Origin of the sequence: Candidatus Solirubrobacter pratensis (genome assembly GCF_000425945.1) — a bacterium.
GTDB lineage: Bacteria > Actinomycetota > Thermoleophilia > Solirubrobacterales > Solirubrobacteraceae > Solirubrobacter > Solirubrobacter pratensis.
This window is the reverse complement of record NZ_KE384480.1, coordinates 404599-633114: the sequence shown is the minus strand read 5'-3', so window position 1 is coordinate 633114 and position 228516 is coordinate 404599. Positions and strand designations below refer to the sequence as shown.

Here is a 228516-nt window from a genome sequence, read left to right as displayed (position 1 = left end):
AAATCTAGCCGCTTGTCCAACCGATGAACACTGATTGGCCAATGTGTCTAAACCCGGCACCGAGACGTCCTGAATGATCGGCGTGGCGGCCTGCCACGCCGCGCCTAAGGCGAGTTCTACGCGGCGGCTGTCGAGCGGACCGGCGCTGCGGCGTAGGTCGGGTTCGGCGGCATCAGGCAAGCTTGAAACCTCTCAGCATTCGGTGTTTTTCGCTACTAAGCGCGCGGCTCTGACTCCTCTGGCGTGCCGGCGCGGGCGTCGGCGTACGTGGTGAAGCGCGCGCGCTGCTGGTCGTGGGTGTGCGTCGTCGCGCCGGCCTGCTCGTACGCGGTCATCGGCTCTCCCGTGTCATCGTCGGCCCCACCGGTCGGGTGCTCGCGTTCCAGGAACCACGCCTCGGCTCGCCAGTCCTCGCGCGCGGCGAGCGTCACGGTCGCGACCGGGTTCGCCTCGGCCTCGGCGCGCGCCAGCACGATCGCCTCGCGGTAGTCATCGTGGCGCTGCATCCACTCGTAGTGCGACGACGGGGCGACGCCGCAGGCGCGGACGGCGCCCTCCACCGTCGAGCCCGTGCGCACGAGCGCGGTGATGCGCTCGCGCCGCTCAGGTGTCAGCTTCGTGCGGCGTGCCAGCGGTTTCCGGAGTCGAGTGGCAGATCAACGGCCGTTTTTTCCGCGACGCAGCCCGCGGCTCTGTCCCTACTTCTCGTTCCAGAGCTTGACCCCCCTCCCTGACCCCTCGACGGCCGAGGCGTGACGTACCGTCCCCGGAATGAAATGGCTGCCCATTCCAGAAAGCCACGGTGCTCGGTTCGCCGAGCTGGCGGCCGTCTTCTCCGCATGCCGAGACGCGTTGCGCGACGTCGCGCATGAGACGGACTGGCGGGCTGCATCGGGGTCGCTGGCCGATCAAGATCATCACGACCTGTCGAATCATGAGCCGCCCTATCCAACGCACGCGGTGCGCGCGATTCCCGAGGTTCTCTACTCGTACCTGTTCGGCGCCGGCGAGCAGCTCGGCGGCCTGGCCGCTCTCTACAAGTGCCGGGAGGTACTTCTTACGCCCGGCGTTTTCGTCAGGACTGGCCTGGAATTCTGCGCGCACGTTGTGTGGGTCCTTGGCACGCCGGTGCAGCCCGTGGATGACCGGCTCGCGCGGGCCTACTTGGAGCGCTACGTCAGCTTCGAACAGGCAAAAATGAACTTGGGTCGCCTACTCGGTAAGACCGACCCGCAATACAGCCTGGAGCGCTGCAGGTTCGAGGAGTGCAGGAACGAGGCGCAGAGCATCTTCCCTGCACCGACCGCCGATGGTGATGGCCGCGCGATGTTCCGAGGCCAACAGATGCCGGGCCTCGAGAAGTGCGTCACCGTGATGTTCGAGTCCGCCGAGCCGCCGCTCTCCTCGGCTCGCAGCGAGGGCATCTACGGCCTGATGTCGAACTTCTCGCATCCGACGTTGTACGCGATTACGCGGCTGTGGGCCTTGGTAGAGCGCGACGGCGAGGTCGTACCGAAGTTGCAACTCGGCCTCGAAGATCATGAGCAGCGAGCCCGGATCGCGGTCGTGGCGTTCTATACGGCTTTCACCCGAACGATGATCTACAACGGCTGGACAAGCCCGAGTCACGGCAGGATGACGGCCGAAATTGACCGCCTGCTGCCCGGCACCCTCGTGCCGTGATCTCGGCGCCGCCGCCGGCTGAGTCATCCGGGCGCGTAGAGCTTGAGAGCACCGGGGTACCCGCGCGGGTCTCCACGGCGTCTAGGCCGTCGCGCAGGAACTCGGGGTTGAAGCCGATCTCCAGCGGGCCGCCCCAGACCGCCCGAGGCGGCCGGCGTCGCTGAGCGGGCTGCGCGACACCCGACGGCCGGCCGGCATGTGAATGCCTCACGGTTTGACGTCAGGCAAAGTAGCGGTATGGACAACCTCGCAGGATCTGTTCGAGCGGAGCTGAGCAAGCTACACGCGCGGGAACTTGGAGCGTGCGATGCACTGGCCCAGTTCGCGGTGGACATCAGAAGTCCGTGGGGCGGCCGGTCACTCGATACCGACCATGAGGACGAGGCGGTCTTGGCGGTCATCTTCGCGCGGACCTTCAACACGTACTTGGCCGCGATCGAGCTGGCGCGCATGGGCTTCGGCCAGCAGGCGGCGATGCTAAACCGCTCCCTGTTCGAGGACATGATCGACGCCCATTGGGTGACCGTGAACCCGGAACTGGCTGCTCAGCGGCTCAAGGAACACCATCTCCACGGTCGGATGCTGCTCGCCGATGCGGTGCGAGCCGAAAAGCTGATGCCGGAGGATGAGATCCCCACGTTCGACGCGGCCCGACGCGCCGAACTCGACAAGATCTTCGGCGACTACGGCGAGAAGTCTTGGACCGGCCTCAGCCTCCATGCTCGCGCGGAAGCCGTGACGCATCTCTGGGGCGATGAACCCGGCGGACAGGATGCCCTCCGTCACTACCGCCGCATCGTCCACCGCGAGAACAACCAGATCCTCCACCTGAGCGCATTCTCGATCGGCAGCCAGGTTCGGGCGAGGACCGAAGACGCGCTCACCCTTCGGCTTGGGCCCAGCGACGATCACGTCGGCAAGGCGCTGCTCGCCGCCTTTTGGACGTTCGGCCAGACCATCAGCCTCATTCTCGACACCTTTGGGTTCAAGCTCGCCGAGCGCTGGAAGGCGGTCTATGAGGACCAGGCAGCCGCATTCGAGTCCGAAGATGGGACAAGCTAGACCCGGCCGTCAGGGTCGGGGCGCGTGGTGTAGATCGACAGCCCGCCGCATGGCTGCGGCGGCCACGACCACGCCGGTATACATCTGGGCGCGTGCGCTCGCCGATCTGGCCGAGTTGCGGCAGGAGCAGCGCGACCCGCTCCTGGCAGCGCTCGTCGACTCGCACTACATGCGCTTCACCGCGGAGCCGTTGGGTGGCGAGTTGCGGTGGCACGCCGAGTGGTGCCTCCCGCCGCTCGCGGAGATGGACGCGGCCGTGGTGGCGGTGCTCGAGCAACGTGGCCTCGGCGGTTCGTCGCCCAGTTCGGATGCTCGCGTGAGCGCCGCATCCACTTCCTCAGGGTCATAGACGAACGCACGCTCGAGGATCGTGAACATGTCCACCGTGGCAGGGACCCGACGTAGCAGGCCCGGACCGGCGTCAACCCAACGCACCAAGGCGTAGTAGGTCACGAGCGAAGATCGCAGGCAACGCGGCGGGATCGAACTCCTCCGGTCTGCTGTCGGGGCGAGAGCGCTTGGGCGATACAGCACAACGTGCGGGATTTGCCGACATCGTTGGCGCCGAGCAGCACGGTGACGGTGTCCATGGGAAAGAACGCGGCACCACCCCCGGTGACGCACGGCGGAATCTCGACGCCCACAAGTTGCATCGCGCGGACTGTATTCGTGATCACAGCACCGCGCTCGAGGTGGACCGGGACGCTGGGCATCGAGTACATCGAGTCGGTGGAGGTGGAGGCGCGGCGTTGGACCCGGCCGGGGGTCGTCGCGCACTTCGTTGCTCGATGCCCGGCGCGCCTTTGAGCGTCGTGACGCGGAGACGCTCGCCTTTGAGCGTCGTGACGCGGAGACGCTAGTAGAAGGCGTGGCGGAACTTCGTGCCGTTGCAGAAGCGCCGCAGCTTGGTCCCCATCACCGATCCGTGACTGCGGTTCTCACTCGACGGCACGTAGTCGACGTCGGCCTTCCAGCCGCGCGGATCGCTGCCCCCTACGAGCCCCGCCCCGCGTCCGCGCCCGAGCGCCGGCGGGTTACTCGTCGCGGTCGTAGCCGTCCCTCGTCGGCGAGCTCTCCAGCAGCCGCGCGCGCCGCGCGTCGGCGCCGGCGCGGTTGAGCACCAGCACCTTCGGCCAGCCCTTGCGGATCGCCGCCAACGCGTGGGGCGGATCGTCGGGTACTTCGTCCCGGAGAAGCCGATCGGCTGCACGCCCGACGGCTTGCTGCAGCTCGGCGTGGACGGCGCCGGGGTCGGCGTGGGCGCCGGAGCCGAGCCGCCGTCGTTGCCCGGCTTCAGGCACGGGCACGGCAGCGACTCGCAGTAGATCCCGTCGCCGTCACCGTCGCGCGTGTCGGCCGCCCGCTGCGCCTCCGCCTGGTTGGCGTAGTCCGCGCACGTCGCCGCCGCGTGGGCAACCGGCGCGTCGAGCGCTCGCGCGTGCGCCGCCGGCGCGAGCAGACCGAAGACGACCAGCGCCGCGATGACGGTGCGCACGATGAGACACCTCGATAGAAACGCTGAACCTCCCCTGAGTAGACACTCTAGTTGTCGTCGGCTGCGGCCGTCGCCAACCCGAGTGGAGCGGGAGGGATGAGGACTGGCGCCCGCCTCAGGTGCTACACCAGAGGTCGAAGGAGCCGTGCGCGATCTCGGCGACGTAGACGTCGGCGGCGAGGAGGTTGAGGTGGCGCGTCTGCGCGGCCGCCTTGCTGAATCCGGGCTGGACGATCGTGACCCGCAGCTCCGGCCGCCGCTGGCGGGCGAGGTCCTGAAATGCGAGCAGCGTGGCGCCGTCGCCGACCATCAGGCCGGTGATCTCCTTCTTCTGCCGGTTGCGCTCGCGGCGGATGAGGTTCGACACCATCGCCGCGACGTTCTGCCGGTGGTGCGCGCTGCGCTGCGCCTGGCCGCAGACTTCGTAGAGGTCGCCCAGGCGGGCGCCCGTCTCGGGCGACGACGAGTACTTGCAGTGGACCAGGTGGACGAGGAGGCGATTGCCATCGTCCTTGAGCGCGACGAGGTCGGCGACCTCGCCGGTCCCGTCGTCGTCGACGACGACGTCCCAGTCGCCGAGGCCGAGCAGGTGCGTGGCCGCACCGGCCTGGACCGTGCGCGGGTCGCGGTCGGCTCCCTGCGACTCGCGCGTGACGTCGATGTCGCCCCAGCCCAGGGCGACGAGCCGGTGCAGGTCGATCGGCGGCAGGTCGCGCTGTAGGTCGTAGCGCACGCCCGGCCCCTCGACGAGCACCTCGTCCTCGAACCAGATGGTGGTGCCCTCGCGGTCGAGGTAGGCGCTCAGCGGCTCGGGGTCGAGCCGCTCGCGGATCACAAATGCCTCGGCGGCCAGCGGGCAGTGGACGAGGCGGCCGTCGTCGACGACCGCCTCGTATGGGAGCTCGTCGCCGTCGGCGCGGACGTCGAAGCGGATGGGGCCATCGGTCCGCTGGTCGACCAGCGCGAGCTCGACATCGACGATGAGCGACTCGGCCGCGCCGACCTGGAGCTTCACGCTCTCGCCCATCCCCGAGATCGGCATCCACGGCCAGTCGATCGCGAGCGGCATGAGCGCCGGGCGCTCCTCGAGCGGCCGCGGGCGCACGAAGTCGCGGAACAGCGCGTCGAGGTTGAGCGAGTCGTCCTGGAGCTTCGGCCCAAGGGCGCGGCACCACCGGACCCAGTCCAGGACCGACTCCGCGGCCTGGTGGCTCCAGATGCGCCCTCCCTTGCGCGCGGCGCCCATCGTGACGCGCTCGCCCTTATCGAACGCGACGACAAAGATGTTCGTGTTGGACTTCGACTGCTGTTCGGCGACGGGGAAGCCCTCGTAGACGTCCGAGCCGACGTGCATCGAGAACCGCCGCTGCCGTTGCGCAGGTCGATGACCCCGACGTTCGTCGGCGTCGGGCGCTGGAGCTCCCCGAGGACGCGGAAGACACGGTCCTCCGTGATTCGGCTCGCGCTTTCGCCACACACCGCCTCCGCCAGGTTCTGGTGCAAGCTCTCGAGGTCCGAGCTGTTGATGTACAGCAGCGCCCGCGCCTTGTGCCAGTGCAGGACGTGCAGGTGGTGCGCAACGTTCTCCACGGACTGCAGGTGCGCCCACCTCACCGCGGAGCGGCTCTCGACGACCATCCACGCGACGCGCTCGCCGACGTTGACGGTCGGCGGCGAGACGATCTGCTCGAGCGTGAAGAGGTCGCGCAGCCGGTCGGGTCGCCACTCGGCGCATTCGGTGTCGTAGACGACCGTGCTCATCTTCGGGCGCAGTGCTTGGATGGAGATGGCGTCGCGGTCCGCGTCGCCGAACGCCGCGTCGAAGACGTCGAGCTCGCGGACCTCGTCGATCGCCTGCGTTGCCAGGGCCTCGATGACGGCGTCCCACTGATTGCCTTCCGCGTACAGCATGCGCAGGCGCTCGTCGTAACCCGGCTCCGGCCGGGCGACGACGGCCGTCGCGGTGCCAAGGTCGGGGCGGCTGCGCGCAAAGCGGCCGATGAACTGCAGGGCGACGCCGAGGCTGCGGTGCGGGTCGTGCAGCGCGGCGACCTTCAGCTCCGGGAAGTTGAAGCCCTCGCCGAGCATGTCGACGCAGACCACCACGCGGCTGCGGCGTTCCGTGATGGCCTCCAAGGCGGCCCGGCGCTCGCCGGCGGCGAGGTTGCTGTGCAGGATCTGCGGATCGAACTCCGGCGCGAGCTCTCGGTAGATCGGCAGGACGTCATCGCGCGCGCGGCGGATCTGGTTGACCCGGGCCATGATCAGGTGGTCGAAGCCCTTCTTGCGGTCCTCCCTGAGGCGGGCGATCGCCTGTTCGGCGACGGCCCGGTCGGGGTCGGCGAGCGCGACGACGGAGATGTACGAAATCGGCTGGAAGTACCCGAGTTCCTGCGCGCGGCCGAGCGGGAACGAGTAGATCACACGGCCGCCCAGCCGCTCCCCGTCCTTGCGGTACGGCGTGGCGGTGAACTGCAGCACTGGCTTGCCGGCGAACATGTCGCGTATCCGCGCCCAGCTCTTCGCGGCGACGTGGTGCGCCTCGTCGACGAAGAGGTGCGTGCAGCGGTCGGTCAGCGCCGCGACGAGCTCCTCGCTGGACGCGTTCAGCGCGTCCGGGGTCGTCACGATTACGTTGCAGCGGTCGGTAAACGCGCGGACGTCGGCGGCCTTCGCGAAATGGTGCTCAATGCGGCCGACGACGGGGCCGGGCATCACTGCGTCAAGCACGCCGGCCTTCGGGAGGACCCCGTAGGTCTCGAACGCCTCGGCGATCTGGGTACGAAGATTGTCCGAGGGGACGAGGACAAGGACCCGGCGCAGCTGCTCGCCCGCGAACAAGGCGACCATCGTTTCCGTTTTGCCGGTGCCCGTCGGGAGCACCACGGTGGCTGGTTCGTTCGAGCCGGTCGACCAGTGGGCGAGGATCGCGTGCAGCGCGCCGGCCTGCGGGATGCGGAGCCCGGGCTCGCCAGCGGCGGCGTCCTCGGTCCGGAGAACGAACCGCCCTGCCAGCGATGTACGGACGTCCTCGGGGTCCGAGACGCGCTCGCTCGTGACCCAGCGGAGCTCCTTCGGGTCAAACGGCGCCGGGAGCGCGTCGAGCAGCGTCCGCGGAAGCTCCAGCCCTAGCATCCCCGGCGGCGTGTGGCCGCGCTCGCGGACGGGATGGCGTGACCCGTCCGCCGCGACAGCGGACCACACCCCGTCGTCGCCCTGCTCGAGCCGCGCCGGCTGCGGCAGCGCGAGCTGCTGGCGCGCGCCGTTGCCGTCGACGACGTGGCGTTGCGACCACCGTTCGGGAAGCGCGATCTCGGCATCCATCAGGTGGATGGTCGCGCTTTGCCCGGATGGCTCCGCGTTCAAGAAGGCTTGTATATGCGAAGTGCTCGTCTCGGCGGACGCGAAGCCGAGCGGCTTTCTTCCCCGTGCCCTGGTTTGTTCGAGCGTGCGGCCAAACTACGCCCGCTCGTGCGCCCGTCTTACGAGCACGGCGCGATCCTATCCGCAGCCCCTTCAACGTGAAACCATGCGCGTTCGCGCGAAGCGGGATGCCGTCGTCGCTCATCTCAGCGGTCTGGAAATCCGCGGCGCTGTCGGCTACCCGCGGAAGATCACAGTCTCGGTGAGATCGAGCCGGTCGGTCAGCGACGAATCGCGGTAAAGCTCGAGGATTGCGCGATAGCGCTTGTGGCGATCGGGGGTCGGTAGGAACAGATCCTGGCCGCCGCTCTCGGAGCAGGTCGTCGGAGTGACGATCGTGGCAATCGCGCGGTCTTGGCCGGGGACGACCGCGCCGAGCGTCCCGTCCCGCTCGATCTCGACGAGCGACCAGGTGATGTTCAGCTTCCAGTTCCTGAGCCCGCTGGTCCGATAGCTGAACCGGATCTCGGCACCAAGCGGGTTGGGCTCGCTCGCGAGGTCCTCGCGACGCCCGCCACTGCGGACCAGGTGATCGTGGAAGCGGACGCCCGGGAACACGGGGGCGCCGGTGAAGTCGGCGCTGGACTCCCCGAAGCACGGCTTGAGATCCGGAGCGACGGTGAACAGCGCGCCGAGTGCGGCCGCGAGCGTCGTGATCAGCACTCCGACGGCCGCCAGGAGGCGCGCCACGCGTCCGTGGCCGGCGCGCGCACCCGTCGGCTTGGTCAGCTCAGACCGGCGCCAGTACCGCCGTGGCGGGACTCGAGCGCGAGTGCTCGGTCCCGCGCCGACACGGCGTGGAGCGCGCACGTTAGCGCCGGAACCTTGCCAATATCGTCTTCGGGGCGGTGACGCGGATCGAGCAGGTCGGACTGCGGCCGCTGCAGAAGCCGCCGCTCCAGCCAGCGAAGCGCCGGGCGGGAACCGCCCGTAGCACGAGTGTGGTTCCGATGTAGAACAAGTGCTCGCAGTCGAGCAGCCGTCCGGTAGCCGTGCCGCAGCGGATCGGCCCGCCCGAAATGAGTCCGGGCCCCGACACTGACACGTTGACGCCGTAAGCGGACCTCGCAGAGGGCAGCGGGACTCCGACGCTGACGTCGGTCGGCCCGTCGACGATCAGCCGGCACGTCGTGCTCGCTCCTTGGCAACTACCGCCCCATGAGGCGAAGGGTGCGGCCAGCGTAACCTCGGTGCCGACCGCGAAGGAAGCGTTGCAGGCCGGCGGGCAGTTGATGCCGGGGGGCGTGCTCGTCACGCGCGTTCCCGACGTCAACGTCGTGACGCTGAGTGTCGACGCATCGGGAGCCGGCTCCAGGCGACGAAACGCCGCCGTTGCGTCGTCGCGGCTTCCGACGACTAGGGGGCACGGGCCCGCAGGGCGGCCATGGCAGTCATCTCCCCATGAGTCGAAGGCGCCGCCCGACGCCGCTTCAGAGCTCAGCTGCACCACGGTGTCCTCACCGAAACGCGCCCCGCACACGTTGCCGGACGCTCCGCACCGGATTCCCGGCGGTTGACTGACTATGGTCCCGGGGCCGCTGACGGTCACGTCGACGTAGCGGAGAACGCGAGTGAAGACCGCGCGAACATGGGCGCCGCGATCCATCATCACGGCGCAGCGGGTCGCCGACCCGACGCAATCGCCGGTCCATCGCGCGAACTCGGAGTGCGCCGCCGGCTGGGCCTCTACGACCGCGACGCTTCCGCGGACGTAGAGTTCGGAGCACCGGCCACACACGACGCGTCCATCTCCGGTCGTCACCTGCCCATCGCCCTCCGTGGTGATGCTCAGCATGCGTCGCTGCCGCGCCCGTTCGCCGGCGGCGATCGTTGCCCGCGGCCCACCTGAGGGAAGCTCGAACGTCGGCCGGCCAAGCGCCGGCACCGGCCACGGCTGCACCGGAACGGTTCCCACCGCCGGCGTCGCCGGTACGACGCACGCGACGAGCAGCAGCAAGCAGCCCGCGACCCACCCGATGCGCCGACGGGGCGCCGACCTGATGCCCTGACGACGCACCGGCAGACGGGCCCATCGCTGAATGATCACGGGATCACTGCAACAGATCGCTCTGAACCGCGCAAATGCCTCCCGCTCATTCAATGCACGCTGGCCTTGGTGCGCTCCGCTACGCAGGTCACGAACGTGCGAGGTGGCAAGTCAGCGCCGCGACATCCGAGTAACCAGAACCCGGGACCCAGCGCCGCCGGATGCGCGCTGAGCTCCGCGTCCTTTCGCACGTTGGAGCGGCGCGACGGAGTCGCCGCCGCACCGCTGCTTTCGCGTGAGGCTGTCGCACAAAGCCCCGGGACGCCCCGGGGTTGGTGGATTCTCCAACGCACGCTCAAACCCGTGGCGAAGCGGGGCGCACATTCGTTGACCGAGGAGCTCAGCACCACCTCCGTCTGAGCGAAGCTCAGCCGCAGCGCGCGCCGCGAGGATCTCAAGCAGGCGGTCCACGGAGGTCTCGCAGCGCCCGGCGGCAGGTCGATCGACGGCCGGGTGGCTCAGTGGTTCGCGGGCAGCGACAGTCATGGCCCCGGCGACGCTGCGGCCGAGCATTCTTGCTTCCTATGCTGGGCGTCACGCGAGTCCGAGCTGCTTCCGCTGGCGGGTGGAGAGCTTTGCGGTTCGGCGGTCGAGCTCGCTCTGAAGCTCGGCTGCGCGGTTGTCCGCGGCCTGGACGTCGCCGACGCGCTGCTTGATCTGATCGAGTCTCTCATCGACAGTCCGCGCAAGATCGCCAACGGCGGCCTTGAGCTCCCGAAGCTCTGTGCCGTCGAGGAAGTGGGCGCCGGCCTCGAGCACCTCGCGGGCCTGACGCTGCGCCTGTTCGAGCTCGCCGATCAGCGCCGTCGCGCTTCGAGCGAACTCGCCAACGGCGTTGGACGCTTCGCGCAGCGAGGCCGCCGAGGCGGATACGGATTCCTGTGCTCCCGCGAGCCGCTCCAGTCGCTCACGCGCGTCCCCGAGCGCCCGCTCGGAGTCGGCGAAGCGCTGGCTCACGTCATCGAGGCTGAGTGCGGCGCTGCCATGCTCGTTCACTGGTTGACTCCCTCGTAGGATCGGGCGATCTGATCGAGAACGCGTCCCGCGTCCTCAAGCATCGTGGCGAGCGCGAGAACACGCACGCCGATGTCTGCGGCGGGGGTGACGAGCGCCTTCAGCTGCCAGTCGCGAGTCTCGGTGGGGGCCAAGCCGAGCCGCTCGACCACGGCCATTGCGGCCGCGAGCGCTCCGTCGCGTGCGTTCGCGCAGTGCGTGAGCAGCCACGCCGCGACTTGATCCTGCGCCCCCGGAGAGACGTTGTAACGCTCGGCGGCGGATCGCAGCGAGGCCTCGAGGTTGGAGCTGAACTCGCGCAGATCGCCTCGATCGTCGAGGACCTCGCTGAGGCCGCGGGCGAGAAGCAGGCCGGGATGGTCGGGGTAGGAGGTGAGCAGCCGGGCGCTGTCGCCGCGCATCTCACGTGCGTCGTCGGCGGCGTCGATCTGGATCAGCTCCTCGATCCAGTCGTTGTAGGTGAAGGTCGGCCGGTCCACGAGTCGCTCGAGGGTCGGCGCGATCGCGCCCTGGGAGAGGTAGTCGAGGATTCGCTGGCGGAACGCGCCGTTGCCATCGCCGTTCGCCTCGCGCGCGGCGAGCCACATCTCACGCAGCGAGCGGCGGCGGGAGCGCTCGACGGTGTCGTAGACGAACTCGATCAGGATCTGCGCGCAGGCGAGCACCGCCTCGCGCAGGGGCTCTGACGCGACGTCGGCGGCGCGCGCATAGATCGCTTCGACACGGCCTGGTTGGTTGCGCCGAACGTAGGCGATGAGGCGATCGACGACGCCCGCGGAGTCGATCTCGGCCAGCTCAACCGGGAAGATCCGTGCCCCCCACTCCACGAGGTAGTCGCGCACGACGCCGAGGACGACCAACCGGTGCAACGCTCGCTCGCGCTCCCGCCGCGTCTCTTCGTCGCCGCCCATCGGCAGCTCAAACGACGAGCGTGATCCCAGGGCCGGCAGGAGCGCAATCGTGTCGGAAAGCGCTTGCAGCTCACGATCGATGCCGCGGAAGGAGCGCAAGTGAAAGAACAGCTGCCGCGTGATGTCATCGCTGTCATTGCGATTCACGGCCTCATGGGCCTCGCGGGCCCGCTCGAGGTCAACGTCCTCGCTCAGCAGTCGCCGCGCCCGCGTCTCGTCGTACTCAACGAGCACGAGCCCGCACTCCGCGCGCCGACCGTCGCGTCCCGCCCGGCCGACCTCCTGGTAGTAGCCCTCGATCGAGCCCGGAATGCCGTAGTGCACGACGTAGCGGATGTTGCCCTTGTCGATGCCCATCCCGAACGCGTTCGTAGACACCAGAAGCGGCGAGCTGTTGCCCTTGAACGCGCTCGCATGACCGCGCTTCACGCGCTCCCAATCGTTCTCCAAGCCCCGTGGCGCCGACCCCGAATACATCGCCGGTTGCGACCCGACAACCCCGGCCAGACCGCGGCGGATGTCAACAATCCCGTAGCGACCGTTCACGTGGGGACAGAACACGATGCCGGAGAAGGTCCGCTGCTCACGCGAGCGGAAAAAGTCGCCCGCCGGAACACTGAACCTCGCCGGCAACGAGCGCACGAACCCCGAAAGGGCCGCCTGCGCCTCGCTCGGCTCGGTCCGGATGATGTTGAACCGCAGCTCAGCCCGGTCGAAGCTGCGCGGCCGCACGACCGATCGCTCGGATTCCCGCTCGATCCCGAGTTCGATCAGTACGTCACGCAGCACAGCGCGAGAAGCCGTGCCGGTCAACGCGAGGATCGGCGGTGCCTCGCCGCCAGCGGCGCGGCAGACATCGCGCAACGTCCCGCCGAGCAGGAGGTACGACGTGCGGAAGTCGTGTCCCCACTCGGATACGCAATGCGCCTCGTCGACGACGGCGAGATTGATCAAGCTGGTATGCGACAGCTCGCGCAGCGCCGTCCTGAACGCCCGTTGCTGTAGCCGCTCCGGGGCGACGAACACAAACAGCGCGTCGCCGGAGGCAACCTGCTCGAGCAAGGCGTCGCGCTGCCCCTGCTGCGTCGAGTAAGACGAGATCGCGGCGACGCGATCGATCCCATGCGCCCGCAGCCCCTCGACCTGGTCTTCCATCAGCGCCACGAGCGGGTCGACGATGAGCGTGCGGCCGGGGAGCACGAGCCCAGCGAGCTGGTAGATGAGGCTCTTGCCGGCGCCGGTCGGCAGCAGCACGGCGCAGTCGCGGCCCTCGATCACCTCCAACAGCGCGTCGAGCTGGCCCTCGCGGAAATCCTCCTTCGCGAACATCGCCTGCAACATCACCCGCAGCGACCACTCGACCCGCTCGCCCTCCGCCTGCACCGTGATCCGTCCCGATCCCTCGTAGACCGGGTCGGCGACCGCAACCGGCAGGTAGGCATCGCGCACAACCACCTCCGGACACCCCAACTCGCGACGCAGCGCGTCGAGCGGCGACCGCCCCAGCTCGAGGCGAATCAACGCGTCGGCCTCGCCCGGCTCCGCAGCCGCAGCGACCGGCTCGTAGCCGCGCTCGCCACGCCGGAACCAGCGCCACTGATCGTGCTCGCCCACCACGATCTCGCGTGGCACCTTTCCGCCGGCCCAGAGCGCGTCGGCGGCTGCCAACAGGTCCAGGTACGGCGGCAGGAGATCAAGAGCGATCCCGAGCGGGTCCCGCACCTCGATGACCCAGCGCTCGCCGTCAAGGAACCCCGCGGCGAGAGTCTCAAGCAGCCCGAGCACGAGCCGATGCACCTGCGCCGGCGCGGCCGCGAGTCGCCGATGCGCGGACGCTCCCTGCGGCGGCGACGCCTCCCACCGTGCCACGACTTCGTCGAGTCCGAAGCCGACGCCCGTCCGCACCTCCTCGGCCGCGACCCGGATCACGTCGTAGCCCGCCGCAGACAGCAGCCCGTCGCGGTCCTCGTCGACAAGCTCGCTGTCCTCGTGCTGACCACCGTCGATCTCGACCACAAACGCCTCCTGCCACGGCGCGGCGACGAGGAAGTCGACCCTGCGCTGCCCCGCTGCCGGCAGGCCGGCAGCGGCGACGAGCGCGTCGAGCGGGGCCTGCGGAACGAACCACCGGGCGGCGCCGCGCCCGAGCGCTTTTGGCACCCAGTGTTCGAGGAAGTGGCGTTCCTCATCGGAGCCGAACGCCAGACTGCCCTCCAACTCCACATCCTCCGCCGACCAAGCCGCACGACGCAGCTCCTCCACGTCCATCGGTCGTCGCAGGCGGACGCTCAGATCACCAGGCATTGACGACGGCTCGACGTCCGCGCCCAGACCAACCGATTCGAGCAGATGCCGTTCGGCCACAGGATGGATCGGTGGCGCCGAGCCGCGTTGCAGGAGCTTCCGGAGCAGCCCGACGAGTCGCTCGACATCGGCGGAGACGTCGACGATCGCCTCCGTGCGGGCGATCCAGCACTGCGAAAGCGCCGTCGCGCCCGATCCGCCAACGGCGCGGAGCGACCCTCCTGCCGTTGTGTACCGACACACCCAGCCCGGCCGATCGGTCGTCGCATCCGCCCAAAGGACCCGCCGGGCGATCGGCGCGGGCGAACGGCCGTTTGGCGCCGATGCGTTCGCCGAGGTTCGAACCGCCGCTGCCGTGTCTCCCATGTTTCGGCTCCCCGAGCAGTCCGGATAGCGCGGACACGACCAAAACGACCGGCCCCGACGTGTCGTCTTCACCACCATCGTCTCGCCGCACTCAGGCTCCGGGCAGACGGGAGCGGGGCCAGCATCGAGCGCGCCCTCATCGGGAGCCGGCGCACCTCCGCCATTTCCGTTCGCGCCTTCGTAGTCCCGCGTGGCCTTGCACCTCGGATAGTCGCCGCAGCCCCAGAACAGCCCGCCCGCGTTCCTGCCGCTGCGAGCGGTCCGCAGTCGCATGGCATCGCCGCACTCGGGGCATAGCGGAGCCTCCCCCCCAGGCGCCCACGCGGAGTCGTTGCTAAAGCCCTGACCGCTCACCAGTGGCTCAGCCTATTCCGATCCGCGCTTGTCGACCACGCGGCGCCGGAGGGACCGGCGCAGTCCGCGCGAGATCAGTGTGGTTCGGAGACGACCGGCGTCGGCTCGCCTGTCCGGTCGGCTCAAGTATCGGGCGCGAGGCGGTAGCCGGTCGTGCCGCCCGGAAGTTCCTCCCGGGAGATCTCGCCACGCTGCTCGAGCGTCCTGAGCAGGTTGTAGAGAACAGGCTTGGTCACGCCGGACGCCGAGGAGAGCTCCGTGACGCTGACGCCGGGGCGATCACCGAGCACACGGAGCACAGCCGCTCGGTTGGCGCCCCGCGGCGCGCGGCCACTCGAGTGCCGGCTGGACGTGCGACGTCGCGTGGACGGCGCCGGCGGTTCGCGCGGCGTCGGCTCGATCTGTTCAAGGACCTGGATACCGTCGAGCGCCGTGAGAGCGGCCTCGAGGAGTTCGTGCTCGCGCACCGCCGCCTCACTCTCGCGCAGGCGAACGCGGATCTCGGCTTGGATACGGTCCAGCAATGACTCAGCCATCAGACTCCCCCGGGGTCGACAGCCCTCGAGGCTAATGGTGTCGCGAATTCGTCGTAGATATCCGTCGCGTCGATCGCACATAGCCGTCCCTGGCCGATGAAGGACGGTCTGTGTGAGGGCGAGGACGACGGTAAGGCCGGGCATGCACAGCAGGCGCCGGCTTTGGGCCGGCGCCTGCTTCTGAGTCCGAGCCGGGATTCGGGCCGCGGTTCGCCCCGATTGAGGGTTATGACTTGGGCAGGGGCCCGAAGTCCGCTGGCGGAATGCGGCGGTCCGTGGCGTCCTGATAGGCCGCTGCGATCTTCAGGATCGTCGCCTCGTTGAACGGCAGTCCGAGGAAGTCGATTCCAACGGGAAGTTTGGCGGCGATTGGTCCCACCAAGCGCCCCTGTGGCTGGGTCGGGTCGGCCACCCGATCGAACACCTGACTGGTGAACCCCGCCGGGACCGTGATCGCCGGGAAGCCCTGCTGGTTCAGCAACGTCCAAGCCTGATGCGACCTGTCGTTCTTGTCTGGCTCGACGGGTGCCTTCGTTATCGCCGGCGGAATGTTGCCCGTCGGGTACGTCACAGCGTCCAGGTCCATGGTGGCCATGCACTGAGACACGATCTCTTGGATCGTGGAGCGATCGAAGATACGCCCGCTCATGTCATAGGTCGTTGCGGCGTTCGCGGACGTCAGGGTGGCCTTCACGTCCCTGAACCGGGTGTTCGTCACGAAGTCGTCGGTGTAGAACTTCGACTTGTTAATCAGATCGGTGAGCGTCTTGATGTTGCTGTCGCCCCGCTCGATCAGGTAGCGGTTGATCTTGTACTTGGTTTCTCCGATCGCACCCCCAGCCGGCCCAAAGTTCCGGATCGTGGGCGCACCTGGCACGTTCGACGGGTTGAACAGCCTGTTTAGCAGGGCCAGAATCTGGTCGGTGCCTGCCGGGAACAGGTCCGGGAACTGCCGTACATAGAGGGAGTTCCGCGACACCGGCGCGTACTTGTCGATGCAGGACTGGAAGAGCGCTCCCTCCGGGCCTGGGTCGACGATCGTTGCTCCCAGACCGCGAAGGTCGTTGATGGCTGCGTTGACGATGTCGATACTTTGAACGTCTACCTCGGTGAACAAGCTCTTGTTCATGTACTCGCGCACCACACCAATGCGCATGCCCGACAGCGGCCTCTTGTTGTCCCCCAGATCGGGAACATACGACGTGGGCTTCCGTCCGATGCTGAGGGTGGTCAACTCGTCGTTGGGGTCATACCCGGCGGTGACGTCCAGGACCTTGGCCACATCCGTCGCCGTCTTGCAGATGCCTCCTTGCCGGTCACTCAGACCTTCTCCGTTGAGAGATCCGTAGCGACTGTTCAAGCCTTGGGACTGAGAAAGCCCGACGACGCTGTTGAACCGCGACGGCATTCGGATAGAAGGACCACCCTCTTCTCCCAGCGCGCAAGTGACCATGTTTGTCGCCACCGACGCGGCCGAGCCTCCGCTCGAGCCGCCTACGTCCCGATCAGTCGCGTAGGGATTGCACATGGTCCCGCCGAAGGCGCTGCGACTTCCCGAGGCGTATTCACCCATGTTCGCCTTCGCGAGGATGATGCCACCGGCGTCGCGGATTCGCTGCACCACCGTCGCATCATGAGGCGGACGGTCGTTCGCATACGCCGCGTCGGCACCCGACGTGGTGCGCATGTCCTTGGTGTCGAGCATGTCCTTGACGCTGAACACCACGCCGTGCATCGGCCCGATCAGCTTGCCCGTCCGCTTGAAGTTAGGCATCCTCTGTCGCTGCGACCTCTAGGGCGTCAGGCATGCCCGGTGCATTGTCTCCGGAGTCAGTCAGGCTCCGCGCCTTGCGCGCGTCGAACCCGAACGCCGCGCGAGACGCCGGTCGGAGGTTCAACGTCATCAGCGCATTGATCTGGCCTGCGTGAGGGATCGGGGTAATCGGCCCCAGGATTCCCTGCGGTTCGTCGACGCAGGTGCCGTTGTACGCCTTGATGCGCGCGAGATACCCCGTAACCACATCGGTCACGGTCACCTGGTGGCGCAAGATCGCGGTTTGAATGTCAGCGATGCTCGCCTCTTCTAGATGAAACGAGCCCCGGTCCTTCGGCCCGGACCGCGCGCCCGCCTCGGCAGGCACCGCCGCGATGCCCAAGCCCAACAGCAACGCGAGCAGGCCCGCCAGGACCCCTTGCCGCCATCTCAATTCACCAGCAACCGCCATACGACGTTCCCCCGCTAGTCGTCGAAAACCTCGGACGGGGAGCAGACACGCTTGGCAATCGCAAAAATATGGACGACTGTCCAACCCATCTCGACAGTCGGGCCAAGGGCGTGACCCTTGATTCGCCAGCAAGCTGATCTGACGAGCTGGTGAACGCCGGTCGTCGGGATTGTAGTGAGTGGGGTTGGGTGATGGGCGGTCTGCGGAGCCGCCTGGCGGGCTTGGCGAGCGGTCGCTGGCCGTCGCCGATTGCTTGTGCGAGCAGAGCGAAGCGCCGGCCGCGCGCCGGACGTTGCGCGATGGTCGGTGGGCTTGCCGTGCGCTCGCGCAGGTGGCGCGGCGTGACGCTTGAACCGCCGGTGAAGCTCAGCTGCGCGCCCGGGTGCGGGGTGCTCGCGCCGGACGATCAACCGGGAGCCCCGTGGCCAGGCGTCGAGCGCGTTCCCACCGATGCGCCCTCGCGCTGCTCCCGTCGCCGTTAATCGCGGGCCGCACGCCCGTCACGGCGGATCGAGCGCCACTGCGAGCAGGAAATCGCGTTCCGGGTGATCGCTGCCAACCGACCAACCGCGCTCCCGGGCGGCCCGCCCGATCTCCCCGCGTCCGGAGCGGCTCGAGGACGCTCGGCCGTGGGTCGCCTGCCACGTCGAGCTCGTGCTCGCCGTCGGCCGTTCGCATCCGGGGGCGGCGGACCCCCACGCGCCGGCCGCCCAGCGTCATCGACCCGTCCTCGTGGCCGTGACGCACCGCCCTGCGATCCGGCTTGTGCTTGCCCTTCGGGCCCACGACCTCCTCGACTTCGAGCTCCATCAGCTCGTGCACGACGCCGAGCCCGACGCCGACGCTGGGCGCCAGCAGCCCCTCCCGCGCGGCCCCGACCAGCTCGCCGAGCGCCTCCTGGATCTTCGCTGGGAGCGGACTCTCGATCGGCTCCGCTACGGTCACGACCTTCGCGGCGGATACCTCGCCCATTCGCGTCATGCTGTCCACCCCTCGGATTATTGTGGCGCCATGACGCTTGTCGCCGTCGAACCCGCTGAAGGGCCGCTCGTCGAGTGGGTCACGCCGGCGCTCACGATCAAGCGCGGCCGCGACCCGCTCGGGTTCCAGACGATCACGCTGGACCGCATCATGCCGGCGCTGCTTCCGGGCGTCTTGGCGCTGAGCGAGCGCGCCCGTTACCTGACGATCTATCCCTTCCTGCTGTCGGAGTACCAGCAGCGTCGCCTAGCGGCTGACAATGCATCGCTCGGCGAGTTCATCCGGTTGCGCGAGTACGAGCTGTGCTTGGCGATGCAGTTGTGCCCGCGTCACTGCGGAGCGTCGAAGGCGATCGGCAGCGACCGCGCGCGCCCCGACGCCCGAGCGGAGCCGGACGAGTTCGCGCGCCGGCTCGCCGTTGAGAGCTCGATGGGCGGGTACGGGCTGTACTACCGCTCCCCGCTCGTCGACCTCGACATCGTCATCCCTGCCGGCGCCGCACTGGGTGAGACGACGACGCGCATTGACGTGCTGCACCCCGCGTCCGAGCACGCCGAGGCGCTCGCTCAGGCGTTCCGCGAAGCGATCACCGAGACGACATACGCCAAGCACTACATGAACGGCGTCGATCCCATCCCGCTCGACGTGATCCGGGAACTCGCCGAACACGCGTGCCTATGCCGGCTGCGTGAGCGCCCCGCTGAACAGCGGGCCATTCGCGCCGCCTACTTCGACCAAGTGCGCGAGGATCGTGCCGAGCAGGTACAGCAGCGTCGCCGTGCGTTCGCGCTCTTCCTCGACCAAGTTGACCGCCATCCCGACGTCGCGCGCCACGACGGCGCGTTCCGTCGCGGCACCATCGACGCCTTCCATGAGCAGCGAACGCAAGCCGCATCGCGTTCGGAGGCCTATGCCTCCTGGGGCGCGCTGGCGATGAAGGAGTGCGTCCAAGACGCGGTCTCCTCGCTGTGGACGGAGTTCTGCCGTCGTGGCCTCGATGTGCAGGAGCACGACGGGATGTCACGCGACGAGTTGCACGAGTTCGTCACCGGCCGTCTGGCCGGCGCCGGCGCCTTCGAGCTCGGCGGGAAAACCGTCGCCTGGCGGCCCGACCAGCCGCTGAGCGAGTACCGACAGACGGTCCTCACGGCCGCTGAGGGACTCCACTGGGAGGACGTGCGCGCCTGGACCCAGCAGCAGAACACTGCGATGTCCGGGATGGCGGCGCTGCTGTGGTTCGAGGCGCATACGCCGCCGGCCGGCAGCGTTCTCGGCCCGTGGGAATGGGTCGCGCTTCAGGACTCCGATCACCAGTCCGGCCTTCTGCGGACGGTGACCGCAGTTCGCGGTGAGCTTGCCACGAATTCGGCGGTCGGGGAGGCCCTGATGTGGGCGCTTCGGACGTTCGTCCTCGGCCCGCACGAGGTGATCGCCTACTCCAAGCTCCCCGAGTCGACCTTCCGCTTTTGCTGGGAGGAGGGGCGGCTGCGTTTCTATCCCACCGGCCACGACCGCTTCGCGCCCTCCGGGGCGCGCCGGAATGCGCTCTCGTCGCTCAGCGAGGACATGGGCCTGTGGGAGCGCGTCGGCGAAGACGACGTGCCGCGGCTCACGGGCGAGGGCCGCGGCCTCATCACGCGGGTGTTCGGGTGAAGGTCGCCGCCCACTTCCGGCCGGGCACGCGGGCCTTCTGGGGCACGACGTATGCGCTCGAGCTGACGCTGTTCGACCAGTACCTGCTGCGCCAGCTCGGCGGCCCGCCCCTGAATGTGGTCGTGCTCGCCGACCACTGGAAGCTCAGCCAGATGTGGGACCGGCTGGAACCGGACGAGCACTACCTGGCTCGGCAGGCCAACCGCGTCTATCTCCTGCGCGGCGTCCAGCTACCGGGTGGCGGCGCCTTCCACCCCAAGACCTTCCTCTTCGCCCGCCGTGACGAGGCCACCCTTGTGATCGGCTCCGGCAACCTCACCCGCAGCGGCCTCGACGCTGGCAAGGAGGTGTTCACCTCCTTCGACACGAGCACCGACGAAGGGCTGGCCACGCTGCGAGCGTGGGCGCGGTGGATCGGCTGGCTAGTCGACAACGCCGACGACGAGCAACTGAGCCGGCGCTTCACGGCCCTGCGAGAGCAGTCCCCGTGGATGCCTGGGCCCGTCGGTCCCACGCCGTTTGCCGTCAACGACGAGCAGCCACTGCTCGAGCAGTTCGTCGAGCAGCTTCCCGGAACCGTCGACGAACTGCACGTCAGCGCCCCGTACTACGATCGCGACGCGCTCGCCTTGGCCGGCGTGCTCGGCCGGACGTCCCCCAAGCGCCTGCACCTGTATCTCGGGCTAGCGACCAGCGTGCACGGCCCGTCGCTGGCCGGTGTTCTTCAGGCCGCCGGGTGCGACGTTCACCTGCACCGCTTCGAGCCGGCGACGTTCGTGCACGCCAAGCTCGTCGGCGCCGTCTGCGGCGACCAGGGCCTGCTGCTCTGCGGCTCACCGAACCTCTCACGCGCCGCGCTCACGCTCACGCACGCCGACGCAAGCCGCGGCAACTGCGAGGTGGCGCTCATCCGCCGCGGCTCGGCCGATCAGGTCCGCCACCCCTTCCTCAGCTCGGGACTAGAGCTCATCGACGTGCCGACCGACCACCTGCACGACCTGAAGTTCGATTCCGATGACCCGGCCGAGGGTCGCCCGATCGTGGCGCTCAGACGCGCCACCTGGCGCAAGGACGGGCGGATCGCCATCACGGCCGAACCTGAGCCTGAACCGGGCCAGCAGCTGGCCTGGGCGCACGGGACGACACCGCTCGACGGGAACCTCAGCAACGAGGCGCTCGCCGACCACGACGAGCCGCCTCGTCTCGCGTGGCTCGCAGATCGCGATGGCGAGATCGTGTCCAACGCCGTGGCGATCGACGACCCCAACGCGCTCGACCGCAGCCTGGCCAGCCGCGACCCGTCCCGTGATCGCCCCGGCGAAATGCACGAGCAGGACGCCGAGACGCCGCTCGGGCGGCTGATGGGCTGGCTGCACCAGCAGTGCATTTTCGACATTGATGAAACGCCTGCCGCCCGGCGCGCGCAAGGCGCCCAGGACGAGGCGCCCGAGGAAGAGAGCACCGACTTCTGGGACCGGCTGATCTCCGAGGAGCTCAACTACGACCCACGCACGCAGAACTACCGCCGCATCGGACCTACAGTCATGCCTATCGGCCACGACCTGTTCCGCGAGCTGGAGATCATGCTCGCCAAGGCGCCGCTGGACCACCCAGTGCTACGGCTCATCACCGGCGCGCCGACCGGCGAGCCGCCGCCCGAGGGCGACGACGGGCCCACCGGCGTCTCGTGGTCGCTGGAGGCACGCCAGCGCGTGCGGGTCACCAACGTCCTCAGTCGCTGGTGCCGAGCCGTCAGCGACCCGCGCCACGCGCTGCTGCGCCCCGACGCGCCCGCCGCGAACTACCAGGCGCTGGTCAGCGTCCTCGTCACCGCCTGGGCCGAGGGGGCCCTTGACGAAGACCGGCTCGTCCGCCTCGCGGGCGAGCTGTTCGGCGCCTTCCTCGGCGACGGCAAGTCGCCCGGCTTCCTTGGCCGCGCGGACGAGCAGCTGCGCGCCACCGTCCTGTACCAGCTCGACGACGCCGTCAGTGAATGGGCAGCGGCCCTCGCCTACCTGGCGCTGCGTCCTCACCGTCCGTGGAAAAGCATCGTCTACGAGTGGCAGCCCTACCTGCGGCGCGGGCTGATCGACTCGAATGTGATGAGCGTCGGCGAGCGGACCGGCGAGCTCGTCGGCCGCGTGCTCGGCGAGGAGCACGACCAGCGGGAGATCGAGGACGTCCTCCTGGCCCGAGCTGAGTACTTGGACGAGGAGAAGTGGTGTGAGGGCCTCGCCGAGACACTGGGCCTGCGACGCGTCGCGCTGCGCAACATCGGCAACGAGCATGTTCCCCTGAGGATCATCATCGACGGCATCAAGGACCCCCTCGCGGACCCGCGGGTCGTAGAAGCCGCGCTGAACGCCATGCGTTTCCGCAAGACGGAAGCTATCGGCATCGAGGCTGGCGACTGCGTGGCGGTCCTGCGGCCCGGTCACCCGGCGGTCGCCCGCATGGGCAGCATGGCCGGCGGCACGAGGCTCAAGTCGACCGTCGTCATCACGGCAGACCGACTCGCCGCCATCGAACGCCAGGGCGGGGCCCTGAGCGAGCTGCTTGGCCTTCAGACGGCGGCCGCGGCCTGACAACTTGCTCAAGCTCCACCGGACGCCATGCCCAGGCGTCCTGCCCCCGGGACCGACGGGCGCCACCGGATTCCGCCGCGCTTCCGCGGAACCGCCGCCCCAGGCAATCTTGTGCGCGAGCTACTGGGCCATGCGCTAGCGCCCAACTCGCAGATTGCCCCTCGACGGCAATCGCGCGCGCCCATGCATTCGCGCTTGGTGATGGACTGATGGACCTCCTTTGTCGTGTCGTTCTTTCGCGCGCCACTGACGGTCGTTCCGTCACCGATGCGGCTCGACGAGCCGAACAGGACATGTGGATCTTGCCGACCACGCGTTTGACGAAAATGACCGCGGCGATTAGGGACAACTCAAAGGACGGCCGACTTCCGAGCGCAGGCGGCGCACCGTGCCGCCTCGAGTTCGTCTTCGAAGCATCCTAAGTGGCGCCCGCGGAAGCTCGCCACCCATTTTCCGAGACGCGCACTCCACGATACGCCGCGGTAAGACGATGTCGCACCCCGGTTAGAACCCACATTCATCATGTTCTCGGCATGTGTGACGAGGCGCAAGTTGCGTCGTCGATTATCGAGCCTCTTGCGATTGCGATGGTCGACGCAAACTCCAGCCGGCGCGTCAAGTATGAAGCGGTGCATCAGCACCGTCCGCCGGATTGCGTCGTGACGGATATGAGAGATGGCGTATCCGTGTGAGTCGAGGTGCCACCGATGCTCGAGCACGCGCGGAGCGTCATCTCGGTCGATCACCGTCCACGCGCGTACGCGGCCATCTCGAGCGCGAAGAGGCACGTGTACCACGCGGATGCCGCACTCTCGAGGGTCAACATCCTCCCACTCATTGCAGTTCTCACACTTTCGTAATATACGATCACGCTCACTGAATCCCCAGCAGCAGCAGCAGCAGCAGCAGCAGCAGCAGCAGCAGCAGCAGCAGCAGCAGGGATGGTTGCATGTCAGCACCGTGCGCAAGCAGCTGTACGCGATCAAGCCGTTCTACAAGTGGGCGTGGCGCCAGCAGATCGTGGACGCCGACACGTGGATGCGGATCAAGGACGTCGCGCCGCCGCGCGGGTCGACGAGCCGGGAGCTTCCGCGGCCGTACCGCGTCCGCGACGTCCAGCGCTTCTGGGATGAGCTCGACGCCGCGTTCCCGACCGTCAACGAGCGTTTCGTCTCGCGCTTCGACCGTGGCGTGTCGCGCTACCGGCGGATCTGGACGCATGCGATGCACCTGCAGGTCCAAGCGGTCGCGTCCCTGGCGCTGTTCGGCGGCCTGCGCGCCCAGGAGATCCGTTACGCCGAGATCGACGACATCCACCCCGACAACGCCTACATCGTCGTGCGCAACGGCAAGGGCGGGCGCGGCGGCCGGCAGGGCTACCGCGAGGTCCCGGGCACCGACGAGGGAACGGCCCACGCGCGTGTGGTGCGTCCCACAGAGACGTATGCGAAGGACGTGCATCAGTCGCGCTTTCCGATGCTGGTGTTCGAACTAGCGCATAAGAACCGTTCCGAGCTACGTGCCGGCCGTCAATCGCACACCACGTTGACAAGGAGCGTCACGTGAACGAGCAGAACGAGGAGCTCGTCGGCGAGCCGCTGTCCATAGGCGCGACGCGGGCTCTCGCGTTGGTGCAACGGCCGTCTCCCCTGCCCGTCGTTCGTCACGATGGCGAGTTGCTTGCGCGGGCGTTCCTCGCCGGGTACACGTCGGAGCAGACACGCGCTGCGTACGGTCGCGATCTCGCTGACTTCTTTGCGTGGTGCGCCACATACGGCGTCGCGCCGTTGCGCGCGCAGCGAATGCACATCGAGTTCTACGCGCGCTCGCTCGAACACCTCGGGCGCGCGCCGGCAACGGTGGCGCGACGCCTCTCCGCGCTCGCCGGGCTCTACCGATACGCCGTGGAAGAACGGGTCCTGGACCGCTCCCCCGTCGCGCATGTACGGCGGCCGCACGTCCCAGAAGACTCCCCCACCCTCGGTCTCGATCGCCGAGAGCTCCGTCAACTCCTCGGCGCCGCCGAAGACGCAGGCCCCAGAGATCACGCGCTCGTGTGCCTTCTGGCGCTGAACGGTGTCAGGGTCTCGGCCGCCTGCGGCGCTGACGTCACCGATCTGGGCGAACAGCGCGGGCACCGAACACTCACGCTGATCGGGAAGGGGAACCGCCGCGCCATCCTTCCCCTCGCCCCCCGCACTCGCACCGCCGTCCACGTGCACGTGCACGGGCGTGCTCAGGGCGCCTTGCTGCTGGCGAACGACGGTGGTCGCCTGGACCGGCACGACGCGGCTCGCGCGATCCGCCGGCTCGCTCGCGCGGCGGGGATCGCGAAGACCCTCTCGCCTCACTCGCTGCGCCACACGTTCGTGACCCTGTCGCTCGAGGCCGGCGTGCCGCTTCATCGCGTCCAGGACGCCGCCGGGCACGCTGATCCTCGCACGACCCGGCGGTACGACCGGGCGCGTCACGCGCTCGACGGCCACGCCAGCTACACCATCGCCGCGTTCGTCGAGGACACGTAGTGCCGGTGGAACGTCTACAAGCTGCGTTCGCCTACCCATTGGTCCGAAGCCCACCCGTCCCACGGTCTCGCAGTTCGTGGCGGACCGGGGCGGCCGCGTCCCCTGCGGTGGGGTCTGGCACATCTTCTTCGCGGCGACGCCACGGGCGCGCGTCCCACCTGAGCACGGGGCGGCGACTGGGCTGCTCAAGTCTCGAGGGCTATCCGTCGGTCGATCAGCAAGACCGCCTCCTCGAGCGTTCGGTCAGATTTGAGCAATTCGGCGCTGAAGTCACTCAGCGTCAGGTCGCGCGGTTCGTGGCGCGCTTGCCTCGCGACGGCCTCCGATTCCGTCGGCATCCACCCACTCGGGTTCGCGCCAGCGGCGGTGGCGTCCGTGTCAGGGTTGTCAGGGGCAACGTGACGGTCTCCGGAAGGTGTCGCCGGCAGGTAGCGCGACCAGGCGTCCTCGAACTGATGTCGGTGGTACCCCTGCGCGCGACGGTCGGGTAGGCGGATCTGCCGGCTGGAGATGTCGTACGCGCGCAGCAACGCGGCCAACCGGGCGGCCGTCAGCGGTCGGCCGTCGGCAATCTCGGACCATGGCGCTTCGGCAAGGCCGTGAAGACGCCTCACGAGCTCGGTCGTGGAGAGGCGATCGTCGTGGGCAAAGACCTCCTGGATGTCGGCCAGCAAGCGGATCCCGAGCGAACCGTCGTCGAGCTGGCCCCCGGACAGCAGGATCGCGGCACGGCGCGCGCTTTCGGGCCAGTCTCCGCCGGCGGCATCGGCGATGGCGAACAGCGGCTCCCAGGCATCCGCGGCGCGGTCGTGAAGCGCCTCGGGAAACGCGGGACGGGCATCGACGAGAGCTGGGGTCGCGTCCACCGCCCACTCGGCGATCCGGTCACGCAGCGGGGTGAGCCGGGCCTCGACCTCGCGCCGGTAGGAACGAGCAACCGTCTCGTGAACCGCGCGACGGCGCAGGCGAATCTGAATCGAGCGGTCTGCGACGGTGTCCGGAAGCTCGCCGATTGCGGCGAGCGCCTTCGCGCAGAACGTCGGGAAGTCGTGGACCTCGTAATTCTTGCCGACGCAGCGTGGCACGGTCGCGCCGCGGCGATGGCCCGCGTTCAGGAGCGCGCGGACGCCTTCGTGCTGGGCGGCGTTGCGTCCAAAGAACGTATCGACCTCGTCCAGAAGCAGGGTCGGGCGATCTCGCGCGATCTTGCGGTAGAGCACCGCCTCTGTCGGCGCGATCGCGTACCAGGCGTGCGGCACGAGCTGCTGGAGCGTGAGCAGCAGCAATGACTTGCCCGAGCGCTTCTCCGCGCTCGTGATCGCCAGGTACGGCGTCACCTCCGCGCCCTCGACCGCGTGTGCATGCAGAACCCAAAGGGCCACCGCCGTCGTCTGCTCCGGCCGCAAGGCGATGTAGCTGCCGACCTCGCTGGACACCTCGTCCAACAGCACCGCCGGCCCTGTTCCCCCCTCACGGGCCTCAAAGCTCTGACGGGTCTGACATGCGACGGGCTCGACCGCAGAAGCGCGCTCGATGTCGGTCACCGGAGACCTCGAGCCCGGCCCGACCGCGGGGAGGCCGAGAAGCCGGTGGCGGTGTGCCGACGGCCGCTGCGCCGACGCCGAGAGCTGCAAACGGCGGTCAGCACATTTGCACTCTCTGCAGCGCTCTCGCCACACGCCCGGCCACAGCGGTCACAGACGTGTCTGTCAACAGCACTGGCATGCAGGGTCACGCGCCACGTTGCGAAGGTCAATCCTGACGGGGGCTGAATCGTGAACTCACTCACGGTCACTCCTACTTGGTCTCTGGGCCGAGGCATCGGTGGATGTCCAACCCCGACGTCTTGTTCTCGCCGTAATCTACGAGCGACCCGTCACCTGTCTAGGTAGTTACGCCGGGACTCCGGTGTTCACGCCGCAAATAGCAGCCCGAATGCGAGATGAAGGGGGCAACCTCACCCGTGCCGGCCACCCAGCCGCGTGACGCAGCTGTCAACTGGCGACCGCCAAAACCCGGCCAACACCCGCTGCCGAACCTTTGGAGGATGAGGTCGCCTGAGCCGTACGTCGTCATCGCGATCGCCTCGGCGAGCTCCGACACGATGCCAACGATCATCACGCCCGGCGCCTGCAGCCCAGGGCCAAGCACGTTGCGCTGAACGTCGCCGGGGAACTGCGCGCCCGGCAACGCCATGAGGCCGAGGCCCCCGGGGCGGCCGTCCGAGAGCCACTCGAGAGCGATGTCGACCAGCTCAAGGCGGTGACGTGCTGCGCGCGTCGTGCTGGTACGGCTAACCTTACGGAAGGTAAGCGCGCGGCACCGGACAACGGACAACGAGAACACCGCCTGAAGCTGTGCACCAAAGCCCGACGCCAGTACTCCACGCGACGGTCGGGCTTCGGCTCGGCTCTGTTCCCGGTCCACGGCGTTCTCACGACGGCAGCGGCATGGCCGGGTCGCGCTTTCACTGCGGCATGTCCGCGATACCACACAAGACGTCGCGATTCACCGTTTGTGACCTCGTAACGAATCACTCCCCTATTTCCGAGCTGCTGGCTTCTCCTCCGTCCCGCTTGAACTAAAGTCGACGCCGTTCCGGTCAGCCGAGTCAGCGACGCAGAGATGAGACACGACGAGGCCCCACGATCCGCCGGACACCGGTACAAAGCAAGCGCACCCGCGCCGGAGGCAGATATGAGCACCCCCGCAGAGCCCCCCGAGCCGATCTCGTACGAGATCGAGATCATGGCTGACTACCCCGGACGGATAGTCCTCGTCGAGGCCCACGGGGACCCCGAGCACCCGGACTACGAGCGCGGCGTCTACATCAGGCTCAAGATCGGGGGCTCTGACTCGGTATCCGCCTGGGAGATAGATTCGGCGTGGACCTGGCTCAGCGAGGAGAACGCGCGCGAGATCGCTCAGGCGCTGCTCATCTTGGCTGGCTCGGGTGAGGGCGACGCCCAGCAACGTGGAGGCGCCCGACGCGCATCGTGTGTTCCGCGCCGGCGACGGCGAGGCTACTCAAGCTGATTGCTTACTCGCAGTAACCAAACATCCTGGGCGAATCCATGCGCCACGGCCACGCGCGCTCCGACGCCATCGAGCTGTGCGCCACCGACATGGAGATCGGCCTGCGCGTGCGCGGCGCGCCTACAGCGCCGCGCTGCCCCAGCGCAACGCATCGGGCCGCCGCGCCACACGCCGAACCCGATCATGGAGAAGGGTCCCCGCCAGCCGTAACCGACAGCTCAAGGCATCGCGTGACCCCCGGGGTCTAGAGGGGACCGCGGACCGATTCGTAGATGGGCGAGCGGTCATCTACCGCAGCGGCTCCGGCCTCATCCGTAGCAACCCGTGACGGCCCGTCTGGACGGCGGAGCGTCGCTCCGAGGACGCCGCACAGGCGCCGCGGCCCGCGGCCCAGGGTCATGGGATGGGGATCGACCTGGAGCGACGCCACGGGCGACGACACGTTCGCCGAGCCAGAGGCAACACGCCATGCCGTCAAGCCGGCCCCGATCGAAGGAAAACGGCCGTTGACCCGCACCAGGCGTTGGCGAACTCGTGGCCCGCACGGCCGCGAGACCCGCAGCAGCTGCCCACGCTCCGGACCTGGAGCCCGGCGCGCAGCCGCCGAGGCGTGTCTGCGACGAGCGCCACGACGGCGGACCGCGGACGACCATTGGCGCGCCCCGCTACCCGCTTGCCACATTCTGCCTCGCCGTTCGGGACCACGGCAAGGCGCGCTCGACCTGCTCGAGCTTCCGTTGCACGTCCCCGCCTGCGGCCTCGACGTACGGCAGCGTGTCCTTCATCGACCGGTGCCCGAGCATCCGCTGCAGGTGCCAGACCTGCAGGCCGGCGCGCAGCCATTCCACCGCACCGGTGTCGCGCAACCGCCGGAACGTCCAGCCGCGCCCGAGGTAGGAGCCGAGCAGCTTCTCGAAGGAGTGCTCGGTCATCGGCTGCGTGATCGTGTTCTCGCTCCACAGGTTCAGCCACGCGCGGTCGTGCGGCGGATCGACCCGCGCGCGAAAATCGAGCCACTCGCCGGCAGCTCGGCGCGCCATGCCGGTATGCGGCAACTCACGGATGGTGCCGTCGCTGCGCCGAACCGAGATGTACGCGTTGTCCGGATGGATGTCATCGACGGAGCAGCGGTAGATCTCACCCCGGCGCACGCCGCAGGAAAGTGCGAGCACGACGACCGCCTCGAGCTGCAGGTGGATCGCGTGAGAGCGCACGCGCGAATACGGCGAGCGGCCTTCCTGCCAACGACGCAGCCATCGCTCCGCGTCCTCGGGCGCCAGCCGCGCCCAACGCTCGTCCAGCACGCGCCAGAGCTCCTGAATCTCCCAGCGCTTGTACGGGCGCGGCTGCGCGACCCCGCTGGAGCCTTCCGGCACGGGGATCGACCGGATTGCGATCAGCGCATCGGCGGTCACGAGCCCCTCGCGCCACGCCCAGGTGAAAAACGACGTCATCACCGAGCGCTCCTTCCTGACCGTGCCGGCGCTCGCGCCACCATCGCGACGGCCGTTGAGAAACGCGCGTACCGCTTCGCCGTCGGCGGAGAGCAGCGGAGCTGGAGCGACGAATCGCTCGAGTCCGTGCAAGACCTTCAGCTGAGCGCTTCTCCTGCCGTCGCTGACGGGCGGAGACTCGCGCGTGAATCGCTCAAGAACATCCACTTACCACAAGTAAGCATGCAGGTCGGACAGAAACCCCGGAAGTGACCGCACGCCTTCGTACAGGGTCAGCCCACCGACGGCCGCACTTTCCGACGGGGTACCGACGGCCTACTTCCCATGGAACTCGACGAAAATTTCCAACTCGCGCGGCGCGATTTGGGTGTAGCTGTGCCGGACCGAACCTGGACTGGTTTCGAATAACGAACTTCGCTCCGAGGTGAGCCGTTGCGGCGAGTGCGCAGCAGGTCGCGTGTCGCAGGGTCGATGAGCATCAGCGTCTCGGCGTCGGTGCGGATTGCGACGCCCGGCGGGTGACATCTCGGCGGCGAGAGCCTCTGCGGCTCGGACCAAGTGGCCGGCGAGTCGGGTCGCCGGCGAGCGAGACAATCGGGTAGTTTGCTCGCATGGCGCCGCGGCCCTATACCCACCGCCGTTGCCTCTTCCTCGTCGCGTTGCCTTTGCTCGAGCCATGCCATCGCCCTCCGACGGACGGAACCGCACGAGCCTTCGGCCCCAGCGAATCGACGGCATGCCCGCCCGCCGCATCGCATCGACCGTGTCTTCACTCACGGCGAGCAACTCGCCGAGCTGCGCCCTCGTGATCAATGGCTCGGTTGGTCCCCCTACGCCCCCGGGGCGGCTAGTTCCCCTCTGCCACGCAGCTCCTCCTCAAGAAGCCGCCTCGCAGCGCGGTCCAGGACCCGCTGCACCGCCACGTACACGCTACGCGGCAGGACTCGTGGACCGATGACCGTCCCGCCGCCCGGCATCCGCTCGGTAACGATCTCGCGCTCATACAGCGTTCGGTCGTCTGGGCCTGCGACGACTCGGCCGTCGACCTTCCAACGCTCCGGCGTGTACATACGGGTGAACGTACTCCTGGGCGCCCCGTAGGGCGCCCGGGAGATCGCGCGCTAGTCCTCGGCGACGCAGGAGCAGTCGCCGCGGCCGAGGCAGGGCTCCGAGAGCCCCGCCGCTTCGTGGGCCGCACAGCTCGCGTGAGATCGCGCGCTGCGGGCGATCAGCGCGGGCGCCCGACCGGAGGATCTCGACAGCTTCGGCCGGCTCGTGGCGCGCCTGACGGAGATCGGCGAGCATCGCCCTGACTAGCGCATGGGCTACCCGCGCGCCTAGGGATGCTTGACGAGCGCTCCGGCTGTTGGAGATGATCGCGCTACTTTGCGATCACTGAGCGCACTCTCGATTGCGACAACAGTGGTGATCTTGGGCTGCGGCAGCGATCCGCCCGCCCGCACATCGATCACGCCCGAGCCGACGCAATCGCTCGCCGCGGCCGAGGGTGTCGCACCGTCACCACGGGACGACGCTCCAGACCAGACCGAGATCGATCTCGATAGGGCCGTCGTCGGCGCGCGCGAAGACTCACTCTCAAGCCCGGCGGACGCGCTGCTGTACAACACGCGGCGCTCGACGCTTGTGCTCCGCGGTGAGGTTCGGCCGCCAGACGCCGTGGTGAGGTTCGTCTGGGCGAAGAGGCCGAGCCGGGGATGGGGCCCCCCGAGGGCGGTTACCGTCTCGCGCAAGGGCCGCTTCAGCATCCGCCTCAACCTCGCGAGAGGCGAGACGGACGTGAAGATCAGCGCCAAGTCGTCAGCGGGCAGCGCGACGCAGCTCGTGGGCATCACGCGGCGTGGAACAGTCCAGCGATCCCTGCCCGCGCCGCTGACGTGTCGCGAGCCGTCCGGCCAGGAGAAGGCGTCGCTGCGTTTCGCCGTCCGCGCGCACGATCGCGAACTCAAGGACGCGCCGTGGGCGATCGTCCAGCGCGGCGGGTCGAGTTTCATGGCGGCCGAGATCGACGCGCCCGGACCGCGGCTGATGGTGCTCGTGCGGTTCCCCGAGGACGGCGCCTACCTGTCCGGCATGAAGGCCGTCAACGGGACCGCACGGACGTTCACCGATCTCCCCGACGCCGGCGACCGGATACCAGCCGCGGGCCAACGCGCGCTCGACTGCGTGCGCGATGCGTAGGGTCGCGTTGATCACCACGCTCGCGGCGACGCTTGCAGTGCCGAGCGCGGCGTTCGCGGCGGACGCGCTGAGCCCGATCGACGGAGACGTCGTCAGCTCCCGTCCCACGTTCGTGTTCGACGTCCTCAAGGGAGCTGCAGATATCGAGCTGTCGCGCTCGCCCGAGACGCTGACGGCAGGGCCGAGCGCTGGCGAGTTTGTGGACGAGGCGGCGAGCGAATTCGCGATCCTCTACATGCGGAACCCGCGCGACGGGGTCGCCCCTTGGGAATCGCCCATCCCGCTGAACTCCGGCCAGTACTACTGGCACGTCCGACTTCGCGACGACAGCGTGGACAGCGATGGCGATGGGTTCATGGAGGGAACGCAGTACCCGTGGGGCCCGGTGCGGACGCTCACCGTGAGCGACGAGCCGCCCGTGTTCGAAGGCTGGATCATCCGCGTTCAGCTCCTGCGCCCCGTCGGGCGCTGCAAGACCCGGCTAAGGGTCTATGGGACGATCTCCTGGTCCGACAATGAAGAGGAGCCGTCCGCTACGTACAGCGTCTCGCTGAAGGCGGGCGCTCGCGTCCTCGGGCGAGTGCGCGGAACGTTCGACACGACGTTCAGGCCACGGTTCGACGGCGCCATCTGCTCGACTCGACGGGTGACCGCACGCTCCTTGACGGCCACGGCGGCTCTGCGCGACACGAGCGAGCAACTCGTCATCGGCGACCCGCGGAAGGTTCGGAACCCGGCCCGATGAGCGACGAGGAGGATCGCGAGCGCGTCGCGTGGGCCGTGGAGCGCGCCATCCGTCGCGAGTTCGATCTCGGAGCCCCGGTCTTTGACGAAGACTGGTGGGAGACCGCGCTCCGGATCACGGATGTCGCGCTCGAGGCGCTCACATTGAGCGGCACCGAGCGCGGATTGTCTTCCGGCTGATTACAGTGCGGACCCCGATCGCAGCGTTACTCCCCTATCGATCAGGGACGCTTGACGCGTTGGGGCCGCGGCGGAATGCTCGCGCGATGGTAAGGATCGTCTGTATCGGCGCCGTCGTGGCGGTGACGGCGCTCTCGGGGTGTGGAACGTCCAGCGACGAAAGCGCGCTTCAGTCCGGGAGTACGCCTGCGGCAAAGGAAGATCTTCCGACGTTCACGTCCGAGAACTTCGGCGAACTCGAGCACCGCGCGAATGACTTCAAAGGGGCGAGGGTCAAGGGCCTCGTGGGAAAGGTCTTCAACGTCGACCGTAGCGGCGAGGTCGGGCTCGCCCTCCAGATGTGGCTCGACGACGACCAGAACCACCAGGCGATCGTCCTCATCGAAGACCAGGGATTCGAGGTCAGCGAGGACGACTACCTCGCAATGAAGGCCGGCACCGTCTACGACCAGTTCGAAGGTGAGAACGCACTTGGGGGCGAGCTCTCTGTTCCGCGCATTCTCGCGACGGACTACGAGATCACCGACGCGGGGGCGATGCACCCGGCGATCTCAACCGCCTCGTCGAAGACGGAGACGCTCGGGGACGTGCGGATCACGATCTCCAAGATTGAGTTCGCGAAGGACCAGACCCGCATCTACGTCAAGGCGACGAACACGGGGCCCGAGGATGGGTCGATGGATACCGACCCATCTGTCGTCTCGCGCGGAAAGCAGATGGAGTCTTCGATCGACTTCGATCAGGAGCAACTGAGTTACGACCTGTCGGCCGGCGCGTCGACCGAGGGAGTGCTCGTGTACCCGGCTATGCCCGACACGGGCCTGGTCATCAAGTTCAAGGGTCTTGACGCCAACTACAACGACGTCTCTGCGGAGTTCCGCTACTAGCGGGGTTCACGCGACGAGTGGCTCCTCGGGAAAGGACGTCCGTTTGATCGCCACGGCATGGACCATCATCGCGATAGTCCTCGGGGTCGCCGGGGCGCTCTTCTTCCTCGGGTACGCCCTCCTCATGATCGGTAGCTTTGTCGGCTGGATTCTCGAGCGGTTTGGATGGATCGGCCCCACAAGGGCCCGCCGCGCAAGGGAGGAAGGGCGCGCACCTGAACGAGTTGGCTATCCCCGTGATCTTCTGGATCTGGGCGAGATGTGGTGGTTTGTGGTGCTCGTGGGACTCGCGGTAGTTACCGTCGTGCTGCAGCAAACGAGCTAGCGAGCAGTCCCCCGGGCGGGAACCCGCGACGCCGTCCCGACGTTCGTCCGACACGTACGCGAACATATGTTCGTAAATGCCGCCTCCGTACCCGGTTGTCCGCGCCCGTCTCGACCGGGCTCTCGCTACTGATGATCTCGCCCGGCGTTCGTGCTGCAGCACGAGAGCTCCGCGGTGGCTCGGCCTGGTGGACGCGCTCGCTGTGCTCCTGTTGATGGAGCGGCTCGACGATCCGCAGTTCGAGCGCGCCGCTGTCCGGTGGATCAGCCGATTCGCTGTTGAATGCGGCGGCGTGCTGCTCTGCGAGCTTCACGCCGCGCTCAAGGCGGTAGACGCGCTGCCAGCGCCGGACGCGATCGCCATGCTCGGCGCCTTGCTCAAGCGCCGTGGCGCCGCGCGCTCCACGTAATTCAGCGACGAGACGAGCGCGGCTGCAATTGTACGGCCGCCAGCTCGTGTGCAGCCGCTGAGAACCGTTCGTACGCCGCATCGAAGTCGGCACCCGACTGCTTCAGCTTCTCCCATGACTTCGCGACGTCGGCGTGTTGCCCAAGGTCGGCGGCGATATTGACCGCGTCCGAGGAGAAGACGAGGGCGCGCCAAGCGTCGGCGTGCGCGACCACGACGGGGTGCTCGCTGCCGAAGCGGAGCGCCAAGCGAGCGTGATCGAGATCGACGACTCGAGATGCCTCGTGGAATGCCTCGATGTGGGACGGCTGGTTCGCGCGGATCGATGCCGCATGCGTCATGAACAGCGAGTCGAGCGCGCCACGAAGCCTGCCCGCGCGCCCAAGGTGCTGGGTCGCGTCGTCAAGCACCTCGCGGGCTTCCTTCCGATCGACGAGAACGCGGGAGTACTCGTGTTCGCGGGCGGCCCGACGCGAGGCGATCCAGCCGCCCACCGAGGGCCCCACCACACCCGAGACGACGATGCCGACGACGGCGGTGATGGCAGTGGGATCGGCCACGCCACGAGCTTGACCGACGCCGCGGACGCGACGCGCTGTGTGCCGTGAGGGCGCGACTTCAAGTACCTGCCGAATGAACGCGACGAGTATGGGCGCACGCTGATGTTTGCACCCGCTGCAACCACAAGGAACCGAAACCGGGGCAGACCAAGGTCGACGACCGCTAGACCGGCCTGCCTCGGCCATTGTGCTCAGACTCGCGGACGACGCACACGCCGTGCCGTCATAGACGTCGCTCGGCTCAACCGAGACGCGCCTTGAGGGCGGCGATCCGCTGGTTGCTGTCCCGCAGGCGGCTAAGGCTGATCCGGCCGCTGCGGGCCGCGTGGAGCACCTGGCGGTACATTGCCTTTCCCTCGGCCTCCGTGCCGGCGCTGAGCAGAATGTCGGCTCCGGCGGCGGCAGCCATAGCCGCCGGGGCGCTGAAGTCGCCGAGCGCGCGGGCCGTCAGGCTGTCGGTGATGATCACGCCGCCGAAGCTCTCGCGCAGCGAGCTGAGGCCCTCCGGCGACAGGACGAACGGCCGGCGCGCGTCGATGTCGTCGTAGATGGCGCTCGAGACCATCACCATCGGCGGGCTGTCGCTGAGCAGCCGCCCGAATGCGCTGCGCTCGGCGGCCGTGGTGCGCAGGTGCGCGGGGGCGGCATCGGTGTTTTGGCTTGCCGTCCCCAGACCGGGGTAGTGCTTGATTGCCGGGATGACGCCGCCGCGCTCCAGGCCATCAGCGAACGCGGCGGCCGCCTCCGCGACCGTGGCCGCGCTTGCGCCGAATGCGCGGCCTTCGCGCTTGATGAACGCCTCTGGACCGGCGGGGACATCGGCGACCGGCGCCAGGTCGACGCTGACGCCATGCCTACGTAGCTCGGTACCCGTCGCCTGGCCTTGGCGTCGGGCGGCCGTAGCGCCGGCGGCGCCCATCTGCGGCGGGGTCTGCGACGGCGGCAGGAGCGCGAACCGCTTGACCTGGCCGCCCTCCTGATCGGTCGCGATCAGCAGAGGCAGCCTCCCGCCGGCGTGCGCGGCGGCCTGCAGTTGGTCGATCGCAGCGGGCAGCCGGTCGCTGACGTTGTGGCCCATGATGATGATGCCGCCGACCTCGCCGCGGCGCACCCGGTTGAGCAGCGCCCGACTCGGGATCGTGTCGTCCATACCGCTCATGAGCATCTGGCCGACGAGCTCGGGCAGCGATCCGGACCCGGAGCTGCCGCGGTTGCCCTGATCCTCCATCGCCTTGTTCGTCGTAGCGGGCTCGCCTCCACGGGTCCGGACGGGCGCGGCTCCGCGCTTGTGAGGCTCGGAGGTGTTACGGCGCTTTGCGCCCGCCGCGGCGGCGGCGTGGGCATCGCGCGGCGGCCCGCCGGGTACAGTCCCGACCGCCGTTGGCTGCGGGTCATCCGCCAGCGCAGCCGAACCAACGGTCAGCATGCCAGCGGTGAGGATCGCCGACGTAGCGACGGTCAGCACCGCGACCGGGACCGGGATGCGACGCAAGTCGTTCAGCACGAGCTCGGCGCCAGCTTGGCTTTGGCGATCTTCCAGCGGCCGCCGGTCTTGACCATCTCGTAGTAGCCCGACCAGTCCTTGCAGCCGGTCACCTCGGCGTCGGTGCGCAGCGTGTCGACGTCGACGATTGCGGTCGAGCCGCTGACATCGCGGGCAGTAACGGATACGTCGACCGACAGTAGGTTGTCCTTCTCGTGCTGAGCCACCCAGCTGGCTTGGCCGCCGGAGGACGCCTGAAGCGACGGGGCGAGCAGGTCGAACGCGGCGTCGTAGTCGCCGGACTCGATGTAGCGCCAATGACGGCGCACAGCCCGCTCAACCTTCGTCTCGGGCGACGCGCTGCTGGCTCTCGACGCCGATGTGGAGGTGTCCGAGTTCGAGGCCGACGAGGAATCGTCATATGAGCTGCTCGAGTCGTTGCTGCCGGAGCTGTCGTCCGTGCCGCCGGTGCTGGACGTGTCGGACCCGTAGTCGGAGCCGGTGGTGCCGGACGTGTCGGACCCGGAGTCGGACGCCGAGCCGGTGTCGCCGGAGGTGCCCGAGCCGTCGCTCGTTCCCGCCTCGCTTGACGTGTCAGACGCCGGGTCGGAGCCCGACACGTCGGCGGTGGATTGCTCGGAGGGGTTGGCATGCTTGGTGGTCAGAACAAGCGCGGTCGCCGACCCGCCGAGCGCGAGCACCAGCGCCGCGACCATCGCCACCGCGCCGAGCGAAACGCGCCGGCCCGACGCCCTGGCGACGGGCGGAGGCGGCGGTGGCGGAACGGCGAGAGCCGCGGCGACGGGCGGTCGCGGCGGTGCAAGCGCTGCGGCGGCGAGCGGCGGGGTCGCAAACGTCGCCGTCACCGGCGCGCCCAGAACCGCGGTCGGCTGGGCGCCCGGACCGGCGGCGCAAGAGGCGATCGCGCAGCCACCGTTCTCCTGCCAGCACTCGCTGTGGTGCACGGCATGGCACGCCGGGCACTCGTGGACCGTGCCGGCAGCCTTCAACGGAAACCGGCAGTACGGGCAGTTGCGCCCGGCGAGCTCCTCACCGGCGCGGCGCCCGGCACTCGGCGCTGCGCCCGCCACCTCGGCGGCGGTGACGGCGATCGGCGACTCAGCGGCGCCGGTGACGCTGACCGGCCCCCCGGCGAGGGGGGCGGGCGCGCCGCACGCGGCGCAGTAACGGTCGCGCTCGTCGGCGAACGGCTGGCCGCACTGCGTGCAGTGTCGCGTGTTCACGGATTCTCCTCCGGGGTCTCTACAGGCATGCGCTGGCAGACTTGGAGGTCGCCGGGGTGCTGTTCGCAGCGCATGACGGTCTTCGGGCGGTCGGGCTGCTGCCCGGTCGGTTGCGCGGGCTGCGTGGTCCGCCCGCGGCCCGTCTGCTGGCGGGCCGGCTGGCCGGGAGCCGACCCGCGGACGCCCTGCGCGGGCGCGGCGGGCGGCGGCGGGTCATCGGCCGGGGCCCCAAGGACCAGCCACCCGCCGGCGCCCAGGGCAATGCCGACGGCGACGAGCAGCGCCATCGCCACCGGCGGATATCCCTGGCGTGCCGGAGTCGTGTCGCCGGCGGCGGGCCGCTGGCCGGGGCGCGGCGTGGCCGCCTTCCCGACGTTGACGACCTCGCCGTGCTGCCAAGCGAAGATCCCTTCCTCGCCGGCGTGCGGGTCGACGACGTACGCGATCTGGTGAGCAGCCGCGAAAAAGTTGCGGTGGATGAACAGATCGTGCTCGGAGAGGAAGATGCCGAACCCGGGGTGGCTGTGGTACCAGCCGACGATCTCCTCCCCCGCGAACCGCTGCTCGAGTTCGCGGTGCACGTCCTCCCAGGCGTCGTGGGTGAACGTCAGGCTGGCAGTCTGGCCGTCGGCGCGTAGCGCTGGGACAATGCCGCGCACGGCGACGCGGCCGTCGTTGCGGGCCCGGCCGATGAGGAAGCCGCCGACCTCGTTCGCGAGGTCTGAGAAGACGTGGTCGTAGACCTCATCGCGGACGCCGGGCATCCAGAGCGCGCCGACGATGTCGCCATCGCTCAGCATCGGGCACCCTCGGCGCGCGCGGCGGCGCTTCGCAAGAGCCGACCCTTGATCTGCTCGAACCGAGCCGGGCTGCCAACTCCGAGGATCGCGTAGTCGACGCCGCAGTGGACGAAGACGGCTGGGGTGGTGGCCGCGGCCGTCGTGAGCGCCGGGCGTTCGCCGGCCGCCTGGGCCCTTGCTGCGGCGCCGCGGTCGCCACAGAAGCGGCCGGTCAGCAGCGGCCCGCGAGCGCGGAACGATCTCATCGCAGCTGGAGGCCCTCGATCGTGCCGTCGAGGATCAGGTGCGTCCGCTCAAGGCCGGCGCGGAGCGTGATCACATCACCGGCCGGAAGACCGACCCGGTCCGGGGTCGCCTCGAGCAGCGCGGCGGGACTGTCGGCGTCGACGCGGTGCGTCGGCGTGAGGCGCCGCCGCGCTCCGCACGCAGGACAGGCCGCGTCGGACTCGCGCAGGGCGATCGCGGGGCGCAGCACAGTGTCGCGCCGGCCACACCCGCACTGGAAGTCGACGACGAGCTCGTGCTCAAGCTCGACAACCGCGTCGCGTCCGAGGTCGTGGAGCGCGCGGTGCAGGATGTCTGCGAACGGCACGTCACGCCCCACGGCGGCGGCGTGCTCCAGGTCATAGCTGTCGTGGCTCAGGCAGTCCTCGCGGTGCGGGTAGACGACGGTGTAGTGGTCGTGCGTCTGGCCGTTGTAGATCACGCCCCGGCCCGCGAACTCGTAGCCGGACGGCTCGGCAGCGTGAAGCAACTTGACCGCTTCGGCGACCTGCATCGCGGCGACCACGCTCGAGGACGTGGCGACAGTCGGGACCTTGCCGGCGAGCATCTCGTCGCGCGTGAGCAGCGAGCAGGCGCGCCGCGCGGCGAGCAGCTCGAAGTCGCGCTCAGACAGCGTGCACTCGTAACACGCCGAGCCCGGCGGGCTGAACACGCGCATTACTCCCATAAGCCCTTCGATGGCGCCGTCGATCCACGGCACGCCGGCCTTCCAGCACGCCTGGTTGACGTGCAGGCGCGCCTCGCGATTGTCCAGGCCGCCAAGGATGAGGTCGAACTGGCGGTACAGGCCGACGCCGACGGTCAGTCGAATGTCGCCGGTAACGCCGATGACCTGGCAGTCGCCGTTGAGCTGCCCGGCGGCCTGCGCGACGACCTGCGCCTTGGGGCGCCCGTCGTCGCCGGGCCGGAAGAACACGCACCGCGCGAGGTTGGAGTTCTCGACGGAGTCGAGGTCGCAGACAACGACGGTGCCGACGCCGAGCAGACACAGGTTCTTGACGAGCTCGTTGCCCAGCGCGCCAGCGCCGACGACCAGGACCCGCGCTTGGCGCAGCAGATCCTGGTGCCACCAGGAGATCAATTCCTGGCGGTGGTAGCGGCCGTCGGTGCCGTCGCCCAACCGCACGTCCAGGCGCCGGTCGGCAGGGCGTTCTCCGGTGGCGGCCATCGCTAGCCGGCCGTGATCTCTGCGACCAGGCGAAGGACGTCGCCGTCGGCGACGCCGGCCTGCTCGAGCGTCTGGCCGTCGCCGATCTGGCGCCCGGACTGCTTGTGGTGGAAGCGGTAGGACAGCGGCTGCCCGTCGGGGCCAGTCGTGGGCAGCTCCATGAGCTCGACCAGCTTGGCGAGGATTCGCCCGGAGGCGGCGTCTCCGGGGACGGAGGCCTCCTCGCGCTTGTTACCGGTGGCGTCGACGACAGTGATGTCCATGACGGGCGGGGGCTCCTAGTCGGTCGGGGTGTGGGTGGTGTCGCGGGGCCTCAGGCGGACCGTCGGCTCGGGGTCGAACACGGACACCGGCGCGGCGAGGTTCGTGGTGGCCGCCTTCGATGCGCGCTGGCGCAGCCGGACGGTGCGGGCGCGCACACGCCGGCGGCGGAGGAGCGCCAGCACGGTCGCGGCGGCCAGCAACAGGACGGCGAGGCCGACGGCCGCGTAGGTGATCCAGCCGGTGTTGTCGCCGCTGTCTGCGGCGACGACGTGACCGGGGCGCAGCGTGGCGGCACGCGCGATTGGAACGGCAAACGCGATGCCGCGGGCCTCTGTGAGCATGCTGGTGGTGACGCCGAGGACGCGGCCGCGACGGTCCAGAAGCGGCCCGCCGGAGTTACCTGGATTGACGGCGGCGTCGGTCTGCAGCCGCCCGCCGTCGCCAACGCGAACCGCCGAGACGATCCCGCGCGACACCGACCCCTCCAGGCCCAACGGCGACCCGACGGCGTACACCGACTCCCCCACGTGGGCGCGTTCGGCGCGCACCGCGATCGGCCGCAGCTTCATCGTCCGGGAGTCGATAAGCGCGAGGTCGTCGCGACGGTCGACGGCGACGACGGTGCCGTCGGCGCGCCGGCCGCCGTCGGTCAACAGCTGCACCGTGCGTGCCGTGCCGACGACGTGCGCGTTGGTGAGCAGCCGCCCCGGCTTGCCGTAGGCGAACGCGGCGCCCTGCGCCTCGCCGGCCAGGACGGTGACCACGCGCACCGCGGATGTCTCGATCGGCGTCGACTGCCCCGCGACCGCGCGAACGGGCGCCGCGGCCGACACCGCGGCCAGTCCCGCGAGCGCGCCCGCAAGCGCGGCGCTACGCATGCGCGCCCACCAGCTTCTGCACATCGCCGTCGGGCACGACCGCGTGCTCGCGCGCCCACGCGGCGGCGGCGATGTTCAGCGCATCCGCAAGACCGAAAGCCCGCCAGCCGGCGAGCTCGACGAGCCGGACGACGAGGTCGCGCAGGCTCTCCGACGGCGACCAGGAACCGATGCACACCCCGCCGTGGCGGTCGGGCCCGAGCAGGTTGGGATGGAACACCGGAGTGCACCAGGTGATGACCGGCGGGCGGCGCGGATAATCCAGGTGCAGGTACACCGCGAACTCGTGCTCGTCGCGCGCCACCGGTATGCCGTCCTCCCCGGGGGCCAGGCCGGGCGCCGTGAAGCGGACGCTGTAGCACTCCGGCGGCGACCCGGACGCCGTCACCGCGACCACGCCGGAGGCCTCCAGCTCGCGCAGCTCGTGATGGTCGACGACAAGGCGCCGCTCGCGCGGCGTCATACGCCAGCGACAGTCCGCTCGGAGTAGGCGAACGCGGTGCCCCCAACCTGGACCATGTCGCCGTCGCGCAGCCAGTGCGACGTCACCGGAGTGCCGTTGATCGAGACCGGGCAGCCGTCGAAGGCAGTCAACGCGCGGCGCGGGCCTTGCTCGTCGATACGGAAGTGCATCGGCGCGACCGCCGGGTCCTTGATGAGCGTGATCTGCGCCTTCGGGCTGGAACCGACGATCGTGTTGGCGTGATAGAGAATGAACTCCTTGCCGGCCATCCCGCCGGAGACCAGCTTGATCCACGCCTGCCGGCGCGCCGTCTCCACCAGGCCGATCGCCGCGCCCATCGCCAACCCGACAACCGCCAGGCCGATCAGACGCGACGCGGTCGCTGAGTCGGTCGCCTCGCCGATGTAGTTGAACAAAAACCCGCCGATCGCCGCACCGACGGTGCCGCCGACCAGCGCGTTGACGGTCTTGCGGCCCGAGCGCTTGGCGGCGCCAGCGGCCAGCCCGATGCCGGCGCCGAAGATCGCCCACGCGAGCGCACGCGCAGCGCACAGCTTGAAGTCGGTCGCGCTGATGTCGTCGCCCGTCGTCAACGCCTGCACGACGATGTCGCGGATGATCGACGCGTAGAGCTCCTGAGCGATCGCGCCAGAGATCGCGCCGCACACCGCGCCGATCGCCGCGCCGATCCCCGCCGCGGGCAGCGCAGCCTCCCACACGCGGCTCGTGAGGTCCTCCCAGGCTGCATAGATCGCGCCGAAGACCGCGCCGGCGGCGCCGAACTGCAGCGCGGTGGTGCGCACGAGATGCTCACCGGCGGCGTTGTCATCGGTGATCAGCTCGAGCAACAGCCACGCCGCCAAGGCGGCGACGAGCGCGCCGATCGTGCTCATGACCAGCGTCGACCGGAGGTTCAACCCGCCGGCCGCGGAGCGGCCGGTCATGCCACCGAGCTGCAGGGGCGCCGGCTTGACGCCAGCGACCGGCGGCAGCGCACCGGCGGCCGGAGCGCCCGGCGCGCCGATCGGTGGCATCGGCGCCGCGGTGCTCGCGGGCATGCGGCTGAGGTCCTCGTCGGTGATGATCAGCTTCTTGCCGTCGCTCATGCTCCGGGCTCCTTGTCGCGTCGCGGGGTGATCATCGCCACGTCGGGATCAGTCACCGCGTCCCGTGAGGCAGCGGTGACGTGCTTGGCCGCCGAGGCCGACGGCGTGAGTGAGATCTCAAGCTCGGGCTGGCCGAGTTCGACGTTGCCGACCGGGAAAACCTCCGGGTGCTGGTCGGCCCAGTACGCCGCGACCGCGTTCAGCGGGCTGCGCGTGTTGAAGATCCGGTACTGGATCATGTCGCCAACCTTGGTGACAACGTCGACCAGGCCTTCCCCCGCCGACCAGTAGTCCGCGATGCAGTAGTGCTCGCCGACATTGGGGTGAAAGACAGGGGTGAGCGGCACCACATACGGCTGCTCACGCGGGTACCCGAGCGGCAGCCTGATCTCGATGACGTGCTCGCCGGCGGTGACCGGCTGCTGGCCGTCCAACCGCAGCCCCGGCAGGCGGTAACTGACGCGGTAGCCCTCCGGCGGCGGCGGACCGAGCGGTTCGATGCGGACGCGCGGATGCCCGGAGAACTCCGAGCGCAGCGCTTGAAAATCGGCCGCGAGACGGCGAAGACGTGGATTCATGAGCCGAGAGTCGAAGGACAGAAATCGGGATGGAGATCGGCAGGCACGCCTTGACGCTTGAACGAATCGTCTCCGTCCGCCCGCGTGACGAGTTCATGCCAGTGGACCTGCCGCTCGTTCCGGACCAAGCCCCCAACCCGACCGACGCGGACCATCGAGCCGAGCAGGCGCATGCCCTGCCGGCAGCCATGATCGGGACGCGTCGCAATCACCCCCTGAGCCTGTTTCGTGGCAGTCCGCGCGTCGTAACCAGGCGAGCACGATCGGCTGGCCGCACCGGACGGCGCGGGTAGCGACCGCGCTGGCGCATGCGCGGCGCGACACGGCTCGGTCGCGGCGTCCGGGCACGCCGAATCACGTCGTCCCTCAGTGTCGACATTCGTGGCACCGTAATGCCGACATCGACCCTTCGCACCTGCCAACACGTCTAGTTCGGTGAGATCCACCCCGATTCACCGCCAGCCCGCCCTACGCGCCGAACCGCGGAGTCCTTGAGGCGCACAGAGCCAGGTGTCTTGGCGCTGACGCTCTCGCAGCGGTGGCCGAAGCGAGCGATATGCCCCGGGCATCGAGCGACTCAGCGAAGGCGCATTCCTGTACCGAACGTACCGACGCTCTGCGCCCGGTCGCGCTCGCCCCGGCGAGAGGTAGCCGGACGCTCGTGGTTGGCCGGCGTGAGCGAAGTTCGTCCCTCCTTGGGAAGGCAAGGCTCTCGCGGCCGGTGCTAAACCGCCTCAGGGTCGAAAGCGCAAGGTCCCCTGGGGCGTTGAGCCCGCGCGTGGTCTTCAGCTCGCGGGCGAGTTCGAACGCGGTGATCGTGCGGTGACGCGCGAAGCAGCACGCGTGGCCGCAGGCGCCAGTCGCAGCTGACTGAACCGGTTCGACAACGCGGCCGGGGCGCGCAGGCACGGACCCTCGGCCGGCTGAACGGCCGTTGGATTCTCCTTTCCCATTAAACCCTGCTGGGGCTCCGTCGCCGGTGTGTGCGACGCTTGCGGCATGGCGCATGATCGCTGGTCGCGGCTGGGTCGGGCCGAGCTGGTGGCTCTGGGCAAGACATGGTCACGGAGCGACTGGAGCGCGCCCGCTGCACAGTAACTCGGGCAAGCAACCCGATGGACGGGAGACTGGAAGTTCGAACCGCGGACGGCCGGTCTTTGGAAGTGTTCGTCTCGACGCAGCGCGTTGGCGGATACGCATTTTGGACCAAGCGCCGACTGCAGCCGGCCGGTCACCGCTTCGTCGCACTCGTCCTCCTCGCCGAAGAACCGGAGCCCCGGCTCTACCTCGTGCCGAGCGATGAATGGCTGGACGCCTCGCCGCCGCTCACGGACCGTGACTATGAAGGCAAAGCAAGCGAGCCCGAATACGGCATCGAGATCGGGCGCTCCTCCCTCACCTCCCTTCGCCGCTACGCCTGGACCGAAGCGGCTGCGAACGGCTACTTCGGCTAGCCTCGGCACCCGTCGACCCAGGAGACTCATGGCTGAGCCGCTGCTGGACCGTATCCGCACTGAGATCCGCGCCCGACTTCGCCAGTGCGAGGCGGCCGCGCTCGAATACGCGCGCCTGGAGGCCGCACTCGTCGCGCTCGGCGACGTCCAAGGCCCGACGTCGACCACGCCCAGGATCTCGGATGCGCCGGCGTCGCCGAGCGCACGGCGCGCCTCGAAGCCGCGTACCACTGCGGGGCGCGCGCCGCGGGGCGCGAACCGTGCTGCGGTGTTGAGCGTGCTGGGGGATCGGCCCGGCGTCAGCGCCGCCGAGCTCTCCTCGGCGTCCGGCGTGGCGAGGCCGGTGCTCTACTCGCTGCTGAAGACGCTCGAAACGCGCGGGGAGATCGCTCGCGAGCAGTTGCCCGGCGGCACCACCGGCTACCGGCTCGCACCGGGGGCAGCCGCCGAACCGGTCGCCGCCAGCTGAGCCGGCGTCTACCGAAGACAGCGGCGCGACGGCACAGGGCGTTACCTGTCGTTCACCGCCCGGTAGGAGATCGCTCTTCTTCGCGCGCGTGCTCGCGGCGTGCGGGAGATCGCGCGGGTGCTCGGGCGTTCGTCGTCCACGACACCCTGCGCTCGGGATCGAGCCCCTCGCCCCGCCGCCGTCGTCATAAACGAGTGTTCGCGCGTCCGGGTTGTCCTTGGTCGCGGCCAGATACGAGGCCACGAATTGGCGAAGACCCACAACAGGCGCTCAATCGTTGGCGCCGCTCAGATGCCCAAGCACGTCGTACTCGACCTCGCTGGACGCCCCGTCGCGCGCGATCAGTCCAAGCGTGACGTTTCAGCAGCGCCGTCAATTTCGTCGTTGGGATCTCGACGCCCATCGCCCAAGGTTGCGGGCAGCGCGCGCTGCGCTTGCTCCATTTGGGCTGTCGGACCCGCCTTTGGACTGACCACGGCGCCGCGCGCTTGATGAACCGAGCGTCGGCGAGGCCAGCTCAGGGCTCGGCGCGTCGCCGACGGTGATCGTGTGATTGGGTGTGTGCCGTGCGCTTGCATCGTGCTGCCATGGCGGAGTTCGTCGACGAGATCGTCACGGGACGGCTTGCGCCGGGAGACGTGCTCGCCCGCGAGGTCGAGGTGGCCGACCGATTCGGCATCAGTCGTGGCGTCGCGCGCGAGTGCGTGCGCGGGCTGGAGGAACGGGGATTGGTGACCGTGCGCCACGGAAGCGACACGACCGTCAACCCGCGCGAGAAGTGGGATCTCTTTGACGAGTATGTGCTGAGCGCCGCTCTGGGCGGCGCGGCCGCGGTCGAGTCGCTGGGCGCTTACCTTGAGTGCCGGCGGATCATCGAGGTCGAGGCCGCGGGCCTGGCGGCCGAGCGGTGCGCCCCGGAGCACGTTGCGGCGTTGGAGGCGCGGTTTGCGGCGATGGTCGACGCGACGAGGGAACGCGACCGGCGCCGCCGCGAGCAGCGCTTCCACGAAGCCGACGTCGCGTTTCATGTCGCGTTGATCGAGGGCACGGGCAATCCGCCGCTGGTGTTGCTCGTGCGCCGGATCTATACCGCGTTGATGGCGGCTCGCTTTCCGCTCGCGCGTCCCGCCTACCGCAGGACGCGGGCTTTGCCGGAGCATGCCGCGATCCTCGCGGCGGTTCGCGCCGGCGATCCGCAGGCGGCGCGGGACGCCATGCGTACCCATCTCATGACCGTGGAGCCCTATCTCCACGAGCACGCACGCCGAGTCGCACGCGGGGCGTAACGAGCCGAGGCGCGTGGTTGACGGCCGCGGCCGGCGTCGTCGACCCGAAGCGCGCTGAGAACGCCGTTGGTAGTTACCGCTCTGGTGCGGCGTAGCGTGTCGGTTGTCGATGTGGTGAGGTGATGGCGCATGACCGGGAAGCGCCGCAACGATCGTTTGCGGATCGACGGGTACATCCGGATCTCGCTGGTGGGCAAGCGTCGCGGCGAGCAGTTCATCTCGCCGGTCGTGCAGCGCGAGGAGATCGAGGGATGGGCGCGCCGGCACGACGCGGAGATCGTCCGCGTCTACGAAGAGCTCGACGAGTCGGGGCGTCGGCCCGATCGTCCGATGCTGGAGGCGATCGCGCATCGGATCGAGCTCGGCGTCACGCGCGGCGTGGTCGTCGCGACGGTCGATCGGTTCGGGCGCTCAGAGCTCGATGCGCTGTTGACGATCCGGCGCATCCAGAACGCGGGCGGGCATTTCTTCTCCGCGCGGGAAGACTTCGACCTGGGCTCAGAGGTCGGTCGCTATCTGTGCCGCGAACTGCTGTCGATCGCCGAGTTTCAGTCAGATCGCCTGAGCGTCGGCTGGCGACAGGCCAAGGACAAGCTGATCGCCCGCGGGGCGTGGCCCGCGTCGCGGGTGCCATTCGGCTATCGCCGCGCGCGCTCAGGAAAGCTGACGCCTGACCCACGCACTGGCTCCTATGTCACCGAGCTCTTTCGCCGCCGTGCTGCCGGCGCGACAGTCCGCGAGCTGTGCCGGTACCTCGAGACCGAGCAAGTCCGGACGCCGAACGGGCACAGCGGCTGGGCGCCCGGCACGCTCGAGAACATCTTCCGCCACCGCGCCTACCTCGGCGAGATCCAGTGGGGCGCGACGAATCGCCCCCACGCCCACCCACCGTTGGTCGACGGCGCGACCTGGGAGCGCGCGCAGCGTCCGCCGATTCGGAGCCGCCGTCGCACGGGCAATACGTCTCCGCTGCTGCGCGGACTCGTCCGCTGCGCGGGCTGCTCGATGTCGATGAGCAGCATCACCGTCCGCACACCCCAGGGGCGCGTCTACCGCTGCTACTGGTGCGCGGGCCGCAGCGCCGGCGGACCCTGTCCCGCGCGCGCGTACATCCAGGTCGCGCCACTGGACGCCTACGTCGTCGAGACGGCACTCGAGGTGCTCGCCCATCGCCGCAGCCGCCGGCCCGTCGCGGTCACCGCGGCGACTGCCACGCTCGAGCAGGCCGAACGTGCGCTGCGTCGCTACCGCGACAACGACCGGCTCATCGAGCGCCTCGACCCTCACGCCTACGCCGATGGACTCCTCGTCAAGGACCGGCGCGTCCGCGAAGCGCGACTCGCCGTCGCGCTCGCGCGCGAGGCCGACGAGCTCGATCAGCTTCCGCTCGCCGGCGAGATCAAGCAGCGCTGGCCCGCGATGACCACCGACGAACGCCGCGGCATCCTCGCCCGCATCATTGACTGCGTCTTCGTTGGCTCCGGGCGCCTCCCCGCCCCGGATCGCGTGACGATCTGCCCGCGCGGGACCGCCCCACCCAACCTCCCGCGTATCGGCGATAAGAAGACCCGAGCACGACCCTTCCGTCCCCGCCGTGGTGTCAGGCGACGCCCGGGGACCGGCACGCGACCCGCGCACCGCTGGAGCAACGACCGGCTCGAACGCGAGCTGCGCGACTTCCTCAGCGGCCGACCGCACTGGCCCGCCCCTGACGTCTTCATCTGCGCCGGCCGCGGCGAGCTGCTCCAACAAGCGCGGCTGCGAGCGCGTGACGAATGGTGGGCCTTCCACTTCCGGCTCCCCATGCAAGAACCCCCCAGGCCCCCACGCCCCTGGACCGACGAGCGCATCCTCAACGAGCTCACCGCCTACCTCGACGGCAAACCGCAGTGGCCCACCATCCCCGAGTTCCGCGCCGCCGGCAAACACGCGCTGCGCTGGCGCGTCGGCCAGACCGGCGGACTCAAACGCTGGGCACCGCTGTTCCCCGAGGTCGCCTGCCCGCAACTGCACCGCTGGAACGACGACGAGATCCGCCGGCAACTCGTCGAGTTCTGCAACGACCGCGCACGGTTCCCCACCCAAGCCGAATTCAGCGCGGCTGGCCGAAGCGGCCTGTTGCACGTGCTCGGGCGTCGCGGCGCGTCGTGGTGGGCCAACCAACTGTCCCTCCCGCGCGCCCGAGACTGCTCAGCCGCGCCGCCCGAAGGCAGCGGCGCGACCGCACGGAGCGCGTGTGATGACCGACGCGAGTGAGGTTCGACGGACGATCGGCGTGGTAACGGACGCTCGCGGCAACCTGAGCCGTCGAGCCGGCGACCGGCGAGATCACGCGGGCGGAAGGGCGGCGGCGAGCGCGCGGGCCAGCGCGTCGACGGCGGCCGCGTCCAGCAGCCCTTTGGCGTTCAGTCGTTTGGCGAGCGCTTTGCGATACAGCAGCAGATGACCGCGCATTTTCAACGTCGCCAACAGCGGCAACTCTGCCGTGGTGAAGCAGAGCACGCCGTGCACCGGCGCGTCGGGGTGGCCGCTCGCCGCCAGCCCGTCACGGACCGCGGCCACCTGGCGGTCAAGCCCGTCGATCAGCTTGGTGCGATCGCGACCGTCGATGAGCAGTTTCGGCGTGCCGAGAATCGGCCTGGTGACGCGTACCTTGCCGCTGATGTTCTTGGCGTCGATCACGAAGACGCCGGCGGGAGCGATCGCCAGGTGGTCGATGTTGCCGCGACCGCTGGGCATTCGGCGATCGTGGAGAAGGATCGTCGGCGCATCGCCGGTACGCTGCTCCAGCGACGCCGCGACCGCCTTCTCGCCCAGTTCCCCGCGGTGAAAGGCGCTCTCGTGCTGCGGCGCGCCGCGGAGCGCGAGCAGCAGCCCTCCGATCCGCGGATGGGCCTGCCGCGTGCGCTCCTCGCGTGCGCGTCTGCGTCGCTGATACTCCCAAGCCACGCTGGCTCCGGCTTCCCCGCGGTCAAGCTCAGGCTGCCCCGACGCGGCGGCCGCGGAGTCGCCGATCTGCGGGCAAGCCCTGCAGGTCACCGTCCGCGCCCCGGCGTCCCACAAAGCCTCGGTGCCAGCCGGCAGCTCAGCCCCGCACTCGACGCAGACATCGGCCCGACGAAGCCTGAGCGCTCGCGAGGCCATGCCCTGCGAATCGGCGCGGCACGCTCGCGCCTTGAGCACAGCCGGCCGTCGCGCACCACCCAACCTCGTGCTGTCGGCCGCCGACATTTGCAGAGCAGACTTCCAGCCACATCGCACCTCCGGCCAGGTCCGCGGCGGTGATCGATCCACGAGCCATCGGTGACTCGCCCGGACGATCCGTGTACGCGACTAGGCCCGCGCAGGCCCTTGTCGATGATCAGCTGGCTGAACTCCGACCCATCGAACAGCAGCAGCTCCTTGGCCGTCGCTCGGCCCTGCCGAGCGCATAGCTTCGCGCCTCGTCCTCGAACTCGGTCGTCGTGACGACCAGCCCGATCTCGACGCCATCCATCGAGGCGATCAGCTGGTCGATCGGCTCCACGCCGGCCCGGCCATGCTGCGGGTGCCAGTACTTCACCTGGACGTGAACCGGGACGAGCGTCAGACCGCCGACGGGGAACTGCGCGATGATGTCAGCGCCGACATCGTGCTGGCGGGGCACGATACGCGCGTCCGCCGCGCCCAAGGCCGTGAGGACGTCGCGGACCAGCTCCTCGAACCGTCGCTCGTCGAAGTAGCCGCTCAGCAGCCCGCGGCGTGTCTCCTCGACGAGGCGCTCGCGCAGCGTCGACGCGCCCGACGGATGTGCGGCGCCGTCGGCCGCGACCAGCGCCAGCCGGATGTCCTCGATCAGGTCGGACGCATCCGTGACCGTCCCCTGCTCTTCATGCGGGACACCAGCGCGGCGCGGGCACGGCGGCGCGAGATCCCTGCGGCGCGGTTCAGCCAGGTCAGGGGCGGCGATGAACCGTGTCGTCATCGTCTCCGGCGTCGTCCTCGAAGGCGTCGCCGGCGACCTCGCCCACCGAGAACGCATTCGGTCGCGGAACGACGATCAGCTCCCCTCCTGCATCTCGCGCATGAACCTCCACAGCCCGCCAGCCGCCCGGCCCGAGCGGCGGTAGTCGACATCTCGGCGTAGTGGGCAGCGTGGACGCGCTCACGGAACTCGTCGTAGTCGAGGTCCGGCGCGTCGAGCCCACGCGCCCCGCTCCACCCGACCCAGCAGCATGCCGAGCTCGCGTCCGAGCTCGGCCAGCGCCTGCGGGAAGGCCCTGGCCGGTTCGGGATCGGGGAGCAGCCGTGCCCTGCTCACGTCGGCGAGGCTACCCAGCGCCGAGGTCGATGTGGCGTCGTCCGGCGTCTGACGTCAAGGCGGGCCAACGTTCCGACGATGAACTGCTTGCAAGCCAACACGATCAGTCGAACGCTCCCCAATGCCCAAGAAGATCATCATCGTCGCCCTCTTCGGACTCGCACTTGCGCTCTCCGCGTGCGCCAGCGACTCGCCCAAGCCAAGCAGCTCCACTAAGGCGGGTGGCGATCCCTTCCGCACCGCGCTCGAGGCAGCCCACCCGACGCAGTTCGGCGCGGTCGCCGACAAGCTCTCGGTCCGGGGGATCGCGCGCCATCGGGCGATCATCAACGTGGCGGTCAACACGCCAGACGGCGGCTTTCAGGGCGCATCCCGGCAGGATCTGGCGGGGTCCGCTGGGGCCGCATTCAAGGCGCTCCACGGCGCCGGCTGGCACAAGGCGATCACCGTGACCTTCAAGGGCGGACTGGTCGACACGACCACCGGAAAGAACCTGCCCAACGCCGAGACGGGCGTCTTCCGACTCGACCGGAAGGACGCACGGCGGATCGACTGGCAGCACGCCGACCAGGTCGACTGGACCGTGTACGCGGTGTTCCTTCACCCGGCGCTGAAGCGCTGACCAGGACGGCCCGCCGCCTGGCAGGCTCTCCACATGGACTTCGACGCGACGATGAGTTACCTGCGTGTCCTGGCCGACACGGAGGTCATGGTCAGCATCGGCCAGACACTCGAGCGTCCGGTGGCCCACATGTCCGGGATGCTCAGCGAGCCTGAGGACTTCAGCTACCAGGTTGACCAGGAAGGCGTCTACGCCTTCCGGGTCGGCGAGCATGCGGGCTTCTTCCTCAGGCGGTTGGGCTTTCAGAGCGCGTGGGCTGAGGACGACCTTGCCGGCCGCGAGGCCCTGCGCATCGAGCATGAAGATACGCAGGTCCGGGTGGGACCATCGTTGCCGACGGCGTGAGGCTCAATCGCCCACGGACCGGACATGCTGTGTTCGAGGGCCATCGAACGGCGCTGCCTGATGTGCGAGTCGACCCGGCTCCTGGTCATCGTCGACGGTCGCGCCACCTACACCTCCGACGAATGGGCGCACGTGCGACCGCGATTTCGCCGTCAAGGCAAAACCGCGTGACCCGCGGAGCACGATGTGTACAGCTTCTCGTGGCGCATTCCGTCCGTCTCGACGTGCGGTTCGATGACGAGATCCGGCGCTGACGGCGGCTGTCGTGGCTCTGACCGAACTCGGGTCGCGGCCTACAGACCAGGCGCGCCGACGCCGATATCTGGGCTGCCATGACGCCGTCTTCGCAGCTGCAGCTACGCGCCACCGACGCCGACCGCGAACACGTCGCTCAGATGTTGCGTGCCTCGGCGGGCGAGGGGGCGTTGATGGTCGACGAGCTTGAGGAGCGCCTGTCCGCCGCCTACGTGGCCGTGACGCGCGCGGATCTGGCCCGACTGGTCGCCGATCTACCGCCGCGGCACACCGCTCGGCCAGCGATGGCACCGGCACCCGAGCAGCCAGTACTCGGCGTTGATCGCAGCCCCGGCCTCGTCGCGCTGCTCACGGTCGTGACGCTCGGGCTGTACCTGATCTACTGGTGGTACACCGTCAACCGCGAGATGCGCGACTTCGCGCGCACCGTGCAGCCGACGCACCCGCTGGCAGGCGCCAGCCCCGTCGCCTCGACGCTGGCGATGACTCTCGGCACGCTCATCATCGTGCCGGTGTTCGTCACCGCGCACTCGACGGCCCGCCGCGTCGGTGAGGCGATGAGCCTGTCCGGCCTGCCGCCGCATGACCGGCCCAGCCCGCTGCTCTACACCCTCGCCTACACGATTGGGGGGCTGCTGATCGTGCCGCAGCTCCTGTACGCGCCGCTGCTGCAGGGACACCTCAACCGTGCCTGGCAGCAGGTGCGCGCCGCCCAGGAGCCGGGCGCCGGCGACTGGCTCGCCAGCGCCGCTGCCGCGTAGCTGGAGGTCAGCGAGCCCGCATCGTCGGCCCCGCCGCGGCGCGCTCTGCCGGCCCGCCGCGCCAACCGTGTCGTCGCTACGGAGCCACCACCAGTCACCACAGCCGAACTCCAGCGCCCGCAGCCAATGCGCAGGAACGCCGAACATCAGCAGCCCCTACCGGCGATCCCCCGCGCCAGACGTTCAGGATTCGCGGCGCCGATCGCGCGGGTCCACAGCAAGCACGATCTCGCCGCGCGTGTTGATCTCGAGCTCGGGCTCGACAACGAGGTCCAATCATCGCGAGGACATCCCGGACGGCCGCGATGCCCCGAAGTCTCCGTCGTTCAGCCAGACCAGCCTGTGATGCCCTCGGCGTCAGCGAGCCGAAGGAGGTCGGGACGCGTCTGCTCGGTGGCGAGTATCGCTCGCTTGGGCGCGGGCGCGAGCATGCGCGCGGAGTCGGCAGCTAGCCGATCGCCATGCGGAACGACGGCCGCGCCACGCTTCCCCTTCGCCTCGATGATCGTGCTCGTCGTCCTGTCGTAGACGTCGCAGAACATGATCGCCGGCGCGCCGCTTCAGGTCGTCCATGGCAGGAGTGCGCCACCCGGCCTATTTCAGCCGCCCGACAGTCAACACCGGCCGTATACGACCCGGCCGGCCGTTTTCAGGGCTATTTTCCACAGCGCGCTGTCTGTTGTGCGCTGGTCGAGTCGGGGTCAGCCTCGTCGCCCACCCCGGCACGTGCCGTCAGGCGTACTCCTCGATCTCGGGGCCGGTGTCGGCCCAGTAGTTCTCGTCGCTGGAGACGTTCCACGCGATCTCGATCACCTCGGCGAGCTTGCGCCTGCGAGCCGGGTAGCTCTTGTGCTCGCGGTCGTGCACGTGCGTCGGGACAGGATGGTCCGGCGAGTGGTCGTAGCCGACGAACTCGACGCCGTCGAGGATCACGTAGTAGCAGTACCTGACGCGCTCAGGCGACCCGTCATCACCGATCTCGACCACCTCGCTGATGTCGAGGAAGGTGCGGTCACTGAAGACAACGCGGCCGGCGACGCGCCCGCGCTGCTTCGTCGGGTCGTCCAGGCGCAGCATGATCGCGCCGGGCTCGAACATGAGCCCGTTCGCCGACAAGAGCTTGTCGATGTTGTCGAAGTACTGATCAAGCGTCAACGCGCCCGCGAGACTAACGAGCGGATCGGCTGGTTCCGGCGGGATTACCGCAGATTGCGCACGCCGCTACGCCGCGCAGGTGATCTCACGACGGGTGTGGCGAGCGAGCGCGTCTTCCTGCGGTGCGGTGTCATTCGGCGCGCCGGTGAGTTCTCGCCACTCGGCGTAGAAGCTCGCCCATTCGTGCCGCGCGCGACCCGGAATGTGGTCAATCTCATCGCTGCCGACGCGGTACGCGCGGAAGAACTCCGCGGAGTCGAGGCGGTAGTGGCGTTGCAGCACGAGCAACGCGTCCTCAAGCGAGGCGGCGTTGTAGGTCCCGGTCTGAACGTTGGTGCCCATGTACTCGCTCACCCCTTTCGGGCTTCGTGGGTCGGCTCCTACCCGGAGTTTCCTGACAATATCGGCGGAACCTAGGCCGGAGCTTAGTGCGGCCTGTCGAGGGCCGCCCTGGACCTAAGACGGGATTCAGCCTCCGCGACGCTCCGGCCTTCGCGTCCGAACCAACCCGATAGGACCCGGAGCTACCGCCCTGCGCGAAGCGCCGATGGCGTCGTGTTCCCAGGTGTCGGCGACTGGGGTTCGGAACTGCGTTCCGCCCACAGCCGGGGAGACCACCTCATGAGCACCACGCCGAACAAGACCACCCAGCGCCTGCTCGACCGCCACGCCAAGCTGCGCGACCAGTACAGCGCTGCCTACGCGGACGTGGAGACCATGGGCCAAACGCCGGGCGTCGCCGCCGCCGATCTTGCTCTTGAAGTGGTTGCCGAGCACGCGCAGCTCGGCTCCGCCCGGCGTACGGACCGCGCACTCGAGGCAGTCGCGACTGAAGATCGTCTGTTCCGCTCCCGATCACGCTGGCGATCCTCGAGCTGATCGAGACGCACGAGGAGCAGCGCTTCGAGCCCGCCGCCGTGCACTGGGCCGGCTGGCTCGCGCTCGAAGCGCCCGGCCTCACGCTCGGTCACCTGCACCTGGCGATCGAGGCCCTGGACGGCCTACCCGACGACGAGGCGCGCGCGACGCTGCGTGAGCTCGGCGCGCGCGAGGGCGGCCGACCGCGGTCGCGCGGGCGCCGCGTCAGGCGCCCACGCGACGGCGATCGTAGCCCGGCGTTGACTCGCCCCGGCGAGTGGGGAGCTAGGCGGCCGCCGGCTCCGCGCTCGGCAGCGCCGCCTGATCCGGTGCCGCGCAGTCCTGCGACGTCGGCTGGCCGCCGCACCACCCTGGTGCCGCCGCTTCCGGCGCCGGCGCGTAGCCCGCGACGCCGCCGGGCAGCTCGCGCTTGACGATCTCGCCGCTCTCGGTCAGCGCCTTGAGCTGGCCGTAGGCCACCCCGCGGCTCATGTCGGCGGCCGCCGCCAGCTCGCCCGCGCTCGCGCCCGGGCGCTCGCGGACGGCCGCGAGGATGGCCTCGCGGTTGGCATCGCGCGGCGCGCGCACGCGCCGGCTCGCCCGCGCCGCGCCTTGCCGCGCGGGCCGCTTCTTGCCCGCCGCGGCCCCGCGTCGGGACTAGCGGGCGCAGAAGCCGCGCGGGTGCTCGCCATGAGCCGCGACTATCCGACGGGGCGCGACCGCCGCGGTCCGGCCGCCGCACCGCAACGGCCGGCACGCTCCCTTCGCCGCCGTGCCGCTCGTTCGAGGTGAGGAGCGGCGAACCGCGACCCGGCGGGCCGAGCCGCCGTCCACCTGCCGCCGGTCCACCGCCAGCGCTTGACCGCTAGCCGGTCGCGTGGCCGAGACGAACGCAACGGTATTTCCGGCCTGATCTAGCGCAATGACACGGCGCACCAGTCGTGGATCGATAGAGTCGCCGCGGGTCGAGAAACCCTGCTTTTGCAGGTAAAACGCAACCTCCTTTACGCCAACCCGTGACCACGATCGTGTCGGTTTTTACGCTCGCCGTGTCGACTGCGACAGTTCCGTCGTCAACCGCGACGCGAGCCCGACGATGGATCGCTCGTCGCCGATGCAAAGGGTGGGTCTGGTCGAGACGACGGCCCGGTTGGCTCGCTGGTCGCACCGCCGCGCGCCTGCCGAGCGTGCGGCGGTCGGGGCGAAGAACCACGACGACCATCGCCGTCCGCGCCGTGCGAACCCGTCACCGTCATGTTCCTCCCGCCGCGGCTGGACAGACGACCTGAGGGCATGCGGACCGCGCGAGAGGTGCCTGCGGTGAGACGCGAGCTGCAGCCGCCTGCCTACATGCTCCACAAGTGCGCCGAGCCGGGGTGCCCGAAGCTCGCGCTCGCCGCCCGCTGCGACGCGCATCAGACCGACGACGACCGCGCGCGCCTAGCTGCGATGCACGATGCGACGCTCCGTGCGGCGCACGCCGAGGAGGCGTGGCTCGGGGCGCTCCGCGAGGCGCTCAACGCCGAGCGCGCCGCCGGCGTGCGCCGGATCGAGCGATCCGCGTGAGCGCACGCGATACTTGCGGGGCAAGAGGGGCGGCGCCACGCCAACGGCCGGAGGCGTGGCCCACGACGTAGGAGCGCCATGAGCAGCACCGAATCTACCCCGTGCGTGCCCGCCGTCCACTACGGGGCGAAGAGCACGCAGGACCGTCACCGCTCGATCCCGACGCAGCTCGAGGACTGTCGCGAGAAGTCCGCCGACGAGGGGTGGACGTTGCTCTCCCCAGACGACGAGTTCTTCGATGAGGGCTTCTCGGCGTACTCGGGCAACCGCGGCGACGACCTCGTACGCGCCAAGGCGCGCGCCATCGAACTCGCGCGCGAGCACGGGCGCTGCATGCTCGTCGCGCAGGCGGCCGACCGCTTCGCGCGCGGATCGGGTGACCGCCCCGGCGCCGCCGACGCGCTCGTCGAGGTCTGGCACCAACTGCGCCGCCAGGGTGTCGAGCTTCGCAGCGTCGAGGACGACTTCGACCTGCGCGACTCGGCGAGCGTCGCGAACCTCGGCCAGCGCGCGCACATGGACTCGCGCCGCAAGAGCAGCTCGGTCAAGAAGGGCATGAAGCGCCGCCGCGCGGAGGGCAAGCACAACGGCGGGCCGCGCAAGTTCGGCTACGACTACGTGCGCGACGCCAGCGGGCGCACACATCCCGATGAGCCGCTGCGGGTCGTGCCTGCCGAGGCGGCCGTCGTCGAGCGCATCTACCGAGATTACGTCGCCGGGCAATCTCAGCAGGCGATCCAGCGCGCCCTGAACCGCGAGGGCGTCCGTACGGCACGCGGCAAGACCTGGCATCAGGGCACGATCGCGAAGGTGCTCGCCGACCCGTTCTACGCCGGGCTCATGCGCGACGGCGACGCGCTGGTGGCCGGCCGCCAGCCGGCGATCATTGAGCGCGAGCTGTGGGACCGGGCCGCGCGCATCCGTGAGGACGGCCGGAAGTCGCTTCACCGCGGCGGCCGTCCGCCCGTGCGCCCGTACGTGTTCATGAACGGGCACCTGCGCTGCGGGCGCTGCGGCGGCGCGATGGTGCCTCGCACGAGCGCGCAGCGACGGGGACCGGACGGCACGCCATGGGGCGGCCGGTACCAGGTCTACCAGTGCCACACGCGCGTACGCGACGTGACGGCGTGCGAGCAGGGCCCGCTACCGCGCGAGGCAATCGACGAGGCCGCGCTGCTCGCGCTCGAAGCGCGCGGCGTCTCCGTCGACCAGACGCGTGCCGAGGTCGCCGACGCGCTTGCGCTCGAGCTGCGGACCGTGGACGCGCGCCTTGCCGACGCCGAGCGAGAGGAGCGCCGCGCCGCCGACCGCCTCGCCCGCATCGACCGCGACTACGCGGACGGCGCGCTATCGCCCGCGAACTACGAGCGGCTGCACGCCATGCTCAGCGGGGAACTCGACGGGGCTACGGCGGCGCGCGACCAGGTCGCCGCCCGCGCCGAGGAATTGCGCGCCACGGCCACGACCGCCGATGACGCGCTCATGACCGACCTCGTCGCGCTCCGCGACGCGATCGCCGCGCACCTGCGCGACGGCGCCAACGTCGCCGAGGTGCGGTTCATGCTGCGCCGGCTGTTCACCCGCTTCACGGTCTGCGAGGTCGACGGCGGCGTCGCCATCATCCCGGAGCTGAGCCCCGCCGCCGTCGACGAACTGGGGGCAGGGAACCGCGCTCCGCTGCGGCTGATAAGCAATGCCAACGGCTTGGCCACGTAGTCGTCCGCCCCCAGCTCGAAGCCACGCACGCGGTCGAGCTCGGCGGCGCAGCCCGAGAGGATCACGAGCGGCAGCGTGGGATCGAGCCGCGAGGCGATCCCGTCGGCGTCGCGCACCCGCCGGATCAGCTCGAGCCCGGAGCCGTCCGGCAGCCGGAGGTCGATCACGGCGAGGTCGGGGCGCCGGTACTCGAGCATGCGCAGGGCGTCGCGCAGCGTCTCGGCCACGAGCAGGTCGTAGCCGTCGGCGGTCAGGTTGTCGGCGAGGAAGGTCCGGACGACCGGGTCGTCCTCGACCAGGAGCAGGGTCGCTCGATCGTCGGGCATGGTCGCCCTAGTCCGGGCGCGAGATTCCTCGCCCCACCCTCGCGCGGTGACGCGCGGGGCCGGGGCGCGCGGACACGCGCGGGGGCCGAGCGCGCGGAGACGCGCGGGGGCCGGGGCGCGCGGTGATGCGCGGGGCCGGGGCGCGCACGCTCCGCAACACGGTGCATCGGTGCGCCGGGCACCGCGCCCCGCTCATTCCCGCCGGGTAAACTCGCGACGATGGGCCGGACCGTTCGTCGTGCCGAGGCCACCGAGTGCCGCCAGTGCCTGACGTACTGCGACCGCGTGATCGCTCCCGCGACATGCGCGCAGCAGCAGTGCCCCTCGCTGTACACGTACGACGACCCGCTGAGCGGGACCCGCTACATGGGCTGCACGCACAAGGTGTTCGCCACCGAGATCGACGTCGCGCTCTTCGAGCAGGCCGAGCAGGCGAAGGGCTTCGGGTCGCTCAAGCTCGCCCGCGAGCCGCTGGCACACTGCAGGTTCTCTGTCGAGCGCGCGCACGAGCGGCCGCGCGGCGAGGAGTTCCACTGCGTGAATCGAAGGTTCGCGGACTTCCCGGACACCGGTCCCGGCGGGCTCAAGGCGTTCGACCTTCGCGACGGCCTGCGCAGCGAGTGAAAGATCGCCTTCACGGGGCGACCCGGAGCAGGATCCGCGCATAAGATGCAGACGCCCCGGCGAACCCCGGGCACCAGACCTATGGACCACATTCGCCGCGGTAATTACGACTCAGGACATGACTATGTCCTGGAATACGGGGAGCTTCGCTTCACCTTCAACGAGCGCGACTTCTCCGAGCGCGTCGAGCAGGCCGCGCGCAAGCTCGGCTTCGTCGGCAGCCGGCTCGAGGAGTTCGAGCTCGAGGACCTCGTGAACCTCACGGTCAACGGCGAGGTCGCGGACCCCGCGTCCGCGCTCGGCGAGCACGTCAACGACTGCTGGCCGGAGCTCGTCGGGCCCGCGGACCGCTCGCTCGTGCACTGGCTGCGCCGGCTCGTGTTCCGCTCCGCCTGGCTCGACCAGCGCGTCAAGGAGGGCGAGCTCGACGTCGTGTTCGACGACTTGACCAGCTCCTTCGGCTACGTGCAGCCCGAGCGCGACCGCGAGCCGATCGAGCTCTCTCCCGAGCCGAACTGGCGCCGCGTCGCCTACGGCGGCCGGCACTAGCGCAGCAGCGCCGCCGGTCGCGGTGACCATCCCGGGATGGCCACCGCTCGCGCGGAGGACCTAGGCGGCGCGGGACTTCTTCGCCGCCGCCTTCTTCACGGCCGGCTTCTTCGCGGCGGCCTTCTTGGCGGCGGGAGCCTTCGCCTTGGCCCCCGGCTTCTTCGCGGCGGCCTTCTTCGCGCCGGGCGCCGGCTTCGCCGCGACCGCCGGCTTCTTGGCCGTGGCCGCCGGCTTCTTGGCCGTGGCCGCCGGCTTCTTCGCCGCCGCGGCCGGCTTCTTCGCCCGGGCGGCGGGCTTCTTCGCGGCCGGCGCGGGAGCGGGCTCCGCGACCGGCTCGGGCGCGGCCTCCGGCTCCGGCGGCGCCTCCACCGGCCCGCCGGCGCGGGCGGCGCGGATCGCCTGCGCGCCCGCGTCCCCGACCAGGAGCTCGGGCCGCAGCGTGCCGGATTCCTTCAGCGACAGCGCGGGGAACTGGCCGAGCGCGGTCGCCTCGGCGTCGAGCGCCACGACGGTCGTCTCGCCGCCGACCGGCGCGAGCGCGGTCGCGATCACGGTCAGCGAGCCGCCCGAGGCGAGGTTGCGGCCCGCCGCCAGCGAGCGCCGCGCGGCGGACTCAGGCAGGTAGGCGAGCCCGTCGACCAGCACGACGGCGTCGCCGCCGCGGGCCGCGACGCGTCGGCCCTGCTCGATCGCCTGCTCGACGGCCTGGGCCTGCGCGTCCGGCGACGCCGCCACCGACAGCACCGCGCCGGGCGTGAGCGGCCAGTCGGCGACCTCCTCGGGCCGCGCCCCGGCCAGCACCGCGTGGATCTCGAGCCCGTCGCGGGCCACGAGCGCCTCCGCGAGCCGGCGGATCGCCTCCGTCTTCCCCGAACGCGACGGCCCCGCGATCACCACGCGCGAGCCCTTGCCGAACGGCGTCAGCCACTCGATCGCCTTCACCGTCGGATCGCCGGAGCCGAGCTGGAGGCGCTCGGACGGCCACGCCACCGGCAGATCCTCGAAGCGCGTGCCCTCGGCGACCTCGTCGGCCGGACGGCCGTTGATCGTGTCGACGCGGACGAGCGACGGGAAGCGCTCCGACCGCCGCGGCGCGCGCAGCGGGCCCGCGACCTTGTCGCCGGCGACGAGCTCGCAGCGCTTGACCTGCGCGGCGGAGATGTAGACGTCGTCGTCGCTCTCCTCCGGCGGCGACAGCCGCAGGAAGCCGGAGCCGTTGGCCAGCAGCTCGACCACGCCCTCGACGATGCGATCGTCGCCGCCGGGCTTCTCCTCAGGCGCCTCGGCGACGACTTCGGCGTCCTCGTCGCGCCCGCGTGCGCGTCCACGCCCGCCACGCCGGCCACGCCGGCCGCGCCGGGGCTCCTCGTCGGTCTCCTCGTCGGGCGCGGCGGGCGCCTCGACCGGGTCGGCGGCGGGCGCCTCGACCACGTCGGCGGCGGGCGCCTCGACCACGTCGGCGGCGGGCGCCTCGACCACGTCGGCGGCCTCGGGCTCTTCCTCCTCCGCGGGGCCGTCGCTCGACTGGCGCGCGACGATCGCGTCGACGAGGTCGGGCTTGCGGAGGCGGCGGAAGCCGTCGACGCCGAGCTCGTTGGCGAGCAGGTGCAGATCGGCGAGCGGGCTCTGCTCCAGGGCGGAGCGGTCCAGGACGGAGGGCATGAAGGGTGGATCTCCCGAGATCGGTGGGCACCCGGCCGCGTTGGGTTCAGCGGCCGGCGATTCGCCCTCACCCTAGCGAGATGTGCGGCGGGACGCCGTCGGGATAGCGCTCCGGCGTCAGCCCTTCCACCGCGCCCAGGACGCGCTCGCCGCGCAGGACGGCGCGCACCGCGAGGAAGTCCGCCGCGCCCGCGACGTCGTGCACGCGCACGATCTCCGCGCCGGCGTCGGCGGCGAACCCGACCGCGGCCAGCGTCGCCGCGTCGCGCTCGCCCGGCCGGCGGCCGACGATCGCGCCGAGGAAGTCCTTGCGCGAGACGGCCAGCAGCAGCGGGCGCCCGAGCGCGCGCAGCCCGTCGAGCCGGCGCAGGACTGCGACCGTCTGCGCCGGCGTCTTGGCGAAGTCCGGGCCGGGGTCGAGGATCAGCTGCTCGGGCGCCACGCCGGCCTCGAGCGCCGCGCGGATGCGCGCGCGCAGGAACTCCACGACGTCGCCCACCACGTCGTCGTACGCGCCGGGGTCCAGCAGCGTCCCCTTCGGCGCCACCCGCGTGTGCATGAGCACCAGCGCGGCGCCGGTGCGCGCGCAGACCGCGGCAAGCTCCGGGTCGCGCAGCCCCGAGACGTCATTGACGATCGCCGCCCCGGCCGCGATCGCCGCCTCCGCGACCTCGGGCTTGTAGGTGTCGACCGAGATCAGCGCGCCCTCCCCCGCCAGCGCGCCCACGAGCCCTGCGACCCGCGCGATCTCCTCCGCCGCCGGCACCGCCGGCCGGTCGCCGCGCGCCGACTCGCCGCCGATGTCGAGGATGTCGGCGCCCGCGGCCAGCAGCGCGCGGCCCCGCGCCGCGCGCTCGGCGAGCGTCGCCTCGACCCCGTCGGAGAACGAGTCCGGCGAGGCGTTGAGGATGCCCATCAGCAGCGGCCGGCCGCCCAGCTCCAGCCGCCGCTCGCGGGCCTGCAGGATCACGACTTGATCCGCAGCTTGACCTCCTTGCGCGCGACGTTGCCGGCCTTGTCCACCGCCGCGACCTTGAGCTTGAAGCTGCCGGCCCGGTAGCGGTGGCTCACCGAGCGCGAGCGCGTGGTGGCCGACTTGTCGCCGAAGTCGATCGTCGTGTGGTCCAGGCCCGACCCGCCGCGGTCGCGCACGGTGACCTTGATCTTGAGCGTCTGGCCGCGCCCGCGCTTGCCTGACACCCGCACCTTCAGTGCCGGCGCCGTCGCGTCGATCTTCATCGTCCGCGCGCGGCTGCGCGACGTCTGCCCGTGCAGGTCGACCGCCTCGACCTGCCACGTGTGGCGACCGGTCTTCAGCGGCGCCGCGGGCGTGAGCTTGGAGTCCTTGGTCTGCCCGACCAGGACGCCGTCGACATAGACGCGGAAGGTCTGCGCCCCCCACAGATCGACGCCCGGCCGCCACTTGAGCTCAGGGCGCGACTGGCGCTTGAACGCCTCCGCCTTGCCGATGAACGGCGCGCCGGGCGGGTCGTCGTAGCTCGCGAGCGAGAGCGTGCGGACGCCGCCGGCGTCCTGCACGAACGCGGCGGAGAAGTCGCCGACGCGGTCGCCGCCGATGAACACGCCGGGGTCGGCCACCGGGCCCAGCGCGGGGTTGGAGAGCGGCGTGTCGGCGAGGAACGCCTTGCGATAGGGCTTGATCCGGCCGCGCGCGTCGGGGCCGGCGCGCCAGGCCACGGCGAGGTCGCCGCGATCGGTGGCCGCGACCTCCGGCTTGGGCGCGACGGGGCTCCACCCGAGCGAATACGACGTGTCGAACACGTCGCGATCGAGCAGCGCGCCGAAGACGGAGCCGTCGGCGCCCTGCGCGACCGCCTCGCCCTGGCCCTTGCCGCTCATGTCGATGCGCGGCTCGGCCGACGGCCCGGGGTCGATGCCCGACCGGGGGTCGAACGTCGAGCCCACGAGCCGGCGCGCGAACGAGCGCGACCCGCCGGACGTGTCCTGCCGGTAGACGACCCACGCGAACGAGCCGTCGTCCTCGATGTCGATGTCCGGCGAGTCGGCGTTGCCGCCGTCGGCGTCCTGGGAGACCTGCTGCGGGTACGCGGACAGCGTCAGCCCGGTGAGCCGGCGCGCGTAGACGCGCGTGCGATCGGCGACCTCGCCCCAGGTGACGACCGCGTAGCCCTCGGCGGAGACGGCGACGCGCGGGCGCAGGGCCCCGGTGCCGGCCTCGGCGGCCGGATTGATGTCGACCGGCGCGGCGAGCCCCGACCACGTCGTGTCCTGCAGGCGCGCCGCGCGCACGTCGCCGGACTGCTGCCAGACGGCGTAGGCCGCGTCGTTGACCCCGAGGTCCACGTCGACCGAGCGTGCCCCGGGTCCGCCGATCGCGACCGGCGGGCTGAACGGCGCCGGCGTCGCGTTGACCGGCGTGCTCGCCGCGAACACGCTTCCACCCGCGACCCAGGCGACGGCGATCCGGTTGCCGTCGCCGACCGCGACCTTGACCTCGGTCGCCGGCGGCAGGCCCGGGTCGATCCGCACCGGCGGCTGCCAGGCGCCGCCGGACAGGCGCGAGACGAACACGTGCGGGCCGTCGCCGTCGACGCGCAGATACGCGACGGCGCCGGTGCCCTCGCGCGCGAGGTCGATGCCACCGACCTCGGTGACGTTCCCGTCGATCGGCTGGGCGGGGATCCAGGCGGCCCGCGCGCCGGCGGCGGGCACGAGCACGAGCGCGGCGGTGATCAGGACGAGTAGGCGAACAGGCATGCGGCTCCGGGAATCGGGGGCTTCGCCGGGCTCCAACCGGCGGCAACCATGAAAGTTACGGCGCGGGCAGGATGCCTTCCGCTTCGGCCTCGGCGCGGAAGGCAGCGGCGAGCGCCCCCGGCCGGCCGCCGACCTCCGCCGCGAGCACCGCCGCGACGCGCTCCGGCGCATCCGAGGCCAGCAGCGCCCGCCCCGCCGTCAGGGCCAGACGGGTGCGCCGCAGCAGTACGTCGCCGACCGTGCGCGCCTGGTCCCCGCGCGCCGCGTGCGCCACCTCGGCCATCAGGTCCGGCATCCCCTCGAGGATCGGGCCGGGGAACGCGCCCGCGAGCGCGAGCACGTCGTGCGCGACGTGGCCGTAGCGGCCGGCGAGCTGGGCGTACGCCGCCTCCGACAGCCCGTCCACCCGCGCCAGGTCGGCCGGCTCGACGGCCATGCCGAGCGGGACCTCGTGCGTGCGGCAGGGGAGCTCCTGCCCGTCGCGCTCGACGATCCGGTCGACCGCGAGCTTGGCCATGCGCCGCCAGGTGGTCAGCTTGCCGCCGGTGATCGTGACCATCCCGCTCGAGGTCTCGTACAGCTCGGCCTTGCGCGAGATGTCGACCGACTTGCGCGGGTCGCCGGTCGAGATCAGCGGCCGCACGCCGGCGTAGGCCCCCACGACGTCCTCCGGCTGCAGCGAGACGCGGAAGAAGTCGTTCACGGCGTCGAGCAGGTAGTCGACGTCCTCCTCGGCGGGCCGGATGTGCGCGAGCTCGCCCTCGTAGTCGTTGTCGGTCGTGCCGATCAGCGTCTGCCCGAGCCACGGCAGGACGAAGATCGCGCGCCCGCCGCCGGCCGGCGCGATCGCGCCGGCGTTCATCGGCAGCCTGGCGGCGTCGACGATCAGGTGCGTGCCGCGGCTGGGCCGGATCACCGGGACCTCGGCCTCGTCGTGCAGCTCGCGGGGGCGCAGGCGGTCCGCCCATACGCCGGTGGCGTTGACGACGTTCGCGGCACGCACGTCGAATTCCGTGCCGTCCTCTGCGTCCCGCATCCGCGCGCCGACCGCCTTCCCGCGCTCCTCGAGCAGCCCCAGCGCCTCGATCCGGTTGGCCGCCACCGCGCCGAAGCGCTCCGCCTCCGCCAGGACCGTCAGCACGAGGCGGACGTCGTCGGTCTGGCAGTCGTAGAACAGATAGCCGCCGGTGGGCGCGCGCGGCGCCAGCGCCGGCACCAGCGCGGCGACCTCCTCGGCCCCGATCACGCGGTGGCGCGCCGGGCTCCAGTCGGCGTCCTCGCGCGCGAGCCGGCGCCGCAGCGGCGAGCGCCGCAGCCGCTCGACCGCCATCACGTCGTACATGTTGAGGCCGATGCCGACCAGCCGGTCGGGCCGCGCGCCGTCGAACGCCGGGACCACGAGTGGCAGCGGCTTGACCAGGTGCGGCGCCAGGCGGACGTTGATCTGGCGCTCGAGCAGGGCCTCCCGGACGAGCCCGAGGTCGAAGTTCTGCAGGTAGCGCAGCCCGCCGTGGACGAGCTTGCTCGAGCGCGAAGAGGTTCCGCTCGCGTAGTCGGCCCGCTCCACCAGCGCCACGCGGTAGCCGCGCGTGGCGGCGTCGAGCGCGACGCCCGCGCCGGTGATGCCGCCGCCGATCACGAGCACGTCGAAGGGCTCGGCTCCGAGGGCCCTGACGGCGTCCGCGCGAGGCAGCATCGGGCGCGGAGCCTAGTACGCGCGCGCTCCGCGGCCGGGCGTATTAACGTCCCGCCACCGCATGGCGACCGGGACCGTCATCGACCTCTGGCGCTGGCCGGTGCTGGGCATGTACGGCGAGCAGCTGATCTCCACCCGGATCGACGCCCTCGGCGTCGCGGGCGATCGCGTGCACCGCGCGGAAGGCGCGGGCGAGCGGCTCGCGCGCTGGCGCGCCGGCTACCCGTTCACGCCCGGCGGCGCCATCGAGGCAGAGAACCCGCCGTACCCGACGGTCACCTCGCCGCGCGAGCGCAACGTGTACCGCTGGGGCGATCCACGCCTGATCGTGGCACTCGAGCGCGACCTCCGATGCCGGATCCGGCCGGTGCGCGACCTCGAGACCCCGCGCGGCGTGATCGTGGCGACCGAGCCGCCGGCCGGAGACGCGGGCCACGCGGGCGTCAACGTGCAGCTCGACCTCGATCCGCCGCCCGGCGGCTGGAGCGGCACGGAGCTCGAGTTCGAGCACGGCGTGCGCCTGCGGCTGTTCAACTCGCGCGCCGACGGACCGGGAATCGAGGCACGGGTTCTGACCGCGGGCCGCGTACAGCTCGGCGAAGGCGTAGCGCTGGGGTGATCGCCCCATTAGGCTTGACCGTGGTTATTCGATCTAGAGAGTGCACCCGTCAAGGAGGATGTACCGCCGTGCTGCGCATCGATGAGACTTCGGGGACCCTGGTCGCGCCGAGCGCGTCGGGCCTGGTGCAGGAGTCGCCGCCGGATCGCGAGGAGCTGCTGTCGCTGGTCACCTCCTCATGGGACGCGTTCGCCGGCGAGCTCGGCGTCCCGGGCGTCCGCCTGCTCGCGCGCGAGCCCGTGCCGTACGTGGACCTGCTCGGCTTCGACGAGGAGTCGCGCCGGCTTGTCGTGATCCTCGTGACCGGCGACACGGTCGAGTGGCAGCTGGGCCGCGCGCTCGGCGCGGCCGCCGAGGTCGCCGGCTGGGATCGCGCGAAGCTCGACGAGGCGCACGAGTCGCTCTCGGACGTCACCCCGGGCGAATCGCCCGCGCTCGTGCTCGTGGCGGGCGGCTACGACGAGCGCGCGCTGGCGACGATCGAGTGGCTCGCCAACAAGCACGGCGTGCCCATCTCCGCGTACACGGTGGCGATGGTGCGCTTCGGCGGCGAGCGGCTGCTGAGCGTCCGCCGCGAGCCGGCCGCCGACGGCGCCGACACCGCCTCCGACGTCCAGTGGCTGCTCTCGGGCGGGACGCCGTCGTCCGCAGGCGAGCCGGCGCCGGCGATGCACTCCGCCGCGACGTCGACCCCCCCGCCGGCGTAGCCGTCAGCCGAAGAACAGGCTGAAGACCCCCCAGAGGAGCTCCGGGCGCCAGGCGACCGGGGCTCCGCGGCGCATGCGGACCACGCCGTGGCGCTCCTCGCAGCCGTGCGCGATCAGCGCCTCGACGGCGGGCACGTTGGCCTGCGGCGCGGCGAGCCGGATGCCCGGCTCGATCGTCGCGGCGAGCAGCGCCCGGCCGGCGTCCGGGTCGCTCGCCAGGATCGGGCGCGCCGGGAACGGCGGGCGCAGCCCGGCGCCGCCGTCGGTCACCAGCGCGCCGTCGAGCGCGGCCCCGACGGCCGCCGAGCGGTCCTCGCCGGTGGCGAGCGCGTCGAGCGCGAGGATCCCCTCGCGATCGGCCTCGGTGGCGGGGCGCACGCCGTCGCCGATCGCCGCCTGGGCGTGAGCGGGCCCGGAGAACACGCGGTAGGCGCCGTCGGGCTCGAAGCCCATGCGCTCGTAGATCGGGCGTCCTGACGGGCTGGCCAGCAGCAGCAGCGTCTCGCGCTCCCCCAGCGCCTCGATCACCGCTTCGGTCATCCGCTGCCCGAGGCGCTCGCCTCGCGCCTCGGGGCGCACGGCGATCGCGCCGATCCAGGCGGTCGGGCCGAACCCGATCCCCGACCCGGTCGCGACGACGCGGCCGTCGCGCTCGGCGACGAGCAGGTGCCCGCCGGGTTGGGCGGCCACCCACGTGTGGACGTTGGGGCGGCGGTTTGAGACGCCGAAGCTGATGCTCATCACGTCGAGGAACGCGTCGAGGTCGGCGGCGGTGGCTGGGCGTATCTGCACGCCTTGAGTTCTATCCGGCGCGCGCTAGCATATGAAATTACTTGTCGTAAGTAACTAAATCGGATGCCGCCTTCAGAAGACCTCGTCATCGCCCTCTACCGCCTCGGCCTCGTACGTCGCGCGATCGAGCGCCACGCGCTGACCGAGCTGGGCTCGCAGGGCTTCACCGCCCTCGCCGTCATCCAGCGCCACGCGCCCGTGCGCGTCAGCGACGTCGCCGAGCAGCTCAGCGTCACGCTCCCCGTCGCCAGCCGGCAGGTCGCCGCGCTGGTGCTCGCGGGCTACGTGGAGCGCGAGACCGACCCCGACGACGGCCGCGCGCAGCGGCTGCGCGCGTCGGAGAGTGGGACGCGCGCGCTGCACGACTCGCACCGGCGCATGGTCGAGACCGCGACGGAGGCGCTGGCCGGCTGGTCGGACACGGAGATCGCCGCGCTCGCGGCGCAGCTGGAGCGCCTGCGCGAGGACTTCGCCGCGCTGACGGCACCTGCGACCCGTCAGGACGACGCCGCGTGAGCGCCACCCAAGCACCTGCCCTCGCCTCCCGGCCACGCCACGGACGACGGCGGGATGACGCATCGCGAGAGTCCCGCTGGGCGGCAAGCGCGGCATCGACATCGCCCGTGAACGGGCGCATCCCACAGACCGAGGAGCGACACCATGACCATCGCCGAGAAGATGCAGGCCGCCGAGCCGCTCGGCGAGCTCCAGCTGCACCGCCTGCTGGTGGCCGTCGACGGCTCCGAGAACTCGGAGCTGGCGCTGAAGGCCGCCATCACCGCCGCCCACCACGACCACGCCTCGATGACGGTGATCACCGTCGGGCCCGACCTGTCGGCGGGGCCGGCCGCCTGGAGCGCCACGCTCGGGGGCGGGCTCGACCAGGACGCCCTGGACCGCGACCTCTGCGGCCAGCTGTCGGACATCGTCGGGCGCATCCCCGAGGACATCCCGGTCAAGAAGATCTACCGGCGCGGCAAGCCGGGCCCCGAGATCGTCAAGGCCGCGAAGCAGGGCGACTACGACGCGATCGTCCTCGGCGCGCGCGGCGTCGGCCGCGTGGGCGCATTGATGGGCAGCGTGAGCCACTACGTGCTCCACCACGCCGGCATCAGCGTCTTCGTGGCGCACGCGCCGCGCGTGTGCTGAGTGCTCAGCCTGGATCCAGGCTTAGAGGGCCTGGACCTCGCCGACGATGTCGCTGACCGACGCCTTGGCGTCGCCGAACAGCATCGCCGTCTTGGGGTCGTAGAACAGCGGGTTGTCGATCCCCGCGAACCCGCTGTTCATCGAGCGCTTGAGCACGATCACCGACGACGACTTGTCGACGTCGAGGATCGGCATGCCGTAGATCGGCGAGTCCGGCACGGTGCGCGCGGCGGGGTTCGTCACGTCGTTGGCGCCGATGATCAGCGCCACGTCGGTGCGCGCGAACTCGCCGTTGATGTCGTCCATCTCCTTGAGCTTCTCGTACGGCACGTCGGCCTCGGCGAGCAGCACGTTCATGTGGCCGGGCATGCGGCCGGCGACCGGGTGGATCGCGAACAGGACCTCCACGCCGCGCTTCTCGAGCTCCGTCGCGAGGTCGGCGACGGCGCGCTGGGCCTGCGCGACGGCCATGCCGTACCCGGGCACGACGACGACCAGCCGCGCGTAGGAGAGCTGGATCGCGACGTCGGCGGCGCTGGTGGAGCGCGCCGTGCCGCCGCCGGCGGGCGCGGCGAGCGCCGCCGCTCCGCCGGCGCCGACGCCGGCGAAGAAGACGTTGCCGATCGAGCGGTTCATCGCCTCGGCCATCTGCTTGGTGAGAATCGAGCCGGAGGCGCCGACGAGCATGCCGGCGACGATCAGCGCCGTGTTCTGGAGCGCGATGCCGGCCGCGGCGGCGGACAGGCCGGTGAACGCGTTCAGGGTGCTGATCACGACCGGCATGTCGGCGCCGCCGATCGGCACGACGGCGAGCACGCCGAGCGCCCCGGCGCTGACCAGGATCAGCCAGAACAGCAGCTCGGAATCGCTGCCCGCGGCGATGATGACCGCGAGCGCGACGGCGATCAGCAGCAGGCCGGCGTTGATCGCCTTGGGCGTCCTGATGCCGCGCCTCATGACCTCCTGCAGCTTCAGGAAGGCGATGTTCGAGCCCCAGAAGGAGATCGAGCCGATGATCGCCGCGAACAGGATCGGGATCAGGCTGCGGAGCGCCAGGTCGCCGCCGGACGCGCGGAACTCGACGATGCTGATGAGCGCGACCGCGCCGCCGCCGACGCCGTTGAACAGCGCCACCATCTGCGGCATCGCCGTCATCTTCACGCTGCGCGCCGCCGGGACCCCGACGGCCGTGCCGATCGCGACGCCGACGACGATCAGGATCCAGTCGCCGACCTGGCGCTGCAGGAGCGTCGCGACGACGGCGATCGCCATCCCGACCGCGGCGATCTGGTTGCCGCGGACCGCCGTGCGCGGGCCGCGCAGCATGTGCAGGCCCGTGATGAACAGCGAGAACGCGACGATGTAGAGGAGCTCGACGACGTCCTCACGACTCACCGGACGGCTCCTTAGGATCGGGCTTCCTGCCCTTGAACATCTCGAGCATGCGGTCGGTGACGAGGAAGCCGCCGACGACGTTGATCGTGCCGAACGCGATCGCGATGACGAGCAGCAGGTCGTTGAGGAAGCCGTGTGCCGGGCCGATCAGCAGGATGCCGCCGAGCACGACGATGCCGTGGATCGCGTTCGTGCCCGACATCAGCGGCGTGTGCAGCGTGTTCGGCACCTTCGAGATCACCTCGAAGCCGACGAACGCCGCGAGCACGAGGATCGCGATCTCGGTCAGGAGATCCATGTCACCCCTCCACCACCTTGCCGTCGCGCACCACGCAGGCGCCCTTGATGACCTCGTCGTCGAAGTCGAAGCCGAGCTCGATCAGGCTCAGCACGTTGCGCGAGTACAGCGCCGACGCGTGCTCGGCCATCGAGGACGGGACGTTCAGCGGCGCCGCGACGATCACGCCGTTGTCGGTCGTGTACGTCTCCCCCGGGCGCGCGACCTCCGCGTTGCCGCCGGCCTCGGCCGCAAGATCCACGATCACGCTGCCGCGCTTCATGTTGGCCACCGCGTCGGCCGGAATCAGCTTCGGCGCCGGGCGGCCGGGGACGAGCGCGGTCGTGATGATCACGTCCGACCGCGCCATCTGGACCGACAGCGCCTCGCGCTGGATCTGCTGCTCCTCGGGCGTCAGCTCGCGGGCGTAGCCGCCGGCGGCCTCGGCGTCGCCGATCCCGTCGACCTCGAAGAACCTGGCCCCCAGCGACTGGATCTGCTCCTTGACGGCCGAGCGGATGTCGAACGCCGTCACGACGGCGCCGAGCCGGCGCGCGGTGGCGATCGCCTGCAGGCCGGCGACGCCGGCGCCGAGCACGAGCACCTGCGCGGGCGGGACGGTGCCGGCCGCGGTCATGAACATCGGGAAGAAGCGGTCCATCTGATCGGCGGCGATCAGGACCGCCTTGTAGCCCGAGACGGTCGCCTGGCTCGACAGCGCGTCCATCGACTGCGCGCGCGAGATGCGCGGGATCATCTCCATCGCCAGCGCGGTCCCCTTCAGGCGCGCGAGGCCCTCGGGGTTGCCGAGCGGGTTCAGGAACGAGATCAGGATCGTGCCCGGGCCGAGCTTGGCGGCCTCCTCGTCCGACGGCGGCGCGACCTTGACGATCACCTCGGCCGCGAACGGGTCGCCGATCGTCGCCCCGGCGGCGGTGTACGCATCGTCCGCCGCGCCGGCCTGGAGCCCGGCGCCGGACTCCACCGTCACCTCATGCTCGGCCTGGACGAGCTTGCGCACGACCTCGGGCACGAGCGCGACGCGGCGCTCGCCCGCTGCCGTCTCCTTTGGCACGCCGATCCTCACAGGCCGCGGAACAATATGTGAGAACGCGGCGGGAAGCGCAAGCGACCTTTGGCGAATCGCACGTTCAGGGGGTGACGCGGCCGATCGGGAGCGGTTTGCGGGCCAGCGCCAGCAGCGCCTGGCCGGTCACCCAGACCGGCGTCTGACGGCTCGTGCGCGAGTAGCGGACCTCGCCGTTGGGGGCGGTCAGCGAGCGCAGGTAGGCGACGCCGTCGCGGCCGTTGCCGCGGCGGACCGCAGCCGGATTTCGCCCGACGGCGAGCAGGCCCTGGATCGCCCATGCGGTCGACTGCGCGTTGGAGCCGGCGCCGCGCTGGAGCGGGAAGCCGCCGTCCGCGTTCTGGCTGCGGGCGAGGTAGTCCGCGGCGCGCCGGGCGGTTCGTGTGGTCCGCAGTCCCGCGGCCGCCAGCGCCTGCACCGCGGCGCCCGTGTCGTCGATCCCGGACGGGCTGCCGCGCGTCGCGAAGTTGAAGCCGCCGTCCGTGTTGGCCTGCTTGAGGATCCAGCTCGCGGCGCGGCGCACGCTGCCGTCGCGACGCGAGCGCCCGGCGGCGCGCAGGGCGAGGATCGCGAACGCGGTCGTGTTGACGCGGCCCGCGAACGAGCCGTTGCCCGCGCGGCGCGAGATCAGCTGCGACGTGAGGCGCGACGGTACGCGGCCCGCGGTGGCGAGCACGAGGATGGTGCGCTCGAGGCTTCCGGTGTCAGAGCCGGGATGCGCCTTGACGTACGCGAGCGCGCTGGCGCGCTTGCGGACCGTGGTCGGGCTGTGGCCGGCGGCGGCGAGGCCGAGCGCGGCCCACCCGGACACCAGCGGGCTCGACGCCTGTCCGGGCGTCGCGCCCCAGCCGCCGTCGGCGTTCTGGGCGCGCTGGAGGTAGCCCGCGGACGTGCTCTGCGCCTGCGCGGATGCGGGCTGGTGCAGGCCGGCCGCGAGGACGAGTGCGGCGCTCGCGGCGGCGACCGGCGCCCAGGTGATCTCGAACCGCGTGCGGTAGCGGGCGAGGGCCTGGATCAGCGCCGGACCGAACGCGAGGCAGAAGACGACGTTGCCGATCGCGTGCGCGGCGTCGAAGGAGAACGCCGTCGCGAACTGGGTGACGAGCTTGGGAAGCGTGTGGTCGCCGGAGTACATGATCCATTCCGCGGTGTTCATCACCGCGCCGAAGCCGAACCCCGCCGCGCCGCAGGCGACGGCGAGCGGGACGCGGCCGAGGCGCCGGCGCGTGAGCTTGGCGAGAACCGCGCCGAAGAGGCCGACCGCGCCCCAGGCCGCCATCTGCCACGGGGTCCACGGCCCCTGGCCGAAGAAGAGGTTGGAGGCGAGCGCGGCGACGGCGCCGACCACGAAGCCCGGCGCGCCGCCGAGCACGTAGCCCGCGATCAGCACGATGTCGGTCGTCGGCTTCACGTTCGGCAGGGCCGCGAAGGCGATCCGGCCGAGCGCGGCGAGCGCGGCGAGCGTGGCGACGAGCGCGAGCACGCGCGTGGACGGATGGCGCCGCTCGTACCAGGCGAAGCCGGCGGCGAGCGCGGCGCCGAGCACGAGGAACGATCCCGCGATCCAGCTCACGCCGCGTCTCCTACCCGCGCCGCCGCGCGCAACACCGCCGCGCCTTCCTCGGCCGTCAGCGCGCCACCCGCGCCGCCCAGCACGCGCGCGACCTGCGTGGCGAAGTACCAGCCGCCGGCGAGGACGTCCGCGGGCGCGGCGTCGGCGACCGCGCGCCCGTCGCCGAGCAGGACCACGCGCGTGGCGAACGCGGCCGCGAACTCCGCGTCGTGGGTCGCGACCACGACGACGCCCTCGCGCTCGCGCAGCCGGGCGGCGAGCGCCTCGCGGCGCGCGGGGTCCATCCCCCGCGTCGGCTCGTCGAGCAGCAGGATCGCGGCCGGCGCGCGCAGGATCAGCTCGAGCGCGGAGCGCTGGCGCTCGCCGCCGGACACGTCGCGCGGGTGGCGCGCGGCGAGCTCGGAGTCGGGCAGGTGCGCGCCGATCGTTTCGCGCAGCAGGTGGTCGCCGGGGTGCTGCGTGAGCAGCGCGACGCCGTCGGCGCGGATGCGGCCGCGGGTCGGCTCCAGCACGCCCGCGATCGCCTTCAGCAGCGTCGACTTGCCTGCGCCGTTGCGGCCCATCAGCGCGATCCGCTCGCCCTCGCGCGCGACCAGCTCGGCGCCGCGGAGCACCGCAGGACCCTCGCGCAGCTCGAGCCACACGTCCTCCACCGCGAGCGCGGCGGCGCGGCGCTCGCGGCGGCGGGCGAGGAAGCCGGCCTGCGGCGCCTGGACCGGCTGCCGGGCGTCCGCGGCCGCCGCGGCCTCGGCGATCTCCGGCTCGCGGCGAGCCTCCTTCACGCTCAGCGGGACGGGCTCCAGGCGCGCGAGCTCGAACAGCCGGGCGGCCGGCGTCGCGCGCGTGCGGGCGAGCCATCCGCGCGGCGCCTCGTCGGCGATCAGGCGGCCCGCGCCCAGCTCGATCACGCGGTCGGCCGCCGGCAGGCAGCGCTCGATGCGATGCTCGGCGAGCAGGATCGCGGTCCCCCACTCCTCGTTGAGCCGCCGCAGGACGCCCAGCAGCTCGTCGCCGGCGACGGGATCGAGCTGCGAGGTCGGCTCGTCGAGCAGCAGCAGCCGCGGGCGCCCCGCGAGCGCCGCCGCGAGCGCGACGCGCTGCAGCTCGCCGCCTGAGAGCTCGTGCGTCGCGCGGTCGAGCAGGCCGGCGAGCCCGAGCGCGAGCGCCGCCTCCTCCACGCCGCGCGCGACGGCCGGCGCGGCCCAGCCGCGATTCTCGAGCGGGAACGCGAGCTCGGCGCGTACGGTCCCCATCACCACCTGCGTCTCGGGGTCCTGGAACAGGGTCCCGGCGACCGCCGCGAGCTCCGCGGGCCCGTGCTCGCGCGTGTCGAGCCCGCCGGTCAGCACGCGCCCGGCGAAGGTCCCGCCGTGGAAGTGCGGCACGAGCCCGGCCGCGGCGCGCAGCAGCGTGGACTTGCCGGAGCCCGAGCCGCCGGCGAGCAGCACGAGCTCGCCCGGCTCGACGGCCAGCGAGACGTCGCGCAGCGCCGGCGCCGCCTCGTCGGGATAGGCGTACGTGACGCCGTGCAGGGCGAGGACCGTCACCCGATCCCCCGGCGGTCGGCGAACGGGGCGAGCGCGCAGAGCGCGAGCGCGGCGATGGCGGCCCACGTGGGGCCGTCGAGCGGCGCGGACATGCGCGGGTACGGCTCGAACGAGGCCCAGGCGCCCGCCAGGACGCCCGCCGCCAGCGCGAGCAGCGCGGTCGCCGACGCCGCGAACGCGATGTCGTGGCGCGACCACGGGCGCGGCATCCGCGGCGGCCGCAGCCCGAGGCCGAAGCCGCGCACCTCGAGCGTCGCGGCGACGTCGGTCGCGCGGTCGAGCGCTCCTGCCGTGACCGCGCGCAGGACGGCCGTGCGGGAGGCGCCGCCCTCGGGCAGGCAGCGCTGGGCGTCGGCGAGCCGGTGGCCGTCGCGGGCGAGCACGGGCCACAGCCGCATCGCCAGCGCGGCGGTCAGGCCCGAGCGCAGGGAGGCGCGCCGGAACCCGCGCAGCAGCTCGTCGGCGTCGACGGCCGCCGCCAGGAAGGTCGAGCTGAGGAAGATCGCGAGCATCCGCAGGCCGAGCACGCCGCCGTAGGCGAGCGCCTCCCACGTGATGTCGAGCTGCCCGCGCCACGGGAGGTCGGGCCCGCGGAAGATCACCGTCAGGCCCTCGCGGGCGACGAGGGCGTTGATCAGCATCACGACGATCGCGAACGGGACCGCCCAGCGCGCGGTGCGCAGCAGCTCACGCGACAGGCCGGCCGCGCGCGCCGCCGCCACCTCGACCGCGAGCACCGCCGCGAGCACGGCGGGGTGCTCGCTCACGAGCGGGACCGCCCCGAGCGCCAGGCACCACGCCCCCGCCGCGCCGGCGCGGGCGGCGTGCAGGGGACTCCGTCGCGAACGTGGAAGGCTCATCTCGCTATCGCGCCCGGGAGAATCGCCCCCTGGGCGATCGCTCCCGGCGAAACGAACGCGAAGCGCGAGGCTTCGCCGGTCATGGCGCCTCGATCGGCAACGGCACGCCCTTCCCGGCCTCGATGGCGAGGGCGAAGCGGTCGCGCAGCTGGTCCTCCGTGACGGCCGCCGCCGCGGCCGCCACGCCCACCTGGTCGGTGCCGGTCACGAGCCAGGTGGGATCCTGGTCGGCGAAGCTCGTCGCGGCGACCAGCCCGCCGGCCGGGCCCAGCGTCTTCTCCACCTGGCCGCGCGAGTCGAGCAGCGCGATCTTCGAGCCGGAGGGGTCGGGCTTCGCGAACACGCCCGACGCCTGCGGCCCGACCTCGAGCTGGCGCGCCGCGATGTCCTTGCGGACGTCTCGCCACGAGCCGACGAGGACGCGCAGCACCTTCCCGACCGACTGCTCCAGGCTCGAGCGCGCCAGCGTCTTGATGCCCGCCTCCTGGAGCCGCTGCTCCACCTCGTCGCACGAGCGGCCCGCCTCGCCCATGCAGACCAGCCGCACCGGGAACTTCTTGCCGTCCATCCCGGAGGTGAACGGCTCCGGGAACGCGCCGACGACCGCGGGGATCCGCTGGGCGGCTCCCCAGTCGTGGTGGTCCCACCACACGCGGTCGCCGGGCGAGACCTTGTGGTCGGCCGCGCCCTGGGACGCCTCGATGCCGTTGACGTAATAGAACCAGTCGACCTTGCGGCCCTTCGCCTCGCCGCCGGACACGCCGTCGATCTCCTGCACGAACCCGCCGCCGAACCGGGTCTTGACCGTGAAGTTGCGCTGCAGCAGCCGCATCACGGTCTCGCCGTCGCGCGCCGCCTCGCTGCGGGTCGGGGCCATCTGCGAGCGCCCGAAGTCGCGCGACACGGTGACGGTGACCTTCCCGCCGGAAGCATCACCCGCGCCGAAGCCGCAGCCCGAGGCGGCGACGACGGCGAGCAGGAGGACGACAAGGCGCTTCATCTGACGGTGAACACCACCCGGGTCGTGCCGCGAGCGAGCGGCGTGCGGTTGCCGGCGCCGTCGATCGCGACGGCGTCGAGCACGTACCGGCCCTTCCCGAGCCGGGACGGCAGCAGGTAGGACCAGTCGGCGCGATCGCCGATCGAGAAGTAGGGCCCCTTGCCGCAGTGCGTGCCGCGGAAGGTCTCCGACCTGCCGGAGAAGTACCAGCACTTGGAGCCCAGCCGCTTGGTCAGGCGCAGCTTGACGGCCTTGATGCCGGACGGGTCGGCGCCGAAGCTGCCGCGCAGCTCGCGCGGGCCGGTCTTGAGCACCGCGTGGTCGTTCAGGCCCGCGAGCCGGGCGGTCGGCGGCGTGCGGTCGGCGGGGAGCAGCGGCGGGTACGACGCGCCGGGCGCGCCGACGGCGACGGTCTCGGTCTCCGAGCGTGCGAACCCGGGCTTCTCGGCCTTCAGCCGCACGGGGCCGGCCGCGGGGAACGCGATCGTCGCGTGGCCGTCGGCGTCAGTCGTCGCGCCGCCGACGCTCGCCCCCGCGACCGGCGCCGCGGCGCCGCTCGCGTCGTAGCGCACGACGGTCACCTGGGCGTTGGCGCCCTGCGTGACCGAGGCGGGCGCGGTAAGGCCGAGCGGAAGCACAGGAGCATTGGAGCAGCCGACGCCGTCGAAGTGGCAGGTGTCGACGAAGAAGAGGACGCTGTCGCCTTCCTGCAGCTCGGCCGCGCAGGCGCCGACGGACGACAGCTTGTGGTTGATCCACAGCGACCAGTAGTCGTCGCCGGAGGGCGTCTCGCCCATGATCCCCTGCACGAAGTGGCCGTAGTTGGGGTCCCAGCCCGCCGTCCAGCTGCCGGCGGTCGCCTTCTCCAGCGCGCCACCGACGCTCGTGCCGGAGCAGTCATGGCCCGCCTTGCTGACCGGCTGCGCCGTCGTGGCGACCGCCGCCGAGTCGACGAGCGTGCTCGCGGCGCCCTCGACGCGCACCGTCACGTTGGCCGGCGCGGCAAGCGCAGGTGCCGCGGAGATCGCGATGAGACCGGCAGCGAGGCCGGCGGACAGTTTGAGCTTCATGCTCGAGGCCACCCCTTTCCACGAGGGCGTTCGGCGTTGCGGTCGCTGGGAGGTCTCCTGGCTTCCGGGCCTTCTCCCGCGCCTTCCCGGACGAACCAGTGGCCTGCTGCGGCGAGCGTCCCCGGTGACAGTGGCGGGTCCGCGCCGGATTCTCACCGGCTTCCCTGTCCACCGACCTGTGACGGATGGCATGGTATACGACGATGACCGTCAATCTCACGCGTATCTACACCCGTCTCGGCGACGGCGGAGAGACGCACTTGGGCGACATGAGCCGGGTCCCGAAGACGCATCCGCGGATCGAGGCGTACGGCACGGTCGACGAGCTGAACGCGCAGATCGGCCTCGCGCTCGCGCAGGGCGACCTCCCGGAGCGCTATGTGGAGTGGCTGCGCCGGATCCAGAACGACCTGTTCGACGTCGGCGCCGACATCTCCGTGCCCGAGGGCGGCGAGCGGCAGCGCCTGCGCGTGATCCCGGAGCAGACCGCCTCGCTCGAGCAGGCGTGCGACGAGGCGAACGAGCCGCTGGCGCCGCTGAAGTCCTTCGTCCTCCCGGGCGGCACGCCCGCCGCCGCCCAGCTGCACGTCTGCCGCACCGTCTGCCGCCGCGCCGAGCGCCGCGCGATCGCCTGCGGCGAGGAGATCAACGCGGAGTGCGTGCGCTACCTCAACCGGCTCTCGGATCTGCTGTTCATCCTGTCGCGGGGTGCGAACGCGGGCGCCGCCGAGCCGCTGTGGGAGCCCGGCCGCTACCGCTGACCGCGAGCGCGACCGCGCTCCAGCCGCTGGCCACCAGGACGCCGCCGAGCACGTCGCTCGGGTAGTGGAAGCCGAGCAGGACGATCGAGCCGAGCGCGAGCGCCGCGATCCCGCCGCCGAGCACCGCGACCGGAGGCCGCAGCCGCGGCGGGAGCACGATCACGAAGGCGAGCAGGAGGCTGACGATCGCCGTCGTGTGGCCGCTCGGCCAGGACGCCGCCGGCATGTAGTGGTCGGCCGGATACGGCCGCTGGACGGCGAGCGCCGGCTTGAGCAGCTGCGTCGTGACGGCGGCGGCGAGCATCGCCCCGCCGGCCGCGAACCCGGCGCGTACGCGGCCGGCGAGCAGCGCGCCGGCGACGAGCGAGGCGGTGATCACCGCGAACGGCGCCGGATCGAACAGGCCCACGAGGTCAGACGCGACCGTCGTGCGCTGCTCGGTCCGGTGGCGCATCGCGTCCTCGAGCACGTGCAGGTCGAGGCGCTGTACCAGCGCGACGTGCACCACGACGACGTAGACCGCCGTGGCGAGCCCGGCGCAGGCGGCGGCGAAGGCCAGTGGGCGGCGATCCATCGGCCCACCACGCTACCCGGCGTGCCTTAAGCGCAGGCGTACGTCGCGCAGCGGCGGCGGCGCGACCATCAGCTGCCAGCCGCGCGGGGAGAGCATGAACTCGCCGTCGAGGACGATCCGCGGGCGCGCGTCGTCGGTCGTCGCGAGCCGCGCGTCGCTGAGCGGCCAGCGCCCGGGCAGGTGCGCGATCGCTCGCCGCACCTGGGCGTGGGAGACGCCGCGCTCGAGCAGGGTGTGCACGATCGCCGCCTCCGCCGCGTCCTCGACGGAGTAGACGTGCGGGTCGCCGGTGGACTGGGACGCGCGGATGTAGCCCCAGCGCGCCCACTGTCCGATCGTGTTGCCGGTCACGCCCGCCAGGGCACCGACCTCGCCGGCGAGCAGATGGCCGGTAGAGCCCGTTTCGCCCTCCGGTCCTCGCAAGCTCGGACCTCCGGTCGACGCTACCCGTCCATCATCTTCACCGCGGCGTCCCGGTCGGCGACCCTCAGCTTGCGCAGGATCGCGGCCACGTGCGAGCGCACGGTCGCGGGCGACACGACGAGCGTGCGCGCGATCTGCGCCGTCGTCATCTTGCGCCGCATCAGCTCGAGGACTTCCCACTCCCGCGAAGTCAAGCGCGGCTCGTCCTCGCGTGACGACATCAACGTGCGCCGGCGCGGCGCCCGGTCGCGGAACTCCTCCACGAGGCGGGTGACGAGCGTGACCGGCAGCGCCGCCTCGCCCGCCATCACGTCGCGCAGGGCGTCCGGCAGCCGCTCCGTCTCAGTGTCCTTGAGCAGGTAGCCGGCGGCGCCCGCGCGCAGCGCCGCGAACAGGTGCCCGTCGTCGCGCGAGATCGTGAGCATGACCACGCGCGTGCCCGGCAGCCGCGCGGTGATCTCCCACGCGGCGGCGAGCCCGCTGCCGGGCATGTTCACGTCCAAGAGGGCAAGGTGAGGCTGCTCGCGCAGTGCGGCATCGACCGCTCCGGGCGCATCCTCCGCCGTCGCGATCACATCGAAGCCGCCGTCCTGGCGAAGCGCTGTCGCGATGTCCTCGCGCGTCGGCGCGTGGTCATCCGCGACGAGAACGCGGACCGTCTCTATGGGAGCACCACCTGGACGAGCGTGCCTGCGCCGGGGACCGACTCGAGCGAGAGCCGTCCCCCCACCATCTCCGCGCGCTCTCGCATCGCGATCAAGCCATAGCCGGCGACGCCGAGGCCGCTGCTGGCGCCGCTGACGAAGCCCGACCCGTCGTCGATCACGCGCACGCTGAGCGGCGGGCCGACGAGGTCCACGCGCACGTGGCGCGCGCCGCCGTGGTGGGCGGCGTTGCGGACCGCCTCGGCGACGATCCGCAGCACCTCGGCGTGGACCTCCGGCGAGACGTCGGTGGCGCACCTCGTGCTCACGCGGACCTCCAGGTCGCACTCGACCGCCAGGCGCGCGCCGTGGCGCTCCAGCGCGACGTGCAGCGGCTCGTCGGCGGACGGCCGCAGCGCCTCGATCGCGCGGCGTGAGTCCTCCAGCGCGCGCTCGGCGGCGGAGAGGATCTCGATGCCGTCGGGCAGCTCGGAGAGGCGGCCGGCGCGGCGGCGGATGAAGGCGAGCTCCTGCGCGACGCCGTCGTGCAGCTCGCGCGCGAGCCGCCGGCGCTCGCCGAGCACCGCGGCGTCGGCGCGGCGGCGGACCCCGGCGCGGACCTCCTCGATCACGCCCGCCAGCAGCGCCAGCCAGCCGAGCACGCGCAGGAGGTCGCCGAGATGCACGGCCTTGCCGTCGAGCGGCGGGAAGAGCGCGTAGTTGAGCTTCGCGAAGCCGCCGAGCACGACGGCGACGGCAGCCCAGCGCATGAGCGCGTCGCCGCGCTCGCCGGCGCGGCGCGCGAGCCCGATCGCGGCGGCGATCAGCGCGCCGGCGGTGACGAGCTGCACGATCAGCCGCCCGAGGTCGGGCTTGAAGCCGGGGCGGGGCGACTCGATCAGGCCGAGGTCGGCCGGCCCGGGACCTGCGAGGTAGGCGGCGCCGCCGAAGAGCACGAGCCCGAGGCCGCCGGCGGCGAGCCACAGGGTGCGCCTCGATACGCGCAGCCCGGCGGGCGCGAAGGCGGCGGCCGCGAGCATGACCGTGCCCGCGAGGTTGCCGCCCATCGCGTAACGCGCCAGCTCGGGCGTCCAGGCGCCGGAGACGATCAAGCCCGCGACCGACAGCGACGTGAGCGCGAGCACGAGCAGGCCCGCGGACAGGCACACCCGGTCGGCGCGCCACTGCGGGCCGCACTGCTTGAGCAGCAGCCCGACCGTCGCGACGGCCAGCAGTGATCCGCCTGTTTCCAGCGCGACGCGCAACGACGGCGCATCGAATGACGATCGCAGCCACGGTACGGCGACGACCGCCAGCGTCACGGCAGCGGCACCAGCCGCCGCAAGCGACACCATGGGAAGCGCCGGCCTCCGAGCCGGTCCTTGCTCCATTTCCACCCTCCGAACCTCCGAACCCGCCCGGTGTTGTACCTGAATCGGCGACCCGAGGGCAAGGCCCTACGTCGGCAGACTGCACCTAGGCCCAGGTGAAAGCGCCGCTGGAAGCGATCTTCCGGGTTGCAGAGCTTCGTCTTCCGCCGCCGCTTTCTGGCATTTCGAAGCCGTTTTCACAGGTTCATAGGCGGTTCATCCGCCGTCGGCCGCCTGGCGCGGGGACGTGGGCGTGCTGACCATCCGAAGCCCCCGCAGAGGCGCTCCTTTTACCGGGGCTTTGCCGCCGCCTCACCGGCGATCTCCAGCATCCGGTCCAGATGCACGGCGACGAACGACAGCGAGCAGCGCAGCGCCCACGGCGCAGCGCCTCGCGCAGGCCGGCGCCCGGCAAGCACGGCGAGCTCGTCTCGCCGCGGACGCGCCGCCGTCATCGGGCATGCGAGCGAAGGGTCTCCTGCGCCTGAGGGCCGGGACGGATCGACAGCGAGAGCTAGAGGGGGCTGAAATGGGCTTCAAGGTCTGAAGGTCGATGGGTCAACGGGTTCGGGGTCGACGGAGGGGAGTCGTGATGGGCTGGCGCAACTGAGCCGCGAGGCGGCGCGAAAGACTCGAGGAGGGGTCGAATGCACGGCTGGAGGGTTTAGACGCCGGTTCCGCGGGCGCCGGAGAGCCGGCGTTCGCCGTTTCGGCGTACCGTCTGCGGCTTGTCCCCGCACGAGTACATCGGCGCCAACGCCGACCGCGCGCCGGACCCCACCCCTCGCCCCCACCGCATCGAGATCCTGATCGAGCGGATCGACGAGACCGCCGCGCTCGAGCTCCTGTACGAGATCGCCGACGCGCTGGCCGCGCGCGGGCATGCCCTCTCCGACGGCGAGGACAAGCACGTCCGCTCCGTCATCACGCTCGGCCGCGCCGAGTGGCCCGAGGAGCTGGTCACCGACGCGCTCCACGCGCTCCTGCCGCGGGCGACCCCGCGGCCGCCCGACCTCGAGTACTACTCGCCGAACTAGACCTCGCGGCCGTTCGCGGTCAGGTGCACGTCGATGTTCCCGCGCGTCGCGTTGGAGTACGGGCACACCTGGTGGGCGGCCTCGACGACCCGCACGGCCTGCTCGGGGTCCGTGACCTGCGGGAGCGTCACGTCGAGCCGGACGCCTAAGCCGAAACCGCGCTCCTCGGTCGGGCTCAGCGTGACCTGGCTCACGATCGAGACGTCCCCGACCTCGACCTTCTCGCGCCGCCCCGCGACCCCGATCGCGCCCTCGAAGCACGCGGCGTAGCCGACCGCGAACAGCTGCTCCGGGTTCGTCCCGCCGCCGTCGCCGCCCATCTCGGCCGGCGTCCGCAGCTGCACGTCGAGCGCGCCGTCGGTCGTGACGCCATGCCCTTCCGCACGGCCGCCCGTGACCGTCGCCTCCGCCGTGTACAGCACCTTCGCCATGTGTCGGCTCCCTCCGGAACGACGCGGCGTCGCCGCGCCTCGGATCGAATCTAGCGATGTCGCCGCTTAACGACGAAACCCGCCTGGCAGGCGGGAATCGTGAGGTACCGCTACGGGGATTCGAACCCCGGTTTCCGCCGTGAGAGGGCGGCGTCCTAGTCCCCTAGACGATAGCGGCAGGGACCATCCGGGGCCCCACACTAGCAACGGGGCCCGGAAGTGCGGCTGAGAGGACTCGAACCTCCACGGGCGTTCGCCCACCGCCACCTGAAGACGGCGTGTATACCAATTTCACCACAGCCGCGTGGGAAGGCCGACAGAGTACCAAGTCGGCACTGGGGCGCCGTTGGACTGTCTCGCCGGCGACGGATTCGAGTCCCTCGAGGCGGCTCCCCGGGTGCGTTGCGGCCCGGGGTCCGGGCGGGCGCCGCCGCGCGGCGGGATCGGCGCGGCTCGACCGCCCGCGCACTCATGGCCTACCCCACCGCCGCGCGGAGGCTCGTCGGCGCGCGGAGACGGCGGCGGCGCGGCGCGTCGGGCGGGCACGCGCGCGCTCTGGAGGCGCGCGGGAGAATCGGCGCGCGGGAGAATCGGCGAACTGCGCTGGTAAGGAGTGCGGGTCCATCTGGCTCGCCGGCCTGACGGACACGTTCGATCACCGGCACGGGCGCTTCGCGCACGAACGATCATCGCCACCCATCCGGCTCAGGGGTCCCGGCGGCACGGCGGAGATCGCGGCGCCGCGCGGAGCCGGCGTACTAAGCAGTTCGCCGGCCCCCTGCAAGGCACCGGTACGCGGAGTCGGTGCGCGAGCGGAGACTCGCCGTGCCCGCCGGACACACTCGATCACCGGCACGGCCGCTTCGCGCAGCAGCTCAGGAGCCGCCTCGCGAACCCCGAGAACCCGCCGCACGGCGAGTCCAGACCGGCGGCCCCGGATTTACCCTTCTGGGCCGGTTCCTACGGGATTTTTAGCCCATGCTTGAGATCCATGGGGACGATACTCCGCGGCAGGCCCTGACCACGCCCGTAACGGAGGTGCCCCGTGGCCATCGCCGACCCTCACCCCCTACCCACAGAAGCACCCACACAAGAAACAGGAACGATCCCGCGCGTCATGGAGCGGGACCGCCGGCACGCCCTAGCAACGCTGCCGCAACTCGCGCCCGGCCGCTACCTCGGCATCGAGGACGCGGGCGAGATCGTGCTCCTGCCGCTCACCGCCGACGTCATGCACATCGGCCGCAGTCCGGCGGCCGACGTCGTCCTGGACGACTCATCCGTGTCCCGCCGTCACGCGCTGCTCGCGCGCCGCGGCGCGGAGACGGTCATCCTGGACGATCGCAGCCTCAATGGTCTCCGCGTCAACGGCGAGCGCGTCAACGAAGCCATCCTGCGCAACGGGGACCTGATCGTCCTCGGGCAGGTCTCCCTGCGCTTCTTCGACGTATAGACGACCAGCAATGCCGCCGGGGCGGCGGGTGCCGAACCCGCCCCCCGTGCGCATCGCCGGCTTCAGCGCGGCGCGCGCGGGCGGCCCTCGGCGACGATGTCGCGCCCCGTCGGGCGCATCTGCTCGTCCAGCTCGATCTGCCAGAAGAAGCGCGTGAACGTCCGCCCGGCGAGGAAGTCGCCCACGTGCGGCTCGATCGTCTCCCCCAGCGCCATGCGCACGATCAGCTCCGGATAGGTCCTGCCGGGACGCGCCGCGTACATCGGGCACGCGAACGCCCCGCCGAAGCGCGCGTTGATGTCGGTCACGCGCAGCCCGAGTGACCGGTCGCGGAACATCTGGATCGTCGCCGGCCCGCGCAGCGGCAGCGTCTCGGCGACCGCGCGCCCCAGCTCGATCAGCTCCGGATCGGCGATCGCGGCGCCCTTGATCGACTCGCCGCCGCGAGACTCGAGCATCGTCCGCGGGATCGCGTTCAGGCAGCGCCCTTCGAGGTCGCACAGCACGTCGACCGAGAACTCGGGGCCGTCCATGAACCGCTGCACCATCACCGGCTCCTTGACGTAGCCGGCGAAGAAGTCCGCCTCGCGCGCGTCGGCCGCCGGGTGGATCGAGCGCGAGCCGGAGCCGCGGCGCGGCTTGACCACCGCCGGGAACCCCTGTGGCTCCTCCCCCGGCAGCCACGTAGGCGGCGACGGCAGCCCGTGCTCGAGCAGCAGCTGATGGGCGAGGTACTTGTCGAACGTGCGCCGGCAGACCTCGGCATCGGGCACGAACGCGGGCAGGTCGGAGTCCCCGAGCACGTCGAGGTCGAGATCCGTCAAGGGCACCACTGCGACCACGCCGTGCTGCGAGCACAGCTCGCGCAGGAATGGGACGTAGGACGGATCGTCGGCCCGCGGCGGCGCCACGCGCACGTCGGCCGCGTACTGCGCCGGCGCCAGCGGAGACGGGTCCGCGGCGACCACGAGCGCGTGCTGGGCGAACGCGCTGACGATGTCGTAGCGCTTGCCGACGCCTGTCAGCAGGACCGCGGGGCGGCTCACCTGTGGAAGCGCGTCAGCGTGTCCGAGCGCAGCCCGAGCCGCAGGCTCTCGACCGCGATCAGGTCCCACGGCAGGACGTTGCCGAGGTTGACGTTCGCGCCGAAGTGGCGGACCAGCCACGCCTGCTGCGAGCGCCGCGGCGCCTCGAAGATCAGCCGGTCCCCTCCGCAGGCCTCCACCAGCGCGCCGACCAGCTCGTCGCGGATCGACCCGTCGGGCCAGTACAGCCCCGCGTCGCCCGACACGCGGCCTTCGCACACGACCGCGGAGGCCCCGGCCTCGAGGGCGTCGACCGCCTGCCGCACCCACGCCTCCGCCGACGGCGCCAGCCGGCCGTCCTTGCTGCCGACCTCCACGAAGACCGTGAAGTCGGCCTCCAGCCGCCGGATCAGCCGCCGCTTCTCGCCGGGCGCCATGTCCAGCGTGCCCTCGGACACCTCGACGTGGCGGATGCCGAGCGCGGTCAGCGCCTCGCGCAGGGCGTCCACGCGCCCGTGGCAGAACGCGAGCTCGGTCAGCGTGCCGCCGAGCATCGGCGCGACGCCGTGCTCGCGGTAGACCGCGAGCTTGGCCTCCACCGCCCCAGTCACCAGCGCCGAGCCCCAGCCCAGCCGGATCACGTCCACGTGCGGCGCGGCGATCTCCATCAATCCCTCGGCCTCGACGCGCGTGAGGCCTGGATCGACGACATGGGTGACGCCCGTCGTGCGTGGCTTGGCGGAGCGCTCAGGCAGCGGTATCAGGCCGTCGAGCGCCGCAGCTGCGAAGGTGCGAATGCTCTCCACGGCCGACCATGATGGCGACTCGACCGGCGAGAGCGTCGGCTCGCGGCGAAGATTTCGCGAAGACGCTCGGTTATGGAATCGTCCCTGGGTGTGGACGCGACGGTCCACATCGACGTAGACTGCGCTCACCGTGGTGGACCCGAAGCCTCACGATCACACGCGGGCCGTCTTCATCGCCCTCGTGCTGGCCGGGATGGCCTACGCGCTCTCCCAGACGGTCGTCTCCCCGGCTCTGCCCGAGCTCGAGCGCTCGTTCGGCGCCGACGCCTCGTCGATCGCCTGGGTGCTGACCGGCTACCTGCTGGCGGCGAGCGTGGCGACGCCGATCATCGGCAAGCTGGGCGACCTCTACGGCCGCGCGCGCGTGCTCACCATCGTGCTGCTCGTGTTCGCGGCCGGAAGCGTGATCTGCGCGCTCGCCGGATCGCTCGCGCTCCTCGTCGCCGGCCGCGTCGTCCAGGGCGTCGGCGGCGGCATCTTCCCGCTCGCGTTCGGGATCATCCGCGACACCTTCCCGCAAGATCGCGTCGCGACCGCGATCGGCGGCATCAGCGCCACGTTCGGCATCGGCGGCGGCGTCGGGCTCGTGATCGCGGGCCTGATCGTGGACGCGCTCGGGCCGTCGTGGCTGTTCTGGCTCGGCCTGCTGGCGCTGCCCGCCGCGTACACGATCTGGCGCGACGTGCCGCGCGCGCACACGCCCGCCGACACGCGGGTCGACTGGCTGGGCGCGGCGCTGCTCTCGCTGGCGCTCGTCTCCCTGCTCTACGGGCTCAGCCAGGCGACCGACTGGGGCTGGGGATCGGCCGGCGTGATCGGGCTGTCGGCGGCCGGGATCGTGCTCGCCGTGATCTGGGTCCTCGTCGAGCTGCGGGTCGAGCACCCGCTGGTGGACATGCGCGTCCTGCGCCGCCGGCCGGTGCTGATGACGAACATCAACGCGGTGCTCGTCGGCTTCGCGATGTTCGCGTCCTTCCTGCTCGTGCCGCAGCTCGCGCAGACGCCCGAGCGCTACGGATACGGCTTCGGCGCGACGGTCACCGGCGCCGGCGCGCTGATGCTGCCGAGCACCGCCGTGATGCTGTTCGCCGGCCCCTGGGCCGGACGGCTCGCGCGCTCGTCCTCGCGTCTGCCGCTCGTGCTCGGGTCCGCGCTGCTCTCACTCGCGTTCGTCGTCTTCGCCATGGCGCACGCGAGCATCTGGGAGATCATGGCCGGGGGCGCGCTGATGGGGCTCGGCGTCGGGTTCGCGTTCGCGTCGATGGCGAACATCGTGGTGGAGTCGGTCCCCTCCAACGAGGTCGGGGTGGCGACGGGGATCAACACGATCATGCGCACGCTCGGCGGCGCGCTCGGCGCGCAGCTGGTGGCGACGCTGCTCACGAGCAAGACGATCGGGTCCTCCGCGATCCCCGCCGAGGCGGCGTACACGGACGCGTTCATCGCCGCCGCCGTCGCCGCCGCACTGGCCACCGCGGCCGCGCTCTCGATCCCGCGGCCGCGCCGGCCGCGGCCCGAGCCGGTTCCGCAGGCCACGGTCGCCGCCTAGGCACTGCCCATGTAGAGTGCGACGGCATGCGCCGTCTCGCCTCCGTCTGCCTCGCGCTCGTCCTGGCCGCCTGCGGCTCCTCCGGGGGCGGCAGCACGCCCACGCTGACCGTGTCCGCCGCGACTTCCCTGAAGTCGGCGATGACCGCCTACGGCGACGATTTCGGCGACGCCAAGGTGCGCGCGTCGTTCGCGGGCTCCGACGAGCTCGCGGCCCAGATCCGCCAGGGCGTCAAGCCCGACGTGTTCGCGTCGGCCAACACGACGCTGCCCGAGCAGCTCTACAAGGAGGGGCTGGTCGAGAAGCCCACGGTCTTCGCCGCCAACCGGCTCGTGCTCGCCGTCCCGGCCTCCGGCGCGAAGGTCGGCGCCATCGGCGATCTCGAGCAGCCCGGCGTGACGATCGCGATGGGCTCGCCGAGCGTGCCGGTCGGCAGCTACACGCGCAAGGTGCTGGCCAAGCTGCCGACACGCCGATCCGACGCGATCCTCGCCAACGTGCGCTCGAACGAGCCCGACGTCGGCGGCGTGGTCGGCAAGATCTCCCAGGGCGCGGTCGACGCCGGCTTCGTCTACGTGACCGACGTCAAGGCCGCAAGCGGCAAGCTGCGCGCGATCGCGCTCCCCGACGACCTCCAGCCCCAGGTGTCGTACGGTGTCGCGGTGGTCAAGGGCGCGAAGCATCCCGAGCAGGCGAAGGCGTTCGTCGACGGGCTGATGAGCGGGGACGGGCGCAGGCGGCTGGAAGCCGCGGGCTTCCTCCCGCCGCCTCGGTGAGCTGGTTCGCCGCGCTGCTGGTCGCCGCGCTCGCGGTCGTCCTCGCGTTCCTGATCCTGCCGGTCGTGGCGATCTTCCTCGACGTCGGGCCGGCCCAGCTGGTCTCGAGCCTGGACGACCCGAGCGCGACAGACGCGCTGCGGCTGTCGCTGCAGACCTCGTTGACGGCGATCGTCCTGATCGTGGCGGTCGGGACGCCGGCGGCCTGGCTGCTCGCGACGCGCTCGTTCCGCGGCCGCGAACTGCTCGTCACGCTGGTCGAGCTGCCGCTGGTCCTCCCCCCGGCCGTGGCGGGGATCGGGCTGCTCGCCGCGCTGGGGCCGCGTGGGCTGCTGGCGCCGCTCGGCGTCAGCGTCGCGCTCTCGACCGCGGCGGTCGTGATCGCGCTGACGTTCGTGTCGGCCCCGTTCTACGTGCGCCAGGCGCAGGCGGCGTTCGGCGCCGTCGACCGCAGCTGGCTCGACGCGTCGCGCACGCTCGGGGCAGGCGAGGCGCGGACGCTGGCGCGGGTGGCGATCCCCGCCGCGCTCCCGGGACTGGCGGCGGGGCTCGCGCTCGCCTGGGGCCGGGCGCTGGGCGAGTTCGGCGCGACGCTGATGTTCGCGGGCTCCTTCCGCGGCGTCACGCAGACCGTGCCGCTCGCGATCTACGAGCGCTTCGCGACCGACTTCACGGGCGCGCTCGGCCTCTCGGCCGTGCTCGTCTGCGTGTCGGCCGCGCTGCTGCTGGGCGTCAAGCTCGCGTTCCGTGCTGCGCGTTGAGGCGGTGGCTCGGCTCGGGGCGTTCGACCTCGACGTCGCGCTGGAGGTCCCGGCGGGGGGCTGCCTCGCGCTGGCGGGGCCCTCGGGCGCCGGGAAGACGACGGTCCTGCGGATCGTCGCCGGGCTGCTCAAGCCCGAGCGCGGGCTCGTGTCGTGCGGCGGCGACGTGTGGCTGGACGAGCGCGTCGACCTCCCGCCCGAGCGCCGTCGCTGCGGCTACGTGTTCCAGGACTACGCGCTGTTCGGGCACATGCCGGCGTGGAGGAACGTCGCCTACGCGGGCGTCGGCCGCGAGCGCGCGCTCGAGCTGCTCGACCGCTTCGGGCTCGCGGCGCGCGCCGACGCCCGGCCCGGGCAGCTGTCGGGCGGCGAGCGCCAGCGCGTCGCCGTCGCCCGGGCGCTCGCCCGCGAGCCGGACGTGCTGCTGCTCGACGAGCCGCTGTCGGCGCTCGACGCCCGCACGCGCGCGGCCGCCGCGCGCGAGCTTGCCGGCGTCCTGCGCGAGACCGGCGTGCCGGCGCTGCTGGTCACGCACGACTTCCACGAGGCGGCGCAGCTCGGCGACCGCGTCGGCGTGCTCGACCGCGGCCGGATCGTCCAGATCGGCACCGCCGGCGAGCTGTCCGCGCGGCCGGGATCCGCGTTCGTCGCCGACTTCACCGGCGCCGTCGTGCTCGTCGGGACGGCGCGCCCGGGGCCGGACGGCGCGACGATCGTCGCGCTCGAAGGCGGCGGGACCGTGATGAGCACCGACGCCGCCGAGGGACCGGTGGCGGCGAGCGTCTACCCGTGGGAGATCGTGCTCGAGCGCAGCGCGGCGCCGGGCTCGGCGCAGAACCACGTGCGCGCCGAGGTGCTGTCGGTCACGGCGGTCGGCGGCCGCGCGCGCGTCGGCCTGGCCGCGGCGCAGCCGCTCGTCGCCGAGGTGACGGCCGCGGCGGTGCGCGACCTCGAGCTGGCGCCGGGCGCGAAGGTGACCGCGACGTGGAAGGCGGCCGCGACGCGGCTCACGCCACGCTGAGCTCGACCGCCTTCTCGGCGTCCAGCAGGCGGATCCGCTTCATCGGCCGAGCGCCGGGAAGGGCGGCTGGACGGCCGGCGGCGCGACCCGCACGCGGGCGTCGACGGCGAGCGCGCCGCGCGGGGAGGCGATCACCGGGTTGCAGTCGAGCTCGGCGATCGCAGGGTGGGCGTCAGCGAGCGCCGCCACGCGGACGATCATGTCGGCCAGCGCGTCGATGTCCGCGCCCGCGCGCTGCAGCAGCGCCGCGGTCCGCAGCCCGCCGATCATCTCGATCGCCTGCTCAGGCGCGATCGGCGCGAGCCGGACCTGGACGTCGGCGATCTCCTGCACCGCCTCACCGCCCGCGGCGCACGCGACGACCGGTCCGAAGCGCTCGTCGGCGAGCACGCCGACGAGCATCTCGACGCCCGGCTCGGCCATCCGCTGGACGACGTAGCCGTCGAGGTCCCCGAAGCGCTCGTGCAGTTCGTTCGCCGCCCGGCGGATCGCGCCCTGCCCGTGCAGGTGCAGCCGCACGGCGCCGGCGCGCGCCTTGTGGATCAGGTCCGGGACGACCGCCTTCAGCGCCACCGTGCCGCCCAGGCCCGCGGCCGCCCGCGCCGCCGCGGCGGGCGAGTCGGCGCGCCGCTGGTCGATGAACCACACGCCATACGCGCGCAGGAGCGCCTCGACGTCCTCCGGCCCAAGCCAGCCGCCGCCGTGGGCGAGCGCGCGGGCGAGCACGGCGGCGGCGGTGTCGGGATCGACGTCCTCCAGCGGCGCGGGCTCGGGCGGCGCCGACTCGCGCCAGCGCACGTAGGCGACGGCGCGGCCGAGCGCGCGGGCGGCGGCCTCCGGCGCGGCGAACGCGGGGATCTTGGCGGCGCCGCGCAGCACCTCCGGCAGCGGCCCCGGCGTCATGAACACCGCCAGCAGCGGCGCGTCGAGCCGCGTCGCCGCGAGCGCCTCGGCGGCCTCCTCGGCGTCCGCTCTGATGTGCTCGACGAAGATCGCGATCACCGCGTCGGCGTCGACCGCCTCGACGGCCGCACGGAAGCGCTCCAGCGTCTCGGTCGTGCCGAGCTGGACGCTGCACACGACCTCCAGGCCCGCGTCCGCGCAGGCGTCTCCGCACACCACCGCCGGCCCGCGGGCGTTGGCGACGATCCCGACCCGCCCGCCGCGCGGCAGCGGCTGTTCGGCGAGCAGGGCGGCCGCGTCGAGCAGGTCGTCCAGCCCGTCGCAGCGGATCACGCCCGCGCTCGCGAACAGCGCGTCGACCGCGGTGTCGGTGGCGGCCAGCAGCGCGCCCGTGTGCGAGCTCGCGCGGCGCGCCCCCGGCGACGTCCGCCCGGCCTTGATCGCGAGCACCGGCTTGGCCCGTGCGACCCGGCGCGCGACGCGGCCGAACTTGCGCGGGTTGCCGAACGACTCCAGGTACAGCGCCACCACGCTGGTGGCCCGATCCTGCTCCCAGTACTGGAGCCAGTCGTTGCTGGAGAGGTCGGCCTTGTCGCCGAAGGAGACGAACGTCGAGAGCCCGATCCCGCGGCGCGTGACGCCGTCGATCGCTGCGGCCCCGAACGCGCCGCTCTGGGACGCGAAGCCGACGGTGCCGGCCGGCACGTCCGCGCGCGCGAAGGTCGCGCTCAGCCGCACCTCCGGATCGGTGTTGACGACGCCCATGCAGTTCGGCCCGACGAGCCGCATCCCGCCGGCGCGGCACGCGTCCAGCAGCGCCGCGAGCCGCGCCTCCCCCTCCGCGCCCGCCTCGGCGAAGCCCGCCGTGATCACGACGAGCCCGGCGACGCCGGCCTGCGCGCAGTCGTGCGCGACGGACGGGACGGTCTCCGCCGGCACGGCGACGATCGCCAGGTCGACGTGGCCGGGCGTCTCCAGCACCGACGGGCTCGCCTGCCGGCTGCCGATGAAGTCGACGTTCGGATTGACCGGGTACAGCTCGCCGCGGAAGCCGGCCGCGAGCGCGTGCGCGAACGTGAGCCCGCCGAAGGAGTCCGGGCGCCGCGACGCGCCGACGACCGCGACCGAGCGCGGGCGCACGATCCGCTCGACCGCCGCGACGGCGGCGACGCGGTCGCGGTCCTCGAAGCGCACGAGCGCGTCGTCGCCCAGCTCGGTCGGGAACTCGACCTCGATCCCGTCGGGCGACGCGTGCACGCGCACCCGGAAGCCCGACTCGCGGAAGACGCTGATCATGCGCCGGTTCTCCGGCAGCACCGTCGCCGTGAACTCCTCGATCCCGCGTGCGGACGCGATCTGCGCGAGGTGGGCGAGCAGGACGGTCGCCAGCCCGCGCCCCTGCATCTCGTCGGCGACCGCGAACGCGATCTCCGCGCGCTCCGGCCGCTCGACCTCGAAGACGGCGTGGGCGACGACGCGATCGTCGGCGCCGGTCGTGACGATCAGGCCATAGCCCTCCGGCCGGTCGCCCGCCGCGGCACGCTGCGCCGCGGCGTCGAGGTCGACGCCGAGCGTGAAGTAGCGCAGCCAGCGCGAGTTCTCCGACAGGCCGGCGAGGAAGTCGCGCAGCGCCGGGGCGTCGCCGGGCACGACCGGGCGGACGCGGGCGGTCGAGCCGTCCCGCAGGGCGATGTGGACGTCCGTCGCCGCCATTCCCGCCAAGCGTACGGATTCACAGCACGGCGTCGAGCAGCTCGTCGCCGCCGAAGCGCACCGGATCGCCGGCGGGCAGGCCCGTCTCCGACGCCGCCGCCTCGATCGCCGCCCGCGCCTCCGCGTCGCTCAGCCCGCGCGTGTTCAGCGCGATCGCCGCGACCTTTGCGGGGCGCAGCCAGCCCGCGGCGGTCTCGCAGCGCGCGATCAGCTCCGTCAGCGGCGGGATCGGCAGCTCCGGGTAGTCGTCGTTGTGCGTCGCCCCGGCGCGGTGGCAGAGGATCAGCGCGTCGGGCCGGCAGCCGTGCAGGAGCCCGAGCGTGACGGCGGAGTACGCGGGATGCCCGAGCGCGCCCTGGCCCTCGACGAACAGCAGGTCCGCCCGCTTGGCGCCCTCCTCCACGAGCCGCGCGGCGGCGCCGTTGACGAAGTCCGAGATCACGTGGTCGACGGCGATCCCCCAGCCGGTGATCGCGATCCCGGTCTGGCCGGTCGCGACGAACGCCGAGCGCAGCCCGCGTGCGCGGGCGATGGCGTCGAGCTCGAGCGTGACCGACATCTTCCCGATCGCGCAGTCAGACCCGAGCGTGTGGACGACGCGCACGTCCGGCCGCGTGCCGCTCGGCACCGACAGGTCCGGCGGCGCGGCGCGCAGGTCGCGCAGCTGGACGCCGGCGGCGGCCGCCGCCGCCGCGATCTCGGGATCCTCGGAGAGGACCGTGTGCAGGCCGGCCTCGAGGTCGAGCCCGGCGGCGATCGCCTCCAGCAGCACGGCGCGCCAGCCGGCCGTCAGCGCGCCGCCCATCGGCGCGACGCCGATCACCAGCGTGTCGGCGCCGAGCCGCACGGCATCCGCCACGCCGGCCACGATCGGCACCGGCCGGCGCGCGTAGGGAACGACCTCGTTCGCGAGCCGCCCCGCGGACTTCACGTCGACGACGGCGACGACCTCGCGCTCGCCGTAGCGCAGGATGCCGTGCGCGGTCTTCGCGCTGGACTCGTCGAAGAGCCCGTCGGTGAACAGCGCGAGCTTCATTGGACGCCCAGCCCGGGACCGTCGGAGAGCACCAGCCGGCCGTCCTGCAGCCCGAGGCCCGAGAACGGCCGCGACGAGATCAGCAGGTGGCCGTCGAGGTCGATGTAGTCGGCCAGCGAGCCGAGCTGCGCGGCCTGGGCGATACCCAGCTCGGACTCGATCATGCACCCGAGCATGACCTTCAGGTCCAGCGCGCGGGCGGCGTGGATCATCCGCAGCGCCTCGCGGATCCCGCCGCACTTGGAGAGCTTGATGACGATCCCGTCGGCGTAGCCGGCGATCCCGTCGGCGTAGCCGGCGATCCCGGCGACCGAGCCGAGGTCCTTGCAGCCCTCGTCGATCAGGACCGGCAGGCGCGGCTCCAGCGCGCGGTACGCGCGGAAGGAGTCGAGGTCCGCAGCCGGGAAGGGCTGCTCGACGAACTCGACGCCGAGCTCGATCAGGTCCGGCGTCAGGTCGCGCGCCGTGTCGATGTCCCAGCCTTCGTTGCCGTCGATGCGGATCCGCGCGCCGGTCTCGGCGCGCACCGCGCGCAGCCGCTCGAGGTCGCCCGGCCCGCCGACCTTGACCTTGAGCACCTCGTAGCCGGTCGCCCGGCGCGTGCGGTCGGCCGTCCCCTCGACGCTGTCGATCCCGATCGTGTAGGAGGTCGGCGGCGTCACGCGAGCGGTGCCGAGCAGGTGGCGCAGCGGCTGGCCGACGCGGCGGCCGAGCCAGTCGTGCAGCGCGCCGTCGAGCGCCATCTTCGCCCCCTGCGGCCCGTCCCAGGCCTTCAGCCGCGCGCTGATGTCCTCCAGCGCGAACAGGTCGTCGCCGAGCAGTGCCTCGCCCTCGGCCTCGAGCGCCTCGCGCATCGTGCCTGTCGTCTCGCCCCAGTAGTCCACCGGCGCGCCCTCGCCGCGGGCGAGGACGCCGTCGTGCTCGAGCTCGACCGCGACGACCGGCTCTTCGTCCGCGGCACCGCGGGCGATCTGGAAGGTCTCGCGGAGCGCGAGAACGTGCGTTTCAGTGCGCAACATCAGCCGCGACGGTATCGCCCGCCGCCCGCGTCTGCGCTGAGGACGATGAGAACGACAGGCACGGCACGGCGCCAACGCTCGCACGCTGCCGCGACTCCGGCGGGGGACGCCGGTTGAGGGGTGCGTGAGGTCGCTCCTCGCTGCGCTCATCGCGGTCGCACTGCTCGCCCCGCCGGCGTCGGCGGCCATGACGCCGTCCGAGGTCGGCGAGCCCGCCAACGGGCCCGGCGTCTTCCGGTTCCCGCAGGCGCTCGCGTATGCCCCCGGCGGCCAGACCGTGCTCGTCGGCGACGAGTACGGCGGCCGCGTCGGCGTCTATGGAGCGGGAGGCGACTTCCGCTTCTCGTTCGGCTACCGGGCGCTGGCGCGCGAGCCGGGCCGGCTCGGCGTCGTCGGCGGCGTCGCGACCGACCGCGCGGGACGGGTGTTCGTGCTCGACTCCGAGAACGACCGCGTGCAGGTCTTCTCGCCCTCCGGCGCGTACCTCGCGAGCTGGGGCGACCGCTCGGTGATCGACGCGCTGGGCGGGGATCCGGCCACCGGCAACGGGATCAGCGCGGGCGGAGTGGCGGTGGGCGCGGGCGCCGTCTACGTCGTGGACCCGGGGTTCGACCGCGTCGTCCGCGTCCCGTTCGACGGCGCCGCGTTCGGCACGCCGGCGTTCAGCAGCGGGCTCGGGCTCAACAACCCCCAGGGCGTCGCGCTCGACCCCGCCGGCACGCGGCTCTACGTGGCCGACGACGACAACCAGCGGATCGTCGTGCTCGACCCGCGCACGCTCGCGTTCGTCGCCCAGACCGGCAGCTACGGCACCGGCGCCGGCCAGTTCCGTAACCCCTATGACGTCGCGGTCGACGCCTCCACGCCGAACCGGCTCTATGTCGCCGACAACCTCAACGACCGCGTCGACGTGTTCGACGCCGGAAGCCTCGGCGTCCTGGGGGCCTTCGGACGCGGCGGGCGCGGCGTTCCGGGCCAGTTCGCGATCGTCCGCTCCGTCGGGGCGCTGGCGGACGATCCGCGCGGCGGCGTGGTCGTGGCCGACACGGCCAACAACCGCGTGCAGGAGCTCGACCCGGCCGGCAACCTCGTCGCCGCGTGGGGCATCCAGGGCCGCGGGCCGGGCTACGTCACGCGCCCGCGCGGCGTCGCCTTCGCGCCCGACGGCGGCGTGACGGTCGCGGACACGTTCGACCACCGGATCGAGCGCTTCGGGCCTGACGGCGCCTACGCGGGTCAGTACGGGCTCGTCAGCCAGTCGACGGGCTTCGCGACCGGCGGCGCCGCCGGCGGCCAGTTCCTGCTCCCGCAGGGCGTCGCGTACGACCAGGCGGGGAACGTGTGGGTGGCCGACACCGGCAACGACCGGGTGGTCGAGATCACCCCGGACGGAGCGGTGCTCCAGACGATCGGCGGGCTCGCCGGCCCGCGCGCGATCGCCGCCGGGGGTTGCGGCGTGGTGATCGCCGACACGGGCCACGGCGTGGTGCAGCAGCTCGGCGGAGCGACGTACTCCGGGCTCTCGAACCCGAGCGCGGTCGCGTGCGACGGCTCCACGGTCTACTTCGCGGACGACACGGGCGTGTTCAGGGACGGAGCTGCGGTTCCCGGCGCCTGGGACCATCCCACCGGCCTCGCCGCGGGAGGCGGCGCCCTCTACGTGGCCGAGGCGCGGCGCGTGGTGAAGGTCTCCGGCGGCGCGACGACGACGATCGCCGCCGAAGGGCCGGGGGCCGGCCAGGTCGCCGGCGCGGCGGGGCTCGCGCTCAGTGCCGACGGCCGCACGCTGCTGGTCGCCGACTCGGGCAACAACCGCGTGCTGCGCTTCGACGAGGCGGGCGTCGCGGTGCCGCGTCCGCCGCAGCTCACGGTGGCGGTCGACGCGATCACGCGCGGGCGCGTCACCAGCAACCCGCCGGGGATCCAGTGCGCCACGGACTGCTCGCAGCACTTCGGCCCCGGCGGCGCGGTCACCCTGACCGCTGCCGCGGAGCCGGGCAGCATGTTCACGGGCTGGAGCGGCGCGTGCACCGGGCTCGCGCTCACGTGCACGGTCACGATGAGCGGCGACCAGACCTCGAGCGCCTCCTTCGTCGCGGCCCCGCCGCCTGCGCCGCCGCCTCCGCCGCCGCCGGCCGCTGCCGTCCGCCTGAGCGGTCTTCGGATCGTGCCGCGCTCGCTGCGCCGCCGCGCCCGCGTCACGCTGCGGCTCACGCGGCCCGCGAGCCTGACGGTCACCGTGCAGGCCGCGCGCAAGGGCCGCCGCAGCGGCTCGCGCTGCGTCCTCCCCCGCCGCTCGCTGCATCGCCGCTGCACGCGCTTCGCGACGCTGCCCGGGAAGCGCTCGCTGCGGGCCGGCGCCGGCTCGTACGCCTTCACGCTCACCCGCCGCTTCGCCGGCCGCACCCTGCGCCGCGGCGCCTATCGGCTCGCGGTCACGGCGCTGGACAGCGACGGCAACCGCGTCGGCCCGCTCACCGTCCGCTTCACGGTCGCGCGCTGAGTGCGGCCGAGGTAATAGACGGTCGTCGCGCGGGTGAGGGAGGACGGCGCGATCGCCGGCCGCGTCCTGATCGCCATGAGCAGGCGGGCGGCGACGGCGCGCTGGTGCGGCAGCGGCCTCGCGCCGATGGCGCAGCGCGCGTCCGGCGGGCGATCGGCTCGTGAGGCACCCCCGGATTCCGTGCGCGGCGATGGGCGTTCGTGCGCGATCGCGCCGCCGGCGATGATCGCTCGTGACCGGCGAGCCCGGCGGGCGAGACAGACCCGCGGTCCCCTCACCGCGCAGTTCTCGGCCGTGGAGCGGCCGCGGCGTCTCCGCAGGCCCGCCCTCGGGCCGGCGAACTGCGTGGCAGCCGCAAATCTCCGCGGGCTCGCGCTCTCGGGCCGGCGAGCTGCGCTGGTAAGGGAGCGGGTCAGTTCGCCTGCGCGGCCCGCGAGGACGGGATGATCGCTTTCGGCGATGCCGCAAGCGGGTGCCCTACGAACCTTCGAATAGTTCGAAGGTTCGTGAGGCACCCCCCGGATTCCCTGCGCGCCGATGGGCGTTCGTGCGCGATCGCGCCCCCGGCGATGATCGCTCGTGACCGGCGAGCCCGCCGGGGCGCGACAGAACGCGACTCGCGCTTGACCATCGCGACCCGCTGTGGCTCCGGCAGCCGCGCGAGCGACGCCTCGACGTCGACGCGCCCGCGCGCCTCGATCCGCTCCAGCGCCTCGTCGTCGAGTGAGATCGGCGCGATCCCGAGCTTCAGCCGCGCCGCGTCCGCGACGCGCCCGCGGCGGGCCGCGTCGAGCAGGAGGTTGCGCGCGATCGCGAGCAGCCAGGCGATCGCCGAGCCGCGCACCGACTCGCAGCGGCCGCGCCGAAGTCGGCGCCCAGCAGCTCCGCGTCGGTGCGCATCCACCAGGTCCTACGTATGAGTCCGGGGCGTGTGACAGATTGGCCCGCGAGACATGTCAGACAGCCTCCCTTTCGACCCGATCGCCGAGGCCCGCCGCCAGTGGACCGAGCGCTGGGGCGAGGCGCCCGGCCCATCCATGAGCGCCGTGACCTCGATCATGCGCGTCCAGCAGATCCTGCTGGCGCGGCTGAACGGCGTGCTGAAGCCGTTCGGGCTCACGTTCCCCCGCTACGAGGCGCTGATGCTCCTGTACTTCAGCCGCCGCGGCTCGCTCCCGCTCGGGAAGATGGGCGTGCGCCTGCAGGTCCACCGCACGAGCGTGACCAACATCATCGACCAGCTGGAGCGCTCCGGGCTGGTCACGCGCGAGCCGCACCCGACCGACCGCCGCACCACGCTCGCCGAGATCACGGAGGCCGGCCGGGAGACGGCCCGCAAGGCGACGGAGGCGCTGAACGAGTTCGCCTTCGGCATGCGCCCGCTGCCCGATGAGGACCTCGAGCGGCTGTCGTCGATCCTCGAGCGCGTGCGCGCATCGGAGGGTGACTTCACGGATATGCGATCATCCGACTATCGCAATTCCTCCTGATACCGCGATCCCGCCTGGGGATCTGAACGAGTGGCAGCGCAAGTACGCGGCGACGCCTGAGCGCGACGTCCCGTTCACGACGCTCTCGGGCGAGCCGATCCGGCCGCTCTACACCGAGGCCGACCTCCCGGCTGCCGATCAGATCGGCGTTCCGGGCGAGTATCCGTTCACGCGCGGCGTGTATCCGTCGATGTACCGCGGGCGCCTGTGGACGATGCGGCAGTTCGCCGGCTTCGGCACCGCGGAGGAGACCAACGAGCGCTTCCGCTACCTGCTCGACCACGGGCAGACCGGGCTCTCGACCGCGTTCGACATGCCGTCGCTGATGGGGCACGACTCCGACCACCAGCGCTCGCTCGGCGAGGTCGGGCGCGAGGGCGTCGCGATCGACACGGTCGACGACATGCAGACGCTGTTCGCCGGCATCGACCTCGGCAAGGTCACCGTCTCGATGACGATCAACGCGCCGGCGGCGATCATGATGGCGTTCTACGTCGCGGCCGCCGAGCGCGCCGGCGTCCCGGCGGACCGCCTGGGCGGCACGATCCAGGCCGACATCCTCAAGGAGTACATCGCCCAGAAGGAATGGTGCTTCCCGGTCGACCCGGCGATGCGCCTGCTGGGCGACCTGGTCGAGTGGTCGACGTACAACACGCCGCGCTGGCACCCGGTCTCGATCTCCGGCTACCACATCCGCGAGGCCGGCTCGACGGCGGCCCAGGAGCTCGCGTTCACGCTCAAGGACGGACTGACCTACGTCGAGCAGGCGATCGAGCGCGGGCTCGACGTCGACGACTTCGCGCCGCGGCTGAGCTTCTTCTTCAACGCGCACATCGACTTCTTCGAGGAGATCGCCAAGTACCGCGCCGCGCGCCGCATCTGGGCGCGCGAGCTGCGCGAGACCTACGGCGCCAAGAACCCGCGCTCGTGGCTGATGCGCTTCCACACGCAGACGGCCGGCGTGTCGCTGACCGCGCAGCAGCCGCTGAACAACATCGCCCGCACGGCGATCGAGGCACTGGCCGGCGTGCTTGGGGGAACCCAGTCGCTGCACACGAACTCGTTCGACGAGGCGCTCGCGCTCCCGACCGAGCACGCGGTGCGCGTGGCGTTGCGCACGCAGCAGATCATCGCCCACGAGACGGGCGTGACCAACACGATCGACCCGCTCGGCGGCTCCTACTTCGTCGAGGGGCTGACGGATCGCATGGAGCAGATGGCCTACGACTACTTCGCCAAGATCGACGAGCTCGGCGGCATGGTCGAGGCGGTCAAGCGGTCATTCCCCCAGCGCGAGATCGCCGATGCGGCGTACGAGCTCCAGCTCGACTACGACACCCGCAAGCGCATCCTCGTCGGCGTCAACGGCTACACCGAGGGCGACGACGCCGAGACCCCGATCCTGCACATCGATCCCGCGCTCGAGCGCAAGCAGGTGGGGCGCGTGCAGGCGGTCCGGGCCGCGCGCGACGGCGCCGCGGTCGAGAACGCGCTGGCCGCGCTCAAGCAGGCCGCGGCGCAGGAGCGGACGAACCTGATGCCGTTCCTGCTCGACGCCGCCCGGCTGCACACGACCGAAGGCGAGATCGTCGAGGCGCTGCAGACGGTGTGGGGCTCGTACACCGAAGTGCCGGTGTTCTAGACAGGCACGGCCCGCGCGTCGCGCAGCGGCGCCAGGCCGGCCGAGCTCAGGCGCTCGGTGTCGCCGATCACGAGCGTGAGCGCCCCGAGCACCTCGGCGCGCTCGCCCAGCCGGCCCGCCAGCACGCGCACGGCCTCGGCGGCGCCCGGCTGCGCGTAGCGGTCGACCGACTCGCGGATGCCGTGCACCAGCGCGGCGCCGGCTGCGCTCAGCTCGCCGCCGACGATCACCGCTTCGGGATTGAGCGAGTTGCAGAGGTCCGCGACGGCGCGGCCGATCGCCCGGCCGGCGTCCTCGATCACGCGCTGGGCGCCGAGGTTGCCGCCGACCGCGAGGTCGAGCATCCCACGCACCGTCAAGTCGCTCCCATAGGCCGGGCGCAGCGATTCCAACAGGGCCGGCGCCGAGGCCACGGTCTCCAGGCAGCCGCGGTTGCCGCAGCGGCACACCGCGCCGTCCTCGCGCACCCGGACGTGGCCGATCTCCCCGGCGATCCCCGTCGCGCCGTGGTGCAGCCGCCCGCCGGCCACCAGTCCCGCGCCGATCCCCGACGAGACCTTCACGTAGATGACGTCCCGCATGCCGCGCCCGGCGCCGAGCGACGTCTCGGCCAGCGCGCCGAGGTTCGCGTCGTTGTCGACGGAGACCGGCACGCCGAGGCGCCGCTCGAGCTCGCGCGCCGCATGCAGCCCCGCCCAGCCGCGCAGGATCATGGCGGAGCCGACCCGCGCGGTGCGCGCGTCGAGCGGGCCCGGTAGACCCATGCCCGCACCGACGACGCGCGCGGGATCGATGCCCGCGCGTGCGAGCAGCTCGAGCGAGAGCGCGGCCGCGACGTCCAGGGCCGCGGCCGCCGAGCCGTCGACGTCGAGCTCGACGCGGCGCTCCTCGAGCACCGTCGACGAGAGGTCGGCGACCGCGACGCGCACGTGGCGGTGGCCGAAGTCGACGCCCAGGGCGGCGCCCGCGAGCGCGTCCAGGCGCAGGTGCAGCGGCGGTCGCCCGCGCGCATGGCGCTCGCCCGGGATCTCGATCACCAGCCCGCGCTGCTGCAGGTCGGCGACCAGCGTCGTGACGGTCGTGCGCGAGAGACCCGTCGCCGCGGCGATCTCCCCGCGGCTGGCGCTTCCGCGCAGCCGCAGCTCGTCCACGACGCGCAGCCGGTTCAGCTCCCGCAGATCCTCCAGCGACCCCACCCGAGGACCCTTTCGCACGACCGCCTTTGAGTCAAGGCACCGAATGAGTACGGGGTGGCCGGCGCCGATAAATGACGAGTTATGACACCAATGCGGCGAGTCCGACCGAGCGCAGCCGCTCCGTGTCGGCGATCACCAGCGTCAGCGCGCCGAGCACCTCGGCGCGCTCGCCGAGCACGCCGCGCGTGACGGTCACGGCCTGCGCGGCACCCGGCTGCGCGTAGCGGTCGACGGTCTCGCGGATGCCGTCGAGCAGCGGGGCGCCAGCCGCGCTGACGTCGCCGCCGACGACGATCATCGACGGGTTCAGCGAGTTGCAGAGATCGCCCAGCGCCTGGCCGATGGCGCGGCCCGCGTCGTTGATCACGCGCTGCGTGCCGAGGTCCCCGGCCGCTGCCAGCTCGAGCATCCCGGCCAGCGTCAGGCTCTCGTCGTGGACGGGGCGCAGCACGTTCAACAGCGCCGGGCCGGACGCCACGGTCTCCAGGCAGCCGCGGTTGCCGCAGCGGCATACGGCGCCGTCGGCGCGCACCTGCACGTGCCCGATCTCCCCTGCGATGCCGGTCGCGCCGTGGTGCAGCCGCCCGCCGAGCACGAGGCCGGCGCCGATCCCCGAGGAGACCTTGACGTAGACCATGTCCTGCATTCCGCGCCCGGCACCGAGCGAGAACTCGGCCAGGGCGCCGAGGTTGGCGTCGTTGTCGACCTCCACGTGGAAGTCGATCCGGCGCGCGAGCTCTTCGGCGGCGTGCACCCCCGCCCAGCCCGGCAGGATCACCGAGGAGCCGACGGTGCCCGTGCGGCGGTCGATCGGCCCCGGCAGGCCCATCCCGGCACCGACGACCTGCGCGCGGTCCACGCCGGCCTCGCGCAGGACCTCCTCCACCAGCCCGGCGGCGGCATCGAGCGCGGTCGCCGCGGCGACGTCGACATCGACGTCGATGCGCCGCTCCGCCAGCACCGTCGAGGACAGGTCGGCGACCGCGACGCGCACGTGGCGGTGGCCGAAGTCGAGCCCGAGCGCGGCGCCGGCCGACGGCGCCAGGCGCAGCAGGACGGGCGGGCGGCCGCGACCGGGGCGCTCCGGCCGCTCGACGGCATGCTCCTCCTGCTCGACCACCAGGCCGCGCTCCTGCAGGTCGCCGACCAGCGTCGTGATCGTCGTGCGCGAGAGGCCCGTGATGCGGACCAGGTCGGTCCTGCTGGCGCTCCCCTCGTGCCGGAGCGCGTCGATGACGCGCAGCCGGTTCGCCTCCCGGAGCGCCTCCAGGGATCCGCTGCCTGATTCCATCCTCGAACTTTGTCCCGGCTCCGGCATTTTTGTCAACCCGGCGCGCTCACCGGGGCCGGACCGCGCGCAGCGCGAGCCGTCCAGCGCCTGCGAGCACCAGCTCTCCGGCCACCAGGATGACGACGTGCAGCGCCCAGCCACCTGCGCCGGTGGCGTCGTAGATGGCCCCGGCGAGCAGGACGAGGGCGAGCACGACCCAGACGACGATCACGACCGACTCGGCGTCGCTGCGCACTACCGCGTCACCGAGAAGCGGAAGCTCGTGCTCGAGCGGTACGTCTCCCCCGGCCGCAGCACGGTCGACGGGAACGCGGGGCGATTGGGCGAGTCCGGGAAGTGCTGGGTCTCGAGCGCGACGCCGGCGCCGCGCGGGTACGGGCGCCCGCTCGCGCCGCGCAGCGTCCCGTCGAGGAAGTTGCCGGAGTAGACCTGAAGGCCCGGCTGGTCGGTCAGCACGGTCAGCACGCGGCCGCTGCCGGGATCGCTCAGCACGGCGGCCGGGCCGCCGTCGAGCACCCAGTTGTGGTCATAGCCGTCGCCGAGCGGGCGCGGGCGCGTGAAGTCCATCGGCGTCCCGGCGACCGGCAGCAGCTCGCCGGTCGGGATCTGCGTGTCGTCGACCGGCGTGTAGAGCGACGCGCCGAGCCGCAGCAGGTGCTCGTGGATCGTCCCGTTGCCCTCGCCCGCCAGGTTCCAGTACGGGTGGCAGGTGAGGTTCACCACAGTCGGCGCGTCGGTCTTCGCCTCGTAGTCCACCCGCAGATCGGCGGCGAGCGTGTAGGTCACGGTCGTCCGCAGCGTGCCCGGGTAGCCGCCCGCTCCCGCGGGCGAGACGAGCCGCAGCCGCAGGCCGGCCGCCGTGGCGGTGGTGAACGGCTCCGCCTCCCACAGTTGCACGTCGAATCCGAAGGGCCCCCCGCCGTGGAGGTGGTTCGGCGGGTCGTTGCACGGCAGCTCGTACGTCGTGCCGTCGAGCGTGAAGCGCCCGCGCGCGATCCGGTTGGCGTAGCGGCCGATCAGCGCACCGAAGAACGGAGTCGCGGCCACGTAGGACGGCGCCGTGTAGCCGCCCAGGTCGGCGAAGCCGAGCGTCACGTTCGCCGGTCTGCCCTCGCGGTCGGGCACCTCGACCGACTGCAGGATGCCGCCGTAGGTGAGTACGGAGACCGCAATCGCGCCCGGCGTCGTCAGCGTGTAACGGTCGACCTCGCGGCCGTCGGGGAGCGCGCCGGACGGCGTCCGCGTGACACCCGGTCGCGCGCACCGGATGTGAGCGCTCACCGTGGCGCTCCGGTGCTCGCTCGCACCACCAATTCAGGCTCGACGACACGGTTGGGAGGCGGCCACTGCGCAGATTCCATCGTGTCGAGCAGCAGGAGCAGGCCCCGGCGGCCCATCTCGTCGAAGTCCTGCCGCACGGTCGTCAGCGGGGGCATGAAGAACGGCGCCTCGGGAATATCGTCGAAGCCGACGACGCTGACGTCGCCCGGGATCGCCCGGCCCGCCTCGTGCAGCGCGCGCAGCACGCCGAGCGCCATCTGGTCGTTGGCGACGAAGATCGCCGTGACGTCCGCGCGCTCCGCGAGCCGGTGCCCGAGCTGGTAGCCCGAGGTCGCGCTCCAGTCGCCGACCAGCGGCTCGGGGGGCGTGACGCCCGCCTCCTGCAGCGTTGCCCGCCAGCCGGCGATCCGCTGCTGGGCCTCCAGCCAGTCCGCCGGGCCTGCGACGTGCCAGACCGTGGCATGTCCCAGCTCCAGCAGGTGCCGCGTCGCCGCGGCGGCGCCGGCGAACTGGTCGACCGAGGCCAGCGGCACGGCGTCCGCCGGGCCGGCCTCGACCGCCACCAGCGGGAGCCCGGCCGGGACCTGCATGAGCGCCCGGGCCGCGCTCTCCTGCGGCGCGATCACGAGGATGCCGTCGACGCCCTGCAGCCGCAGCCGCTCGACGGCGTCCAGCACCGACGCGCGATCGAGCGCGCGCAGGCTGGCGATGGTGATGAAGTAGCCGGCCTCGTGCGCGGCCCGCTCGATGCCGAACAGCGTGGAGGCGGGGCCGTGCAGGACCGTGTCGAAGCTCACGACGCCGAGCGTGCGCGAGCGCCCCGTGACCAGCGCGCGCGCGACCGAGTTCGGCCGGTAGTCCAGCTGGCGCATCGCGAGCAGCACGCGTTCGCGCGTCTCGTCGCGGACGTGCTGTGAGCCGTTGATCACGCGCGAGACCGTCTGGTGCGAGACGCCGGCCAGACGGGCCACGTCGGACATGACCGCCTGACGCCGGCGCGTGATGCTCGTGCTGTTGTCCCGGATCGCCAATTTGCGTCGCGATGTTATCGCTGCACACGGCGCTCAACGCCTCGCGGACGGCATTGACAACGCCCTATTGTGAGCGTTAACATCGCTCGCTGATGTACGTGGTCGGGGTGGACTTCGGCACGTTGTCGGGGAGGGCCGTGGTGGTGCGCGCGTCCGACGGCGCGGAGCTCGGCTCGGCGGTCCACGCCTACGGCAACGGCGTGATCGAGCGCACGCTGCCGGCGTCCGGCGAGCGCCTCCCCGCCCAATGGGCGCTGCAGGTTCCCGAGGACTACCTGGACGTCCTGCGCGAAGCCGTCCCCGCCGCCGTCGCGGCCGCCGGGGTCGACCCCCGCGAGGTCGCCGGCATCGCGACCGACTTCACCGCCTCCACGCCGATGCCGGTGCTCGCCGACGGCACGCCGCTGTGCCGCGTCGACGGCTTCCACGAGCGCCCGCACGCGTATCCGAAGCTGTGGAAGCACCACGCCGCCCAGGCGCAGGCCGACCGCATCACCGCGCTGGCGGCCGAGCGCGGGGAGTCGTGGCTGCCGCGCTACGGCGGTCGCATCTCGTCCGAGTGGGAGTTCGCCAAGGCCCTGCAGGTGCTCGAGGAGGACCCGGGGGCCTACGCGCGCATGGACCGCTGGGTCGAGGCGGCCGACTGGATCGTGTGGCAGCTGTGCGACGCCGAGACGCGCAACGCCTGCTCGGCCGGCTACAAGGCGATCCGCCAGGACGGCCGCTATCCGTCCCGCGAGTACCTCGCGGCCCTCAATCCTGACTTCGCGGGCTTCGTCGCCGACAAGGTCGACGGCCCCGTGCACGAGCTGGGCGCCCGCGCGGGCGGCCTGACGGCGCAGGCGGCCGAGTGGACAGGGCTCCTCCAGGGCATCGCGGTGGCCGTCGGCAACGTGGACGCGCATGTCACGGCGCCGGCGGCCCGCGCTGTCGAGCCCGGCCAGATGCTCATGGTCATGGGCACCTCGACCTGCCATGTGATGAACCACGACGCGCTCGCCGAGATCCCCGGCATGTGCGGCGTGGTCGACGGCGGCATCGTCCCGGGGCTGTGGGGCTACGAGGCCGGCCAGAGCGGCGTCGGCGACATCTTCGGCTGGTTCGCCGAAAGCTCGGTGCCGCCGGCGTACCACGACGCCGCCCGCGCCCGCGGGCTGTCGGTGCACGAGCATCTGTCCGAGCTGGCCGGCGCCCAGCGCGTGGGCGAGCACGGCCTCGTCGCGCTCGACTGGCACAACGGCAACCGGTCGGTGCTCGTCGACCACGAGCTCAGCGGCGTGATCGTCGGCCAGACGCTCGGGACGAAGCCCGAGGACGTCTACCGCGCGCTGATCGAGGCGACCGCGTTCGGCACGCGCGTGATCCTCGAGGCGTTCGCCGAGGCCGGCGTGGCCGTGGACGAGCTGTTCGTCGCCGGCGGCCTGCTGAAGAACCCGGTCGTGATGCAGATCTACGCCGACGTGACGCGCTTCCCGCTGCACCTGATCGAGTCCGACCAGGGCCCCGCGCTCGGGGCCGCGATGCACGCCGCCGTCGCGGCGGGGCTGCACCCCGACATCCACGCCGCCTCGGAGGCGATGGGGAAGGCCCGGCGCGACGCCTACGTGCCCGACCCCGAGCGCGCGGACGCCTACGACGCGCTGTACGCCGACTATCGCGCTCTCCACGACCACTTCGCCGACGGGGCGATGATGCACCGCCTGCGGCGCCCGCGGGAGCTCGTTCGTGGATGAGCTGCGCCAGGCGCTGGCGGGGCTGCACCTCGAGCTGCCGCGCTACGGCCTCGTCGCCTGGACGAGCGGGAACATCTCTGCGCGCGTGCCGGGTGAGGAGCTGATGGCGATCAAGGCCAGCGGCGTGCCGTACGACGAGCTCAGCGCCGATGCCATCGTCGTCTGCGACCTCCACGGCCACGCCGTCGAGGGCACGCTCGCGCCCTCCTCCGACGCCGCCACCCACGGCTACGTCTACCGCGCCATGCCCGAGGTGGGCGGCGTCGCCCACACGCACAGCCCGTACGCGACCGCGTGGGCGATCCACGGCGAGCCGATCCCGTGCGTGATGACCGCGATGGCGGACGAGTTCGGCGGCGAGATCCCGATCGGCCCGTTCGCGCTGATCGGCGACGAGGAGATCGGCCGCGGCATCGCCGAGACGCTCGAGCAACATCGCTCGCCGGCCGTCCTGATGCGCGCGCACGGCGTCTTCACGATCGGCGCGACCGCGCGCGACGCGATCAAGGCGGCAGTGATGTGCGAGGACGTCGCGCGCACCGTCCACCTCGCCCGTGCGCTCGGCGACGTCGTCCCACTCGACCCGGAAAGCATCGAGGCACTGCATGACCGCTACCAGAACGTCTACGGCCAGCGCTGAGACCGCCGCGCCGCCGGCCAAGCCGAGGATCGGCCTGCTGGGGATCATGCAGAGCCTCTACGACGAGATGCTGCCGGGCGTGACCGAGCGCCAGGCGGCCTACGCGGCGCAGGTGGCGGGCGCGCTCGCGGACGTCGCCGACGTCGTGCCGGCGCCGCCGGTGAAGGAGCGCGCGGACGCCGAGGCGGCGATGCGCGACCTCCAGAGCCGCGGGCTCGACGGCCTGCTGGTGGTCAACCTCACGTACGGCCCCGCGATGCGCGTCGCGCGGCTGCTGGCCGAGACCCGACTGCCGATCTGCCTGGCCAACATCCAGCCGGAGCCCGCGGTCACCGCCGAGTGGGACATGGCGGACCTGACCTACAACCAGGGCATCCACGGCGCGCAGGACACCGCCAATGCGATGGTCCGCGCCGGGCGGGCGTTCCACGTCGTCACCGACGACTGGCGCTCGCCGTCCTTCGCCGAGGCGATCGGCGCGTGGGCGCGCGCGGCGGCGGCCGTGACGCGCTGGCGCGCGCTGCGCGTGGCGGTCCTCGGCTACGCGATGAACGGCATGGGCGACATCAACGTCGACGCCCACGCGCTGATCCGCTCGCTCGGGCCGCAGGTCGACGCGGTCGCGCCCGGTGACCTCGTGCGCGCCGCCGCGGCGATCTCCGACGAGGCGGTCGCCGAGCTCCGGGCCGCCGAGGACGCGCGCTTCGAGGTCGACCCGGCGCTGAGCGCGCAGGAGCGTGGCGATCACGCGCGCATGCAGCTCGGGTTGGAGACGCTCCTGCGCGAGGGCGGCTACGGCGCGTTCTCGGCGCACTTCGACGCGATCGGCGAGGACGGCCGCTTCGCGCGCCTGCCGCTCGCCGCCGCCTCCTCGCTGATGGCCCGCGGCTACGGCTACGGCGCCGAGGGCGATGCGCTGACCGCGTCGCTGATGGCCGCCGCGCGCGAGCTGCTCGGCGACACCCAGTTCACCGAGATGTACGCGATGGACTTCCCGAGCGACTCGATCCTGATGAGCCATATGGGCGAGGGCAACTGGGTGCTCGCGCGCGAGGACCGGCCGGTCCGGCTGATCAAGCGCCCGCTCGGCATCGGCGGCCTCGGCGACCCGCCGACCTTCCTGTTCCAGTACGCCCCCGGGCCGGCGACGCTCGCGACGCTGATCGCGCTCGGCGGCGAGCGCTTCCGCCTGCTCGCGGTGGAGGGCGAGATCCTCGACACCGACGAGCTTCCCGCGCTGGAGATGCCGTACGGCTTCTTCCACCCGCACGCCGGCGTGCGCGAATGCATGAACAGGTGGCTGCGGCTCGGCGGCCCCCATCACCAGGTGCTCAACCTCGGCGGGCGCGCCGCGGAGTGGGAGATCTTCTGCGAGCTGGCGGGGATCGAGTTCAGCTCGCTGTAATCCCTCTGACACATCTCCTCAAGCGTCGTGCCCGGCGCGCCGAGCCGACCGTGCGTCATGCCGATCCGGGTCTTCCACTGCGATGACTCCCAGCCATTCACGCGTCTTGCATGGCACTGGTTGAGCGGCTGCGCGGACATCGAGCACGTCGGCGCCGCCAACAGCGCCGGCGAAACGCTGGAGGCGGTCGCCGCCGCCGACCCCGACGTGGTCCTGCTCGACACGATGGGCTCGCCGACCGACACCGCGCTGATGGACGCGATCCGGGAGCGCGTGCCGCGGGCGCGCGTGGTCGTGCTCTCGGGGTACGTGCGCCTGCTGGAGCTCGGCGCCGGGGCCGACGCCTACGTCGCCAAGGGCGACGACGAGCGCGAGCTGCTGGCAGTGATCCGGCGCGTGGTCGCGTCTTGATCTCGCCTTCATTCTCCGCTGAGCCGATACTCAGCGGCGGGTCTCAACATGAGGAGCGATCATGAAACGAGTCGTTCTGATACCCACCCCGACCGCGGACGGAAGGCGCGTCGTATTACGCGCCAAGGTCGAGACGCCATGGGAGCGCCTGCGCCGGCTGTTCTCACGGCGTTCCTGAGCGCGCTCGCGCTCGCGCTCGCCGCTCCCGCCGGCGCGGACGCCGGCCCGCACTACGACGTCCCGCCCGGCTACACGCGCTGTCCTGGAGCCGAGGCCTGGCACGGCTTCTTCAAGTGGGCGTCGGCCGAGCACGCGAGCTGCCGCGCGGCCGCGCGCTTCATGCGCGCCTACGCGGCCCACGCCGGCGACCGGATGCCGACGCGCGTCGACGGGTTCCGCTGCCGCATCCACTACTGGCGCAACGAGGACGGCGACATCTACGCGAGCCGCCACACATGCGCGCGCGGCCGCGAGATCGTGCGCTTCTACGGCATGGTGTGAGGGTCCCTGCGATCCTCGCTGCGTGGACGCGATCGAGGTCTGGCACGTCGACCTGGACAGGGCGGCGCCGTCGACGGCGCTGACGGTCGAGGAGCACGCCCGCGCGGCGCGCTTCGCGCGGGCCGACCAGGCGCAGCGCTGGGTCGCGTCGCGCGCCGCACTGCGGATGCTGCTCGGCGTCCGGCTGGGCGTCGCGCCGCGCGACGTCGCGTTCCGGCACGGGCCGGACGGCAAGCCGGAGGTCGACGGGGGACCGCGCTTCAACCTCTCGCACGCCGGGGCCGTCGCGCTCGTCGCGCTCGCCGACGGGCGTGAGGTCGGCATCGACGTCGAGCGCACCGACCGGCGCTCCCACGCCATCCTGCGCGCGCTGACCGGCAACGAGCGCGAGGCGCTGGGCGAGGAGCCGGACCACCTCGCGTTGCTGCGCGTCTGGTGCCGCAAGGAGGCGCTGGCGAAGGCGACCGGCGGCGGCCTGCGCTGGGCGCCGGAGCGCTTCGACACGCTCGCGCCGGGCGGCTACGCGCTCGCCGACCTCGACGCGGGCCGCGGCTACGTCGCCGCGCTCGCGGTCGCCGGCGACGCGCCCTACTCGATCAGCCCGCGGCGCATGCCCTCGGCGACCGCGGCGGCGCGGTCGGAGACGCCGAGGCGGTCGTAGAGCCGCTGCAGGTGCGTCTTCACCGTCGACGGGCTGAGGTGCAGCTCGGCGGCGATCTGCGGGCCCGACAAGCCGCGCGCGAGGCCGGACAGCATGTCGTGCTCGCGCGGTGAGAGCGTCACCCGCGGCGCGCGCCGGGCCTGCACGCCGCTCACGAGCGCGGCCTGGACGGACGGCGCGAGCACCGTCTCGCCTCCGGCGATGCGCGTCAGCGCCTCGCCGATCGCCTCCGGCCGCGCGTCCTTCTCCAGCACGCCGGCGGCGCCGGCCTCGACCAGCGCGTAGGCGCCGGAGGGGTCGAGGGTCGCGGTGAGGAACAGCACGCGCGTCGGCAGCTCCTCGCGCACGATCGCCTGCAGCACGCCGAGCCCGTCCAGCGCGGGCATCTGCACGTCGAGCACGGCCAGCTCCGGGCGCTCGCGGCGGATCGCGTCGAGGGCCTCGGCGCCGGTGGCCGCGCGCCCGACGAGCTCCAGGTCTCCACGCGCCTCGACGGCGTGCGCGACCGCGTACAGGAACAGCGGGTGGTCATCGGCCACGACGACGCGCAAGCGTGCCATACGGAGGTTCTATCGGGTTTCGTTCACCCGATCGGGGGAATGCCGATTCAACCGCCATTCGGGCCGTCCGGCCGATCCAGCGCCCGCGCGCCGCGGACGATCAACTGAGTGCCTCCCCCGCCTCCAAAGCCCCCCACAAAGGCGCGCGCTTCCCCCGTCACTAGAAGCGCTCGCCGGCCGACGGCCGCGAACGCGAGTTCGCGGCCGTCGGCCTTTTCGCCCCCATGACCCGCGGCCGCCCTGGCCGTCCCTGACGGGCTTCAGTCGCCCGATTCGTACTTGAACGAGATCCCGAGACGGACGCGGAAGCTCACGACGCCGCCGTCGTCGATCGTGAGGTCCTGACGAACCACCTCGGCGATCCGCAGGTCGCGCACGGTCTTCGCGGCGGTCTGGACCGCCGCCTTCGCCGCTGCCTCCCACGACTCGCTGCTCACGCCGATGACCTCGGTCACGCGGTACACGCTGTCAGCCATTGGGTCTCTCCCCCGGCTCGTGTGGCTTGAACGTCTCCGAGTGTTTCATGCACGCGCGTCCGGTGACGAAGTGGCCGGCCGCGATCTCTGCGCCGCCGCGCCGGCGAGCGAGCGCTCGCGCGCCAAGACGATCACGCGCTAAATGAGGCGGCGATAGAGCGCGCTGGTCTGCTCGGCGATCGCCGGCCAGGCGAACTCGCGCACCGCGCGCTCGCGTCCGGCGCGGCCCATCTCCCGCGCGCGGCCGGGGTCGGCGAGCAGCGCATTGACGCGCTCGGCGAAGGCGGCGGCGAACCGCTGGGGGTCGCGCGGCGCTCCGGTGCCGTCGTCGCCGGGCTCGATCGGGACCAGCAGGCCGGTCTCCCCGTCGACGACGACCTCGACGATGCCGCCCGTCGCCGTCGCCACGACCGCGGCCTCGCAGGCCATCGCCTCGAGGTTGACGATGCCGAGCGGCTCGTAGATCGACGAGCAGGCGAAGACCGTCGCGTGGCTGAGGAGCTGGATCACCTCGGGCTTGGGAAGCATGTGCTCGAGCCAGATCACGCCGTCGCGGCTCGCCTGCAGGCCGGCCACGCGGCGCGCGACGTCCTCGCCGAGCTCCTTCGTGTCGGCCGAGCCCGCGCACAGCACGAGCTGCGCCGCGGGTTCGAAGGCGCGCGCCGCCTCGAGCAGGTGCTCGACGCCCTTCTGGCGCGTGATCCGCCCCACGAACACGACCGACGGGCGGCCGGGGTCGACGCCGTAGCGCTCGAGCACGTCGGTGTCCGGGTCCGGCTTGTATTCCTCGGTGTCGATCCCGTTGTAGATCACCGTCACGCGCTCGGGATCGATGTCCGGGTAGGCGCCCAGCATGTCCGCGCGCGAGCCCTCGGAGACGGCGATGATCGCGTCGGCGGCCTCGAGCGCGGTCTCCTCCGCCCAGCTCGAGACCGCGTAGCCGCCTCCGAGCTGCTCGGCCTTCCACGGCCGCAGCGGCTCCAGCGAGTGCACGGTCGCAACGTGCGGGATGCCGTAGAGGAGCTTGGCCAGATGCCCGCCGAGGTTGGCGTACCAGGTGTGCGAATGGACGAGCTCGGCGCCCTCGGAGCGCGCCGCCATCGTCAGGTCGATCGAGAGCGTGCGCAGCGCGGCGAGGTGGGGCGCGTCGCCGTCGAGCGCCTCCCAGGAGCGGTGCGGGACGTCGCCCGTCCCCCACGCATGCACGGTGAGCTCCTCGAGCCTGCGCAGCTCGCGGGCGAGGTACTCGACGTGCACGCCCGCGCCGCCGTAGACGTCGGGCGGGTACTCGCGCGTGAGCAGCGCGACCCTCACTCGACGACCTGGCCCTTGGGGATCACGACGATGCCGCCCTCGGAGACGTGGAAGCGCTCGCGGTCGGCCGCGGGGTCGACGCCGATCTCCACGCCCTCGGTCACCTGGACGTTCTTGTCGAGGATCGCGCGCCGCACGACGGCGTTGCGGTGCACGTGCGCGCCGTGCAGCAGGATGGAGTCCTCGACGCTGCTGAAGGAGTGCAGGTGCGCGCCCGGCGAGAGCACCGAGCGGCGCGCCGTCGCGCCCGACAGGACCGCGCCGGCGCACACCATCGAGTCCAGCGCCTGCCCGCGCCGCCCGTCCTCGTCGAAGACGAACTTGGCCGGCGGGAGCGGGTCGATCCAGGAGTGGATCGGCCAGTCGGCGTTGTACATGTTGAAGATCGGGTGGACGGCGATCAGGTCCATGTGGGCCGCGTAATAGGCGTCGATCGTGCCGACGTCGCGCCAGTACCCGCGGTCGCGGTCGGTCGCGCCGGGGACGTGGTTGGCGGCGAAGTCGTAGACCTCCGCCTCCCCGTGCCCGACCAGCATCGGGATGATGTTGCCGCCGAGGTCGTGCCGCGAGCTCTCGTCGTGCGCGTCGGTGGAGATCGCCTCGATCAGCGCCTCGGTGGTGAAGACGTAGTTGCCCATCGAGGCGTAGATCTCGTCCGGTGAGTCCGGCAGCCCGGGCGTCTCGGCCGGCTTCTCGCGGAAGGCGGCGATCCTGCGGCCGTCCGGCGCGGTCTCGATCACGCCGAACTGGAACGCCTGGTCGCGCGGGACGCGGATGCCGGCGACCGTGACCCCGGCGCCCGAGGCGATGTGCTGCTCGACCATCTGGCGCGGGTCCATGCGGTAGATGTGGTCGGCGCCGAAGACGATGATGTGGTCGGGGCGCTCGTCGGCGATCAGGTTGTAGTTCTGGTAGATGGCGTCGGCCGAGCCGACGAACCAGCGCGGGCCGCGGCGCATCTGCGCCGGCACCGGCGTGACGTAGCTGCCGAGCATCGGCGACATCCGCCAGGTGAGCGAGATGTGGCGGTCGAGGCTGTGGCTCTTGTACTGCGTGAGCACCACGATGCGGCGGTAGTTGGCGTTCACGAGGTTCGAGAGCGCGAAGTCGACCAGCCGGTAGTTGCCGCCGAACGGCACGGCGGGCTTGGCGCGATCGGCGGTCAGCGGCGCGAGCCGCTTGCCCTCGCCGCCGGCCAGGACCATCGCGAAGACGTTCACCCGAGCGCCTCCTGCGCGTCGGCGATGATCCGCTCGAGGTGCTCCTCGCCCTTCAGGCTCTCGGCGTAGAGCTTGTAGATGTCCTCGGTGCCCGACGGGCGCGCGGCGAACCAGCCGTGCTCGGCGACGACCTTCACGCCGCCGATCGCGGCGTCGTTGCCGGGCGCCTTGGTGAGCACGTCGCGCACCGGCTCGCCCGCCAGCTCCTGCAGGTCGATGTCCTCGGGCGAGAGCGACAGCAGCGCCTCCTTGCGCTCGGGCGTCACGGGCGAGTCCACCCGCTTGTAGGCGGGCCGGCCGAAGCGCGAGGTCAGCTCCTCGTAGTGCTCCCCCGGGTCCTTGCCCGTCTTCGCCGTGATCTCCGCGGCGAGCAGGGCGAGCAGGATGCCGTCCTTGTCGGTCGACCACGGCGAGCCGTCGCGGCGCAGGAACGACGCGCCGGCGCTCTCCTCGCCGCCGAAGCCCAGCGAGCCGTCGAGCAGGCCGTCGACGAACCACTTGAAGCCGACCGGAACCTCGACGAGGCGGCGGCCGAGGTCGTTCGCGACGAGGTCGATCATCGTGCTCGACACGAGCGTCTTGCCGATTCCGGTGCCGGGTCCCCAGTCACGCGCGCCGCCGAAGAGGTAGTTGATCGCGACCGCCAGGTAGTGGTTCGGGTTCAGCAGCCCGGCGCCGGGCGTGACGATGCCGTGACGGTCGGCGTCGGGATCGCACGCGACCGCGACATCGAAGCGGTCGCGCAGCTCGAGCAGCCCGGCCATCACGTACGGCGAGGAGCAGTCCATGCGGATCTTGCCGTCGTGGTCGACCGGCACGAACCTGAACGTCGGATCGACCTGCTCGTCGACCACGGTCAGGTCCAGCCCGTGGCGCTCGGCGATCGCCTGGAAGTAGGCGATGCTCGCGCCGCCGAGCGGGTCGGCGCCGATCCGCACGCCCGCCGCGCGGATCGCGTCGACGTCGATGACGTCCGGGAGGTCGCCGACGTACGCGGAGACGTAGTCGTGCGCCGTGGTCCGCGCGCCCGCCGTCGCGATCTCCGTCCCGAGCAGCTCGTTCGCCGTGTCCTCGATGCGCTTGGTGACGTCCGTCGGCGCAGGCCCGCCGCTCGGCGGGTTGTACTTGTAGCCGCCGTCCTCGGGCGGGTTGTGCGACGGCGTCAGCACGATGCCGTCGGAGTCCGGGTGGGTGAGGATCGCGTGCGAGAGCGCGGGCGTCGGCGTGTAGCCGTCCTGCGCGTCGACGCGCACGTCGATCCCGTGCGCCGAGAACACGGCGACCGCGGTGTGGAAGGCCGGCTCTGAGAGCGCGTGCGTGTCGCGCGCGACGAAGAGCGGGCCGGACGCCGTCCGGTGGCGCGCGATCGCTTCGCTGATGGCGAGCACGTGCGCCTCGGTGAACGTCCCCTTCAGGGAGGACCCGCGGTGGCCGGACGTCCCGAACGCGACCGGCGCCTGAGGGTCGCTCTGGTACGCGCGCAGCAGCTCGTCGAGGTCGACGAGCAGCGACGCGTCAGGCCGCGAACCGGCGAGTGGGCTGACTGGCATCTCGCGCACACGATGCCACTCAGGCCCGCGGCACGCGCTCCCGCGTCGAGCCGCGCACGACGAGGCGTACGAGGAGCAGGACGTGCTCCGGGCGCTCGCCGTCAGCGCGCGCGCCGACGATCCCCCTGGCCGCCGAGTCGGCGCGCAGAAGCTCGCCGGCCGCGCGTTCTCCGGCCGCGATCGTCAACAGCACCTCCTTTGGCATCGATTGCGCACCGGTACGCATCACCCTCGTCCCGGTCAAGCCGTAGGGTCTGCCCATGCGGCAGCTCACCAGCCTCGACGCCCAGTTCCTGGCGCTCGAGAACACGCGTCAGGCAGGCCACGTCGGCAGCCTCGCGATCCTCGACCCATCGACGGCACCGGGCGGGCGGCTGGGCTGCCGGGAGGTCAAGGCGCTGCTCCGCGAGCGCCTGCCGCTGCTCCCGCCGCTGCGCTGGCGGCTGGCCGAGGTGCCGCTCGGGCTCGACTACCCCTACTGGGTCGACGACGGCGAGTTCGACCTGGACTACCACGTACGCGAGCTGGCGCTGGCGAGTCCCGGCAACGACGCCCAGCTCGCCGAGCAGACCGCGCGCATCATGTCGCGGCCGCTGGACCGCGCGCGGCCGCTGTGGGAGCTGTACGTGATCGAGGGGCTGGAGTCGGGCCAGGTCGCGGTCCTCACGAAGATCCACCACGCCGTCGTCGACGGGCTGTCGGGCGCGGAGATCATGGGGCTGCTGCTGGACCTCGTGCCCGAGGGCCGCGAGCTGCCCGAGCCCGCGGCGTCGAGCGCCGGCCACACGCCCGGCGGCTTGGAGCTGCTCGCGCGCGGGCTGCTCGGCGTGCCGCGCTATCCCGTGAGGATGCTGCGCTCGCTGCCGGCCGCGATCCCGAACCTGGATCAGACGCCGTTCGGCGTCCTCCCCGGCGCGGGGACGGTGTCTCGCCTGGCGGCGCGGCTGCGGCCGGACGGCGGTCCCGGCCCGACGAACCTCGTCGCGCCGAAGACCTCGTTCAACGCGCCGGTCTCACCGCACCGCCGGTTCGTGTTCGGCAAGCTCCCGCTCGCCGGCGTGAAGGCCGTCAAGAACGCCTACGGCGTGACGGTCAACGACGTCGTCGTCTCGATCTGCGCCGGCGCGGTGCGCGACTGGCTGCTCGAGCACGACGAGCTCCCGGACGAGCCGCTGGTCGCGCAGATCCCGGTATCGGTCCGCACCGACGAGCAGTGGGGTACCTACGGCAACCGCATCCTGCTGATGGCGGCGCCCCTGCACACCGAGATCGCGGACCCGGTGGAGCGGCTGCAGGCGACCCACGAGTCGCTGCTGGTGATGAAGGAGCGCCACCGCGCGCTGCCGGCCGCGCTGCTGCAGGACGCCAACCACTTCGTCCCGCCGGCGGTGTTCGCGCGCGCCGCGCGCCTGACGTTCGCGTACTCCACCTCGCGCCCGGGCCGCCCGTCCTGGAACCTCGTGATCTCCAACGTCCCGGGGCCTCAGTTCCCGTTGTATCTGGCGGGCGCGAAGCTCGAGGCGAACTATCCCGTGTCCGTGATCACGGACGGGATGGGCCTGAACATCACGGTCATGAGCTACATGGGCAGCCTCGATTTCGGGCTGGTCGCGGATCGCGACCAGATGCCCGATCTCGAGTTGGTGATGGAGAAGCTCGGCGCGGAGCTCGCCCTGCTCGCGCCCGCGAGCTGAGCGCTCAGACCCGCGCGCGGGCGGCGGCGCGCGACAGCTCGGCCTCCGACGGGTCGACGGAGATGTGCGGCAGGGCCTTGTCGAGGGCCGGGGGCAGCCACCAGTTCGCCCGCCCGAACCTGTGCATCAGCGCCGGCACGAGCACCGTGCGCAGGATGAACGCGTCGAGCAGGACGGCGCCGCCGAGGCCGATGCCGAACTCCGAGATCACGCGCTGGCCCTGGAGCAGGAACGAGCCGAAGACGAGGACCATGATCAGCGCTGCGGACGTGATCACGCGCCCCGTGTCGGCCTGGCCGACGCGGACCGCCCGGTCGTTGTCGTGCGTGTGCGACCACTCCTCGTGCATGCGGCTCACGAGGAACACCTGGTAGTCCATCGAGAGGCCGAACAGGATCGCGAGCATCATCACCGGCAGGAACGCCTCGATCGGTCCGTCGCGGCCGATCGGGATGATGCTGAGGTCCCAGCCCCACTGGAAGACCGCGGTCACGAGCCCGAACGCCGCGGCCGCGGCGAGCAGGTTCATGGCCGCCGCGGTCAGCGGGACCACGACGCTGCGGAACGCGATCATCAGCAGCAGGCAGCCGAGCAGGATGATCACGCCGATGAAGAGCGGCAGCTTGGACGTGAGCACGTGGGCGAAGTCGTCGAAGATCGCCGTCAACCCGCCCACGTAGACGTGCACGCCTGAGCCGCCCAGCGCGCTCGGGATCGTGTGGTCGCGCAGGCGCGTGATCAGCTCGCTGGTCTGCGCGTCCTGCGGCGCGTGCTTGGGCGTGACCTGGATGATCGCGACGTCGCCCGCCTTGTTCTTGACGACGGGCGCGACCGCGGCGACCTCCGGATCCTGCTTGACGGCCGTGCCGAGCTTGGCCAGCGCGGCGTCGTCACGCCCCTGCGCCACCAGCTGCAGCGGGCCGTTGAAGCCGGGCCCGAAGCCGTCGGCGAGCAGGTCGTAGGCCTGACGGGTGGTCTTCGACGTCGGGTCGTTGCCGGCGTCGGAGGAGCCCAGTCGCAGCGAGAAGAACGGGATCGCGATCACGATCATCAGCGCCGCGGCGCCGATCGCGAGCCGGGTGGGGTGGCGCTGGACGAACGTCGACCAGCGCGCCCAGAAGCCGACCGCGTGCGTCTCGCGCGGGCCCTCCTCGGCAAGCCGGCGGCGCTCCTTGCGGCCGAGCACGCGCAGACCCATCATCCCGAGGAAGGCGGGCAGCAGCGTCACCGCGGCGAGCATCGTGAACAGCACCGTCAGCGCCGTCGCGAACGCGACGCCGTTGAGGAAGCTCACGCCGAGCAGCAGCAGCCCGAGGATCGCGATGCAGACCGTGGTGCCGGCGAACAGCACGGCGCGCCCGGATGTGTTCAGCGCGAGCGCGATGGCGTCCTCGGGATCCTTGCCGGCGATGATCGCGTTGCGGTGGCGCGTGACGATGAACAGCGCGTAGTCGATGCCGACGCCGAGGCCGATCAGCGCCGCGAGCGTCGGTGCGAACGTCGCGATGTTGATCACGCCGGCCAGCAGCCCGGACGCCTGCAACCCGGCGCCGAGCGCGAACAGCGCCGTGAGGATCGGCAGCAGCATGGCGAGGATCGATCCCAACGCGAAGAACAACACGACCGCGGCGAAGACGATCGCGATGCCCTCGCTCGCTCCCCCGCCCTGCTGTTGCTGGGACTGCTGGATGCCGTTGCCGCCGAGCTCGACTGCGAGCGCGCCGCTGTCGATGCCCTGGGCCGTGTCGATCAGCTTCGTGTAGACGTCCTTGGGGACGTCCTGCGGCAGCTTGTCGAAGTTGACGGTGGCGAAGGCGATCGTCCCGTCCTTGCTCACCTGGCCCTTGCCGGCCGTGTCGTAGGGGCTCTTGACCTCCACGACGTGGGGGAGCTTGGCGACCTTGCCGAGCATCGCCGTGACGTCGGCCTTGACGGCCGCGTCGTCGACGGTGCCCTGCTTGGCGTGCCAGACGATCTGCGCGGTGTCGCCCGACTGCTGCGGGAACGACTTCTCGAGCAGGTTCAGCGCGCGCGTGGACTCCGTGCCCGGCAGCGTGAACGAATCGTTGTACTGATTTCCAGCCGCGGCACCCAGCCCGCCGAGTACGATCAGGCAGGCCAACCACAGGCCGAGCACGATGAAACGGCGGCGGTAGCACCACCGGGCAACTGAGGACATGGGGGGCGACCTCGGGTGGGGGAGCTAAACGAACGGTCGGTAAGCTAGCAGAGTGTCGCGCACAATCGGATCATCCGCGGTCGACACGCGCGCCCGCATCCTCGATGCGGCGCGGACGCTGTTCGCCGAGCGCGGCTATGCGGGCACCTCGATGCGCGACCTTGCCGACGCGCTCGGCATGACCAAGGCCGCGCTCTACTACCACTTCCCGGGCAAGGCGGACATCCTGCTCGCGCTGATCGAGCCGCTGCTGGACTCGCTCGACGCGATCGGCGACCACGCCGGCCAGGGTCGCGAGGCCTCGATCCGCGCGTACGTCAAGCTGCTCGCCGAGCGCGCGCCCGGGATGATCCAGCTGATGGCCGACCCGTCCGCCAAGAGCGACCTCGGCGGCCGGCTGGACTCGGAGGGACGCTTCCACCGGCTCGAGCGCGCGCTCGCCGGCCGCGACGGCGACGTCCTGCCGGTGCGCTGCGCGATCGGCGCCGCGCACATCGGGATCCTCTCCACGATCGCCGCCCGCGCCCGCGCGGGCGAGCCGCCGGAGCTGGCCGGCGACGAGATCGAGCGCGTGATCCGCGCCAGCCTCGCCGCGTGGGAAGCCGCGCGATGACTCGCCCTTCGGGCTCGCATCGCGGGGGAGAGTCCGCCCAGAGGGCGGATCTCCCGCGGAGGTGGCGCCGTGGGCGATGACAACCGCCGCGTCGTCGAGCAGGGCGTGACGCGCGACCTGCGCGGCCGGCGCACGTACGCCTCCTACCTGGAGCTGGACAAGCTGCTCGCGGCCCAGCACCCGCTGAGCGAGCCCGAGCACCACGACGAGCTGCTGTTCATCATCCAGCATCAGACCTCCGAGCTGTGGATGCGGCTGATCATCCATGAGCTCGACGCGGTGCTGCGCCACCTCGCGCTCGACGACCTCGGCCCCTCCCAGAAGGGCCTCGCGCGCGTCAAGCAGATCCAGCGCCAGCTGTTCGAGCAGTGGGGCGTGCTGGCGACGCTGACGCCGAGCGAGTACGTCAAGTTCCGCGGCGTGCTGGGCGACGCGTCCGGCTTCCAGTCGCTGCAGTACCGCATCATCGAGTTCCAGCTCGGCAACAAGAACCGCGAGATGCTCGACGTCTTCGCGCACTCGCCGGAGGAGCAGGAGCGGCTGCGCGGCGTGCTCGAGGCGCCGAGCCTGTACGACGAGTTCCTGCGCCTGCTCGCGCGCCGAGGGCACGCGATCCCCGCCGGCTGCGTCGAGCGCGACTGGTCGGAGCCCCACCGCCGCCGCGCCGACCTCCTCCCCGTCTTGAAGGCGATCTACGAGCGCCCCGAGGGTCAATGGGAGGAGTACGAGCTGTGCGAGGAGCTCGTCGACGTCGAGGAGAGCTTCCAGCTCTGGCGCTTCCGCCACATGAAGACCGTCGAGCGCATCATCGGCTACAAGCGCGGCACGGGAGGCTCCTCCGGGGTCGGCTTCCTGCGCGCCGCGCTCAACCTGACGTTCTTCCCGGAGCTGCTCGACGTCAGGACCGAGATCGGATCCGAACCGCCGGGCTGACGGCAAGCGGGGTCGCCCCGTCGGGCAGCGTCAGCACGACGCGCGCGACCGCCGCGCGGCGGCGGGCGAGGGTGAAGCGGACGTGCGACGTGGCGTCGAGCTTCGCCCGCGCCACCGGCCACCAGCCGAAGCGGTCCTTGAGCTTGAGTTGCAGCACCGCCGTGCCCCCGGGCGAAGCGGGCGCCACCCGCGCGGAGACCGCGATGCGGCGGCCGTGACGGGCGGCGTTGACGCTCATGCGGCGATCGAGCACGTCGAGGCGCACGGCGTTGCCGTACGGCGCGCGGTAGGTCGCGGTCGCGGTCGGCGTGACGGTGGCGCTGAAGGTCCCGTCCGCGCCCACGGTGGCACTGGCGACGGTCGTCCCGTCCTGGGCGGCGATCGGCACCGTCGACCCCGGCGGCAGCGAGGCGCGGCCGCGCAACGTGTACGGCCGCCCCGCGCTCGCGGCGACGCCGGGCGGATCGAGCAGCACGCGGTAGACGGCGACCTCGCCGCGCATGAACGGGTGCAGCCGGCAGTAGTACGCGAAGGTCCCGGGCGTGTCGAACTCGTGCGAGAACGTGTCGCCGAGGAACAGCTCCGGCGAGTCGAACGGCTCGCTGAGCCCGTCCACGGTGTGCTTGCGCACGGCCTTGTTGGTCCACGTGACCGTGTCCCCGGCGAGCACCGTCGTCTGCGGCGGGCCGAACAGCGAGAACGCGATGGCGACGGTCGCGATCATCGTCGCGCCACTCTGTAGATCCCGATCATCCCCTGCATCATGTGCTGCTCGACATGGCAGTGGTAGAGCCAGGTGCCGGGGTCCTTCTCACGCCAGCGGAGCGCGAACGACTCCGCCGGGCCGACGGTCTGCGTGTCCACGTCGCGCCCGTCGCGCGCGACCCAGCGGTGGCCGTGGACGTGGAACGTGTGCTCCTCGGAGCCCATCGCGAGCACGTCCCATTGCACGATGGCGCCGACCCAGGAGCGGAACACCGGCGTGTTGCCGACGAACGCCCGCCCGTCGATCGTCTGGAACTGCCCCATCGGCGCGAAGATCACGACGAACTCGCGGTCGGGCCTGGACTGGTGGCGGCCGAGGATCGAGAGCGCGCCGTACATCCCGCCGGCGATCGATTCGTCCATCGAGGGCGAGTGGTCGTGGTAGGGCCACACGCCAGCCGACTGGCTGCCCGCGGTCAGCCGGTAGGTCCAGGTCTGGCCCGGCCGCACCTCGGCGTCGCGGCCGGAGAACCCCGGCAGGTACGCGCCGTCGGAGCTGGGCTTGTACTCGACGCCGTGGAAGTGCATCGAGTGCGGCCGGTCGAACGCGGTGTCGAGGTTCTTGAAGTGCACGCGCAGCTTGTCCCCGACACGCGCGCGCAGCAGCGGGCCCGGGATCAGATCCTGGTCGGGCGAGTTGCGCAGCGGCCGCTTCCAACCCTTTGTGTAGCGGCGGTACACGACGGTCGGGAAGACCGTCTGGGAGGCGTCGTAGCGCATCCCGGCGATCGCGTCGCGCTCGTTGGGGACCATGTTCCAGTCCACGTCGACCGCCGCGACCCAGAAGTCCCGGGTCGCGGCGGTCGATGGAGTGCTCGCCCACGCGAACGCGAGGAACGTTCCCAGCGCGAGCGCGAGCGCCTGTCTCACTGAACGACGACGGTCCCCACCATGAACGGGTGGACCAGGCAGTAGAGCTTGTACGTCCCCGCCGCCGCGAAGGTCACCGAGCTCGACGACGGCGGCTGCGTCGAGGACAGCACGTCGAGCACGCCCGAGTTCCAGAAGCCATTGCCGTGCAACGTCGGAGTGAGCTTGGCCGGTCCGGCGGTCGGCGGGTCGCTCGCGTAGACGGCCGCCGGGTTGATCACCGGCGCCTCGAACGACTTGGCAAGCGTGCCGAGGTACGAATTGGGCTCGGACTCCGGGTTCCCCGGGCCGGCCGTCGCGGTGTGGATCTCGTAGGTCTTCGGGCTCATCATGAACTTGACCGTCGCGCCCACGGGCACCGTCAGCGACTGCGGCAGGAACTTGAAGACCTCGACGCCGTGCGGGCCGGCGTTGCCCACCGTGACGGTGTTGGCCGGCAGGGTCGGCGTCTGCAGGCTCTTGGCGAGCCTGACCGCGCGGGCGACCTGGGCGGCCACCGTCTTCTTGTCCGCCTTGGCGGACGGGATCCGCTTGGACTTCGCGAGGACCCGCACCCTTCCCGTCATGCCGGTGTGCACGTCGCAGTAGTACGTGTAGGTTCCGGCCTTCGCGAACTTGACGGTCATCGGCTTGGGCCTGTTCGACAGCGGAAGACCGCTCTGAACGCCCTTCGCGCCCGTGTAGGTGACCTTCTTGCCGAGCGAGCCGGTGACGAGCGCGGGGTTGAAGCCGAGGTTGGGCGCGCCGTTGAACCAGAACGGTGCGCCGGCCGAGTCGACCGCTCCCGAGACCGGGTTCGATGTCGCCAGCAGCGGCGTGAGCTTGCCGCCCTTGGCCGGCAGGTCCACGTTGTGGAAGCCGGTCGGGACGAACCTGACGGAGTCGCCGGCGTGGATCGTCACGCCGTGCGGGAAGAAGTCGTTGACGTCAGCGCCGTAGGCGCCGCTCAGCTGCTTCTGGGACTTCAACGGCGTGCCCATGTCGACGGTCTTGGTGGCCGCCTGGGCGGCCGCGGGCAGCGCGAGCGCGACGGCGGCTCCAGCCGCCAGCATCGCCGGTCGTCGGATCATTGCACGATCACCGTTCCTCGCATCACTGGGTGGACAAGGCAGACGAACCTGTAGGTCCCGGGCGCATCGAAGGTGACCCGGGCCGAGGACTGCGGCAGCGTCTTGGACTGGGTGTCCATCGCGCCCGAGTTCCAGAAGCCGTTGCCGTGGTAGGCGGACGTGAGCCGGCCGGTCGTGCCGAGCGGCTCGCTCGGGTAGACGCCGCGGGGGTCGAACTGCGGCAGGTTGAACGAATCGGCGATCACGCCGATGTACGACGCGGGGTCGGTCAGGTAGTCCCCCGGCCCCGTCGTGGCCGTGTGCGTCTCGAGCGAGCCCGGGCTCATCGCGAACGTCACCGTCGTGCCGCTCTTGACGGTCAGCGAGTTGGGCAGGAAGTTGAAGTACTCGACCTTGCCCTTGGCTCCCGCGTAACCGACGTACATGGTGTCCGGCGGCACCTTGGCCGACGGGGTCAGGCGCTTGGCGACCTTCAGCTCGGAGCGCACCTGCCGCGCGAGCGCCTTCTTGTCCTGCGCGGCGCTCGGCGGCGTGGCGCCCTTGCGCAGCACGGACACGGAGCCCTTCATCCCGGGGTGCAGGTCGCAGTAGTACGTGTACAGCCCCGCCTTAGGGAACTTCACGACCATCGGCTCAAGGACGCCGAACGGGTTCGCGGTATTCAGCGGGATGTGGCTGATGATGCGTTTGGCGCCGGTGTACGTGAGCCTCTTGCCGAGCCCGTTGGCCTGGTTCTGCAGGTCGGCGGCGAACGCGAAGCTCGGCAGGCCGTTGAACCAGAACGGGGCGCCGGCGGCATCGACGGAGCTGGTGATCGGAGCGCCCTGCGCGAGCTGGGCGAGCATCTCGCCGCCCTTGGGCGGGATGTCGACGTTGTGGAACGCGACCGGGTCGAACTTGACGGAGTCACCGGCCGCGATCACGACCTTGCCGGGGAAGAAGTCGACGACGTCGGTCCCGTACGGCTGGTTGAACGCCTTCTGGTCCTTCGGCGGCGCACCCATGTAGACCGTCTTGGTCGCGGCATGTGCCGCCGACGGCGGTCCGAGGACGACGGCTGCTGCGGCGGCCGTCATGGCATAGCGCTGGCAACGGGACACTACGACTCCTTTCGGGTGCGCAGCGAACTTATCCGGGTCCGGTGACCCGGCGCAAGCGAGGGCGCAATGCGGCGCACGCGCCGCCTACCGAGATCTGACCGCCGTGGCCTCGATCTCGACCTTCGCCGGCGGCTCGAGCAGGCCGGCGACCACGACGACCGCCATCGCCGGGAAATGGCGGCCCATGACCGCCCGATAGGCGGCGCCGATCTCCTTCGGGTGCGCGAGGTACTCCTCGCGATCGGTGATGTACCACGTGAGGCGGGTCACGTGCTCGGGGCCGCAGCCGGCCTCGGCGAGCACGGCGAGCACGTTGCGCAGCGCCTGGCCGACCTGGCCCGCGAGGTCCGCGTGAGGGAACGCGCCCGTCTGGTCCCAGCCGATCTGCCCGCCCGTGAAGACGATGCCCCCGGCCTCGACCCCGTTGGCGTAGCCCTTCGGCTCCGGCCAGCCGGCCGGCTGTAGGCGCCTCACGCCCACTCGCGCAGGACGGTACGCTGGACCTTGCCCGTCGGCGTCCGCGGGAGCGCGTCCAGGAACTCGACCTGACGCGGGTACTTGTACGGCGCGATGCGGGCCTTCACGTGGTCCTGCAGCTCCTTGGCGGTGGTCTGGGCGGCGGTGACCACGAACGCCTTGACGACGTGGCCGCGCTCCGGGTCCGGCGCCGCGACGACGGCGCACTCGGCGACGGCCGGATGCTCGAGCAGGGCGGCCTCCACCTCGAAGCCGGAGATGTTGTAGCCGGCCGAGATGATCATGTCGTCGGTGCGGGCCTGGAACCAGAAGTAGCCGTCGGCGTCCATCGAGAAGGCGTCGCCGGTCAGATTCCAGCCATCGACGACGTACGTCGACTGACGCGGGTCGTCGAGGTAGCGGCAGCCGGTGGCGCCTTGGACGGCGAGGCGCCCGATCTCGTTCGCCGGAAGCGTCCGCATGTCCGGACCGACGATGCGCGCCTGATACCCGGGAACGGGGCGCCCGACGCTGCCCGGCTTGACCTCGTGGGCGGGCGAGGCGATGAAGATGTGCAGCATCTCGGTCGAGCCGATGCCGTCGACGATGCGGACGCCGGTCTTCTTGAACCAGGCGTCGGAGACGCCCGCGGGCAGCGGCTCGCCGGCGGACACGCAGGTGTGCAGGGAGCTGAAGTCGCCCTCCGTCCTGAGCAGCGCCCGGTAGGCGGTCGGCGCGGTGAAGAGCGTGGTGATCCCGTGGCGCGCGATCGCCTCGGCCGTCGCCTCGGGGCCGGGCTTGGCGAAGGGCGCCGTTGAGGCGCCGAACCGCAGCGGGAAGAGGACGTGGCCGCCGAGGCCGAACGTGAACGCGAGCGGCGGCGTGCCGGAGAAGACGTCGCCGGGCTGGGGGTCGAGGATGTGGCGCGCGAACGTGTCGCAGGTCGCCAGCAGGTCGCGGTGGCAGTGGACGCAGCCCTTCGGCGGGCCGGTGGTGCCCGACGTGAAGGCGATGATCGCGACGTCGTCCGCGGCCGTGTCGACGGGCTCGAAGTCCCCGCGGACCGGCAGCTCGTCGAAGGTGTGCAGCGCGACCTCGCCGGCGCGGACGACCTCCTCGGCCAGCCGCGCCTCGGTGATGGCGTGGCTCACCTCGGCCTTGTCGATGACCTTCGCGATCTCGCCCGCGCGCAGGAGCGGCATCGTGGCGACGACGATCCCGCCGGCCTTGAGGATGCCCAGCCAGGCGGCGATCGCCTCGGGGGTGTTGGCGCTGTGCAGCAGGACGCGGGTCCCGGGCTCGATGCGCAGCGCGCCGGCGATGGCGCTCGAGCGGGCGTCGAGCTCGTCGTAGCTCCAGGTGGTCTCGCCGCGGACGGCCGGGCCGTCGTGCCGCAGCAGCTCGACCGCCGCGTTGAGGCGCTCCGGGTAGGGCGGCGGCTCCAGGCGCGGCCAGAGGTGGCGCGGTGGAAGCCGGTCTTGCGCGAACGTGTCCATCAGGCCGCGAGGGTCGCGCGGGCGATGATCAGCTGCTGCACCTCGGACGCTCCTTCGTAGATGCGCAGGGCGCGGATCTCACGGTACAGGCGCTCGACGGGGTGGTCCTTCGTCACCCCGAGGCCGCCGAAGAGCTGCACGGCGTCGTCGATCACGCGTTGCGCGGTCTCCGTCGCATGCAGCTTGGCCATGGCCGCCTCTCGGGTGACGCGTCGCTGGGCGACGTCCTTGACCCAGGCGGCACGGTAGACGAGCAGGGCGCTCGCATCGACGCCGAGCGCCATGCCGGCGAGCTTTGACTGGACGAGCTGGAGGTCGCTCATCGGCGCGCCGAAGAGCGTGCGCCGCTTGACGTGGGCGGTCGCCTCGTCGAGCGCGCGCCGCGCCATGCCGAGCGCCGCCGCGCCGACGGTGGAGCGGAAGACGTCGAGCGTCCCGAGCGCGACCTTCATGCCCTGGCCCGGGTGGCCCAGCAGCTCGCCGGGCGCGTCGTCGAAGCGCAGGCGCGCGAGCGGGTGCGGCGCGATCACGTCGATGCGCTCCTCGATCTCGACGTCGTCCGCGTCGACGAGGTAGGCGGTGATGCCCTCGGGCGCGCGGGCGAAGACGGTGTAGAAGCCGGCGATCCCGCCGTTGGAGATCCACGTCTTCGTGCCGGTGATGCGACCGTCGCGCGCGGTCGTCGTCATCGCGGCGACGTCGGAGCCGGCCTCGGGCTCGGACAGCGCGAAGGCGGCGATCCTGGTCCCGTCCGCAACCGCGGGGAGGTAGGCGTCCTTCTGCTGCGGCGAGCCGAAGAGGCTGATGGCGCCGGAGCCGAGGCCCTGCATGGCGAACGCGAAGTCCGCGAGCGCGTCGTGATAGGCGAGCCGCTCGCGGGCGAGGCAGAGCGTGCGCACGTCGAGCTCGCCGACGCAGTGCTCGAGCCAGCCGTTCTCGGCGAGGGCGCTGACGAGCGCGCGGCAGCGGTCGTCGAGGGGCTGCTCGGGGACCTCCGGGAGCGGCGGGGCGAACGCGCGGTGGCGGTCGTCGAAGAACGGGAGCTCAATCACCCGCGAACACCGGCCGCTCTTTGGCGAGGAACGCCTCGTAGGCGCGCGTGAAGTCGCGCGTCTGCATGCAGATCGCCTGCGCCTGCGCCTCGGCCTCGATCGCCGCCGGCAGGCTCATGTCCCACTCCTGGTCGAGCATCGTCTTGGTCATGCCGTGGGCGAACGTGGGGCCGTGCGCGAGCGTGCGGGCGAGCTCCTGCGCCTCGTCCAGGCCCGCGAGGCGGTTGAAGAAGCCCCAGCGCTCGCCCTCCTCGGCGGACAGGCTGCGGCCGGTGAACAGCAGCTCGGCCGCGCGGCCCTGGCCGACGATCCGCGGCAGCAGCGCGCAGGCGCCCATGTCGCAGCCGGCCAGTCCGACGCGCGTGAAGAGGAACGCCACCTTGGCGGACGGCGTGCCGAAGCGGATGTCGGCGGCGGTGGCGATCATCGCTCCGGCGCCGGCGCAGATTCCGTCGACGGCGGCGATCACGGGCTGCCGGCAGCCGCGGATCGCCTTGACGAGGTCGCCGGTCATGCGCGTGAAGCGCAGCAGCCCGGGCATGTCCATCTCGGTCAGCGGGCCGATGATGTCGCGCACGTCGCCGCCGCTGCAGAAGTTGCCCGCCTCCCCCGTGATCACGACGGCGTGGACGTCGTCGGCGTACGCGAGCTCGCGGAACGTGTCGCGCAGCTCGGCGTAGGACGCGAACGTCAGCGGGTTCTTGCGCTCGGCGCCCGTGAGGGTGACCGTCGCGACGCCGTCGTCGACGTCCCAGCCGAAGTGCTCGGGTGCGATCACGTCTGGATGCCTCCTCCGTCGAGAACCAGGGTCTGGCCGTTGATCGCGCCGGCCTCCGGCGCAGCGAGGAACGCGACCGCGAACGCGACCTCCTCGGGCTCGAGCAGGCGGTTGAGCGGCGAGAGCTTGGCGAGCTCGGCCTCGCCGTCCTTGCCGGTGCGCCGCTCGATCGTCGCGATCGTGCGCTCGGTCATCGGGGTGCGGACGTAGCCCGGGCAGACCGCGTTGGCGGTCTTGGTGCTGCCCGCGAGCTCGGCGGCGGTGACTCTCGCGAGCCCGACCGCGGCGTGCTTGGATGCGGTGTACGCGCTCGTGTAGCGAGCGCCGATGCGGCCGTTGACGCTCGCCACGGTGACGATCCGGCCGTGCTCGTTCAGGCGCGGGAGCGCGGCGCGGGTGCAGAGGAAGGCGCCTGTCGCATTGACGTCGTGGAGCGCGTTCCAGTCGTGCAGCGATGTCTTCGCGAGCGGTGCCGAGGACGCCGCGCCGGCGTTGATCACGAGGACGTCGAGGGCGCCGATGCGGTCGAAGAGGGCGCTGACCGCCGCCTCGTCGGTGACGTCGCACTCCGCGCTCTCGGCGCCGGTCGCCTCCAGCGCCGCGCGATCGCGGCCCACGGCGATGACGCGCTCCCCGGCCGCGGTGAAGCGCTCGACGACCGCGCGCCCGATCCCCTTCCCCCCGCCGGTGACCAGGACGGTCCTCACGGGCGACCGCCGCCGATCGCGCGCAGGACGGTCTCGCGGTCGCTTCGACCGGGGACCTCGTCGAAGCGCCGCAGCGGGGCTCGGCGCACGTCCTTGCCGGTGTTCGGCGGGCGGCTGCCGGAGCGGTACTGCGGGATCCACTCGAGGTCGACGCCCTGCTCGGCGGCGGCGTGCAGCGTCCAGTGCGGGTCGTACAGGTGCGGGCGCGCGAGCGCGCACAGGTCGGCGCGTTCGGCGAGCACGATCGTGTTGACGTCGTCGTAGCTGGAGATCGCGCCGACGGCGATCACGGGGATGCCCGCCTCGTGGCGGATCCGGTCGGCGTACGGGGTCTGGTAGCTGCGGCCGTAGGCGGGCGACTGATCGGGCGAGACCTGGCCGGTCGAGACGTCGACGATGTCGCCGCCCGCGGCCTTGAAGCGGCGCGCGAACGCGACGGCGTCGTCGCCGTCGAAGCCGCCCTCGACCCAGTCGGTGGCGGAGATCCGCACCGACATCGGCTTGTGCTCCGGCCACACGGCGCGGCAGGCGGCGAAGACCTCGAGCGGGAACTTCGCCCGGTCGCGTCCGTACTCGTCTTCGCGCATGTTGGTGAGCGGCGAGAGGAAGCTCGACAGCAGATAGCCGTGCGCCATGTGGAGCTCGAGCAGGTCGAACCCGGCCTCGTCGGCTCGTCGCGCGGCCTCGACGAACTCGGCGCGGACCGCGTCCATGTCGGCGCGCGTCATCTCGCGCGGGACCTGGCTGATGCCCGGCAGGTACGGCAGCGGCGACGGCGCGATCAGCGGCCAGTTGCCCTCCGGCAGCGGCTGGTCCTCCGCCTCCCACAGCAGTTGGGTGGAGCCCTTGCGCCCGGCGTGCCCGATCTGTGCGCCGATCTTCGCGCGGCCGTGCGCGTGCGCGAAGTCGACGATGCGCTTCCACGCCGCCGTGTGCTCGTCCTTGTAGAGCCCGCCGCAGCCGGGGGTGATGCGGCCGTCGCGGGAGGTGCAGATCATCTCGGTCATGACGAGGCCGGCGCCGCCGAGCGCGCGGGCGCCGAGGTGGACGAGGTGGAAGTCGCCCGGCGTGCCGTCGACCGAGCTGTACATGTCCATCGGCGAGACGACGACGCGGTTCTCGAGCGTGAGGTCGCGGAGGCGCAACGGCGTGAACATGGGCGGCCTGGTCGCGAGCGCGGCGACGAACTCCGGGTCGCGCTTGTGCAGCTCGCCGTGCGTGATGCGGCGGCTGCGGGTGAGCAGGTTGAAGGCGAACAGCCGCGGCGGCTGCCCCATGTAGCGGCCGATGCCCTCGAACCACTCGAGGCTCCCCTGCGCCGCCCGCTGGGTGCTCTCCACGATCGGCCGGCGCTCGGCCTCGTAGGCGTCGACGTCGCCTTCCCTGACCGCCCAGGCGAGCGCGATCGCGTCCTCCATCGCGAGCTTCGTGCCCGAGCCGATGCTGAAGTGCGCCGTGTGCGCGGCGTCCCCGAGCAGGACGACGTTGTCCTTGCGCCAGAACGGGTTGCGGACCGTGACGAAGTTGATCCAGCGCGTGCGGTTCTCGATCAGGCGATAGCCGAAGAGGTCCTCGCAGGCGGCGCGGTCGAGCGGCAGCGCATCGGTCGTCTCGACGATGAAGGTGCTCATCGTGTCGCTGTACGGATACGCGTGGACCTGGACCACGCCCCGCTCGGTCTCCGCGATCAGGAACGTGAAGGCGTCGAAGACGTGATCGGTGCCGAACCAGGCGTAGGTGGCCCTGCGGCGGTCGAGTCGCGGCTCGAAGCCGTAGCGCGCCCGCAGCGTGCTGTTGACGCCGTCCGCGGCGACCACGAGGTCGCCGTCGAGATCGGTCACCTCGTGGCGGAAGTGGAGCTCGACGCCGAGGCTCGCCGCGCGCGTCTGGAGGATGTTGAGCAGCTGCTTGCGGCCGAGCGCGGAGAAACCGTGGCCGCCTGAGGTGATCACCTCGCCGCGGTGATGCACGTCGATCTCGCTCCAGCGCACGAAGCGGCGCGCGATCTCGGCGTAGGACTCCGGATCGGCGGCCTCGAACGCGGTCAGCGTCTCATCGGAGAAGACGACGCCGAAGCCGAACGTGTCGTCGGGCGCGTTGCGCTCGTAGACGACGACCTCATGCGACGGGTCGAGGCGCTTGAGGAGGATCGAGAGGTACAGGCCACCGGGGCCACCGCCCGCGATCGCGATCCGCATGGCACGACTATAGCGCTTCCGTGACCGTCGTCATAGACTCGCTATGTGCCTCGCTCGCTGCTGATGACGTTCTTCGGCGCGTTCCTGCGCCGCCTCGGCGGCTGGATCGCCGTCGCGGACCTGATCGCGCTGATGGCCGACGTGGGCTTGGACGCACAGGCGGTCCGCTCCTCGGTCTCCCGGCTCAAGCGGCGAGGCGTGATCGAGTCCGAGCGCCGCGGCGGCGCCGCCGGGTACCGGCTGACGCCGCACGGCGAAGCGATCCTGCGGGCGGGCGACGCCCGGATCTTCGGCCGGCCCCGCGACCGGGCCGCGCCGCCGCGAGGGCCGGGCGCCGCGCCGGTCGCCGCCGGGCCCCGCGAGCCTGTTACCGCCCCCATCTCCGCCGGACCCCGCGAGCCCATCACCGCTCCCATCTCCGCCGGACCCCACGAGCCCATCACCGCCCCCATCTCCTCCGGGCCAGACGAGCCGGCGTGGCTGCTCGTCGTCTTCTCGATCCCGGAGGCGCAGCGCGCGCTCCGCCACCGCCTGCGCTCGGGCCTCGCGGGCCTCGGGCTCGGCACCGTCGCACCGGCGGTCTGGATCGCTCCGGCGCAGCTGCGGGACGAGATCGGGCGGCTCGTGGAGGACCTCGGCGTCGCCGATCGCGTGGACCTCTTCGCGGCCGAGCCGCTCGCGGCCGACGCCGCCCGCTGGTGGGACCTCGACGCGCTCGCGGCCGAGTACACCGCCTATCTCGCCGAGTGGGCCGAGATCCGCGACGGCGGTTTCGCGGAGCACATCCGCCACCTCGACGCCTGGCGCCGGATCCCGTTCCACGACCCGGGACTCCCGGCATCGGCGTTGCCCGGCGACTGGCCGGGCGCGGAGGCGTGGCGCGTCTTCACGTCGCTCGACGCCCGTCTCTCCCCAGCCGCGTGGGCGGAGGTGGAGGCGCGAACGACCGCGCGGTGACGCGGCGCGCCCGGGTGCCTCCGCGCGCAGCCCAGGGCGCGGTGACCGGGGTACGGCCGCCGCGATCTACCCAGCCCGCGGGAACCCCGCCGCCGGCGATCCACGGCGCGCCGCGAGCCCAGCACCCCGCGCGCTCCTCCGCGACTCCTGCGACCCCGCGCCCCCAGCGCCGACGCGATCTCCTCGCGCGCCCCGTCTCTCCCGGCGAACGTCAACTGCGCGATAAGGGCGTGACTACGATCGCATCCGATCGCTATGAACCGGCTGCTCGATCACGATCGATCGTCACCGCGCAGCGCGGCCGAGGGTGACCTAAGGAGCGTCGCGCACCCCCGCACGCGGTGATCGTCCGGGCGCGCGGCTCGCCCCTCGCTTCCCTTACCTGCCGCCGTTGACGTTCGCCCGCGCCACCGGGGCGCGACGGCGCGAACATGGCGCGCGGCTCGCCCCTCGCTCCCCTTACCCGCCGCCGTTGACGTTCACCGGCGGCAACGAGCCGCGACGGCGCGCGCCGCCGTTGACCTTCGCCCACGCCAACGCGGCGCGACGTGCGCGAACATGGCGCGCGGCTCGCCCCTCGCTCCCCTCACGGGCCGCCGTTGACGTTCACCGGCGCAACGAGGCGGACGGTGCCTACGCCGGCTCTGCGACGCGGAGCGGCGGCGTCACCCGGAGTCGCAGCGAGACCGCGAGCGCGGTGAGGAGCAGAGCGCCGGCGAGCGCCGTGACCTCGGTCCATCGGCCCGCGCTCCAGGCCGCGCCGCCCAGCGGGCCGGCGAGCGAGGACCCGGCGTAGTACGCGAGCAGATAGAGGGCCGACGCCTGCGCGGGCAGGGTCGGTGCGCGGCGGCCGACCCAGCTGGAGGCGACCGAGTGGGCGGCGAAGAAGCCCGCGGTGAGCAGCGCGATCCCGAGGACGACGACCGGCAGCGGGCGCGCGGCGGTGACGGCGACGCCGCAGAGCGCGACGACCACGCCCGCCGGCAGGACGCGGCGGCGGCCGATGCGGTCGGCGAGCCGGCCGGCGATCGCCGAGGACAGCGAGCCGATCGGGTAGATCAGGAAGATCGCCGCGATCGCCGTCTCCCCCAGTCCGTACGGCGCGGCCTCGAGCCGGAACCCGATGCCGTTGTAGACCGCCACGAACGTGCCCATCAGCAGCGCGGCGAGCGCGTCCAGACGCAGCTGCCCGCGGTCGTGCAGGAGCGCGGCGAGCGAGCCGAGGGCGGGACGCGGAGCGAAGCGCGCCGGCACGTGGCGCCGTGACGCGGGCGCGAAGCGCCAGAACAGGACCGCGCAAGCGAGGCTCAGCAGCGCGACGGCGACGAGCGCCACCCGCCAGCCCGCATGCTCCCCCAGCGCCCCACCGAGCAGCCGCCCCGCCATCCCGCCGAGCGCGTTGCCGCCGATCAGCAGCCCGATCGAGCTGCCCAGCGACTGCGGGTGGATCTCCTCGGTCAGGTAGGCCATCCCGACGGCGGGCACGCCGGCCAGCGCGATTCCCTGGAGCGCGCGCACGACGAGCAGCGCTCCGAAGCCCGGCGCGGCCGCGGCCAGCAGTCCCAGCGCCGTCGCGGCCCCGAGCGAGAGCGTCATGACCCGCGTGCGTCCCCACGCATCCGAGAGCCAGCCCGCGGGCAGCAGCGCCAGCGCGAGTCCCGCCGTGCTGACCGCGAGCGTGAGGCTGGATTCGGCCGGGCTCACGCCGAACGCGCCGGAGAGTTGCGGCAGCAGCGGTTGCGGCGCGTACAGCAGCGCGAACGTGGCGACGCCCGCTGCGAACAGCGCGATCGACGCGCGGCGGAAGCCCGGCTCGCCGCGGCGATGCGGCTCGCCGCTCGCCGCCGCCTTGCCGGTGCTCGCCGGCACGCGATCGGATGCCATCCGACTCCACGCTAGGCGCGAGCACTCCTGCATTCCAATGCATCATCGGCACCGAACCCATGCTCTGCGAACATTGCTTGGGCCATGCAGATCGAGGAGCTCCGCTGGTTCGTCGCGGTCGTCGAGGACCCCAACGTCACGCGCGCCGCCGCGGCGCTGCACGTCTCCCAGCCCGCCCTCTCGCGCTCCCTGCGCCGCCTCGAGACGCAGCTCGGCGTCCGGCTCTTCGACCGCGTCGGGCGCGCGCTCGTCCCCAATCGCCATGGCCTGGCGTACGCCGCGCACGTCCGCCGCGCCCTCGAAGAGCTGGAGGCGGGCCGGGAGACGCTCGAGAGCGAGGCGGGTGCGGTCCGGCTCGCGTTCCTCCACACTCTCGGCACGTGGCTCGTCCCCGAGCTGATCGGCGCCTTCCGCGCCGAGCACCCCGACGTCCGCTTCCGGCTCAACCAGGGCAGCGCCGCCGGGCTCGCCGACGAGGTCTTCGAGGGCCGCGCCGACCTCCTGCTCACGAGCCCGCGGCCGCCGCGGCTCGCCTGGCGCGCCCTGCTCGACGAGCCGCTGCGGCTCTTCGTCCCGCCCGGCCACCGTCTCGAGCGCCGCCGCCGCGTGCGGCTCGAGGAGGTCGCCAGCGACCCGTTCGTCGTGATGCGCCACGAGTACGGCCTGCGCGGCACGACCGACGAGCTGCTCGCCCGCGCCGGCGTCACCCCGCGGATCGCGTTCGAGGGCGAGGACCCCGAGACGCTGCGCGGGCTCGTCGCCGCCGGCCTCGGCGTCGCGCTGCTGCCGGGCCACGACGGCAAGGGCCTCGCCGTCGCGGACGCCGGGGCCTCGCGCACGATCGGGCTCGCCTGGCACGCCGAGCGCTACCGGCCGCCGGCCGTCGAGGCCTTCGCCGGCTTCGTCGCCGCGCGCGGGGGCTAGTGGGCAGGCGCCGCGAGCTCCCGCTCGGGGATCCTCACGGCAGAGGGCGTCGGCCGGGTGCGGGCGTGACCCCGTCGACCTCGCGCAGCACCGCCTGCAAATGCTCGATGTGCGCGCGCATCGCACGCTCGGCCGCGGCGGGCTGGCGGCGGCGGACGGCGCGCTGGATCTCGCGGTGCTGGCGCAAGATGTCCTCGCCGTCGATGGTGCCGGAGATGTGCGCGACGAGGTTCGGCTGCAAGATCTCGAGGATCCAGCCCGTGAACGCGTGCAGCAGCGGGTTGCCCGCCGCCTCGGCCACGATGCGGTGGAAACGCGCGTCGGCGGAGGTGAACGGCTCGGTGCCGGGCGCGTTGCCCTGGGCGTCCTCGATCGCCGCCTGCAGCCGCGCCGCCGTCTCCTCGTCCGCGTGGCGCGCGGCGAGCCCGGCGAGCGGGACCTCGAGGAACAGGCGCGCGTCGAGCAGCTCGCCGAGCGAGACGCTCTCGGTCGCGAGCATCATCGCGATCGACTCGCTGACGTTGCGGCTCATCCCCTCGTTGGGCGTGCGCGCGACGAAGATGCCGCCGGCGCGGCCGCGGCCGACGCGGATCAGGTGCGAGCTGGCGAGCAGCCGCAGGCCCTCGCGCAGCGTCGGGCGGCTGACCCCGAACTCGGCCGCCAGCTCCTGCTCGGTGCCGATGCGGTCGCCCGGCTGGAGCTCGTGGCGCTCCAGGTAGCGGCGGATCTCGAGCGCGATGTGCTCGCTGGCGTCCGAGCGCGTCCGCGGGAAGCGATCGCCGGGGTGCTCGGCAGCGTGCGCCATGCGCACAATGCTACCCGGCGCCGAAAAACGCAAATGATTTCTACTGGCCGAGCTGCTCGCGGCAGAGCGCGATGTTGTACTCGGTCGAGGCGTCCGGCCCGTACCGCTCGAGCGAGGCCTCGAAGCAGTCGAGCGCCTCGGCGTAGTCCTCGAGCTCGTACAGGATCAGCCCGAGCGTGAACGGCAGGTCGCCCTCGCCGGGCACCGGGTAGTGGCGCTCGTAGACCTCATACAGCGCGTCGCGCAGGTCCTCGCGCGTCGGGACGTCGGCCTCGGCCACCTTCGCCACGAGCGCGTCCGCCATCCCGATCAGCGTGTAGCTGTCCCACAGCGTGAAGCGCAGGAGGGACACCAGCTCGGCGGCGGTCATCGCGTCCACCGAGCGCTCCAGGCCCTCGGTGAACGTCATCAGGTCGTCCGGCCCGAAGCGCTCGATCGCATCCTCGTAGGCCTGCCGCGTCTCGGGCTGCCCGTCCTCGCCGCCGATCATCAGCGCGACGACGGCGATCGTCGTGTGGCGGTCGCCGGTGTCGAGCATGTCGCCGCCGCGCCGGCGCGCCCACCAGCCGAAGGCGTGCAGGTTGACCATCAGCGAGAAGCTGCCGTGGCGGCTGATCTCGGGCTCGGGCCTGCCCGCGAGGCCCGCCTCGGTCGTGTACGCCTTGTCGGCGGTGAGCAGCAGCATGCGCCCGCCGGAGAGCGACTCGAGGCGGTTGAGGCAGTCGATCGCCGCCCGCGGGACCGTCACGACCGAGTCGTCGAGCTCCTCCATGTAGTGCTCGAGCAGGTCGTCGAGCTCCGCGTCGCCGTAGTGCGGCAGCTGCACCGGGCGGCGCTCGAAGGTCAGATCCATCGCGTCGATGTCCTCGCCCTCGACCGTCAGCAGGCACTCCTGGAGCCGCTCGTCCTCGATCGCGAACGCGTCGGCCGGGACGCTGTCGAAGATGTAGTTGGCGATCACGACGAGCGGGTTGGCGACCTTGTCGAGGACGATGCCTCGGCGGCGCAGCTGGAGCGTGCTGTCGGCGGTGACGTCGAAGGACGCGAAGTCGATCTGCGCGTCGGCGAGCCGCGGGTTGGCCGCCCAGTCGGCCAGCGTGCTCTCCGAGAAGTCGGTCATGACGTACACCACCGGCGGGAGCTCGAGCGGCAGCGCGTCGAGCAGCGCCCCCAGCTCGCGCACGAAGCCGTGCGCGAAGCGCCCGGCTCCCGCACCGAGCTCGACGATGTACAGCGGCTCGTCCAGGTCGAGCTTCCCGCGCGCGCAGTCGCGCAGGTAGCCGAGCACGACCCGCGCGTAGGCGGCGGAGACGAACGGGTTGTCGAGCACCTGGTGCGGGACCTCGGCGAACGCGTCGCTCGCCCGCGCCTCGTACCACTCGCGTTGCAGGCTCCAGAGGGGCGATTCCGACAGGGCGGTCGAGGCGTTCACCCGGGCGAGGTTAGCCTGGCTCGAACGATCATCGTGGAGGCGCCGCGAGAATCGCTCGATCCAGGCTTAGACGGCTCGGTACAGGCGAACCGTCAGTGGGGCGAAGATCGCGGTCAGCGCCGCCGCCTCGCCCAGCACCAGCAGGACGTCCTCAGCCGCGGCGTCACCGGCCATCAGGTCGCGCGTCGCGGTGACGAGGTGCGACATCGGGTTGACGCCGACGAACCACTCCAGCCAGCCGGGCAGCGTGCTCGGGTCGACGAAGATGTTGCTGAGGAAGAGCAGCGGGAACAGCGCCATGAACCCGGCGTTGAGCACCGCGCTCGGCGTGCGCAGCGTCAGGCCCAGGGCGGTGAAGGCCCACGAGAGGCCGAACGCGAAGACGACGACGAGCACGATCCCCGCGACGATCCCGGCCACGCCGCCTTCGGCGTCGAAGCCCATGACCAGGCCCAGCACGGTGACGATCACCGCCGCGATCAGATAGCGCGCGCTGTCGCCGAGCACCGCGCCGACGAGCGGCGCCGGGCGCCAGATCGGCAGCGAGCGGAAGCGGTCGGTCACGCCCTTCGTGACGTCGGTGTTGAGCGCCACGCCGGAGTAGACGCAGGTGAACAGCACCGACTGGGCGAGGATGCCGGGGAGGATGTACTGCAGGTACTCGCCAGTCGAGCCCGCGACGGCGCCGCCGAACAGGTACGTGAACATCAGCAGGAACAGCACCGGCGTGATCGTCACGTCGATCATCTGCTCCGGAACGTGCTTGATCTTGAGCATGCCGCGCCAGCCGAACGTGATGGCGGCGGACAGGCGACCGGGGTGCGGCGGGCGGGCGCCGGAGGCCAGCGCGGCGTGCAGCCGCTCCTCCAGGATCGGGAGCCCAGTCGTCACAGCCTCCTCCTTGCGGGCGACGTCGCTCATGCCGCGTTCTCCTCTTCCTCCGCGGGGTGGCCGGTCAAGGCCAGGAACACCTCGTCGAGACTCGGCTGCGCGAGCGAGAAGCTCGCGAGCTCCAGCCCGCTCGCCGTGAGCGCGGCGACGAGCTCCGACGCCTGGTCGGCGCCGGCCACCGGCACGGTCAGCGCCGCAGGGTCGGGCTCGCGGTGGATGTCGGGGCCGAGGATCGCGGCCGCCTCCTCGCGCCGGCCGGGGTCCAGCAGGCGGACGTGCAGCGCGCCCTGGCCGACCGACGCCTTCAGCTTGCCCGGCGTGCCCTCGGCGATCACGCGGCCGTGGTCGATCACCGCGATGCGGTCCGCGAGCTGATCGGCCTCGTCGAGGTACTGACTGCACAGCAGCACGGTCGTGCCCTCCCCCACGAGCGCGCGCACGATGTCCCAGACCTGGTTGCGCGAGCGCGGGTCCAGGCCGGTGGTCGGCTCGTCGAGGAACATCAGCTCGGGCGTGACGACGATGCTCGCCGCGATGTCCAGCCGGCGGCGCATGCCGCCCGAGTAATTCTTCACGAGCCGGCCCGCGGCGTCCTCGAGCCCGAACGCGGCGAGCAGCTCCGCGGCGCGCACGCGGGCGTCCTTGGGCCGGTAGCCGAGCAGGCGCCCGAGCAGCACCAGGTTCTCGCGCCCGGTCAGGTCGTCGTCGACGGACGCGAGCTGCCCCGTGAGGCTCACGAGGCCGCGCACCTGGTCGGCCTCGCCGACGATGTCGCGCCCGAGCACGCGGGCGCGGCCGGCGTCGGGGCGCAGGAGCGTGGCGAGCATCTTGATCGTCGTCGTCTTGCCGGCCCCGTTGGGGCCGAGGACGCCGTAGACGCTGCCGCGCGGGACCTCCAGGTCCACGCCGTCGACGGCGCGCGTGTCCTTGAAGGTCTTGACGAGGCCGTCGGCCTCTATGGCGAGTGTCGAGGTCACGGGCATGAAGACTCCCTCGAACCTAGGAACTCATCGCCTTCTCATCGAATCGGGCCCTCAGAACCGATTCGAGTCCGACCGCGGCGGAGCGTGCCGCGCGTTTGCCGGCCCCGTCGCGGCGGGCAGCCCAGAAGTGACGCGGCAAAGCGATGGGCTGACGCCGCGGCGAGGACCGCGTGCCTGACACCGACGACGAGGAACTGGAGCCGGCCGCCCAGGTCGACGAGAGCGATGCCGCGGCTCACGGCGAGCCGGACGTCCTGCTCGACGTGTCGGACCTCAGGGTCGATGAGATCTCGCTCGAGGTGGAGGATCTGCGCGCCCAGGTCTCGCTGCAGGCGGACGTCCTCCAGCTCCTGAAGCTGCACGTCGGCGTCGAGGCGGAGCTCGGCCGGGTCCAGCTGACGATCAAAGGCGTGGAAGCGAAGGTGCTGCTCAAGGCGCGCCTGGACAACGTCGCCAGGATCATCGACCGGGTCATGTCGACGATCGACCACAACCCCGACATGGTCCGGGAGCTGCTCGAGCGTGTCGGAGAGACCGTGGAGGAGGTCGGCACCCGCGCCGGTGAGTCGGTCGGCGACCTTGGCCGAGGCGCCGGAGCGATCGCCGAGGGCGCCGGTGAAGGCGCCGGAAGGATCGCCGAGGGCGCCGGCAGGGTCGTCAAGGACGCCGGCGAGGCCGTCGGCGATGCCGCCGAGGACGCGCGACGGCCGCGGCCTGTGGAGCGAGCGCCCGAAGCGCCTCGCCGGCGTCGGGCCGACGGCTCCGGAACCCGCCCGGCGAAGGGCTCGCGCACCTCGCGCGGTCGTCGATCCGAGGGCGGCTGATGCGACGCGACGATGCGCCCGAGCCGGACGTCGAGATCTTCGCGAGCGCGGCCGCGGACGAGCTTCGCTTCGACGCTCAGCCCGAGGTGCGGGTCACGTTCCCCGGGACGGGCGCCCGCGATTCGCGCCAGCTGACGCGGCGCGAGAACATCGACACGCCCGTCCAGCCCGGGAAGACGTACCGCCGGGTCCGCGTCGCGACGCGGATCCGCAGCCGCCTGCTCGACGAGGACTAGCGCTGCTCGGCGCATCCGCGGCGCCTGGCGCCACCCACGATGCTCACGTGCCAGAGGCACGCCTAGGCGCGGGCCGGCTCGAGCAGCTCTGTCCGTGCGCGGCTGACGATCAGGTCACCGCGGAGCGCCACCCTGCGTTCGAGGCGGAAGTCGCGGAGCTCCTCCGTGATGAACTGGAACGCCCGGTCATCGGACTCCTCCGCTGCCGCGTGGTCGCGGACGAAGCTGATCCAGAGGACCTCGCCTCCGCCGCAGTCGAACACGTGCCAGGCCCCGAAGCCCTCCATCGCCCCGAACCGGTCGGCAAACGCCGCGTCGAGCCTGTGCATGAGCTCGCCGACGGATCCCGCATGGAGCCGGTAACGCCGGATCGCGACGGACTTGCGAGGAGAGCCGACGTGGGTCTCCTCCAGCATGCCCTTCGCCGCACGTCCGACGAGGATCTCGCCGTGCGCCGCCTCGAGGCGCGGGAACTCGAGATCCTCACGGTGCTCGTCGGCCCAGCGCCGAGCCAGTTCGCGCGACGCCTCGGCCTGCTCGAGCGCGACGAAGATGCTCATCGTCATGAACTCGCCGAAGCCGCAATCGATGAGCTCGTATGACACGAACCCGGGCTGAGCGGCGAGCTGCTGAGCGAAGTCGTCGTCGATCCGGTACGCGAGCTCGGCCATCGATCCGCGCTCCAGGCGATACCGCCTCATGCTTGCGAACATGCGCTGCCCCCTACGTCGGCGTGCCTCGCTCGAGGCTACTCCTGGCGCAGGCTCGGTCAAGCCGTCGATATCGGCGTGGGCCGACGCCGGAAAGGCCCGGCTAGGCCCTGCCACAGCCCGCTTGGCTACTAGCCGATCTCGATCACGACCGCGGCGCCGGTGTCCCCCGCCGCGCAGCCCGTGAAGAGCCCACGACCGCCGCCGCGGTCGTGCAGCGCCCACATCAGCTCGATCAGGCCGCGGGCGCCGGTCGGGCCCTGCGGGTGGCCGTAGATCAGGCTGCAGCCGTACGGGTTCATCGTCTCCACGTCGGCGCCGGTCTCGCGTGCGAACCAGAGGTCGTTGACCGCGAACGGGTTGTGGGTCTTGATCACGTCCATGTCGGCGATCGACAGACCCGCGTCGTCCAGCGCCGCGGACGCCGCCGGCACCGGCGCCTTCGGCATCTCGCCGCCCGCCACGCGCGCGAACCCGGTCGCGAGGATGCGCGCGAAGACGTCGCCGCCGCGATCCGCGCTCGTCACGAGCAGCCCCGCGCAGCCGTCGGCCGGATGCGTCTGCGTCCCGTAGGAGACGACCCCGCCGTCCTCCACGGCCGGAAGGCCTGCGAGCGCGTCCAGCGGCGCCGGCCGCACGCCCCAGTCCGCGTCGATCTCCACCGGCTTGCGGCGGGAGCCCGCCGCGATCGGGACCATCCACCGCCGCTGGAACGCGCGGTCCTGCGCCAGCGCGTCCTCGTACTGCGCCCAGCGCCGCGCCGTCAGCTCGTCCAGCGCCTCCTTCGCGAACCCCGCCTCTGCGGCGACGCGCTCGGCAGTCGCGAGCATGCCCTCCCCCGTGCTCGGATCGCAGCCGAACGAGTCCAGCACCCAGTTCTCGCTCTGCGGCGTCCCGCCCGGCGCGCCCGCGCTCGGGTACACGACGTGCGGCCCGTTGGAGGTCCGGTCGGTCAGCACGACCAGACGATCGCCGGAACCTGAAGCCGCGGCCGCGTGCACACATGCGACAGACGTCGCACAGGCCTGCATGATCAGCGGACCGCTCACCGCGCCGAGCCCGAGCCGGGCGGCGAGCGTCGGCGCGCCATAGAACGACTGGCGCTGCGGCACGGTCAGCCCGAGCACCAGCTCGTCGACCTCCCCGAGCTCGCGCTCGGACATCGCGCGCGCGGTCACCTGGGCGGCGATGTCGAGGCTCGAGAGCTCGGCCCCGGGGCCCTGCCAGCGGACGAACGGGGACGACCAGGCGGCGTTGAGCGGGATGACGGCGTCGTCGAAGCGCATGACAGTCGAGAGACTATCCGACGGCGAACGGAAGTTCACTGTCTCACTTCACCCGTCGCTAGGCTCGTGGCCCTCATGAGCGACGCCGCCCTGGAGGCGCGCCGGCGGAGCCTCTACGGCACTTACGTCGGCAAGAAGTACGCAATGGCCGTCAGCGGCATCGTGCTCATGCTGTTCGTGCTCGGCCACATGATCGGCAACCTCAAGCTCTACCTCGGGGCGAGCCAGCTGGACGACTACAGCCATTGGCTGCGCACCGTCGGCGAGCCGGCGCTGCCGGCGCAGACGCTGCTGTGGATCGTCCGCATCGTCCTCATCGCCGCCGTCGCGATCCACATCCACGCCGCATACGCCCTGACCGTCGTCAACCGCCGCGCGCGGCCGCTGCCGTATGCGTCCGAGCGCGACTACGCCGCGGCGAGCTTTGCGAGCAGGACGATGCGCTGGAGCGGCATCCTCGTCGCGCTGTTCGTCGTCTTCCATCTGCTCGACCTGACCTGGGGCACGGCCAACCCGGACTTCCGCCACGGCGACCCGTATCACAACGTCGTCGAGAGCTTCCAGCGCTGGCCGGTGGCGATCGCCTACGTCGTCGCCAACCTCGCGCTCGCACTGCACCTCTATCACGGCGCCTGGAGCCTGACCCAGAGCATGGGCTGGGTCTTCCCGCACCGCCGCCGCCTCGCGGTCGCCTTCGCCGCGCTGATCGCGATCGGCAACGTCTCCTTCCCCATCGCCGTCGTCACGGGGATCATCGGGTGACGCTCGAGGCCAACATCCCGCCCGGCGCGATCCAGGACGCGTGGGACAACCACCGCTTCAGCGTCCGGCTCGTCAACGCGTCCAACAAGCGCCGCTTCAAGATCATCGTCGTCGGCACCGGCCTCGCGGGCGCCAGCGCGGCCGCCACGCTGGCCGAGCTCGGCTACGAGGTGCAGGTCTTCACGTTCCACGACTCGCCGCGGCGCGCGCACAGCATCGCCGCCCAGGGCGGCATCAACGCGGCCAAGGACTACCGCAACGACGGCGACTCCGTCTTCCGCCTCTTCTACGACACGATCAAGGGCGGCGACTTCCGCTCGCGAGAGGCCAACGTGTACCGGCTCGCCCAGGTCTCGAACGAGATCATCGACCAGGCAACCGCCCAGGGTGTCCCGTTCGCGCGCGAATATGGCGGGCTGCTGGACAACCGCTCGTTCGGCGGCGCCCAGGTGTCGCGCACGTTCTACGCGCGCGGGCAGACCGGCCAGCAGCTGCTGCTGGGCGCGTATCAGGCCCTGTTGCGGCAGGTGGCGGCAGGAAAGGTCCGACTGCACACGCGCACGGAGATGCTCGACGTCGTCGTCCACGACGGCCGCGCCCGCGGCGTCGTCGTGCGCGACCTCCTGACCGGCGAGGTCAGCTCGCACTCGGCGCACGCGGTCGTGCTCGCGACCGGCGGCTACAGCAACGTCTTCTTCCTCTCCACCAACGCCAAGGCGTCCAACGCGACGGCGATCTGGCGCGCCCACAAGCGCGGCGCCGCGCTCGCGAACCCGTGCTTCACGCAGATCCACCCGACCTGCATCCCGCAGTCCGACGACACCCAGTCCAAGCTGACGCTGATGAGCGAGTCGCTGCGCAACGACGGGCGGATCTGGGTCCCCGACGGCGACCGCGGCCGCGACTACTACCTCGAGCGCCGTTACCCGGCCTTCGGCAACCTCGTCCCGCGCGACGTCGCGTCGCGCGCGGCGAAGGCGATGATCGACGAGGGCAAGGGCGTCGGGCCGCGCAAGAACGGCGTCTACCTCGACTTCGCCGACGCGATCGAGCGGCTCGGCGTCCACACCATCCGCGAGCGCTACGGCAACCTGTTCCAGATGTACGAGCGGATCACGGGCGAGGACCCCTACCGCGTCCCGATGCGCATCTACCCCGCCCCGCACTACACGATGGGCGGGCTCTGGGTCGACTACGACCTGATGACGACGATCCCCGGGCTGTACGCGATCGGCGAGGCGAACTTCTCCGACCACGGCGCCAACAGGCTCGGCGCATCGGCGCTGATGCAGGGCCTCGCGGACGGCTACTTCATCCTGCCCGTGACGATCGGCGACCACCTGGCGCCGCTGCTCGGCGAGCAGCCGCTCTCCACGAGCGAGCCGGCGTTCCAGGCCGCCGAGGCCGAGGTCGCCGACGGCGTCCGCACGCTGCTGGAGACCAACGGCAGCCACTCCGTCGACCACTTCCACCGCGAGCTCGGCCGCGTCCTGTGGGAGCAATGCGGGATGGCGCGCAACGGCGCGGGGCTGACGCAGGCGATGGCGGAGATCGCGGCGATGCGCGAGCAGTTCCACGCCGACGTACGCGTCCTCGGCGACGGCGAGTCGCTCAACCAGTCGCTCGAGAAGGCGGGCCGGGTGGCCGACTTCTTCGAGCTGGCCGAGCTGATGTGCCGCGACGCGCTGCACCGCGAGGAGTCGTGCGGCGGGCACTTCCGCTCCGAGCACCAGACGCCCGAAGGCGAAGCGCTGCGCGACGACGACCACTTCTCCTACGTCGCCGCCTGGGAATACGGCGGCAAGCTCGACAAGGAGCCGCTGACGTTCCAGAACGTGCGCCCGACGCAGCGGAGCTACGCATGAAGCTGACGCTGAGGGTGTGGCGCCAGACGGGGCCGCAGGCGCGCGGCGACTTCGTCACCTACCAGGTCGACGGCGCCAACGAGGAGATGTCGTTCGTCGAGCTGCTCGACCTGCTCAACGAGCGGCTGATCGCGCAGAGCAGCGAGCCGATCGCGTTCGAGAGCGACTGCCGCGAGGGCATCTGCGGCGCGTGCGGCCTGATGATCAACGGCCAGGCGCACGGTCCCCAGCGTGGGACCGCGACGTGCCAGCTGCACCTGCGCCGCTTCCAGGACGGCGACGAGATCGTGGTCGAGCCGTTCCGCTCGGCCGGCTTCCCGCTCGTCAAGGACCTCGTCGTCGATCGCTCGGCGCTCGACCGGATCGTCCAGTCCGGCGGCTACATCACCGCGCCGACGGGGTCGGCGCCGGACGCGAACCTGATCCCGGTCCCCAAGGACGACGCCGACCGCGCGATGGACGCCGCCGCCTGCATCGGCTGCGGCGCCTGCGTCGCCGCCTGCCCGAACGGCGCCGGCCAGCTCTTCACCGCCGCCAAGCTCGCGCACCTGAACCTGCTCCCCCAAGGGCAGCCGGAGCGCGCGCGCCGGACGGTCGCGATGGTGGACACGATGGAGGAGTACTTCGGCTCGTGCACCAACCACCAGGAGTGCGAGGCTGCGTGCCCGAAGGAGATCGGCATCGACTTCATCGCGATGCTCAACCGCGACTACCGGAAGGCGAGGCGCCGCCGATGAACCCGGCCCAGATCGACCGGCTGCTCGCCGGCGTGCCGGCGGGCGTCGATGCGCGCCACCGCCGCCGGATCGACGGCTACGCGGTCACCGCCCGCCGCTGCGACGCGCGCATCAGCGCGCTGCGGATCGAGCTCGAGCGCGCGCTGCGCGCGGTCGACGACGCGGCCACCGACGGCGGCGCGGTCGAGAAGGCCGACGAGGCGATCGCGCTCGCCCACGAGCTCGACGCGCTCGAGCGCGTGCAGCCGCGGATCGACTCCTGGCTGCGCGTCGCCGTCGGCTCGGTCTCGGACGATCCGGGGCTCGAGCCGTTCGGCGAGGGTCCGGTCTAGCCGTCGCGTCACGCGGCGGGCAGCGCCTCGAGCAGCGCGCGGACGGCCGCCGACGGGCGCCCGGCCGGCCACAGCACGAGCAGCGGAGCCGTCAGCTCGACCGGCAGCGCGACGACGCCGTCCGGCGCCGGGGTTCCCTCCGGCATCAAGCCGACCGCGCCGGCCGCGGCCAGCTCGGTGAGCGAGACGCCGGCGCTGCCCGTCACGCGCGCCTCGACCGGCGTCACGTGGACGCCCGCGGCGGCGAGGCGGGCGAGCAGCATGTCGGTGTACGGCGTCCCCCGCGCGCTCGGGACCTGCAGCCGCTCGCCGTCGAGCTGCTCGAGCCGCGCCGTCCGCGCCGTCGCCAGCGGATGCCCGGCCGGCACGTAGAGCGCCATCCGCGAGGGCCGCAGCGGCGCCGCGTGCAGTGTCTCGTCCAGCGTTCCCGCCGCGCGCGTGAGCGCCAGCTCGATCTGCTGCTCGCGCAGCATCCCGCGCAGCTCGCCGGGACGGACGTCGTGCAGCGAGACCGACACGTCGCCGCGGGCACGCAGCACCTGCACCACCTCGGCGCGATCCTCGGGGCCGATCGCGGGCGAGACGCCGACGCGGATCGTCCCGGACAGTCCGGCGCCGACCAGCCGCGTGCGCGCGAACGCGTCGTCGGCGGCGTCCAGCGCCTCCCGCCCCGCCTCGAGCAGCGTGGCTCCGGCGGCGGTGAGCCGGACCTCGCGGGTCGTGCGCTCGAGCAGCTCGACGCCGAGCTCACGCTCGAGCCGGTCGATCGTCTTGGAGACCGTCTGCTGGGTCAGGTGCAGCCGCTCGGCCGCGCGGGTGAAGCTGAGCTGCTCGGCGACGGCCAGGAACGTACGCAGCTGGCGCAGCTCAGGCATCCACACCCACCGGAAGTGACTTGACGGCCAGGAGCTGTTTCCCTCCGGCGCGCATGCGCCGCATGATCGCAGCATGCCTTCCGATCCTTCCCGCGTCGCGATCGTCACCGGCGGCTCGCGCGGCATCGGCCGCGAGACCGCTCTGCGCCTTGCCGCCGACGGTCTCTCGATCGTCGTCGTCTACACCGCCAACGAGCAGGAGGCCGAAGCCGCCGCCGAGGAGATACGCGGCGCCGGCGGTCAGGCCGCGATCGCGCGCGCCGACATCGCCGACGAGAACGCCGTCGCGGCCGTCTTCGACCTCGCCGAGGAGACCTACGGCGGCGTCGACGTGGTCGTCAACGCGGCCGGCCGGATGGACCTCGGGCCGATCGCCGAGTACGACCTCGACACGTTCGACAAGCTGCAGCGCACCAACGTCCGCGGCACGTTCGTCGTCGCCCAGCAGGCCGTGCGCCGGCTGCGCGCGGGCGGCGCGCTGATCAACTTCTCCAGCTCGGTCGTCGGGCTCGCGTTCCCCGGTTACGTCGCCTACGCCGCGAGCAAGGGCGCAGTCGAGGCGATGACGCTGATCCTCGCGCGCGAGCTGCGCGGCCGCGACGTGACGGTCAACGCCGTCGCCCCCGGCCCGACGGCGACCGCGCTGTTCCTGGAGGCCAACAGCGAGGAGCGCCAGAACGAGCTCGCCAAGCAGCCGCCGCTGGAGCGGCTCGGCACGCCGGACGACGTCGCCGAGCTGGTCGCGTTCCTCGCGAGCCCGGCCGGCCACTGGGTCAACGGCCAGCGCATCCGCGCGAACGGAGGGATCATCTGATGGTCATCGTCGTCACCGGCGCCTCGAGCGGGTTCGGCGCCCTCACCGTGCGCGCGCTCGCGCGCGCCGGCCACACCGTCTACGCCGGCATCCGCGAGACCGCGGGCCGCAACGCGCCCGCCGTCGAGCAGCTCGGCCGCGACGGCGAGGGCGCCCGCGCGATCGAGCTCGACGTCGCCTCGCAGGAGTCCGCCGACGCCGCGATCGCGCGCATCCTCGCCGAGCAGGGGCGGCTCGACGCGATCGTCCACAACGCCGGGCACATGGTGCTCGGACCGGCGGAGGCGTTCACGCCGGAGCAGCTGGCCGGCGTCTACGACGTGAACGTGCTCGGCGCCCAGCGCGTCAACCGCGCCGCGCTCCCCCACCTGCGCCGCCGGGGCGAAGGCCTGCTCGTGTGGATCGGCAGCTCGAGCTCGCGCGGCGGCTCACCGCCGTTCCTCGGGCCGTACTTCGCGGCCAAGGCGGCGATGGACGCGCTCGCCGTCAGCTACGCCGGCGAGCTGATCCGCTTCGGCATCGAGACCGCCATCGTGGTGCCCGGCGCGTACACCTCGGGCACCAACCACTTCGCGCATGCGGGCAAGCCCGCCGACGGCTACCGCGCCGAGGCCTACGACGAGCGCTACGGCACGCTGATGGCCGACGTCAACGAGCGCCTGGCGCGGCTGATGCCGCCGGACGCGCGCCCGGACGCCGTCGCCGAGGCGGTCGCCCGCATCGTCGACATGCCCGCCGGCACGCGCCCGTTCCGCACCCACGTCGACCCGTCCCACGACGGCAGCGAGGTCGTCTCCGCGGTCGCGGACCGCATCCGCGTCGAGTTCTTCCGCCGCGTTGGGCTCGAGGACCTGCTGACCGCGGGGAGCAGCCTGTAGGGAGCTCCCCGCGGTGGCCGGAACGGGAACTAGCTCCGGATCAGGCCATGGGGGTTGAGCACGAACTTCTTGGCCACGCCGGAGTCGAAGTCCTTGTAGCCCTGCGGCGCGTCGTCGAGCGAGATGACCGTCGCGTTGACCGCCTTGGCGATCTGCGCGCGGTCGTGGAGGATCATCTGCATGAGCCCCTGGTGGTAGCGCATCACCGGGCACTGGCCCGTCGTGAACGAGTGCGACTTCGCCCAGCCGAGGCCGATGCGGATCGAGAGCGAGCCCTGCTTGGCGGCCTCGTCGGCGGCGCCCGGGTCGCCGGTCACGTAGAGCCCGGGGATGCCGAGCTTCCCGGCCGCGCGGGTGACGTCCATGATCGAGTTCAGGACGGTCGCCGGCGCCTCCTCCCCGGAGTGCGAGCCGTGCCCGCGGGCCTCGAAGCCGACGGCGTCGACCGCGGCGTCGACCTCGGGCACCCCGAGGACCTCCTGGATCTGGTCCTTGGGGTCGCCCTTGGAGACGTCGATGGGCTCGCAGCCGAAGCTCTTGGCCTGCTCGAGCCGCTCGGGGATGAGGTCGCCGACGAAGACGACCGACGCGCCGAGCAGCATCGCCGAGTACGCCGCGGCGAGGCCGACCGGGCCGGCGCCGGCGACGTAGACCGTCGAGCCGGCCCGCACGCCCGCGGTGGCGGCGCCGTGGAAGCCGGTCGGGAAGATGTCCGACAGCATCGTCAGGTCGAGGATCTTCTCCATCGCCTGCTCCTTGTCGGGGAACTTGAGCAGGTTCCAGTCCGCGTAGGGCACGAGCGCGTACTCGGCCTGGCCGCCGACCCAGCCGCCCATGTCGACGTAGCCGTACGCCGAGCCCGGCCGGTCCGGGTTGACGTGCTCGCAGACGCCGGTGTTGCCCTCCTTGCAGTTGCGGCAGCGCCCGCACGCGATGTTGAAGGGCACCGAGACGAGGTCGCCCTCCTTGATGAACTCGACGCCCGGGCCGGTCTCGATCACCTCCCCGGTGATCTCGTGCCCGAGGATCAGCCCTTCCGGCGCCGTCGTGCGGCCGCGGACCATGTGCTGGTCGGAGCCGCAGATGTTGGTCGAGACGACCCTGAGGATCGCGGCGTGAGGCAGCTTGCGCCCCACGTTGGCCGGATTGACGCCCGGCCCGTCCTGCAGCTCGAAGGTCGGGTAGTCGATGTCCTGGACCTCGACTTTGCCCTTGCCAACGTAGGCGACCCCTCTGTTGTCGGCCATGGCCGCTCCTTCCCGTGTGTCACGGATCCCCTACCCGCTGCGGGCGTACTGCGATCGTGACTCGCGAGACGGCGCACAGGCGCGCTTCGTCGTCGGTGTGGTCGAGCTCCCACACCCACAGCGTGCGGCCGCGATGGCGCGCCCGGCCGCGGGCGGTGATCCACTTCCCGCGCGCCCCGCGGAGGAAGCTCGTGTCGTTGGAGATGCCCATCGCCGCGTCGGGATGGACCGCCTTCACGGTCGCCTCGGTGGCGAGCATCTCCGCGAGCGCCGCGTAGGCGCCGCCGTGCACGAGCCCGAAGCGCTGGCGCACGCGGTCCTCGATGGGGAAGCGCCCGACGACGTGGTCGGAGCCCAGCTCGAGCAGCTCGAAGCCGAGCACGCCGTCGAGGCAGTCCGCCTCGGCGACGACCTCGCCGCCGACGGCGGGCATGCCGACCGGTCGATCCGTCATCAGCAGATGATGACGGCCGCCCCCGGCGGCTCGGCGAACAGCGCCTCCACCTCGAGCGCCCGGCGGTTGAGCGCGGCCCGCTGGTTGACGTAGCCCTTGTCGGTGATCTCGTTGGCGTCGAGCGACGGCGCCTCGGCAAGCAGCATGACGCGGCACACGCGCGTCGACGACGCCGGGTTGCGCGCGTTGTGCTCCGCGAGCTTGGAGCGCAGCAGCGCGGCGACCTCGGGCGAGCGCACGAGCGCCTCCGGCTCGGCCTCGGGCGCGCCGGCGACCTCGCGCGCGGCGCCGAGGTTCAGCCACGCGAGCATCGCGACGTAGTCGCGGTCGTGACCGCAGATGACGGCGTCCATCAGGAGCGGCGAGGCCGCCGCGAGCACGGACACGCGCAGGTTGCCGACCGACACGAAGGTCCCCGTCATGAGCTTGAAGTCCTCGACGACGCGGCCGTCGAAGACCAGCCCGGCGTTCGGGTCGTCCGGGTCCTGGAGCTTGCCGGCGTCGCCGGTGCGGTACCAGCCGTCCTCGTCGAACGCCTTGGCGGTCAGGTCAGGCTGGCCGAGATAGCCGCGCGTCACGTTCGGCCCCTTGACGCGCATCTCGAGCTTGCCCTCGACCGGCGAGAGCTTGATCTCCACGCCCGGGACGGGGACGCCGATGACGCCGGCGCGGTCGATCGGGAAGTGCGCCGAGGTCGCCAGCGGCGAGGTCTCGGTCAGCCCCCACGAGGACGTCATCCGCACGGGCTCGCCGCGCTCCTGGGTCGCGACCGCCTCCAGCCGCGTCCACAGATCCTGCGGCAGCGCGGCGGCGGCGTAGAAGATCAGCTCCAGGCGCTCGAAGAAGCGGGCCCGCAGCGCGGCGTCGCGCTCGAGGAACGGCAGCAGCGCGCCGTAGCCGGCGGGCACGTTGAAGTAGATGGTCGGCGCGATCTCGGTGAGGTTGCGCACGGTGATCGGCATCAGCGGCGGCGCGGGACGGCCGGCGTCGATGTACATGGTCCCGCCGCGCTTGAGGACGAGATTGAAGTCGTGGTTGCCGCCGAACGTGTGGTTCCACGGCAGCCAGTCGACGAGCACGGGCGGCGTGGTCTCGGTGAACGGCCAGATCTGCGCCAGCGACTGCTGGTTGGCGCACAGCATCCCGTGCGTGTTGAGCACGCCCTTGGGCATCGCGGTCGAGCCCGAGGTGAAGAGGACCTTCGCGAGGCTCTCCGGGCCGACGCGCGCGAGCGCGTCGTCGACGGCGCCGGTCACCTCGGTCGCCGGCAGCTCGTCGAGCGACGTGACGATCTCGGCGGCGCCGAAGTCCACGGCGCCGAGCGCGCCGGCGAACGCGTCGCCCTGCGCGAACACGAGGCCGGGCTTGACCAGGCCGGCGATGTGGCGGACCTTGCCGAAGTCGGTGCTCATCAACGAGTACGCGGGAGAGACCGGCACGACCGGCACACCGGCGAGGAAGCCGCCGAGCATCAGCAGCGCGTGGTCGATCGAGTTGCCGGACAGGATCATCAGCGGGCGGTCGGGGCCGAGCCGGCGGTCGAGCAGCCCCTGCGCGATCGAGCTCGCGGCCGCGTTCGCCTCCGCCCACGTGAGCGTGCGCCAGTCGTCGCCGGCGCGCTCGGCGAGGAACGTGCGGTCGGGTGCCTCCTCGGCCCAGCGGCGCAAGAGCATGCCGAGGCTCGCCTCGTAGGGCTCGAGCGCCATCTCCGAGCTGAGGATCAGGCCGCCGTCGCGGGACGAGCGGCTCGTGATCCTCGGCGGGGCCAGCGCGGGCTGCGCGACGGTCATCCGGTTCCTCCTCCAGGTCTCTCATCCGCGAGCGTGAACGGCCCGTCCAGCGTTGGCAAGCCCGCTGATCAGATTGACCAGTTTCGGGCACCTTCGACCGCGCACTATTGGACAGATCGCTCGACTTTCTTGCACAGTCCGTCCAGCGGTGTAGCTTGCGGCACAAGTTCTCAGCGGAGTGAGAGAGATGTCGGAGCTGCTTGCCAAGCCCGGGGTTCAACTGGACCTCGACGGATCACATTTGACGATCGACGAAGCCGTGTCCCTGGCCCGGCACGGAGGGCGGTGCACGCTGTCACCCGAGGCCGCGCGGCGCATCGAGGCGACGCGGGCGCTCAAGCAGGACCTGATCGCGCGGGAGATCCCGATCTACGGGGTCACGACCGGCTTCGGGGACAGCGCGCATCGGCAGATCTCACCGGCCAAGGCCGCCCAGCTGCAGCGCAACATGCTGCGCTTCCTGGGCGCCGGCACCGGGCAGACCGCCTCGCCTGAAGTGACGCGGGCCACGATGCTCATGCGCGCCAATTGCCTGGCCAAGGGCAACTCCGGCGTGCGCCTGGAGCTGATCGAGCGCCTGCTGGAGCTGCTCAACCACGACGTCCTGCCGCTCATCCCCGAGCGCGGCTCGTGCGGCGCCAGCGGCGACCTCGTGCCGCTCTCCTACGTCGGGCGCACGCTGACGGGAGAGACGGAGGTGCTCTACGAGGGGGAGGTCCGCGAGGCGAGCGACGTGCTCGCCTCGCTCGACCTCGAGCCGCTCGAGCTCGAGGCCAAGGAAGGGCTCGCGCTCACCAACGGCACGTCGTTCATGAGCGCGTTCGCGGTGCTCGCCGTGGCCGACGCCCGCGAGCTGGCGTTCGTGAGCGACCTGTGCACGTCGATGGCGTCGCAGGCGCTGCTCGGCAACAAGGGCCACTTCAACGCGTTCATCTTCGAGGCCAAGCCGCATCCGGGGCAGATCGAGAGCGCGCGGCTCATCCGCTCGCTGCTGGAAGGCACGACGCTCGCCAAGGACAGCGAGGAGCTGTTCCTCGAGGGCGACCTGCACGGCGCCGGCTTCCGCCAGCTCGAGCGCTCGGTGCAGGACAAGTACTCGATCCGCTGCGCACCGCACGTCACCGGCATGCTGCGCGACACGCTCGAGTGGGTCGAGCGCTGGGTCTCGATCGAGATCAACTCGTCCGACGACAACCCGCTCTTCGACCCCGGTGCGGGGCGCGTCCAGAGCGGCGGCAACTTCTACGGCAGCCACGTCGGGCAGGGCATGGACTCGCTCAAGGTCGCGCTGGCGAACCTGTGCGACCTGCTGGACCGCCAGCTCGAGCTGATCGTCGACGAGAAGTTCAACATCGGGCTCACGCCGAACCTGATCCCGTACATCGCAGACAACGATCCCGAGGCGGGGCTGCACCACGGCTTCAAGGGCATGCAGCTCTCGTGCTCGGCGCTGACCGCCGAGGCGCTCAAGCTCTGCAACCCGGCGACGATCCACTCGCGCTCGACCGAGGCCCACAATCAGGACAAGGTGAGCATGGGCACGATCGCCGCGCGCGACGCGCGCTCGATCGTCGAGATCGCCCAGCATGTCGCCGCGATCCACATGATCGCGATCTGCCAGGCGCTTGACCTGCGCGGCGTCGAGCAGGCGAGCCCGGCAGCGCGCGCGGTGCACGCGCTGGTCCGCACGCGCGTGCCGTTCATGGACGGCGACCGGCGGATGGACGCCGACGTCGCCGCCGTCGTGGAGCTGATCCGCGACGGCGCTCTGTCCCGAGCCGCTTTGGGGGGGTAGGAGGGCCGGACGCCCGCGCGCGTGCGGACACCGCGCGCGGGCTGACGTGAGAACCGATGGGTTCGGCCCGTGCGCGGGATCGCGGTCGATCGCGACGGCACCGCGTACATCGCCTGGTACGGGACGGAGACGACCGGCGACGTGTCGCTGCACTTCTGCCGCCTGCCGCGGGGCGCGTCCGCGTGCGACGTCACCACGAAGCCGGCGCCGATCGGCCAGACGCTGAGCCGTCCGTTCGTACGCGTCAACGGATCGCGCGCTCGACGCGGTGCTCGCCGCCGCGGTGACCGTGCGCGACGTCCGCCGCAAGAAGAGCGTGGTCGTGCGCGCCGGCAAGTCGTACCTCGCGCGTGCGCCGAAGCGCTGACGCGGCGCCGCGGATCGGCGAACTGCGCGGGTAAGGGATACGGGTCCATCGGGCGCGGCGGCCTGACGGACACTCGACCACCCGGCGAGACCGGCTCGCACACGAGCGATCATCGCCGCTCACGAGCCGCACGGAAATGGCGCCGTGGAACGCACGCGCCGTGGCGGCGACGTGCCGGGTCCAGGCGCCGGCGCTGCCGGTCGCCTGACCCCGGCGCCCCGTCAGGCGTGCATCAGCACCGCCGCCGAGGCCTCGCCGCCAGGCTCGTCTTCCTCGATCGGCTCGGGCTTGTGCCGCGGCAGGAAGAACGCCGCCGCGAACGCCACGACCACCAGCGCCGTGGCCCAGATGTACGTATGCCCGAACGCGTCGGCCATCAGGTCGCGGGTCTGCGCCGGCAGGCCCTTGCCGGACTGCCCGAGGCCGCCGCCGGACGGGGCGCCGGGCAGGCGGTCCCGCAGCGCCTGGGTCAGGATCACGGACATCACGGCGGTGCCGATCGACGCCGCGACCTGCTGGAGGATGTTCAGCGTCGTGCTCGCCCGCGCGACCGCCGCCTTGCGCAGCGTCTGCATCGCGCCCGAGAAGAGCGGCATCATCGCGAAGCCCATGCCCATGCCCATCACGAACAGGTCGGCGCTCAGCACCCAGTAGGACGTGTCGCCCTCGAGCTGCGTGAGCCAGAGCGTCGAGAGCGCGATCAGCGTCATGCCGGGCATCACGATCTTGCCGATGCCGGTCTTGTCGGTCAGGTAGCCGGCGATCGGCATCATCAGCATCGCGCCGATGCCCTGCGGCGCCAGCAGCAGGCCCGACTGCAGCGCCGACTCGCCGCGCACCGCCTGGAAGTACAGCGGCAGCAGGAGCATCGCGCCGAACACGCTGATCACCATCAGCACGAGCGTCAGCGACGCCGTCGTGAACGTGCGGTTGAGGAACAGGCGCAGGTCGATCAGCGGGTTCGGCTTGTGCAGCGCGTGGCGGACGAACGCGATCAGCAGCACGAGGCCCGCGAGCGCCGGGACGAGCACGCCCGCCGAGCCGAAGCCGTCGGTGCTCGACTGCGCGAGGCCGTAGATCATCAGCGCGAGGCCCGGGCTGAGCAGGACCAGGCCGAGCACGTCGAGGCGCTCGGACGGCTGCGGCTCATCCTTCGGCAGCACGCGCAGCGAGAGGAACAGCGCGAACGCACCGATCGGCAGGTTGATGAAGAAGATCCAGCGCCACGAGACGTCGTCCACCAGCCAGCCGCCCAGGATCGGCCCGAGGATCGGGCCCAGGAGCATCGGGACGCCCATGATCGCCATCACGCGCCCGACCCGCTGCGGCCCGGCCGCGCGCGTCAGGATCGTCATGCCGGCCGGCATCAGCATGCCGCCGCCGAGGCCCTGCAGCACGCGGAACACGATCAGCGACTCCGCCGACCAGGCCGCGCCCGACAGCGCCGAGCCGCTGAGGAAGAGCCCGATCGAGAGCATGTACAGGCGCTTGGTGCCGAAGCGGTCCGCGCCCCAGCCGGTCAGCGGGATCACCGTGGCGAGGGCCAGCGTGTAGCCGGTCACGATCCACTGGATCGTCGAGAGCGAGGTGTCGAAGTCGCGGCTGAGGGTGTTGATCGCGACGTTGACCACGGTCGTGTCGAGAATCGACATCACCGCGCCCAGCACGACCACTCCCGCAACGGCGAGCAGCGCGCGATCGAGCCCCTCTTCGGGGGCGGTGGAGGACGACATTGGAGAGCTAGTTCCTCTTGGGGTGGATGTTCAGGATGGGAAGCAGCACGTGGTCGACGAGCTCCTCGGCGAACGCTTCGTCGACCGGCTCGGCGGTGATCGTGACGCGCGTGAAGACGACCGCGCCCGCCAGATCGGCGAACAGCGGGCTCACCTCGCCGGCCTCCAGCTCACCGCGCGCCGCGGCGCGCTCGACGACCGTCGTGAAGCGCGCGCGCTCCTCGGCGATCACGTGCTCGTGCATGACCGCGGCGAGCTCCGGGCTCGTGCGCAGCTGGGTCAGCAGGCCGCAGGCGAGATGGACGTCCTCGTGCAGGTGGCTGGTCTGGATCGCGACGAGCGCGAGCAGATCCCCGCGCAGGCTGCCGGTGTCCGGCGAGGCGCCGGCGCGCCGCTCGCGCAGCGCGTCCGCGACGAGCTCCGGCTTGCCGTGCGGCCAGCGCCGGTACAGCGTCGGCTTGCTCACGCCCGCCCGGTGCGCGATCGCGTCGATCGTCGTGCGGTCGTAGCCGAGCTCGGCGATCAGCGCCATCGCCGCCCCTAGGATCGCCCGGCGGCGCTGCGGGTCGCGCGGGCGGCCGCGGACAGGAGTCGTGGAGACGGACACCATGCTTTACGACACCGTATCGTAAATCTGGTCGACCATCTTTAGCCCATCGGTCCGGATCGGGCACAGTGTCGGCCATGGAATACAAGCTCGAGCTCGTCGCGGTACCGGTCTCCGACGTGGACCGCGCGAAGGCCTTCTACGTCGACCAGGCCGGCTTCAACGCCGATCACGACCACGTCGTCAACGAGGACGTGCGCTTCGTGCAGCTCACCCCGCCCGGGTCGGCCTGCTCGATCGCGATCGGCAAGGGCGTGGTGAGCACGGAGCCCGGGTCGGTCCAGGGGCTGCAGCTGGTCGTCGGCGACATCGAGGCCGCGCACGCCGAGCTCTCGGGCCGCGGCGTCGCCGTCAGCGAGATCCAGGACTTCCCGTGGGGGCGGTTCGTCTTCTTCCAGGACCCTGACGGGAACGGCTGGGCGGTTCAGGCAATGCCCTGAGCCGGCGACACAGGGATCAGCGCGCACCACGTCGCCATCACGTGCTCGCGCGCCCGCCGGGCCGGCCTCCCGGCTCCGCGCGATCGCAATGACTTTCGGACCGCCGCCTCGTCTTAACCGGCATGCACGAGGAACTCGCACCCTTCGTCGGGGAATGGACGGTGACCGTCCCGTTCTCCGACGCGCCCGGCCGCACGACCTTCGAGTGGACGCTCGACGGCGCGTTCCTGATCCAGCGCACCGACGTCCCGCACCCCGAGGCGCCGAACAGCCTGATCGTCTACGCGTTCGACGCCGACGCCGGCCGCTACGCGCAGCACTACTTCGACTCGCGCGGGGTCGTGCGGCGCTACGAGATGAGCCTGGAGAACGGCGTCTGGAAGCTCTGGCGCGACCACCCCGGCTTCTCGCAGCGCTGGGCGGCGAGCTTCAGCGACGACGGCCGGACGATCTCGGGCGCGTGGTCGAAGTCGTTCGACGGCTCCACCTGGGAGCACGACTTCGACCTCACCTACACGCGCGTCTCAGCCTGAGCGGCCGGCGGCGCGCGAGCCGCGCAGGAAGTGCGCGATCGCGTCGGTGAGCAGCCCGTCGAGCTGCTCGGGCCGGACCATGCCGCCGGTGACGAGGGCGGCGACGCCCTGGACGGTCGCGAACAGGACCAGGCCGACGCGCTCGGGATCGCCGGGGTCCAGCGCGCCCTGCTGCTGACCCTGGACGATCAGCTCGAGCAGCACCGAGAACGCATCGTCGGCCGCGACGTGCAGCGGGCCCGAGGCCTCGCGCTCCTTGCCGGCGAACATCAGCTCCAGCAGCGCGGCGTCGCGCGTGGCGAAGCGGACGTAGGCCGCGGCGATCGCGTGCAGGCGCCGCTCGAAATCCTCGCCGGCCTCGTCGGCCGCCGCGCGCAACTCGGCACCCAGGCGGGCGAAGCCGGCCTCCGCGAGCGCGTCCAGCAGCGCCTGGCGATCGGAGAAGTGACGCCGCGGCGCGCCGTGGCTGACGCCGATCTCGCGCGCGATCTCGCGCAGCGACAGCTCGTCCACCCCACGCTCGCGCACCGTGCGCTCGGCCTGCTCGAGCAGCGCCGTGCGCAGGTTGCCGTGGTGGTATGGGCGCTTCGTCACGCCGTGCAGCCTAGCGAATCTATGTTGTCATTGACATCTTTGTGGTCGGCGTCTACATTGTTGTCCATGACTACTTGGAGCACGAGCGACATCCCCGATATGAGCGGCCGGACCGCGATCGTCACCGGCGCCAACAGCGGCATCGGCCGCGGCGCCGCCCGCGCGCTGGCCGCCAAGGGCGCGCACGTCGTGCTCGCCGTCCGCGACACGCGCAAGGGTGAGGCCGCCGCGGCCGCGATCTCCGGCGACACCGAGGTCCGCCGGCTCGACCTGGCGAGCCTCGCGTCGGTGCGGGAGTTCGCCGCCGGCTGGGACGGCGAGCTGCACCTGCTGATCAACAACGCCGGCGTGATGGTGCCGCCGTTCTCGCGCACCGCCGACGGGTTCGAGCTGCAGTTCGGCACCAACCACCTCGGCCACTTCGCGCTCACCAACCTGCTGCTCCCCCACCTGACCGGCCGCGTCGTCACCGTGTCCTCCACCGGGCACCGCTTCGGCGAGATCGACTTCGACGACCTCAACTGGAACACCCGGCCGTACAAGGCGTGGCGCGCGTACGGGCAGTCCAAGCTCGCCAACCTGCTGTTCACCGCCGAGCTGCAGCGGCGGCTGACCGAGGCCGGCTCGCCGGTGCTCGCGACCGCCGCGCATCCCGGCTACGCCGCCACCAACCTGCAGTTCCAGAGCGGGCGCCGGCTGCTCGACGTCGTGTCGCGGATCGGCAACCGGCTGGTCGCGCAGGACGAGGACGGCGGCGCGCTGCCGACGCTCTACGCGGCGACGGCGGCGGTCCCGGGCAACAGCTTCGCCGGGCCGGGCGGGTTCATGGAGCAGCGCGGCGCGCCCAAGCTCGTCGGCCGCACCGACGCCGCCACGGACGCCGCGGTCGCGCGCCGCCTCTGGGACGTCTCGGAGGAGCTGACCGGCGTGCGGTTCCCGCTGGCCGGCTTTGAGCGATCATTCGCCGCGTGAGCGACGTCTTCGAGATCCTGGACGAGCGATTCAAGGAGTGCATCAAGCCCAGCGCGCGGCTCGATCACCTGTATGAGGGCTGCCGCTGGGCCGAGGGGCCCGCGTACTTCGCCGCCGGCCGCTACCTCGTCTGGAGCGACATCCCGAACGACCGGATGCTGCGCTACGACGAGGCGGCGGACCGGGTCGGCGTGTTCCGCGAGCCCGCCGGCTACACCAACGGCCACACGACGGATCCCGCCGGCCGGCTCGTGAGCGCCGAGCACGGCGCGCGCCGCGTCACGCGCACCGAGCACGACGGCTCGATCACCGTGCTCGCCGACCGCTTCGGCGACAAGCGCCTCAACAGCCCGAACGACGTCGTCGTGCACTCGTCCGGCGCGGTCTACTTCAGCGACCCGGCGTACGGGATCGACAGCGACTACGAGGGCCACAAGGCCGAGCCGGAGATCGGCGCCTGCCACGTCTTCCGGATCTCGCCGGAGGGCGAGCTCGAGATCGCGGCCGACGGCTTCGAGCGCCCCAACGGCCTCGCCTTCTCGCCCGACGAGTCCAGGCTCTACGTCTCCGACACGGGCGTCAGGCCGTCGCCGATGTACGTCTTCGACGTCGCGGGCGACGGCTCGCTGTCGAACCGCCGCCGCTTCGCCACCTGCACGGCGGGCGGGTTCGACGGCTTCCGCGCCGACACGGACGGCCGGATCTGGACCAGCGCCGGCGACGGCGTCCACTGCCTGGCGCCCGACGGCACGCTGATCGGCAAGGTCCGCGTGCCGGAGACGGTCGCCAACGTCTGCTTCGGCTGGCCCAAGCGCAACCGCCTCTACATCTGCGCGACCAGTTCGCTCTACGCGATCCTGCTGCCGGTCAACGGCGCCTAGCGGCGTCAGGACACGCTCGACAGCGCCGCCGCCACGGCGAAGCCGAGCACGGTCACCAGACCGGACACGTCGCCCCCCTTCCGGACCGCCTCGGGGATCATCGAGTCGATCAGCATCACGAGCAGCGCGCCGGCGGCGAACCCGTCGACGCCCGCGTTGAGGTTCCCAGAGACGTTGTCGGCGATCGCGTAGCCGATCACCGTCGAGAGCGCGCAGATCAGCGCGACGAGGAGCCACAGGCGGCGGATCGCGGCCGGGCGCGTGCCGGCGGCGCGCATCTCGGTCGAGGAGCCGATCGCCTCGGGCAGGTTGGAGACGAAGATCGCGACCAGCAGGCCGACGCTCACCCCAGTTCCGGAGGCGATCCCGATGCCCAGGACCAGCTGCTCGGGGATGCCGTCGAGGAACGCGCCCAGCGCAAGCGCCGGTCCGGCGTTCGCGTCGCCCTTGCTCCGCCGTCCTATGAGCCTGTCGAGCGCGAAGTACGTTCCCGCGCCGACGGCGAGGCCGATCGCCAGGTAGACGGGGTCGCCGATCTTGGCGCCCTCCTCGGCGAGGTCGAAGCTGACGGCGCTGATCAGCGCGCCCGCGCCGAACGCGAGTACGAGGCCGACGAGCCGGCCCGACCACGGCCGCACGATCCCGAGCAGCGCGCCCACCACGAGCGAGGACGCGGCGAGCGCGCCCCATCCGATCGCGGCCGTCATCGCCGGAACCGTACTCGCGGCGGCGGTCTGACGCACGCGCAGCACTGAGCGAGGCTGATGCGATCGGCTTGCGGCGCGGGCGCTCGCGGACGGCTAGCCTCGGGCGCCGTGCCCGCCGGCGTCCTGCGCATCAGCCTCGACCTCGCCCCCACCGACCGCGGCGGGCGGCGGCGGCCGCTGCGCGACGGGTACCGCGCGTCGATGTCGTTCGGGCGCCGCCGGCGCGACGAGCCGGTCGTCCACGACGCGGTCCTCGTGCTCGAGGACGTGACCGAGCTCGAGCCCGGAGCGAGCGCGATCGCCCGCGCGTGGGTGGTCTCGCCCGGCGAGCTCCCGGGCTTCGTCGCCGAGGACACCACGTTCACGCTGCTCGAGAACGACCGGATCGTGGGGCGCGCGCGAGTTCTCGAGGTGCTCGAGGATCCGACGCCGTTCCCGCTGCGCGATCTCGCCGCGGCGAAGTCGCGCACGCTCAGAACACGATGACGCCGGCTCCGAAGCTGCGCACGAGCGCCTCGTCCTCCGGCTTGGCGTCGGCGATCACGCGGACGCCCGCCTCGCGCGCGAGCGGGATGACGTAGGACGAGAGCAGGCCGGCGCCGCCGGTGACGGCGAGCGTGTCGGGCTCGCGGACCGGACGGTCGACGACCGCGAGGACATCCGGACCGCCCGGGGCGGTGATCGCGACTGCACGCGAGGACCAGGCCTCCTGCGAAGCCGTTGCTTACACAACTATCGGCGGGTCTAGCCCGCGGCGGGCCGGCTCAAACCGCAGGAACGCGCGCGTCCGACGGCGTCTGTGGGTCGTGCCCCGCCGCCCCGCGCCCGCGGACCGCGTCGACGACGCGCCGCCAGCCCGCGCGGTGGCGGCCGAGCGCCACCAGCTCGTCCACGAGCGCGAGTGCCTCGTCGTGCGCGGCGGACTCCAGCGCCGCGATCGCCGCCCAGGCGCCGGCGGGCTCCGGCGTGGCCAGCGCGAGCGACGCCCGGCGCGCGGGCGTCCGGGCGCCGTGCCCGAGCGCGAACGTCAGGCACCGCCCGACGCGCTCGCGCTCGACCGCGCGGCCGTTCGCCGTCCCGACGATCGCCGCCGCGACGGAGTAGAGGTCCTGGCGGCGCTCGTCGTCGAGGCCGTCGTTGTACGTGCGCAGGAACGCGCCGATCGTCGGCGAGACCGACGAGGGGCGGTCGCTGAACGGCTCGTCCGCGAGCATGGAGGCGAGCTCCATCACGCAGACGCCGGCGTGGCGCGAAGCGTGCCGCCCGCGAGCCAGGCGGACGGTCTGATGCGAGGGACCGGTCATGCCTCTGTCGTACCGCATCCGGCGCCCGCCCGCGACGGGTACGTCAGAAGATCGCGAACGCCGCCTTCGTCGCCGCCCATGAACTCCGCGACGTCGGTGCTGTGGACCCCACCGCGCGCACGCGCCGGCGGGCGAGCGCGAATATCGTGCGCAGCAGTGCTCATCGGCCTCGACATCGGGACGTCGTCGGTGAAGGCGGTCGCCGTGGACCGCAACGGCGACGTGCTGAAGGTGGCCGAGCGGCCGTACTCGCCGCGCCGCCCGCGGCCCGGGTGGAGCGAGCAGGACCCCGAGGACTGGTGGCGGGCGGCGGAGGACGCGCTGGACGAGTGCGGCGCGCACCACTGCGACGGGATCGGCCTCTCCGGGCAGATGCACGGGCTGGTGGCGCTCGACGGCCGCGACGAGCCGCTGCGGCCCGCGATCCTGTGGAACGACAGCCGCGCGTACGAGCAGTGCCGGGCGATCGAGGAGCGGCTCGGCCTCGAGGGCTTCGTCGCCCACACCGGCAACCGCGCGCTCGCCGGCTGCACGGCGCCCTCGCTGCTGTGGGTGCGCGACCACGAGCCGGAGGTCTACGAGCGGATCGCCGCGATCCTGCTGCCGAAGGACTACGTCCGCCTCAAGCTCACCGGCGAGCGCGCGACCGACGCCGTCGACGCGTCCGGCACGCTGCTGTTCGACGTCGCCCGGCGCAGCTGGTCCAGCCACGTGCTGAGCGCGCTCGAGCTCGATCCTGCCTGGCTGCCGCCCGTCCACGAGTCCCCCGCGCCCGCCGGGCGGCTGGACGGGCGCGTCCCGGTCGCCGCCGGCGCGGGCGACGAGGCGGCGGCCGCGGTCGGTGCGGGCGTCGTCAAGCAGGGCGATCCGGTCAGCATCGTCCTCGGCACCAGCGGCGTCGTGGTCGCCGCGCTCGACGGCTACGCCGCCGATGCCCAGGGCCGCGCCCACAGCTACTGCCACGCGGTCCCGAACGGCTGGAACGTGCTCGGCGTGACGCTCTCGGCGGGCGGCTCGCTGCGGTGGCTGCGCGACGTCTTGGAACCCAACGCGTCGTTCAGGCGCCTGATCCACGAGGCGACCGCCTGGGAGCCGGGGACCCAAGGCCTGCTGTTCGCGCCCCAGCTCGCCGGCGAGCGCATGCCGCACGCCGATCCGAAGGCGCGCGGCGGCTTCGTCGGCCTCGGCACCCATCACGACCGCGGAGCGCTCGCGCGCGCGGTGCTGGAGGGCGTCGCGTTCAGCGTGCGCGAGTCGCTCGAGCTGCTCGACGGCCTCGCGGGCCGGCCGGTCAAGGCCCGCGTCTCCGGCGGCGGCGCGCGCAGCGACGTCTGGCTCGAGATCCTCGCCGCGGTGCTCGACCTGCCGCTGGAGATCTGCCACGTGCAGGAGGGCGGGGCGTACGGCGCGGCGCTGCTCGGCGGCGTCGCGGCCGGCCTGTGGCTCGACGTCGAGGAGGCGGTCAGCGAGACCGTGCGCGTCACTCGCGTCGTCGAGCCGCGCGCCGACTGGGTCGAGCGCTACGCCGAGCTGCGGCCCTTCTACGACGCGCTCTACCCCGGACTTCACGGCATCCAGCACGCCGCGGATTAGACTGTGGGAAATCGTGCTGCACGAAGTCCCACAGGACGACGGCGGGCACGCGTCACTGCTCGCGGTCGCGCGGCTGTACTACGAGGACGACCTCTCCCAGCAGCAGATCGCGGACCGCCTCGGCGTCTCACGCTCAACCGTCTCGCGGCTGCTCCAGCTGGCGCGCGAGCAGGGCATCGTGCACATCGAGATCCGCCCGCCCACCTCGGCCTCCCAGCTCTCGAGCTGGCTGCAGGGCGCGCTGAAGCTGCGCAAGGCCGTCGTCGTCCCGCCGCCGCCGCGCGGCAGCGGCCCCGCGATCCTCGTCGGCCCCGCGCTCGCCGAGGTCGCGGCCCTCAGTCTCAACAGCGGCGACACCCTGGCCATCTCCTCCGGCGCGACGGTGTGGGAGATCGTGCGCGGGCGGCGCTTCCCGCCGCTGCGGGGCGTCCGCATCGTCCCCGCGCTCGGCGGCTTCGACGAGGTCGACGTCCGCTTCCAGACCAACGAGATCGCGCGCCGCGTGGCCGACGCCAGCGGCGCCGAGGTGAGCTTCCTGCACGCGCCCGCGCTGCCCTCCCCCGCGCTCTACGCGTCGCTGATCGAGGACCCGGGCATCGCCGCGCGGCTGTCGCTGTGGAACGAGCTGACCGCCGCGCTCGTCGGGATCGGCGCGCCGCCGCGCGAGCGCGAGGCCGCACCGGGCCACATCCTGTCCGCGCTCGGGGAGCTCGGCGACGCCGTCGGCGACGTCGCCGGCCGCCACTTCGACCTCTCCGGCGCGCCCGTGAACCGGCGCGAAGAGGATCACATGCTCGGCGTCACGCGCGATCAACTGCGCGCCGCGGGCACCGTGATCGGCGTCGCCGCCGGAACGGTCAAGGCCGCCTCGATCGTCGGGGCGGCCCGGGCCGGACTCATCGACGTCCTGGTGACCGACGCCCCCACGGCGTCAGCCGCCCTGGAAGTCCTCAGCGCCTGAAGACCTCAGAGGTCTTCATCTACGCGGCGAGCAGCGACTTGCCGCCTTCGGGCTCGAAGAGCTTGATCTGGCTGCAGTCGAGCGAGAGCTCGATCTCCTGGTCGGCGCGCGCGGAGCTCGCGGCGTCGAGCCGGGCGACGATCTGCGAGCCGGCGCTCGGCAGGTCCTCCATGCCGGCGTCGGCGGCGATCTCCTGCAGCTGGTCGGACCGCACGTCGGCGGCGCCCGCGATCTCGAAGTAGGCGTACAGCTCGGAGCCCATCGACTCCACCACGTCGACCTTGGCGCGGAACTTCAGCCGGGCGCCGCCGCTGGGCTCGAGCCGCGCGTCCTCGAAGTGCTCCGGCCGCACGCCCGCGATCACCTCGCGCGTGCCGCCTGACGCGTGCTGCAGCTTCTGGCGGATCTCCGGCGTCATCGGCGCGTCGCCGAACGGCAGCTTGATCGTGTCGCCCTCGATCCGGCCGGGCACGAAGTTCATCGCCGGCGAGCCGATGAAGCCGGCCACGAAGAGGTTGGCCGGGTCCTCATAGAGCACCTTGGGGGAGTCGACCTGCTGGATGATCCCGGCGCGCATGACCGCGACGCGATCGCCGAGCGTCATGGCCTCGGTCTGGTCGTGGGTCACGTAGAGCATCGTCGTGCCGAGCTGGTGCTGGATGCGCGCGACCTGCGTGCGCATCTGCACGCGCAGCTTGGCGTCCAGGTTCGACAGCGGCTCGTCCATCAGGAATGCCTTCGGGTCGCGCACGATCGCGCGGCCCATCGCGACGCGCTGGCGCTGGCCGCCGGAGAGGTTGGCCGGCTTGCGCTCCAGGTGCTGCTGGAGCTCGAGGATCTTCGCCGCCTCGTCGACCTTGCGATCGATCTCGCCCTTGTCGGTCTTGGCGAGCTTGAGGGCGAAGCCCATGTTCTCGCGCACGGTCATGTGCGGGTACAGGGCGTAGTTCTGGAACACCATCGCGATGTCGCGATCGCGCGGCGCGAGCTCGTTCACGCGCTCGCCGCCGATGATGAGCGAGCCGTCGGAGATCTCCTCCAGCCCCGCGACCATCCGCAGCGCCGTCGACTTCCCGCAGCCGGACGGCCCGACGAGGATCATGAACTCCCCGTCCTTGATCTCGAGGTTCATGTCCTTGACGGCCTCGAAGCCGTCGGGATATCGCTTCCAGACGTTCTGGAACGTGATCTCGGCCATCGCGCTCTCCTCTTGCCGGTGCCTTCGCAGCACGGTACACATAGCGTGCACGTTTGTCCAGCACGTCCGTGCATGCCCACTTGACACGGCCCGGATTCGCGGTACAACTCGTCGCGAACGTTTGTTCATGCACACCTGTGCAGGGAGGAGAGGAGCCACCATGCGATTGAAGCTGTGGCTCGCCATGGTCTGCGCGCTCGCCGTCGGCGGGTGCACCTGGGCGGGCGCCGGCGGTGGAACGGGCGACGGGACCGTCACGGTCGCGATCGTCGCCAACCCGCAGATGCGCGACATCCAGAAGCTCGAGAGCGAGTTCGCGCGCCAGCACCCCAACGTGAAGGTCCAGTTCGTCACGCTGCCCGAGAACGAGGCGCGCGACCGGATCACGCAGGACGTCGCGACCAAGGCCGGGCAGTTCGACGTCGTCATGATCGGCACCTACGAGGCGCCGATCTGGGGGCAGAACGGCTGGCTCAAGGATCTCAACCAATACGCGAAGGGCGACGCCGCCTACGACGTCAACGACCTGATCCCGTCGGTGCGCAAGGCGCTGTCGGCGGACGGGAAGCTCTACGCGGTCCCCTTCTACGGCGAGTCCTCGTTCCTGATGTACCGGAAGGACCTCTTCAAGCAGGCCGGCCTCACGATGCCCGCGCACACGACCTGGCCTCAGGTCGCCGCGTTCGCGCGCAAGCTCAAGTCCCCGAAGATGACCGGCATCTGCCTGCGCGGCCTGCCGGGTTGGGGCGAGCAGCTCGCGCCGCTGGACACGGTCATCAATACGTTCGGCGGCCGCTGGTACGACCCGCAGTGGAACGCGCAGCTGAACACGCCGCAGGTGCAGAAGGCGGTCAAGTTCTACCTGCAGCTGATCAAGGACGCGGGCGAGCCGGGCGCGCCCAACGCCGGCTTTTCCGAGTGCCTGACGGCGTACAGCCAGGGCAAGGCGGCGATGTGGTACGACGCGACCTCGGCGGCCACGTCGCTCGAGGATCCGAAGGTCTCCACCGTCGTCGGCAAGACCGGCTACGTCGCGGCGCCCGTGATGGACACCAAGTCCTCGGGCTGGCTGTGGGCCTGGTCGCTGGCGATCCCCAACACCGCCAAGGACCCCAAGGCCGCCTGGGAGTTCGTGCGCTGGGCGACGTCGAAGGAGTACATCAAGCTCGTGGGCGAGAAGCTCGCGTGGGCGCGCGTCCCGCCGGGCAGCCGCCTCTCGACCTATACGTTGCCGCAGTACGTCAAGGCCAGCTCCGGATCGGCGCAGGCCACGCTCGCCGCGCTCAAGACCGCCGACACCGACCATCCGGGCAAGCTGCCGGTCCCCTACAAGGGCATCCAGTACGTCGGGATTCCCGAGTTCCAGGACCTCGGGACCAAGGTCTCGCAGCAGTTCGCCGCCGTGCTGGCCGGGCATGAGTCGGCCGACGCCGCCCTGAAGACCGCGCAGGCGCAGGCCCAGGCCGTCGCGGACGACGGCTACAAGGACTGAGGAGGTTCGAATGGCCACCACCGCACACCCGCCGGTGACGCTGACCCGGCGCGGCCAGAAGTCGGTCTCGCTCCAGCGCGAGCGCTGGAAGCGTCGCGGCCCGCTGCTGCCGGCACTGATCTTCACGATCATCGTCACGCAGCTGCCGTTCATCATCACGCTCGTCTACTCGTTCTTCAGCTGGAATCTGCTGCGGACCGAGGGGCGGCACTTCGCCTGGTTCGAGAACTACAGCCGGGTGCTGAGCGACCCGGCGACGCGCAGCGCACTGTGGGTCACCGTGGAGCTGACCGCGGGGGCAGTGATCCTCTCCCTGCTCGTGGGCCTCGGCTGCGCGCTGCTCGTGGACCGCAAGTTCCTCGGCCGCGGCGTGGTGCGCACGCTGCTGATCGCGCCGTTCCTCGTGATGCCGGCAGCCGCCGCGCTGCTGTGGAAGACGACGATGCTGAACCCGGTCTTCGGCATCGTGAACTGGGTCCTCTCGCCGCTCGGCGTCGGCGACGTCGACTGGGCGAGCCAGTACCCGCTGCTGACGATCATCGTCGTCGAGACCTGGCACTGGGCGCCGTTCATGATGCTGATCCTGCTCGGCGGGCTGCAGAGCCAGGACCGCAGCATCCTCGAGGCGGCACGCGTCGAGGGCGCGGGCGCGTTCCAGATCTTCCGCTACCTGACGCTGCCGCACCTGCGCCAGTACATCGAGCTCGGGATCGTGCTCGGCTCGATCTACATCGTGCAGACGTTCGACTCGATCTTCATGATCACCCAGGGCGGGCCGGGCACTTCGACCACGAACCTGCCGTTCGCCCTCTACCTGAAGGCGTTCCGGGCCTTCAATGTCGGCCAGGCCGCGGCGCTCGGCGTGATCGTGGTGATCCTGACGATCCTCGTCGCGACCGTGGCGCTGCGGGTCGTGTCGCGGATCTTCCAGGACGAGGGCGTCTCGTCGCGGGTCATCGACGTGGCGGCGTTCCGTCGCCGCGAGAAGGCGGCGACGTCATTCCAGCGCCGCGAGAAGGAGGCGACGTCATGAACGTGGGGTCCTCGAAGCGTGCGGGCGCGCTGTTGTCGGCGTGCGCGTGGATCGTCGGGCTCGGGATGTTCTTCCCGATCCTGTGGATGGTGCTGACGGCGTTCAAGCACGAGCGCGACGCCTTCACCACGCCGCCGAAGTTCATCTTCTCTCCCACGCTGGATCAGTTCCGCGCGATCTTCGACGGCGGCCTGGGCACGGCGCTGGTGAACTCCGCCTGGACGACGATCGCGTCGACGATCGTCGTGCTGCTGCTGGCCCTGCCGTGCGCCTACGCGCTGGCGATCCGGCCGGTGGAGAAGTGGCGCGACGTGCTGTTCTTCTTCCTCTCCACGCGGATGCTGCCGGTGGTCGGCGCGATCGTCCCGATCTACGTGATCGCGCGCGACACCTCGATGCTCGACAACGTGTGGACGCTGGTGATCCTCTACACCGCGATGAACCTGCCGATCGCCGTCTGGATGCTGCGATCGTTCATGAGCGAGGTGCCCGGCGAGGTGCTGGAGGCGGGCCGCGTCGACGGCGCGAACCTGCGCCAGGAGGCGAGCCGGATCATGTTCCCGATGATCGCGCCGGGCGTCGCGGCGACGGCGCTGATCTGCGTGATCTTCGCGTGGAACGAGTTCTTCCTGGCGGTGAACCTGACGTCCGTGCGGGCACAGACCGTGCCGGTCTTCCTGGTCGGCTTCATCACGAGCGAGGGCGCGTTCTGGGCGCGGCTGTCGGCCGCGGCGACGCTCGCGGCGATCCCGGTGCTGCTGGCCGGGTGGATCGCGCAGCGGCAGCTGGTGCGCGGGCTCACGCTGGGGGCGATCAAATGATGCAGGCCGTCGTCATCCCCGAGCCGGGGAGCATCTCCGTGGAGGGCGTCCCGGATCCGACGCCGGGCGCCCGCGACGTCGTCGTCGCCGTCGACGCGTGCGGCATCTGCGGCACCGACATCCACATCCTCGACGGCGAGTTCGGGCCGACGGGATACCCGATCGTCCCCGGACACGAGTTCGCGGGCGAGGTCGTCGCGGTCGGCCGCGAGGTCAGCGGCCTGTCCGAGGGCGACTTCGTCTGCGTCGACCCGTCGCTGTTCTGTGGCGTCTGCCGCTTCTGCCGCGAGGGCCGCGGGAACCTGTGCGAGAACTGGAACGCCATCGGCGTGACCGTGGACGGCGGCTGCGCGGAGTTCGTGTCCGTGCCCGCCGCCAACGCGTTCGCGCTCCCGCCGGACGTCGAGCGGCGCTTCGGCACGATCGTCGAGCCGCTGTCGTGCGCGGTGCGCGGGTTCGACCAGCTGCAGGTCCGGCTCGCCGACCACTACCTCATCTACGGCGCGGGCACGATGGGGCTGCTGCTGACGCAGCTCGCGGCCGGTGCGGGAGCGGGATCGGTCTCGGTGGTCGACCGCAACCCGGACCGGCTGCCCCGGGCCACCGCGCTGGGCGCCACGCACGTGGCGACGAGCGCGGACGAGCTCGAGCGGAGCGCATGGGAGGTCGTGATCGACGCGACCGGCGTCGTGCCGGCGATCGAGGACGGCTTGGGGCGCGTCCGGCGCGGCGGCACCTTCCTGATGTTCGGCGTCGCCTCGGAGGACGCGACGGCGACCGTCTCGCCGTTCCGGATCTACAACGACGAGATCCGCATCATCGGCTCGATGGCCGTGCTGCACTCGTTCGAGCGCGCCCGCGACCTGCTCGTCGCCGGCGCGGTCGACGCGGGCGCCCTGCTCACGCACCGGCTCGGGCTGGGCGAGTACCCCAGCGCGATCGAGGCGTTCCGCTCGGGATCGGGGCTCAAGATCCAGGTGACGCCAGGCGGCTGAGCGCGGACAGGAGCTGCTCGCGATCCTCGCGGTCGAGCTGCAGACCGTCAGGTCGCTCTGCGAGCGCTGAACAGCGGCTCGCCGAGCGCGCCGGGGTCGACCTCGACGCCGAGGCCCGGCCCGGTCGGCGCGGCGCCGCGGCCGTCGCGTGAGCGCGGCTCGTAGCCGGCGACGTGGTCGAGCGTCCAGTCGTTCATGAACGACGCCATCAGCAGCTGCTCGGGATGCGTGCTCGCGGCGAGGTGGGCGACGGCCGCGGTCGTGAGATCGCCGCCCCACGAGTCCTCGATCGTGAAGCGCAGCCCGAGCCGCTCGCCGAGGTCGCGCATCAGGCGTGCCGCGGTGAGCCCGCCGACGCGGCCGAGCTTGAGGTTGATGGCCTCCATCGCGCCGTAGGCGCGGATCAGCGCCTGGACGTCGGTGATCACCTCGTCGAGCACCATGGGCAGCGTCGTGCGGTCGCGCACGACGAGGCACTCCTCGAGTGTCGGGCAGGGCTGCTCGAACAGCACGCGGTCCAGGCCTTCGAGCGCGCGGGCGGCGATCGTCGCGTCCTGCAGGCGCCAGCCGCCGTTGGCGTCGGCGATCACGACGTCGCCCTCCTGGGTCGCCTCGAGCACGGCGCGCACGCGCGCCGCGTCCTCGCGCGGGTCGGCCCCGAGCTTGAGCTGGAAGCGGCGGATCCCCTCATCCCGCCGCGCGCGCACGTGCGCGACCATGTCGTCCACCGGACCGAGCGGGATCGCGACGTAGAGCGGGAAGTCCGGCGCGCGCACGCCGCCGAGCAGCGTGCTCACGGGGACGCCGGCGGCGCGGCCGAGGACGTCCCAGCATGCGATGTCGACGGCCGACTTGGCGTAGCCGTGGCCACGCAGCGCGCCGTCCATCGCGTCGTGCACGGCGGCGAGGTTGGTCGCGTCGACGCCCAGCAGCGCGGGCGCGAGCTCGCCCAGCGCGGCGCGCGCGCCGGCCGCGGAGGCGGGCAGGTAGGTCGCGCCGAGCGGACACGTCTCGCCGTGACCGGCGATGCCGTCCTCGGTCTCGATCCGCACGACCGTGCTCGGCAGCGACGCGATCGTGCGCCCGCCGGACATGACGTACTCGCCGTGCGCGTAGCGCAGGTCGTACCCGTAGACGTCGACGCGCTCGATCCGCACGGCGCGCGAGCTTAGCCTGAATCCAGGCTTATCCGCCGAGCATGCGCCGGACGGCCGCCTCGTCGACCCCGCGCTCGCGCAGCCAGGCGGCGACGGCGCCGTGGCGCTGCAGGATCTCGAGCAGCAGCCGGCCGTCGACGCCGGGGTTGCCGAGCTCGCCGGCGACCGCCCCGTCGAGGCGGACCGAGACGATGCCCGCGGGCTCATGCGGCGCGGTGGCCGGCCGCTCGCCCAGGCGGCGGGTCAGCTCGGCGCGGACGTCGCGCGGGGCGGCCCCGGCGCCGAGCAGTATCCGGCGCGCGAGCGCGTCGGGCTGGCGCAGGATCGCGAGCAGCAGATGGGCGGCGTCGGCGCGCTCGTGCCCGAGGCGCATGGCCTCCTCGATCGTCTGGTGGAGCGCGTCGTGCGCCGCCGGCGTGAACGCGAGCTGGCCGCGCTCGCCGTCCTCCCCCATGCCGACCATCCGCACGACCTCGGCCCGCGCGCGCTCGCCCGTCAGCCCGTGGCGGTGCAGCAGCGCGGCGGCGTCGTCCTCGCCGCGCGCGATGCCGACGAGCAGATGCTCCGTGCCGATGTGCGCGTGGCGCATGAGCCGCGCCTCGTCGCGCGCGGCGTCGACCACGTCGCGGGCCTGATCGGTGAAGCGCTCGAACATCGCCGCAGAAGACTAGTGTCGCGAGCCGTGGATCCGGCTGCTGGCGGCGGATCTCCGGCACGGGAGACTAGAGTCGCGCCATGGCCTTCAACGTGACGGGCGATGCGTACGACCGGTTCATGGGGCGCTATTCGCGCGTGCTGGCTCCCCAGCTCGCGGACCTCGCGGGCGTGACCGCGGGACAGCGGGTGCTCGACGTTGGGAGCGGGCCGGGGGCCCTGACCGCGGAGCTCGTCGCACGGCTCGGCGACGATGCGGTGTCGGCGGCCGAGCCGTCGGCGAAGTTCGTCGCCGCGCTGCGCGAGCGGCTCCCGGGCGTGCGCGCCGAGCAGGCGGCCGCCGAGGCGCTGCCGTTCGGCGACGGCGAGTTCGACGCGGCGATCGCCCAGCTCGTCGTGCACTTCATGGCCGATCCGGTCGCCGGGCTGCGCGAGATGGCGCGGGTGACGCGGCCCGGCGGCGTGGTCGCGGCGTGCGTGTGGGACCACGCCGGCGAGCGCAGCCCGATCGCGGTCTTCTGGCGCGCGGCGCGCGAGCTCGATCCGGGCGCGCGCGACGAGTCCGAGCTTGCCGGCGCGCATGAGGGGCATCTTGCCGAGCTGTTCCGCGAAGCCGGCATCGGAGAGCTCGAGGAGGCGGTGCTGGAGGTCCCGTTCGGGCCGGCGAGCTTCGAGGAGTGGTGGGAGCCGTTCACGCTCGGCGTCGGGCCCGCGGGCGAGTACGTCGCCGCGCTGGACGAGGACGCTCGCGCCACGCTGCGCGAACGCTGCCGCGAGCTGCTGCCCGGCGCGCCACGCGCCGTCGCGTGGGCCGCGCGCGGCGTGGCCTAGGGAGCGCTGCCTAGAGCGGCTTGCGGCCCGCGTAGCCGGCGTCGAGCTCGTGCCAGTACCCGATCTCGGGCTCGTCGTCGACCCAGCAGAGGTAGGCCTCCTCCCCCTCGCGGACGGTCGGGAAGTCGATCAGCCCGCGCTCGAGGTCGCGCAGGATGATCTCGCGCGAGGAGAGCGCCCCGAGCCCCGCCTGGAGCTCGACGAACGCCTCGCCCACCTGGCGCCCGGGCCGGCCGCCGCCGTTGCCGGGCGCGCCGCCGGCCAGCGCCTCGCGCGCCTCCTCGTCGGTCAACCGCGCATGGGCGTCGCGCATCGCCGTCAGCCGGTCCGCGACCCAGGGCAGCAGCGCGCTCGCCTCCTCGAGCGAGTAATGACGCCGGTGCCGCATCGGTCGAAGTCTGCCTGACGGGGCGGCGAGAACGCGGAGCGGGCGCGGCGGGAGCCTCCGGCGGCCGGAGGCTCCCGTGACCGCTACGGGCTCGTCGTCGACAGCGTGAACGTCAGCGTCTTCGAGTAGCTGCCCGTGCGCAGCGCGTCGGTGTCGCCGATGTGCTGCCGCACGCCGATCGCGACGCTGTCGTTCGAGATCGGGGCGGTGTAGGTCAAGAGCGTCGCCGGCGAGGCGCCGACGGAGCTGTAGGCACCGGCGTTCGCCTTGGCCTGCAGTGCCGACGGCAGCGAGAACGCGCCGTTGACGAGATGCCCCGGAGCGTTCGAGCTCTGGTCGCTGACCGACAGTGCCGCGTCGCCGGCCGTCGATACCACGGTGGCCGCGATGGTCGTGTCGTAGTCCTTCGCGATGCCCGCGGCGAACGGGCCGAAGGACTGCGAAGCGCCGAGCGAGAGCGTCAGCGTCGCGGGAACCGTGCCGCCCACCGGGACGGTCGGCGGGGCGACGATCTTCAGGTCGGCGTGGTTGACGTCGAAGAAGACGTTCCCGACCGCCTCGATCTTGATGCGCGCGTGATCGGACACCAGATTCGGGACGATCACGCCGGCCGAGCCGTCGTTGGGCGTCGACGCCGCGAGCACGTACGGGAACGTCGCGCCGCCGTCCGTCGACAGCGTGATCCTCACGTTCGCCGCGTTGACGGGCGCCACGTCGGTGCCGTTGACGTCCCACGTGATCGTCTGCGGCGAGGTCCCGTAGAGCGACTGCGGGATCGACTGCGAGGTGACGCGGAACGGCCCGGCGAGCGGCGCGACCGCCACCTTGGTCTCCGCGCTGCCGATGCCGCCGCCGCCGAGCCGGCCATCGCGGGCCGTGAGGCGGAAGGTCATCGTGCGGTCGCTGAGGAACCCGGTCCAGTCGGCCGTCGGGAGGAACTCCGAGAAGCAGTCGACGGTCGCGACCGGCACGGCCGTCGGGGCCGGCGGCGCCGCCGGGCAGCGCCCCGTGGCGGCGTTGGTGTTGTCGGCCAGGATCTGGTCCATGTCCGGGAACACGCGCGTCGGGTTGCGGTCCACGCCGTTCTCGCCCGGCGACGGCGACTGCAGCGTCCCGTCCGCGGTGACGTTGGCGTACTTGCCGAACTGGCGGAACAGCGGCCCGTTGGCCTTGGTGTTGTTGACCAGCGCCGTGCCGGCGGCGGCGCCCCGGTCGTTCTGCTCCCACATGTAGGTGACCGTGTCGCCGTCGGGATCGGTCGCGCTGCCCGTCAGGGTGAACGGCGTCCGCGTCGGGATCGTCAGCGCCGCGGGCACCGTCACGTCCGGCGCGTGGTTGCCGGTGGGCGTGAGGAAGTAGCCCTGGTTCTGGATCGCGCCGCCGCGCGCGGTCTCGCCGACGAAGCCGCTGCCGCCGGTGACGGCGAGCGTGACTGGCGGGAGGTCGACGCCGCCGAGCGTGCCGCCGAACGTGATCTGGAACCCGGTCTCGTCGAAGACCGAGCCCGCGCCGGCGAACGGCGCCACCGAGGCCGTCGTGCCGGGCGGGAAGATGCCGGCCCCGCCCTTGAGGCTCTCCGCCACGGTGCCCGCGGTGCCGCCGGTCCCGCCACCGACGGTCAGGGCGTCGACGTCCTTGTTCTGCAGCGTGCCGGCGAATAGCAGCCGGTAGCCGGAGTCGGCCGGCGCGCCGGCCGTGACGGTCGCTCCGGCCGGCCACGTGGAGACGCCGGTGCCGCCCTTGGCCAGCTCCCGCACCGCCGAGGTGCATGCGTCGGTGCAGTTGACGATCGCGAGCGCGGGGACGTCGGTCGCCGCCGAGGCGCCGGCGAACGTCACGGTGAAGCCGCCGTTGCCGGCGTTCGCCACCGCCGCGCCTCCGGCGAAGCCGGGGATCGCGTTGATCGCGGCCGCGACGTTGGCGTTGGAGACCGCCGCGCCGCCGGCGCCGAGCACGGTCGAGGTGTTGCCGCCGAGCGAGATCCGGAACGACTGCGAGGTCCCGTTGAACGAGCCGAGCGTCACCTGCTGCTGCTCGTTGCCGCCCTGCAGCGCGTTCTGGATGCCCGCCGCGGTGTCGTTCTGGCCTCGCACGATCGGCGCGGTCGCGGCGCCCTTGTAGCTGAGCGTGTAGGCGTCGCCGTTGGCGTCGTAGCCGGTGAGGGCGACGTTCTGGATCTCGCTGCCCTGCACCGTTCCTTGGATGTCCAGCGCGGTGTAGTTCGCGCCGCGCACGAACGGACCTGCCGTCAGCTGGCCCGACTTGAGCGTCAGCGAGTCGCTGCCGTCGAAGTCGCGCAGCGAGATCGTCTGGGTCTCGTTGATGTTCGGGCGTGACGAGGACGTGTACGCCGTGATCTCGTCGAAGCTGCGCTGCGACCAGTAGGGATCGCTGTGCGGCTGGAGGTTGTCCTGCTGGCAGATGCCGGCGTACGCCATGATCGAGGAGCCCGAGCCCGGCTCGACCGACGTCGCCGCGCTGCGGTTGCCGCCGGAGCAGTTGCTCTGCGTGCCGTTGAAGGTGTGGTTGCCGGCGAACTGGTGGCCCATCTCGTGCGCCACGTAGTCGACGGCGTAGTAGTCCCCGACCGGCGTCGGCACGCCGGTGCAGCCCTGCGCCTTGTTGAGGCCGCCGACCACGCCGAGGCTGGCGACGCCGCCGCCGGACTTGCCGAGCGCGATGTGCCCGATGTCGTAGTTGCTGGCCCCGATGATCTGGCCGATCACGATGCGGTTGCGGGAGAGCAGGCCGCTGCCGCAGGTGGAGAGCTGCGACGTCGTGTAGCACGCGGCCGAGCCGCACGGGCCGTTCGCGTCGGTGGCCAGCGCCGGCGTGTCGAGGTTCAGCTTGTCGGTGCCGTCGATCAGCACCAGCCGGATCGCCGTCTCGTCCTCGTAGACCTGGTCGACGCGGTTCATCAGCGTGACCTTGGCCGCGGTGACGTTGGCGGGGCCGCCGAAGTACGTGGCGTAGGACGGGTCGGTCACGAGCGCGAGGCGATACGTGCGCAGCTGGATCGCCGGGCCGGCGAGCGCCTTGGCGCCGATGTCGAGCGGGTCGGTCTCGCCTTCGGGCCCGCGCTCGGCGAACTCGCCGTGCGCGTTCTCGAGGTCGCGCCCGTAGTAGCTGACGTAGACGCTGTCGTCGAGGTGGTAGTACGGGTCGACGTACCACGCGCCGTCCGGCGAGCGCACCGAGGCGTGGAAGCCGAGCGGCGTCGTGTCCGCCCGCACCGTGGCGGACGGGTCGTCGAGGCCGACGCCGGCGTAGGTCTTGATCTCCGGGTGCCTGGCCGCGAGTCCCGCCTCCATGATCGGCGCCTCCTCGACGGCGAAGCGCTGGTAGCCGCCGTCAGGCGCCGGGAGCGAGATGACCGTCTTGGAGCTCGCCGCGGCCGAGCGCGACTTGAGGCCGCTCCTCGGCGCAGTTCCGAGATCCGCCTTCAGCTCCGGCTTGTCGAGCCTGAACGCGCGGACCGCGTCCGCCTTGATCTCGGCGGGCGCCCCGCTCGCCGACGTCGCGGGCGGGGAGCCCACCGGGCTCCAGACGCCGCCTTGCGCGTGTGCTCCGGCCGGCGCCAGCACGGCGATCGCCGCCGCTGCGCCCAGCGCGAAAATGGCACGTTTGACCGATCCCTGCATCTGACCCCTCTCGTCCGCTCAGTCCCTGAGCTCCTCGAGGGCCCATCCTTCACTCCCGCGGCGTTCAGGTCAAGGTTCCGCGAGCGTGTCGAGACCCGCAGAGTCCTCGTACGATCGTCCACGCAATGGCGCGGGGCTCCCGGCTCAGATCGATCACGCGGCCACGCGAACCGCGCAGGCAAACTGACCCCTCCTCACCGGCGCAGTCCGCCCGCCCCGCTAAGCCGCTGCGCGGACGCACGCCGCGTCGGACGTGAACGCCCCGAGCGTCGAGGGCGGCGCGAGGTAGCGGAAGACCGCGTCCGTCTCGGCCTTGCTCGCCCGCGCGGCGGCGCCGTCGCCCTCAGCAGCGGCCCGCTGCCGGCGCTGCTCACCGCGATGGAGAGCTGGAGGCCTCGTCGACCCGCGCCGCGGGCTCGCGCGCGAGGATCCGCACCACCGCCTGGTTGCCGGCCGTCCGGCTGAGCGCGATGACGTGCTCCGCGGTCGTCAGCGGACCGGACGGCGCCGGCGCGCTGCCGGGCTCGGCGAGCGGGGGCGCCGGCCCGTGGACGCGCTCAGGCATGCCAGGCGAGCACGCCGATGCCGCGCATGTCGAGCCGGATGCCGCGCGGCGTCTCGGCGAAGCGCAGCAGGACGGCCTCGCACGCGGCGCAGCGCACGATCGTCCCCATCGCCTCGCCGTAGAGCATCGCCGCGCCGAGCGGGCCGCGGTTCCCGCACGCCGCGCAGGTCGCCACGGCGGTGGTGACCTCGTGCGTGAAGATGTCGCCGAGCGGGCCGGCGGCCGCGTTGCCGTCGAGGTGCGTCACGTCCTCAGCCTCCCGTCGCGCCGAAGCGCTCGGTCCGGATGGTCGCCGAGTCGTGGCCCAGCGCGACGAGGTCGTTCGCGACCGACTCGACGAACGCGGTCGGACCGCAGACGTACGTGCGCGCGCCTCGATCGGGGCTGAAGGCCACGTCCGCGAGGATCTCACGGTCGACGCGCCGCGTATAGCCGGACCAGCCGGCGGGCGCGCGGCGCGTGTAGGTGAACACGAGCTCGGCACCGATCGTCGCGAGCTCGTTGGCGTAGAGGACGTCGTCAGGATCGCGGGCGGACACGAGCAGGCGTGCTTCGACGTGGCTGTGCGCGTTGCGGCGGTGACGCAGCATCGACATCAGCGGCACGAGTCCGGAGCCGCCCGCGATCAGCAGCAGCGGCGCGGTCTGCTCGGCGCTCCAGACGAACCAGCCGCCGAACGGCCCGCGCACGTCGAACCGGTCGCCCTTGTGCGCGATGTCGACGAACCACGGCGACACCTCGCCGTCCTCGAGCCGCTCGACCGTGATCCGCAGCCCGTCCTCGGGCGCCGAGGCGATCGAGTAGCTGCGCTGCGCCTGGTAGCCGTCGTCGGCGGTCAGCCGCACGTCGACGTGCTGACCGGCGCGGTGGCCGCCCCAGCCGTCGACGTCGAGCACCAGCGTCGCGGCGTCGCGCGTCTCACGCACGACCTCCGCGATCCGCGCCTCGCGCCACTCAGTCGCCGGCATACCGCTGCTCGCGCCACGGGTCCCCGCGGTCGTGATACCCGAGCGTCTCCCAGAAGCCGGGCTCGTCGTGCTCGGTGATGCGGATCCGGCGCACCCACTTGGCGCTCTTCCAGAAGTAGAGGTGCGGGACGAGCAGGCGCGCGGGGCCGCCGTGCTCCGGAGGGAGCGGCTTGCCGTCGTAGGTGTCGACGACCCACGCCTTGCCGCCCGTGAGGTCGTCCAGCGCGAGGTTGGTCGTGTAGCCGCCGTCGCACTCGGCGACGGCGAAGCCGCCCTGCGGGTGGATCCCGTCCAGGAGCGCGTCGACGCTCACGCCCTCCCACGCGGTGTCGAACTTCGTCCACGACGTGACGCAATGGATGTCCTTGGTGATGCTCTCGCGCGGGAGCGCGTGGAACTCGTCCCACGTCCAGCGCCGCTCGCCGCCGACCGCTCCGTAGACCGCGAAGTCCCAGCGCTCGGTCGGGACCCGCGGCGTGGGCCCGGCGGAGAGCACCGGGAACCCGCGCTCCAGATACTGCCCGGGAGGGAGACGACCCTCGTCGGCAGGCTCGGCGTGACGCCGGAAGAAGCCGCGTGTCATGTCATGGGCAACCTAGCCGATCGACTGCCTGGCGGCCGCGCGGGCGAGCGCGCGGATGCCCTCGCCCGGCTCGCCGTCGACGCGGGCAAAGCCGCCGAACTGGGTGCGCAGCAGATCCACCGTCGCGGTGCGATGCGCAACGTGCGCAACAGGCGGTGCGCGGTGGAGACCTGCGCGCGTGATCGTTGTCGCGGGCCTGGCGGGGGTGTGCGACGGACCTTCGAATAGTTCGAAGGTTCGTAGGGCACCCCCTTGGCGCGTGCGCGGCGATGATCGCTCGCGCGCGAACCGGCCGCCCCGGTGATCGAGCGTGTCCGTCAGCCCGGCGAGCCAGATGGACTCGCGCTCCTTACCAGCGCAGTTCGCCGATCCTTCCACGCGTCTGCGCGATCTCCGCGCGCCGCTCCTCGGAGGTCGGCGGACCGCGCTGCGCGTGGCCGCGCGATCGTTCTGGGGGCATGGCGAGGGGGTGGGTCGCTCGCGCGCGAAGCGACCGTGCCGGTGACCGGGCGTGTCCGTCAGCCCCTCGGACGGTGCTCACGCGCTGACCGCGTAGAGGCCGGGCTGGCCCGAGACCTGCTTGCCGTGCGACGTCACCCAGCTCGTGATGGCCGAGCCCCCCCCGGTCCGGGCCGCCGCCGGTGCCGGAGACGAGCACGTACTTCAGCTCGCCCTCGGCGATCATGGCCTTCAGCTGGGCGAGGGTCGGCGCGTTGTCGCCCCCGCTGAAGCCGCCGATCGTCACGACCGCCTTGCCGGTCTGGATGATGATCGGCGCCGTCGTGTGCGAGCTGGTCGCCGCGACGAGGTACTTCGCGCTCCCCTGGTGCTCGACGAGGTAGGAGATCAGCGAGGCGCTGACCTGGCTGTCGCGGCCGCCCCGCATCACGCCGCCTGGCGGAGGCCCGCCGCCCATCCTGCCGCCGAAGCCGCCCCTCGACGCGCTCGCCGGCCCCGCCGTGACGTTGTCGCCGTTCAGCGAGCGCGAGAGGCTCGCGATGCTGTAGGACGCCGGGCCCGCGGCGAGCGCGAACGCCCCCGCGACGGCGGCGACGGCCAGGACCGCGCGCGGCGCCCGCACCCGCAGCGCGAGCGACGCGGCCACGGCGAGCACCGCGGCGACCGGGATCGCCACGCGCAGCCAGCCCGCGAAGTCCGGCGTGCGCGACAGCAGCGAGGCGGCGAGCCACGCGGTGCCGCAGACGGTCGCCGCCAGCAGCGCCCACGCCGCCCAGGACTCCCGCGCCCAGCGCCACAGCAGCACGACGCCCGCGCCCGAGAGCGCCGCCACCGCCGGAGCGAGCGCGCTGACGTAGTACGGGTGGAAGATGCCCTTCTGCGAGCTGAACACGGCGACGTGCACGAGCGCCCAGACGCCGAACAGGATCCACAGGGCGCGCCGGCGCGACGTGCGCGGCGCGCGCCAGGTGACCCACAGTCCCGCGCAGAGCGAGACGAACGCCGGCGGGAGCAGCCATGCGACCTGGCCGCCGACCTGCGCGTCGAACATCCGCCACAGCCCCGCGGCGCCGCCGAAGGTCGCGCCGCCGCCGCCCATGCCGCCCTCGGATCCCGTCAAGCGCCCGAAGCCGTTGTAGCCGAGGATGAGGTTCCAGACCGAGCCGTCGGTGCTGCCGCCGATGTAGGGCTTCGCCCCGGGCCACAGCGACACGGCGACCGGCCAGGCCACGCTCACGGCGACCATCGCGAGCCCGCCCACGGCGAGCTGCCGCATGCGGACCGAGAGCACGGGACGCCCGGCGACCAGGTACGTGACGGCCAGCGCCGGCACGACCATCCAGCCCTGCAGCATCTTGGTCACGAAGGCGAGACCGACGACCGCGCCGCACCAGGCCAGCCAGCGCGTCCGCCCCGACTCGAGCGCCCGCACCAGCAGATACGCCGACAGCACCAACAGCAACACGAGCAGCGCGTCGGGGTTGTTCACGCGCCCGATCGCGACGGTCACCGGCGTCAGCGCCAGCGCGACGGCGGCAGCCACGCCCGCGGCCTCGCCGAGCACGCGGCGGACGGTCGCGTAGAGCAGGCCCACCGAGGCGACGGTGCACAGCGCCTGAGGGAGCAGGATCGCGAAGCTCGAGAACCCGAGCACGCGCGCCGAGAGCCCCATCAGCCACAGCGAGAGCGGCGGCTTGTCGACGGTGATGAACGAGCCGGGGTCGAGCGCGCCGAAGAACCACGCCTTCCAGCTCTCCGACCCGGCGCGCGCCGCCGCCGCGTAGTACTCGTTCGAGTACCCGTTGATCGTCAGGTTCCAGAGGCACAGCACCCCGGCCAGGACGAGCACCCCGAGCAGCCACGGATTCAGGCGCAGGCGAAGGGAGGCGGCGCGCGGCCGCGACAAGGCGATGGTCGACATATGCGTCAGCGCTCCATGACGGGGCGATCGATGTGATGGACGCGGTGCGCGCGGGTGAAGACCCAGGTGCGCAACGCGATGTAGCGGGTGACGGTCGCGGTGATCGAGGCCGCCACGAGCACGGCCAGCTCGATCGCGGCCGGCGCCGACCCCCACAGCCCGCGCAGCACGGCGAGCGCGCCGGTGGTGAGCGCCAGCGTCAGGACGAACACGAGCGCCCCGCGGACGTGATCGCCGACGAGGCCCTCGCGCCCGCGCACGCCGAAGGTCAGCGCCCGGTTCGCCGCCGTGTTCCCCACGGCCGTCACCGCCAAGGCGACGGCGTTCGCGCCGCCTGCGCCGAACGCCCCGCGAAGCGCGAGGAAGAGCACGGCGTAGGCCAGCGTCGAGAGCACGCCGATGCCCATGAAGCGCGCGACCGGCCCGGCGATCAGCAGGCGCCCGACGCCGCGCAGGTCGGCCAGCGCGGTCGAGACGATGTCCACGCGCGAGTCGGGGTCGTCGATCCAGTCGACGGGCACCTCGTGGATCCGCAGCCCGCGCCGCTGGGCGAGCACGAGCAGCTCGGTGTCGAAGAACCAGCCCTCGTCGCGGACGTCGGCGAGCAGCCCGCCGAGCGCCTCCCGCCGGACGGCCTTGAAGCCGCACTGCGCGTCGGAGAAGCGGGCGCGCAGCACCGCGTGCAGGATGCGGTTGTAGGCGCGCGAGATCAGCTCGCGCTTGGGCCCGCGCACGACGCGGGCCCCGTGCGCCAGCCGCGACCCGATCGCCAGGTCGCTGTGGCACGAGAGCAGCGGCGCGACGAGCGGCAGCAGCGCGCGCAGGTCGGTCGAGAGGTCGACGTCCATGTAGGCGACGACGCGCGCCTCGCTCGCCGACCACGCGGCGCGCAGCGCGCGCCCGCGGCCCTTGCGCTCCAGGCGCAGGTGCTCGACGCCGGGGAGGTCTGCGGCGAGCGCGCGGGCGATCGCGGGCGTCGCGTCGGTGCTGGCGTTGTCGGCGATGACGATGCGCCAGCTGAACGGGAACGATTCGCGCAGGAAGCGGTGCAGGCGCCGGATGCTCCGCTCGAGCCCGTCCTGTTCGTTGTAGACCGGGACGACGATGTCGACATCCCGCACCGCGACCGCGCGGCGAGCGGGGCTCGGAGACGGGGCAAGCTCTTGCATGGCCCCAGCATCGGGTCCGGCGCTCGGAGCGGGCTGGGGCGTGCCTGAGAGGTTCCTGGGCAGCGTCCGGCGCGGTGGGCTATCGGCCCGACTGAGGCAGCTCGACCACGAACGACGCCCCGCCGCCGGGAGCGTTCGACGCGCTGACGAAGCCGCCGTGCGCGGAGACGATCCCGGCGACGATGGCGAGCCCGAGCCCGGCGCCGCCCTTGCCGCGCTCGCGGCCGCCCTCGGCGCGCCAGAAGCGCTCGAACAGCGCGTCGGAGTCGTCCGTGGGCAGGCCCGGGCCGTGGTCGCGCACCTCGATCCGCACGCCGGGGACGACCGACACCTCGACCGGCGTTCCCGGCGGCGTGTGCACGAGCGCGTTGCGGAGCAGGTTCGCGAGCACCTGACGGAGCTGGTCGGCGTCGCCGAGCACCTCGGCGGGACGCTCGACGTGCAGCGCGATGTCGCGGTCCGGCGCCGTCGCGCGCGCGTCGTCGACCGCGTCGCGCGCGAGCTTGGCCATGTCGACCGGCGCGTGCGGCGCCTCGCGCAGCTCGTCGAGGCGCGCGAGCGTCAGCAGGTCCTCGACGAGCACGCCCATGCGCGCGCCCTCGTTCTCGATCCGCCGCATCGCCTTGCGCACGTCCTGCTCGGAGCGCGCCGCGCCCATCCGGTAGAGCTCGGCGTAGCCGCGGATCGAGGCCAGCGGCGTACGCAGCTCGTGCGACGCGTCGGCGATGAACGCCCGCAGCCGCTCCTGCGAGGCCTCGCGCTCCTCGAACGCCTCCTCGAGCCGGTCGAGCATCGCGTTCAGCGACATGCCGAGCCGCCCGACCTCGCTGCGCGGGTCGGTCGTCTCGACGCGGTGGGAGAGGTCGCCGCCGGCGATCGCCGCCGCCGTGTGGCCCATGCGGTCCAGCGGCAGCAGGCCGACGCGCACGACGATCCACGCGAACAGGCCGAGCAGGAGCAGCACGCCGGCGATCACGAGCCCCTCGACGAGCAGCAGCCGGTTGAGCGTCTGGTTCGTCGAGTGCAGCGGGACGGCCACCACGTTCGTGTCGCCCTGCGGGTCGAGGTGCGCGAGCACGCGGTAGCTCGTGCCGCCGGCGCTCACGGTGACGATGCGATCCAACGGCAGCGAGGACGGCAGGTCCGGCGGCGTGCCGCCGGCGTCGTAGCCGACGAATCGGCCTTCCCACGGCCCCGCGCGCGGGCGCCGCTGTACGTAGGTGCCGGGCGCGGGGCCCTCGCCGGGGGGCGGCCCGCGTCGCGCGCCGTCGTGCCCGAACCCGCCGTGCGGGTCGAACGGCTTGCCCTCGAGCACGTTGTCGACGACGGCCTGCGCGCTGCGCACCTGGCGGTCGACGCCCTCGAGCAGGAACGAGCGCTGCTCGGCATACGTGACCGCGGCCAGCACGATCAGCCCGGCGGCGGCGAGCGCGAGGACGCCGGCGACCAGCCGCCCGCGCAGGGAGACGATCATGCGCGCGGGGGCCTGAGCGTGTAGCCGACTCCGCGCACGGTGTGGATCAGCGACGGTCCGTGGACGTCGAGCTTCTTGCGCAGGTAGCTGACGTAGGTCTCGAGCACGCGCGCGTCGCCGCCGAAGTCGTAGTCCCACACGTGGTCGAGCAGCTGCGGGCGGCTGAGCACGCGGCGCGGGTTGAGCATGAAGTAGCGCAGCAGCCGGTACTCGGTCGCGGTCAGCTCGACCGGCTCGCCCGCGCGCGTGACCTCGTGGGTGTCGTCGTCGAGCTCGAGGTCCTCGAACACGAGCCGGCTCGAGTCCGCCTCCGCCTGGCCCGTCCGGCGCAGCACGGTGCGGATGCGCGCCACGAGCTCCTCGAGGCTGAACGGCTTGGTGACGTAGTCGTCGCCGCCCGTCGTCAGGCCGCGGATCTTGTCCTCGGTCGCGTCGCGGGCGGTGAGGAAGATGATCGGGACGCCGGCGCGCTCGGCGCCGAGCCGCTTGGCGACCTCGAAGCCCTCCATGTCGGGCAGCATCACGTCGAGGACCATCAGGTGCGGGCGGAACGAGGCGACCGAGGCGAGCGCGTCGGCGCCGGTGTGCGCCGACTCGACCGCGAAGCCCTGGAAGCGCAGGGCCATCGTGATGACGTCGACGATGTTGGCTTCGTCGTCGACCACGAGGACGCGGTTGGGTTCGGCACTCATCGCGGCGAGTATCGGCTCGGAGCCTGGGAGTTTCCTGGGAGCCTCCTGGTGACAACCATAGACTCGCCGCATGGATGACAAGGTGAGCCTGGCCGAGAAGATCTCGCTGCTCGAAGGGGTCTACCAGCCGGGGATCGTCGGCTACATGAACGACTACAAGCTCGCCGTGGTGCGGATCAAGGGCGAGTTCGTCTGGCACAAGCACGACGACACGGACGACTTCTTCCTGGTCCTCGAGGGCCGGCTCACGATCCGGCTGCGCGATCGCGACGTCGTGCTCGAGAAGGGCGAGCTGTTCGTGGTCCCGCGCGGCGTCGAGCACTGCCCGTGCGCAGACGAGGACACGCACGTGCTGCTGATCGAGCCGCGCGGGACCCTGAACACCGGCGACGCCGGTGGCGAGCTGACCGTCGCCGAGCGCGAGATCTAGCGGGGCCATCCGCATGCGCGCGATCGTGATCACCGCCAACGGCGGCCCCGAGGTCCTCGAGCCCCGCGACGAGCTGGACCCCCGGCCCGGTGCCGGGCAGCTGCTCGTCGAGCTCGCGGCGGCCGGCGTCAACTTCCGCGACGTCTACGAGCGCGAGGGGCGCGGCGCGGCGTACAAGAACACGCCACCGCTGATCTGCGGCGCCGAGGGCGCCGGCACGGTGCTCGAGGGCGCCGGCGACTTCTCCCCTGGCGACCGCGTGTGCTGGGCCGCCGCCCCCGGCAGCTACGCGGAGCGCGTGGTCGTCGACGCGGACGCGGCGGTCCCGGTGCCGGACGGCGTCTCGGCCGAGCAGGCCGCCGCCGTGCTGCTGCAGGGCATGACCGCCCAGTACCTCTGCACGTCGACGTATCCGGTGCAGGACGGCGATGACGTGTTGATCCACGCCGCCGCGGGCGGCGTCGGGCTGCTGCTGACGCAGCTCGTCAAGCGGCGCGGCGCGCGCGTGATCGCGACGACGTCGACCGAGGAGAAGGCCGCGCTCGCCCGCGCGGCCGGCGCCGACGACACGATCGGCTACGAGCGGTTCGGCGAACGGGTGCGCGAGCTCACCGGCGGGCGCGGCGTGGCCGTCGCATTCGACTCGGTCGGCCGCACCACGTTCGAGGAGAGCCTGTCGGCGCTGCGCCGGCGCGGGCACATGGTGCTGTTCGGCGCCGCCAGCGGCGCGCCGGATCCGTACGAGCCGGAGGCGCTGCGCAAGGGCTCGCTCTACCTGACCCGCCCGGGCCTGCCGGACTACACCGCGACGCGCGAGGAGCTGCTCGAGCGCGCGGCCGACGTGCTCGGCCGGGTCGCCGGCGGGGAGCTCGACGTCCGCATCGGCGGCCGCTACAGGCTCGCCGACGCGCGCCGCGCACACGAGGACCTGGAAGCGCGCCGCACGACCGGCAAGCTGATCCTGCTGCCCTGAAGTCGCGCTTCCGACGCACGAGCACCGCGGGTAACGAACCTCGCGTTCCCGTGCGCCCGAGGGCCCGTTTCCAGCGCTAACCGTGGTTGTCGGGTCCCCCGAGATACTGGTGCAGGTCGGCCCCGACCAGCTCGGTCTTGGGCAGGAAGTCGGCGATGCCGTCGACGGGGCCGACCGAAGGATCGGTCGAGGTCAGCAGGATGCGCAGGCCCGGCGCCTCGGCGATCAGCTCCCGCGCGAGCTCCGGGCCGTTGGTGTCCGGCAGGTTGACGTCGAGCAACAGTGCGGTCGGGCGCTGCTCGGCGCACGCGGCGCGGGCCTGGGCCCCATCGGCGGCCTCGCCGGCGACGCTCAGGCCGCGCGCTTCAAGCAGCGTGCGCGCGATCCGCCGGAATCCCGGGTCGTCATCCACGATCAAAACTCCATGGCCCATGCTCCTTCAACAGCGTACGGGCGGGATCGGCGCGCAGCCATCGGGCAATCCCGATAGTTCAGGGGGACCCGCCGCGCGGCACGGCGGGTCCTGGCGAAACGTCTGGTCCTTTGACCAGCCTTCTTGTCGGTGTTTCCCACCGAAAGGAATACCCCGTGGGAACCCCATAAGATCTGCGCGTGGCGAATGTCGCCGTTCCCGCGCCGCCGGCGGAGGTCGCGCGCCCCGACTTCCAGGTCGTCCCGCTCAGGGGCCTTCCGATCGTCGGCGTCCTGTTCGCCGCGCTGATCGTCGCGATCGCCGCCAACGAGCTGTGGCCGCTGGAGTTCCTGCACGTCGTCTTCGGCGCGGCGTGGACGGTCATCGACCTCTTCGTCGGGCTCGTGCTCGGCCCGATCCTCGGCCGGCTCTCGATCCCCGCGCGCGTCGAGCTGACGACGAAGCTGATGCCGAAGATGGTCCTGATCATGCCCACGGTCGTGACGATCACGCTCGCGGCCGGCTGGCAGCTCGGGCACCTGCTCGGCACCGTCGATTCGAGCTACGCCAACCACGACTGGATCGTCGCGAGCTACATCGTCGTCGGCATCATGGCCGTGATCGCGCTCGGCCTGCTCGAGCCCGCGAACGTCGCGGTGCTGATCGAGCTCAAGAAGCCGCGCCCCGACCCGCGGGTGATCGAGCACCTGATGAAGCGATTCATCTACACGGCCGGCGCGACCGGCGTGATGCAGGTCGCGACCCTGGTGATCATGACCAAGATCGCGACGGGATGACCGAGCGGCGGCTCCCACCGGTGACGCAGGTCGGCATGACCTCGCTGGCGCTGATCGTGGCGGGAGGCATCTACCTCTCGGCGCACCTCCCGAACCGCGTGCCGCTCGCGCCGGCGATCGTGCTGCTCGCCGCCTCGGCGCTGCTGCTGCTGGGCAACCTCGTCTCGCTGCAGCGCGTCGAAGGCTTCGCCTGGGACCGCTTCATCGACGTCGCGAAGTGGGCGCTGCTCGCGTACGCGATCACCGCGGGGCTGATCGAGTACGCGTTCGTCCGCAACCACCTCTCCGGCGGCCCGCTGATCGTGCTGACCCTCTCGCTCGTCGTCTACGCGGTGCACGTCCCGATGCTGATCGGCTTTACCGTCGCGCGCTACGCCTAGGGCGCTAGAGCGTCTCGGAGTCGATCTCCAGGAAGTCGTCGACCTCGCTGTCCCAGCGCTCGGAGACGAACTTCACGTGCTCCGGGTGCTCGTTGTAGGCGGCGTAGGCGTCGCGGTCGGCGAACTCCATCGTGAGCGCGAAGCGGTACTCGTTCTTGGGGCTCACTTCGCGCATCAGCTCGAACGCCTCGACGCCGGGGATCGAGGCGAGCGCGGCGTTGGCGCGCAGGAAGTCCGCCTCGGCCTCCGATCCCTCGTCGTGCCTGAGCCGGAAGACGACGGAGTGACGGACGCGTCCAGGTGTGAGTGTCGGCATGGGGCGGCAGTCAACCACGCGGCGTCGGACGGAAGACGCGACCCCGCGCGATCACGGAGTCGAGCAGGTCGGCGTGGTCCGCGTCCCCGCCGATCGGACGCGCCTCCAGTCCCGGGTAGCCGATCGCCGCACGGATCTCGGGGTTGAGGAAGTACGCGCCGGGCACGATCGCCGTGAGCACGCCCCAGCCCTCAGGATGCGCGTCGCGAAGGCGCGCGATCGCGGCGCCCGGCGCCAGTCCTTCGACCTGCTCGAGCGCCGTCGCCAGCGGCTCCGCGAGGTCGGGCCGCGCGGCCAGCAGCTCGTCGAGGTAGCGATCCGCGACTCCCGCCTCGGAGGCGGACGGCATCCCGCTGCCGGCGGGGATCAGCTCGTCGGCGAGCGCCCGCAGCTGCGCGCGGTTCATGCCGCCACCTGCTGGTCGCGCCGCGCCGCGATCAGCTGCTCGGTGAAGCGCAGCGCGAGCGCGGCGATCGTCGCCGTCGGGTTCATGCCCGCCGACGTCGGCCAGACGCTGCCGTCGAACACGTAGAGGTTCGGGACGTCATGCGTGCGGCCCTGCGGGTCGACGACCGACCTCGCGGGATCGGTGCCCATCATCGCCGTGCCGAGCAGGTGCCAGCCGGTCGCGCGGATGAACGGCGCGACGACCACCTCGCGGGCGCCGGCGGCGAGCAGCGACTCGCGCGCCCGCGCCTGGTGGAACTCGACCAGCCGGCGCGAGTTCTCCGACAACCGGTACTCGATCTTCGCGCCCGGCACGCCCTGGGCGTCGGTGCCGACCGGGTCGAGCACGACGCGGTTGGACTCCTCCGGCAGGTCCTCGGCGATGATGCCCCACATCGCCGAGTGGCCGAGCCGCGCGCGCACGGCGTCCTGGAAGCCCTCGCCCCAGATCGCGTTCTCGGCGCCCCACGGATACGCGCTCGTCATCGAGAACGGCCCGCCGGTCGGCTGCAGCCCCCACTTGGCGCCGCGCACGAACCCGCGCGACTCGTCGGTCTCGTAGAACTCGAGCGAGTGGATGTACTGGCCCCAGGGACCCTGCCAGGCGCGCATGTCGTCGTCGAAGACGCCGACGACCGTGCCGAACGGGTGCATCATCAGCCGCTTGCCGACGAGCCCCGAGGAGTTCGCGAGATCCGAGAGCAGCAGCAGCCGCGGCGTCCCGATGCCGTTCGCGCACAGGATCGTCACGCCGGCGCGCACCTCGTGCTCGCCGCCGTCCTCGTCGAGGTAGACCGCGCCGCCGACCAGGCCGTCGGGTCGGATGGTCAACTCGCGCACACGCGCGCGCACGCGGAGCTCGACGCCGAGCTCGAGCGCCGCCGGCCAGTGCGTGATGTCCGCGGTGCCCTTGGCGCCGTCGGCGCACGCCTGCAGGCAGGTGCCGCGCTGCACGCACGGGTTCAGCCGCCCGTAGGGGCGCGTGGCGATCGCGAGCGGCGCCGGCCACCAGTGCCAGCCGAGATCGTTGTGGGCGCGCGCCACGCGCCGGCCGGCCGGGCCGAGCGGGACGGGCGGCAGCGGCGGTCCCTCGCCGGGCGGGAACGCGGTGTCGCCGGCGAGCCCGGAGATGCCGAAGTCGCGCTCGACGCGCACGTAGTAGGGCTCGAGGTCCTCGTAGGTGAGCGGCCAGTCGTCGGCCACGCCGTCGAGCGTGCGCACGCGGAAGTCCGACGGCATGTTGCGCTGCCACTGGGCCGCGTAGACGACGGTCCCGCCGCCGACGCCGTTCCACATCAGCGCCGTGATGTCGGAGTCGGAGTCGTCGACCGGGTAGTCGCCCGGCGCGTTGCGGACGTTCGGATCCCAGCCCCAGTCGCGCCCCGCCGTGAGCGGGAAGTCATGCCGCGTGACCGTCGCGCGCGAGTAGTCCGGCCAGTCGCCCTGCTCGAGCACCAGCACCTTGAAGCCGTCCTCCGCGAGCCGCTTGGCGGCGATCGCGCCGGACGGACCCGCCCCGACGATCAGGACGTCGGGGTCAGCCCCTGAGCCCATTGCCGTTCTCCTCCTTTAGTTGTCCATCATCACCGCGTCGGCGGCGCGCGGGCCGAACACCAGCCCGAGCGCCAGCCCGGCGACGTAGCGCGGGCCCTGCAGCCCGCCGGCGTCGCCGCCCGCCGCGTACAACCCCTCCACCGCGCGCCCGTCGCGGTCCAGCACCCTTCCCCACGCGTCCACACGCACGCCGCCGAGCGGGAACGTGAGCGTCGGCTGCACCTCGACGGCGTGCAACGGCGGCTCGCGCAGCGGCAGCGGCTCGGCCGGCAGCGGCGCGTCCTGCGGCCCTCCGAACTCGTAGGAGATCAGCGTGCGCTTGAGCCCGGCGGCGTCGAAGCCCCAGTCCGCCACGCGCGCGACCAGCGCGTCGGCGGTGTCCGCCGACGCGAGGTTCGCGCCGAGCTCGGACGCCAGCGCGAAGCGGTCGATCACCTGGCCGTGCGGATACGGCGGCCCGATCACGTGCTCGCGCCGCACGCGCTCGTCGCACAGCAGCACGGCGCGCATCCCGGGCAGCCGCAGCGCCGCCTGGTTGGAGACCTCGTCGCCGAGCGACTCGTCCGTGAAGCGCCGGCCCTGGAGGTCGGCGAGGATCGAGTGGCGGGAGTGGTACTGCGTCAGCGGCAGGTAGTGCTCGGGCTCGAACGCGGCCAGCGGCGCGGGCACGAGGTGGCCGTAGAAGCCGCCGAGCCCGCGGCTCGCGGCCGCGCCGGCGGCCGCCGCCAGGCGGAAGCCGTCGCCCGTGCTGCCCGGGTTCGAGCGCAGGAGCATTCGGTCGGCGTCCCAGCCGAGGAAGCGCTTGACCAGCTCGGAGTCGCCCTGGAAGCCGCCGGTGGCGAGCAGGACCGCGCGCGCCTCGACGTCGCCCGCGCCGGTCACCGCGCCCGTCTCGCCGAACCGCAGCGCCCGCACCGGCGCGTCGAGCCTGATCTCTCCCCCGGCAGCCTCGATCGTGTCCACCCAGTGCCGGTGCAGCGCGTGGATGTCGGCGCGGTAGGCGACGCCGAAGCCCATCTGCCCATACCACCGCTCGCTGACCTCGACGCCCGCCGCGCGCACGCGCTCGACCGCGGGCTCGAGCCCCTCGACGAGCACGCGGCCGAGCTCGGGATCGCCGCCGGGGACGACCTCGCGCATGGTCTGCATGTCAGGCGCGGTCCAGAGGATCCCGGCCGACAGCGCCGAGGAGCCGCCGACGCGGCGCGTCTTCTCCAGCACGACGACACGCAGGCCCTGCTCCGCCGCGTGCGCGGCCGCGGCGAGCCCGGCCATGCCCCCGCCCACGACGACCAGGTCGATCATCGCTCCACCTCCGTAACGTAAGCGCCGTGGCGTCGCTCAACGACATCAGCCGGCACGCGGGCGTCTCGATCGCCACCTGCTCGCGCGTGCTCAACGGCTCCGCGCACCCCGTGTCGGCCGCGACGCGCGAGCGCGTACTGCGCGCGGCGCAGGAGCTCGGCTACGAGCCGAGCGCGCTCGCCCGCGCGCTCGCGACGCGCAGCAGCCGCATCGTCGGCGTGATCGTCGGCGACATCGTCGACCCGTACTTCGCCGAGATCGCGCGCGGTGTCGAGGACGTCGCGGCGCGGCTCGGTTACCTCACGATGGTCTGCAGCGCCGACCTCAGGACCAGCGCCGAGCTCGAGCACGTCAAGCTGCTGCGCGACTACAAGGCGGCGGGGATCGTGTTCGCCGGCAGCGGCCGCGCCGGCGATCCGAGCACGACCGCGCTCGCCGCGGCGGTCGCCGGCGCCCGCGAGGGCGGGACGATCGTCCTCGCGCTGGCGCAGCGCGACTTCGACGCGCCCTCGATCGTGTTCGACAACGAGGCCGCGGCCTACGACATCACCGCGTACGTGCGCTCGCTCGGGCACGCGCGGATCGCGTTCGTCGAAGGCCCGCCCGATCTGCACACGAGCACCCAGCGGCTCGCGGGCTTCAGGCGCGCGGGCGGCGAGGACCGCGTGCCGGGCGGCTTCTCCTACGAGGACGGCGTCGCCGCGGCCGACCGGCTGCTGGCGCGCGACCGGCTCCCCGACGCGGTCGTGGCGGCCAACGACGACGCCGCGATCGGCGTGCTGATGCGGCTCCGCGAGGCCGGCGTCGACGTCCCGGGCCAGGTGTCGGTCGCCGGCATCGACGACACGCGCCCGGCGCGCTTCGTCGCGCTCACGACGGTCACCGCGCCGCTGCACGAGATGGGCCGGCTCGCCGCGCAGGCGATCCTGGCCGAGGACGGCGGCGGCGCCGAGACCGTGCTCGAGCACAGGCTCGCTCCGCGCGCCACCACGGCGCCGCGCTAGGCCACGCATCGCTCGAACCGCTCGATCACCGTGCCCATCAGCTCCGCCCGCGGAAGGTCCCAGACCGCCGGGTTGAGGATCTCGACCTCGATCGGGCCGTCGTAGCCGGCGGCGTCCACGAGCCCGCGGATGCGCGCGAGGTCGATGATGCCGTCGCCCATCATCCCGCGCTCGAGCAGCGTGTCCTTGGTCGCCGGCAGCCAGTCGTTGACGTGGAAGCCGAGGATGCGGCCGGCGGCGCGCGCGATCTCCTCGTCGAGGTGCGGGTCCCAGAAGACGTGGTAGACGTCGATCACGACGCCGACGTGCGGATCGCCGATGCGCGCGGCCATCTCGGTCGCCTCGCCGAGCGTGACGATCGCAGAGCGCTCGCCGATCATCATCGGGTGCAGCGGCTCGATGCCGAGCTTCACGCCGTGTTCGATCGCGTGCGGGAGCAGTCGCTCGATGCCGCGCTCGATCGCGGCGCGCGCCGCGGCGAGATCGCTCGACGCCGGCGGGCCGCAGACCAGCACGAGCACGCCGGCGCCGAGCGCGGCGGCCTCCTCGACCGCGCGCCGGTTGTCCTCGTCGGCGCCGTCGGCGGTGAAGAAGCCGCCGCGGCAGAGGCTGGAGACCTTCAGGCCCGCCTCGGAGATCAGCCGCGCGGCCTCGCCGACGCCGATCTCCGCCAGCTTGTGCCGCCACGGCCCGATCCACTCGACGCCGTGCTCGGCGCACGCCTCGACCACCTCGGGCAACGACCAGCGGTCGGCGGTCATCGAGTTGAAGCTCAGCCGGCTCACGTCACGCCCGCGAGCGCGAGCACGTGGCGCATGCGCTCGCTCGCCAGCTCGGGATCGCGCAGCAGCCCGGCGCGGTCGGCGAGCACGAACAGCTCCGCCAGGTGCAGGACCGAGCGCCCGCTCTCCAGCCCGCCGACCATCCGGAAGTGCGACTGGTGGCCGTTGAGGAACGCGAGGAAGACGACGCCCGTCTTGTAGTACGGCGTGGGCGCCGAGAAGATGTGGCGCGAGAGCGGCACGGTCGGGGCCAGCAGCTCGTCGTAGCGCGCGAGGTCGCCCTCGTCGAGCGCGTGCAGCGCGGCCGCCGCGGCCGGCGCGATCGCATCGAAGATGCCGAGCAGCGCGTCGCTGCCGCCGCCGATCAGCTCCGGGTAGTCGAAGTCGTCGCCCGTGTACATGCGGACGCCTTCCGGCAGCCGCTCGCGCAGCGCCACCTCACGCCCGGCGTCGAGCAGCGAGACCTTGATGCCGTCGACCTGGGACGGGTTGGCCTCGATGATCGAGAGCACCACCTCGGCGGCCTCGTCGAGATCCTCCGTGCCCCAGTATCCGGCGAGCTGCGGGTCGAACATGTCGCCCAGCCAGTGCAGGATCACCGGCTCGCGCGCGCCGGCGATCAGCTCGCCGTAGACCTCGCGGTAGTCGTCGGCCGAGCGCGCGGCGCGTACGAGCGCGCGGCTGGCCATCAGGATCGCCGGCGCGCCCTCGCCCTCGATGAACGCGAGCTGCTCCTGGTAGGCGCGGCGCACGTCGTCCACCGACGCGCCGGCGCGCTCCAGCTGATCCGTGCCCGCGCCGCAGGCGAGCTTGCCGCCGACGGCGTGAGCCTCCGCGACCGAGCGCCGGATCAGCTCCTGCGTCGCCACCCAGTCCAGGCCCATCCCGCGCTGCGCGGTGTCCATCGCCTCGGCCACGCGCAGGCCGTGCGACCACAGGTGGCGGCGGAACGCGAGCGTCGCCTCCCAGTCGAGCCGCGCGGGCCCGGTCGGATCGCCGCCGGCGAGCGGGTCGGCGACGACGTGCGCGGCGGCGAAGGCGACGCGCGTGCGCGGCTCGGCGCCGAGCGCGGGCAGCGGCTCGCGCGCCGCCGGCTCGTACGCTTCGAGCGATCCGTCGGCGCGCGGGAGCGTGATCACAGCGCCAGCTCCGGCACGTCGACCCAGCGGCGCTCGCGCCAGGACTGCTCGCCGAGCTCGGCGAGCTGCACGCCGCGGGCGCCTTCGAGGAAGTCCCACGGGAACGGCTCGTCGAGCACCACGTGGCGCAGGAACGCCTCCCACTGGAGCTTGAAGCCGTTCTCGGGCGGCTCGGTCGCCGGCACCTCGGTCCACTGCGCGCGGTGCGCGACGGGATCGGGCAGGTCCGGGTTCCAGATCGACTTCGGCGTCGTCACCGCGGGCTGGACCGCGCACTCGCGCAGGCCGGCGACGGCACTGCCGTGCGTGCCGTCGACCTGCAGCTCGAACAGCTCGTCGCGGTGCACGCGCACGCACCAGGACGAGTTCATCTGCACGATCGCGCCGCCCTCGATCTCGAACATCGCGTACGCGGCGTCCTCGGCGGTCGCGTCATACGCGGCGCCCGCCTCGTCCACCCGTGCCGGGATGTGCGTCGCGGCCGTCGCGCACACCGAGCGCACCGGCCCGAACACGTTGTCCAGCACGTAGCGCCAGTGCGGGAACATGTCGCTGACGATCCCGCCGCCGTCCTCGCGCCGGTAGTTCCACGACGGGCGCTGCGGCTTGGGATCGGGCCCGGGATAGACCCAGTAGCCGAACTCGCCGCGCGCGGCGATGATGCGCCCGAAGAAGCCGGACTCGACGAGCCGGCGCAGCTTGACCAGCCCCGGCAGGAAGAGCTTGTCCTGCACGACGCCGACCTTCACGCCCGCGTCGCGGGCGGCCCGCGCCAGCACCAGCGCCGACTCGACGCCGGGCGTGACCGGCTTCTCGCAGTAGACGTGCTTGCCCGCCGCGATCGCCGCCTCCACCGCGGGAGGCCGCGCGGAGGTGAGCTGGGCGTCGAAGTAGACCTCGTACTCCGGCTCCGCCAGCGCGGCGTCCAGGTCGGTCGTCCAGCGCTCGAGCCCGTGTGCCGAGGCCAGGGCGCGCAGCTTGGACTCGCTGCGGCCCACCAGCAGCGGCTCGGGCCAGATCGGATCGCCGCCGGCGACGGCGATGCCGCCCTGCTCGCGGATCGCGAGGATCGACCGGATGAGGTGCTGGTTCATCCCCATCCGGCCGGTGACCCCGTTCATGATGACGCCGACGGTGCGTCGCGGTTCCCCGTGGAAAGCGTTTGCCACGGCCGCAGCCTAGCGCCCGATCGTCAGCCGAGCAAGCCCCGGAGGAACTTCAATCCATCGACGGCGATGGCGTCCTGCGTCTCCGCGAGCGGCCGCCACACGGAGGCCGCGGTCGCGATCGTCTCGTTGTCGGCCGTGAAGGACTCGATCACCACCGGGCCGTCGTAGCCCGTGCCGGCGAGCGCGTCGCGGAAGCCGTCCCAGTCGATGTGGTCCGCGCCCGGCGCGCCACGGTCGTTGGCCGAGGCGTGGACGTGGACGAGGCGCGGGCCGCCGAGCCGGAACGACTCGGCGAAGTCCTTCTCCTCCACGTTGGCGTGGTAGGTGTCGAGCAGCAGGCCGACCGAGCCGGGCAGCCCGTCGATCGCCTCGAGCGTCTGCTCGACCGTGTTGCAGAGGCTCGTCTCGTAGCGGACGAGCGGCTCCAGGCCGATCTTGACGCCGAGCTCGCCGGCGAAGTCGGCGACCGGCGCCAGGCTCTCGCGCAGCTCGGCGTAGAGCCGGACGCGGTCCTCCGGCGTGATCCGCCAGGTACGCCCGGTCGACGTGTAGATGGGACCGGCGATCGCGCCGGCCCCCACCGTCTTCGCGACGACCAGGCATTCCCGCAGGAACGCCTGGGTCGACGCGATCGTCTCCTGGTCGGCGCCGCACAACTCGCGCCCCGGAGCCATCGCGACCGCGATCGAGGCGCCGAGCCCGTGCTCGGCCAGCACCTCCGCGGCGCGCTCCGCACTCCAGTCCCCTAGCTGCTCGACCGGGAGCTCGACGACGTCGAACCCCCAGTCGCGCAGCCGCGGCGCGAGCTGGGCCAGCCGCTCATCGGTGAGCGGGGAGGTCCAGATCCATGTGTTGGCGCCGATCTTCATCGGCTACTGCTTCCCGCCCCACTTCTCGGGCCAGCCCGGCATGTCCTCGCAGCCGCAGTTCGCGTAGTACAGCGGCGGCATCTTCGGCTTGACGTTCTGGTCGAGGTTGTCCTGCGTCACGACCGGCTGCGGCAGGATCCACTCCTTCGGAACCTGCTCGCCCTTCAGGATCTTCGTGGCGGCGATGATCGCCGTGCGCCACTGGAAGTTCGAGTAGGTCGGGGCGATGGCCGTGAGGCCCTGATCCTTCCACTTCATGAGGAAGTCGTTCTGGTCCTCGCCGGTGATCGGCGGGACGTCCTGGCCGGCGTCCTCGAACGCTTCCACCGCCGCGACGGCGGTGGCGCCGGCGTCCATCCAGACGCCGTCGAGCGAGCCCTCGCGCTGGATGTAGTCGGACACGATCGACTTCGTCTTGGCCGCGTCGCCGTCGGTGAACTCAACGCCCACGACGTTCAGCCCGGCCTTGTCGAAGATGCCCTTGGCGCCCGACCAGCGGGTCTCGAGCACATCGACGCCCGGCAGGATCCGCAGGGCGAGGATCTTGCCGCCCTTCTTGACCTTGTTGCGCAGGAACTCGGCCGCGTCAGCACCGTAGGCGTAGCCGCCGATCGGGTGCAGGAACGTGACCGGGCAGTCGGTCTGGACGCCGCGGTCGAAGACGATCACCGGCACGTCGCTCTTGCACGCGGCCTCGACGGCCGGCGTCAGCGTCGCCGTGGTGTTCGGCGCGATCAGGATGATGTCGCACTTCCCGCCCGAGACCATCGCCTCGATGTCGGAGATCTGCTTGTCGTCCTTGGCCTCGGCGTCCACGACCGTGAACTTGCCGATCTCCTTCGTGTTGGCCGCCTCCTGCTTCATGGTGGTGAGGCCGTTCTGGCGCCACGGGTTGTCGCTCGCGGCGTTCGAGAAGCAGACGTTCCAGCCGGAGCCGCTCTTGGCCTTGTACTTCGACGTGTCGATCATCTGCGGGTCGATCATCTGCAGCCACGGCTTGTCGGACGGGCCCTCGGGCGTCGCGGTGCGCTGGGCCAGCTGCTTGTCGTAGTCGGCCTGGTTGAAGAACTTCGACTGCTCGCCGGTGCTCGACTTCGTCGCCGACGCCGCCGGCTTCGAGCTGTCGCCCGAGGTCGCGCTGTCGGACGACTTGTCGTCCGTCGTACCGCACGCCGCGACCGTGGCCGCGCACGCCAGCAGGGCCAGCGGCCCCGCCATCCTCCTCCACGTCATCCGTGTTCCTCCTCTGGTGGTTACGACTGGGTCATCGGGCGCCGCGGAGCCGATAGGCGGCGAATGCGACCGCGGCGATGATGATCACGCCCTGAACGGTGTCCTCCAGCGCACCTGAGATGCCCTGCAGGTTGAGCCAGGTGAACAGCGCTTCCAGCGTGAGCGCGCCGGCCATGGCGGCCACGACCGACCCGCGGCCGCCGCCGAGCACGACACCGCCCAGCACGCAGGCGGTGATGGCATCGAACTCCAGGCCTTGACCGACCTGCGCTGAGACCCCGGCGAAGCCGCCGAGCAAGATTCCCGCGAGCGCGGCCAGCGTCCCTGAGATCACGAACGCGGCGATCCGCACGCGGTCCACGCGCACGCCGGACAGGCGCGCGGCGAGGTCGTTGTCGCCGGTGGCGAGCAGCTGGCGCCCGTAGTCGGCGCGCACGAGCCACACCGCCGCGCCGCCGATCGCGAACATCAGCAGCACCGACCACGGCAGCTGGTCGATCACCGGGACGTCGTCGATGCCCTGGCGGCCGATCGACCGGAAGTTGTCAGACAGGGCGCCCTTCGGCGATCCGCCCGTCCACAGGAACACGGCTCCTCTGAGGATCAGCAGCATGCCGAGCGTCGTGATGAACGACGGCACGCGCAGGATCGTCGAGACGAAGCCGTTGAACAGGCCGACGGCCGCGCCGATGAGCAGCAGCAGCACGATCACCGGCCAGGCCTTCGACGGGTCGCCGTCGATCAGCCGCGCCGCGACCACCACGGTCACCGTCACGATCGAGCCGACCGAGAGGTCGAAGCCGCCGCTGATCAGCACGAAGTACGAGCCGGCGGCGAGGATCACCAGCGGCGCCGAGCGCTTCAGGTAGGCCAGGAACGGGCCCGGCTCGAAGAAGTGCGGGTTCAGGATCGCGATCCAGATCCACAGCACGAGCAGGATCAGGAAGATCGTCCCGGTGCTCAGCAGCGAGCTGATGAACCGGCGCGCGCCGCCCTCGGACTCGAAGGCGCGCGCGGAGCTTGCGGTCTCGGCGCTCATCAGTCCTTCTCCCCCAGCTTGCGCCGCGCGTAGACCGCGACGGCGGCGATGATGATCAGCCCGCGCACGACGTCCTTGAGGAACGCGTTGAGCTCGAGCTGGTTGAACGTGTTGTCGAGGACGGCGAGGATGAACACGCCGCCGACCGTTCCGATCACGCCGCCGCGACCGCCCATCAACGCGGTGCCGCCGAGCACGACCGCGGCGATCGACTCGAGGTCGTAGCCGCCGTCGGGACCGACCGTCGGCGTCCCGGCGCCGAGCCGGCTGGCGAGGAACAGGCCGGTGATCACGGCGGCGAGCGAGCAGATCACATGCGCGGCGATGATCGTGCGATGCGTGCGCAGGCCGGACAGCTTGGACACGTCCTCGCTGCCGCCGACCGCGTAGATGCGGTAGCCGAAGCGCGTGTAGCGCAGGATGAACCAGATCACGAGGACGACCGCGGCGAACAGGAAGATCGACAGCGGCAGCACGCCGAAGCGCGTGTAGCCGAGGTCCTCGAAGCTCTTGGGCACCGAGCCCGCCGGGCCGTCCCAGCGGTTGTCGATCAGGCCCTTGATGATCAGCGACGTGCCGAGCGTCGCGATGAACGCGTTCACGCGCAGCTTGGTGATGATCAGGCCGTTGGCGAGGCCGATCACGACGCCGGCGCCGAGCACGAGCATGATCGCCGGCAGCACGTTGGCGTCCTGCCCGTCCATCGTCGTCGCGCCGAGCAGCGAGGCGAGGCTGATGACCTGCGCGACCGAGAGGTCGAGCGAGCCGAGCATGATCACGATCGTCTGGCCCGCCGCCATGATGCCCAGCGCGACCGAGCGCTGGAGCATGTTCACGACGTTCGGGACCGTCAGGAAGGTCCCGCCGTGGATCGTCACGACGATCCAGGCGATGACGAAGATGCCGATCAGCGCGCCGTACACCGGCGCCGCGGGCGACGCGAGCACGCCCACCCGCCAGCCGGCGAGGGTGCGCGCGCGCCGTCCCGGTTCGGCGGCGGTGCCCGATGGGTCGACCACGGTCATGCGGCCCTCTCCGTGTATCCGGTCGCCAGCTCCATGATGTCCGACTCGCCCGCGCCCGCCGGCAGCTCGCCGGCCAGCGTGCCCTCGTGCATGACGAGGATGCGGTCGCTCATCCCGATCAGCTCCGGCAGCTCGGACGAGATCATCAGCACCGCGACGCCTTCGCGCGCGAGCTTGCGGATCAGGTCGTGGATTCCGGCCTTGGCTCCGACGTCGATGCCGCGCGTCGGCTCGTCGAAGATCAGGATCTGCGGCCGCGTCTCGAGCCACTTGGCGAGCACGACCTTCTGCTGGTTGCCGCCGGAGAGAAAGCGCACCTCCTGCTCGGGACCGCGGGCGCGCAGCTCGGTCACCGCGGCGAGCTCCTTGACGCTCATCAGGCCCTCGCTGGAGCGCCGCTTGCGCGCCGGGATCACCGTGCGCACCGCGAGCATCATGTTGTCGCCGATCGACTGCGCGAGCGCCAGGCCCTCGAGCTTGCGGTCCTCGGTGATGAACCCGAGCCCGGCGCGGATCGCGGCGCGTGGCGTGCGCAAGCGCACCGGCTTGCCGTCGACGAGCACGGAGCCGGAGGCGACCGGATCGGCGCCGAAGATCGCTCGCGCCAGCTCCGTGCGCCCCGAGCCCTGAAGCCCGGCCAGACCGACGATCTCGCCGGCGCGGACCGTGATGCTGACGTCGCGCAGCAGCGCGGTGTTGAGGTCCTTGGTCTCCAGCCGCACGTCACCGAGCTCCTCGGGCGTGCCGCGCGGCGGGAAGTAGCCGTCCAGCTCGCGCCCGACCATCAGGCGCACGAGCCCGCGCGAGTCGGTCTCGCCCGTCGGCAGCGTCTTCACCAGCCCGCCGTCCTTGAGCACCGTGATGCGGTCCGCCAGCGCGAACACCTCGCGCAGGCGGTGCGAGATGTAGAGAATGCCGATGCCGCGCTCCTGCAGGCGGCGCACGAGCGTGAACAGCAGCTCGACCTCGCTCTCGGCGAGCGCGGCGGTCGGCTCGTCGAGCACGAGCATGCGCGCGTCGAGCGAGCGGGCCTTGATGATCTCGACCACCTGCTGCTGCGCGACCGACAGGCGCCGCACCGGGGTGCGCGGGCCGAAGCTGGTCTCGCCGACCTCCTCGAGCAGCGCGGCCGTGGAGCGCTCCATCGCCCGGCGGTCGATGATCCCGCGCTTGACCGGCTCGCGGCCGACGAACACGTTCTCCGCCACGTTGCGCTCGGGCAGCAGGTTGAACTCCTGGTAGACGATCCCGACGCCGGCGGCCTGCGCCTGGGCGGGATGCGTGAAGGTCTGCTCGGCGCCGTCGATCCGGATGGTCCCGCGGTCGGGCTGATAGACCCCGGCGAGGATCTTCATCAGCGTCGACTTGCCGGCGCCGTTCTCGCCCACGATCGCGTGGACCTCGCCGGCGTGCAGGTCGAGGTCCACCCCGTGCAGCACCTCGACGCCGACGAAGCTCTTGGCGATGTCGCGCATCTCGAGCATCGGCGCGCCGCCCACCTCAGACATCCACCCACTCCCCCCTCTCCGCGGACACGAGCACCGCCGCCGTGACGTGCGCCTGCCGCACGCCGGCGGCGAAGCGCGGCAGCCCGTCGGGATCGGCGCCGCCGATCGCGGCGTACGTGTCGGCGACGAAGGCGTCGAAGCACTCGAGGTAGCCCTGCGGATGACCGACCGGCACGATCGCGTGCCGCGCCGCCGACGGGCTCAGGTGCGCTGGGTCCCGCCACAGCTCCTCGGTGCGCTCGCGGCGGCCCAGCCACAGCGTCTCCGGACGCTCCTGCTCGAAGCGCACGCTCGCGAGCTCGCAGCCGACTTCGATGTGCAGGTGGTTCTTGCGCCCCGGCGAGACCTGGCTGACGAGCATCGTCCCCAGCACGCCGCCCTCGGTGCGGAAGAGCATCACCACGAGGTCCTCGGTGCTGACGGGGCGCCGCTCGGCGGCGTCGCCGCCGCCCTGGAACGGACGCGCCCCGGCGCGCTGCGCGCGCTCGGGCACGACCGTCGCGCTCTGGGCGCAGACGGCGGCGATCCGGTCGCCGGTGATGAACTCGGCGAGGTCGCACCAGTGCGAGCCGATGTCGGCGAACGCGCGCGAGGCGCCGCCGAGCTCCGGATCGACGCGCCAGCTGTCGTCCTCCGGAGTGGAAAGCCAGTCCTGCAGGTAGCCGCCGTGCACCAGCCGGACGGCTCCGAGCTCACCCGCGGCGACCCGCGCGCGAGCCTCGAGCACCATCGGGTGGTAGCGATAGACGAACGGCACGGTCGCGACCCGGCCGGACGCCGCGGCCGCGGTGCCGAGCTCGGCCGCCTGCACCGCGTCGACCGCGAGCGGCTTCTCGCACACCACGTGCTTGCCGGCGGCCAGCGCGGCCAGCGCGAGCGGGGCGTGCAGGTGGTTCGGGGTGCACAGGTGCACGACGTCCACCTCCGGCGCGGTGACCAGCTCCTCCGCGACGTCGTATGCGCGGACCGCGCCCAAGCGCCCGGCCGCTTCCTCGGACCGCTCGGGCGTCGATGCCGTCACGCCCACGATCCGCGCCCCTGCGAGGCGCGCCGAGCGGGCGTGGACGGCGCCGATGAACCCGGCGCCCACGATCGCGACCTGAACCGGCGCTCGCCGTCCGACGACGACGGCGCCGGCCGCGCTCACACTTCTCTCCTCCATAGATGCGTCACCGTACCGCACCCTTTTGAACCGTGTCAAGCAAAAGCCTCGCTGCGTACCGAAGGTTTAGGTCCACTCATTCTTCGGGCCGAACTGCTTCGGCACCAGTTACGTCATAAGTCCCCGATGACAACGGCACCGCAGGCGGCCGGCTCTGACCAAGAGCCGACCGCCTGCGCAGTGATCGCTAGCGCCGCTTGAGCGTCACCGTGCGGGTCGACGACTTCGCCGTCCCACCCGCCGCCTTCAACCGAACGTCAAGCGTCGCCTTGACCGAGCCGCTCGCCGCGGCGAGCGCGCGCTTGACCTTCTTCGACGGCTTCAGCGTCACCGTCTTGCTGCCGGCGGCGCACTTGACCGTGCCCGTGGCCAGCGTGGTGCTCTTCAGGCGCAGCTTGCGCATGAGCGCGCGCGTGACCTTCAGGGTCGCCGAGCCCGACATCGTCTCGGTGCAGGTCACCCGCACCGCCATGCCGCGCTTGGTGAACGTCGCGACCGTCGAGGCGGCCGGCTTGGTCACGCCGAACCACGCCGCCTGCTTGGGTGCCGGGGGCGCGCCGTCGCCGCCGCCGTTGCCGCCGCCGCCCTGGACGGCCGTCACCGTGACCTGGACCGTGGCGGACGCCGAGGCGCCCTTCGGGTCGGTCACGGTCAGCGTCGCCGTGTAGACGCCCGGCGTGGTGTACGTGTGGGTCGCGGTGGCGCCGACGGCGTAGCCGCCGTCACCGAACACCCACTCGTAGATCAGGCCCGCGCCCTCCGGATCGCTCGCATGCGAGCTGAACCGGACCGTCAGCGGCGACGTGCCCGACGTCGGATCGGCGGCGACCTGGACCGACGGGGCCTGGTTGCCCGGCGGGTCGCCGACGACGACGGTCACCACCGAGGTGGCCGTGCCGCCGTGGCCGTCGGACGCCGTGACCTTGGCGTCGTAGGTGCCCGCGCGGGTGTACGTGTGCTTCGCCGACGCGCCGGAGCCCTTGGCGCTGCCGTCGTCGAAGTCCCACTCGAACGTCAGCGTGTCGTCGTCCGGATCGCTGGCCTCGGTGGTGAACGTCACCTCCACCGGCGCCGTGACATCCGACGACGGGTCCGCGAAGGCCTCGACCGCCGGCGCCAGGTTGCCGGGCGGGTCGCCCACGACGACCTGGACGGTGTCGGTGCCGCCGGCGCCGCTGCCGTCGGTGACCGTGACCTTCGCCGTGTAGGTGCCCGGGGTCATGTACCTGTGGGCCGGGTTCTGCTCCAGCGACGTGCCGCCGTCGCCGAAGTCCCACGCGTATGTGAGGCCGGCCGCAGGGCCGTCCGGATCGTTGCCCACCGCGGTGAACTGCACGGGCAGCGGGGCGTTGCCGGAGGACACGTCCGAGCTCGCCTCGACGGTCGGCGGGACGACGCCCGGAGCCGTCACGGTGACTGTGACCTCGGCCGAGGTCTTGTCGCCCTCGTCGTCGGTCGCCGTCACCGTCGCCTTGTAGGTGCCCGGCTTGGTGTAGGTGCGCGACACGTTGCTGCCCGCCGCGCCGCCGTTCTCGAACGCCCACTTGTAGGTGAGCGAGCCGCCGTCCGGGTCGTAGCCGCTGGCGGAGAAGCGCACCAGCAGCGGCGCCGCGCCGGAGGCCGGGTCGGCGGCCGCCTTGATCACCGGGAAGCCCGGGTCAGGCGTGTCGATGCTGAAGGCGATCGACTTCGTCGCCTCCACGTTGCCGGCCTTGTCGACCGAGCGGTACTCGACGGTGTGGTCGCCGTCGCCGGACACGGTGATCGTGCTCTCGAACGGGCTCGCGCCGCCGGTGTTGGCCTTCTTGACCCAGTCGCCCTGGGTCGAGCCGGTCTTCACGCGGTACTCGGTGTAGTCGACGCCGGACGGCGCGTCGCCGCCCGCGGCCGGCGACACGGTGGCGGTGCCGACCATGCCGGTCCACGTGCCGCCGCTGTAGACGGAGTGGATCTTGCACAGCCACGTCCACGTGCCGTTCTGCGTGAACGTCTTGGACACCGGAGCGTCACCCGGGAACTTGATCCCGTCGGTGACCTGCGCGAGGTCGCCGCCGGTCGGGTTCGGGTTGCCGCCCGGGGCCAGCACCCACACGTCGTGCGGGAAGTTGGCCAGCTCACCGAAGTGCCAGGTGATCTTGTCGCCGTTGTTCAGCGTCGCCGTGCTCGGGGCCCAGCGGTCGCCCGACGCGTCGATGTCGACCGTCTTCGCGGCCGGTCCCGACGCGGCGGGATCGGTCGCCGACAGCTTCACGTCGACCGGCCCGGAGTACGTGTGGCCCGGGCCGGGCGTCGCGGGATCGAGCGTCCCGGTGGTGACCGGGGCGGTCTGATCCGTGCTCGCCGAGGCGATCGTGAAGGACACCGACTTGGCGGTCTCCACGTTGCCGGCGGCGTCCGTCGAGCGGTAGTCGACGGTGTAGGCGCCGGCGCCCGTGAACGACGGCTTGTTGGCCGGGTCGTAGGTCATCCAGCCGGCCGCCGCCGTCTTCAGCGCCGGCGCGCCGAACGCGCCGAACGCGGACGGGGCGTTGACCTGGTACTCGGTCTTGGCGACGCCGGAGACCGGGTCGGTCGCGGTCAGCGTGAGGCCGACCGGGCCGGTGTAGGTGCCGCCCGCGCCGGGCGACGCCGGCTCGAGCGCCGCCGTCGTGGTCGGCGCGGCCTTGTCGATCTTGACCGTCAGGGTCTTGGTCGCCTCGACGTTGCCGGCCTTGTCGGTCGAGCGGAACTCGATCGTGTGGCTGCCGGCGGTCGTGACCGCGATCGGGGCCGAGTAGGCGGCGAAGGCGCCGCCGTCGACCTTGTACTCGGTCTTGTCGATGCCGGAGCCGGTGCCGTCGTTGCCCGCGAGCGTCACGCTGACGTCCGACGTGTACCAGCCGTTGCTGCCGTTCGGCGCGGCCGGGGCCGCCGTGGCGGTCGTCGCCGGCGCCGCGGTGTCGTTGCCCGAGGGGCAGTTGTCCGGGGTGACCCGGAAGTAGTCGACCTTCGCGACCGCCGGCGTCCCGGGGTACGGGTACGTCCCGCCCTGGCCCGGCCAGTTGTCCTGGGCGAGGAGGCCGATCCGCGAGCCCGCCGCGTCACGGCGCGGGCCGCCCGACGGGTTGAGGTCGAGCCCGCCGTTGACGGTCGGGAAGTCGACCCAGCCTGACGTCGCCGCGCCGGCCGGCGCCAGGATCTGGTACTGCGAGGTCACGGTGTTGGACCCGGACGCACGCGTGTAGCGCATCTTGATCGTCACCGGGCCGGTGTTGGTCGCGAGGATCTGGCTGCTGGTGCCGGCCACCCGCGAGCCCTCGGTCGTGGTGGGGTTGTCCTTGGACTGCTCGACGAAGATCCGCGAGCTTCCGAGGTCGTGCGTCAGCGTGGAGCGGAAGAAGTTGTTGTCCCCGTTCCACACGATCAGGCCGACGTTCTGCCAGCCGCCGTTGAGCTGCACGGTGAACTGCGTCTCCGCGGTCCAGTTGTCGCCCAGCGCGGGCAGGTCCTGGCCGAGGAAGTTGATCGGGCCGACCGAGGTCTGCGCGTTGGACGCGTCGATCTCGAAGTCGTTGGTCGGCAGGTTGAGGAAGCCGCCCGACACCGTCGGGGCTCGCGAGCCCGTGGTCGGCGTGCCGCCGTTGCGGGTGTGACGGATCCACTGCGAGCGCAGCTCGGTCCCGTCGAACTCGTCCGAGCGGTCGCACACCGGCAGCTGGATCTTGAAGGTGACCGACTTGGTCGCCTCCACGTTCGCCGCCTTGTCCGTCGAGCGGAACTCGACGAGGTGGGTGCCGCTGTTGGAGATCGTGACCCGGTTGTTGAACGGGCTGTCGGCGTTGCCGTTGGTCAGCGTCTGCCAGTCGCCCGCGGTCCCGTTGGTGGTGACGCGGTACTCGGTCTTCTCGACGCCGGCCGAGCCGGCGCCGCCGTCGGTCGCGGACAGGTTCACGTTGACCGCGGTGTCGTAGGTGTCGCCCGACGCCGGGGCGGCCGGCTGCAGCGTGGCCGTCGTGGTCGGGGCGTCCGTCTCGCAGGTGACCGGATCCGGGGTGACCCGGAAGTAGTTCACCTCGGCGACCGCCGGCGTGCCCTGGTAGGCGCCGGCGCCCGTCGAACCCGGGAAGTTCGACTGGGCGATGATGCCGATCCGCGATCCGGCCGCGTCGCGGCGCGGGCCGCCGGCCGGGTTGAGGTCCAGCGTCCAGTTGCCGCTCGAGCCGTAGTTGACCCAGTCCGGCGAAGCCACGCTCGCCGGGGCCATGATCCGGTACTGCGCCGTGACGTTGTCGGAGCCGCTGACGCGGGCCATCCGCATCCGGACGGTGACCGGCTGCGAGTCGTTCGGCAGGATCGTGGCGTTGTTGCCGCTCTGGGCGCGAGAGCCCTCGGCGGTCGTCGGGTTGTCCTTGGACTGCTCGGTGTAGATGTTGTCCGCGCTGAGGCTGTGCGTGATCGACGTGCGGAAGAAGTTGTTGTCCCCGTTCCACACGATCATGCCGACGTTCTGCCAGCCGCCGTTGAACTGCACGGTGAACTCCGTCTCGGCGGTCCAGCTGGAGCCGAGCGCCGCCAAGTCCTGGCCGATGAAGTTCACCGGGCCGACCGACGTGTTGGCCGCGGCGGCGTCCAGCTCCCAGTCCGCGGTCGGCAGCTTCAGCGTGCCGCCGGACAGCGAGAGCGCGCCCGCGCCCGTCACCGGCGTGCCGCCGTTGCGGGTGTGGCGGATCCACTGCGAGCCGAGCGTCGTGCCGCTGAACTCGTCCGAGCGGGTCGCCGGGCAGCCCGCGCCCGAGATCACGCGGAACGTGATCGTCTTGACCGCCGAGGTGTTGTTGACCTTGTCGGTGGCGCGGTAGTCGACCGAGTACACGCCCGGGACGGTGAAGTCCACCGGCGCGCCGTAGGTCTGGTACGCGGCGCCATTGATGCGGTACTCGATCTTGTCGACGCCGGAGCCGGTCGCGTCGTCCTCGGCCGTCAGCGTGAGCTTGGCGGAGCCGACGAAGTAGTCGCGCTGGTCCTTGTTGCCCGAGGTCGAGGCCGACGCCGTCGGCGCCGTCTCGTCATGGATCTCGAGCACCTTGAACGTCGCCGTCTTGACCGCGGAGACGTTGTCCTTGCGGTCGGTCGCGCGGTACTCGACCGAATAGTCCTTGGCCTCGTTGAACGTGACCGCACTCGTGTACGCGTGCCAGTCGGCCTCGCCGTTGACCCGGTACTCGATCGACTTCACCCCCGAGCACCCTGAGTCCTGCGCGGTGAGCTTGAGCGAGGCCGAGTTGACGAACGTGTTCGGCTGGCCGGGGTAGGCCTGGCCGGTCGCCTCGTGCGAGACGCTCGGCGCGTTGGTGTCCGTCAGGCACTCGTCCTGGACGTTGAACGAGATCTTCACGATCTGCGTCTGGTCGGAGGCGCTCGTGTTCCCGCGGCAGCAGCCGACCGAGAAGCGCGCCAGATACAGCTCGCCGTCCGGGCCGAACTGCGAGCCGATCACCAGGCTCGCGTTCTGCGCGGCCGACGTGGCGCCCGAGTTGTACGGGAGCCAGTCGTTGACGCGCAGCACCTGGTTGTTGTCCTTGCGGAGCTGGACCTCCTTCCAGAACCCGTTGTCGGCGCCGCGGTTGTTGATCAGCCAGGCGCCGTCGTAGTAGCGCGGGAAGGCGCCCGGGCCGGCGTTGGCGTCGTCATAGCGGTAGATCGGGCCGGTGATCGGCTGCATGCCGCCGGCGTTGAGGTCGCCGAAGTCGGCCGTGCTCTGGCCGCCCGAGGCACCCGGGTACTTCTTCCAGATCGTCGCGGGGACGGCCGGGCCCGGGAGCGTGTCGAGACCGTCGAACGTCGGGTTGACGGGAGTCTGCCCGTCCGGCGCGTAGCGGATGTCCGACGGCAGCGAGGTCAGCGAGCAGTCGTACTGCTGCCCGGTCGTCGTCTGGTTCGCGTAGTTCCAGCGGAAGTTCGTGTTGGCCGGCGAGTCGTCGCCCATGCAGAACGGCCAGCCGAAGAAGCCCGGCTTGCTGATCAGGTTCCACTCGCAGGTGCCCGCCGGAGACCGGTTGACGCCGTTGGAGCTGTTGTCATGGCAGTACTCGCCCATGCCGATCAGGCCGGGGTTCGCCGGGTCCGTGTGGACCGTGAACGGCTGGCGGAAGCCCATCGCGTAGATCTCGGGCCGGGTCTTCGCCGTGCCGACCGGGAACATGTTGCCCGCCGGGATGTCGTACGTCGCGGCGACGCCGGGATCCGTGCCCGAGGGGATGTCCCCCTGCTTGGGCGTGATGCGGATGATCTTGCCGCGCAGGTCGGCCGTGTTGGCCGCCGTCTTGCGGGCGTCCCAGCGCTCCTGCGAGCGGTAGTCCAGCGGCGTGTAGCCGTTGTGGCCGGGAGCGTTCGGCGAGACGTCGTCGCCGATGCCGAGGTAGAGGTTGCCGGCCGAGTCGAAGTCGAGCCCGGCGCCGCCGACGTGGCCGGGGCCGGAGTCCTGCGGGCCGCCGGGGAAGCCGGACGGGTTGCCCGAGATCTTGGACTTGGGGACCTTGATGATCACGCGCTCGGAGCCCGGCACGACCGACGTGCCGTCGGCGGTGAGCGTGAAGCGGCTGATCTGGTTGTAGCCCACCGTCTGCGCGTTGCCCGAGGTCGGCCAGTTGTCGTTGGGACCGGGCCGCGGCGAGTAGTAGACGAAGAGGTTGCGCTTGTTCGGGTCGTTGAGGTCGAAGCCCGGCTGCAGGCTCATGCCGAGGACGCCGTCCTCGGAGTTGGCGTGGTCGGCGCGGGTGAGGATCGTCGCGACCGTCGTCTTGTTGCCGGCCGGCTTGGCCGGGTCGTACATCTTGATGTAGCCCTGCGACTGAAGGCCGATCGGGTTGCCGATCTCAGACCAGTAGACCTTGCCGTCCTTCGCGACGTCGATCCCGATCGGGTTGTTCGCGTCGGGGACGATCACGGTGCGGGTGTAGGAGGACCAGACCGTGGCAGAGCAGTCGGACTTGCGGCCGTCGCCCGCGACCCAGCGGACGCCGCCGACGATCATCTTGACGAGGTTGTTGTTGCCGCCGTTCTCGGTGTAGGAGGCGCCGAAGTGGCCCTCGCCAGTGACCCACGTGCGGCCGTCGTTGTAGGACTTCGGCGTGCCGGTGTTGTCGTTGACGTTGTCGCCGTCGTAGAGCTTGCACCAGGCGATCGGATGGTCCTGGCCCATGGCGTTGCCGCCCGGCGTGTAGGTCCGCTCGTCCAGGTTGGCGAGCACGTGGTGGTCGCCGCGGACGTCGCGGTTGTAGTTGTAGTGCTCGTCGCCGAAGCCGTAGGTGTCCGGGAGATCGCGTGTCGCGAGGTGGTTGTTGTCCTCGACCTGGACCTGCGCGACGTTCGACAGGCTCGTGGCGGCGTGACCCTTCATCGTCGTGCCGACGACCGAGTTCGGGTTGTTGCCGTCCCACCAGTCCCAGGTGGTCTGGCCCGTGCCCATGTCGGTGGCGTTGTGGATGCCGGCGATGCCGCCGCCGTTCTGGACGTACTTGACGATCGCCGCCCGCTGGGCGTCGTTCCACAGCGGGCCCGGCGGACCCGAGGAGGCGTTGAGAAGAACGATCGCGTCGTAGCGGGCGAGGTTGTCGTCCGTGAAGATGCGCGGGTTCTTGTCGGCGTTGTCGCAGTTCCCCGCGGCGCCGCCGTTGGCGTTGCAGTCCTCCCAGTCGACCGTGAAGCCGACCGCTTCGAGCGCGCTCTGCACGACGGGCCGGCCGCCGTTGATGCCGTCGGTGTGGCGGTAACCGGTGGTGCCGGTGTAGAGCAGGACGCGCTTGCCCTGATCCTGGGCGTGCGCGCTCGGTGCCGCGAGCATCCCCGCCACCAAGGCGAGCACCGCGCCCAGCACTAGAACGGCACGCCGCCGAGGCGCCCCGAACGGACTCGGATTGACCATCCGCTTTCTCCTCCCCCCGGGGGCATCCCAACGCCCCGGAACAACTGCGTTATTTACTTGTGTCTTCCGTAAGACAGAAACCCAGTGAGGCAGGACTTCGACATCAACGTATGTTCTTTACGCCGTGATGTCAAGCTTCTTTTGTCCGTGTTCCGGACAGAAGTTCTGGAACCCTGGCCGGCCACCAGTTCCGCTCCCCCAGCAGCACCGCGAGCGACGGCACGAGCAGCGCGCGCACGAGGAACGTGTCCGCGAGCAACCCGACCGCGACGACGAACCCGACCTGGAAGAGCGACTCCAGCGGCAGCGCCATCAGGACGCTGAACGTCGCGGCGAGCACGAGGCCGGCGCTCGTGATCACGCCCCCGGTCCGCTCCAGCGCGGCGATCACCGCGTCCTTCGTCGGCCGCGTCGCCCGCTCCTCGCGGATGCGCGCGAGCAGGAAGACGTTGTAGTCCACGCCGAGCGCGACCAGGAAGATGAAGGCGAACTGCTCGAGCGTCTGGTCGCTCGCCGGCTGGTGCATCAGGTGCGTGAAGGCGAGCGAGCTGACGCCGAGCGCGAACGCGAACGAGAGGATCACGGTCGCGATCACGTACAGCGGCATCACGACGGCGCGCAGCAGCACGGCGAGGATCAGCAGCGTCAGCGCCAGGCCGATCGGGACGATCAGCCGCGTGTCGCGCCCGAGCGCCTCGCGCGTGTCGTAGGCCTCCGCGGCCTCGCCGCCGATCAGCAGCGGCTCGCCACGCGCGGCGGCGCGCGCCTTGCGGCGCAGCTCCGGAATCGCATCCGTCGCCTCGTCGGAGAACGGGTTCATGCGCAGGTACGCGCTGGCGAGCGCGAGCTCCGAGCGCCCGGTCGCGCGCGGGGGCGACACGGCCGACAGGTACATGTCCTGGACGGGCGTCCTGCTGCCGGAGGTCAGCGCGGCGATCACGTGCTCCTTGGCGCCGTAGCCGCTGACGACGTTCACCGGTGCGGCGCGGCCCGGGATGAAGCGGTGCGCGATCACCTGCTCGCCCTGCACCGACTCGGGCGCGTCGCGGAACGCCTCCGAGAAGTCGAGCGTCTCACGGCCGCCGAGGCTGCCCAGCGCGCCGGCGGCCAGGATCAGCGTCACTGCGCCCGCGGTCAGTGCCGGGCGGCGCGCGACGAGGCGGCCGGCGCGGCGCCACAAGGCCGAGGGCTGCGGCTCTGCCGCCTGCACCCGCGGTACGACCGGCCAGAACGCGCGCCGGCCGACCGTCGCGAGGATCGCCGGCAGCAGCGTCAGCCCGGCGGCCACCATGACCGCGATGCCGAGCGCGAGGATCGGGCCCATCTCGCGCGTGGCGTTGAAGTCGGCGAGGGCGAGCACGAGCATCGCCACGATCACGATCGCGCCCGCGGAGAGGATCGCCGGGCCGGTGCGCTCGGTGGCGCGCGTCATCGCGACGCCGACGTCCCCAGTCCTGCGCAGCTCGTCGCGGAAGCGGGCGACGATCAGCAGGCAGTAGTCGGTGCCCGCACCGAACATCAGCACGATCAGGATCGCCGTCGTCTGGCCGCTCGCGCTCGTGAGCCCGGCCTTCACGAGCGCGTAGGTGATGCCCCCGGCGACGACGTAGGCGATGCCGACGACCACCAGCGGGACGAGCGCGACCAGCGGCGAGCGGTAGATCGCCAGCAGCAGGAGCACCAGCACCGCGCAGGTGACGAGCAGCAGCGTGTCGTCGATGCCCTTGACGGCCTCGCTGCGGTCGGCCTCGAAGCCGGCCTCGCCGGTGACGTACGCGCGCAGCCCGGTCCGGTCGCCGCTCGGCGGCGGGACGATCGAGCGGATCGTGTCCGCGGCCTTCTCGGCGACCGGCGTGCTGTCGTCGGTCATCAGCGCCGAGGCGAGCGCAACGCTGCCGTCGGAGGACGTCATCACCCCCGGGCCGCCCGGGCTGAGGTCGAGCGGGTCCGTCTTTCCGCAGACGAGCCCGTACGGCGTGCCGACCAGCGTCAGGCTCGGGATCGCCGCCGACCGGCAGATCGCGCGCGCGTCTGCGGCGATCCGGTCGCGGTCGGGGCTGGTGATGCCGCCGTCGCGGAAGTACGCGACGACCGCGGCCATCTCGCTGCCGCGCGTGAACTGCGCGTCGACCGTCCGCTTGGCCTCCAGCGACTCGGACCCGCGCACCTGGAACGTGTCGCTCTCGTCGGCCGCCTCGCGCTGGAGCGGCCCCTGGAGCGGCGCGAGCGCGAGGGTCAACAACAGCCACGTGCCGATCACCGCCCAGCGCGAGCGGCGGCCGGCCGTGAGCGAGGACAGCCAGGTCAGGAAGCGCATGGTTGCTCTGGGCGCCGCGGCGCCCGCGGGCTAGACGCCCCCGCCCACGTCCTCGATCTCGGTCACGCGGCCCTTCTCCGTGTACACGTAGATCCGCCGCGGGTCGACGTCGATCGGGACCGGCTTGCCCGCTCCGTCCTCGAGCGAGACGACGATCGTGCAGCTGTGCTGCGCCGCCTTGGCCTTGGCGCCGGCGAGCGACAGGCCGATCAGCTCCGCCGTGTTGAAGGCGTTCTTGGCCGGCTTCGACGGCGTCGTGTCCGAGCCGCCGGACGGCGCCATCGGGCACATCAGGGCCGTCAGATCGGTGCCCGTAGTCTTCTTGCTCTCCCCCTCCCCGCCGCGCGCCGCGACCGCGATCCCTGCGATCCCCAGCACCGCGACGGTGACGAGGGTGATGATCCACCTCGTCCTCATCGTCGGCCGGAAGCTAGCAAGCAGGATGCGGGTTGGCAATGACTTCTGGGTCACTTCGAGCAAACTTTGGTCGAATGGCTCTGACAAAGCTTTAGGTCAGAGCTGGATGTGTGGTAGCTTTCGCCGCCGGTCGGCGGAAGGGTCGAATGGAGGAGAGAGGAGACATGGGGAGCCGTCACAGCGAGCCGCCTCGCGGCCGTCGCGGCCTGCGTGCCGCAGCCGCCGTGCTCGCCGCGGGCGCGGCGATCGCGATCGTCGGCGTGGCCGGCGCCGCGCAGGAGCCGCGCGCCTCCGCGACCATCTACGTCTCCGAGGCCGGCGGCCCGTGCTTCACGACCGTCGCCGGCAAGCCCGCATGCGACGCCGGTGAGCACCCCCGGGTGACGATCCAGACGGGCGAGACCGTCACCTGGGACTTCGACGGGGTGACGCCGACGCACAACGTCAAGGCGGCGAACGAGCAGGCCGCCGACCCCGGCTGGAAGACCTTCGCGACCGACTACCCCACGACCGGCACGCGCTCGCGCACGTTCAGCGCGCCGGGCGTGTACGAGTTCGTCTGCCTCGCGCACAGCTCCATGCAGGGGACGATCACGGTCGAGGGCGAGGGCACCGTGACGCCGACGCCGACGCCGACGCCGACGCCGACCGAGACGGCCACGCCGACGGCCACGGCCACGCCCACGCCGACCGTCTCCCCGACCGCGACGCCGACGCCCGACGACCACACCTCGACGCCGAAGCCGACCGGCGGTCCGAAGGACGAGGTCGCCCCGCAGGTCACGGGCATCGCCACCAGCGCCGTCAAGGGCGGCGTGCGCGTGCGCTTCACCGTGTCCGAGAACGCGACGGTGACGATCACGGCCAAGCGCGCGGGGACGAGCAAGGTCCTGACGGCGGCGACCGTGCAGGCGCCGGCCGGCGAGCGGGCGTACACGCTGCGCTCGAGCAAGCTCGCCAAGGCGACGTACGCGATCGACCTGCGCGCGACCGACGCGTCCGGCAACCGCTCCGGCGCGGCCGCCGCCTCCCGGAAGGCGAGGCGCTAGCGATGGCCCCGGAGAGCTGGCGGCCGCCCGCGGACGCCTGGTCGCGCCGGAACTTCCTGCGCAACGGCTTCGGCTCGGTCGCGCTGCTGTGCACGCTCGCCTCGCCGGGCGCCCTGCGCCGCAAGGGCGAGGTGACCTCGGCGGCGCTGCGTGCGCAGGCGCGCTCGCCGTTCGAGCCCTTCCAGCGCGACCTGCCGCGGATCCCCGAGCTGCTGCCGGTCTCGACCAGCGGCGGCAGGGACGTGTACGAGATCGCGATCCGCGAGGGTCTCGCCGACGTCCTGCCCGGCTTCGAGACGCCGATCTACGGCTACGAGGGCGTCTATCCCGGACCGACGATCCGCGCGCGCAAGGGCCGCGAGATCGTCGTCAAGCAGCGCAACACGCTCTCGTTCGAGTCCAACGTGCACCTGCACGGCGGCTACGTCCCGGCCTCGGATGACGGCCATCCGATGGACGTCATCCCGGCGGGCGGCTCGTTCGACTACCACTACCCGAACGATCAGGACGCCGCGACGCTCTGGTACCACGACCACGCGCATGGGCGCACCTCGCGCACGCTCTACTACGGGCTGGTCGCGATGTACGTGCTCGAGGACGAGCTCGAGGAGGAGCTCGGGCTGCCGCAGGGCGAGTACGACGTGCCGATCGCGATCGCCGACCACGCGTTCAACAAGGACGGCTCCTTCCGCTACGAGGAGAACGTCGACTTCGGCTTCCGCGGCGACACGATCCTCGTCAACGGCGCCGTCTCCCCGCGCATGGCGGTCCAGCGCCGCCGCTACCGGCTGCGCTTCCTCAACGGGTCCAACGCGCGCTCGTACACGCTGCGCCTCGCCAACGGCGAGCCGATGACGCAGATCGCCGGCGACGGCGGCCTGCTCGAGCGCCCGGTCGACCGCACGAGCTTCCAGTTCCACCCCGCCGAGCGGATCGATCTCGTGCTCGACTTCTCGAAGTACGGTCCCGGCGAGCAGCTCGTGCTCCACAACACCGCCGGCTCCGGCGGCACCGTCGCGGTGATGCGCTTCGATGTCGTGGGCGGCGGCGGCCGCGAGGAGTTCCGCGTCCCCCGGCGCCTGCGCCGTCTCGAGCCGCTGCCGCCGTTCAATGCGCGCCGCCGCTGGGACCTCGCGCTCGGCACGAGCATGTGGCAGATCAACGGCAAGGGCTTCGACCCGAGCCGCATCGACGTGCGCCCGCGGCTCGGGAGCACCGAGGAGTGGACGTTCGTCAACCACTCCCAGCGCGTCCACCCCATGCACCTGCACGGCTTCCAGTTCCGGGTGCTCGAGCGCAGCGGCGGGCCTGTCGAGCTCGCGGACCGGATCGGCTGGAAGGACACCGTCGGCGTGCAGCCGGACGAGACGGTGAAGGTGCAGGCATGGTTCGCGCCGTACGCCGGCAAGTACGTGTTCCACTGCCACTCGCTGGAGCACGCGGACAAGGCGATGATGCTGCAGATGGAGGTCGTGGAATGAGGCGCCTGGTGCTCGCCGTCACGGCCGCGCTGGCGTGTCTTCCCGCCGCTCCCGCCGCCGCCCAGACGGCGGTGGTGCAGGCGGTCGACGACACGACCGGCGCCGGCAACCGCTGGTCGCCAGACGCGATCACGGTCAAGGCCGGCGAAGCCGTCACCTGGCGCTTCGCGGGCACGTCGATCCCCCACAACGTCACATCCAACAGCGCGAACTGGAGCTTCCAGAACGCCATCGCGATCGCCGGCCCGGACGCCTCGTACGCGTTCATGGCCCCCGGCTACTACGACTTCGTCTGCCAGCTCCACCCGGGGTCGATGCACGGCACCGTGACGGTGACCGACGACGCCGGCAACCCGCCCGATCCGCCGGACCCGCCCGGCCCGGACGAGCAGCCGTTCCCCAACGACCAGGGGGCTCCGACGGTCTTCGAGCTGCGCGACAAGGTGGCACCGGAGCTGACCGGCGTGACCGTCAAGCCGGGCAAGCGGCTCGTGCGCGTGCACTTCGCGCTGTCCGAGCGCGGGACGATGACGCTCGTGCTCACGCGCGGGCGCAGCGTGAGGACCGAGCGCTTCAAGGCCCGTCGCGGCGTCAACGACGTGGTGGTGCGGGGGCTGCGCGCCGGCCGCTACCAGGTCGAGCTGCGCGCCAAGGACCTGGCCGGCAATCAGGCGCCGCCGGAGCGCGCGCGTGTAACTGTCCGCTCCTGAGACCGGCCGCGTGAGCAGCGCCGGCGAGCTCCTCAGCCTGATCCGCGACGGTCGCGCGGTCACGCGGCCGGAGCTCGCCCGCCAGACCAACCTCTCGCGCTCCACGGTCGCCGAGCGGGTGCGCGCGCTGCTCGCGCACGAGCTCGTCTGTGAGGCCGGCGGCACGCCGTCGACGGGCGGCCGCCCGCCGACGCGCCTTGTCCTCAACCAAGGGGCCGGCGTCGTGCTGGCGGCCGATCTCGGCACCGCCCGCAGCCGCCTCGCGGTCAGCGACCTCAGCGGCGAGCTGCTCGCGGAGCGCGTCGTCGAGCTCGACCTCGCCCAGGCGCCGGACGGCGTGCCGGCGTCCGCGGACGGCGGCTTCGCCGAGCTGCTCGCCGCCGTCTGCCGCAGCGCCGGCGAGGTGTGGGGCGTCGGCATCGGGGTCCCCTCCCGCGCCGATCGCGCCGATCCCGCCGACGAGCCGCCGCCCGGCTGGGACGCGGCCACGGTCCAGCACCACTTCTCCCGGCGCTACGACGTGCCGGTGCTCGTCGACGTCGATGTGAACGTGCGCGCGCTGGGCGAGCGCTGGGTCCACTGGCGCGACGTCGAGCACCTGATCTACGTCGACGCCGGCAGCAGCATCGTCTGCGGCATCGTCGCGGGCCGGCGCGTCCACCGGGGCGCGCAGGGCGTGGCGGGCCACATCGGGCACATCGCGCTCGAAGACCGCGACGACGCGCTCTGCCGCTGCGGCAACGCCGGCTGCCTCGATGCGGTGGCCGGTGGGCGAGCGCTGGCGGCGCGCCTGACGGCGGCGGGCCTGGAGGCCGAGACGGGGGTGGACGTCGTGCGCCTGGCCGCCGCGGGCGAGCCGCTCGCCACGCAGGCCGTGCGCGATGCCGGCCGCGCGCTGGGCGAGGTGCTCGCCGGCGCCGTGACGTTCTTCAACCCGGGCGCGATCGTGATCGGCGGCGCCCTGTCGGCCGCCCACGAGCCGCTGCTGGCCGGCGTGCGCGAGATCACGTCGGCGCGGCTGCTGCCGATGGCGACGCGCGACCTGCGCATGGGGCACAGCCGGCTCGGCGACCGTGCGGCGGTGATCGGCGCAGCGGTGCTGGCGATCGAGCACCTGCTCGCGCCGGAGACGGTCGACGCCGTCGTGCGGCCGCGCCGCGGCTAGTCGTCTGACGGCGGCGGGGCGAAGACGATGCGCTTGAGCTCGTCGACGGTGCGCCCGCCGAGGCGCAGCGAGGTCGAGAAGCCCTCCGCGCCCAGCTCGCCGGCGTCGAGCTTGGTGCGCAGGTCGGCCAGCGGCGCGCGGTCGGACTCGGCGACCGCGTCGCGCGACACCTCGAGCAGGATCAGGTGGCGCGGGCGCCGGTGGGCGGCGGCGAGCCGCACGTAGCGGTCGCGCTCCTCGAACGTCAGCCCGTCCGCGGCGATCGCGACGGTCTGGCCGGCGGCGAGGCGCTTGCTCGCGGCGGCGTCGAGCAGCGCGGCGGCCTTGGCCTCGATCTCGGAGGCGGCGACCTTCCCTGCGAGCAGCGCGCGAACCTTGTCGAGCGAGAGCAGCGCGCTCTGCTCCTCGAGCGCACGTGCGAGGAAGCGGTCACGCGCGCCGCGGTCCGCGCTCACCACCACGAGCAGGCTGCCCGGCGAGTAGCGCAGGCGGTCGGTCGGCGCGAGCACGCGGCCGCGCACGCCGACGTCCTGCTTGCGCGGCGGCCGGTTCTCGGTGCCCGGGCGGCGCGGGCGGTCAGAGCTCCACCCTCCGCGCTCGTCGTCGCCGATCTTCACGCTGCGGTGGCCAGGAGAGCTCATGACCCCTCACCATGGCAGACACGTAGGGCGTCCTAGTCTCTGAGTGGTGTCCCAGGCCCGCACAGGCTTCGTCGCCGGCGCGGCGGCGTACCTGTTGTGGGGTCTGTTCCCGCTCTACTGGCCGCTGCTGGAGCCGTCCAAGCCGGTCGAGATCCTCGCCCACCGCATCGTGTGGTCGGTCGTCGTGCTCGCCGTGCTGCTGGCGGCGACGAGCGGCTTCCGCTGGGCCGGCTCGATCGGGCGCCGGCGCGCCGGGCTGCTCGCGCTCGCCGCGGCGCTGATCACGATCAACTGGGGCGTCTACATCTACGGCGTCAACAGCCACCACGTCGTGGAGACCTCGCTCGGCTACTTCATCAACCCGCTGATCACGGTGGGGCTCGCCGTCACGCTGCTGCGCGAGCGGCTGCGGCGCGCGCAGTGGATCGCGGTCGCGATCGGCGCGCTCGCAGTGCTCGTGCTCGCCGTCGACTACGGCCGCCCTCCGTACATTTCGCTCACGCTCGCGTGCTCGTTCGGGCTCTACGGGCTCGTGAAGAAGCGCGTCGGGCTCGACGGCGCGCAGAGCCTGGCCGTCGAGACCGGCTTCCTCGTGCTGCCGGCGCTCGCCTATCTCGTCGTGATCGGCGCGACCGGCGACAGCACGTTCACGCGCGAGGGCGCCGGCCACGCGGCGCTGCTGGCCGGCGGCGGGATCGCGACGGCGATCCCGCTGATCCTCTTCGGCGCCGCCGCGATCCGCGTACCGCTCACGACGCTCGGCCTGATGCAGTACCTCGCGCCTGTGCTGCAGTTCCTGATCGGGGTGCTTGTCCGCGGCGAGGCCATGCCGCTCTCGCGTTTGGCCGGCTTCGCGCTCGTCTGGCTCGCGCTGACGGTCTTCACGGTCGACGCGATCCGCGCGCTGCGGCGCCCGCTCAGCTCGCTCCCGGTGCGAGCGGGGCCGGTCAGCGAACGCGCGTAAAGGCGATCAGCTCCGTCACGCGCACCTGCCCGCGATCGGGCGTGAGCGTCCAGCGGTCCAGCCACGCGACGTCCAGCGGGCCTCCTGCTGTCCACGTGGAGCAGCTTCCCGCACCGGTACTCGAAGTCAGGCGCGAGCAGCTCTTCGAGCGAGTCGGCGACGAGCCGGCGCTTCAACTCAGGGAGCTCCACCGGCACCGCACCGGCCGGCGGCGCCGCATCGAGATCGAGCACGCGCCGGGCGCAGACGCCTTCGGCTGGCTGTGGCGCTCACTATTGGCTGAGCATACCGGGCTCGATCAACACTTTCAGCGAACCCGGCTCGGTGAGCCGCTCGAGCGCCTCGCGCGCCTCGTCCAGCCGGTAGGTCGCGCTGACCAGCGGTTCGGTCGCGACCTTGCCCGAGCGCACGAGCTCGATCGCGTCCGGCCACACGTGCGGGGAGCCGAGCACGCCGTGCACGGTGAGGTCGCGCACGACGGCGGAGTCCATGTCGACGGGGACCTCCGGCTTGCCGGACAGTCCGAGGATCACCACCCTGCCGCCGGGCCGGACGGCGCGCAGCGCGAAGCCGAGCGCGCCCGCACCGCCCGCGCACAGCAGCACGACGTCGTAGGCGTCCTCGCCCGCGCTCGCATCGTGGGCGCGGAGGCCGAGCGTGGACGCGAGTGCCATGCGGTCCGCGCGCGTGTCGGTGACCGCCACCGCCGCCGCGCCCTCGGCGCGGGCGCACTGCGCGGCCAGCAGGCCGATCGTCCCCGCGCCGACCACGAGCACGCTGCGCTCGCGGACGCCGCCGCGCCGGACGCCGTTGAGCGCCACGGAGGCCGGCTCCACGAGCGCCGCGGCGCGGCCCGGGATGCCGGGCGCGGGATGCGCGGCCGCGGCCGGGAACACCATCCGCGACGCCATCGCGCCGTCGCGGTTGAGGATGCCGGTCTCGGTCCGCAGCGCACACAGGTGGTACGCGCCCGCGCGGCAGCGGTCGCAGCGCCCGCAGCCGAGCGGCGTCTCCCCCGTCACCTGGTCTCCGGGCGCGAAGCCCGTCACGTCCGCGCCCACGTCGACGACCTCGCCGACCCACTCGTGGCCGGGGACGATCGGGTACTTCGCCCATCCCTCCCGGAAGTACACGAGGCTGCCCTCGAAGATCTCGACGTCCGTGCCGCAGATGCCGACGGCCGTCGGCGCGATCAGCAGATCGCCCGGCCCGGGCGTGGGATCGGGGCGCTCGACGAGCTCGAGCCGCTCGCCTCCCAGGAACTCGATGGCGCGCATGCGCACAGTACATCGATCCCGTCGTTCCGGGGTCGGTGTACCTACATTGAACAACCGTCGAAGCAAGTCCGGACGGCTGACGATGGCGGAGGGAGTCCGGCGCGCATAGCGTGGCGCGCCGATGACCACGCTCGCACCTCCGGCGGCCGCGCCTGACGCCGTGCCCAAGTCAGTGTCGCTCGAGCCCGAGGTGCGCGCGCTCGGCCACCGCATCGCCGCCGAGCAGGCGCGCGCCCCGCGCGGCGCCGGCCGCACGTTCGAGGACCGCGGGATGGAGCTCCTCTCGCGTGATCCGCAGTTGCGCGCCGCGCTGTTCCGGCTCGTCGACGTCGCGCCCGCATGCGCGTCGCCGCGCGAGCTGGCCGAGCACCTCGCCGCCCTGCTCGGCGAGGTCGACCGGCAGCGCCCGCCGGTGTCCACCGCGCGACGGGTCTCGTCCCGCCCCGTCGCCGGCCGCGCGGTGGGCCGCGCGGCCGGGATCGCGGTGCACAAGATGGCGCAGCGCTTCATCGTCGGCGAGAGTCCGGCGGACGCCGTCCCCGCGCTGGCGCGCCTGTGGCGCGCCGGCGCGGCGGCGTCCGTCGACCTGCTCGGCGAGGCGACCGTCACCGCCGCTGAGGCCGACCACTACACGGCTCGCTGCGATGAAGCGCTGCGCACCCTTGCCGTCGCCGCCCGCGCCTGGCCGGAGCGGCCGATGCTCGAGGCCGACGGCGCCGGCGGGATCCCGCGCGTGAACCTGTCGGTGAAGGTGAGCGCGATGACGCCGCACGTGCGCGCCGACGCGCCGGAGCTGGGCATCGCCGACGCCGCCGCGCGCCTGCGCGGGCTGCTGCGCACGGCCAAGGAGGCCGGCGCGCACCTGCACATCGACATGGAGTCGATGGACTCGCGCGAGCTGATCAACGAGCTCGTGATGACGCTGCTGTCCGAGCCCGAGTTCCGCGACGGCCCGTCGGCCGGCATCGTGCTGCAGGCCTACCTGCGCGACAGCGACGAGCAGCTCACGCGACTGCTCGACTGGGTCGCGTCCGGCGGCCGCTCACTCCCGTTCACGATCCGCCTCGTCAAGGGCGCCTACTGGGAGCACGAGACGGTCGACGCGCAGCAGCACGGCTGGACGCCGCCGGTGTGGGAGCACAAGGTCGAGAGCGACCGCTCCTTCGAGCGCCTCACCCGCCGGCTGCTCGACGCCCGGCCGCTCGTGCGCCCCGCGATCGCATCCCACAACGTGCGCTCGCTGGCGCACGCGATCGCCTACTCGCGCCACCTCGGCGCGCCCGACTGCGACCTCGAGCTGCAGGTCCTGCGCGGCCTCGGCGACGATCTCCAGCACGCCCTCTCGGCTCTCGGCCTGCGGGTGCGCACGTACTGCCCGGCGGGCGATCTCGTGGCCGGCATGAGCTACCTCGTGCGCCGGCTGCTCGAGAACACGTCCAACGACTCCTTCCTGCTGAGCCGCGCGCGCGGCGCGGACCTCGACCGACTTCTGGTGGCGCCTTGACCTTCGTGAACGAACCCCTCCTGGAGATCCGCCGCGCACCGGTGCGCGAGCTGCTCGTCGACGCGCTCGCCGAGCTCGACGCGCAGCTGCCCTGGCGCGTGCCGGTGCTCGTCGCCGGGGACCGCCGCGAGGGCGCGAAGCTGCGCTCGACCGACCCCGGCAACCCCGAGCGCGTCGTCGCCGAGTTCTCCCCCGCGACCGACGCCGAGGTCGACGCCGCCGTGCGCGCCGCCGATGAAGCCTCGCGCGCGTGGTCGGCGCGCGGCGCCGAGGCGCGCGCCGCGATCCTGTCGCGCGCCGCCGGCGAGCTACGCCGCCGCCGGCCGCTGCTCGCGGCGCTCGCCGTGCGCGAGTGCGCGAAGCCGTGGGCGGAGGCCGACGCCGACGTCTGCGAGGCGATCGACTTCCTCGAGTACTACGCGCAGCAGGCCGTGGCGCTCGAGGCGGGCGGCGCGGTCGTTTCGCTGCCCGGTGAGCGCAACACGCTGCACTACGCCGCGCGCGGCGTCGTCGCGGTCGTCGCGCCGTGGAACTTCCCGCTCGCGATCGCGTGCGGCATGGTCGCCGCGGGCCTGGCGACCGGCAACGGCGTCGTGCTCAAGCCCGCCGAGCAGTCGCCGGCGTGCGCGCTGGCCGTCGTCGAGGCGCTGCACGCAGGCGGCGTCCCGCCCGCCGCGCTGAGCCTGCTCCCCGGCGAGGGCGAGACCGGCGCGGCGCTCGTCGGCCACCCCGGCGTGCACACGATCGCGTTCACCGGCTCGGGCGCCGTCGGCCTGGAGATCCTGCGCCGCTCGGCGGAGCTCGCGCCCGGCCAGGCGCACCTCAAGCGCGTCGTCGCCGAGATGGGCGGCAAGAACTGCGTGATCGTCGACGCCGACGCGGACCTCGACGACGCGGTCCCCGCGATCGCCTACTCGGCCTTCGGCTTCGCGGGGCAGAAGTGCTCGGCCGCGTCGCGCCTGCTCGTGCACGAGCGGATCGCCGACACGCTCACCGAGCGCCTGCGCGGCGCGATCGACGCGCTGCTCGTCGATCAGGCGCAGCGCTTCGGCGTCGACGTGCCGCCGGTGATCGAGCAGGCCGCGCAGAACCGGGTGCGCGAGTACACGCGCGTCGCGCGCGACGAGGGCGGCACCGTCTACCAGCCCGGCACGGCGCCCGAGCACGGCTGGTTCGTCGCCCCCACGCTGGTGAGCAACCTCCCCAGGCGGTCGCGCGTCGCCGAGGAGGAGATCTTCGGCCCGCTGCTTGCGCTGCAGCGCGTCGCGTCGGTGGACGAGGCGGTGGAGATCGTGTCGGGCCAGCCGTTCGCGCTCACCGGCGGCCTCTTCTCACGCAACCCTGCGACCGTCGAGCGGGTGCGCGGCGCGCTTCCCGTCGGAAATCTCTATGTCAACCGCCACATCACCGGCGCGATGGTGGCCCGTCAGCCGTTCGGCGGCAACCGCCTGTCCGGCACCGGCACGAAGGCCGGCGGCCCCGACTACCTCCTGAACTTCGTCGAGCCGCGCGTCGTCACTGAGGACACGATGCGCCACGGACTGGTGGTGTGAGCGGCGACGACTCGCCTAGAGGACTCGCGTCGCTGGGAGCAATCGCCCAGAGGGCGATTCTCCCGGGCGGGCGCGGGCTGCAGGAGATCGTCGACGCGCTGAGCGTCCGCCTCGGGCGCCCGGTCCTCGTCGATGACCTGGAGCTCCGGCCGCTCGCGTACAGCTCGCAGACCGGCGAGCTCGACTTCGTGCGGACCGCGAGCATCCTCGGGCGCCACGCGCCCGAGACGGCGCGCGACGCCCTCTTCGCCCATGGCATCCGCACGGCGCCCGAAGCCGTGCGGATCCCCGCGCATCCGGAGATCCCGATGTCGGCGCGCGTGTGCATCCCGATCGTGCGCGCGGGGCGCCGGCTCGGGTTCCTGTGGCTGCTCGAGGACCCGCCGGTCGGCCCCGAGGACCTGCGGCTCGCGCGCAGCGCCGCCTCGGAGGCGGCGACGGTGCTGCAATCCGACGCCGACGCCCGGCTGGACCGCCAGCGGCGCGAGCAGGAGCTGATCGCCAAGCTGCTCGGCCCCGACGCGGCGCGCGCCGAGGAGGCCGCCGCGACGCTGGAGGCGGAGAACTACCTGCCGCTGCGCCCGCTGGTCGTCAGCGTCGCCTCGGCGGTCTCCGACGACGGGCTGGACCGCGTCCGGCTGCGGGCCTCCGCCAAGCACGCGCTGGCGGGCGAGATCGCCGGGCGCGCCGTCTGCATCGTGGGGACGTCCAGTCCGCTGCGCGGCGCCGCGCTGGCCGGCGTGCTGCGCGGCGAGGAGGGAGAGCGCGTGGCCGTCGGCGAGGGCGACGAGGTCGCCGACGTGCGCGACGCCGCGCGCTCCTACCGCCGCGCGCTGGCCGCGCTGCGGGTCGCCTCCGCGACCGATTCCCCGGGCGTCGCGCGCTGGCCGGAGATGCGCGCCGCCCGGCTGCTGACGGCGCTGCCGGAAACGGCCCTCGACGACGTTCCGGCCGGTCTGCGGCAGCTGCTCGACGGCGGTCACGACCAGCTGGTGCTCACGCTCGAGACCTATCTCGACCATGCCGGGGACGTGAAGAGCACGTCGGCCGCGCTGTGGCTGCACCGCACGAGCCTCTACTACCGGCTGCGGCGGATCGAGGAGCTGGCCGGCGTCGACCTCAGCCGTGGCGAGGACCGGCTGCTCTGCCATATCGCATTGCGACTCGCGAGGCTGAATGCGTGAACGGTCGATGAGCACAAGCAGAGTTTGAACGCAAGGCGTAGCCTCACCGGGCCGCCGGGGGTGGCAAGGAATGCCCATTTCACCGGGAGGGTGAAGCCAATGAGGAAAGTTGTCGCGGCGCTGACCGTCATCGGAGCGCTCGCATCGCCTGCCGTCGCCTCAGCCGCCAACCAGCGGCTGTATCCGGCGACGCTGCCCGCCGACGTCGCCCACCCGGGCTCGGCGATCATCGCCTTCAGCACGCCGGTCCAGGCGGCGGGCGCGCGGTTCGCGCCGAGTCCGGCCGGCGGCGCGGGCGCGGCCGACGTCGCGGCGCTCAACTCGACGCTCTCGTCGCTCGGCGCGACGAGCGTCGAGCATCTCTTCACCAACGTGCCGGCAGCGCAGCTCGCCGCGGCGCGGGCGCAGGCGCAGGCCGCCACAGGACGCTTCGTGACCGACTTCACGCAGGTCTACCAGGTCGCGTACGACCCGAAGGTCAACGCGGGCGAGGCGGCCGACGAGCTCGCGAAGTCCAAGCTCCTGAGCGCGGCGATGCCGGACTGGATCTACCGCAAGCCGAAGGATCCGGCGCGCTTGTCGCGGGCGCAGGCCAAGCGCGCGCGAGCGGCGCTCTCGCGGGCCAAGGCGTCGCAGAAGCCGGATGCCGCGGCGCTGCCGCGGAACTCGGCCTACCGGACCGACGCGCAGTCCTACCAGGACGCCGCCGGCAACGACGTCACCGGGGCGGCGACGATGATCGGCAAGCGCTTCGGGCAGCAGCCCGGCCAGGGCGAGTACGTCACCAACATCTCGCTCGGCAACGTGACCGACAAGAGCACGGAGCTGCGCAACGGCCAGCGCTACATCGTGCAGGCCGGCTACCCGCGCATCCCGGTCTGGCTCTCGACCGCCGACTGCACGCCGACCGACACGGGCCAGTCGTGCGCGGTCGCGCTCGACCCGTCAGGCACGACGCAGGACGACCAGGGCGACTTCGTCGAGGTCGACCTCGACTTCAGCGTGATGGCGCCGCCGCCGCTCGGCGACCCGCGCATCGCCAACCCGGCGCCCGCCGGCAACGGCGAGCTGATCGGCGAGGCGTATGGCGCTTCCTACCGGCTGATCAACCCGAAGGTCAACGACACCGAGAACTTCGTCGGCGCGTTCCTCGGCGCCGGCTTCCTGCAGACGCCGAAGGCGAACACGATCACGGCGTCGATCGGCAGCGGCTTCGCGATCGGCGGGTTCAGCGACTACTACTTCGAGGACGAGGCGATCATCCACGACGTCGTCTCCACGCTCGTCCAGGGCGCCGACACGTTCGTCTCGATCTCGGCCGGCGACGGGCAGACCGAGACATCGGTGGCGATGAACCCGAACGGCATCACCGGGCCGACCGGGCTCACGCGCGACCCGTCGCAGCCGGTCGACATCGACGATCCAGACGCGTGGGCCGATCCCGACTTCAGCTACGGGCTCACCGTCGAGCCGCAGTTCGTGCTCGACAGCGGCGCCGACGACGCCGCCGCCGACACGCTCAACGACGTCTTCAACAACTCGCCGTTCAACACGAGGATCGATCCCTCGGTCAGCCACTCCCAGCACACCACCGAGACGCGCTGGACGGGGCAGCAGAACTTCCACACCGGCTTCGGCTCGCGCGCGACCGTCTCGGCGCCGGGCGACAACATCCTCATCCTCGCCCAGATCGAGGACGCCAACGGCGATCCGGTGAGCCCGGCCGCGAGCTTCCCGCGCTTGATCGGCGGGTCCTCGGCCTCGGCGCCGGAGGTGGCAGGCGCGGCCGCGGTCGTGCGGCAGGCGGCGCGGCTGCTCGGGCAGCAGCTGAGCGCGACGCAGATCCGCGCGCTGCTCGAGCAGACGGGGCGGCAGGCGGCCGTCCCCGCGTTCGACCTCGACCGCGCGCACATCGGCCCGTCGCTGGACCTCACGCGCGCGGTGCAGGCGCTCTTCGACCGCGCGCACGCGAACGGGACGCCGTCCTTCACGCGCATGACGGTCGCGCAGCGCAAGGCGGCGCTGACGCCGACCGACCTGCGCTCGGCGTTCTACACCGACACGCCGCAGGACCCGGTCACGGGCACCGCGACGATCGACCTCTCACAGGGCCTCGTCGCGCCGTCCTCGCGCACGAACGAGACGATCGGGGCGACGGGCGACAACCTCAACGCACCGATCACGTTCGCCGCCGACGCGGCGTTCATGTCGTCCCTGAACATGAGGTGGACGCTCGCTCTCGGCCGCAACTCCGTGACGGTGCCGGGGAAGCTGTATGACGCCGGAGCTCCCGCGCTGCGGCTGCTGCCGTCCGAGATCTTCGACCTGCTGGGGGCTCCCGTCACCGCGCGGCGCGACCGCGTGGTCACGGTGACGGCCTCCTCGGGCAAGGCCTCGATCTCGATGGACGTGACGTTCAAGGGCCAGGCCGACGCGACGTACTCGCACGCCGTCCCGCCGTCGTTCGACCCGGTCTTCCAGTCCGGCGACAAGATCAAGTTCACCTATGACCTGACGGGGCTGCGCGGCGCCGACGGCGGCGAGCTGATCGTCTCCGACATCGACCGCGCCGTGCCGCAAGCGTTCCCGGACAACAACCTCGACGCCCACGGGCGCAAGTACGCGCTGCCGTCGTTCCCGACCGGCACGATCAAGCTCGACGCCTCGGACTTCCCGCACGGCGTCGGCACCTACGGCATCGCGCTGCGCGGCACCCGGCACGGCGCCGAGATCGCCGACAGCACGAGCTTCTGGCAGCCGCTGCGCTTCGCCCCGGCGCGCCAGCAGCTCCCGGCGACGCCGAAGATCCAGGCGGCCGCCTCGGCCCTCAACGGCTCGGCGCCGCTCTTCTACGACGTCGCCGACGTCGAGCCGGGCGGGTCGACGCAGTTCGGGGTGACGTACGACGTGCGCGGAGTGACCGGCGCGCGCGGAGCGCTCGTCGAGTTCTCCCGGCCGACGTACGACTTCGCCAAGGCGCTGTTCATCGACGGCAGGTTCACGGCGTCGAACTCGTTCGTGAACAACTTCACGAACCCGAACGGCGACCGGCTGGACACAGGCAACGACTACGGCCAGGCGGGCGAGACGACGCACGCCGCAGTCGCCGGCACGCACGGCTTCGCCGTGTTGGACGGCGCCGCGATCGGCCTCTCGATCCCGCCGGGGAACTGCGACAGCACCTACCAGGTCCGCGTCTTCGCGACCGACGCCGCCGGCCACATCCTCGGCGTCGCGAGCAACGGCTCGATCCTCAGCTACTACGACTTCAGCCGGGCGGGCTGCACGCCGTGATCCGCTGAACCCGGTACCCGCCCGCGGCGCTTGTCGTCCTGCGGCGTCGCGGGCGCGGTTCGGCGTGGCGCGGTTTCGGCGCGCCGCGTGCGCGGCGTCGCCGCGGGGCCGCGTTGCGGGGCCGCGTTGCGCCGCGCGGTCTCGCCGCGGGGCCGCGTCGCGCGGTCTCTGGGCGGCCGCGTCGCACGGTCTCTGCGCGGCCGCGTCGCACCGTCTCGCCGCGGGGCGCGTTTGCGCCGTCTCGCCGCGGGGTCGCGTCGCGCGGTCTCGCCGCCTGGTCCTGCCGGCGAACTGCTCGCGGTAAGGGAGGCGGGTCAGATCGGCGCGCGATCCGCGACGCCGCACGCGGGCCCAGCGCGTCGCGCCGGCGAACTGCTCGCGGTGACGGAGGCGGGTCAGATCGGCGCGCGATCCGCGAGCCGCACGGGGGCCCAGCGCGGGGTCTCCGCGCGGCCGCGTCGTCGCGCCGGCGAACTGCTCGCGGTAACGGAGGCGG

The 228516-nt window shown here is 71.9% G+C and carries 211 protein-coding genes, 2 tRNA genes, 4 pseudogenes and 1 riboswitch; of the genes and pseudogenes, 87 read left to right on the top strand and 130 right to left on the bottom strand.

Going from position 1 to position 228516, the window contains the following annotated elements; all coding sequences use genetic code 11:
- Positions 1-215 precede the first annotated feature (215 nt).
- The gene (locus H958_RS0127570; RefSeq protein ID WP_028061013.1) at positions 216-578 is read right to left on the bottom strand and encodes a hypothetical protein; all 363 of its coding nucleotides are present in this window, start codon (positions 576-578) and stop codon (positions 216-218) included.
- 193 nt (positions 579-771) lie between these two features.
- On the opposite strand from H958_RS0127570, the gene H958_RS0127565 reads away from it, so the two are divergent.
- The 3 genes from H958_RS0127565 (at position 772) to H958_RS0127555 (ending at position 3094) form a co-directional block, all read left to right on the top strand.
- Positions 772-1683 carry a hypothetical protein gene (locus H958_RS0127565; RefSeq protein ID WP_156028325.1) on the top strand — a complete coding sequence of 304 codons (912 nt, stop codon included), beginning with the start codon at positions 772-774 and terminating at the stop codon, positions 1681-1683.
- Between the two features lie 237 nt (positions 1684-1920).
- The gene (locus tag H958_RS0127560) at positions 1921-2745 is read left to right on the top strand and encodes a DUF5677 domain-containing protein (protein ID WP_156028324.1); all 825 of its coding nucleotides are present in this window, start codon (positions 1921-1923) and stop codon (positions 2743-2745) included.
- Between the two features lie 49 nt (positions 2746-2794).
- Positions 2795-3094, top strand: coding sequence for a hypothetical protein (locus tag H958_RS0127555; protein WP_028061010.1), 300 nt, complete (start codon positions 2795-2797; stop codon positions 3092-3094).
- A 685-nt stretch (positions 3095-3779) separates the two neighbouring features.
- On the opposite strand, the gene H958_RS48820 is transcribed toward H958_RS0127555, so the two are convergent.
- Complete coding sequence (locus H958_RS48820; protein WP_255325459.1) at positions 3780-3902, bottom strand: hypothetical protein; 123 nt, start codon at positions 3900-3902, stop codon at positions 3780-3782.
- A gap of 3 nt (positions 3903-3905) precedes the next feature.
- On the opposite strand from H958_RS48820, the gene H958_RS46890 reads away from it, so the two are divergent.
- Positions 3906-4070, top strand: a complete 165-nt coding sequence (locus H958_RS46890; RefSeq protein ID WP_156028323.1) for a hypothetical protein — start codon at positions 3906-3908, stop codon at positions 4068-4070.
- A 285-nt stretch (positions 4071-4355) separates the two neighbouring features.
- Here H958_RS46890 and H958_RS0127535 read toward each other — a convergent pair whose 3' ends face one another.
- The 11 genes and pseudogenes from H958_RS0127535 to H958_RS49335 all read right to left on the bottom strand — a co-directional run.
- A complete protein-coding gene (locus tag H958_RS0127535) occupies positions 4356-5309 on the bottom strand; it encodes a hypothetical protein (RefSeq protein WP_156028322.1) in 954 nt (317 codons plus the stop codon).
- Entirely contained in the window at positions 5252-7564 is a 2313-nt protein-coding gene (locus tag H958_RS0127530) for a DEAD/DEAH box helicase (protein WP_028061008.1), read from the bottom strand. The genes H958_RS0127535 and H958_RS0127530 overlap by 58 nt, the downstream gene beginning before the upstream one ends.
- 276 nt (positions 7565-7840) lie before the next feature.
- Positions 7841-8353 (bottom strand): hypothetical protein, encoded by a 513-nt coding sequence (locus H958_RS0127525; protein ID WP_028061007.1) that lies wholly within the window; start codon positions 8351-8353, stop codon positions 7841-7843.
- 121 nt (positions 8354-8474) lie between these two features.
- Positions 8475-9620, bottom strand: a complete 1146-nt coding sequence (locus tag H958_RS0127520; protein ID WP_156028321.1) for an InlB B-repeat-containing protein — start codon at positions 9618-9620, stop codon at positions 8475-8477.
- A 624-nt stretch (positions 9621-10244) separates the two neighbouring features.
- A complete protein-coding gene (locus tag H958_RS0127515) occupies positions 10245-10706 on the bottom strand; it encodes a DNA repair protein RecN (RefSeq protein ID WP_028061005.1) in 462 nt (153 codons plus the stop codon).
- Positions 10703-14305, bottom strand: a complete 3603-nt coding sequence (locus H958_RS0127510; RefSeq protein ID WP_231379385.1) for a RecQ family ATP-dependent DNA helicase — start codon at positions 14303-14305, stop codon at positions 10703-10705. Before H958_RS0127510 ends, H958_RS0127515 begins: the two co-directional genes overlap by 4 nt.
- A gap of 21 nt (positions 14306-14326) precedes the next feature.
- Positions 14327-14659, bottom strand: a pseudogene (locus tag H958_RS49255) (topoisomerase DNA-binding C4 zinc finger domain-containing protein); the annotation flags it as partial.
- Positions 14660-14781: 122 nt separating this feature from the next.
- Positions 14782-15183 carry a helix-turn-helix domain-containing protein gene (locus tag H958_RS0127505; protein WP_196807594.1) on the bottom strand — a complete coding sequence of 134 codons (402 nt, stop codon included), beginning with the start codon at positions 15181-15183 and terminating at the stop codon, positions 14782-14784.
- Positions 15184-15421: 238 nt separating this feature from the next.
- Positions 15422-16969 carry an amidase gene (locus H958_RS40805; protein ID WP_156028320.1) on the bottom strand — a complete coding sequence of 516 codons (1548 nt, stop codon included), beginning with the start codon at positions 16967-16969 and terminating at the stop codon, positions 15422-15424.
- Positions 16962-17420, bottom strand: a complete 459-nt coding sequence (locus tag H958_RS46885; RefSeq protein WP_156028319.1) for a hypothetical protein — start codon at positions 17418-17420, stop codon at positions 16962-16964. Before H958_RS46885 ends, H958_RS40805 begins: the two co-directional genes overlap by 8 nt.
- A gap of 648 nt (positions 17421-18068) precedes the next feature.
- Positions 18069-18392, bottom strand: a pseudogene (locus H958_RS49335) (IS256 family transposase); the annotation flags it as partial.
- A 183-nt stretch (positions 18393-18575) separates the two neighbouring features.
- Between H958_RS49335 and H958_RS0127495 the strand changes: the two are divergent.
- Complete coding sequence (locus tag H958_RS0127495) at positions 18576-20054, top strand: hypothetical protein (RefSeq protein WP_231379384.1); 1479 nt, start codon at positions 18576-18578, stop codon at positions 20052-20054.
- The gene (locus H958_RS0127490) at positions 20051-22639 is read left to right on the top strand and encodes a phospholipase D-like domain-containing protein (protein WP_028061001.1); all 2589 of its coding nucleotides are present in this window, start codon (positions 20051-20053) and stop codon (positions 22637-22639) included. Before H958_RS0127495 ends, H958_RS0127490 begins: the two co-directional genes overlap by 4 nt.
- Positions 22640-22989: 350 nt before the next feature.
- Here the strand turns inward: H958_RS0127490 and H958_RS49250 are convergent, their stop codons facing one another.
- Positions 22990-23274 carry an HNH endonuclease gene (locus H958_RS49250; RefSeq protein WP_407641169.1) on the bottom strand — a complete coding sequence of 95 codons (285 nt, stop codon included), beginning with the start codon at positions 23272-23274 and terminating at the stop codon, positions 22990-22992.
- Between the two features lie 202 nt (positions 23275-23476).
- On the opposite strand from H958_RS49250, the gene H958_RS0127470 reads away from it, so the two are divergent.
- Together H958_RS0127470 and H958_RS0127465 are read left to right on the top strand one after the other, a co-directional pair.
- A complete protein-coding gene (locus H958_RS0127470; protein ID WP_156028317.1) occupies positions 23477-24205 on the top strand; it encodes a hypothetical protein in 729 nt (242 codons plus the stop codon).
- Positions 24202-25164: a tyrosine-type recombinase/integrase gene (locus H958_RS0127465; protein ID WP_196807593.1), complete on the top strand. Its 963-nt coding sequence runs from the start codon at positions 24202-24204 to the stop codon at positions 25162-25164. The genes H958_RS0127470 and H958_RS0127465 overlap by 4 nt, the downstream gene beginning before the upstream one ends.
- A gap of 185 nt (positions 25165-25349) precedes the next feature.
- Here H958_RS0127465 and H958_RS40795 read toward each other — a convergent pair whose 3' ends face one another.
- Positions 25350-26708 (bottom strand): DUF3631 domain-containing protein, encoded by a 1359-nt coding sequence (locus H958_RS40795; protein WP_051324887.1) that lies wholly within the window; start codon positions 26706-26708, stop codon positions 25350-25352.
- Positions 26709-27048: 340 nt separating this feature from the next.
- A complete protein-coding gene (locus H958_RS0127455; RefSeq protein WP_156028316.1) occupies positions 27049-27591 on the bottom strand; it encodes a hypothetical protein in 543 nt (180 codons plus the stop codon).
- A 270-nt stretch (positions 27592-27861) separates the two neighbouring features.
- Here H958_RS0127455 and H958_RS0127450 point away from each other — a divergent pair, with 270 nt between their 5' ends.
- Positions 27862-28200 (top strand): hypothetical protein, encoded by a 339-nt coding sequence (locus H958_RS0127450; protein WP_028060997.1) that lies wholly within the window; start codon positions 27862-27864, stop codon positions 28198-28200.
- A 665-nt stretch (positions 28201-28865) separates the two neighbouring features.
- On the opposite strand, the gene H958_RS0127445 is transcribed toward H958_RS0127450, so the two are convergent.
- Complete coding sequence (locus tag H958_RS0127445) at positions 28866-29861, bottom strand: tyrosine-type recombinase/integrase (protein WP_156028315.1); 996 nt, start codon at positions 29859-29861, stop codon at positions 28866-28868.
- A 1179-nt stretch (positions 29862-31040) separates the two neighbouring features.
- Between H958_RS0127445 and H958_RS0127435 the strand changes: the two genes are divergently transcribed.
- The 6 genes from H958_RS0127435 to H958_RS0127410 all read left to right on the top strand — a co-directional run bounded on the left by H958_RS0127435 (position 31041) and on the right by H958_RS0127410 (position 34398).
- A complete protein-coding gene (locus H958_RS0127435) occupies positions 31041-31853 on the top strand; it encodes a hypothetical protein (protein ID WP_156028314.1) in 813 nt (270 codons plus the stop codon).
- 112 nt (positions 31854-31965) lie between these two features.
- On the top strand, positions 31966-32598 hold the full coding sequence (locus H958_RS0127430; RefSeq protein WP_156028313.1) for a hypothetical protein: 633 nt from the start codon (positions 31966-31968) through the stop codon (positions 32596-32598).
- Entirely contained in the window at positions 32595-32777 is a 183-nt protein-coding gene (locus H958_RS0127425; RefSeq protein ID WP_028060992.1) for a hypothetical protein, read from the top strand. Before H958_RS0127430 ends, H958_RS0127425 begins: the two co-directional genes overlap by 4 nt.
- Positions 32778-32863: 86 nt before the next feature.
- On the top strand, positions 32864-33664 hold the full coding sequence (locus H958_RS0127420; RefSeq protein WP_028060991.1) for a hypothetical protein: 801 nt from the start codon (positions 32864-32866) through the stop codon (positions 33662-33664).
- A gap of 43 nt (positions 33665-33707) precedes the next feature.
- Positions 33708-33989 carry a hypothetical protein gene (locus H958_RS0127415; RefSeq protein ID WP_028060990.1) on the top strand — a complete coding sequence of 94 codons (282 nt, stop codon included), beginning with the start codon at positions 33708-33710 and terminating at the stop codon, positions 33987-33989.
- A gap of 187 nt (positions 33990-34176) precedes the next feature.
- On the top strand, positions 34177-34398 hold the full coding sequence (locus tag H958_RS0127410) for a hypothetical protein (protein ID WP_028060989.1): 222 nt from the start codon (positions 34177-34179) through the stop codon (positions 34396-34398).
- Position 34399: 1 nt separating this feature from the next.
- Here the strand turns inward: H958_RS0127410 and H958_RS0127405 are convergent, their stop codons facing one another.
- The 11 genes and pseudogenes from H958_RS0127405 to H958_RS0127355 all read right to left on the bottom strand — a co-directional run bounded on the left by H958_RS0127405 (position 34400) and on the right by H958_RS0127355 (position 43082).
- The gene (locus H958_RS0127405) at positions 34400-34957 is read right to left on the bottom strand and encodes a hypothetical protein (RefSeq protein ID WP_028060988.1); all 558 of its coding nucleotides are present in this window, start codon (positions 34955-34957) and stop codon (positions 34400-34402) included.
- A 241-nt stretch (positions 34958-35198) separates the two neighbouring features.
- Positions 35199-36461 carry a glycoside hydrolase family 3 N-terminal domain-containing protein gene (locus tag H958_RS40790; protein ID WP_028060987.1) on the bottom strand — a complete coding sequence of 421 codons (1263 nt, stop codon included), beginning with the start codon at positions 36459-36461 and terminating at the stop codon, positions 35199-35201.
- The gene (locus H958_RS48535; protein WP_231379383.1) at positions 36455-37156 is read right to left on the bottom strand and encodes a nuclear transport factor 2 family protein; all 702 of its coding nucleotides are present in this window, start codon (positions 37154-37156) and stop codon (positions 36455-36457) included. Before H958_RS48535 ends, H958_RS40790 begins: the two co-directional genes overlap by 7 nt.
- 207 nt (positions 37157-37363) lie before the next feature.
- Positions 37364-37531: pseudogene (locus tag H958_RS49245) on the bottom strand (RING finger protein); the annotation flags it as partial.
- 149 nt (positions 37532-37680) lie between these two features.
- Positions 37681-38484 (bottom strand): Mov34/MPN/PAD-1 family protein, encoded by an 804-nt coding sequence (locus tag H958_RS44175; RefSeq protein ID WP_028060985.1) that lies wholly within the window; start codon positions 38482-38484, stop codon positions 37681-37683.
- Between the two features lie 241 nt (positions 38485-38725).
- Positions 38726-39937 (bottom strand): HesA/MoeB/ThiF family protein, encoded by a 1212-nt coding sequence (locus H958_RS40780; RefSeq protein ID WP_051324886.1) that lies wholly within the window; start codon positions 39935-39937, stop codon positions 38726-38728.
- A gap of 2 nt (positions 39938-39939) precedes the next feature.
- Positions 39940-40200 carry an EsaB/YukD family protein gene (locus tag H958_RS0127375; RefSeq protein ID WP_028060983.1) on the bottom strand — a complete coding sequence of 87 codons (261 nt, stop codon included), beginning with the start codon at positions 40198-40200 and terminating at the stop codon, positions 39940-39942.
- A 15-nt stretch (positions 40201-40215) separates the two neighbouring features.
- Positions 40216-41079 (bottom strand): S1C family serine protease, encoded by an 864-nt coding sequence (locus H958_RS40775; protein WP_051324885.1) that lies wholly within the window; start codon positions 41077-41079, stop codon positions 40216-40218.
- On the bottom strand, positions 41072-41542 hold the full coding sequence (locus tag H958_RS0127365) for a ubiquitin-conjugating enzyme E2 (RefSeq protein WP_028060982.1): 471 nt from the start codon (positions 41540-41542) through the stop codon (positions 41072-41074). The genes H958_RS40775 and H958_RS0127365 overlap by 8 nt, the downstream gene beginning before the upstream one ends.
- Positions 41539-42648 carry an FHA domain-containing protein gene (locus tag H958_RS0127360; protein WP_028060981.1) on the bottom strand — a complete coding sequence of 370 codons (1110 nt, stop codon included), beginning with the start codon at positions 42646-42648 and terminating at the stop codon, positions 41539-41541. Before H958_RS0127360 ends, H958_RS0127365 begins: the two co-directional genes overlap by 4 nt.
- Positions 42645-43082 carry a ubiquitin-conjugating enzyme family protein gene (locus H958_RS0127355; protein ID WP_196807592.1) on the bottom strand — a complete coding sequence of 146 codons (438 nt, stop codon included), beginning with the start codon at positions 43080-43082 and terminating at the stop codon, positions 42645-42647. The genes H958_RS0127360 and H958_RS0127355 overlap by 4 nt, the downstream gene beginning before the upstream one ends.
- Before the next feature lie 1301 nt (positions 43083-44383).
- Here H958_RS0127355 and H958_RS0127350 point away from each other — a divergent pair.
- From H958_RS0127350 to H958_RS0127335, 4 genes are all read left to right on the top strand, one after another.
- Entirely contained in the window at positions 44384-44680 is a 297-nt protein-coding gene (locus H958_RS0127350; RefSeq protein ID WP_156028312.1) for a hypothetical protein, read from the top strand.
- A 28-nt stretch (positions 44681-44708) separates the two neighbouring features.
- The gene (locus H958_RS0127345) at positions 44709-45149 is read left to right on the top strand and encodes a helix-turn-helix domain-containing protein (RefSeq protein WP_028060978.1); all 441 of its coding nucleotides are present in this window, start codon (positions 44709-44711) and stop codon (positions 45147-45149) included.
- 587 nt (positions 45150-45736) lie between these two features.
- Positions 45737-46435 carry a FadR/GntR family transcriptional regulator gene (locus H958_RS0127340; RefSeq protein ID WP_028060977.1) on the top strand — a complete coding sequence of 233 codons (699 nt, stop codon included), beginning with the start codon at positions 45737-45739 and terminating at the stop codon, positions 46433-46435.
- Between the two features lie 129 nt (positions 46436-46564).
- Positions 46565-48691, top strand: coding sequence for a recombinase family protein (locus H958_RS0127335; protein ID WP_028060976.1), 2127 nt, complete (start codon positions 46565-46567; stop codon positions 48689-48691).
- A gap of 72 nt (positions 48692-48763) precedes the next feature.
- Here H958_RS0127335 and H958_RS0127330 read toward each other — a convergent pair whose 3' ends face one another.
- Together H958_RS0127330 and H958_RS0127325 are read right to left on the bottom strand one after the other, a co-directional pair.
- Positions 48764-49384: a nuclease-related domain-containing protein gene (locus H958_RS0127330; RefSeq protein ID WP_051324884.1), complete on the bottom strand. Its 621-nt coding sequence runs from the start codon at positions 49382-49384 to the stop codon at positions 48764-48766.
- Positions 49385-49796: 412 nt separating this feature from the next.
- The gene (locus tag H958_RS0127325) at positions 49797-50399 is read right to left on the bottom strand and encodes a restriction endonuclease (RefSeq protein ID WP_028060974.1); all 603 of its coding nucleotides are present in this window, start codon (positions 50397-50399) and stop codon (positions 49797-49799) included.
- Positions 50400-50856: 457 nt separating this feature from the next.
- Between H958_RS0127325 and H958_RS0127320 the strand changes: the two genes are divergently transcribed.
- The 3 genes from H958_RS0127320 (at position 50857) to H958_RS44170 (ending at position 52718) form a co-directional block, all read left to right on the top strand.
- Positions 50857-51357 (top strand): hypothetical protein, encoded by a 501-nt coding sequence (locus tag H958_RS0127320; protein ID WP_028060973.1) that lies wholly within the window; start codon positions 50857-50859, stop codon positions 51355-51357.
- A 33-nt stretch (positions 51358-51390) separates the two neighbouring features.
- On the top strand, positions 51391-51702 hold the full coding sequence (locus H958_RS0127315; RefSeq protein ID WP_028060972.1) for a hypothetical protein: 312 nt from the start codon (positions 51391-51393) through the stop codon (positions 51700-51702).
- 332 nt (positions 51703-52034) lie between these two features.
- On the top strand, positions 52035-52718 hold the full coding sequence (locus H958_RS44170; protein WP_051324883.1) for a DUF1707 domain-containing protein: 684 nt from the start codon (positions 52035-52037) through the stop codon (positions 52716-52718).
- A gap of 732 nt (positions 52719-53450) precedes the next feature.
- Here the strand turns inward: H958_RS44170 and H958_RS40760 are convergent.
- The gene (locus tag H958_RS40760; protein WP_037411510.1) at positions 53451-53873 is read right to left on the bottom strand and encodes a toxin-antitoxin system TumE family protein; all 423 of its coding nucleotides are present in this window, start codon (positions 53871-53873) and stop codon (positions 53451-53453) included.
- A 66-nt stretch (positions 53874-53939) separates the two neighbouring features.
- Positions 53940-54227 carry a hypothetical protein gene (locus H958_RS0127290; RefSeq protein ID WP_156028311.1) on the bottom strand — a complete coding sequence of 96 codons (288 nt, stop codon included), beginning with the start codon at positions 54225-54227 and terminating at the stop codon, positions 53940-53942.
- A gap of 267 nt (positions 54228-54494) precedes the next feature.
- On the opposite strand from H958_RS0127290, the gene H958_RS0127285 reads away from it, so the two are divergent.
- Positions 54495-54752 carry a hypothetical protein gene (locus tag H958_RS0127285; RefSeq protein ID WP_028060969.1) on the top strand — a complete coding sequence of 86 codons (258 nt, stop codon included), beginning with the start codon at positions 54495-54497 and terminating at the stop codon, positions 54750-54752.
- A 264-nt stretch (positions 54753-55016) separates the two neighbouring features.
- Here the strand turns inward: H958_RS0127285 and H958_RS0127280 are convergent, their stop codons facing one another.
- Positions 55017-55319, bottom strand: a complete 303-nt coding sequence (locus H958_RS0127280; RefSeq protein ID WP_028060968.1) for a helix-turn-helix domain-containing protein — start codon at positions 55317-55319, stop codon at positions 55017-55019.
- Between the two features lie 732 nt (positions 55320-56051).
- Between H958_RS0127280 and H958_RS0127275 the strand changes: the two genes are divergently transcribed.
- Together H958_RS0127275 and H958_RS0127270 are read left to right on the top strand one after the other, a co-directional pair.
- Positions 56052-56297 (top strand): hypothetical protein, encoded by a 246-nt coding sequence (locus tag H958_RS0127275; RefSeq protein WP_156028310.1) that lies wholly within the window; start codon positions 56052-56054, stop codon positions 56295-56297.
- A gap of 78 nt (positions 56298-56375) precedes the next feature.
- Positions 56376-58013 (top strand): recombinase family protein, encoded by a 1638-nt coding sequence (locus H958_RS0127270; RefSeq protein ID WP_081686328.1) that lies wholly within the window; start codon positions 56376-56378, stop codon positions 58011-58013.
- Between the two features lie 38 nt (positions 58014-58051).
- Here H958_RS0127270 and H958_RS48530 read toward each other — a convergent pair.
- Positions 58052-58339, bottom strand: a pseudogene (locus tag H958_RS48530) (response regulator); the annotation flags it as partial.
- A gap of 219 nt (positions 58340-58558) precedes the next feature.
- Between H958_RS48530 and H958_RS0127260 the strand changes: the two are divergent.
- Positions 58559-58963 carry a hypothetical protein gene (locus H958_RS0127260; protein WP_028060965.1) on the top strand — a complete coding sequence of 135 codons (405 nt, stop codon included), beginning with the start codon at positions 58559-58561 and terminating at the stop codon, positions 58961-58963.
- A gap of 81 nt (positions 58964-59044) precedes the next feature.
- The gene (locus H958_RS0127255) at positions 59045-59512 is read left to right on the top strand and encodes a hypothetical protein (protein WP_028060964.1); all 468 of its coding nucleotides are present in this window, start codon (positions 59045-59047) and stop codon (positions 59510-59512) included.
- 60 nt (positions 59513-59572) lie between these two features.
- On the opposite strand, the gene H958_RS0127250 is transcribed toward H958_RS0127255, so the two are convergent.
- From H958_RS0127250 to H958_RS40750, 4 genes are all read right to left on the bottom strand, one after another.
- Positions 59573-61174 carry a Rho termination factor N-terminal domain-containing protein gene (locus H958_RS0127250; protein WP_028060963.1) on the bottom strand — a complete coding sequence of 534 codons (1602 nt, stop codon included), beginning with the start codon at positions 61172-61174 and terminating at the stop codon, positions 59573-59575.
- Positions 61175-61241: 67 nt separating this feature from the next.
- Positions 61242-62144: a dihydropteroate synthase gene (gene folP, locus H958_RS40755; RefSeq protein ID WP_051324882.1), complete on the bottom strand. Its 903-nt coding sequence runs from the start codon at positions 62142-62144 to the stop codon at positions 61242-61244.
- Positions 62141-63913: a hypothetical protein gene (locus tag H958_RS0127240; protein ID WP_028060962.1), complete on the bottom strand. Its 1773-nt coding sequence runs from the start codon at positions 63911-63913 to the stop codon at positions 62141-62143. Before H958_RS0127240 ends, folP begins: the two co-directional genes overlap by 4 nt.
- Positions 63914-63968: 55 nt before the next feature.
- Positions 63969-65609: a glycerol-3-phosphate dehydrogenase/oxidase gene (locus tag H958_RS40750; protein ID WP_051324881.1), complete on the bottom strand. Its 1641-nt coding sequence runs from the start codon at positions 65607-65609 to the stop codon at positions 63969-63971.
- Between the two features lie 61 nt (positions 65610-65670).
- Between H958_RS40750 and H958_RS0127230 the strand changes: the two genes are divergently transcribed.
- Positions 65671-66228: a hypothetical protein gene (locus H958_RS0127230; protein ID WP_028060961.1), complete on the top strand. Its 558-nt coding sequence runs from the start codon at positions 65671-65673 to the stop codon at positions 66226-66228.
- Positions 66229-66296: 68 nt separating this feature from the next.
- Entirely contained in the window at positions 66297-66935 is a 639-nt protein-coding gene (locus H958_RS0127225; protein ID WP_028060960.1) for a hypothetical protein, read from the top strand.
- Positions 66936-66938: 3 nt separating this feature from the next.
- Here the strand turns inward: H958_RS0127225 and H958_RS44165 are convergent, their stop codons facing one another.
- Positions 66939-67727 carry a GNAT family N-acetyltransferase gene (locus tag H958_RS44165; RefSeq protein ID WP_028060959.1) on the bottom strand — a complete coding sequence of 263 codons (789 nt, stop codon included), beginning with the start codon at positions 67725-67727 and terminating at the stop codon, positions 66939-66941.
- Positions 67728-67790: 63 nt separating this feature from the next.
- On the opposite strand from H958_RS44165, the gene H958_RS40740 reads away from it, so the two are divergent.
- Both H958_RS40740 and H958_RS0127210 read left to right on the top strand, forming a co-directional pair.
- Complete coding sequence (locus tag H958_RS40740) at positions 67791-68243, top strand: MarR family winged helix-turn-helix transcriptional regulator (protein WP_051324880.1); 453 nt, start codon at positions 67791-67793, stop codon at positions 68241-68243.
- 144 nt (positions 68244-68387) lie between these two features.
- Complete coding sequence (locus tag H958_RS0127210) at positions 68388-68876, top strand: universal stress protein (protein WP_028060958.1); 489 nt, start codon at positions 68388-68390, stop codon at positions 68874-68876.
- A gap of 21 nt (positions 68877-68897) precedes the next feature.
- Here the strand turns inward: H958_RS0127210 and H958_RS0127205 are convergent, their stop codons facing one another.
- From H958_RS0127205 to H958_RS0127170, 8 genes are all read right to left on the bottom strand, one after another.
- Entirely contained in the window at positions 68898-70271 is a 1374-nt protein-coding gene (locus H958_RS0127205) for an NAD(P)(+) transhydrogenase (Re/Si-specific) subunit beta (protein WP_028060957.1), read from the bottom strand.
- Positions 70261-70569 carry an NAD(P) transhydrogenase subunit alpha gene (locus H958_RS0127200; RefSeq protein ID WP_028060956.1) on the bottom strand — a complete coding sequence of 103 codons (309 nt, stop codon included), beginning with the start codon at positions 70567-70569 and terminating at the stop codon, positions 70261-70263. The genes H958_RS0127205 and H958_RS0127200 overlap by 11 nt, the downstream gene beginning before the upstream one ends.
- A gap of 1 nt (position 70570) precedes the next feature.
- The gene (locus H958_RS0127195) at positions 70571-71629 is read right to left on the bottom strand and encodes a Re/Si-specific NAD(P)(+) transhydrogenase subunit alpha (RefSeq protein WP_407641168.1); all 1059 of its coding nucleotides are present in this window, start codon (positions 71627-71629) and stop codon (positions 70571-70573) included.
- Between the two features lie 70 nt (positions 71630-71699).
- The gene (locus H958_RS44160; RefSeq protein WP_051324879.1) at positions 71700-73208 is read right to left on the bottom strand and encodes a prenyltransferase/squalene oxidase repeat-containing protein; all 1509 of its coding nucleotides are present in this window, start codon (positions 73206-73208) and stop codon (positions 71700-71702) included.
- The gene (locus tag H958_RS40730; RefSeq protein ID WP_051324878.1) at positions 73205-74755 is read right to left on the bottom strand and encodes an ABC transporter ATP-binding protein; all 1551 of its coding nucleotides are present in this window, start codon (positions 74753-74755) and stop codon (positions 73205-73207) included. Before H958_RS40730 ends, H958_RS44160 begins: the two co-directional genes overlap by 4 nt.
- Entirely contained in the window at positions 74752-75615 is an 864-nt protein-coding gene (locus H958_RS0127180) for an energy-coupling factor transporter transmembrane component T (RefSeq protein ID WP_081686326.1), read from the bottom strand. The genes H958_RS40730 and H958_RS0127180 overlap by 4 nt, the downstream gene beginning before the upstream one ends.
- A 79-nt stretch (positions 75616-75694) precedes the next feature.
- Positions 75695-76615, bottom strand: coding sequence for a DUF4430 domain-containing protein (locus tag H958_RS0127175; RefSeq protein ID WP_028060953.1), 921 nt, complete (start codon positions 76613-76615; stop codon positions 75695-75697).
- Positions 76612-77685, bottom strand: a complete 1074-nt coding sequence (locus tag H958_RS0127170; protein ID WP_028060952.1) for a DUF4430 domain-containing protein — start codon at positions 77683-77685, stop codon at positions 76612-76614. The genes H958_RS0127175 and H958_RS0127170 overlap by 4 nt, the downstream gene beginning before the upstream one ends.
- A gap of 30 nt (positions 77686-77715) precedes the next feature.
- A riboswitch (cobalamin riboswitch) is annotated at positions 77716-77912 on the bottom strand.
- Here H958_RS0127170 and H958_RS0127165 point away from each other — a divergent pair.
- Positions 77889-78446 carry a cob(I)yrinic acid a,c-diamide adenosyltransferase gene (locus H958_RS0127165; RefSeq protein ID WP_028060951.1) on the top strand — a complete coding sequence of 186 codons (558 nt, stop codon included), beginning with the start codon at positions 77889-77891 and terminating at the stop codon, positions 78444-78446. (Overlaps the previous riboswitch by 24 nt.)
- Here the strand turns inward: H958_RS0127165 and H958_RS44155 are convergent.
- The 4 genes from H958_RS44155 to H958_RS48520 are packed head-to-tail and all read right to left on the bottom strand — an operon-like array spanning position 78379 to position 81409.
- Positions 78379-79020 carry a phosphatase PAP2 family protein gene (locus tag H958_RS44155; RefSeq protein WP_051324877.1) on the bottom strand — a complete coding sequence of 214 codons (642 nt, stop codon included), beginning with the start codon at positions 79018-79020 and terminating at the stop codon, positions 78379-78381. The two genes, H958_RS0127165 and H958_RS44155, sit on opposite strands and share 68 nt — an antisense overlap.
- Positions 79021-79032: 12 nt before the next feature.
- Positions 79033-79443, bottom strand: a complete 411-nt coding sequence (locus H958_RS0127155; RefSeq protein WP_081686325.1) for a MerR family transcriptional regulator — start codon at positions 79441-79443, stop codon at positions 79033-79035.
- Positions 79444-79463: 20 nt separating this feature from the next.
- Positions 79464-80108 carry a response regulator gene (locus H958_RS48525; RefSeq protein WP_028060949.1) on the bottom strand — a complete coding sequence of 215 codons (645 nt, stop codon included), beginning with the start codon at positions 80106-80108 and terminating at the stop codon, positions 79464-79466.
- A complete protein-coding gene (locus tag H958_RS48520; RefSeq protein WP_051324876.1) occupies positions 80105-81409 on the bottom strand; it encodes a sensor histidine kinase in 1305 nt (434 codons plus the stop codon). The genes H958_RS48525 and H958_RS48520 overlap by 4 nt, the downstream gene beginning before the upstream one ends.
- A gap of 776 nt (positions 81410-82185) precedes the next feature.
- Here H958_RS48520 and H958_RS0127135 point away from each other — a divergent pair.
- Positions 82186-82494, top strand: a complete 309-nt coding sequence (locus H958_RS0127135) for a hypothetical protein (protein ID WP_028060948.1) — start codon at positions 82186-82188, stop codon at positions 82492-82494.
- On the opposite strand, the gene H958_RS0127130 is transcribed toward H958_RS0127135, so the two are convergent.
- The 3 genes from H958_RS0127130 to H958_RS0127120 all read right to left on the bottom strand — a co-directional run bounded on the left by H958_RS0127130 (position 82491) and on the right by H958_RS0127120 (position 83229).
- Positions 82491-82925: an organic hydroperoxide resistance protein gene (locus H958_RS0127130; RefSeq protein WP_028060947.1), complete on the bottom strand. Its 435-nt coding sequence runs from the start codon at positions 82923-82925 to the stop codon at positions 82491-82493. The genes H958_RS0127135 and H958_RS0127130 overlap by 4 nt on opposite strands.
- A 105-nt stretch (positions 82926-83030) precedes the next feature.
- Positions 83031-83103: transfer RNA gene (locus H958_RS0127125), tRNA-Glu, on the bottom strand.
- Between the two features lie 42 nt (positions 83104-83145).
- Positions 83146-83229, bottom strand: a tRNA-Leu gene (locus H958_RS0127120).
- A gap of 741 nt (positions 83230-83970) precedes the next feature.
- On the opposite strand from H958_RS0127120, the gene H958_RS40715 reads away from it, so the two are divergent.
- Positions 83971-84378 carry an FHA domain-containing protein gene (locus tag H958_RS40715; RefSeq protein ID WP_156028309.1) on the top strand — a complete coding sequence of 136 codons (408 nt, stop codon included), beginning with the start codon at positions 83971-83973 and terminating at the stop codon, positions 84376-84378.
- A gap of 62 nt (positions 84379-84440) precedes the next feature.
- On the opposite strand, the gene H958_RS0127110 is transcribed toward H958_RS40715, so the two are convergent.
- Both H958_RS0127110 and H958_RS0127105 read right to left on the bottom strand, forming a co-directional pair.
- Positions 84441-85424, bottom strand: a complete 984-nt coding sequence (locus H958_RS0127110; protein WP_028060946.1) for an ATP-grasp domain-containing protein — start codon at positions 85422-85424, stop codon at positions 84441-84443.
- Positions 85421-86209: a phosphosulfolactate synthase gene (locus H958_RS0127105; protein ID WP_231379380.1), complete on the bottom strand. Its 789-nt coding sequence runs from the start codon at positions 86207-86209 to the stop codon at positions 85421-85423. The genes H958_RS0127110 and H958_RS0127105 overlap by 4 nt, the downstream gene beginning before the upstream one ends.
- Positions 86210-86342: 133 nt before the next feature.
- On the opposite strand from H958_RS0127105, the gene H958_RS40710 reads away from it, so the two are divergent.
- The 4 genes from H958_RS40710 to H958_RS0127085 are packed head-to-tail and all read left to right on the top strand — an operon-like array spanning position 86343 to position 90316.
- Positions 86343-87758, top strand: a complete 1416-nt coding sequence (locus H958_RS40710) for an MFS transporter (RefSeq protein ID WP_081686322.1) — start codon at positions 86343-86345, stop codon at positions 87756-87758.
- A gap of 26 nt (positions 87759-87784) precedes the next feature.
- Entirely contained in the window at positions 87785-88534 is a 750-nt protein-coding gene (modA, locus tag H958_RS0127095; protein ID WP_028060944.1) for a molybdate ABC transporter substrate-binding protein, read from the top strand.
- The gene (locus H958_RS0127090; RefSeq protein WP_028060943.1) at positions 88531-89295 is read left to right on the top strand and encodes an ABC transporter permease; all 765 of its coding nucleotides are present in this window, start codon (positions 88531-88533) and stop codon (positions 89293-89295) included. The genes modA and H958_RS0127090 overlap by 4 nt, the downstream gene beginning before the upstream one ends.
- Positions 89282-90316 (top strand): ABC transporter ATP-binding protein, encoded by a 1035-nt coding sequence (locus tag H958_RS0127085; RefSeq protein ID WP_051324873.1) that lies wholly within the window; start codon positions 89282-89284, stop codon positions 90314-90316. The genes H958_RS0127090 and H958_RS0127085 overlap by 14 nt, the downstream gene beginning before the upstream one ends.
- Before the next feature lie 39 nt (positions 90317-90355).
- Here H958_RS0127085 and H958_RS0127080 read toward each other — a convergent pair whose 3' ends face one another.
- Genes H958_RS0127080 through H958_RS0127070 form a run of 3 tightly spaced genes read right to left on the bottom strand, consistent with a single transcriptional unit; the run spans position 90356 to position 94987 of the window.
- Positions 90356-92932 carry a bifunctional acetate--CoA ligase family protein/GNAT family N-acetyltransferase gene (locus tag H958_RS0127080; RefSeq protein ID WP_028060941.1) on the bottom strand — a complete coding sequence of 859 codons (2577 nt, stop codon included), beginning with the start codon at positions 92930-92932 and terminating at the stop codon, positions 90356-90358.
- Between the two features lie 19 nt (positions 92933-92951).
- On the bottom strand, positions 92952-93968 hold the full coding sequence (locus H958_RS0127075; RefSeq protein ID WP_028060940.1) for a DUF1611 domain-containing protein: 1017 nt from the start codon (positions 93966-93968) through the stop codon (positions 92952-92954).
- A complete protein-coding gene (locus H958_RS0127070; RefSeq protein ID WP_028060939.1) occupies positions 93965-94987 on the bottom strand; it encodes a dipeptide epimerase in 1023 nt (340 codons plus the stop codon). The genes H958_RS0127075 and H958_RS0127070 overlap by 4 nt, the downstream gene beginning before the upstream one ends.
- A 124-nt stretch (positions 94988-95111) precedes the next feature.
- Here H958_RS0127070 and H958_RS0127065 point away from each other — a divergent pair, with 124 nt between their 5' ends.
- A complete protein-coding gene (locus H958_RS0127065; protein WP_028060938.1) occupies positions 95112-97490 on the top strand; it encodes an SMP-30/gluconolactonase/LRE family protein in 2379 nt (792 codons plus the stop codon).
- A 412-nt stretch (positions 97491-97902) separates the two neighbouring features.
- Here the strand turns inward: H958_RS0127065 and H958_RS0127060 are convergent, their stop codons facing one another.
- A complete protein-coding gene (locus H958_RS0127060) occupies positions 97903-98394 on the bottom strand; it encodes a hypothetical protein (protein WP_156028307.1) in 492 nt (163 codons plus the stop codon).
- 49 nt (positions 98395-98443) lie between these two features.
- On the opposite strand from H958_RS0127060, the gene H958_RS0127055 reads away from it, so the two are divergent.
- Together H958_RS0127055 and H958_RS0127050 are read left to right on the top strand one after the other, a co-directional pair.
- On the top strand, positions 98444-98980 hold the full coding sequence (locus H958_RS0127055) for a MarR family winged helix-turn-helix transcriptional regulator (protein ID WP_028060936.1): 537 nt from the start codon (positions 98444-98446) through the stop codon (positions 98978-98980).
- 22 nt (positions 98981-99002) lie between these two features.
- Positions 99003-100622 (top strand): acyl-CoA mutase large subunit family protein, encoded by a 1620-nt coding sequence (locus H958_RS0127050; RefSeq protein ID WP_037411815.1) that lies wholly within the window; start codon positions 99003-99005, stop codon positions 100620-100622.
- Here H958_RS0127050 and H958_RS40705 read toward each other — a convergent pair.
- The 5 genes from H958_RS40705 to H958_RS0127025 all read right to left on the bottom strand — a co-directional run bounded on the left by H958_RS40705 (position 100619) and on the right by H958_RS0127025 (position 105370).
- Entirely contained in the window at positions 100619-101818 is a 1200-nt protein-coding gene (locus tag H958_RS40705; RefSeq protein WP_051324872.1) for an ROK family transcriptional regulator, read from the bottom strand. The two genes, H958_RS0127050 and H958_RS40705, sit on opposite strands and share 4 nt — an antisense overlap.
- Positions 101819-101897: 79 nt before the next feature.
- Complete coding sequence (locus H958_RS40700) at positions 101898-103109, bottom strand: ROK family transcriptional regulator (RefSeq protein ID WP_037411505.1); 1212 nt, start codon at positions 103107-103109, stop codon at positions 101898-101900.
- Between the two features lie 46 nt (positions 103110-103155).
- The gene (locus H958_RS0127035; protein WP_028060934.1) at positions 103156-103344 is read right to left on the bottom strand and encodes a hypothetical protein; all 189 of its coding nucleotides are present in this window, start codon (positions 103342-103344) and stop codon (positions 103156-103158) included.
- The gene (locus H958_RS40695) at positions 103344-104390 is read right to left on the bottom strand and encodes an aldose epimerase family protein (RefSeq protein WP_051324871.1); all 1047 of its coding nucleotides are present in this window, start codon (positions 104388-104390) and stop codon (positions 103344-103346) included. Before H958_RS40695 ends, H958_RS0127035 begins: the two co-directional genes overlap by 1 nt.
- Positions 104387-105370 (bottom strand): LacI family DNA-binding transcriptional regulator, encoded by a 984-nt coding sequence (locus H958_RS0127025; RefSeq protein WP_051324972.1) that lies wholly within the window; start codon positions 105368-105370, stop codon positions 104387-104389. Before H958_RS0127025 ends, H958_RS40695 begins: the two co-directional genes overlap by 4 nt.
- Positions 105371-105513: 143 nt before the next feature.
- On the opposite strand from H958_RS0127025, the gene araB reads away from it, so the two are divergent.
- The 6 genes from araB (at position 105514) to H958_RS40685 (ending at position 110772) form a co-directional block, all read left to right on the top strand.
- Complete coding sequence (gene araB / locus H958_RS0127020; protein WP_037411502.1) at positions 105514-107154, top strand: ribulokinase; 1641 nt, start codon at positions 105514-105516, stop codon at positions 107152-107154.
- Positions 107147-107794, top strand: a complete 648-nt coding sequence (locus H958_RS0127015) for an L-ribulose-5-phosphate 4-epimerase (RefSeq protein WP_028060931.1) — start codon at positions 107147-107149, stop codon at positions 107792-107794. The genes araB and H958_RS0127015 overlap by 8 nt, the downstream gene beginning before the upstream one ends.
- The gene (locus H958_RS0127010; RefSeq protein ID WP_051324870.1) at positions 107760-109199 is read left to right on the top strand and encodes an L-fucose/L-arabinose isomerase family protein; all 1440 of its coding nucleotides are present in this window, start codon (positions 107760-107762) and stop codon (positions 109197-109199) included. The genes H958_RS0127015 and H958_RS0127010 overlap by 35 nt, the downstream gene beginning before the upstream one ends.
- A 57-nt stretch (positions 109200-109256) precedes the next feature.
- A complete protein-coding gene (locus H958_RS40690; protein ID WP_081686318.1) occupies positions 109257-109610 on the top strand; it encodes a response regulator in 354 nt (117 codons plus the stop codon).
- Positions 109611-109748: 138 nt separating this feature from the next.
- Positions 109749-110111, top strand: coding sequence for a hypothetical protein (locus H958_RS0127000; protein WP_028060929.1), 363 nt, complete (start codon positions 109749-109751; stop codon positions 110109-110111).
- 22 nt (positions 110112-110133) lie between these two features.
- Positions 110134-110772 carry a 4'-phosphopantetheinyl transferase family protein gene (locus H958_RS40685; protein ID WP_051324868.1) on the top strand — a complete coding sequence of 213 codons (639 nt, stop codon included), beginning with the start codon at positions 110134-110136 and terminating at the stop codon, positions 110770-110772.
- Here the strand turns inward: H958_RS40685 and H958_RS0126990 are convergent.
- From H958_RS0126990 to H958_RS46875, 6 genes are all read right to left on the bottom strand, one after another.
- Positions 110700-111332 (bottom strand): response regulator transcription factor, encoded by a 633-nt coding sequence (locus H958_RS0126990; RefSeq protein ID WP_028060928.1) that lies wholly within the window; start codon positions 111330-111332, stop codon positions 110700-110702. The genes H958_RS40685 and H958_RS0126990 overlap by 73 nt on opposite strands.
- Before the next feature lie 260 nt (positions 111333-111592).
- Positions 111593-111808, bottom strand: a complete 216-nt coding sequence (locus H958_RS0126985) for a dodecin family protein (protein ID WP_028060927.1) — start codon at positions 111806-111808, stop codon at positions 111593-111595.
- Positions 111809-111946: 138 nt separating this feature from the next.
- Positions 111947-113122 carry a glycogen synthase gene (gene glgA, locus H958_RS0126975; RefSeq protein WP_028060926.1) on the bottom strand — a complete coding sequence of 392 codons (1176 nt, stop codon included), beginning with the start codon at positions 113120-113122 and terminating at the stop codon, positions 111947-111949.
- Complete coding sequence (glgC, locus tag H958_RS0126970) at positions 113119-114327, bottom strand: glucose-1-phosphate adenylyltransferase (RefSeq protein ID WP_037411802.1); 1209 nt, start codon at positions 114325-114327, stop codon at positions 113119-113121. The genes glgA and glgC overlap by 4 nt, the downstream gene beginning before the upstream one ends.
- A gap of 11 nt (positions 114328-114338) precedes the next feature.
- Entirely contained in the window at positions 114339-115892 is a 1554-nt protein-coding gene (locus tag H958_RS0126965; RefSeq protein WP_028060924.1) for a phosphohexomutase domain-containing protein, read from the bottom strand.
- 19 nt (positions 115893-115911) lie between these two features.
- A complete protein-coding gene (locus H958_RS46875) occupies positions 115912-116097 on the bottom strand; it encodes a hypothetical protein (protein ID WP_156028306.1) in 186 nt (61 codons plus the stop codon).
- 55 nt (positions 116098-116152) lie between these two features.
- Between H958_RS46875 and H958_RS0126955 the strand changes: the two genes are divergently transcribed.
- The gene (locus tag H958_RS0126955) at positions 116153-117586 is read left to right on the top strand and encodes a WS/DGAT/MGAT family O-acyltransferase (protein WP_028060923.1); all 1434 of its coding nucleotides are present in this window, start codon (positions 116153-116155) and stop codon (positions 117584-117586) included.
- A gap of 4 nt (positions 117587-117590) precedes the next feature.
- Here H958_RS0126955 and H958_RS0126950 read toward each other — a convergent pair whose 3' ends face one another.
- A complete protein-coding gene (locus H958_RS0126950; RefSeq protein WP_028060922.1) occupies positions 117591-119765 on the bottom strand; it encodes an MMPL family transporter in 2175 nt (724 codons plus the stop codon).
- Positions 119766-119817: 52 nt separating this feature from the next.
- Between H958_RS0126950 and H958_RS40680 the strand changes: the two genes are divergently transcribed.
- Both H958_RS40680 and H958_RS0126940 read left to right on the top strand, forming a co-directional pair.
- Positions 119818-120378 (top strand): TetR/AcrR family transcriptional regulator, encoded by a 561-nt coding sequence (locus H958_RS40680; protein ID WP_051324867.1) that lies wholly within the window; start codon positions 119818-119820, stop codon positions 120376-120378.
- A gap of 69 nt (positions 120379-120447) precedes the next feature.
- Complete coding sequence (locus H958_RS0126940; RefSeq protein WP_037411500.1) at positions 120448-121311, top strand: tryptophan 2,3-dioxygenase; 864 nt, start codon at positions 120448-120450, stop codon at positions 121309-121311.
- On the opposite strand, the gene H958_RS44145 is transcribed toward H958_RS0126940, so the two are convergent.
- The 10 genes from H958_RS44145 to H958_RS40670 form a co-directional block, all read right to left on the bottom strand.
- Positions 121277-122035, bottom strand: coding sequence for a plastocyanin/azurin family copper-binding protein (locus tag H958_RS44145; protein ID WP_051324866.1), 759 nt, complete (start codon positions 122033-122035; stop codon positions 121277-121279). The two genes, H958_RS0126940 and H958_RS44145, sit on opposite strands and share 35 nt — an antisense overlap.
- Complete coding sequence (locus tag H958_RS0126930) at positions 122032-122946, bottom strand: multicopper oxidase domain-containing protein (RefSeq protein ID WP_028060920.1); 915 nt, start codon at positions 122944-122946, stop codon at positions 122032-122034. Before H958_RS0126930 ends, H958_RS44145 begins: the two co-directional genes overlap by 4 nt.
- Positions 122943-124016 carry a cupredoxin domain-containing protein gene (locus H958_RS0126925; protein WP_156028305.1) on the bottom strand — a complete coding sequence of 358 codons (1074 nt, stop codon included), beginning with the start codon at positions 124014-124016 and terminating at the stop codon, positions 122943-122945. Before H958_RS0126925 ends, H958_RS0126930 begins: the two co-directional genes overlap by 4 nt.
- Positions 124013-125116: a cupredoxin domain-containing protein gene (locus H958_RS0126920; RefSeq protein ID WP_156028304.1), complete on the bottom strand. Its 1104-nt coding sequence runs from the start codon at positions 125114-125116 to the stop codon at positions 124013-124015. The genes H958_RS0126925 and H958_RS0126920 overlap by 4 nt, the downstream gene beginning before the upstream one ends.
- An 84-nt stretch (positions 125117-125200) precedes the next feature.
- Positions 125201-125590, bottom strand: a complete 390-nt coding sequence (locus H958_RS0126915) for a RidA family protein (protein WP_028060917.1) — start codon at positions 125588-125590, stop codon at positions 125201-125203.
- Positions 125587-127068 (bottom strand): AMP-binding protein, encoded by a 1482-nt coding sequence (locus tag H958_RS0126910; protein ID WP_037411498.1) that lies wholly within the window; start codon positions 127066-127068, stop codon positions 125587-125589. Before H958_RS0126910 ends, H958_RS0126915 begins: the two co-directional genes overlap by 4 nt.
- On the bottom strand, positions 127068-128120 hold the full coding sequence (locus tag H958_RS0126905) for an acyl-CoA dehydrogenase family protein (protein WP_028060915.1): 1053 nt from the start codon (positions 128118-128120) through the stop codon (positions 127068-127070). Before H958_RS0126905 ends, H958_RS0126910 begins: the two co-directional genes overlap by 1 nt.
- Positions 128113-128898, bottom strand: a complete 786-nt coding sequence (locus H958_RS0126900) for an enoyl-CoA hydratase family protein (protein ID WP_028060914.1) — start codon at positions 128896-128898, stop codon at positions 128113-128115. Before H958_RS0126900 ends, H958_RS0126905 begins: the two co-directional genes overlap by 8 nt.
- A complete protein-coding gene (locus H958_RS0126895) occupies positions 128895-129605 on the bottom strand; it encodes an SDR family NAD(P)-dependent oxidoreductase (protein WP_028060913.1) in 711 nt (236 codons plus the stop codon). The genes H958_RS0126900 and H958_RS0126895 overlap by 4 nt, the downstream gene beginning before the upstream one ends.
- Positions 129602-131803, bottom strand: coding sequence for an oxidoreductase (locus H958_RS40670; RefSeq protein WP_037411495.1), 2202 nt, complete (start codon positions 131801-131803; stop codon positions 129602-129604). Before H958_RS40670 ends, H958_RS0126895 begins: the two co-directional genes overlap by 4 nt.
- A 45-nt stretch (positions 131804-131848) precedes the next feature.
- Between H958_RS40670 and H958_RS40665 the strand changes: the two genes are divergently transcribed.
- Entirely contained in the window at positions 131849-132760 is a 912-nt protein-coding gene (locus H958_RS40665; RefSeq protein WP_051324865.1) for a PaaX family transcriptional regulator, read from the top strand.
- Positions 132761-133393: 633 nt separating this feature from the next.
- On the opposite strand, the gene H958_RS40660 is transcribed toward H958_RS40665, so the two are convergent.
- Positions 133394-134644, bottom strand: a complete 1251-nt coding sequence (locus H958_RS40660; RefSeq protein WP_051324864.1) for an MFS transporter — start codon at positions 134642-134644, stop codon at positions 133394-133396.
- An 84-nt stretch (positions 134645-134728) separates the two neighbouring features.
- Here H958_RS40660 and H958_RS0126875 point away from each other — a divergent pair, with 84 nt between their 5' ends.
- Entirely contained in the window at positions 134729-135568 is an 840-nt protein-coding gene (locus H958_RS0126875; protein WP_028060912.1) for a LysR family transcriptional regulator, read from the top strand.
- A 34-nt stretch (positions 135569-135602) separates the two neighbouring features.
- Here H958_RS0126875 and H958_RS44140 read toward each other — a convergent pair whose 3' ends face one another.
- The 4 genes from H958_RS44140 to H958_RS0126855 form a co-directional block, all read right to left on the bottom strand.
- Complete coding sequence (locus H958_RS44140) at positions 135603-136373, bottom strand: FadR/GntR family transcriptional regulator (protein ID WP_051324863.1); 771 nt, start codon at positions 136371-136373, stop codon at positions 135603-135605.
- 40 nt (positions 136374-136413) lie between these two features.
- Positions 136414-137805: an SAM-dependent methyltransferase gene (locus tag H958_RS0126865; RefSeq protein ID WP_028060911.1), complete on the bottom strand. Its 1392-nt coding sequence runs from the start codon at positions 137803-137805 to the stop codon at positions 136414-136416.
- 66 nt (positions 137806-137871) lie between these two features.
- The gene (locus tag H958_RS0126860) at positions 137872-138726 is read right to left on the bottom strand and encodes an ABC transporter permease (RefSeq protein ID WP_081686316.1); all 855 of its coding nucleotides are present in this window, start codon (positions 138724-138726) and stop codon (positions 137872-137874) included.
- Positions 138723-139679 carry a daunorubicin resistance protein DrrA family ABC transporter ATP-binding protein gene (locus tag H958_RS0126855; protein ID WP_028060909.1) on the bottom strand — a complete coding sequence of 319 codons (957 nt, stop codon included), beginning with the start codon at positions 139677-139679 and terminating at the stop codon, positions 138723-138725. Before H958_RS0126855 ends, H958_RS0126860 begins: the two co-directional genes overlap by 4 nt.
- Positions 139680-139849: 170 nt before the next feature.
- On the opposite strand from H958_RS0126855, the gene H958_RS40650 reads away from it, so the two are divergent.
- Together H958_RS40650 and H958_RS0126845 are read left to right on the top strand one after the other, a co-directional pair.
- Positions 139850-140503, top strand: a complete 654-nt coding sequence (locus H958_RS40650) for a hypothetical protein (RefSeq protein WP_051324862.1) — start codon at positions 139850-139852, stop codon at positions 140501-140503.
- Positions 140503-140739 (top strand): hypothetical protein, encoded by a 237-nt coding sequence (locus H958_RS0126845; RefSeq protein WP_037411493.1) that lies wholly within the window; start codon positions 140503-140505, stop codon positions 140737-140739. The genes H958_RS40650 and H958_RS0126845 overlap by 1 nt, the downstream gene beginning before the upstream one ends.
- Positions 140740-140801: 62 nt before the next feature.
- Here H958_RS0126845 and H958_RS0126840 read toward each other — a convergent pair whose 3' ends face one another.
- Positions 140802-141440 carry a hypothetical protein gene (locus H958_RS0126840; protein WP_156028302.1) on the bottom strand — a complete coding sequence of 213 codons (639 nt, stop codon included), beginning with the start codon at positions 141438-141440 and terminating at the stop codon, positions 140802-140804.
- Positions 141441-141580: 140 nt separating this feature from the next.
- On the bottom strand, positions 141581-142735 hold the full coding sequence (locus H958_RS0126835) for a thiolase family protein (protein WP_028060906.1): 1155 nt from the start codon (positions 142733-142735) through the stop codon (positions 141581-141583).
- Between the two features lie 75 nt (positions 142736-142810).
- On the opposite strand from H958_RS0126835, the gene H958_RS0126830 reads away from it, so the two are divergent.
- From H958_RS0126830 to H958_RS0126815, 4 genes are read left to right on the top strand one after another with little or no spacing between them, the layout of a single operon-like run.
- Positions 142811-143497, top strand: coding sequence for a succinate dehydrogenase cytochrome b subunit (locus H958_RS0126830; RefSeq protein ID WP_028060905.1), 687 nt, complete (start codon positions 142811-142813; stop codon positions 143495-143497).
- Entirely contained in the window at positions 143494-145362 is a 1869-nt protein-coding gene (locus H958_RS0126825; protein WP_028060904.1) for a fumarate reductase/succinate dehydrogenase flavoprotein subunit, read from the top strand. The genes H958_RS0126830 and H958_RS0126825 overlap by 4 nt, the downstream gene beginning before the upstream one ends.
- Complete coding sequence (locus H958_RS0126820) at positions 145359-146099, top strand: succinate dehydrogenase/fumarate reductase iron-sulfur subunit (RefSeq protein WP_028060903.1); 741 nt, start codon at positions 145359-145361, stop codon at positions 146097-146099. The genes H958_RS0126825 and H958_RS0126820 overlap by 4 nt, the downstream gene beginning before the upstream one ends.
- Positions 146096-146431 carry a hypothetical protein gene (locus tag H958_RS0126815; protein WP_028060902.1) on the top strand — a complete coding sequence of 112 codons (336 nt, stop codon included), beginning with the start codon at positions 146096-146098 and terminating at the stop codon, positions 146429-146431. The genes H958_RS0126820 and H958_RS0126815 overlap by 4 nt, the downstream gene beginning before the upstream one ends.
- 8 nt (positions 146432-146439) lie before the next feature.
- On the opposite strand, the gene H958_RS44135 is transcribed toward H958_RS0126815, so the two are convergent.
- On the bottom strand, positions 146440-147306 hold the full coding sequence (locus H958_RS44135) for a LysR family transcriptional regulator (RefSeq protein WP_051324861.1): 867 nt from the start codon (positions 147304-147306) through the stop codon (positions 146440-146442).
- A 73-nt stretch (positions 147307-147379) separates the two neighbouring features.
- Here H958_RS44135 and H958_RS0126805 point away from each other — a divergent pair, with 73 nt between their 5' ends.
- Together H958_RS0126805 and H958_RS0126800 are read left to right on the top strand one after the other, a co-directional pair.
- Positions 147380-148120 carry an SDR family oxidoreductase gene (locus H958_RS0126805; protein WP_028060901.1) on the top strand — a complete coding sequence of 247 codons (741 nt, stop codon included), beginning with the start codon at positions 147380-147382 and terminating at the stop codon, positions 148118-148120.
- Positions 148120-148998: an SDR family NAD(P)-dependent oxidoreductase gene (locus tag H958_RS0126800; RefSeq protein WP_028060900.1), complete on the top strand. Its 879-nt coding sequence runs from the start codon at positions 148120-148122 to the stop codon at positions 148996-148998. The genes H958_RS0126805 and H958_RS0126800 overlap by 1 nt, the downstream gene beginning before the upstream one ends.
- Positions 148999-149027: 29 nt before the next feature.
- Here the strand turns inward: H958_RS0126800 and fdhA are convergent, their stop codons facing one another.
- From fdhA to H958_RS0126785, 3 genes are read right to left on the bottom strand one after another with little or no spacing between them, the layout of a single operon-like run.
- Positions 149028-150245, bottom strand: coding sequence for a formaldehyde dehydrogenase, glutathione-independent (gene fdhA / locus H958_RS0126795; RefSeq protein ID WP_028060899.1), 1218 nt, complete (start codon positions 150243-150245; stop codon positions 149028-149030).
- A gap of 19 nt (positions 150246-150264) precedes the next feature.
- Positions 150265-150699 carry a PaaI family thioesterase gene (locus tag H958_RS0126790; protein ID WP_028060898.1) on the bottom strand — a complete coding sequence of 145 codons (435 nt, stop codon included), beginning with the start codon at positions 150697-150699 and terminating at the stop codon, positions 150265-150267.
- A complete protein-coding gene (locus tag H958_RS0126785) occupies positions 150699-152489 on the bottom strand; it encodes a feruloyl-CoA synthase (protein ID WP_028060897.1) in 1791 nt (596 codons plus the stop codon). Before H958_RS0126785 ends, H958_RS0126790 begins: the two co-directional genes overlap by 1 nt.
- A gap of 187 nt (positions 152490-152676) precedes the next feature.
- Here H958_RS0126785 and H958_RS0126780 point away from each other — a divergent pair, with 187 nt between their 5' ends.
- Positions 152677-154284, top strand: a complete 1608-nt coding sequence (locus tag H958_RS0126780; protein ID WP_028060896.1) for an HAL/PAL/TAL family ammonia-lyase — start codon at positions 152677-152679, stop codon at positions 154282-154284.
- A 588-nt stretch (positions 154285-154872) separates the two neighbouring features.
- Here H958_RS0126780 and H958_RS0126770 read toward each other — a convergent pair.
- Together H958_RS0126770 and H958_RS0126765 are read right to left on the bottom strand one after the other, a co-directional pair.
- Positions 154873-156384, bottom strand: coding sequence for a DHA2 family efflux MFS transporter permease subunit (locus H958_RS0126770; protein ID WP_028060895.1), 1512 nt, complete (start codon positions 156382-156384; stop codon positions 154873-154875).
- 7 nt (positions 156385-156391) lie between these two features.
- Positions 156392-156994: a TetR/AcrR family transcriptional regulator gene (locus H958_RS0126765; RefSeq protein WP_028060894.1), complete on the bottom strand. Its 603-nt coding sequence runs from the start codon at positions 156992-156994 to the stop codon at positions 156392-156394.
- A 74-nt stretch (positions 156995-157068) separates the two neighbouring features.
- Here H958_RS0126765 and H958_RS0126760 point away from each other — a divergent pair, with 74 nt between their 5' ends.
- A complete protein-coding gene (locus tag H958_RS0126760; RefSeq protein WP_028060893.1) occupies positions 157069-157431 on the top strand; it encodes a glyoxalase superfamily protein in 363 nt (120 codons plus the stop codon).
- Positions 157432-157553: 122 nt separating this feature from the next.
- Positions 157554-157964, top strand: coding sequence for a DUF1579 family protein (locus H958_RS0126755; protein WP_028060892.1), 411 nt, complete (start codon positions 157554-157556; stop codon positions 157962-157964).
- Here H958_RS0126755 and H958_RS0126750 read toward each other — a convergent pair.
- Complete coding sequence (locus H958_RS0126750; RefSeq protein ID WP_231379378.1) at positions 157956-158558, bottom strand: TetR/AcrR family transcriptional regulator; 603 nt, start codon at positions 158556-158558, stop codon at positions 157956-157958. The two genes, H958_RS0126755 and H958_RS0126750, sit on opposite strands and share 9 nt — an antisense overlap.
- Before the next feature lie 66 nt (positions 158559-158624).
- Between H958_RS0126750 and H958_RS0126745 the strand changes: the two genes are divergently transcribed.
- Together H958_RS0126745 and H958_RS0126740 are read left to right on the top strand one after the other, a co-directional pair.
- Positions 158625-159530 (top strand): oxidoreductase, encoded by a 906-nt coding sequence (locus H958_RS0126745; RefSeq protein WP_028060890.1) that lies wholly within the window; start codon positions 158625-158627, stop codon positions 159528-159530.
- Positions 159518-160411: an SMP-30/gluconolactonase/LRE family protein gene (locus tag H958_RS0126740; RefSeq protein WP_037411491.1), complete on the top strand. Its 894-nt coding sequence runs from the start codon at positions 159518-159520 to the stop codon at positions 160409-160411. The genes H958_RS0126745 and H958_RS0126740 overlap by 13 nt, the downstream gene beginning before the upstream one ends.
- A gap of 5 nt (positions 160412-160416) precedes the next feature.
- Here the strand turns inward: H958_RS0126740 and H958_RS0126735 are convergent, their stop codons facing one another.
- Positions 160417-161118, bottom strand: coding sequence for a ZIP family metal transporter (locus H958_RS0126735; protein WP_028060888.1), 702 nt, complete (start codon positions 161116-161118; stop codon positions 160417-160419).
- 108 nt (positions 161119-161226) lie between these two features.
- Between H958_RS0126735 and H958_RS0126730 the strand changes: the two genes are divergently transcribed.
- Positions 161227-161604 carry a hypothetical protein gene (locus tag H958_RS0126730; RefSeq protein WP_028060887.1) on the top strand — a complete coding sequence of 126 codons (378 nt, stop codon included), beginning with the start codon at positions 161227-161229 and terminating at the stop codon, positions 161602-161604.
- A gap of 278 nt (positions 161605-161882) precedes the next feature.
- Here the strand turns inward: H958_RS0126730 and H958_RS44130 are convergent, their stop codons facing one another.
- Positions 161883-162422 carry a hypothetical protein gene (locus tag H958_RS44130; protein ID WP_028060886.1) on the bottom strand — a complete coding sequence of 180 codons (540 nt, stop codon included), beginning with the start codon at positions 162420-162422 and terminating at the stop codon, positions 161883-161885.
- A 156-nt stretch (positions 162423-162578) separates the two neighbouring features.
- Here H958_RS44130 and xylB point away from each other — a divergent pair, with 156 nt between their 5' ends.
- Positions 162579-164015 carry a xylulokinase gene (gene xylB / locus H958_RS0126715; RefSeq protein ID WP_037411489.1) on the top strand — a complete coding sequence of 479 codons (1437 nt, stop codon included), beginning with the start codon at positions 162579-162581 and terminating at the stop codon, positions 164013-164015.
- A gap of 13 nt (positions 164016-164028) precedes the next feature.
- The gene (locus H958_RS0126710) at positions 164029-164976 is read left to right on the top strand and encodes a sugar-binding transcriptional regulator (protein WP_081686314.1); all 948 of its coding nucleotides are present in this window, start codon (positions 164029-164031) and stop codon (positions 164974-164976) included.
- Between the two features lie 19 nt (positions 164977-164995).
- Here H958_RS0126710 and H958_RS0126705 read toward each other — a convergent pair whose 3' ends face one another.
- The gene (locus tag H958_RS0126705) at positions 164996-166174 is read right to left on the bottom strand and encodes an ABC transporter ATP-binding protein (RefSeq protein WP_028060883.1); all 1179 of its coding nucleotides are present in this window, start codon (positions 166172-166174) and stop codon (positions 164996-164998) included.
- Between the two features lie 160 nt (positions 166175-166334).
- Between H958_RS0126705 and H958_RS0126700 the strand changes: the two genes are divergently transcribed.
- From H958_RS0126700 to H958_RS0126685, 4 genes are read left to right on the top strand one after another with little or no spacing between them, the layout of a single operon-like run.
- Positions 166335-167666, top strand: a complete 1332-nt coding sequence (locus H958_RS0126700) for an ABC transporter substrate-binding protein (RefSeq protein ID WP_028060882.1) — start codon at positions 166335-166337, stop codon at positions 167664-167666.
- A gap of 10 nt (positions 167667-167676) precedes the next feature.
- A complete protein-coding gene (locus H958_RS40635; protein WP_081686313.1) occupies positions 167677-168699 on the top strand; it encodes a carbohydrate ABC transporter permease in 1023 nt (340 codons plus the stop codon).
- Entirely contained in the window at positions 168696-169520 is an 825-nt protein-coding gene (locus H958_RS0126690; RefSeq protein ID WP_028060881.1) for a carbohydrate ABC transporter permease, read from the top strand. The genes H958_RS40635 and H958_RS0126690 overlap by 4 nt, the downstream gene beginning before the upstream one ends.
- Complete coding sequence (locus H958_RS0126685; RefSeq protein ID WP_028060880.1) at positions 169520-170515, top strand: zinc-dependent alcohol dehydrogenase family protein; 996 nt, start codon at positions 169520-169522, stop codon at positions 170513-170515. Before H958_RS0126690 ends, H958_RS0126685 begins: the two co-directional genes overlap by 1 nt.
- A gap of 47 nt (positions 170516-170562) precedes the next feature.
- Here H958_RS0126685 and H958_RS0126680 read toward each other — a convergent pair whose 3' ends face one another.
- Entirely contained in the window at positions 170563-171672 is a 1110-nt protein-coding gene (locus H958_RS0126680) for a mandelate racemase/muconate lactonizing enzyme family protein (protein WP_028060879.1), read from the bottom strand.
- 28 nt (positions 171673-171700) lie between these two features.
- Positions 171701-172327 (bottom strand): Clp protease N-terminal domain-containing protein, encoded by a 627-nt coding sequence (locus H958_RS0126675; protein WP_028060878.1) that lies wholly within the window; start codon positions 172325-172327, stop codon positions 171701-171703.
- An 80-nt stretch (positions 172328-172407) separates the two neighbouring features.
- On the opposite strand from H958_RS0126675, the gene H958_RS0126670 reads away from it, so the two are divergent.
- Entirely contained in the window at positions 172408-173157 is a 750-nt protein-coding gene (locus tag H958_RS0126670) for a class I SAM-dependent methyltransferase (RefSeq protein ID WP_028060877.1), read from the top strand.
- A gap of 10 nt (positions 173158-173167) precedes the next feature.
- Here H958_RS0126670 and H958_RS46870 read toward each other — a convergent pair whose 3' ends face one another.
- From H958_RS46870 to H958_RS0126615, 10 genes are all read right to left on the bottom strand, one after another.
- Positions 173168-173545: a DUF2203 domain-containing protein gene (locus tag H958_RS46870; protein ID WP_028060876.1), complete on the bottom strand. Its 378-nt coding sequence runs from the start codon at positions 173543-173545 to the stop codon at positions 173168-173170.
- An 83-nt stretch (positions 173546-173628) separates the two neighbouring features.
- Positions 173629-177186, bottom strand: coding sequence for a M12 family metallo-peptidase (locus H958_RS47885; RefSeq protein ID WP_051324859.1), 3558 nt, complete (start codon positions 177184-177186; stop codon positions 173629-173631).
- Positions 177187-177556: 370 nt separating this feature from the next.
- Positions 177557-177751: a hypothetical protein gene (locus H958_RS0126655; protein WP_028060875.1), complete on the bottom strand. Its 195-nt coding sequence runs from the start codon at positions 177749-177751 to the stop codon at positions 177557-177559.
- Positions 177744-177998 carry a DUF6510 family protein gene (locus H958_RS0126650; RefSeq protein WP_028060874.1) on the bottom strand — a complete coding sequence of 85 codons (255 nt, stop codon included), beginning with the start codon at positions 177996-177998 and terminating at the stop codon, positions 177744-177746. Before H958_RS0126650 ends, H958_RS0126655 begins: the two co-directional genes overlap by 8 nt.
- Before the next feature lie 4 nt (positions 177999-178002).
- Positions 178003-178719: a ferredoxin reductase gene (locus H958_RS0126645; protein WP_028060873.1), complete on the bottom strand. Its 717-nt coding sequence runs from the start codon at positions 178717-178719 to the stop codon at positions 178003-178005.
- Positions 178706-179302: a sulfite oxidase-like oxidoreductase gene (locus tag H958_RS0126640; protein ID WP_028060872.1), complete on the bottom strand. Its 597-nt coding sequence runs from the start codon at positions 179300-179302 to the stop codon at positions 178706-178708. The genes H958_RS0126645 and H958_RS0126640 overlap by 14 nt, the downstream gene beginning before the upstream one ends.
- A 349-nt stretch (positions 179303-179651) precedes the next feature.
- The gene (locus H958_RS40625; protein ID WP_051324858.1) at positions 179652-181682 is read right to left on the bottom strand and encodes an ArnT family glycosyltransferase; all 2031 of its coding nucleotides are present in this window, start codon (positions 181680-181682) and stop codon (positions 179652-179654) included.
- Positions 181683-181687: 5 nt separating this feature from the next.
- Positions 181688-182851, bottom strand: coding sequence for a bifunctional glycosyltransferase family 2/GtrA family protein (locus tag H958_RS40620; RefSeq protein WP_051324857.1), 1164 nt, complete (start codon positions 182849-182851; stop codon positions 181688-181690).
- Between the two features lie 79 nt (positions 182852-182930).
- Positions 182931-184325, bottom strand: coding sequence for a sensor histidine kinase (locus H958_RS0126620; RefSeq protein ID WP_028060871.1), 1395 nt, complete (start codon positions 184323-184325; stop codon positions 182931-182933).
- Positions 184322-185017: a response regulator transcription factor gene (locus tag H958_RS0126615; RefSeq protein WP_028060870.1), complete on the bottom strand. Its 696-nt coding sequence runs from the start codon at positions 185015-185017 to the stop codon at positions 184322-184324. Before H958_RS0126615 ends, H958_RS0126620 begins: the two co-directional genes overlap by 4 nt.
- A gap of 70 nt (positions 185018-185087) precedes the next feature.
- Between H958_RS0126615 and H958_RS0126610 the strand changes: the two genes are divergently transcribed.
- Both H958_RS0126610 and H958_RS0126605 read left to right on the top strand, forming a co-directional pair.
- Positions 185088-185447 carry a cupin domain-containing protein gene (locus H958_RS0126610; protein WP_028060869.1) on the top strand — a complete coding sequence of 120 codons (360 nt, stop codon included), beginning with the start codon at positions 185088-185090 and terminating at the stop codon, positions 185445-185447.
- 13 nt (positions 185448-185460) lie between these two features.
- Positions 185461-186420 (top strand): quinone oxidoreductase family protein, encoded by a 960-nt coding sequence (locus tag H958_RS0126605; RefSeq protein WP_028060868.1) that lies wholly within the window; start codon positions 185461-185463, stop codon positions 186418-186420.
- A 76-nt stretch (positions 186421-186496) separates the two neighbouring features.
- Here H958_RS0126605 and H958_RS40615 read toward each other — a convergent pair whose 3' ends face one another.
- The gene (locus H958_RS40615) at positions 186497-186832 is read right to left on the bottom strand and encodes a response regulator (RefSeq protein WP_196807588.1); all 336 of its coding nucleotides are present in this window, start codon (positions 186830-186832) and stop codon (positions 186497-186499) included.
- Between the two features lie 200 nt (positions 186833-187032).
- Between H958_RS40615 and H958_RS44120 the strand changes: the two genes are divergently transcribed.
- Positions 187033-187629, top strand: a complete 597-nt coding sequence (locus tag H958_RS44120; protein WP_051324855.1) for a hypothetical protein — start codon at positions 187033-187035, stop codon at positions 187627-187629.
- The gene (locus tag H958_RS0126590; protein WP_028060867.1) at positions 187626-188009 is read left to right on the top strand and encodes a hypothetical protein; all 384 of its coding nucleotides are present in this window, start codon (positions 187626-187628) and stop codon (positions 188007-188009) included. The genes H958_RS44120 and H958_RS0126590 overlap by 4 nt, the downstream gene beginning before the upstream one ends.
- Before the next feature lie 4 nt (positions 188010-188013).
- Here H958_RS0126590 and H958_RS0126585 read toward each other — a convergent pair whose 3' ends face one another.
- Genes H958_RS0126585 through H958_RS0126570 form a run of 4 tightly spaced genes read right to left on the bottom strand, consistent with a single transcriptional unit; the run spans position 188014 to position 191631 of the window.
- On the bottom strand, positions 188014-188325 hold the full coding sequence (locus tag H958_RS0126585) for a Dabb family protein (protein WP_028060866.1): 312 nt from the start codon (positions 188323-188325) through the stop codon (positions 188014-188016).
- A gap of 10 nt (positions 188326-188335) precedes the next feature.
- On the bottom strand, positions 188336-188731 hold the full coding sequence (locus H958_RS0126580) for a hypothetical protein (RefSeq protein ID WP_028060865.1): 396 nt from the start codon (positions 188729-188731) through the stop codon (positions 188336-188338).
- The gene (locus H958_RS0126575) at positions 188728-190326 is read right to left on the bottom strand and encodes a GMC family oxidoreductase (RefSeq protein ID WP_028060864.1); all 1599 of its coding nucleotides are present in this window, start codon (positions 190324-190326) and stop codon (positions 188728-188730) included. Before H958_RS0126575 ends, H958_RS0126580 begins: the two co-directional genes overlap by 4 nt.
- Positions 190327-190341: 15 nt before the next feature.
- On the bottom strand, positions 190342-191631 hold the full coding sequence (locus H958_RS0126570) for an FAD-dependent oxidoreductase (protein WP_028060863.1): 1290 nt from the start codon (positions 191629-191631) through the stop codon (positions 190342-190344).
- A gap of 26 nt (positions 191632-191657) precedes the next feature.
- Between H958_RS0126570 and H958_RS0126565 the strand changes: the two genes are divergently transcribed.
- Positions 191658-192635 (top strand): LacI family DNA-binding transcriptional regulator, encoded by a 978-nt coding sequence (locus H958_RS0126565; protein WP_037411488.1) that lies wholly within the window; start codon positions 191658-191660, stop codon positions 192633-192635.
- On the opposite strand, the gene H958_RS0126560 is transcribed toward H958_RS0126565, so the two are convergent.
- The 12 genes from H958_RS0126560 to H958_RS0126505 all read right to left on the bottom strand — a co-directional run bounded on the left by H958_RS0126560 (position 192632) and on the right by H958_RS0126505 (position 213198).
- On the bottom strand, positions 192632-193420 hold the full coding sequence (locus tag H958_RS0126560) for a sugar phosphate isomerase/epimerase family protein (protein WP_037411487.1): 789 nt from the start codon (positions 193418-193420) through the stop codon (positions 192632-192634). The two genes, H958_RS0126565 and H958_RS0126560, sit on opposite strands and share 4 nt — an antisense overlap.
- Positions 193417-194556 (bottom strand): dihydrodipicolinate synthase family protein, encoded by a 1140-nt coding sequence (locus tag H958_RS0126555; protein ID WP_037411485.1) that lies wholly within the window; start codon positions 194554-194556, stop codon positions 193417-193419. The genes H958_RS0126560 and H958_RS0126555 overlap by 4 nt, the downstream gene beginning before the upstream one ends.
- Entirely contained in the window at positions 194553-195677 is a 1125-nt protein-coding gene (locus H958_RS0126550) for a Gfo/Idh/MocA family protein (protein WP_037411484.1), read from the bottom strand. Before H958_RS0126550 ends, H958_RS0126555 begins: the two co-directional genes overlap by 4 nt.
- A gap of 71 nt (positions 195678-195748) precedes the next feature.
- Positions 195749-196594 carry a sugar phosphate isomerase/epimerase family protein gene (locus tag H958_RS0126545; RefSeq protein ID WP_028060858.1) on the bottom strand — a complete coding sequence of 282 codons (846 nt, stop codon included), beginning with the start codon at positions 196592-196594 and terminating at the stop codon, positions 195749-195751.
- A 3-nt stretch (positions 196595-196597) separates the two neighbouring features.
- Positions 196598-197827, bottom strand: coding sequence for a substrate-binding domain-containing protein (locus tag H958_RS0126540; RefSeq protein ID WP_196807587.1), 1230 nt, complete (start codon positions 197825-197827; stop codon positions 196598-196600).
- Positions 197828-197858: 31 nt separating this feature from the next.
- Complete coding sequence (locus H958_RS40605) at positions 197859-198866, bottom strand: ABC transporter permease (RefSeq protein WP_051324854.1); 1008 nt, start codon at positions 198864-198866, stop codon at positions 197859-197861.
- Complete coding sequence (locus tag H958_RS40600) at positions 198866-199891, bottom strand: ABC transporter permease (protein WP_081686311.1); 1026 nt, start codon at positions 199889-199891, stop codon at positions 198866-198868. Before H958_RS40600 ends, H958_RS40605 begins: the two co-directional genes overlap by 1 nt.
- A complete protein-coding gene (locus H958_RS0126525; RefSeq protein ID WP_028060856.1) occupies positions 199888-201399 on the bottom strand; it encodes a sugar ABC transporter ATP-binding protein in 1512 nt (503 codons plus the stop codon). Before H958_RS0126525 ends, H958_RS40600 begins: the two co-directional genes overlap by 4 nt.
- The gene (locus H958_RS0126520) at positions 201392-202561 is read right to left on the bottom strand and encodes a Gfo/Idh/MocA family protein (RefSeq protein ID WP_081686310.1); all 1170 of its coding nucleotides are present in this window, start codon (positions 202559-202561) and stop codon (positions 201392-201394) included. Before H958_RS0126520 ends, H958_RS0126525 begins: the two co-directional genes overlap by 8 nt.
- A gap of 187 nt (positions 202562-202748) precedes the next feature.
- Positions 202749-210404 carry an OmpL47-type beta-barrel domain-containing protein gene (locus H958_RS0126515; protein ID WP_196807585.1) on the bottom strand — a complete coding sequence of 2552 codons (7656 nt, stop codon included), beginning with the start codon at positions 210402-210404 and terminating at the stop codon, positions 202749-202751.
- A 190-nt stretch (positions 210405-210594) separates the two neighbouring features.
- Positions 210595-212781, bottom strand: a complete 2187-nt coding sequence (locus tag H958_RS40595) for an MMPL family transporter (RefSeq protein ID WP_051324853.1) — start codon at positions 212779-212781, stop codon at positions 210595-210597.
- A 30-nt stretch (positions 212782-212811) separates the two neighbouring features.
- Entirely contained in the window at positions 212812-213198 is a 387-nt protein-coding gene (locus H958_RS0126505; protein WP_028060853.1) for a hypothetical protein, read from the bottom strand.
- Between the two features lie 164 nt (positions 213199-213362).
- On the opposite strand from H958_RS0126505, the gene H958_RS47880 reads away from it, so the two are divergent.
- The 4 genes from H958_RS47880 to H958_RS0126485 are packed head-to-tail and all read left to right on the top strand — an operon-like array spanning position 213363 to position 217603.
- On the top strand, positions 213363-214247 hold the full coding sequence (locus H958_RS47880; RefSeq protein ID WP_196807584.1) for a cupredoxin domain-containing protein: 885 nt from the start codon (positions 213363-213365) through the stop codon (positions 214245-214247).
- Positions 214248-214249: 2 nt separating this feature from the next.
- Positions 214250-215728, top strand: coding sequence for a multicopper oxidase family protein (locus H958_RS0126495; protein WP_051324852.1), 1479 nt, complete (start codon positions 214250-214252; stop codon positions 215726-215728).
- Positions 215725-216438, top strand: a complete 714-nt coding sequence (locus tag H958_RS44115; protein WP_051324851.1) for a cupredoxin domain-containing protein — start codon at positions 215725-215727, stop codon at positions 216436-216438. Before H958_RS0126495 ends, H958_RS44115 begins: the two co-directional genes overlap by 4 nt.
- 10 nt (positions 216439-216448) lie before the next feature.
- Positions 216449-217603 carry an ROK family transcriptional regulator gene (locus H958_RS0126485; RefSeq protein ID WP_028060850.1) on the top strand — a complete coding sequence of 385 codons (1155 nt, stop codon included), beginning with the start codon at positions 216449-216451 and terminating at the stop codon, positions 217601-217603.
- Here H958_RS0126485 and H958_RS0126480 read toward each other — a convergent pair.
- Positions 217600-218244 carry a hypothetical protein gene (locus tag H958_RS0126480; protein ID WP_156028299.1) on the bottom strand — a complete coding sequence of 215 codons (645 nt, stop codon included), beginning with the start codon at positions 218242-218244 and terminating at the stop codon, positions 217600-217602. The two genes, H958_RS0126485 and H958_RS0126480, sit on opposite strands and share 4 nt — an antisense overlap.
- A 46-nt stretch (positions 218245-218290) precedes the next feature.
- On the opposite strand from H958_RS0126480, the gene rarD reads away from it, so the two are divergent.
- Positions 218291-219208 carry an EamA family transporter RarD gene (rarD, locus tag H958_RS0126475; RefSeq protein ID WP_028060848.1) on the top strand — a complete coding sequence of 306 codons (918 nt, stop codon included), beginning with the start codon at positions 218291-218293 and terminating at the stop codon, positions 219206-219208.
- A gap of 272 nt (positions 219209-219480) precedes the next feature.
- Here the strand turns inward: rarD and H958_RS40585 are convergent, their stop codons facing one another.
- Positions 219481-220485: a zinc-dependent alcohol dehydrogenase gene (locus H958_RS40585; protein WP_051324850.1), complete on the bottom strand. Its 1005-nt coding sequence runs from the start codon at positions 220483-220485 to the stop codon at positions 219481-219483.
- A 121-nt stretch (positions 220486-220606) separates the two neighbouring features.
- Between H958_RS40585 and H958_RS44110 the strand changes: the two genes are divergently transcribed.
- The 4 genes from H958_RS44110 (at position 220607) to H958_RS0126455 (ending at position 228020) form a co-directional block, all read left to right on the top strand.
- A complete protein-coding gene (locus tag H958_RS44110; protein ID WP_051324849.1) occupies positions 220607-221989 on the top strand; it encodes a proline dehydrogenase family protein in 1383 nt (460 codons plus the stop codon).
- Between the two features lie 5 nt (positions 221990-221994).
- Positions 221995-223542: an aldehyde dehydrogenase family protein gene (locus H958_RS44105; RefSeq protein ID WP_156028296.1), complete on the top strand. Its 1548-nt coding sequence runs from the start codon at positions 221995-221997 to the stop codon at positions 223540-223542.
- Entirely contained in the window at positions 223539-224726 is a 1188-nt protein-coding gene (locus H958_RS0126460) for a PucR family transcriptional regulator (protein ID WP_028060847.1), read from the top strand. Before H958_RS44105 ends, H958_RS0126460 begins: the two co-directional genes overlap by 4 nt.
- 99 nt (positions 224727-224825) lie before the next feature.
- Entirely contained in the window at positions 224826-228020 is a 3195-nt protein-coding gene (locus tag H958_RS0126455; protein ID WP_028060846.1) for a S8 family serine peptidase, read from the top strand.
- The last annotated feature ends 496 nt before the right edge of the window (positions 228021-228516 follow it).

Coding starts and splice junctions, on each gene's coding strand:
- H958_RS0126570 (WP_028060863.1), bottom strand. CDS start 191,631: ATGATCGACCTGGTCGTCGTGGGCGGGGGCATGGCCGGGCTCGCCGCG.
- H958_RS0126780 (WP_028060896.1), top strand. CDS start 152,677: ATGTCGGAGCTGCTTGCCAAGCCCGGGGTTCAACTGGACCTCGACGGA.
- H958_RS0126985 (WP_028060927.1), bottom strand. CDS start 111,808: ATGGCTGACAGCGTGTACCGCGTGACCGAGGTCATCGGCGTGAGCAGC.
- H958_RS46885 (WP_156028319.1), bottom strand. CDS start 17,420: ATGGCGGTTGCTGGTGAATTGAGATGGCGGCAAGGGGTCCTGGCGGGC.
- H958_RS44130 (WP_028060886.1), bottom strand. CDS start 162,422: ATGACCGGTCCCTCGCATCAGACCGTCCGCCTGGCTCGCGGGCGGCAC.
- H958_RS0127010 (WP_051324870.1), top strand. CDS start 107,760: ATGACCGCTACCAGAACGTCTACGGCCAGCGCTGAGACCGCCGCGCCG.
- H958_RS49250 (WP_407641169.1), bottom strand. CDS start 23,274: ATGCACCGCTTCATACTTGACGCGCCGGCTGGAGTTTGCGTCGACCAT.
- H958_RS48535 (WP_231379383.1), bottom strand. CDS start 37,156: ATGGTCGCGGCGCTGGTGCTCGCGCTCGGCGGGTCGGCGACCGCGCTT.
- H958_RS44135 (WP_051324861.1), bottom strand. CDS start 147,306: ATGCCTGAGCTGCGCCAGCTGCGTACGTTCCTGGCCGTCGCCGAGCAG.
- H958_RS40670 (WP_037411495.1), bottom strand. CDS start 131,803: ATGCGGATCGCGATCGCGGGCGGTGGCCCCGGTGGCCTGTACCTCTCG.
- H958_RS0127320 (WP_028060973.1), top strand. CDS start 50,857: ATGCCCAAGAAGATCATCATCGTCGCCCTCTTCGGACTCGCACTTGCG.
- H958_RS0126835 (WP_028060906.1), bottom strand. CDS start 142,735: ATGCGCTTCGACGACGCCGTCATCCCGCTCAACGCCGCCTGGTCGTCC.
- H958_RS0127055 (WP_028060936.1), top strand. CDS start 98,444: ATGTCAGACAGCCTCCCTTTCGACCCGATCGCCGAGGCCCGCCGCCAG.
- H958_RS40635 (WP_081686313.1), top strand. CDS start 167,677: ATGGCCACCACCGCACACCCGCCGGTGACGCTGACCCGGCGCGGCCAG.
- H958_RS40690 (WP_081686318.1), top strand. CDS start 109,257: ATGCCGATCCGGGTCTTCCACTGCGATGACTCCCAGCCATTCACGCGT.
- H958_RS0126875 (WP_028060912.1), top strand. CDS start 134,729: ATGCAGATCGAGGAGCTCCGCTGGTTCGTCGCGGTCGTCGAGGACCCC.
- H958_RS0126735 (WP_028060888.1), bottom strand. CDS start 161,118: ATGACGGCCGCGATCGGATGGGGCGCGCTCGCCGCGTCCTCGCTCGTG.
- H958_RS0127375 (WP_028060983.1), bottom strand. CDS start 40,200: ATGGACATCACTGTCGTCGACGCCACCGGTAACAAGCGCGAGGAGGCC.
- modA (WP_028060944.1), top strand. CDS start 87,785: ATGCGCCGTCTCGCCTCCGTCTGCCTCGCGCTCGTCCTGGCCGCCTGC.
- H958_RS40625 (WP_051324858.1), bottom strand. CDS start 181,682: ATGTCGACCATCGCCTTGTCGCGGCCGCGCGCCGCCTCCCTTCGCCTG.
- H958_RS0127360 (WP_028060981.1), bottom strand. CDS start 42,648: ATGAGCGACGGCAAGAAGCTGATCATCACCGACGAGGACCTCAGCCGC.
- H958_RS0127555 (WP_028061010.1), top strand. CDS start 2,795: ATGGCTGCGGCGGCCACGACCACGCCGGTATACATCTGGGCGCGTGCG.
- H958_RS0126830 (WP_028060905.1), top strand. CDS start 142,811: ATGAGCGACGCCGCCCTGGAGGCGCGCCGGCGGAGCCTCTACGGCACT.
- H958_RS0126770 (WP_028060895.1), bottom strand. CDS start 156,384: ATGTCGTCCTCCACCGCCCCCGAAGAGGGGCTCGATCGCGCGCTGCTC.
- H958_RS0127270 (WP_081686328.1), top strand. CDS start 56,376: ATGAGCAGCACCGAATCTACCCCGTGCGTGCCCGCCGTCCACTACGGG.
- H958_RS0126760 (WP_028060893.1), top strand. CDS start 157,069: ATGGAATACAAGCTCGAGCTCGTCGCGGTACCGGTCTCCGACGTGGAC.
- H958_RS0127230 (WP_028060961.1), top strand. CDS start 65,671: ATGGCGACCGGGACCGTCATCGACCTCTGGCGCTGGCCGGTGCTGGGC.
- H958_RS0126550 (WP_037411484.1), bottom strand. CDS start 195,677: ATGAACGGGGTCACCGGCCGGATGGGGATGAACCAGCACCTCATCCGG.
- H958_RS44170 (WP_051324883.1), top strand. CDS start 52,035: ATGACGCCGTCTTCGCAGCTGCAGCTACGCGCCACCGACGCCGACCGC.
- H958_RS0126615 (WP_028060870.1), bottom strand. CDS start 185,017: ATGAGTGCCGAACCCAACCGCGTCCTCGTGGTCGACGACGAAGCCAAC.
- H958_RS0127170 (WP_028060952.1), bottom strand. CDS start 77,685: ATGAAGCTCAAACTGTCCGCCGGCCTCGCTGCCGGTCTCATCGCGATC.
- H958_RS40605 (WP_051324854.1), bottom strand. CDS start 198,866: ATGAGCGCCGAGACCGCAAGCTCCGCGCGCGCCTTCGAGTCCGAGGGC.
- H958_RS0126590 (WP_028060867.1), top strand. CDS start 187,626: ATGACCGAGCGGCGGCTCCCACCGGTGACGCAGGTCGGCATGACCTCG.
- H958_RS0127175 (WP_028060953.1), bottom strand. CDS start 76,615: ATGAAGCGCCTTGTCGTCCTCCTGCTCGCCGTCGTCGCCGCCTCGGGC.
- H958_RS46875 (WP_156028306.1), bottom strand. CDS start 116,097: ATGCCAAAGGAGGTGCTGTTGACGATCGCGGCCGGAGAACGCGCGGCC.
- H958_RS0127335 (WP_028060976.1), top strand. CDS start 46,565: ATGACCGGGAAGCGCCGCAACGATCGTTTGCGGATCGACGGGTACATC.
- H958_RS44140 (WP_051324863.1), bottom strand. CDS start 136,373: ATGGCGCACGCTGCCGAGCACCCCGGCGATCGCTTCCCGCGGACGCGC.
- H958_RS0127530 (WP_028061008.1), bottom strand. CDS start 7,564: ATGGATGCCGAGATCGCGCTTCCCGAACGGTGGTCGCAACGCCACGTC.
- H958_RS0127535 (WP_156028322.1), bottom strand. CDS start 5,309: ATGCCGCTCGCGATCGACTGGCCGTGGATGCCGATCTCGGGGATGGGC.
- H958_RS0126525 (WP_028060856.1), bottom strand. CDS start 201,399: ATGTCTGAGGTGGGCGGCGCGCCGATGCTCGAGATGCGCGACATCGCC.
- H958_RS40600 (WP_081686311.1), bottom strand. CDS start 199,891: ATGACCGTGGTCGACCCATCGGGCACCGCCGCCGAACCGGGACGGCGC.
- H958_RS0127560 (WP_156028324.1), top strand. CDS start 1,921: ATGGACAACCTCGCAGGATCTGTTCGAGCGGAGCTGAGCAAGCTACAC.
- H958_RS44175 (WP_028060985.1), bottom strand. CDS start 38,484: ATGCTGAGCGATGGCGACATCGTCGGCGCGCTCTGGATGCCCGGCGTC.
- H958_RS0126585 (WP_028060866.1), bottom strand. CDS start 188,325: ATGCCGACACTCACACCTGGACGCGTCCGTCACTCCGTCGTCTTCCGG.
- H958_RS44115 (WP_051324851.1), top strand. CDS start 215,725: ATGAGGCGCCTGGTGCTCGCCGTCACGGCCGCGCTGGCGTGTCTTCCC.
- H958_RS0126480 (WP_156028299.1), bottom strand. CDS start 218,244: ATGAGCTCTCCTGGCCACCGCAGCGTGAAGATCGGCGACGACGAGCGC.
- H958_RS0126505 (WP_028060853.1), bottom strand. CDS start 213,198: ATGAGGACGAGGTGGATCATCACCCTCGTCACCGTCGCGGTGCTGGGG.
- H958_RS0127450 (WP_028060997.1), top strand. CDS start 27,862: ATGAGCACCCCCGCAGAGCCCCCCGAGCCGATCTCGTACGAGATCGAG.
- H958_RS0127255 (WP_028060964.1), top strand. CDS start 59,045: ATGGACCACATTCGCCGCGGTAATTACGACTCAGGACATGACTATGTC.
- H958_RS40620 (WP_051324857.1), bottom strand. CDS start 182,851: ATGCAAGAGCTTGCCCCGTCTCCGAGCCCCGCTCGCCGCGCGGTCGCG.
- araB (WP_037411502.1), top strand. CDS start 105,514: ATGTACGTGGTCGGGGTGGACTTCGGCACGTTGTCGGGGAGGGCCGTG.
- H958_RS0126705 (WP_028060883.1), bottom strand. CDS start 166,174: ATGGCCGAGATCACGTTCCAGAACGTCTGGAAGCGATATCCCGACGGC.
- H958_RS0126690 (WP_028060881.1), top strand. CDS start 168,696: ATGAACGTGGGGTCCTCGAAGCGTGCGGGCGCGCTGTTGTCGGCGTGC.
- H958_RS0127250 (WP_028060963.1), bottom strand. CDS start 61,174: ATGCCCTCCGTCCTGGACCGCTCCGCCCTGGAGCAGAGCCCGCTCGCC.
- H958_RS46870 (WP_028060876.1), bottom strand. CDS start 173,545: ATGCGGCACCGGCGTCATTACTCGCTCGAGGAGGCGAGCGCGCTGCTG.
- H958_RS40805 (WP_156028320.1), bottom strand. CDS start 16,969: ATGCCTAACTTCAAGCGGACGGGCAAGCTGATCGGGCCGATGCACGGC.
- H958_RS0126840 (WP_156028302.1), bottom strand. CDS start 141,440: ATGAGGCGGTATCGCCTGGAGCGCGGATCGATGGCCGAGCTCGCGTAC.
- H958_RS0126845 (WP_037411493.1), top strand. CDS start 140,503: ATGCGACGCGACGATGCGCCCGAGCCGGACGTCGAGATCTTCGCGAGC.
- H958_RS44145 (WP_051324866.1), bottom strand. CDS start 122,035: ATGATCGCGACCGTCGCCATCGCGTTCTCGCTGTTCGGCCCGCCGCAG.
- H958_RS0127070 (WP_028060939.1), bottom strand. CDS start 94,987: ATGTTGCGCACTGAAACGCACGTTCTCGCGCTCCGCGAGACCTTCCAG.
- H958_RS0126965 (WP_028060924.1), bottom strand. CDS start 115,892: ATGCCAGTCAGCCCACTCGCCGGTTCGCGGCCTGACGCGTCGCTGCTC.
- H958_RS0126745 (WP_028060890.1), top strand. CDS start 158,625: ATGACTACTTGGAGCACGAGCGACATCCCCGATATGAGCGGCCGGACC.
- H958_RS0127325 (WP_028060974.1), bottom strand. CDS start 50,399: ATGACGACACGGTTCATCGCCGCCCCTGACCTGGCTGAACCGCGCCGC.
- H958_RS0126990 (WP_028060928.1), bottom strand. CDS start 111,332: ATGGCACGCTTGCGCGTCGTCGTGGCCGATGACCACCCGCTGTTCCTG.
- H958_RS0126685 (WP_028060880.1), top strand. CDS start 169,520: ATGCAGGCCGTCGTCATCCCCGAGCCGGGGAGCATCTCCGTGGAGGGC.
- H958_RS0126785 (WP_028060897.1), bottom strand. CDS start 152,489: ATGACCGTCGCGCAGCCCGCGCTGGCCCCGCCGAGGATCACGAGCCGC.
- H958_RS0126790 (WP_028060898.1), bottom strand. CDS start 150,699: ATGACGGATCGACCGGTCGGCATGCCCGCCGTCGGCGGCGAGGTCGTC.
- H958_RS0127315 (WP_028060972.1), top strand. CDS start 51,391: ATGGACTTCGACGCGACGATGAGTTACCTGCGTGTCCTGGCCGACACG.
- H958_RS0127000 (WP_028060929.1), top strand. CDS start 109,749: ATGGGAGCGCCTGCGCCGGCTGTTCTCACGGCGTTCCTGAGCGCGCTC.
- H958_RS0127165 (WP_028060951.1), top strand. CDS start 77,889: ATGACCGTCAATCTCACGCGTATCTACACCCGTCTCGGCGACGGCGGA.
- H958_RS0126520 (WP_081686310.1), bottom strand. CDS start 202,561: ATGGAGGAGAGAAGTGTGAGCGCGGCCGGCGCCGTCGTCGTCGGACGG.
- H958_RS0127180 (WP_081686326.1), bottom strand. CDS start 75,615: ATGAGCCTTCCACGTTCGCGACGGAGTCCCCTGCACGCCGCCCGCGCC.
- H958_RS0126670 (WP_028060877.1), top strand. CDS start 172,408: ATGGCCTTCAACGTGACGGGCGATGCGTACGACCGGTTCATGGGGCGC.
- H958_RS0126910 (WP_037411498.1), bottom strand. CDS start 127,068: ATGGACACGTTCGCGCAAGACCGGCTTCCACCGCGCCACCTCTGGCCG.
- H958_RS0127365 (WP_028060982.1), bottom strand. CDS start 41,542: ATGACGCCGCGCGAGCGGCGCCTTGTCGTCGACCATCACGAGCTGCGC.
- H958_RS0126675 (WP_028060878.1), bottom strand. CDS start 172,327: ATGTTCGAGCGCTTCACCGATCAGGCCCGCGACGTGGTCGACGCCGCG.
- H958_RS0127200 (WP_028060956.1), bottom strand. CDS start 70,569: ATGGATCTCCTGACCGAGATCGCGATCCTCGTGCTCGCGGCGTTCGTC.
- H958_RS0126765 (WP_028060894.1), bottom strand. CDS start 156,994: ATGGTGTCCGTCTCCACGACTCCTGTCCGCGGCCGCCCGCGCGACCCG.
- H958_RS0126820 (WP_028060903.1), top strand. CDS start 145,359: ATGAAGCTGACGCTGAGGGTGTGGCGCCAGACGGGGCCGCAGGCGCGC.
- H958_RS0126925 (WP_156028305.1), bottom strand. CDS start 124,016: ATGATCCGACGACCGGCGATGCTGGCGGCTGGAGCCGCCGTCGCGCTC.
- H958_RS40775 (WP_051324885.1), bottom strand. CDS start 41,079: ATGCGTAGCGCCGCGCTTGCGGGCGCGCTCGCGGGACTGGCCGCGGTG.
- H958_RS40750 (WP_051324881.1), bottom strand. CDS start 65,609: ATGCTGCCTCGCGCGGACGCCGTCAGGGCCCTCGGAGCCGAGCCCTTC.
- H958_RS40660 (WP_051324864.1), bottom strand. CDS start 134,644: ATGGCATCCGATCGCGTGCCGGCGAGCACCGGCAAGGCGGCGGCGAGC.
- H958_RS0127210 (WP_028060958.1), top strand. CDS start 68,388: ATGACCATCGCCGAGAAGATGCAGGCCGCCGAGCCGCTCGGCGAGCTC.
- H958_RS0127420 (WP_028060991.1), top strand. CDS start 32,864: ATGGTAAGGATCGTCTGTATCGGCGCCGTCGTGGCGGTGACGGCGCTC.
- H958_RS0127025 (WP_051324972.1), bottom strand. CDS start 105,370: ATGTCCGACGTGGCCCGTCTGGCCGGCGTCTCGCACCAGACGGTCTCG.
- H958_RS0126860 (WP_081686316.1), bottom strand. CDS start 138,726: ATGAGCGACGTCGCCCGCAAGGAGGAGGCTGTGACGACTGGGCTCCCG.
- H958_RS0126605 (WP_028060868.1), top strand. CDS start 185,461: ATGCGCGCGATCGTGATCACCGCCAACGGCGGCCCCGAGGTCCTCGAG.
- H958_RS0126805 (WP_028060901.1), top strand. CDS start 147,380: ATGCCTTCCGATCCTTCCCGCGTCGCGATCGTCACCGGCGGCTCGCGC.
- H958_RS0127240 (WP_028060962.1), bottom strand. CDS start 63,913: ATGCCTGTTCGCCTACTCGTCCTGATCACCGCCGCGCTCGTGCTCGTG.
- H958_RS0126655 (WP_028060875.1), bottom strand. CDS start 177,751: ATGCCTGAGCGCGTCCACGGGCCGGCGCCCCCGCTCGCCGAGCCCGGC.
- H958_RS0126455 (WP_028060846.1), top strand. CDS start 224,826: ATGAGGAAAGTTGTCGCGGCGCTGACCGTCATCGGAGCGCTCGCATCG.
- H958_RS0126815 (WP_028060902.1), top strand. CDS start 146,096: ATGAACCCGGCCCAGATCGACCGGCTGCTCGCCGGCGTGCCGGCGGGC.
- H958_RS0126640 (WP_028060872.1), bottom strand. CDS start 179,302: ATGACACGCGGCTTCTTCCGGCGTCACGCCGAGCCTGCCGACGAGGGT.
- H958_RS0126495 (WP_051324852.1), top strand. CDS start 214,250: ATGGCCCCGGAGAGCTGGCGGCCGCCCGCGGACGCCTGGTCGCGCCGG.
- H958_RS0126700 (WP_028060882.1), top strand. CDS start 166,335: ATGCGATTGAAGCTGTGGCTCGCCATGGTCTGCGCGCTCGCCGTCGGC.
- H958_RS44155 (WP_051324877.1), bottom strand. CDS start 79,020: ATGGATCGCCGCCCACTGGCCTTCGCCGCCGCCTGCGCCGGGCTCGCC.
- H958_RS0127565 (WP_156028325.1), top strand. CDS start 772: ATGAAATGGCTGCCCATTCCAGAAAGCCACGGTGCTCGGTTCGCCGAG.
- H958_RS0126540 (WP_196807587.1), bottom strand. CDS start 197,827: ATGACGTGGAGGAGGATGGCGGGGCCGCTGGCCCTGCTGGCGTGCGCG.
- H958_RS47885 (WP_051324859.1), bottom strand. CDS start 177,186: ATGCAGGGATCGGTCAAACGTGCCATTTTCGCGCTGGGCGCAGCGGCG.
- H958_RS40740 (WP_051324880.1), top strand. CDS start 67,791: ATGCCGCCTTCAGAAGACCTCGTCATCGCCCTCTACCGCCTCGGCCTC.
- H958_RS0126755 (WP_028060892.1), top strand. CDS start 157,554: ATGCACGAGGAACTCGCACCCTTCGTCGGGGAATGGACGGTGACCGTC.
- H958_RS0127425 (WP_028060992.1), top strand. CDS start 32,595: ATGAGCGACGAGGAGGATCGCGAGCGCGTCGCGTGGGCCGTGGAGCGC.
- H958_RS0127080 (WP_028060941.1), bottom strand. CDS start 92,932: ATGGCGGCGACGGACGTCCACATCGCCCTGCGGGACGGCTCGACCGCC.
- H958_RS0126800 (WP_028060900.1), top strand. CDS start 148,120: ATGGTCATCGTCGTCACCGGCGCCTCGAGCGGGTTCGGCGCCCTCACC.
- fdhA (WP_028060899.1), bottom strand. CDS start 150,245: ATGGCCGACAACAGAGGGGTCGCCTACGTTGGCAAGGGCAAAGTCGAG.
- H958_RS0126575 (WP_028060864.1), bottom strand. CDS start 190,326: ATGGGCTCAGGGGCTGACCCCGACGTCCTGATCGTCGGGGCGGGTCCG.
- H958_RS0126545 (WP_028060858.1), bottom strand. CDS start 196,594: ATGAAGATCGGCGCCAACACATGGATCTGGACCTCCCCGCTCACCGAT.
- H958_RS0126955 (WP_028060923.1), top strand. CDS start 116,153: ATGCGGCAGCTCACCAGCCTCGACGCCCAGTTCCTGGCGCTCGAGAAC.
- H958_RS40585 (WP_051324850.1), bottom strand. CDS start 220,485: ATGCGCGCCATCGAGTTCCTGGGAGGCGAGCGGCTCGAGCTCGTCGAG.
- H958_RS0126610 (WP_028060869.1), top strand. CDS start 185,088: ATGGATGACAAGGTGAGCCTGGCCGAGAAGATCTCGCTGCTCGAAGGG.
- H958_RS0127285 (WP_028060969.1), top strand. CDS start 54,495: ATGAGCACCACGCCGAACAAGACCACCCAGCGCCTGCTCGACCGCCAC.
- H958_RS0126855 (WP_028060909.1), bottom strand. CDS start 139,679: ATGCCCGTGACCTCGACACTCGCCATAGAGGCCGACGGCCTCGTCAAG.
- H958_RS47880 (WP_196807584.1), top strand. CDS start 213,363: ATGGGGAGCCGTCACAGCGAGCCGCCTCGCGGCCGTCGCGGCCTGCGT.
- H958_RS0126950 (WP_028060922.1), bottom strand. CDS start 119,765: ATGTCCTCAGTTGCCCGGTGGTGCTACCGCCGCCGTTTCATCGTGCTC.
- H958_RS0127340 (WP_028060977.1), top strand. CDS start 45,737: ATGGCGGAGTTCGTCGACGAGATCGTCACGGGACGGCTTGCGCCGGGA.
- H958_RS40780 (WP_051324886.1), bottom strand. CDS start 39,937: ATGGCCGCCACCGGAGAACGCCCTGCCGACCGGCGCCTGGACGTGCGG.
- H958_RS0127130 (WP_028060947.1), bottom strand. CDS start 82,925: ATGGCGAAGGTGCTGTACACGGCGGAGGCGACGGTCACGGGCGGCCGT.
- H958_RS0126620 (WP_028060871.1), bottom strand. CDS start 184,325: ATGATCGTCTCCCTGCGCGGGCGGCTGGTCGCCGGCGTCCTCGCGCTC.
- H958_RS0127345 (WP_028060978.1), top strand. CDS start 44,709: ATGGCTGAGCCGCTGCTGGACCGTATCCGCACTGAGATCCGCGCCCGA.
- H958_RS40595 (WP_051324853.1), bottom strand. CDS start 212,781: ATGCGCTTCCTGACCTGGCTGTCCTCGCTCACGGCCGGCCGCCGCTCG.
- H958_RS44110 (WP_051324849.1), top strand. CDS start 220,607: ATGACCACGCTCGCACCTCCGGCGGCCGCGCCTGACGCCGTGCCCAAG.
- H958_RS0127075 (WP_028060940.1), bottom strand. CDS start 93,968: ATGAAGCTCGCGCTGTTCACCGACGGGCTCTTCGACGAGTCCAGCGCG.
- H958_RS0126580 (WP_028060865.1), bottom strand. CDS start 188,731: ATGAACCGCGCGCAGCTGCGGGCGCTCGCCGACGAGCTGATCCCCGCC.
- H958_RS0127510 (WP_231379385.1), bottom strand. CDS start 14,305: ATGGGAGACACGGCAGCGGCGGTTCGAACCTCGGCGAACGCATCGGCG.
- H958_RS0126645 (WP_028060873.1), bottom strand. CDS start 178,719: ATGCCGGCGACTGAGTGGCGCGAGGCGCGGATCGCGGAGGTCGTGCGT.
- H958_RS40700 (WP_037411505.1), bottom strand. CDS start 103,109: ATGGAATCAGGCAGCGGATCCCTGGAGGCGCTCCGGGAGGCGAACCGG.
- H958_RS0127260 (WP_028060965.1), top strand. CDS start 58,559: ATGGGCCGGACCGTTCGTCGTGCCGAGGCCACCGAGTGCCGCCAGTGC.
- glgC (WP_037411802.1), bottom strand. CDS start 114,327: ATGGTCCTGGCCGGCGGCGAGGGCAAGCGGCTCGCGCCGCTGACCGCC.